Below are 211,098 nucleotides of genomic sequence, written 5' to 3' on the forward strand. Positions count from 1 at the left end.
CCACGCTCAACTCCCTCATCTAGGGAGTGTCAAGGATCAGCCGAAACCACTGTCAACAATCAGCCGAAACACCGTCAGGCATCACCCGAAACCAAACCGTCAAACATCAGCCGACTTCATACAATCCGAGGTCAACTAACAGTGGCTCAACGATCGACTGAACTCCCTTTAAAAATTCGAGCGTCATTCGGCTCCACCGGCACTGCGCGGGTCTTCTTCATTGTCGGGATTTGCGTCGTGACTCGCGCCAGAATCTTTCCGGCCTGAGAGCGTCGCACGCGCTGCATCGATATGTATCTCGAACAAGGCCTCAAGCCATGACATTCCGGTCGGCCGACTAAGATGGCAGGGGCGACTAGCGAGGGGCCTTGCGGCTGCCTGCGGCGAGATCACCGCATCAAGAACGTATAGTAGTTGCCAACTGATTCCAGAGCTTTGGCCGTCAGGGCTGGATGGCGATCACGGAGCGTTGATTCAACGAAATCGCCAGCCTCATTCAATGAAAGCCGACTCCAGTCAGGCTCTATCTGCATTGCTTCCCGCAACAACTCCTTGACCTGAGCCAATGCATCCGAGCTCGCTTGCCCATAGTACTTGACAAATTCCTCCTGATTACTCCCCGGGTATCGCTTTAGATATAGCTCGATTGCCTCGCTCAGATCGAAATCTTCGCTACGTGTCATCTGATGATCACTTACCTCTCTCGAAGATCGTAATTGATTGCCCTGTGTCTGGGTCGATTTGCAGAATACGGGTTATTTCGGGATTCTCCATCAGCCGGGGTATCTCAACGGTTTGCCATATGTTTCCTGGGCGCAAATTAGTACCAATGATGGCCGTGACCTCGCCGTGTGCGTTCTCTGCGTAAGCCGCAGAAGCGTCTTCCCAGAATTGCACCGAAACAGGGTCATGACGGTTCCACACGGGTAGCGGATCAACACCATTAGCCTCGAGTGCCATTTCCAGGGTTACCCCTCCGGAGCCATGCGCTATCAACTCCGCAATCCCAGAATCGTCTGGACCGACTCCGATACCGTCGGAGTTTCTGCCGGACCAGTAGTAGGCCTGGTTCGGGTCCGTCGACGTAATCTTCTGCAGCTCTTCGTAAGACGGCAAACTTCCAGCGAGATAATGACCTTCACTATCGACGGGGTAAGGGCTACCACCGTGATTGCTGTCGGCAGACGCGTTCTCATTCGACGAATGATTGTGATCGCTAACATCGAGCGGGATGTGATCATCGCCCGTCGGTGGCGGCGGGCCCGAAGACCCGTGCCCGCCAGAAAGAAGAGGATCCGGAACGCCCCCCGGCATCGGCCCCGTCTGCGCGTGACTTTCGGCTGACACCGGCGTGTGATCGGCAGCCACCGGCATCGGTGCGGGATTCGGGCTCGGTCCCGCAGATTGCGGGAGCTCAGCTGCCGCTGACGCGTGGCCCACAGTCACGGGCACCTCTGAATGTGAGGGCGGTACCGCTGAATCAGCCGGATGGCCAGCCAGACTAACGATCTGTGCGGGCTCCGAAGACGGATGGCCGGCAGAGCCGGCAGAAGCTGGTCCCCCTACTGAGCCAGAAGGATGCCCAATGCTGGGCGGCGAAAACCCCGTTGGACCTGAGGGGTCGACGAAGTTGGTAGCCGCACCATCCTCGAGTCCCGCCGACATTGGCTCCGCACGCAGAGGCGTATCGAGCGGACTCAGTGAGGAGTGCACATTCGGCAGCAAAGAGTCGGTCGAGCCCGCGCCGGGTAAGTCGCGCCCGACTCCCGATAGCGCGTCTAGAGTTCCGGCTTCACCTAGCCCTGCCCTCAAGCCCACGGTCTCAGGCCCGAACATCATCGCCGGCGCGTTGAATGCGACGTCGGCACTCTTTTCACCCAAGTAGTAGGCCAGGCTTGGCGATTCGACCGCATGCTTCAACTCGTCCACCGCAGCACCCATCGGGTTCTGGGCAGCCTCGAGGGTGCCTTTCAACATCTGCGTCCACGCCTCCACGACGCCAGGTGCGCCGGGCCCGCCTTGCCCGAACAGATTCTTCACGCCCTGTTCGCTGGCAAACCAGCGATCCCCGAACGCCTCACCGAATCCTGGGGGCGGTGGTCGCGGCCCTTCTGGGGCGACGTAGTTCGGCGCCCCGGCATCCAACCACTGCTGGGTCTGCCCGACGACAGCATCGAGCCTGGCCTCGATCTGATCGGGCGGCACGCCGTCGTTGATCATCGTCTGGCGCGCCATCGCTTTGAAACTCTCGATCTCGGCCGGCTTCAACGGCGGAGGGGGAATGCCTCTTGTCCCGGGCGGGATTCGACTCAGCAGCTCGAGCGGATCTCCGGACGGCCCCCCAGCGCCGACCGGCTCACCGCGTCCAAGCAACATGTCTTGCAGCGACGGCGTAGCGCCGCCATGCGCTTCGCCCGGAATAGGCGGCCCTTTGGCTGGGTCTCCACCGGTTTGCGGGCGCGCAGGACCGGCCGGTAAAAGCATGTCTTGCAACGTCTTTGGCTGACCCGCACCCAAAAGAGACGGCGTCACGCCAACCGGGGTCTCGCCAACGGCACTGCGGATCGCGGCAGCGAGCTCCTGGTCGGCGCTGTGCGCGTGTAGTTTGCAAACGTCGAGCACCGCCTGCAGTTGTTGTTGCGCCAGCAATTTGGCGTTTTCGAGCTTGGCGCCGCCAGTGTCGATCCGCCAGTCCGAGGCGATGGTGAATCCACACTCGTGGACCGACTGCTCGATTCCATCCAGCTCGGATTTGACCGCTCGCACGTCGGCCTCGGCCCGCGACACCGCCGCGGCGACCTGCCTGGACTCGTGGCCGTCTGCTTCGATATCGTGACGCGTCTTGCCGAGATCGGCGCGAAAAGCGTCGCCGGAATCCCCGTGCCATTCACTGAGGTTGAGGTGCACCTGCTGCAGGTTGTCGCCGAGCGTCTGCAAGCTGGACGCGCGATTGGTAGCGGTCTGGAACACGCCGTGGATCGCTTCGGGGTCCCAACGTTTGACGTCGGCCGGAGTCAGCGGCGCCACGAACTACCTACTCCCCCACCGACCTGACCGCTAGAGTCGCGTTGTCCTCGTTGGCGACAAAGCGAGTCATTGCGTCGCCGACATGCGATCCCAGCCTGCCGACCTGCAACTTGTGATGACCATGGCGGGCTTCCCAGCGCGCCGACAATTCGGCGAGCGCCTGCTGCGAAGATCCGATCCACCCTGAGGCGGCTTCGGCCAAACCGTCCTCATGGCCGACGAAGCGCAACGACGCCTCGCCCACCGAATCCAGCAGGTCGTTGCTGCTGTTGTGCAGCGCGACGGGATCGACTTTCACCTCGTCGGCCATGACGATCGCTCCTGTTCACCGGGCTTGCGCGCCGAAGCATAACCCGAAGTGCGGGGGTGCGCCCTTCACCTTTTAGGCAGGCAGACGCTGCGGGACTCAGGGTCGGCGAAGCGTGACAATCGTGACGTCGTCATGGGCGTCACCCCAGTCCATCACTTCCCGGATCCGGGAGGCGGGCGCGTCACCTGGGCGGGTAAGAGTCTCCTTGAGCCGGTTGATTCCATCGTCGATCGCCTCGCCGCGGCGTTCGACCAGACCGTCGGAGTACATGACCAGCCGGTGTCCCGGCTCAATGGTGAAGGTGCTGGCCGCATAGCTCACGTGCTTGAGACCGATCGGCGGTGAAAGCTGTATGGGCGCTTGAAAAGCCGTCACTGCGTTCGTCAGGTACGGGATCAGGTGGCCCGCGCAGGCGGCCTCGGCCTCCCCGGTGGCGAGATCGATGCGTGCGATGACGACTGTGGCGAACGCACGCGGCATCAGGTGCTCACAGAAGTCGTTCAGCTCCTTCAGCGCCACTGCTGGGCTGGTGCCCACGAACAGTTGCGCGCGCAGGGCATTACGCAACTGCGCCATGGTTCCCGCGGCGGTAATGCCATGTCCGGCAACATCACCCAAAACCACCACCAGTCGGCCGTCACGCAACTCGAACGCGTCGTACCAGTCGCCGCCGACGCGCCCGCCGGCCGCGGGCTCGTAGTGCGCCGACAGCTGCCAATTCTCAAGTGTGGGAATCGAATCGGGCAACAGGCTGAGCTGCATCGTCTCGGCCATTCGTAGCGCACCACGAGTGCGGCGATACAGCGACTCGACCAGATGACGGCGCAGCGCCTCGGCCGACTCAGCCTCGGTCAACGTCCAGGGTTCGCTGCGTTCCCGCACGACCTCGCGCCACAGCTCGAACGACTTGCGCGGGCTTATCCGAACCTCGTCGCCCTCGCTGACGGCGATGGCCTTGTTATGCGGATCGCCACCCCAGTCCACTGATCGCTCGACCTCGCGCCGAAACCAGATGGCGTACTGCCCGTCGGGCAGGTTCAGCGCGAATGCTCCCGCAGCCACGTGCGGGTCGAAGCTCGGCGCAGGTATGTCCCTGGCGAGAAAGTCGGTACTTGCGATCTCCTCCCCGGCGCCGCGCGCCCATTCCGCGACCGCGGCCACCGCCTCCGGGGGCGGGACCATTCCGCGGACCCGGGTGTCGCCGTCGATGCTGATCACGACGCCATCCGCGGGAACGAGATCCAGTAGGTCGGGCGCCCCCAACAAAGCTGACGCAATCGATTCGTCCTCGCCCATCGTGGCGGACGTGAGCTTGGCCAACACCGCCTGCGATGCCAGTCGCTTGTGCAGTTGATCGTCTTCGAACTGATCGACCAGACGCAGCGACAGGGTTGATCCGAGAAACTCGGCCGCCGCCCGGGTGCCGAATGGCGGTAGGTGCGGACCCGCGTAGTGATGACACGCGATGAGTCCCCACAGCCGGCCGCGTCGCAACAGCGAAATCGACATCGATGCGTGCACGCCCATGTTCTGCAGGTATTCGATGTGAATCGGTGACACGCTGCGCAGCGTGGCGTACGTCAGATCCAGCGCCTCGCCGGTGTCCGGGTCGACGGGCGGCATCAGCGGAATCGGCGTGTAATTGACGTCCGATATGAGCCGGATCCAGTTCTTTTCGTAGAGCGCGCGCGCCTGCGCGGGAATGTCGGTGGATGGGTAGTGCAGGCCGAGGAATGAGTTCAGGTCGTCACGCTTCGACTCGGCGACAACCTCACCGTTGTAGTGATCGTCGTAGCGATAGACCATGACGCGGTCGAATCCGGTGAGGTCGCGGACTGCGCGGGCAGTGGTGTCGTACAACTCCTTCAGCGTGGACGCCTGGTTCAGTTCCTCCACCGAGCTCCGAACCGCCTGGTAGGTATTCGGGAACGAGAACGGCCGCTCACCGTAAGCGATTTCGAGCTCGACGAGAAGTATGCCGTCCGGCTCACGACGCAGGATCGCATCGAAGGGACGCACGTCTCCGGCGACCTCGATCTGGCATTCGAGGGGATTGCGCTGGCGGAGCTCGCCGAACGTGGACGCGGCCTGTTGAATGCGCGCGGCCTGCGCAACACCGATCAGTGCCGCCAGGTGCCGTCCGAGGACGTCGTCGACGGAGCGGCCGAGGAGCTCGAGGGCGTTGGCGCTGACCTGCCGAATCTCAAAACTGGGCTCGCGCAACACCACCAGCACACCCCGCGGCTGGATGCTGCCGGGAATGTGGATCGGCTCCCGCGCGCAATTGTCCAGATCGATCGGCGTGCCCACCGGGACGAACCCGTCGGGCGGCTGACCGTCCGGCGGGAATGAGTCACCGCTCACGCGAACTGCTCTCCGCGAATTGGTCGCTGAGTTCATCGAGCACGGCCTGGTTCTGAGCAAAAGCGACCTTCACCTCGCCCAGCATCATCTCGACCTGCCCGGCTTCGAGCGTCAGGGAGTTGAGGCGAGCCCGGTACTCGTCTTTGTACTGCTTGGGCCGCACCGGGAAATCGTAGAACGCCAGACCCGCGCCGCCGAGGTTGAACACGCGATCCAGGCTGCGACCAATGGCTTGGCCGCCGGAAAGATCGCCCAGATAGCGGGTGTAGTGGTGGGCCAACAGCGCGACGCCGTGGTTGAGGCCTTTCAGCCGACACCGATACGAGTCGGCGGCCGGCGAATCGAGAGGTGCCGACGACCCGTCGGCCCAGTAATCGAGGTCACAGTCGATAGCTGACAGACGTTCGAGCGCGGGGTCGTAGAAAGTCGCGATCACAGGGTCGTGACGATGCTTGCGAACCGATTCCTCGAGCGCGGCATAGATCGTGCGCATCCTGACCAGGTATGCGAGATAGGCCCCTCGCCCGAGGCGGCCTTCCAGAAGGTCACTGATGAACGGCGAACGTTCGGCGGCGTCGTGCTCTTTCTGGGAGGCGGCCCGCATCGCGGCCGATAACTGCCAGGCGGCTGTGGGAACAGCAGCAGCATTCATCCACATGCTCCACGGGTAGAGACTCACGGTGACGGACAAGGGTGAGGGGCGCCGATCCCGCCAGTGTGTCAGACATCCGATCGCGGCTCACCAGCCAGGTCGCCTCCCTCGGTGCCAATTCGGCGACCGCCGTCAGGGTCACCGCCACTTCCCGCCGACGCCTTCCTTGATCCGATTCGAGTCTTTTTCGTTAGGAATGTTTAGCCCAACTGTAATCAAGGGAATTACATACGTGTGATTTACCGTTACACCCCCTGAGGCGTCCAGCCACGAGTCGAAAAGGACATCGGATATGAACACGATCCTCTACTTCAGCCCCGAGGGCGCCGTTTACGAAACCCGCGCCTACAGCAACGCCGATATTGTCGCGCTGGTTCACGATTACGGGCTGGAAAGCCTGAGCAGTGCCGATCGCCAGTTCGATTACTGGTTCACCCCATCGACTCGGCGTTGCCGGCGCAAAATCAACCGCAGCGCAACCGAAATGCTTCTTGCGACCACAGATTTCACGGCGAAGACCGTCCCACTGCTGTACGGCGCGGTGGTCGTTGCGACTCACGATTCGGTCGGAGATCTCGATGGACTGAGCTGGAAGCAGCTTGACCTGCTCAGCAAGCGTGCCGCGACCCTGACGCGACGCGACGACCGGCTGCTCAACCGGCGGATCAAGCGGGAAACGCAGCGCCTGGCAAACCTGGCTACAGCAAACGTCGTGACCGGTCGTTACGTCGAACAGCGCATCGTGACCGGCAACTGACCCAACGGAGACGTAAGCGTCCGACAATGCCGCCACGGTCCGTACCGTGAGGCCATGGATGAGCGATCACTCCAGGCGGTCAGCCGTCGCCGGCTGTTCCGGCTCGCGGGGAGCATTGCCGTCGGGTCGGCTGTGGGAGCGTGTTCGAGCTCGGCAACCCCGACCACCCGCGTTCGGCAGACGGGCACCGAATCGGCGCTGCTGTTCTGCCGGGAGGCGTGGGGCGCGCGACCTGCGCGGCCTGGCGGAAAGCATCACACCATTACCCGCCTGACCCTGCATCACGAGGCGGTTGTGCTGGGCGACAACCGAAATGCGCCGGAGCGGCTGCGCAAAGACCAGCAGTATCACCAAAACCAAAAGGGCTGGATCGACATCGCCTACCACGTCGCTGTCGACCGCAACGGCAACCTTTACGAATTACGCAGCACTGAATTGGCCGGCGACACGGCAACCGATTACGACACGACCGGCCATTTCCTGGTGCTCTGCGAAGGAGATTTCGATCGGGAGGCAGTATCGGAAGCCCAACTTCGCGGAACGGCGTTGGCGTTTGCCTGGGCCGCCCAGAATTTTCGCGTCAAAACCGAGACGTTGGCAGGTCACCGGGACTTCGCGCAGACGTCCTGTCCTGGCGCAAATCTGTACGCTCACCTGTCATCCGGCGACCTCAAGCACCGCATCGACACCCTGCTGTCGGCCGGTGGAGTGAAACTCGAGCGGTTCTGCGGACCCGCCGCGGCCACGCGAGTCGCGGCCATCGAAGCCGGTAACTAGGCCGCCGTCACCGTCTCGAGCGATGCGCTTTCGAGGGCTCGCAGGCCAGGCCATCGCCGTCGAAATCCAACTCCGGCTGATAGGCCGGGTCGGTGTACGGAATGCTCGATCGGCCGTCGGCGCGGGCCTGGTCGCAGTCCTGGTAAGGCGGGTCGGCTGACGCTGCCGAGGAGGCACTGACCTCCGCTCCGAACAGCAATGTCAGGCAGACACACGCGGTGTGCAGCGCCCGGATCGTGACCACCTGGCCATTTTAGGCAATCAGCGCGCCACGAGTGCGCGTTTGCCCGCTGACGTGATCCCTACGACGATTACTCATTTGCCTCTGTCGTCGCAGACCCACTTGCTATTGGAATCTAGTCCAATAGACTCGGCGATTTTCGCACATTACGCCCTGACCTGCCGATACGCTCCACGCACCCAATTTCTCAATCGAAGGGCGGGCCCATGGCACAGAACAACTCGATCATCGGAGACCTCAGCCGCCGACGGTTCATTGCAACCTCCGCGGCAGTCAGCGCCAGTCTGGCATTAGCAGGAACTGGATCCTGGCCCGCATTCGCCGACCCGGCAAACGACAATTGCGGCGGCAAGGATGACAACGTTTCGCTGTGGAAGGACGTCAAGGACGCCACCCCGGCAGCGCCCCATCCCAATACCAAGGTCGACTACCCGTTGAATCCAAAGAACCCCCAGCCCAAAGACGGCTACGCGGTTCACACCGGTGGTCCCGAGTTCGCCGAGTGGGATTGGTTGGTACTGCCTCTAGTGCGAGCGACCGGTATCGAGTGCCACAAATGCTGGACACCCGACGAAATGCTCAACCTCTGGCCGTGGGCCGCAAATTGGGCCAACGATTCGGCCAGCCATCTGGCCGGACAGGACTGGGTGCTGGCCATCAATTCCGGCAACACCCATAAGGTCCCGCAGCTGCACATCCACGTCACCAAATTCGAGCACAACATCCGGACCGCGCTCACCGCAGCGGCCAAGACGTCGAAACCCGCGACCACCGCCGCCGACTGGTCGAACCACACCGTCGCAGTGGACGACAAGCTCTACCGGTGGCTGCAGCGAAAATCGATTGATCATCAGTTATTCGCCGACGTGCGCAATTACGTGGCCAAAAGCGACAAGGCCATGGTCGATCAAATCATCGCCGTCGTCCAGGTCGATCCGACGAATCCGGGCGCCGGCTACTACGTCCTCAACAGCGACAAGGCGTTGAGCGCTCATAAGCCGTTCGGCGTCGACTACGTCGAGAACCTCTTGTATCGCAAGCACTAGGCGGGCCCGAAGACAAGGGAAATCCCTGTATCGCCGGACCAACCGCCGCCCTAGCGTCACGTGTAGAACCCCGGGGCTCTCGGGTGTCGCGAAGGAGATGGAAATGATCGGTGCACGCCGCTTGATGACTTCGGCCGCGGTCCTCGTCTGTGCTGCCATCGGGGCGGCCGGTCCAGCGGCGGCCGCACCGCCAGCCGACGGCGACTACGTCGGAACCGTCACCGAAAGCAGTGACCCCGGCCAAGCCCGCGTGGGCAACACCACGAACATGCACCTGTCGTCCTGCGGTGACGGATGCATCCACCTGCAGGGTCGGGGCTGGACCGCCGACACCCACCCGGAGGGCCCGGTGTGGAGCGGGCCCACGTCCGGCGGCGACCACGTCTGGTTCGACGAGAACACTCTCGCCGGCGGCATGGACTGGAGCAACGGCGTCCACCTGAAGACCCAGATGAAGCGCGTATGAGACCGGCGAGGGCGAGGGCTGTTTGCAGGAATGAGCCTCCTAGCTGAAATCAGGCCGATAGGGTCGTGCTGTCGTCGCGGACAGACTGATGGAGGCGCTATGACCTATCGGGTGATCGTGGTAGGCACGGACGGCTCGGAGTCGTCGTTTCGCGCGGTTGACCGCGCGGGCGCGATCGCGGGACAAGACTCGGCGAAGCTGGTGATTGCGAGCGCGCACACCGACACCTCGGAAAAGGGTGGATGGTCACGACCCCCGTCCCCCGATCGGGTGGCCGACGGCAGGGCCGCGGACAGCCTCGGCGATTCGGGTTACCGGATGCACGGAAGCGCGCCCGTCTACGCCATCCTTCAAGATGCCCGCCTACGCGCGAAGGCCGCGGGTGCCAACAACATTGAAGAGCGCTCGATTGTGGGAGCGCCGGTGAATGCGTTGCTGAAGCTGGCCGACGAGGTGGAGGCGGACTTGCTCGTCGTCGGCAACTTGGGTCTGGGCACTGTCGCCGGACGCCTGTTGGGCTCGGTACCCGACACCGTTGCGCGCAAGGCGAAGGTCGACATTTTGATCGTCCACACCATCGATTAGCGCCGGACGGTCGTCCTACCAATTGCTGGGCGCGTAGTCCTTCAGGAAACAGCCGTACAGGTCTTCGCCGGATTCTCCGCGAACGATGGGGTCATAGACCCGAGCGGCGCCATCGACCAGATCCAGCGGGGCGTGAAAGCCCTCCTCGGCGAGGCGAAGCTTCGTCGGGTGTGGACGCTCGTCGGTGATCCAGCCCGTGTCGACCGCGGTCATCAGAATGCCGTCCTGCTCCAGCATCTCGCCGGCGCTGGTCCGGGTGAGCATGTTGAGCGCTGCCTTGGCCATGTTGGTGTGCGGGTGCCCGGGGCCCTTGTAGCCGCGGCTGAACTGGCCTTCCATCGCCGAGACGTTGACGATGTATTTGCGCCGCGAGGGCGACGACGCCATCGCCGGGCGCAGACGGCTCACCAGGATGAACGGCGCCGTCTGGTTGCACAGCTGGACTTCGAGCAACTCCATCGCGTCGACCTCGTGCACGCGTTGGGTCCAGCTGTTGATCGATGCGGTGTCGGGCAGCAGACCGCCCGCGTCGATCGCGATGCCCGCGGCGATCCGGTCGGGTGACGCGCTTCGCGCGGCGAGCGCCAATTCGGTTAGCGCATGCGGAGTTTGATGCTGCGCAAGACTTCCGGCGAGCGCCGCAGGATGGGCGTCGCTGACCCGGTCGAATGTGATGACGTCGACGAGCTCAGGAGCCGGCGTCCGCTCAGCGTCGACAAGGGCCGCGTAGGAGCCGGGAGCGCGGCGCACGGTCTGAGCCGCGTTGTTGATCAGGATGTCCAGTGGACCTTGCGCGGCCACGGTATCCGCGAGCGCGACGACCTGAGCTGGGTCGCGCAGGTCGATGCCCACTACGCGCAGCCGGTGCAGCCAATCACTGCTGTCGGGCATCGAGGCGAAGCGGCGAACCGCGTCGTTCGGAAAGCGGGTGGTGATGGTCGTGTGCGCGCCGTCGCGGAGCAGACGCAGCGCGATGTACATGCCGATCTTCGCGCGGCCACCTGTGAGCAACGCCCGGCGACCGGTCAGGTCGGTGCGGGCGTCGCGCTTGGCGCGGCTGAGCGTGGCGCAATCCGGACACAGTTGGTGGTAGAAGGCGTCGACGACGGTGTGATGGTTTTTGCAGATGTAGCACGCCCGCGATCGGAGCAGAGTTCCTGCGCTGGCCCCGACCGCGGTGGACACCAGCGGCAGACCTGCGGTTTCGTCGTCGATGCGGCCCGGGGCGCCGGTGGCGGTGGCGGCGATGACGGCGCGGTCGGCGGCCGCCACCGCGTCGCGCTTGGCGTGCCTGCGAGCCTTCTTGACCGACTTGAACACGCGGGCGGTAGCGCGACGCACGGCCACCGCGTCGGGATGCTCAGGCGGCAACGCCTCGATATCGGCTAGCACCTGAAGGCAAATATCGAGCTTGCCTGGGTCGATCGCAGTCACGGTGGAAGGGTACGGCCTCGCGACCTCGGCCGGCAGCAACAGGCAGACCTCATGCGCCCCCGACGGCATCACGACATCGCAGGGTCAATCGTGAACACCTGCACCGCGGCCGACTTGCCCTTCAATGTGTGGGATCCCCGGTCGATGAGGCCAGGTGGCCGAAGCGCCAATGCATCGACGCAGGATTGGCTGAGTAGAACCGTGTCGCCGGTGGACTTTGTGAGCTGCTCCAGGCGGGCGGCGACGTTGACGGCGTCACCGATCAGCGTGAACTCGAGTTTGCCTCCGCCGCCGATCGTGCCTGCGATGACGACGCCGGTGTTGATCCCGACACCGATCCGGATCGCGCCGCCGAACTGCTCTTCCACCCGCCGAAGAATCAGACCAGCGGCGGACACCGCTTGGTCAGCATGATTCGCCAGATCGTTCGGCGCGCCGAATACAGCCAATGCCCCATCGCCAAGAAATTTGTTGACGTGACCACCGGCATCGACGACAGCGGGCACGACAATCTCAAACAGAGCGTTGAGGCGGGCAACGGTGTCCTCGGCGGTGTTCGCCTCGGCGAACGGAGTGAAATCGCGAATGTCGATGAACATCACGGTGACCTCGCGACGCTCGCCGGTGAACACGTCGTCGCCCTGCTCGAGTAACCGCGACGCGAGCGCAGGGTCGACGTAGGTCCCGAAGGCGCCTTGAAGCCGTTGGCGCTCAGCCAAACCCGTCTGCATCCGGTTGAAAGACCCGGCCAGCACACCCAAGTCGTCGTCTTGAACCACCGGCAGAGGTTGGTTGTAGTCACCGAGCGCAACACGTTCGGCGCCGGCAGCGAGGTCGCGTATGGGTTTGAGAGATTGAGAGAAACCGAGCCCGACAGTGACAGGCACCGCAAAAACGATCGTCAAGAGACCACCGATCACCACAGACACGAAAGGCGCATCGCTGACTGAATGGAAAGCGGTCGCAAGCATCGCGCCGGCGACGCCGTACCCCAGCGCCACGGCGATCATGGCCAGGTTCGAGCGTGCGGCGAAGGTTGGGCGGGACCGCGGCAGCGTGTCGCCGATTCCGGAGTCACCGATCAAGGCGATACGAACAGGTCGCAGCGTCCCCTCGACAATGCTGCGGTAAGCAATCAGTTGCACAGCTGCGCCGATGAGCGCGCCCCGAAATCCGTACTGGGTCAACCGCGCCCAGGGAGCCCCGGCGATCGCTCCGATACCGACAGAAAGCACAGCAGCCCAGACGGCGGTTACCCACACCACTAGGGACGATGCGGTGCGCGCATAGGTATAGGTCGCCTCCAGAGCCGGCTGAGGATCTACGTCTTGGCCCGCTCCCCACCGCTTCACCAGCACGGCCCAACGAAGACTAGGAAGAATCATCACCCACGCCAGCACAACGACCGCGGCGACAGTGGCAGCCGTCGCGGTGGAGTAACGGCTGGACTTTTCGAAGGCGATTATTGGCAGCGTCACCATGGTCGAGTAGATCGGCAGCGAAACGAATATGACGGCCGCGCAGAGCCACCATATGTAGTACCTCGGCCCGTACCGGTCCCACGCCCACTGCCAAATGCGGTCCATGTCGGGAGATTAGAGGGAGATAATCCGCAACAGATCAAAAGGGACGCATCTCTTTAAGCGACCAACCTTGATTGAAAGGTAAGGCCCGGCGACCTCGGTCCGACGCCCAACATGCGGGCGTTCACGCCCCCAGAGTCGGGCCGATCGTCCGGCGGGAACCCCAATCGCGCTGGAGAAAGCACTCACAATCATCCGTACTATGGGTAATTGGTTGGGGTTCATGGCATCCGAAAGGAACGTACGGTCCAGGAAAACGGGGATGGCGATACCGCTGCAAAGCATCGAAACACCGGACGAACTGTCGGCGCTACCGCTCAAGTCGATGGTGCGCGAGTTTCGCCAGCGCCGTCCGTCCGCCGCCGACAATGGCGGCGTCTGGGAACGACGACGGTCGGGCTGGAATCAGATCTCGGGATCCACCAGTCACCCGCCGCCCGAAGCACCTGCGCTCCCGGTCCGTCTGCTGTGGCATCCGAAGTGGCGCGAACTGCTGAGCTGACTGGCCAACGCTCAGCACAGATTTCGAATGCCGTTGAGTTCTCCCAACCCGTTGCTATCTTCGCAGGCACAATGTCTCGGATGGCAAATGTGATGGGGTCGGCGGTGGCCGCGGGCTGCTTTGCGTTGGCCGCGTGTTCGCCGTCCCCGCCATTGCACCCACCTGCCGCGACGCCGAGCCAGTCGGCACGGCAGCCGTTGGTCGCCCCGTCGGCCGCGCCCAGCGCCACACCGGCTCCGAGCAACTCCGTCGCTCACTACTCGACCGCCCCATGCCTCGGGTTGTCGATCTGCCCAACGCCACCTCCGGACGCCGAAGGCAACCCGGCCTGCTCCTATCGCAATGGCTGGGATGCGGACCCGTCAGGGTCTGGGGTCGATGTCAATTATTTCCCCGAACCGGCCACCGCAGCCAACGGCGAGCAGGTGACCGTCGACGTGCGCTTGAAGGACGGCAACGTCGCGTCTCAGATCGCGGCCATCGAACCGGGCCAAACGTTCCATCACATTCATTTCCCCGGCATCGAGAAATCCGCGGTGCAAGAGGTCTTGCTCGCCAACGATGCGGGACGGTGCTTTGTCATCGGGCCGGACGGGGTCTGAGCTCTCCACCAACGAATTTTGGGTGATTTCTGAGACTTAGGCCGGAGTAAGATGTGAGTTTCTCAGGTACATTTCGCGGACCGATGGTAAGGGGATCAGGAAATGGGTCAACGTGTTCGTTCGTGGGCGGGAGTCATCGGCGCCGTCGGTGTCGGTGTTCTGGGCGCGATGTTCCTCAGCAGTCCGACGGCTTTCGCCACTGACGACCCGCTCCCCACGCCGTCGCTGTTGGATTTCGGGCCACCCGGCTCGATGGGCGACCCGACGACGACGATCGAGTCGTCGTCGATTCCTTACGTTTACAACTTCTACGAGCAGATCCTGCCCTACACCATCTCAGACGGGGCCACCGTTTCTGGGGCCTACGACACCAAAGACACCAGTGGGGTCATCGGTTTGCTCCCGCTCATCGCGTTCAGCTCCGATTCGCAGGTAGTCACCGACAGCACAGGAAACGCGCCTGCTGTCGGAACCGAGTGGAACGGAATCGCTCTCGGATCAGCAGCGCTGCCTGGTCCCGCACAATTGGCCTTCGTCGATAACTCGATGACGAGCCCGGACGGGACCTCGGCCAATATCGTTGAGTTCTTCGGCCAGTTCGGCAACTATTTTTCCACCGGGCCGACCGGCACGATCGATGAGCTGGACTTCTTCAACACATGGTTGCCCATCATCGACACTCCCGCCGCAACCGCAATGTCAGCAGATCTCGCCGACCTCGGCGGGCTAGCCGACCTCAGCGGTATCTCGATCTGACGTCAATCGCAGGTTGGTTCTGGAAAACCTCAATTTCGTTCTCCTACAACCTATTTGAGGGCACTACGGTTCGAGCAATGCGGTGTCGGTTACCGCACCTGGATCAGCGCAGAGGTCGGCTCGATCAGCCGGGTCGCGGAGGGGTTGGCGGCGTCGGAACTCGCCGGCGGCACACTGCTCCCAGCACCGGACGACTGGCCGGCCGAACAGGGTGGTCGAGGCGATGACCGAGACGTCGAGCACGAACGGTCTCGACGAAGTAACACACTGACGTGTTGACGCAAAAAGAAAACTGGCCAGAGCTTCTGGCCCTGACCAGCTTCTTTTAGGTGGAGCTGCCGGGAATCGAACCCGGGTCCTACGGCATTCCCTCAAGACTTCTCCGTGCGCAGTCCGCTATGTCTCTACTCGGATCTCTCGGTCACGCGAACAAGCCGAGATGACGATCCCAGTCGCTGTTTGATGTCCCCACGGGTCCCGCGACCGAACCCGTAGGTTTGTCCCTCTAGCTGATGCCAGGGTCCGGGCCGAGGGCGCTCCCGGTCTGACAGACACGCAGTCGCTTAGGCAGCGAGTGCGTAGTCGCGCTGATGTGAATCGGCGCTTATATGGTTGCAGCGACGCTTACGGTGGTCTCTTGCCTGCACCGGCACGCTTCCCTTGATTCGATGCGCGAAGTCGAAACCGTTCAGCCCCTCGCACCCCTGCCGAATTCCGGCAAGACAACTCATAGTACGCGCTTTTCAACCGCAGATCAGGCCGCGTTCATCCCTGATCGGGTAACGAATTCGTAGATCACTCAGGCGGCGATCATTCCCACCGACACGGCGGCCAACAACATGCCGAACGCCTGCCAGCGGGTGAGCCGCTCACGCAGCACAATGATCGCCAGGACGACGGTCGTCGCCGGATACAGCGAGATCAAGATGCTGGCCAGCGACAGCATCCACTTCTGAATTGCCAGCAACATGCTGACGTTGGCACAGGTGTCGAGCAACGCCGCCAGCAGCGCCAGCCGCAACGGCGTTCGGGACGGCAAGGCGAGATTCTTGCTGGCCGCCGCCACCGTGACCACCAGGACAGTGGCTGCGGCGCGGGCGAAGAACAGCGGCCACATCCGGCATGCCACCGGGGCCTCGTGCAGCAGCACAAAGTCCAACCCGAAGGCCACACCCGAGCCAATCGTCAGCCAGGCGACCTTGCTGGTGAATTTGTGGGTGCGAACGTCGTCGTCGTCGGGCGACTCGCGGCTGACCATGATCACCGCGAGCATCGCCAACACAACGCCCGCCGACGCGCCGGCACCGGGTCGCTCACCGATTGCCACGCCGACCGCGACGGGCACCGCAGCGTTGAGCACCGCGGCCAGCGGCGAGACCACCGAGATTGGCCCGGCGCTCACCGCGGCGTAAAACCAATAGACCCCGATCGCCTGGCTGATTCCGTAGAGCGAACCCCACAGCACCGCCCCGGGGTGGATGGGGCCACCGGAGGTAACTGCGAGCACCCCCAGCAACAACGTTGCGAGCGGGTAGGTCACCAACATGACGCGCAGCCCAGCCGCCCGGCGGGACGCTACACCGCCGACAAAGTCACTGACGCCGTAGCTGACTGCAGAGAGCTGGGCGTAGGCGGCCCCGATCAGCTCATGCCCTTGGATCGCCGGCCCAATTCGCGAATCACTTCGCGCTGGGCGTCACGCTTGGCCATGTCCTGCCGCTTGTCGTGGGCTTGCTTACCGCGCGCTAATGCAAGCTCCACCTTGACTTTTCCTTCGAAAAAATACAGCGACAACGGAACGAGCGCGAGGTTACCATCCTTGATTTTGCCGATGAGTACATCGATTTGGCGCCTGTGGAGAAGTAGCTTCCGGTTTCTCCGCGGCGCATGGTTGGTCCAGCTGCCGTGGTGATACTCCGGAATGTGCAGGTTGCGAAGCCAAACCTCGCCGTCGTCGACGGTGGCGAACGCGTCGGCCAACGACGCTTTACCTTCCCGCAAACTTTTAACTTCAGTGCCGACTAAAACTATCCCGGTCTCGTAGACGTCCAAGATCGAGTAGTTGTGCCGAGCTTTGCGGTTGGTCGCCAGGATCTGACGAGCCGGCGCAGATTTGTTCGGCGTCTTGGCCACCACTACCGCCGTACGTACAGGCGCAACGTCGCGTACGACGTCACTCCGGCCATCGCGACGCCGACCAGCAGCAGCAACGGCGAGATGTAGAGGATGTCCGCGTAGTCGACCTTGGCGATCAGATGGGCTTGATAGAACTGGCTGAGCGCGCTGTCGAGGAACAGTGCGCGCACGACGATCAGCCCGACGATGGCGATGAGCACACCGAACAACGCCGCGACCGTCGCCTCGACCAGGAATGGCAGCTGGGTGTACCAGCGGGTGGCGCCAACCAGTCGCATGATGCTCACCTCGGTGCGCCGCGTATAGGCAGCCACCTGAACCATGTTGGCAATCAGCAGAATTGCACCGATCGCCTGAACCAGCGCGACGGCGAACGCGGCGTTGGACAGCCCGTCGAGCACAGCGAAGAGCCGGTCGATCAGCTCCTTCTGGTTGAGCAGGTGGTCGACACCGGGCTGGCCTTGCAAAGCCGCGTCGAATTCGGCGTGCTGCTCGGGATTCTCCAACTTGACGATGAAGGAGGCCGGGAAGGCGTCTTTGCTCGCGAGATCCTTGAATTGGGGAATCTTGCGGATCGCGTCGTTGTACGCATCCTGCCGATTGAGGAACCGCACCGACTTGACGTCGTTACGCTTCTCGATTTTCTCGCGCAGCGCTTTGCATTGCGGGCTCTCGCAATTCGCATCGTCGGCCGAGATGTCGTTGGTCAGGAAAACCTGGGTCTCGACCCGATCGAGATAGATGCTCCGCGAGTGGTCGGCCAGCCGGACCACCAGCAGACCGCCGCCGAACAGCCCGATCGAAATGGCGGTCGTCAGGATCATCGCGACGGTCATCGTCACGTTGCGACGAAAGCCGGTGAGGACCTCGTTGAACAGAAAGCTGAAACGCACTTATCGGTCCATCCCGTAGACACCGCGCTGCTCGTCGCGAACCAGCCTGCCCAGAGACAGTTCCACGACGCGCTGACGCATCGAGTCGACGATGTGGTGGTCGTGCGTGGCCATCAGAACCGTGGTCCCGGTGCGGTTGATTCGTTCGAGCAAATCCATGATGTCGTTGCTGGTCTCGGGGTCGAGGTTGCCGGTGGGCTCGTCGGCCAGCAAGATCAGCGGCCGGTTGACGAACGCGCGCGCAATGGCCACCCGCTGCTGTTCACCACCGGACAGTTCATGCGGCAGCCGGCTTGCCTTGCCGGACAATCCCACCATCTCGAGTACGTCGGGGGTCACCCGGTTGATCACGTCGGCGCGTTTACCGATGACCTCCAAGGCGAATGCGACATTCTCGAACACGGTTTTCTGTTGCAGCAGCCGGAAGTCCTGGAACACGCAGCCGATCACCTGACGGAGTTTGGGCACATGCCGCCCGGGCAGGGTGTTGACGTGGAATTTCGAGACCCGCACGTCACCTTTGGTCGGGGTCTCGGCGCCCAGGAGCAGTCGCATGAATGTCGACTTGCCCGAGCCCGACGGCCCGATGAGAAAGACGAATTCACCCTTGTCGATCTTGAGATTGACGTTGTCCAGCGCGGGTCGCGCCGAGGACTTGTACAGCTTGGTGACGCTGTCGAGGGTGATCATCACGGGTCGCCAGTCTAACCGCGAACGTCGCATGTCCCGACGACACGGCACCCGGGCGAGCCAGGACGCGTCATCAGGGCACGCCCGGTAAGCCGGGCAGCCCGGGAGCGGGCGCCGGAGCGGGGGTGGTCCCCGGCGGTGCGGGGCTGGGCGTCGTCGGGGGACCGAACGGCGGCGGTAGCTGCGGCAGCGTGAACAGCGGCGGCGGTGTCGTCGTCGTCGGGGAGGTGGTCCGAGGCGGCGTCGTGACAGTCGTCGTCGGCAGCGTGGTGGTTGGAGCCTGATAGGTCGGTGGCGGCTGCACACGGGTTCGCGGCACCCAGGTGTAGTTGGGGTCGGGCACGTAGCCCGGCGGCACGACCTGCGGCGCGACGGGTGGCGGCGGGTGCGGACGGTAGGTGTTGTAGGTCCACCAGGTGGCGAAGAACGCCACGATCAGCACCAGCGTCGACGTACGGATCCGTCCGCCGAAGATGTAGGCGGGCCACCGCTTGTCGGCGTTGCGGGACGGTGTTTCCAGGACGTTGAGTGTCAGCTTCATCAGCGTTGAACCGGCTCGTGGGACTTTTCGTATTCTTTTCGCTCGGCCTCAGCCACCTCGACGCCAGGGCCGTCGACCACACCGACCCTTGCATCGGCAGCGGTCACGATTCCCGCGCGGGCCAGCCCACGGACAACCAGCACGCGCAATTGACGGCCGGCTTCGAACTGCTTGCCGGGCAGGGTGCGGGCGACCATCCGCAACGTGACGGTGTCGACCTGAATGCTCTCCACGCCCATCACGGTGGGCGCGTCCAGCAGGAGGTCTCCGAGAATCGGATTGTCGAGCGCGTTCTCGCATTCGTTGCGCAGCACCTCGCTGACCCGGTTGAGGTCGACACTGGTCGAGACGGGGATGTCCACGACGGCGCGCGCCCAGTCCTTGGACTGGTTGACCGCCTTGATGATCTGACCGTTCGGGACGGTCAGAACCTCACCGTTCGGCGACCGAAGACGGGTCACGCGCAATGTCACGTTCTCCACCGTGCCGCTCGCCTCGGCCGTCGACACGACGGTCAATGTGACGAGATCGCCGAAGCCGTACTGCTTTTCGACGATGATGAAGAAACCGGACAGGATGTCGCGGACCACCTGTTGGGCGCCGAAACCCAGCGCGGCACCGATCACCGTGGCCGGCGCGACCAGACCTGACACCGAAAAGCTCAAGACGCTTGCGATTTGGACGATGCCCCAGATCGCGATCAGGACGATCGACACCCACTGGATCACCGAGGCAACGGCCTGCCGGTGTTTGGAGGACTCCGACCGGACCAGGGCATCGCCCTCGACGAAACGCTCGTCGAGTTGGCGGCTGATCTGGTCGGTCACCCAGGTCACGAAGCGCACCGCCAGCATCGCGACGATCACCAGCATGACCACCCGCAAGCCGCGAGTGATGATCCACTGACCTAGTACGCCGTGCCAGAAGTCGTGCCAGCGTTGCGCTGCGCTCGTCGCTAACAGCGTTGTATTAGTCGTCATCTTTTCTGTTACGCCACCTGATTCCTGCTTCCAGGAATCCGTCGATGTCTCCGTCGAGAACGGCCGCCGGGTTGCCCACCTCGAACTCGGTCCGCAGATCTTTGACCATCTGGTACGGGTGCAGGACGTACGACCGCATCTGGTTTCCCCAGGAGCTGCCGCCGTCACCCTTCAGTGCGTCGAGCTCAGCACGTTCTTCTAAACGCTTGCGTTCCAACAACTTTGCCTGAAGCACCCGCATCGCTGCAACTTTGTTCTGCAGCTGGGACTTCTCGTTCTGGCAAGTGACGACGATACCTGTCGGGATGTGGGTAAGGCGAACCGCGGAGTCGGTGGTGTTCACCGACTGACCGCCCGGACCACTGGAGCGGTACACGTCGACCCGCAGGTCACCCTCGGGAATTTCGATGTGATCGGTGGTTTCCACCACCGGCAGCACCTCGACTTCGGCGAACGATGTCTGACGCCGGTTCTGGTTGTCGAACGGGCTGATTCGCACCAGCCGGTGGGTGCCCTGTTCGACCGAGAGCGTTCCGTACGCATACGGGGCGTGCACGGCGAACGTCGCGCTCTTGATGCCGGCCTCTTCGGCGTAGGACGTGTCGAACACCTCGACGGTGTACTTGTGCTGCTCGGCCCACCGGATGTACATCCGCATCAGCATCTCGGCCCAGTCCGCGGCGTCCACCCCGCCTGCACCGGAGCGGATGTTGAGCAGTGCTTCCCGCTCGTCGTATTCGCCGGACAGCAGCGTCCGCACTTCCATCGCCTCGATATCGGCGTGCAGTGCCTTCAGTTCGGCGTCCGCCTCGGCCTGGGTCTCCGCGCCGCCGGCGCCGGCCTCGGCTGCCAGCTCGTAGAGCACAGGCAGGTCCTCGAGCCGCTGACGCAGACCTTCGACGCGGCGCAACTCACCCTGGGTGTGGGAGAGCTCGCTGGTGACGCGCTGCGCGCGGGCCTGGTCGTCCCACAGGTTGGGATCAGTTGCCTCGTGTTCGAGCTTGTCGATCCGGCTGCGCAGACCGTCGACGTCCAGCACTCGCTCCACCGTGGTCAGCGTGGAGTCGAGTGCTGCGATATCGGCCTGTCGGTCGGGGTCCACGCCTGCTCACGTTACCGGCCGGGCATTCGAAGACAGACGGCACGACTGGCCACGCATCGATTGGGTGGGCGTTTAGCATCGTCGTCTATGCGCCCTTTCCACGTTGCAATCGTCGGGTCGGGTCCCTCGGGATTCTTCGCCGCGGCCTCGCTGCTCAAAGCCGCCGACTCCGACGACCGATTCGACGTCGCCGTCGACATGCTGGAGATGCTCCCCACGCCGTGGGGCCTGGTTCGCTCCGGGGTCGCACCCGACCACCCCAAGATCAAATCGATCAGCAAGCAGTTCGAGAAGACCGCCGAGGACGAGCGGTTCCGGTTCTTCGGCAACGTCGCCATCGGTGAGCATGTCAGCGCGGCCGAGCTGGCCGAGCAGTACGACGCGGTGGTCTACGCGATCGGCGCCCAGGCCGACCGGCCGTTGAACATCCCCGGCGAGGAGTTGCCGGGCAGCGTCGCCGCGGTCGACTTCGTCGGCTGGTACAACGCGCACCCACACTTCGAAGAAATCTCACCCGACCTGTCCGGTGCCCGAGCCGTGGTTGTCGGCAACGGCAACGTCGCGCTGGACGTTGCGCGGATCCTGGTGACCGAGCCGGACGCGCTCGCGGAGACCGATATCGCCGACCACGCGCTCGAGTCATTGCGGCCCCGTGGCGTGGAGGAAGTGATCGTCATCGGTCGCCGTGGTCCGCTGCAGGCCGCCTTCACCACGCTGGAGCTTCGTGAACTGGCGGACCTAGAGAACGTCGACGTGGTGGTCGATCCCGCCGACTTCGAGCACATCACCGAAGAGGACGCCGCAGCCGTCGGCAAGGTGTGCAGGCAGAACATCAAGGTGCTCAAGGGTTACGTCGGCAAAGAGCTGCGGCCGGGTCACCGCCGGATCGTGTTCCGGTTCCAGACGTCACCGATCGAGATCTCCGGCACGGACCGGGTCCAGAAGATCGTGCTGGGCCACAACGAACTCGTCACCGACGACTCCGGACGGGTGACCGCCAAGGACACCGGTGAGCGTGAGGAGGTGCCCGTCCAGCTGGTCGTCCGCTCGGTGGGGTACCGCGGCGTGCCGACCGAGGGCCTGCCGTTCGACGAGAAGAGCGGAACCATCCCGCACAGCGACGGCCGGATCGAGGGCAGCAGTAATCAGTACGTGGTCGGCTGGATCAAACGCGGCCCGTCCGGGGTGATCGGAACCAACAAGAAGGACTCACAAGACACCGTTGACGCGTTGATCGCCGACCTCACCGCGGCGGCGGATCTGGCCGAATTCGGTAGCGACCACGCCGACAAGCTCGCGGAGTGGCTGATCGAACGGCAGCCCAAAGTGGTCACCGACGCGCACTGGAAGGCGATCGACGAACACGAGCGCTCGGCCGGTGAGCCGCACGGCCGGCCGCGGGTCAAGCTGTCGAACCTGGCCAAGTTGCTGCACATCGGCCACGGCTGACCTTTTAGTCGGCCGCCTGGTCCGGCGCGGCGAAGGCCCAGTTGTCGGGATTGCGCTGCGAGTAGACCACCGGCTTCAACTCCCCCACCGACGGCCACCGGTCGACGTCGGACGTCATCCGTTGATAGACGGTGTAGTCGCTCACCGTCGGTCCGTCGATGACGCCGGTGATCGTCACGTACTGCTCACCTGCGGCGTCGGGCCGCGGACTGACACCGGTGATCAGCAACGTGCCGCTCAGCGAACCCGCGCCCGGCCGCCGGCGAAGCAGTCGTGGCGCCAGAAAACCTGCAATAAGCGCGATGAGCAACAGCACCGAGAGGATTTCCCACACAACGCCATGGTAGGTCCGCCGTTGGGTAAAACGCTTCGATCAGGCCGGACGGTATGCGGGGCGCCAGTGCACCTGCGTGATCCGCTCGGCGATCTCCGCACTGCTGCGCGTCGGGGCGACGCCTTCGGCCACGGCCTGCTCGGCGACGGCCTGCGCGATGCGCACCGCGACATCTGGGACGTCCGACCACGACGGCAGCAGCGGCTGGTCGGGGTCACCGAGGGCCGGTGACGCCTCACCGAGGGTGGCGGCCGCGACCCGCATCATTTCGTCGGTGACCCGGGTCGCCTGCGCCGCGGTGACGGCCAGCCCCATAGCCGGGAAGATGTAGACGTTGTTGCATTGTGCGACAACATATTCGACGCCGTCGCGGTGAATCGGCGCGAAGGGGGATCCGGTGGCGATCAACGCGCGCCCGTCGGTCCAGTGGTCCAACTCGGCGGGGTGAGCCTCCGCGCGGCTGGTCGGGTTGGAGAGCGGGAAGATGATCGGCCGCTCGGTCTTGCTGGCCATCTCACGGACGACCGCCTCAGTAAAAGCGCCTGTGGCCGTGGATAACCCGAGTAAAACTCCGACGTCGACGCGATGCACCACATCGGCGAGCTGTGCCGGCCCGGACAGTCCCCAGTCGGCCACCCGCGCGGCGGGCTGGGCGAAAGCGCGCTGAGCATCCGAGAGGTCGGTCCGGTCGTCGGTGAGCAGACCCACCACGTCGACCACCCAGATCCGTTCTCGGGCAGCCTCTTCGGACAGTCCTTCGCTGACCATCTCGCGGTGGACCATGGTCAGCACCCCGATGCCCGCTGACCCCGCGCCCAGCATCACGACCTGCTGCTCTGACAACGGCCGGCCAGCTACCTTCGCCGCGCCGTGCAGTGCTCCCACCGTGACGGCAGCCGTGCCCTGGATGTCGTCGTTGAAGGTCAACAACGTGTCGCGGTAGCGGGCAAGGATCGGCTGTGCGTGCGCGGTGGCGAAGTCCTCCCACTGGAGCAACACGTCGGGAAGTTGTCGGCGCACCGCTGTGACGAACCTGTCGATGAACGCGTAGTACTCGTCGTCGTCGATACGGCGGTGACGCCAGCCCAGGTACTGCGGATCTTGCAGGAGTTCGACGTTGTCGGTGCCGACATCCAGCACGATCGGAAGTGTTCGGGCCGGATCGATGCCGCTGATGAGGGTGTACAGCGAAAGCTTGCCGATCGGGATGCCCATCCCGCCGATGCCCTGGTCCCCCAGACCGAGGATGCGCTGGCCGTCGGTAACCACTATCACGTCGACCTCGCGGTGCCGCCGGTTCTGCAGTACCTCGTCCAATCGGTCGCGGTCGGGGTAGGACACGAACAATCCCCGCGGCCGGCGGTAGATCTCGCTGAACCGCTGGCAGGCCTCGCCGACGGTCGGCGTGTAAACGATGGGCAGCGACTCGGGGATGTGGTCGGCCAGCACGCGATAGAACAGCGTCTCGTTGCGGTCCTGCAGCCCCCGCAGGTAGATGTGCTTGTCCAGATCGTCGTGTCGGGTGGAGAACTCGTGCCAGCAATGCGCGACTTGCTCGTCCATCGTCTTGACCGCGGTCGGCAACAGGCCCAGCAGACCGTGCTTGCGGCGCTCCTCCTCGGTGAACGCCGTACCCTTGGTTGTCAACGCATCGAAAAGAGCTGCCTGCCCACGCTTTTCGTCCACCATCCCGGAGGTCCCCTCTCCACCGATCGGGCCGGCACCTGATGCGGCCTATAGGGAATCATCGCTGATCTCGCCTGCAACCGCGAGGTCCCGACACGCACCGGTGCGGGGTCGCTCAAACACCGTCGTCGACTGAGCTTTACTGATGTCATGAGCGACGACGACCTCGCGGTGGCACTGGATCTGGCCGACCAGGCCGACGCGGTCACGCTGGCCCGTTTCGGCGCAGTTGACCTGCGTGTCGACACCAAGCCGGACCTGACGCCGGTCAGCGACGCCGATCACGCGGTCGAAACCGGGCTGCGCGAAACCCTGGCCCGGCTCCGCCCCGACGACAGCGTCCTCGGCGAGGAGTTCGGCGGGTCGACCAGCGTGGCGGGGCGCCAGTGGGTCATCGACCCGATCGACGGCACCAAGAACTTCGTGCGCGGGGTCCCGGTGTGGGCCAGTCTGATCGCGCTGCTCGAAGACGGCGTACCCCGGGTCGGCGTGGTGAGCGCCCCGGCGCTGCAGCGGCGTTGGTGGGCGGCCACCGGCGCGGGCGCGTTCGTCGCCGTCGGGGGCGCCGCCCCGCGTCGGTTATCGGTGTCTTCTGTGGCGCAACTAGATTCGGCCAGCCTGTCGTTTTCGAGCCTGTCCGGCTGGACCCAACTCGGTCTGCGTGATCGATTTCTGGAGCTCACCGACGAGGTGTGGCGGGTGCGGGCGTTCGGCGATTTCCTGTCCTACTGCTTCGTCGCCGAAGGCGCGGTCGACATCGCCGCCGAACCAGAAGTGTCGCTCTGGGATCTGGCTCCGCTGGACGTCCTGGTTCGTGAGGCGGGCGGGACGTTCACCAGCCTGGACGGCACCGAGGGCCCGCACGGTGGCAATTCGGTGGCCACCAACGGTTTGCTGCATGAGCAGGTACTGCGAAAATTGTCCGCCGGCTAGTCCGATACGTGTGAACTGGGTAACAGGCACCTTCTATCTTACTCCGGAGTAAGATACAGTCATCGCACTGCCCCAACGACCGAGGCTGCATTCATGACAAACACTGTCACCCACACGAACGGCTCGCGTAACGGCTCGAAGTCGCGCGCAAAGCGCAGCGGCAACGAGTCCGCCATTGGCGAGCAAACCCACAAGCGCACTGGCATCGACGTGGCGATCGGCCTGCTCACGCCACTCGTCGGCCAGGAGTTCCTGGACAAATACGGCCTGCGCGACCCGCTGAACCGTGGGCTGCGCTACGGCACCAAGCAGGTCTTCTCCGCTGCCGGTGCAGCCAGCCGGCAGTTCAAGAAAGTCGAGAACCTGCGCGGCGGTCCGACCCGGCTGAAGACCAGCGGCAAGGACTACTACGACCTCACGCCGGACGACGACCAGAAGATGATCGTCGAGACGGTCGAGGAGTTCGCCGCGGAGATCTTGCGACCGGCGGCGCACGACGCCGACGCCGCCACCACCTATCCCCCGGACCTGGTCAAGCAGGCCACGGAATTGGGGATCACCGCGATCAACATTCCCGAGGACTTCGACGGCATCGCCGCCGAGCGCTCCAGCGTCACCAATGTGCTGGTGGCCGAGGCGCTGGGCTACGGCGACATGGGCCTGGCGCTGCCGATCCTGGCGCCGGCCGGCGTCGCCGCCGCACTGACCCACTGGGGCAGCGCGAGTCAGCAGGCGACCTACCTGAAGGAATTCGCCGGCGACAACGTTCCGCAGGCCTGCGTGGCCATCGCGGAACCGCAGCCGCTGTTCGACCCGACCGCGCTGAAGACCACCGCGGTCCGCACCCCGGGCGGCTACCGGCTCACCGGCGTCAAGTCCTTGGTTCCCGCGGCCGCCGACGCCGAATTGTTCGTCGTCGCAGCCCAACTCAACGGCAAGCCGGCGTTGTTCATCGTCGAATCCGGTAGCGATGGCCTGACGGTAAAGCCCGACCCGAGCATGGGTATCCGCGCGGCGGCACTCGGCCGCGTGGAACTCGACAATGTCGCGGTGCCGCTCAGCGCGCGCCTCGGCGACGAGGATGCCTCCGAAGCTGACCACGCCCAGAACTACTCCGAGGCGATCGCACTGTCGCGGTTGGGCTGGGCCGCTCTGGCGGTCGGCACGTCGCACGCCGTGCTCGACTACGTCGTCCCCTACGTCAAGGAACGCGAGGCGTTCGGCGAACCCATCGCCCATCGGCAGTCGGTCGCGTTCATGTGCGCCAACATCGCCATCGAACTCGACGGTCTGCGGCTGATCACCTGGCGTGGAGCGGCGCGGGCCGAGCAGGGTCTGTCGTTCGTTCGCGAGGCTGCGCTGGCCAAGAAGATCGGCACCGACAAAGGCATGCAGATCGGCTTGGACGGTGTGCAGTTGCTCGGTGGTCACGGCTTCACCAAGGAGCACCCGGTCGAGCGTTGGTACCGCGACCTTCGAGCCATCGGCGTCGCCGAGGGCGTCGTGGTCATCTAGCAGTCATCTGAGTCGGACCTACCCAAACGCAACGAAAGACCAATCATGGCAATCAATTTGGAACTGCCCGGCAAGATGCGCGCGGTGATCGAGAAGGCCCACCAGGGCGCTGCCGAGATGATGCGCCCCATCGCCCGCAAGTACGACCTCAAGGAACACGCCTACCCCGTCGAACTCGACACGCTGTCCGAGCTGTTCGCCGGCGTCTCCGAATCCAGCTCGCTGGATATGGCCGGCGCCAACGGTCTTCGCAGCAGCGAGAGCAACGGTGAGAACCGCAACGCCGCCAACATGGCAGCGGCATTGCAGGCCCTCGAGGCCAGTTGGGGCGACGCGGCCATGCTGCTGTCGATTCCCTTCCAGGGCCTCGGAAACGCAGCCGTGTCCGCGGTGGCCACCAACGAGCAGCTGGAGCGCCTGGGCCGGGTGTGGGCCGCAATGGCCATCACCGAGCCGGGATTCGGATCCGACTCGGCGGCGGTGTCCACCACCGCCAAACTGGACGGCGACGAGTACGTCATCAACGGCGAGAAGATCTACGTCACCGCCGGCTCTCGAGCCACCCACATCGTGGTGTGGGCGACGCTGGACAAGACTAAGGGTCGCTCGGCGATCAAATCGTTCATCGTGCCGCGTGAGCACCCCGGGGTGACCGTCGAGCGGTTGGAGAACAAGCTCGGCATCAAGGGCTCGGACACTGCGGCCATCCGGTTCGAGAACGCTCGCATTCCCAAAGAGAATTTGCTCGGCAACCCCGAAATCGAGCCGGGCAAAGGCTTTTCCGGCGTCATGGAGACCTTCGACAACACCCGGCCGGTGGTAGCCGCGATGGCCGTCGGGATCGCCCGCGCCACGCTGGAGGAGCTGCGCAAGATCCTGACCAACGCGGGTGTGGAGATCTCCTACGACAAGCCCGCACAGGTGCAGAGTGCCGCTGCGGCCGAGTTCATCCGGATGGAAGCCGAGTGGGAGTCCAGCTATCAGCTGACGCTGCGCGCCGCCTGGCAGGCCGACAACAACATCCCGAACTCTAAAGAGGCGTCGATGTCGAAGGCGAAGGCCGGCCGAGTGGGCAGCGACATCACCCTCAAGGCGGTCGAATTGGCTGGCACCATCGGCTATTCGGAAGACACCCTGTTGGAGAAGTGGGCGCGCGACTCGAAGATCATGGACATCTTCGAGGGCACCCAGCAGATCCAGCAGCTGGTGGTCGCCCGCCGCCTGCTCGGTCTGTCGTCCTCCGAGCTGAAGTAGTTCGCCGCCGCTCAGGCGGCAATCAGCTTGAGCGGCAGCCGTTCGTGGCGCCGAATGATGTTGTTGATCGCCCACGTTGGTGACGAGGTCAGCTCGATCCGGTCGACGCGCTCCGTCAACGCCCGCAGCATGGCCTCGGTCTCCAGCCGAGCCAGCCCCTGCCCCGCGCAGGCGTGCGCGCCGTGACCGAAGCCGAGCTGCCGGCCGGCGTCGCGACGGATGTCGAAGTCATCCGCGCGGTCCCATTCGCGTTCGTCGCGGTTCGCCGACGCGTAGAGCACCAGGACACGCGAGCCCGCCGGAATCGTCGCATCGCCGATTGGGGCTTCACGGGCGGCCTTTCGCCCGAACCCGCGCAACGGCGACTCGTATCGGATGACTTCGTTGACGGCGTTGGGGATCAGGTCCTGATCGGCTTTGAGGATCTCCCATTGCTCCGGAAACGTCGCGAACAGATGCAGCGCGCTGGAGATGGCACTGATCGTGGTGTCCAGGGACGGAGCGATGTAATCGACCATCAGCGGCGGGCATTCGCGGTGTCGCAGCTTTCCCTCGTCGGCCGCGATCAGCACATCGTGGCCCAGGCTGCCCTCGATCACGCTGCGCCGGCGCACCACGCGTCGGGCGAAACGCAGCATTTGCACACTCGACCTCGAGGCTTTGAGCCACTGGCCGTTGAGCGGACCGAGAACGTCGAATGTCGCTCCGGCCCAGGCCAATAGGTGGTCACGCTGGTCGCGCGGCCACCCGACCAGGTCGGGTACGACCGCCAGCGGCAACGCGGTTGCGAGATCGGCAACGCCGTCCACATCACCCTTGGTGATGGCGGCATCGACGACTTGGGCCGCCTGCTCGGACACGGTGGCACTGATGGCTCCCAGTGCGCGCGGCAGCATGCGGTGCGCGACCAGTTTGCGCCGCCGATTATGTTCTGCCCCATCGCTTCCCAACGTCGTGCCACGGGAGAGCCGATTGCTGATGGGGTTGAGCGCTACCCCGCCGTCGGAGACGAACGTTTTGTCGTCCCGCAGCACGGCCTTGCACTCGGCGAATCGGGGCAGTGCGTAGACCCGCTGCTTGGGCAGCCACACCATTGATCCGAGTTCGCGCAGCCGCGCGTAGTGCGGGTAGGGGTCGACAATGGCGTCGGACGCATAGATATCGGGCCTATAACGCGGAATTCCCTTGACTGGCCGGTACTTCGATGATCCTGGCATACGTGCGCTCATCTCTTCTCGGCGGTGCGGACCGACATTGGCTGACGTGGCAGTTCGTTGGCCGCGAGCCGCGGTATTGCGTCGCAGAGGGGCCGTAGACGGGCGCCGGCCTGCATGACGGTTCGATCGGGCCGGACGACGGCGGCCAGCGCTCGACCGCCGTGCAACCACTGCGCCAATTCGGTTCCCGGTTGCGCGGTGATGACTGTGGCGCCCCGCAGCTGCAGCTCCTGCCTCAGCGACGGCTCCAGCGGCTTGACGGTGACGAGTGCGAATCCATTACCCAGTCGGGCGTCCAGCCGTACCGCGTCGTCGATGACGGGATTTGGACACAAGGTGCCGGCCAACCCGTGTGGTCGCCACGATTTGACGATCAGCGCGGAGCGGCGCAACGGCGGTGTGCTGCTGTCGACCAGCCTGGTACGCAGGCCGGGAATCACGTGCAGCCGCGGCGCCAGCGATCGGCGGATCACGTTGCCGAGCCGGCCTCCGGCGGTCATCGCCCAGCCCATCCCCAGGGCCAGGCGAATCATCAAGCGCGCATGCGGTTTTCGCTCCGACTCGTAAGTGTCCAAGACACCGGCCGGAAGGACGTTGTTGATCACGGCGGCCAGTTTCCAGGCCAGGTTCATTGCGTCACGCATACCGCTCCCCATGCCCTGCCCGATGAACGGCGGGGTCAGGTGAACGGCGTCGCCAAGGATGAAGACGTTGCGGTCACGCCACCGGTCGGCCAGCTGAGCACGGAACGTGTACTCGGCGACGCGCACGACGTCGAGTCGCTCGTCGTCGACGCCGTCCACCCACGGCCCGATCAACCGCCGCAGCGCCGTCGGCGTCCGGTAGTCGTCGACGCTCTCTCCGGGCAGCAGTCGGAACTCCCACCGGTAGCGGGTCGGACCGATCCTCATATAGGTTGCGGCGCGCACGGGGTCGCAAACCTGGTGCACGCCGTCCCACTGGTCCAACTCGGCGTCGGTCACGACGTCGGCGACCAACCAGCGCTGCTCGAAACCGAGGTCGTCCATCTGGGCGCCGATCGAGGTACGGGTAATGCTGTTGGCGCCATCGCAACCCAGGACGTAGTCGGCTTCGACCTGATGCCGCGCCCCGGTCGAGCGGTCGGTGAATGTGACCCGGGCGCGGTTGTGGTCGAGCTGTCTGATGTCGGTGACGTCGACATCGCCGCGCAATTCGACTGCCGGGTAGTTCTTGAGATTCGCCCGCAGGAGGGCCTCCAGTTCCGGCTGGTCGAACATGTTCGCCTGGGGGTAGCCGTGGACACTGTCGTCGGCATCGCGCCGGAACTCGGCCAGCAGGCGGAAATCGTGGTCCAGCAGCCGCAGTCCCATCGCCGGCCGGGAGATCGCCGAGAATTCCGCACTGACACCGAGACGGGCGATGATGCGGTGGACTTCGTCGTCGAGGTGTACGGCTCGCGGCTGCGGATATGCACTCGCATAGCGGTCCAGCACCAGGCATCGAATCCCGTACTGGGCCAGCAGGGTCGCCGCAGTGATCCCGGTCGGACCAGCGCCGACGACAAGTACCGGCACGGACGCCTCAGCGATGACGGTCATGGGGTTCCGACGTTCCGATCAGGTGTACTTGACGGAGTTACGTTGTCCGCCAAGATCTATGGCGCCGTCGTCGGTCGCGACAGTGGCTTCGACGACATCGCCGTCATGCAGGTATTTCGGGTTTTTTGCCTGCCGACCGAAAAACGCCTTCCACTTCACCGCCGGCGGCAGCAGCGATCCGATGATCTCGATCGGTTTGGGCGGAGCGCTGAGCGCGGTGCCGACCGGGGTGCCGGTCAACACCAGGTCACCCGCGTCCAGGCGCTGGAATCGGGTCAGCGCCTGTAACGCTTCCACGGGCGGGTAGATCATGTCGCCGTCGACGATCATGTCCTGGCGCACTTCACCGTTGACCCGCAAGCGGAGTCGCAACTCACCGAACCTCTTGAGCTCGTCGGCGTCGAGCAGTACCAGCCTGGGACCGACGGGGGTGAAACTCGGATACGACTTCGACTCGTAGAACTGGGTTTTCGGCAGTTGGACGTCACGCGCAGAGACATCATTCGTCACCACCAGCCCGGCGATGTAGTCCGCGAGATTCGCATCGGTGACGACGGTGCCTACCGGCATGTCGCGGCCGATGACCAGGCCGATCTCGACCTCGTAATCGAGGAGGCGGACGTGGGCGGGCTTGACTATGTGGTCGAATGGGCCCGCGATCGAGCCTGAAGCCTTGCGGAAGAACGTCAGCGGGGTCGCCGTGGGATCCATTCCCGCGTCTTTGACGTGTGAGGCGAAGTTGGTCATCTGCGCGACCACCCGGCACGGTGCGGTGACCGGCGAGGCCAGCGTGAGGTTCTCCAGCGGCACGGTATCCGTTGCGGATGTGGCGGCGGCGTCGATGGCCGCACGGTCGGCGAGCAACTCCCGGGTGGTGGCGGCGTCGCCGGTGATCTTGTTCGCTCCGGATTCGGTGACCACCCACCAGGCGTCATCGGCACGCACGATCGAGATTGTCATGAGCTGGCTACTTTCATCATGCCGACGAGTCGGCGGAGATCGAATTCGTTGTGTTCGCGGAGGCCGCCGATCATCGAACGCGCCTCGTGGGGCAGGGATTTGGGATTGATGCCGAGGAAGTCTTTGGTCGCCGGCGGTCCCCACTGCGACAGCCCGGACGAGGTGAACGGCGCCCAGCCAGGTTCCAGTGTGGAGTCGAACATGTCGCCGTCGGTGAAGTGCTCCACCATGAGCCCGTCGGGGTCACGCCAATAGTCGAAGATCTGGCTGCCCTGGATGTGTCGGCCGACACCCCACGACCGTTGATAGCCATGGTCTTTGAGGTGCTCACCACCGGCGGCCAAGGTGTCGAGGTCGCAGACCTGATAAGCCGAATGAACGTAACGGTTGGTCGGTCCCAACGCTATGGCCAGGGTGTGATGGTCGGCCGGTATCGGGCCGTGGTCGCAGCGGATGAAACTCATCGTCGGCCCGCGCTCGCGCTGACCGGGGAAGTACAGGAAGTCGCTGACGATCATGCCGAAGTGATCGAGATACCAGTCCAGCACCTGAAGATATTTCGCAGTTTGCAGGACGACATGCCCGAGCCTCTGCACCCGCGCGGGCTCTCTGGCCGGGCGTTGGGCGGTGTTCGCGCGGCGCACGTCGTTGCCGAAGTTGAAGGTGTGCGGCGACTGATGCGGAAGGGCCGCGTGCTCGTTCGTCCGGGTGACGACACGCACGGGCAGACCACTCGGGTCAGTGAGGTCGATCGCCAGGCCGCCGATCGTTTCAGGCAGGGCTCGGGTGCGGACGCCGGTGGCATCGGCCAGGCGTTGCAGGTCGGCTTCGTCAGCGGCCTGCAGCGCCAACCCGAGGAACCGCGAGGACGGTCCACGTCTGATCAGCACGCAGGGGGCACCGGCGTCGGTACCGCGCAGGTGGAGCTCGTCGTCAGTGCGCAACACCGTCGAGAATCCGAAGACGTGGGCGAACTTTTCGGCGCGCACCAGATCTGGCTTGCAGAATTCCAGCCAGGCCAGAGCGCGCACCTTGATCACCGGGTTTCGTGACCGGCCCAGGTGTTCTCCACTTCGGCGGCCCTGGTCGCTGTGCAGGTCTTTATGAGCGCTGATTGTGCTGCTCACTCGAACTCCTTGATTGACTGACGAAATCGTCACATGCGACGGTACACTCAGTCAAGGCAATCTGACGAAATCCTCAGAAGTGATCAAGTCGGCTACGATTGCCACGCGGAGAGGAGATCGAGGTGGCAGCAGAACCAGCCGATCAGCCGGTGGCCCTACCGAATCGTCTGGAGCGACGCAAGCAACGAACCCGCGCCGCACTGATCCAGGCCGCGCAAGTCTTCATCGGCGCGGGCAAGCTGAACACGCCCATCTTGGAGATCACCCAGGCAGCCGACGTCGGAATGGGTTCGTTCTACAACTACTTCGACAGCAAGGAAGAACTCTTCGCCGCCGCCATCAACGATGCCCTCGATGCGCACGGCGCCCTGCTCGACATGGTCACCGAATCGCTCGAGGATCCCGCGGAGACCTTCGCGTGCAGCTTTCGGCTCACCGGCCGGCTTTTTCGGCAGCGCCCCCAGGAAAGCCGGGTGCTGCTTGCCAACGGCGTGTTGCTGACGTCGACCGATCGGGGTCTTGCCCCGAGGGCGCTGCGCGATATCGTTGCGGCCATTCGCGCCAACCGATTTCGCATCGACGATCCCACGCTGGCGCTGGCCCTCGCCGGGGGCGCACTGATGGGGTTGGGTCAGTTGCTGGCCGCCGAGCCCGATCGTGACGACGCTCTGGCGGCGGATCGCGTCGCCGAAGACATGCTGCGCATGTTCGGCATGGATGCCGACGAGGCCCGAGACATCTGCCAGCGGCCGCTCCCCGACCTCGATCAGCATCAGGGTTGAGTTCACAGCGGCGACTGGCGGCAGCATCGTCCGCAACCGGTTGTCCTACAACCAAATCCGAGGAGTCCGCGATGCTGCGCATCGACACTCATCACCACGTGATCCCGCCGGATTATCGAAAAGCGTTGCAGCGGGCCGGCCTTCTCGAAGCAGGCGGACGCGCATTACCGGGCTGGGCGCCGGAGACGTCGCTGCAGGCAATGGCCGACCTCGGCGTCGGTACCGCCATCCTGTCGGTGTCCACCCCGGGCACGGCATTTCTGCCCAGCCCCGCCGATGCCGCCGCGCTGGCACGTGACCTCAACGACTACACCGCCGCGGTGGTCGAAGCACAGCCTGACCGGTTCGGTTTTCTCGCCACCGTGCCGCTCCCCCACGTCGACAAATCCATCGCCGAGATCACGCGCTCATTGGATGAACTCCACGCCGACGGCATCGTGATGCTGGCGAACAACTCCGGAACCTATCTTGGCGAAGATGGCCAGGATCCCGTGTTCGCCGCACTCAACGATCGGTCCGCGACGGTGTTCATCCACCCGGCAGAACTGCCCGGGCCGGCGGCTCCAGGGGTCCCGCCTTTCGCGGCCGACTTCTTACTCGACACCACCCGTGCCGCGTATTTGTTGGTACGCAACGGGATTGCAGCCCGGCACCCCAATATCCGGTTCATCCTGAGTCACGCCGGCGGATTCGTGCCATATGCGAGCCACCGGATGGCCGTCGCAATCACCGCCGACACGGGCCGCAGCCCGGCCGACGTCCTCGACGACTTCGCCGGCTTCTACTTCGATACCGCGCTGTCCTCCAGCGCAGCCGCACTGCCGACGTTGCTGGCGTTCGCCAAGCCGGGTCACATCACCTTCGGCTCCGACTGGCCGTACGCCCCGGCCGTTGCCGGAAAGCTGTTCGCGGCCGGCCTGGAGACTTACCCGGGCATTGACGCCGCGACTCGCGCGGCGATCGAACGTGACAACGCGCTGGCCCTGTTCCCCCGGCTGGGCGCAGCGCCGCAACCGATCCCGCAGTCACCGGCGCAACGTGTCCGCCACACCGTGAGCCGATCGGTCTTGCGTGGTATCAGCCGGATGACGAGCACGACGTAAGCATCCGCTCGCTCGAGTCCGGCAGCTTGCTTCGGACGTCGTCGAGTGTGAACATCCGCACGGGGGCTAACGTCAAGCGCTAGCAACGTTCAACGGAGGTGGCATGCGCGCAGCACAATTGACTCGGCTCGACGGCCCGGAGGCAGTCGAAATCGGCGAGATCGACGAGCCGACAGGTGACGGTGTGGTCGTCGAGGTCCACGCGGCCGGAGCGGCTTTCCCCGACGCACTGCTGACGCGCGGCCTCTACCAGTACCGCCCCGATCCGCCATTCGTGCTGGGCGCCGAGATCGCCGGAGTGGTTCGTTCGGCCCCGCCTGACGCACACGTCAAGGCCGGTGACCGGGTGGTCGGCCTGACCATGTTGACCGGAGGCATGGCCGAAGTCGCCGTGCTGCAACCCGACCGGGTGTTCTCGCTGCCGGACAACGTCAGCTTCGCCGCGGGCGCCGGCCTGCTGTTCAACGACCTGACCGTGTACTTCGCGCTGACGGTCCGCGGGCGGTTGCACGAAGGCGAGACGGTGTTGGTGCACGGCGCCGCCGGCGGCATCGGCACCTCGGCCCTGCGACTCGCGCCCGTACTCGGCGCTTCGCGCGTCATCGCGGTGGTCAGCACCGAGGACAAGGCCGACATCGCGCGGGCGGCGGGGGCGACCGACGTCGTGCTGGCCGACGGTTTCAAGGACAAGGTCAAGGAACTGACCGGGGGCCGCGGTGTCGACATCGTGGTCGACCCGGTCGGTGGCGACCGGTTCACCGACTCACTGCGCTCGCTTGCTCCGGCCGGCCGGCTGCTGGTGATCGGTTTCACCGGCGGCGAGATCCCGACGGTCAAGGTAAATCGGTTGCTGCTGAACAACATCGACGTGGTCGGTGTCGGCTGGGGCGCCTGGGCGGGCACTCATCCAGGTGCACTGGCCGAGCAGTGGGCCGATCTGGAGAAGCTGCTGGCGTCGGGCAAGCTGCCACCGCCCGAGCCGGTCGTCTACCCGTTGGACGAGGCCGGCGCGGCGATCGCCTCGCTGGAAAACCGCACCGCCAAGGGCAAAGTCGTCGTCCAGATTCGCGACTGACGGGATCCTCGGCCGCGAGACAGAAGACGTGGTCGTCAACCGCGAACTTTCACAGCCCTGGCTTCTTACTCGCGCGCGCTGGCCAGATCGGAGAGGTGCTTGAGCGAGTTCTCCAAATGTGAGGGCGCGAACGGCGGAAATCCAATGTGCTCACGGGTTTCGGGCGGCACCCCGGACCAGTCATAGGTGAGGGTCACGTGGGTTTCGGACGGCCCGGCGTCGCTGATGTCGTAACGCCAGATCCAGCCGCCGAATGACAGGTTCCCGTCCCCCTCGGGGTCTTGACCGGGCTGCCAGGCGATGGCGTTCGGGCGGTCGAACACGACGACCTGGTTGGCCATCTCGTAGTTCTTGTCGGGGTGGTTGTCGTGATACATCGCAATCCGGAAAACCTGGCCGTTGCGGGTCAGCGTTGCGCCATCGAGGGACTCCCGGACCCAACCGGTCCCGTCGATGGCTTCGTGGGTGGTCGGGTCGGCCAGTATGCCGAACACCGCCTCTGCTGAGGCCGGGATCGTGATCGTGGCGAGGGTGGTGTCGTTGGTCATACCGGTGCAGACTGCGCGGAGGCCGGAAATTCATCTCGGGATCGCTTGTGCGTGAGATTAAGAAAAAGTAATGTCACTTTCAGTTTTAGTCGTTCCCAACGCCGCCGCGACCCCGGAGCCACCATGGAATCGTTCATCCACCTGCGCAAAGGCAAGACACCGCGGCGCTTACACGCCGACCTCGACGGGCTGAAAGACGACGAGCTGGGCCGCGGGGGCTTCACCGGACGCACGGCGAACCTCTACCGCCGCCACGACCCCACCGCCTACCGGACCGACGGCCCGCTGCGCCCCGTCGACGTGCTGTCCAGCGAGCTGAAACCCAGCGACGCCACTGATGCCGACGGTGGTCCGCTGCTCATGTTCACCAACCCCGACTGCCGCATCTCGCTGTCCCGCCGCGCGCAGCCGATGCCGTACTTCGCCCGGCACATCGACGGTGATCTGCTTTTGTTCGTGCACCAGGGAGCCGGTCTACTGGAGACCGAGTTCGGACCGCTGCGCTATCGGGCGGGCGACTGGGTGTACCTGCCCAAGGCATGCACCTGGCGTCAGGTGCCGGACCCCTCGTCGGACGAGGCGACGACCTTGCTGATGATCGAGTCCACCGACGAGTTCCGGGTTCCGTCACCGGGTCCGCTCGGCCGACACTTTCCGTTCGACCCCTCGCAAGCCGTCATCCCCGAGCCGGCGCCGATCGACGACGACGGCCGCGACGAGTACCACGTTCGGCTGATTCACGAGGGCGGCCCCACAACGCAGATCTACCAACACAATCCGCTCGACGTCGAAGGCTGGCGCGGCGACAACTTCGCGTTCACCTTCAACATTGCCGACTACAACGTGGTGACCTCCGACAGCGTCCACCTTCCCCCGACCGTGCACTTGTTCATGCAATCCACCGGCGTCTGCGTGATGAACTTTCTACCCAAGCCCGCCGAAGGCGTTGCGGGTACCGAGCGCACCCCGTGGTACCACCGCAACGTCGACTACGACGAAATCGCGTTCTTCCACGGGGGTTCGCTCTATGGCATTTCGATGCCACCCGGCCTGATTTCCCATGCGCCCCAAGGTGTTCACCACGGCGCTCCGGAGAAAGCGCGCGAACGAGCCCGCCGCAAATTCGACGAGCACTCGCGGGTCGACTGGCAGGTCATCGCCGTCGACACCCGTCGTCGGCTCACCCCGTCAGCCGAAGTGCTGGCCAACGATCTGGGACAGCACTGATGACAAACACCAACGACGACCATCGAATTGACGAGGAGGAGCGGCGATGACGACCAGCGCGCCGGTGAAACACGACTACGAACGGATTCCCTATCTGGTTGCCTTCCAGAACAATTCCGGGGTCCGCGACGTCTACGGCGGCTTGGCCGAAATCGTGGTGCTCGAGAGCTATCTCCTCAAGCCGAAAGACAGGCCGTCGGACACCGTGCTGATGTTCATGCATCCGATCGGCGGCGGAGCGTATCTGCCGATGATCAACGCCCTGGCCCGGGCGGGTAATCACGTCATCTACTGCAACAGCCGATTCCGCGGCACCGACTCGGCGCTGCTGATGGAGAAGGTGATCGAAGACCTCGGTGCCGCCATCAAGGACGCCAAAGACCGACTCGGCTACCGCAAGGTCGTGCTCGCCGGCTGGAGCGGCGGCGGTTCGCTGTCTGTCTTCTACCAGCAGCAGGCCCAGCACGCGACCATCACCTCGAGCCCGTCGGGTGACGGGCCCGACCTCACCCAACTCGACCTGCCGGCCGCCGACGGAATCATGTTGCTGGCCGCGCACATCAGCCGGCACGGCACGCTGACCGAATGGCTGGACGGCTCGATTCTCGACGAATCCGATCCGACCAAGCGGGACCCGGAGCTGGACCTTTACAACCCGGACAACCCGAACCAGCCGCCGTACAGCGAGGAGTTCCTGGCCCGCTACCGACAGGCGCAGATCGACCGTAACCGCCGAATCACCGCCTGGGTCAAGGACAAACTGGCCGAGCTCAAAGCCGCCGGACGCCCAGATGACGAGTTCGGTTTCATCGTGCACGGCACCATGGCCGACCCGCGCTGGCTCGACCCGGCGGTCGATCCCAACGAACGGGCACCGGGAACCTGCTATTTGGGCGATCCTCAAGTGGTGAACATGGGACCGGTCGGTTTGGCGCGGTTTTCGACGCTGCGCAGTTGGTTGTCGCAGTGGAGCTACGACGACGCACACGGGGACGGGATTGCCTGCGGTCGCGACATCGCGGTGCCGGCATTGGTGATCGGCAACCTCGCCGACGACGCGTGCACGCCAGAGCACACCCGCCGCCTGTTCGAGGCCATCGGCCATCCGGACAAGGAGATGCACGAAATCCACGGCGCCACGCACTACTACGCCGGCCCGGACCAGCGCGACAAGTTACGCGAGGCCGTCGAAGTGGTCACCGATTGGCTTGAGCGCCATGACTTCACGGGGGTGCAGTGACCGGACCACCCGGCGCGCTGGACGGCATCCGCGTGCTGGAACTGGGCACCCTGATCGCCGGGCCGTTCGCCGGACGGCTGCTCGGCGACATGGGCGCCGACGTCATCAAGGTCGAGCCGCCGGGCTCACCGGACCCACTGCGCACGTGGGGCCAGGCCGAAGTCGACGGACATCATGTGTTCTGGACCGTGCACGCCCGCAACAAGCGAGCCGTCACGCTGGATCTGCGCAAACCCCGCGGTCGGGAGCTGTTTCTCGATCTCGTCGAGAAGTCCGACATCGTCGTGGAGAACTTCCGCCCCGGCACCCTGGAAAAGTGGAATCTGGGATACGACGTCCTCAGCGAACGTAATTCGGGCATCATCCTGGTGCGGGTGTCGGGTTACGGACAGACCGGGCCCGACGCGCACAAGGCCGGTTATGCCTCGGTCGCCGAGGCCTCCAGCGGTCTGCGTTACCTGAACGGATTCCCCGGCGGTCCGCCACCGCGGCTGGCCCTGTCCCTGGGCGACAGTCTGGCCGGGATGTTCGGCGCTCAGGGCGCGTTGGCCGCGCTGTACCGGCGCAGCGTCACCGGACATGGCCAGGTCGTGGACGTCGCGCTCACCGAATCATGCTTGGCAGTACAGGAATCGACGATTCCCGACTACGACGTCGGCGGTGTGGTGCGCGGCCCGTCCGGTACCCGCCTCGAGGGCATCGCGCCGTCCAACATCTACCAGAGCGCGGACGGCTCGTGGGTGGTGATCGCGGCCAACCAGGACACCGTGTTCGCCCGGTTGTGCACCGCGATGGGGCGCGCTGAATTGGCCACCGACGAGCGATTCGCCAATCATGTTGCCCGCGGCCGTAATCAGGACGAGCTCGACCAGATAATCGGCTCCTGGGCTGCCGCGCGCCAACCCGGTGACATCATCGAGACGCTCAGCGCCGCGGGCGTAATCTCGGGCCCGATCAACACCGTTGCCGACGTGGTCAACGACCCGCAACTGCGGGCTCGCGGCATGCTGGTCGAGCATCACGACGAGCGGCTCGGCCGGCCGGTGCTGGGGCCGGGCATTGCACCGGTGCTGTCGGAATCGCCAGGCAGCGTACGCAACGCCGGCTCGGCGCGGCCGGGCCAGCACAACGACGACGTCTACCGGGAGCTGCTCGGCAGGAGCGCCGACGAGATCGAGGAACTGCGCGCCGAGGGGGTCGTGTGACGCACATCGATATCCGCGAGGTGGCGCTGCGCGACGGCTTGCAGATCGAGAAGCCAATCCCGTTGTCCGCCAAGCTCGAGCTGCTGGCCGCGGTGGCCGCCACCGGGGTGCGGGAGATCGAAGCCACCGCGTTCGTGTCTCCGTCGAAGGTGCCGTCGATGGCCGACGCCGCCGAATTGGCCGCCGAGTTGCACCACTACCCCGATATCGACTTCTCCGCTCTGGTCGCCAGCCCCAACGGCGCCAAGCGGGCCGTTGGGGCTGGCCTGCGCTCGATCGAATACGTGGTCGCGGCCAGCGATGCCTTCAGCCAGGCCAACGTCGGACGCAGCAGCGCCCAGGCCACCGAGCAGATCAGCGAGATCGTCGCCATCGCGCACGACAGCGACGTCAGCGTCGAGGTGATCGTCGCCGTCGCGTGGGACTGCCCTTTCGAGGGACCCACCCCACCCCAGCGAGTCCTCGACATCGCGGCGGCCGCGGGTGATCGGGGTGTCGACCGGTTCAGCATCGCCGACACCATCGGCACGACGACGCCGGGGCGGGTGCGCTCGCTGATCGCTCAGCTGCGTCCGGTGATCGGAGATCTGCCGCTGGGTGGGCATTTTCACAACACTCGCGGCGCCGGACTGGCCAGCGCCTACGCCGCAGTCGAGTCCGGTGTCACCCGGTTGGACGCGTCGGCCGGTGGGCTGGGCGGCTGCCCTTTCGCGCCCGGTGCAACGGGCAACATCGCCACCGAAGACTTGGTGTACCTGCTGCGCGACAGCGGCATCGACACCGACATCGACCTGCAGGCGGCGATCACCGCCGCCGGTGTCGCGAAAACGGTTGTCGGTCATGACTTGCCGAGTGCGCTGCTTCGCGCCGGCGACCGGAAGCCACCCGATGCCCACTGACGTGCTGACTGCCAAGGGCCGCCAGACCCGCGCGGCCATCGAGCAGGCCGCCCGCAAACTGTTCGCGGAGCGCGGCTTTCACGGCACCACGTTGGCCGACATCACGTCGTCGGCCGGAAAATCCGCCGCGGTGTTCTATCGGTATTTCGACGACAAAGAAGACCTGCTCTTCGCTCTCGCGGAGTCGTTTCTGCACGAGGTGCTGACTCCGTCGGGGCTGAGCCTGCACCTGCCGGACTCTCCGGAGGATGACGCGTTCTTCACATCGGTGGTCACCGGCTACTGGAACATGTTCAAGCAGAACATCGGGATCATGATCGCGGTCGACCAGCTGGCCACCACCCAGCAGCGGTTTGCCATCGTGCAGAACCAGTTTCGCCGTTTCGGGATGGACATCGTGGCGGCGTCGGTGCGCCACGTCCAGCAACACGGCTACGCCGCCGAACTCAACCCCGAGCACATCGCCGCGGCGATCGCGCTGCTGTTCGAGAACTTCACCACAGTGTTCGTGGGACCGGCCGGCTCCGGGCGGCTGGGACTGACGATCAGCGACGACGACGCGATTGCGACTCTCGCTACGGTGTGGAAGAAAACCCTGTACGGCTGATCAACCGGGATCAAGAGGAGAAATCAGAGTGGATTTCACGTTGCCCGAACACCTTCCGGGCGTGCTCGCCGACATGGACGCGTTCATCGAACGGGAGATCGCCCCGCTGCAGGCCGAGAACATGCAGTACTTCGACCAGCGCCGAGAACACGCCCGCACCGATTGGGACAATGACGGCATTCCCACCCGGGAATGGGAAGACCTACTCGCGGAGATGCGCCGCCGCGCCGACAAGGCGGGCTGGCTGCGTTACGGCCTGCCCGCATCGCTGGGCGGCCGCGACGGTTCCAACATCGACATGGCGGTGATTCGGGAACATCTGGCCCACAAAGGTCTCGGCCTGCACAACGACCTACAGAACGAGTCGTCGATCGTCGGCAACTTTCCGCAGGTGATCATGATGGAACGATTCGGCACCGACGAGCAGCGTGCCGACTGGTCCGAAGCCCTGATCACCGGGGAGCGGTCGATGGCATTCGGCTTGACCGAACCGTTGCACGGCTCCGACGCGACATGGCTGGAGACGCACGCCAAGGACGACGGCGGGGCGTGGATCATCAACGGCTCCAAGCGCTTCAACACCGGGGTGCACCGGGCCACCCACGACCTGATCTTCGCCCGCACCTCTGGTGAGCCAGGCCAGGCGCGGGGCATCACCGCGTTCCTGGTGCCCACCGACGCCCCTGGATTCGAGGTCCCGTACTACTGGTGGACCTTCAACATGCCCACCGACCACGGCGAGGTCGAGCTGACCGACGTGCGGGTCCCCGCCGACGCGGTGCTCGGCGAGGTGGACCGCGGGTTGGAGGTGGCGCAGACCTTCCTGCACGAGAACCGTATTCGGCAGGCGGCCAGCAGCCTCGGCGCAGCCCAGTACTGTATCGACCGCGCTGCCGAATATGCCGGAACGCGAAAGGTTTTCGGTAAGGCGTTATCGGCCAACCAGGCCGTGCAGTGGCCGCTGGCCGAGTTGCAGACCGAAGCCCAGATGGTGCGGCTGCTGGTGCAGTACGCCGCGTGGCACCTCGACCGCGATCACCACATGGAGGTGTCGGACAAGGTGTCGATGGCCAACTACCGCGCCAACCGTCTGGTGTGCGACGCCGCCGATCGCGCGATGCAGATCTTCGGCGGCCTGGGCTACAGCCGCCACGAACCGTTCGAACACATCTACCGCCACCACCGGCGCTACCGGATCACCGAGGGTGCCGAGGAGATCCAGATCCGCCGAGTGGCCCAGCGGCTGTTCAAGTTCGGCCGCACGTGATCGACGCCTCAGAGCTGACGCCGAAACTCGCCGGCGTGCTGGAACCAGCATTGGGCTCCGGCACACTCGTCGAGAATCTGCACACACTGACCGGTGGCGCCAGCAGGACCACCTGGGCGTTCGACGCCGTCACCGACGGGCAGCGGCGATCGCTGATCCTTCGGACCGGCCCGCCCGACGAGGTGCACGCCGGTATGGAACTCGAAGCACGCGCCCAGCGCGCCGCAGCCGCCGCCGGCGCACCGGTCCCCCACATCGTCGTCGCCGACGATTCTGTTGACGCACTTGGCAATCCGTTCCTGATCTGCGACGCGATCGGCGGGGAGACCATTGTCCGCCGCATCCAGCGTCAGCTCGACGATGCGGGCCGACAACAGCTGCTGCGACAATGCGCCGAGGCACTCGCCGCGGTCCACCGGGCCGACCCGGATTTGCCCGGCATCAGCGACGACGACCAGATGGCGCAGTGGCGCGACGAACTGGACACCATCGGCGATACCACCGCCACGTTCGAGTGGGCGTTCCGGTGGCTGGCCGACAACCGGCCGGCGCCCTCGCCGCCACGCCTGGTGCACGGCGACTTTCGGATGGGCAATCTGATCGTCGACGGATCGCGCTTGGCGGCGGTGCTGGACTGGGAGCTGGTGCATGTCGGCGAGGTCTACGAGGACCTCGCCTGGTTCTGCATCCGGGCCTGGCGCTTCGGCGCGCCGGTGCAACTCGCGGCCGGCGGACTGGGCAGCATCGAGGATTTCCTTCACGCGTACGAAAAAGCCGGCGGCGCGACAGTCGACCGGGCCGCGTTCCACTGGTGGCTGGTGCAGGCCACGTTGCGCTGGGGCGTCATCTGCCGCTACCAGGCAGAACGCCACCTGAGCGGCCAGACTCCGTCGGTCGAACTCGCGACGATCGGTCGACGGGTCTGCGAGACGGAGTGGGACTTGCTCAACTTGCTCGAGAACGCAGTCGCGGATGCGCGCTGAAAGCCTAGGGTTGTGCTGTGGTCACCCCTGATCAGGCAATCGACGTAATTCGCTCAACCGGAGGGGCGCAACCGGGCAACCGCGCGCTGCACGCCAAGGGGAAGCTCTACCGCGGCACCTTCACCGCCACCCCCGAAGCCGCCGCCCTCTCCCGCGCCGCGCATCTCAGCGGTGCGACGGTGCCGGCTCTGGTCCGATTCTCCAGCGGCTCAGGCAATCCGCAGCAACCCGACAACGTTCCCGGGGTGCGCGGGCTGGCGGTGAAGTTGACGCTGCCGGACGGGTCGACGACCGACGTCTCCACCCAGACCGCGAAGTTGTTCCCGGCCAGCACTCCCGACGGATTCATCTCGCTGCTGCGTGCCTCACGTCCGGGCCCCACTGCGCCGCTTCGGCTGCTCGGCTACATCGCCACCCATCCGCGGTTCGTCAAGTCGCTGCCAGTGGTGAAGGAATCGAACAAGGTGCCGGCGAGCTACGGCACCATCACCTACCACGGCCTGCACGCGTTTCGCTGGGTCGCCGCCGACGGCAGCGCGCGTTTCGTCCGCTACCACGTGCGACCCGCGGCGGGTGAGGACATTCTCGCGCCGGACGTCGCGAAGGCCAGAGACGCCGACTTCCTGATTCGCGAACTCGACGAACGCCTTGCGTCGCAACCGGTTCGGTTCGACTACCAGGTTCAGATCGCCGCGCATGGCGACTCGACCGTGGACCCGTCCGCCCCCTGGGACAGCGACCAGACCGTCACCGTCGGCACCCTCGAAATCACCGGTGTCGACACCGAACGCGAACACGACGGCGACATCGTGGTGTTCGACCCGATGCGCGTCACCGACGGCATCGAACCCTCTGACGACCCGGTTCTGCGGTTCCGCACGCTGGCGTACTCCGCGTCGGTGAAACTGCGCAGCGGTGTCGACCGTGGCCGGGAAGCACCCGCGACCTGATGACCGCAGCGCACGGTCGCCCTACCGCGGCGGAACTGGTTGCTGCGGTGGCCGAGTTCCTCGAGACCGATGTGCGGGAGTCGACGTCTGGTCAGGTCAATTTCCACTCCCGGGTGGCCTCCAACGCTTTGCGGATGGTGGAACGGGAGCTGCGGGCCGATCCGGACGACGGCGTGGCCGAGGCGCTGGCCCGCACCGGATACGCCGACGAGGCCGACCTGGCCGCTGCATTGCGGGCCGGCGAGCTGAACGGGGCCGACGCCCAGGTGCAAACGGCGTTACGGGCCCTGGTCGGCCGCCGATTGGCCGCCGCCCACCCCGGTTACCAGGACGAATAGGGGGCTGTGCGATGCCCGTTACCGATGTTGCCGATCTAGCCGCAGTGGCCGACGATCTGTTCGCCGCCATCGAGCGTGGCGACGAACCGCGACTCGACGAGATCTTCGCCGACGACGTCGCGGTCTGGCGCGCCGCCGCTGCGCGTGACGACGACAAAGTGCGGGCGATGAAAGTCCTGCGCTGGTTCATCCGCGTGACCACCCAGCGCAGCTACGAGATTCTCGACCGTCAGGTGTTTCCCGACGGCTTCGTCCAGCAGCACATCCTGCATGCGGCCGGAACCAACGGCGGATCGATCGCGCTGCGGGTCTGCATCGTGATCAAGGTGAACGACGGCGGCCTGATCAAACGGATCGACGAATACTTCGACCCGGCCGATCTCGCGCCGATACTGAGCTGAGGAGTGTTGGCCCGGTAGCCCTTGCCGCCCGGGTTTCCGAACGACCCTCGAGCCGATGTGCGGCCCGCGCCGGCGCCCCGGGCAGTACGATCTGGACCGTGTCTGCCACCAGCCCCTTGCGGGTCCTCGTGTACAGCGACAACCCCAACACCCGCCAGGCCGTGATGCTGGCGCTCGGCAAACGGGTTCACCCGGACCTGCCCGAGCTGAGCTACGTCGAGGTCGCGACCGGACCCGTAGTGGTCCAGCAGGTGGACGCCGGCGGCATCGATCTGGCCATCCTGGACGGCGAGGCAACTCCCGAAGGCGGCATGGGCCTGGCAAAGCAGCTCAAGGACGAAATCGACGACGGGCCGCCGATCGTGGTGCTCACCGGGCGCCGCGACGACGCGTGGCTGGCCAGCTGGTCGCGCGCCGAGGGTGCCGTCCCCCATCCGATCGACCCGATCCGGCTCAGTCGTACCGTGCTCGAGCTGCTGCGCACCCCGGTTCAATAGCTGTTCGACCGGCTGTACCAGCCATCCGCGACCCCGCTGCGGGGTAGCGCCGACCAATCGTCATATTCGGCTCATACACAGGCCGAATACATTCGTGCACTTCCGGTTTCACGGTTTCGGCCGGCTTGTTCGTGCCGCAACGGGCCGGCCGCACCCATCACCCGTCGTGTTGTGGTTGAGGTCACATCTAACCTGCTGAGCGCGCGACCGCACACGGTCGCTAGGCTGTGGTTGCGCTCACAGTCCAGCCCATAGACCAGAGTGAGGAAGCGTCGTCGCGGGATGAATCTCTACCTACCCATTCTCGTACTCGGAGGGATCGCCGCCGCATTCGCGCTCGGCTCGGTCGCACTCGCCCAGATCACCGGCCCGTCCCGTTTCAACCGGGCAAAGCTGGAGGCCTACGAATGCGGCATCGAGCCCAGCGACCAGCCGGCGAATGCGCCGCACGCCGGCAGCGGCCAGCGTTTCCCGGTGAAGTACTACCTGACGGCGATGCTGTTCATCGTCTTCGACATCGAAATCGTCTTTCTGTACCCGTGGGCGGTCAGCTACGACCAGCTCGGATTGTTCGCGCTGGTCGAGATGGTGGTCTTCATGCTCACCGTCTTCGTGGCCTACGCGTACGTGTGGCGCCGCGGCGGATTGACTTGGGATTGAGGTAAATCGTGGGCATTGAAGAGAAACTCCCGAGCGGGTTCCTGCTGACCACCGTCGAACAGCTGGCCGGATACTTCCGCAAAAGCTCGTTGTGGCCGGCCACCTTCGGACTGGCCTGCTGCGCGATCGAGATGATGGCGACCGCCGGCCCGCGGTTCGACATCGCACGCTTTGGCATGGAACGCTTTTCGGCGACGCCCCGACAGGCCGACCTGATGATCGTCGCCGGTCGCGTCAGTCAGAAGATGGCGCCGGTGCTGCGTCAGATCTACGACCAGATGGCTGAGCCCAAATGGGTGCTGGCGATGGGTGTTTGCGCATCGTCGGGCGGAATGTTCAACAACTACGCGATCGTTCAGGGCGTCGACCACGTCGTGCCGGTCGACATCTACCTGCCCGGCTGCCCGCCCCGCCCGGAGATGCTGCTCTACGCAATCCTCAAGCTGCACGAGAAGATTCAGCAGATGCCGCTCGGCGTCAACCGCGAGCAGGCAATCGCCGAGGCCGAACAAGCGGCGCTTTCCGCCCGGCCGACGATCGAGCACCTCGGGCTGTTGCGATGAGCTCTCCAGAACACGACCCCAAACGCGCGACCAGCGAGGTCGGTGGCGCCCCGGTCGGCACCGAGTCGTCTGACGCCGAGCGGATCAGCGTGCGCCGCGGCATGTTCGGCGTGCGCGGCAGCGGTGACACCTCGGGCTACGGACGATTGGTCCGTCAGGTCACGATCGACGAAGGAAGTCCCCGCCCGTACGGCTTCTATTTCGACGAGCTGGTCGACCGGCTGGCCGAGGCGCTGCAATCCGACGACAACGTCGAATTCGCGGACGCCATCGAGAAAGTCGTGGTCTATCGCAACGAGCTCACGCTGCACGTGCGGCGTGAATTGCTGCTGCAGGTCGCCCGCCGGCTGCGCGACGACCCGCAGCTGCGGTTCGAGCTGTGCCTGGGTGTGAACGGCGTGCACTACCCGGACGAGACGGACCGCGAGCTGCACGCCGTGTACCCGTTGAAATCGATCACCCACAACCGGCGGGTCCGGCTGGAAGTGGCTGCGCCAGACGGCGATCCACACATCCCGTCGTTGTTCGGCATCTATCCGACCAACGACTGGCACGAGCGCGAGACCTATGACTTCTTCGGCATCATCTTCGACGGCCATCCGTCGTTGACCCGCATCGAGATGCCCGATGACTGGCAGGGACATCCCCAGCGCAAGGATTACCCGCTCGGCGGAGTCCCAGTGGAGTACAAGGGCGCCCAGATTCCCCCGCCCGACCAGCGGAGGTCGTACAACTGATGAGCGAGACCCTGGTAACTCTCGGCGGGCAGGACTGGGACAAAATCGTCGAGGCCGCCCGGCAAAAGGGCGAGCCCGGCGAGCGAATCGTCGTCAACATGGGCCCGCAACACCCGTCCACCCACGGCGTGCTGCGCCTGATTCTGGAGATCGAGGGCGAGACCGTCACCGACGCCCGCTGCGGAATCGGCTACCTGCACACCGGGATCGAGAAGAACCTCGAGTACCGGTATTGGACGCAGGGCGTGACGTTCGTGACCCGAATGGATTACCTGTCGCCGTTTTTCAACGAGACGGCGTTCTGTCTGGGCGTGGAGAAACTGCTCGGTATCACCGACGAGATTCCCGAACGGGTCAACGTCATCCGGGTGATGATGATGGAGCTCAACCGGATCTCCTCGCACCTGGTCGCGCTGGCGACCGGCGGCATGGAGTTGGGCGCGATGACGCCGATGTTCACCGGCTTCAAGGGCCGCGAGATCATCCTCACGCTGTTCGAGTCGATCACCGGGCTGCGGATGAACAGCGCCTACATCCGGCCGGGCGGCGTATCGCAGGATCTGCCACCCAATGCGAAAGACGAAATTGCGGCTGCCCTCAAGGATTTGAAGCTCGCGCTGCGCGAGATGGGCGACCTGCTCAACGAGAGCGCCATCTGGAAGGCCCGCACCAAGGACGTCGGCTACCTGGACCTGACGGGCTGCATGGCCCTCGGCGTGACCGGACCGTGCCTGCGGTCCACCGGGTTGCCGCACGACCTTCGTAAATCCGAGCCGTACTGCGGATACGAGAACTACGAATTCGACGTGATCACCGATGACGGGTGTGACTCCTACGGGCGCTACATCATTCGCGTCAAGGAGATGTCGGAGTCGGTCAAGATCGTCGAGCAGTGCCTGGACAAGTTGAAGCCCGGCCCGACAATGATCGAGGATCGCAAGATCGCCTGGCCCGCCGACCTGAAAGTCGGACCGGACGGCCTGGGTAACTCGCCGGAGCACATCGAGAAGATCATGAGCGGCTCGATGGAGGCGTTGATCCACCACTTCAAACTGGTCACCGAGGGCATCCGCGTTCCCGCCGGTCAGGTCTATGTCGCCGTCGAATCGCCGCGCGGCGAGTTGGGGGTGCACATGGTCAGCGACGGCGGCACCCGCCCGTACCGGGTGCATTACCGCGACCCCTCGTTCACCAACCTCCAGGCCGTCGCCGCGATGTGCGAAGGCGGCATGGTCGCCGACGTCATCACCGCGGTGGCCAGTATCGACCCCGTGATGGGCGGAGTAGACCGATGACCGCAGCTCCCCAAGCCGGCTCGAGCAACAGCGAGCCCGGCACCGACAACGGCGAGCGGGTGTTTCTGCGGCTCGGGCCGCCCCCGGAGGAGCCCGGCCAGTTCGTCACCGACGGCGCACCGCAGTCCTACCCCGCCGACGTGCAGGCCCAGCTCGAGGTCGACGCCAAGGAGATCATCGGCCGCTACCCGAGTCCGCGCTCCGCGCTGCTGCCGCTGCTGCACCTGGTGCAGGCGCAGGACGGCTACATCACGCCGGCCGGTGTCGAGTTCTGCGGCGCGCAGCTCGGACTGACCGGTGCCGAAGTTGCCGCTGTCGCAAGCTTTTACACCATGTACCGCCGCGGACCCACCGGTGACTACCTGGTCGGGGTGTGCACCAACACGTTGTGCGCGGTGATGGGTGGCGACGCGATCTTCGACTCGCTCAAAGACCACCTCGGCCTGGGCAACGGCGAGACCACCGACGACGGTTCGGTCACCCTGGAGCACATCGAGTGCAACGCCGCATGCGATTTCGCGCCCGTGGTGATGGTCAACTGGGAGTTCTACGACAACCAGACCGTCGACTCGGCACGCACGCTCGTCGATGGTCTCCGGTCCGGCAATCCGCCGGCTCCGACTCGCGGAAACCTCTGCAAATTCAAGCAAACCGAGCGAATCCTGGCCGGTTTCCCAGACCAGCGGCCGGACGAAGGGCAGGGCGGCGCCGGTGCGGCGACGCTGGCCGGGTTGCACGTGGCACAGGAAAAGAAGCAAACCGCACCACCTGCCGGGGAGGGCAAGTAATGGCTTCACCGACACCGTTGGCTCCGGTGCTGAGCCGCTACTGGGACGACCCCGAGTCGTGGACGCTGGAGACCTACCGCCGCAACGACGGTTATAAGGCGCTGGACAAGGCCTTGAAGCTGGATCCCGACGCGGTGATTGCAACGGTCAAGGATTCCGGGCTGCGTGGTCGCGGTGGCGCGGGTTTCTCGACCGGCACCAAGTGGTCGTTCATTCCGCAGGGCGACAGCGGCGCCGCGGCCAAGCCGCACTACCTGGTGGTCAACGCCGACGAGTCGGAACCCGGTACGTGCAAAGACATTCCGCTGATGCTGGCCACTCCGCACGTCTTGGTCGAGGGTGTGATCATCGCGTCGTACGCGATCCGGGCCAGCCATGCGTTCATCTACGTCCGCGGTGAAGTACTGCCGGTGCTGCGGCGACTGCAGAACGCCGTCGCGGAGGCCTACGCGAACGGCTACCTCGGCCGCGACATCGGCGGGTCGGGGTACGACCTGGAGCTGGTGGTGCACGCCGGCGCCGGTGCCTACATCTGCGGCGAGGAAACCGCACTGCTGGACTCGCTGGAAGGCCGTCGCGGTCAGCCGCGGTTGCGGCCGCCGTTCCCCGCGGTCGCGGGCCTGTATGGCTGCCCGACGGTGATCAACAACGTCGAGACCATCGCCAGCGTCCCGTCGATCGTGCTCAACGGGGTCGACTGGTTCCGTTCGATGGGCAGCGAGAAATCGCCCGGCTACACGCTGTATTCGCTGTCGGGCCACGTGACCAAGCCGGGCCAGTACGAGGCGCCGCTGGGCATCACGCTGCGCGAACTGCTCGACTACGCCGGCGGCGTGCGAGCCGGTCACCAGCTGAAGTTCTGGACTCCAGGCGGGTCGTCGACGCCGCTGCTGACCGACGAGCATCTCGACGTGCCGCTGGACTACGAAGGCGTGGGAGCGGCCGGGTCGATGCTGGGCACCAAAGCGCTGGAGATCTTCGACGAGACCACCTGCGTGGTCCGAGCGGTCGGTCGCTGGATCGACTTCTACAAACACGAGTCGTGCGGCAAGTGCACACCGTGCCGCGAGGGCACGTTCTGGCTGAGTCAGATCTACCACCGCCTGGAAGGCGGTCAGGGCACGGCGGCAGACCTCGACAAGCTCACCGACATCGCCGACGCGATTCTCGGAAAGTCGTTCTGCGCCTTGGGTGATGGAGCGGCCAGCCCGGTCGCGTCGTCGCTCAAGTTCTTTCGCGACGAGTATGTCGCCCACATCGACGGCGGCAGTTGTCCGTTCGATCCCAAGCTGTCCATGCTCGCCTCGAATGGAGCCTCATGACGCAAACCGCTGACACCGGCGAAAAGGTCACCGAGCCCGAGCTGGTGACGCTGACCATCGATGGCACCGAAGTCAGTGTTCCCAAGGGAACATTGGTGATTCGGGCCGCCGAGCTGATCGGCGTGCAAATCCCGCGGTTCTGCGATCACCCGCTGCTCGACCCGGTCGGCGCGTGCCGCCAGTGCATCGTCGAGATCGAGGGTCAGCGTAAACCCATGGCGTCGTGCACCATCCCGGTCGCCGACGACATGGTGGTGCGCACGCAGTACAGCTCCGAGGTGGCCGACAAGGCGCAGCACGGCGTGATGGAGCTGCTGCTGATCAACCACCCGCTGGACTGCCCGATGTGCGACAAGGGCGGCGAGTGCCCGCTGCAGAACCAGGCAATGTCCAACGGCCGCGCCGACTCCCGGTTCGAAGACGTCAAGCGCACGTTCACCAAGCCGATCAACATCTCGTCGCAGGTGCTGCTGGACCGCGAGCGCTGCATCCTGTGTGCCCGCTGCACGCGGTTCTCCGAGCAGATCGCCGGCGACCCGTTCATCGACATGCAGGAGCGCGGCGCACTGCAGCAGGTGGGCATCTATGCCAACGAGCCGTTCGAGTCGTACTTCTCCGGCAACACCGTGCAGATCTGCCCGGTGGGCGCGCTGACCGGAACCGCCTACCGGTTCCGGGCCCGGCCGTTCGACCTGGTCTCGAGCCCCAGCGTGTGCGAGCACTGCGCGGGCGGTTGCGCAGAGCGCACCGATCACCGTCGCGGCAAGGTGCTGCGCCGGCTGGCCGGTGACGATCCCGAGGTCAACGAAGAGTGGAACTGCGACAAGGGTCGCTGGGCGTTCAAGTACGCCACTCAGGGCGACCGGATCACCACTCCCCTGGTCCGCGGCGAAGACGGTGAGTTGGAGCCCGCCTCGTGGCCGCATGCCGTTGCCGTGGCGGTCCAGGGACTCACCACGGCCGCCGGCGGGGCCGGTGTGCTACCCGGCGGGCGGCTGACCGTCGAGGACGCTTACGCCTACTCGAAGTTCGCCCGAATTGTGTTGGGCACCAACGACATCGACTTCCGCGCCCGCCCTCTTTCCAGCGAGGAGACCGAGTTCCTGACCGCTCGCGTCGCCGGAAAGCCGCTCACCACCAGCTATTCCGACCTGGAGTCGGCGCCGGTGGTGCTGCTGGTCGGCTTCGAGCCCGAAGAAGAGTCGCCGATCGTGTTCCTGCGGCTGCGTAAGGCCGCGCGTAAGCACGGTCTGCCGGTGCACGCGATTGCACCGTGGGCCAGCAACGGTTTACAGAAGATGCGCGGCACGTTGATCGAGACCGCCCCGGGCGGTGAGGCCGCCGCGCTGGACGAGCTGGCCGACAGTGAACTCGCAGGACTATTGGCCAAGCCGGGTGCGGTGATCCTGGCCGGCGAGCGGCTGGCGAGTTCGCCCGGCGCGCTGTCTGCTGCGGCACGGCTGGCCGACAGCACCGGCGCCCAACTGGCGTGGGTGCCGCGCCGCGCCGGTGACCGCGGTGCGATCGAGGCCGGCGCGCTGCCGGGCCTGCTGCCCGGCGGCCGTCCGCTCAGCGACGAAACCGCTCGCGCGCAGGTCGCCGCGGGCTGGAACATCCCCGACGTGCCGGCCACCGAAGGACGCGATGCGGAAGGCATCCTGGCCGCCGCCAAGGACGGCAGCCTGGGCGCGCTACTGGTCGGCGGCATCGACCCGAACGATTTCGCCGACCCCGAAGCGGTCCTCGCCGCACTCGACGCCGCTGGTTTCATCGTGAGCCTGGAACTGCGGCACAGCGCGGTCACCGAGCGCGCCGACGTGGTCTTCCCGATCGCCCCGGCCGCGGAGAAGGCCGGCACCTACGTGAACTGGGAGGGCCGTCAGCGCAGCTTCGCCGGGGCGCTGCCGCCGGCCGCGACACCGGATTGCCGGGTGCTGGACACCCTGGCCGACGAAGTGGGCATCGACCTCGGATTCCCCACTGTGGCAGCCGGTCTGGCCGATCTCAACCGGCTGGGCACCTGGGACGGCGCGCCCGCCCCGGCCCCGACGGTCGCCGCGGCCACCGCGCCAAAACCCGGTGCCGGAGAAGCAATCCTGGCCGGCTGGCGACTGATGCTGGACAACGGGCAGCTCCAGGACGGCGAGCCACATCTGGCCGGTACCGCGCGCACGCCGGTGGTCCGGTTGTCGGCGGCGACGGCCGACGGTCTCGGTGCCGCTGACGGCGACCACGTCACGGTCAGCACCGCCCGCGGCTCGATCACCCTGCCGCTGACGATCACCGAGATGCCTGACCACGTGGCATGGCTGCCGCTGAACTCGCCGGGCTCGGCGGTGCACCGGCAACTGGGCGTCACCCCCGGCGCAGTGGTGAACATTGGAGCGAGCGAACAATGACCGGTTTCGGGCAAGACACCTGGTGGCTGATCCTGGCCAAATCCCTTCTGGTCTTCGTGTTCCTGGTCCTGACCGTGCTGATCGCGATCCTGGCCGAACGCAAGATCCTGGGCCGGATGCAGATGCGTTGGGGGCCCAACCGGGTCGGGCCGCGCGGCTACCTGCAGAGCCTGGCCGACGGCATCAAGCTGGCGCTCAAAGAGCCACTCATCCCGTTCGGCGTCGAGAAGCCCATCTTCATTCTCGCTCCGGCCATTTCGACGATTCCCGCCATCACCGCCTTTGCGTTCATCCCGTTCGGGCCTCAGGTATCGGTGTTCGGCCACAAGACGCCGTTGCAGGTGACCGACCTGCCGGTGGCGGTGCTGTTCATCCTGGCGCTGTCGTCGATCGGGGTGTACGGCATCGTGCTCGCCGGATGGTCATCGGGCTCGACCTACCCGCTGCTGGGCGGCGTGCGTTCCACCGCGCAGGTGATCTCCTACGAGGTCGCGATGGGGCTGTCGTTCGCGACGGTGTTCCTCTACGCCGGAACGATGTCCACCTCGCAGATCGTGTCGGCGCAGAACCGGGTCTGGTACGTCTTCCTGCTGCTGCCGAGTTTCTGCACCTACCTGGTGTCGATGGTCGGCGAGACCAACCGGGCGCCGTTCGACCTGCCCGAGGCCGAAGGCGAACTGGTCGCCGGGTTCCACACCGAGTACTCGTCACTGAGCTTCGCGATGTTCTTCCTGGCCGAATACATCAACATGACGACCGTGTCGGCCCTGGCCGCGACGCTGTTCATGGGTGGCTGGCATGCGCCGTGGCCGCTGAACATGTGGGCCGGCGCCAACAGCGGCTTCTGGCCGGTGCTGTGGTTCACCGCGAAGGTGTGGGTGTTCCTGTTCCTCTACATCTGGTTGCGCGGCGTTCTCCCGCGACTGCGCTACGACCAGTTCATGGCGCTCGGATGGAAGATCCTGATCCCGGTCTCGCTGGTCTGGGCGCTGATCGCCGCCGGAATCCGCACGCTGCGCGACCAGGGTTACGCACACTGGACGGCGGTGCTGGTCGGCGCCAGCATCGCGGTCACCGCCGTACTGCTGTATCTGCTGCAGAGACCGTTCAGCAACAGACAGCTGCGCAAGAAGCGGCGTCGCACCGAGTCCGAGGCGGCCGCCGCAGTGTCCCTGCCGCCCGCCTTCCCCACGCCGGCACTGCCCGGCAAGCCGCTGGCTCCAACGAAGGAGGCCGCCCATGGCTAAGTTCCTCAGTTCCCTGGCCGGATTCGGTGTCACGTTCGGCGCCATGTTCAAGCGCCCGATCACCGAGAGCTACCCGGAGAACCCCGGCCCGGTGAAGCCGCGCTACCACGGGCGCCATCAGCTCAACCGCTACGCCGACGGTCTGGAGAAGTGCATCGGCTGCGAGTTGTGCGCCTGGTCGTGCCCCGCCGATGCGATCTACGTCGAAGGCGCCGACAACACCGACGAGGCCCGGTTCTCCCCCGGTGAGCGTTATGGCCGCGTCTACCAGATCAACTACCTGCGCTGCATCGGATGCGGGCTGTGCGTCGAGGCCTGCCCCACCCGGGCGCTGACGATGACCAATCACTACGAGATGGCCGACGACAACCGCGCCGACCTGATCTACGAGAAGCAGAACCTGCTCGCTCCGCTGCTCGAGGGCATGAACCCGGCACCGCACCCACGGGCCGAGGGATCCACCGACGCCGACTACTACCGCGGCAACATCACCGCCAACGGTCTGCGCCAGCTTCCGATTTCGGATATTTCGAAGTGACCTCCCTGCTGGCCGCGGACGTGATCGCCCGCACGTCCACCGGCGAAGCCGTGACGTTCTGGATCCTCGGAACGCTGGCGCTGGTCGGCGCGCTGGGCGTGGTGATGGCCGCCAACGCGGTGTACTGCGCGATGTCACTGGCGCTGACGATGCTTTCGCTGGCGGTGTTCTACATGATCGAGGACGCGTTGTTCCTCGGCGTCGTGCAGATCGTCGTGTACACCGGCGCGGTGATGATGCTGTTCCTGTTCGTGCTGATGCTGATCGGTGTGGACTCCGCCGAATCACTGGTGGAAACCCTTCGTGGGCAACGGATTGCGGCGGTGGCCGCCGGGCTGGCATTCGGCATCGTGCTGATCGCCGGCATCGGCAACGTCGCCACGAACGGCTTCGCCGGGTTGACCGAGGCAAACGCCGGCGGCAACGTCCAGGGTCTGGCCGCGCTGATCTTCACCCAATACCTGTGGGCGTTCGAGCTGACCAGCGCCCTGCTGATCACCGCCGCCATCGGCGCGATGATCCTGGCGCACCGCGAACGGTTCGAGCGGCGAAAGACGCAGCGCGAGATGTCCATCGAGCGTTTTCACGGCGGCTACCCCACCCCGCTGCCCGGGCCCGGTGTCTTCGCCCGGCACAACGCCGTCGACACCCCCGCGCGGCTGCCCGACGGGTCACCGTCCCGGCTGTCGGTGCCCGCCGTTCTGGAACTGCGCCCGGTCAAGGACCGTGACCTGCCGGCGCCCAACGGCGCCAACGGTTCTCCCGCGATCACGAGAGGGGGTGCGTCGTGAACCCGCAGAACTACCTGTACCTCTCCGCGCTGCTGTTCACCATCGGCGCTGCCGGTGTCCTGCTGCGGCGCAACGCGATCGTCATGTTCATGTGTGTCGAGTTGATGCTCAACGCGGTGAACCTCGCCTTCGTCACCTTCGCCCGGCTGCGCGGTCACCTCGATGGCCAGATGATCGCGTTCTTCACGATGGTCGTCGCCGCCTGCGAGGTGGTGGTGGGGCTCGCGATCATCATGACCATTTTCCGCGCCCGTAAGTCGGCTTCGGTCGACGACGCCAACCTGCTCAAGGGCTGAGGGGATGACACATTTGACCTGGCTGCTCGTCGCGCTGCCCGCGGCCGGCGCCGCAATCCTGCTGCTCGGCGGCAGGCGCACCGACACATGGGGACACTGGCTGGGCTGCCTGACGGCGCTGGCTTCATTCGGAGTCGGGCTGTCATTGCTCACCGACATGCTCGGCCGTCACGGCGACGCCCGCACCATCGTCCAGAATCTGTTCACCTGGATCCCGGTCAACGGCCTGCAGGTCGATTTCGGCCTTCAAATCGACCAGCTGTCAATCTGTTTCGTTCTGCTGATCACCGGGGTCGGGTCACTGATCCACATCTACTCGGTCGCCTACATGGCCGAAGACCCGGACCGCCGCAGGTTTTTCGCGTACCTGAACTTGTTCCTGGCGGCGATGCTGCTGCTGGTGGTGGCCGATAACTTCGTGGGGCTCTACGCCGGTTGGGAAGGCGTGGGTCTGGCGTCCTACCTGCTGATCGGATTCTGGTACCACAAGCCGACCGCGGCCACCGCGGCCAAAAAGGCGTTCGTGATGAACCGGGTCGGCGACGCCGGGCTGGCATTGGCGATCTTCGTCATCTTCGCCAACTTCGGCACGTTGTCCTACTCCGGCGTCTTCGGCCAGGCGGCGGGTGCCAGCCCCAGCGCGCTGACGTGGATAGGTCTGTTGCTGCTGTCGGGGGCCTGCGCCAAGTCCGCCCAGGTTCCGCTGCAGGCCTGGCTCGGGGACGCGATGGAAGGCCCCACCCCGGTGTCAGCGCTGATCCACGCCGCCACCATGGTGACCGCCGGTGTCTACCTGATCGTCCGCTCCAACCCGCTCTACAGCCTGTCCCCCGACGCCCGGCTCGGCGTGATCATTGTCGGCGCCGTCACGCTGATGTTCGGGGCGATCATCGGTTGCGCCAAGGACGACATCAAGCGGGCGCTGGCCGCGTCCACGATGAGCCAGATCGGTTACATGGTGCTGGCCGCCGGCCTGGGTCCGGCCGGCTACGCGTTCGCGATCCTGCATCTGCTCACGCACGGCTTCTTCAAAGCCGGCCTGTTCCTCGGCTCCGGCTCGATCATCCACGCGATGCATGAAGAACAGGACATGCGCCACTACGGCGGCCTGCGCAGCGCTCTTCCGGTCACCTTCGCCACTTTCGGCCTGGGCTACCTGGCCATCATCGGCGTACCGCCGTTCGCCGGCTTCTTCTCCAAAGACGCCATCATCGAGGCTGCCCTGGGCGCGGGCGGGGCCGGCGGCTGGATTCTCGGCGGCACCGCGCTGCTGGGCGCCGGTATCACCGCGTTCTACATGACCCGGGTGATGCTGCTGACCTTCTTCGGCCAAAAGCGTTGGGCCGAGGACGCGCATCCACACGAGGCGCCTGCCCTGATGGCCTGGCCGATGATCCTGCTGGCGGTCGGGTCGGTGTTCTCCGGTGGACTGCTGGGCTGGGGCGGCACGCTGCAGCACTGGCTGGAGCCGGTGACCACGTTCGAGGAGAGCACACCCGTCGCGCCCAGTTGGGTGGTCAGCGCCGTGGCCGTCGGCATCGTCGCGGTCGGCTTCCTCGTCGCGCTCTGGCGCTACCTCGGCAAGCCGATACCCGAGACCGCACCGGCCGATGTGTCGGTGTTGACCGTGGCCGCCCGCCGCGACCTCTACGGCGATGCCTTCAACGAAGGAGCGTTCATGCGACCGGGGGCGCAGTTAACCCATGCCCTGGTCGATTTCGACGACCAGGGTGTGGACGGCTCGGTCAACGGGCTGGCCAACCTGGTGGGTCGTACATCGGAGTGGCTGCGCGGCTTCCAGACCGGTTTCGCCCGTAACTACGCATTGTCGATGTTGGCCGGAGCGGCGCTCGTCGCCGCCGGGATCTTGGCGGCGCAACTGTGGTGACCGCCTTCGCGCCGTCGACGGGACAGAGCGTGGCGATGAAGAGGAGCGGCACGCATGACTAGTGGTCCGTGGCTTTCGATTCTGTGGCTGTTGCCGCTCGTCGGCGCCGTGGTGATCATCCTGCTTCCGGCCGGCGCGCGGCAGCTCGCGAAGTGGCTCGGCGTGGGCGTCTCGGTCGCGGTGCTGGCGTTGTCGATTGCACTCGCGCTGGCCTTCCGGGCCGGCGGGCCGACCTACCAGTTCACCGAATCGCACCCGTGGATACCGGCTTTCGGCGCCGGCTACACGATCGGTGTCGACGGTATCGCGCTGATGCTGGTGCTGGTGACCACCATCCTGGTGCCGTTCCTTCTGGTGGCGGGCTGGAACGACGGCGGCGAAAAGCCCCGCGGCACCCAGGCTTATGTGGCGTTGACGCTGACCATCGAATCGATGGTGCTGATCTCGGTCGTCTCGCTCGACGTGCTGCTGTTCTACGTGTTCTTCGAAGCCATGCTCATCCCGATGTACTTCCTCATCGGTGGTTTCGGCGGCGGCGCCCACCGGTCACGTGCCGCGGTCAAATTCCTGCTCTACAACCTGTTCGGCGGTTTGATCATGTTGGCCGCCGTGATCGGCCTGTACGTGGTGACGGCTGAACACGGTTCGGGCACTTTCGATTTCCGCCAGATCGTCGCCGCTGTCACCACCGGTTCGCTGAACGCGTCGTCAGGCGTGCTCAAAGCGTTGTTCCTGGGTTTCATGTTCGCCTTCGCGATCAAGGCGCCGTTGTGGCCCTTCCACCGCTGGCTGCCCGACGCCGCAGTGGAGTCGACGCCGGCGACCGCGGTTCTGATCACCGCCGTGATGGACAAAGTCGGCACGTTCGGAATGCTGCGCTACTGCCTGCAGTTGTTCCCCGACGCATCAACGTATTTCCGGCCCGTCATCGTCGCCCTGGCGGTGATCGGCGTCATCTACGGCGCGATCGTGGCGATCGGCCAGACCGACATCATGCGACTGATCGCCTACACGTCGATCTCGCACTTCGGCTTCATCATCCTCGGCATCTTCGTCATGACGAGTCAGGGCCAGAGCGGTGCGACGCTGTACATGCTCAACCACGGCATCTCCACCGCCGCGGTGTTCCTGATAGCGGGCTTCTTGATCTCGCGACGCGGTACCCGATCGATTGCGGCCTATGGCGGCGTCCAGAAGGTCGCGCCGGTGCTGGCGGGCACATTCCTGGTCGCCGGGTTGGCCACAGTGTCGCTGCCCGGGCTGGCGCCGTTCGTCAGTGAATTCCTGGTGCTGCTGGGCGCTTACAACCGCTACTGGCTGGCGGCGGCGGTCGGAGTGGTCGCGCTGGTGCTCTCGTCGATCTACATCCTCTGGCTGTACCAGCGGGTGATGACCGGCCCCGTCACCCAGGGCAACGAACGGATCCGCGACCTGGTGCCGCGCGAAATCCTGGTCGTCGCTCCCTTGATTCTGCTGCTGCTGGTCCTGGGCATCTACCCCAAGCCCGTGCTCAACATCATCAATCCGGCGGTGGGCAACACCATGGCGACCATCGGTGCGCATGACCCCGCGCCGATCGTGCGACCGGGCACGGCGCGCATACCCGGAATGGCGGAAGGACCGCACCGATGACGCTTCTCGCCACAGCACCGATGCCGACGCCCAGCGTCGAATACGGACTGCTGTCACCGATTTTCATTGTCTTCGGCGTTGCCGTGGCCGGTGTTCTGATCGAGGCGTTCGTGCCGCGACGGGCCCGCTACGGCGCCCAGGTACTGCTGACACTCGGAGGTCTGATCGCGGCGATCGCCGCGGTGATCGTCGTCGCTCGTCAACTCGACCCACCTGGTCGATTCGCGGTGCAGCACGCGCTGGCAATCGACGGGCCGACGTTGCTTCTGCAGGGCGCCGTCCTGCTGGTCGCTGTGCTGGCGATCTTCTTTTTCGCCGAGCGCTACCAGGGCGACAACGCGGCCGCCGGGCCGGGCGCCGCGACGGCCACCGCCGACGTGCCGGCCGGACTGGACTCCTTTACCCCGCAGGCTTCGGCGGTGCCGGACAGCGCCGCCGAGCACGAGGCACTGCGGGTCGGCGCGAGCCAGACCGAGGTGTTCCCGCTGACCATGCTTGCCGTCGGCGGCATGCTGGTCTTCCCGGCCGCCAACGACCTGCTGACGATGTTCGTGGCGCTCGAGGTGCTGTCGCTGCCGCTGTATTTGCTGTGCGGACTGGCCCGGCACCGCCGGTTGCTGTCTCAGGAAGCGGCGGTCAAATACTTTCTGCTGGGCGCCTTTTCGTCGGCATTCTTCCTCTACGGCGTAGCACTGCTCTACGGCGCCACCGATACGCTCTCCCTGACCGGCATCGCAAAAGCGTTGGCCGTCGACCACAACCGCTCGCTGGCGCTGACCGGTGTCGCGCTGTTGTCGGTCGGGTTGTTGTTCAAGGTCGGCGCGGTTCCGTTCCACTCGTGGATCCCCGACGTCTATCAAGGTGCCCCGACTCCGATCACCGGGTTCATGGCCGCCGCCACCAAAGTCGCGGCGTTCGGCGCTCTTCTGCGCGTCGTCTATGTCGCGCTGCCGCCGCTGCATGACCAGTGGCGGCCGGTGCTGTGGGCCATCGCGATCCTGACGATCGCTGTCGGCACGGTCACCGCAGTGACGCAGACCGATGTGAAACGGATGCTGGCGTATTCGTCGATCGCGCACGTCGGATTCCTGCTCACCGGTGTGATCGCCGACAACCCGGTCGGTCTCGCGGCGACGATGTTCTACCTGATCGCCTACAGCTTCAGCACGGTGGGCGCCTTCGCGGTCGTCAGCCTGATTCGCAACGCGCACGGCGAAGAAGACGCCACCACCGCGCACTGGGCCGGGCTGGGTCAGCGGTACCCCGTTGTCGGTCTGCTGTTTTCGATGTTCCTGCTGGCTTTTGCCGGCATCCCGCTGACCAGTGGCTTCATCAGCAAGTTCGCGGTGTTCTCCGCTGCGGCCAAGGGCGGAGCGGTGCCGCTGGTGATCGTCGGTGTCATCGGCAGCGCGGTCGCGGCGTATTTCTACGTTCGCGTGATCGTGCTGATGTTCTTCACCGAACCGCACGCCGAGCCGGTCCACGTCGTCATGCCCAGCTTCTGGAGCAAAGCGGCCATCGCGATCTGCGCGGCGATCACCATCGGGTTGGGCATCTTCCCGCAGCCGCTGCTCGACCTCGCCCGGCAGGCCGCTCAGTTCCTGACGTGACCTCACCGCTGGTTCTCCGCGACGACACCGGCCCGGTCCGGGTGTTGACCATGAACCGGCCCGCGAAGCGAAATGCGTTGAGCCCCGACCTGATCGGTACGCTCTACGCCGCGCTCCGCGACGCCGACGACGACCCAACGGTGAGGGCTGTTGTCCTCACCGGTGCCGACCCGGCGTTCTGCGCGGGCGTCGACCTCAAGGAGGCCCAGCGACTCGGCTCCGTGTACTTCGAGCAGTTTCAGAACCAGAGCTGTATCCGTCAAACCGGCGACATGCGCACGCCGATCGTCGGCGCGATCAATGGAGCCGTCTTCACCGGCGGCCTCGAAATGGCTTTGGGCTGTGACTTTCTCATTGCTTCGGACCGTGCGGTGTTTGCCGACACCCACGCGCGCGTCGGGATCCTGCCCGGCGGCGGGATGACGGCGCGGCTCCCCCAGGTGGTCGGGGCGGCGATGGCACGGCGGCTGTCGATGACCGGTGAAGTGATCGACGCGGGGCGGGCCGCGGAAATCGGCCTGGTCACCGAGGTGGTGCCGCACGGGCAGCTACTGGGCAGGGCGGTCGAACTGGCCGCTCAGATCGCCGAGGTGCCGGCACCGATCATGGCCGGCCTCAAGGAGATCTACGTGACCGGCGCGGCGCCGATCGTCCAGCCCGCGCTGGCCGCCGAGCAGGCCATCGCCGGTGCGCAAACCCTCGACCGAGATGGCCTCGAGGATCGCTACGCCGAGATCAGCGAGCGCAATCGTCGCCAGATCCAGCCTCAGCCGGATGCCAGCAGCGGGCTGTAGTCGGTTGGCGGGTCAACGAGATTCATTGAGCGATAGAGCTTTTCGCTCAGCGCCGGGCTGGTCTCGGCCGCCGACAACACCGCTTCGCGGAACTCCAGCAGCTCCGTGGGCGCCGAATGGTCCGGGTCTCCGTCGTCCATGTAGAGGTCGTTGAACTGGTTGGACGCCCACATCGGCCCGATCTGATCGGCAGCCGCGGCGAAGAAGCGCAGCGCGACGTCGTCGATCCCGTCGTCGAGACAAGCCTTCAGCGCGGTCGCCTCCAGTGCGGCCACCGTCATGCCCTGGCCGTAGATGGGGTTGGTGCTGCAGATCGCGTCGCCGAACACCAGGAAGCCCGCCGGGAACCGGTCCATCTGGTCATAGCGCCGCCACGTCGCACCGGGGTAACGGAACATCGATATCTCGCTGATCGGCTCGCCGCGTTTCAGGGCCCGCAGTAGCGCGGGTGGTGCGAACTGCGTGGCCATCCGGATCATCCCGGTGAGGCTGTCGGGTGGTTCGTTGTCGGCGACCCGAGTCAGCGTGAAGATCCAGGTGTCGTGCTCGTAGACCGAAAAAGCGCCCCCGGTGGCCTTTTTCGGCTCCGGGACGACAAATGTCATCCGCTCTTTGATGATCCCGTCCGGGATGCGCATCAGCAGACTGGTGTAGTTCGCGGTGGTCGTCGAGCGCTCCTCTACCGGTCGCCCGTAGCCCAGACCGTCCAGGAACGCCGGCGTGCGGGCACCGCGGCCCATCGCGTCGACCACCACGTCGGCATCCAGCGTCCGCTCCACCTGGGTCTCGCGGTCGACGATCTTGGCGCCGGTGACTCGCTGCGGAGTGGGCGCGACCGGCTCGACGACGTCGTGGCCGTCGAGAATTTCGACGTTCGCGATCGCGCTGACCCGCTGCCTGATGTGCGACTCCAGCAGCGGACGGCTCAGCAGGTGCAACGTGACCGCCGACGGGTCGCTGAATTTGCCCTCGCGGCTCAGCTCGTGACCGGCTACCCGAATCGACACCCGGGACAGGTCACCGTCGTCGCAGACCGCGGCCCCGGCGGCGATCAACTCTTCGTGAATGCCGGGGAACAGCTCCGCCAGCTCGTGCGCACCACGGCTCCAGAGCACGTGAAAATGACGGCCCTGCGGAACGCCGCGTCGCTGGTCGGCCGTGTCGGGCAGCTTGTCCCGTTCGACCACCGTCACTGTGTCGTAGAAGTCGCTGAGCACGCGGGCAGCGAGAAGCCCGCCCATTCCCGCACCACAGACGACAGCCCGCTCTCCCAGCTTGCCCATCGAATCGCCCCCTCGTCGATAGCCCGTCCGCCGCATCACCGTACCGAGATGGTTCACAAATTAGGCCGAAACAAGAAAGCCGAGCCGCGAATCATGATCGCCGGCAACGACGATGTGAGTCCGAAACTCAGACGCCCGCTGCGGTCATGTCGTCGAGCGCCACAGCTGCCAGGTCGGGTCGCAGGACACTCAACTCCTCGAGCTCCTCGTCGGCGCGCCGCTGTACCAGCAACGGAATGAAACCCCGAACCCGGCTGCCCTGAAACTGTGAGTACGCGTGCCGCACGACAGCGGCCACATGAGCTGTGGGAAGTGCGGCGTATTTCTCGGCGAGACGACGCTCGACGTCACTGATCAGCGCCCGCTCTTCCTGAGGCATCCCGACATTGTTGTCCGCAACTCAATGCGGGTCAAGATGGAAGCTAGCCGTCCTCGTCCCGCAGAAACGGCCGGGTGGCGAACAGGTAGATCGCGAACACGGCGAGCGGCGCCAGCAGCGGCAACCACGGCACCCGCAGCGGAAAAGCAGTCGCGGCCAAGCCGACAAGCGTGAAGCCCAGCGCCGATATCAGCGTCGTCGGGCTCACCGAATCGAGACCCACGCCGCTGCTCGCGCTGTGTCGCAGGACCAGATAGACCACCGCCGACAGACCCGCCAGCGCGGCGACAACGGCGGTGGGGCCGGTGACCGCGATGATCGCCGCGGTCAGCAGAACAGCGAGCGTGGCGAGCGGCCGGACCATGGTCGCGCCGGCCACCGCGAGCGCGGCGACCACCGCAAGCGAACGCGCGGTTCCGTGCGCGCCGACACCGACGGCGGCCACCATCAAAAGGCCACACCCAGTGGACAACAGGTGCGCCATGACAACCGATCCGCGCCTCGTCACCGACGCGCCGCCATCCGCCGACGGCGATCGGGCACCGCTTGCATGGACTGATCGAGGGTCCGGTCCGGCAACCAGGGCACCACGTCGACGCCGACGGTGCCCATGTCGCGGTACATCGCCGACCGTTGCAGAGCCCAGATCCGGGCCACCAGCGGATCCTGGACGGCGCGGAACGGCACACCTTGCAACACGTCGACCGCGACAACGACGTGACCGCGACGCCGCAGGTCGATCAGCGCCAACGCGAACTCGGTGTCGAGCAACGTCGAGAAGCCGACGACGATCGCCCCCGAGGGTATAGCCGCCCGAGGCGCCAATGTACCTGTGGTGCTTTCGAATTCGTCTCCCGCGTTCAGCACGGCGTCAAGCACGCGATAGAACTGCCGCTGTCCGATGTCGGCACCGAGCCACCGGGGCCGGCGCCCGCCGAGCGCGACTATCCCGGCCCGGTCGCCGTTGCGCAGCGCGGTCTGCACGACTTGCGCGGCGCCGCGGACGATCCGCTCGGTGGCAACGGTCGCGGGCCCGGCGGGCTGCGGGTAGCCGTCGATCAACACCACCACGTCCGCTGATCGATCGGTCAGCCGCTGGGTCACGTGTAGTCGCCCGCGCCGGGCGCTGACCGGCCAGTTGATCGTGCGTAACTGATCGCCCGGCACGTAGGTGCGGATGTCGGCATACTCGACGCCGCGGCCGAGGTGCCGGGTCAGGTGCGTGCCCAGCCGGTCCAGCAGCTCCGTCGGCGGCAGTGCGGTCGGCTGGGGCGGCGTCATCGGAAACACAATGACCTCGGCCGCATCGACCGTGCCCGACCCGGCGAGTAGTCCGCCGTGCGCGACAACCTCGACCGAGGCGCGCACGGGATAGCGCCCCCACCGTTGCGCACTGATGACCACCGTCTGCCGCTGCCCACGAGTCGCCTGCAGTGTCAGGCCCTGCACCGACGAGGCAATCAGTTGTGTTGCAGTACCCGATGTTTCAGTGCTGACCCAGAGCGTCAGCTGCATCTCCTCGGCTTCGAAGCAGCGCTGCGAACCCGGTTCGGCGTGAACGCTGATTCTCGGCAGGGGTCGTTGCCAGCTCACCGAGCACAGCACACCGAGAAAGGGCGCGGCGAAGGCGACGAGCTGCCAGCACGATCCGATCAAACCGACCGCCAGCGCAATCGCTGCGGAGGTGGCGATCGCCCGCGTCAATGACGATGCGCGCCAACGAAGCTCGAAATCGCGGACCTCGACCACACCGACCTACTGCTCAGCCGCCGTGCGTTCGAGGCACCGGCAATCGCCGTAAGAGTTCCGCGATGATGTCCGACCCTTGAATTTTCCGGACCCACATCTCCGGCCGCAACGTGATCCGGTGCGCGACCGCCGGTGGTGCGAGCGCTTTGATGTCTTCGGGGATCACGTAGTCGCGGCCGAGCAACAGGGCGCGGGCCCGCGCCAGTTGCACCAGATCGAGTTCCGCCCGGGGGCTCGCACCGACCGCCACCTGGGGGTGATGGCGGGTCGCGGCGGCAAGCGAGACGACGTAGTTGAGCACGTCCTCATGCACGCTCACCTGTTCGACGGCCTCGCGCATCGCCAGCAGATCGTGTTGATCGACAACCTGATTGACCGTCGGCTCGGCCGACCCGCGATCGAGGCGACGCCGCAGCATCGACACCTCGTCGCGTTCGGAGAGATAGCGCAGCTCCAGTCGCACGGCGAAGCGGTCCAACTGCGCCTCCGGCAACGGGTAGGTGCCCTCGTACTCGATCGGGTTGTCGGTGGCCAACACGATGAAGGGTTGCGGCAGCGGGTGTGTGACACCGTCGATGCTGACCTGACGCTCGGCCATCGCCTCGAGCAGCGCCGCCTGAGTCTTGGGCGGCGTGCGATTGATCTCGTCTGCCAGCAGCAGATTGGTGAAGATCGGGCCGGCACGGAAATCGAAACGGCCCGACTGCATGTCGTAGACCGTCGAGCCGAGCAGATCTGCCGGCAACAGGTCGGGAGTGAACTGCACGCGGGTGAAATCGAGCCCGAGCGCCGCGGCGAAAGACCGGGCGATCAGCGTCTTGCCGAGGCCCGGCAGGTCCTCGATCAGCACATGCCCGCGCGCGAGCACCGTGGTGAGAATCAGCGTGAGCGCCGCGCGCTTTCCCACCACCACCTGCTCGATCTCATCGAGCACCGCGGCGGCGCGGGCCGTCGTCGATTCCGCGGTCTCCGAAGTCATGTCCGATATCTACCCCCTGTCATACCTGCTCAAGCCGCTCCAGGATTTCTTCCAGCGTCGCCCGGCCCGGCCCGGGCTCGCTCGCCCCCGTACGAGAGACGTTGTTGGGGTCCACCCACGCCCACAGCTCGGGGCCGAAAAGTGTTCGCCCGGTGGCATCGAAGGCCACCGGATCCTTGGCCTGCTTCTGCCTGGCCGCCATCCCGAATCGTCGCGCCAGCATCGGGCGCAGATGCCGGTCCCAGTCGGCCCGCGTCGATTCCGAGCGGTGGATCAGCGTCTCGGTCCGGGACAGCCAGCTGCGTAACGTCTCCTCGAGGGCGTTCGGGATCTCCGGCGGCGGCGGCGGGATATTGCGGCCAAGGACCTGCCGGACGTTGATCAACGCGAAAAGCGCCGCGGCACCCGCCAGCCACAGCACCCAGCGACGGTCATCGAGCGACAGCGCGGTCATCTCCGCACACACCACGATCGAAACGCCCAGCGCAATCAGTCTTTTCACACCGAGCTCCGCATCTCGGCAAGCACCAGCTGCAAGACGTCCGCCGCGCGGCCGCGATGCGTCTCGGTCATCACATGCGGGCTGAACCGCGCCTCTTCGAACAAGGTGACCAGTTCGGTCGCGTTGTCGACGTGCAACGCACCATACTCGACGGCGCGAGCCAAAACCTCTGTCGGAGTGTCGAAATCCCGCGGTGCCGCTCCGGGGAAACGTCCGAGCTCACGTTCCATCGCCGCGTAGCACGCGATGATCGCCTGGCGTGGTTCGTGATTGGGATCTTCGACCTCGGCCAAGCCGCTCTCGGCCGCCCGCGCCAGTGAGCTGGCCGCCGCGGTGACGGGGGCCGGTTCGCCGGAAGCCTGAGTCGCAGCGCTGCGCGGTTCGGGGGCCCGGCGCCACCGGGCCACAACGGCGCTCGCGACGAGCATCACCACCAGCGCCACCGTGCCGCCGATCAGGTAATGCAGCACGTCACGGTCCGTCCCACCGTCTCCGGATTCCGGCCGTGGCGCAGGGTCGCCCGGCGGCGGAACAGTGGCGGATGACGGCGGAGGTGAATGCGGCTGTTCGATGTCGTGCGGGCCCAGGTAGCGCGACAGCAACCACAGCAAGACCAGCCACACCAGGAGCACCGCTGCGCCGATCAGCATCACACGCCAGGCCGGTCGACCGCTGGCGTCGGCAAATCGTTTGGGCGTCGGGCTGGCGCTGCTCGCCGCCTGGCGCGGATCGCGTAGTCGAGCAATCAGCGAGGCGGCGACAATGGCCAGCGACACACCGAGCAGGGCGGCGACGTAGACCAGCGATGCGCCACTGTGGGGCGGCTCTCGATCGACGCGCTGACCGCCGGGGAGGTAGCCGCGCAGCGACGCGGCGACGGCGATCAACAGCACGATCACGGCGACCACGCGGCCAGTCGCCTTATCGAAGATCGGCATACCACTCGACAAGTGCCCATCGTGGCACGGAAAAGAGATGGACGGCCAGCGATCTGCCCAGTCCGGTCCCGAGCGGACCGATCGCGCTCACTCGCGCTCGGCGAGCTCCGCCAGTCGGTCCAGCGAGCCCCGCAGCATGGCGGCCGTCGTGTTGCGGGCATGGACCACCCGGTGCTGATCGGTCAACCGCGTCCAGTCGTAGGTGTGCGTCACCCGGGTGCGGTGATCGTCGAGCGGCTCGAGCTCCCATCGCCACAAGTGCCCGGCAGGCTGCTCACCAGCCGTGGACGGGTTCCAGGCGATACGACGGGCTTCGACGAACTCGACCACGAGATTATCCCGAACGCCGCCATTGGTCAGCGTCATCGTGAAGATGTCACCGACCGCGCGGACCCGTTGCCCGCCTTCGGCATTGGCGAGATTGTCGTTGCCGTCCCACCGCGGCTGTTGCGCCGGGTCGGCGATCAGCTCGAAGATCTGATCCGCGGAGGCGGCGATCTCACGGCTCGCGCTCACCACCCGCAGGACTGCTGTGTCGTCGGACATGGCCTGATTCAAGCACTCAGCCTCGGCGGTAGTCGACGAGGTAGGACGGCAACGAAATCGCCGGATCGAGATCGTCGGCCGGAATCGGCGATCCCGGCTGCAGGGTGAGCGGTAAAACCCCGGCCCAGTGCGGCAACGTGAGGTCCTCCTCGTCGTCGACCGGCCCGCCGGTGCGCACTTTCGCCGAGACTTCCACGAGGTCGAGGGCGATCACGGCGGTCGCCGCCAGCTCGCGGGCGCTGGGAGGCCTGCTGTCGGCGGATCGACCGCGTGCCACGTGATCGACGACGGCCGCCAGCGCGCGCCGCTTCTCGTCGTCGTCGCGTACCAGCCGAGCGTTGCCGACCGCGACGACCGATCGGTACTCCAGCGAATGGTGCATGCCCGAGCGGGCCAGCACCAGCCCGTCGACCAGCGTCACGGTGACGCACACCGGTAATCCGTCGGGCGCGCCGGCGGCCGCCAGCATCGGACCACTACCAGTAGATCCATGCAGGTAGAGCGTCTCATCCAGGCGGGCGTGCAGCGTCGGCAACACCACCGGGCCGGCGTCACCGACGACCCCCACATGGCAGATCAGGGCCTCGTCGAGGATGCCGTGGACGGTGGCGCGGTCATATCGGGCGCGTTCGCGATATCGGGTGGGCGCGGTGCGCGCTGTGGGCGCGTAGGCCTGATCCGCCGTCATGGTTGCCTCCGCTATTGCACTAGTACATAATTTAGTCTGTGCCAGAACAATATAGCATTCGGGGAACCGGTGCCGAATCGATTGCGTCGGACGTCGAAACGGCGATCTCGACCGGCGCTCTGGGGCCGGGTGCCGAACTGCCGTCGATTCGCGATCTGGCCGTCGAGCTGGGGGTGAACGCGAACACGGTGGCCGCTGCCTATCGCCTGCTGCGTGAGCGCGGTGCCGTCGAGACCGCAGGACGGCGCGGCACCCGGGTGCGCGATCGCCCGGCGACCACTCCCCGTTCGTTGCGCGGTATCGCCGTTCCCCCGGGAGCGCGTGACTTGTCCACCGGGAACCCGGATCCCGGCCGGCTGCCCGTCGCCCGACCCGGCGCTCGGCGTAGCAAGCCTGTGCTGTACGGGGATCCGCCGATCTCTGCCGGGGTCGCCGACTACGCCCACGTCTCGCTGACCGCCGACGGCGTACCGGCGGAGCACCTCGCCGTGACGGCAGGAGCGCTCGACGGCATCGAACGGGTGCTCAGCGCCCAACTGCGGCCCGGTGACCGGGTGGCGGTCGAGGACCCGGGATGGGCAAATCTCCTGGATCTTCTTGCCGTGATGGGGTTTTCCGCCGAGCCGATGCGGGTCGACGACGACGGGCCGTTGCCTTCCGAGGTAGATCGGGTGCTGCGGCGCAATGTGCGGGCAATCGTGCTGACCGGCCGCGCCCAAAACCCCACCGGTGCAGCGATATCGGCTGACCGTGCGAAGGCCCTGCGTTCGCTACTGGCCAATCATGACGACGTACTGCTGATCGAGGACGACCACTGCGCCGGCATTGCCGGAGCGCCGCTGCATTCGCTGGCCGGCATCACCCGCCAGTGGGCCTTCGTCCGTTCGGCCGCCAAGGCCTACGGCCCTGATCTTCGATTGGCGATTCTGGCCGGCGATCAGCGCACTGTCGAGCGGGTGAATGGCCGACTGCGGCTGGGTCCCGGCTGGATCAGCCACGTCTTGCAGGACTTGGCGGTCAGTCTGTGGGCCGACAAGGCCGCCACCCGAACGGTGCGAGACGCCGAAGTCGCCTACGCGCAGAACCGCGAACTGCTCGTCGCGGCACTGTCCGATCGCGGCGTGCCGTCACACGGCCGGTCCGGGCTCAACGTCTGGATACCCGTTGCCGACGAAACCGTCTCTATCACAGGACTATTGACCGCAGGCTGGGCTGCGGCTGCGGGCGCGCGTTTCCGGATCGACAGTCCACCGGGGATGCGGATCACCATCGCAGGACTTGGTGCCGCCGACATCGACGCGCTGGCCGACGCGGTCGCCGAGTCGGTGCATGCCGTCGGTCGCGGAAGTGCGTAGTGCGAACCCGATTGTCCACAGTCGGCACCGGAAGAGGCGGCCTAAGCCCCGAACGGACCGAAGCTGCCGTCCAGCACCTGCAGGTGACCGATCGTCCGGCCGGTGACCATCGACGGATCAACCTGAACCAGCTCCGCTGCCGCCCGGGCGAACTCCCCCGCGGTCGAAACCTCGTCGAATTCGCGAGCGTAATACGAAAGACCCGGCGTCATAATCGCTTTCGACGGTGACAGCGCATTGACCGCAATGTTGTGCGGCGCCAAATCATAAGCAGCACAGGACGTCAGGTGCTCCAACGCGGCCTTGGAGCCGCCGTAGCCCGGCAGTACGCCGCCAGCACGATCGGGATAGGGCCCATCACCCGGGAGCCGGGAGGCGACCGAGCTGATGTTGACGATCGAGCCGACGCCCGCAGTCATCATGTCCGGAGCGACCAGCTGGATCAGCTCATACGCGGCGAACACCGCGATCTCGAAGTGCCGGCGATACGCGCTCAGCGGTGTGCCGAGCACCGGTGGAAAGTCGGCTTTCACACCGCTTTGCTGCGTCGTCGCGGGCTTGGCGCGCGCCTGGTCTCCCGGCCTGGGCGGACGGCCCGGCGCGGTGAACGCGGCATTGTTCACCAGAATCGTGATCGGCCCCAACGCATCTCGTGTCTCGCCGACCAGCCGGGCGATGTCGTCGCGGTCGAGCAGGTCGGCCCGGATCGCCACGGCGCGACCGCCGGCCGCCTCGATCTCGTCGACAGTCTGCCCGATCGTGCCGGGAAGCCGGTCGTCCCAGACACTTTCGGTGCGGCCGACGACGGCGACCGCCGCGCCGTCGGCGGCCAGCGCCAGCGCGATTTCGCGGCCCAGCCCACGGCTCGCGCCGGTGACGATCGCCGAGCGCCCGTCCAGTCGTCCAGTCACCGGCCAGACCCTACCTGTTGACACCGTGCACGAGGATCGCGGTGGTCTGGTCCACCCACGCGTCATCGAGCGGTTCGTCGGGGCTCAGCAGCATGCGCAACAACGTCGACCCACCGATCAGTTCGATCAGACGCTCCGGGTCGACGTCCGGATGCACTTCGCCGCGGTCCACCGCTTCACTGAGTCGCATCTGCACAGTGGTGAACAAACCCGCGAACCGCGACATCACCCGGGCGTTCAACTCCGGGTCGGCGCTCATGTCGGCGACCAGACCGGGCAGCGCGGCGCGGACCACCGGGGTCGTGAACACGTCACGAGCGGCCGCGATCATGGCCCGCAGATCGGCGGCCATGCCCCGGGTCGGGCCGACCAGCGCCGTCGGCGCGACCGGAAACGCCGCCTCGTGCACCAATTCGGCCTTGCTCGACCACCGCCGATACAACGCGGTCTTCGTCGTGCCGGCGCGCTCCGCGACCGCGGCCAACGTCAGATTCGAATATCCAATTTGCACAAGCAGATCCGCGGTCGCCGTCAATATGGCAGCGTCGATACGCGGGTCGCGGGGCCGCCCGGCACCCGAAACCTTGTCAACCGCGGATGGGTCTGCTTTCATAACGCTACCCACCGTATCGTAATTGCCTCACGAAGGAGGCGTCCTGTGTCCAGTGAACCCGTGCTCGACCAAGTCGACCGGCTCCAGCGCTCGAGCCGCGACGTGACGACCCTGCCGGCGGTGATGTCGAAGTGGCTGTCGACCGTACTGCCCGGTGGGGCAACACCTCAGGTCACGGTCGAGAGCGGCATCGACTCGACAGGCATGTCCTCGGAGACCATCATCCTGACCGCGCGCTGGGACGAGGGCGGTGAGCCGGTCGAACAGAAGTTGGTGGCCCGCGTTGCGCCTACCGCCGAGGACGTCCAGGTCTTCCCGACGTACCGCCTCGACCACCAATTCGACGTCATCCGCAAGGTCGGCGAGCTGACCGACGTGCCCGTGCCGCGGGTGCGCTGGCTGGAATCCACCGGCGAAGTCCTCGGAACGCCGTTCTTTCTGATGGACTACGTCGAAGGCGAGGTCCCGCCCGACGTCATGCCCTACACCTTCGGCGGCAACTGGTTCGCCGATGCGCCCGTCGAACGTCAGCGTGAGCTGCAGGACGCAACCGTGGGCGTGCTGGCCTCATTGCATGCAATTCCGAACGCCGAAAAGACTTTTGGGTTCCTCGCCGATGGCCATCACGGCGACACCGCGCTGCGCAGGCATGTCAACTGGGTGAGGTCGTGGTACGACTTCGCGGTACCCGACATCGGTCGATCGCCGTTGCTCGAGCGGACCTTCACCTGGCTGGAGGACAACTGGCCGCAGCACGCCGACGCGAGCGAACCGGTGCTGCTGTGGGGCGACGCGCGAGTGGGCAACGTGCTCTACCGCGACTTCCAGCCGGTGGCGGTGCTGGACTGGGAAATGGTGACACTCGGCCCGCGTGAGCTCGATGTCGCGTGGATGATATTCGCCCACATGGTTTTTCAAGAACTGGCCGGTCTGGCGACGTTGGACGGCCTGCCCCAGGTGTTGCGTGAGGAAGATGTGCGCGCCACCTACCAGCGGCTGACCGGCGTCGACATCGGCGAGCTGCACTGGTTCTACGTCTACTCCGGGGTGATGTGGGCGTGCGTGTTCATGCGAACGGGTGCACGCCGAGTCCACTTCGGCGAAACCGAGAGGCCCGACAGCGTCGAGTCGCTGTTCTACCACTCGGGTCTCATGCGCAGACTCATCGGAGAGGATCAGTAATGCCCCACTCACTGGGCCCGCTCGACGAGTTCCCGGTACACCAGGTCGCCCAGCCCATCGCATGGCCGGGCTCCTCGGACCGGAACTTCTACGATCGCTCCTACTTCAATGCCCATGACCGCACCGGGGACATCTTCGTCATCAGTGGCATCGGGTACTACCCCAACCTCGGGGTGAAAGACGCCTTCCTGTTGATCCGGCGCGGAGACACCCAGACCGCCGTGCACCTGTCCGACGCGATCGACCAGGACCGGTTGAACCAGAACGTCAACGGCTATCGTGTCGACGTCATCGACCCGCTGCACAAACTTCGGATCGTGCTCGACGAAACCGAGGGCATTGCAGCCGATCTCACCTGGGAAGGGCTGTTCGACGTCGTCCAGGAGCAGCCGCACCTGATGCGCGCCGGCAACCGGGTGACGCTGGACGCGCAGCGCTTCGCCCAACTCGGCAGCTGGAGTGGCCGAATCGTCGTCGACGGTCAGGAGATTGCGGTCGACCCGGCCACCTGGATCGGCAGTCGCGACCGATCCTGGGGCATCCGCCCGGTCGGCGAGGCCGAACCGGCGGGCCGGCCGGCGGACCCGCCGTTCGAGGGCATGTGGTGGCTGTATGTCCCGATGGCGTTCGACGACTTCGCCATCGTGCTGATCATCCAGGAAGAGCCCAACGGCTTCCGCTCGCTCAACGACTGCACCCGGATCTGGCGCGACGGCCGTGTCGAGCAGCTCGGCTGGCCGCGGGTGAAGATCCAATACCGTTCGGGCACGAGGATTCCCACCGGCGCGACGATCGACGCGACCGCGCCGGACGGCACACCTGTGCACTTCGACGTCTGGTCCAAACTACCGGTGCCGATTCACGTCGGCGGCGGTTACGGCGGCGACTCCGACTGGCTGCACGGCATGTGGAAGGGCGAGAAGTTCGTCGAGCGGCTGACATACGACATGACCGATCCGGCGATCATCGGCCGGTCAGGTTTCGGCGTCATCGATCATGTCGGGCGCGCGGTGTGCCGCGACGGCAATGCGGATCCGGTCGAGGGTTGGGGCCTCTACGAGCACGGCGCACTGGGCCGCCACGATCCGTCGGGCTTCGAGGACTGGTTGACCGTTGCGCCCTAACGTAATTCGTCGATGATCGCCGCCAGCGTCGGCAGACCAAGCGGCGCAGCCTGGTAGAGGCAGACGGTGTCGGCCACGCCGTCGACGCGGTCCCGGATATGCCGGGCAACCTCGGCTGGCGTTCCGCAGGCCGCAATGGTGTGCAGGACCTCGTCGTCGATGAGTCTGCCCATCTCCTCCCAACGACCCTGCTTGGACAGCGCGTTGAGTTCGGGCTGCAGATCCTGCCAGCCGTGGGCGGCCAGCACCGGCTGATACGCCGGCGTCGACCCGTAGAACGCCAGCAGCGCCCGCGTCCGGGCGTGCGCCGCTTCGAGTTCGGCGTCGGTGTCACCCGCCGAGACGATGATCTCGGGCAGCACCGTGAAATCTCGGCCACCCGCCGCCGCCAGCCCTTCGCGCACCCTCGGCATGGTGTGCTCGTGCAGATAGCGCTTCGAGCCGAACGGCATCACCAGAAGACCGTCGGCGTGCCGCGCGACCGCGGTCGTCAGCCGCGGCCCGAGCGCCCCGACATAGATCGGCGGTGGACCATGCGGATTCGGTCCCGGGTTGAAGGTCGGCGTCATCAGCGTGTGCCGGTAATAGTCGCCGCGAAAGTCCAACCGCTCCCCGGAGTTCCAGGCCGCGAAGATCGCCCGCAGCGCCGCGATCAGCTCGGTCATCCTGGCCACCGGCTTGTCGAATTCGGTGCCGAACCGCTTTTCGATCTGCGCGCGGACCTGCGTTCCCAGTCCGAGGATGAACCGGCCCGAGCTCAGCAGCTGGTGGTCGTTGGCTTGGTGGGCCAGGTGAATCGGATTGCGCGGGAACGCAATAGCCACATTGGTCATCAGGTCCAGATCGGACACGGTCGCGGCCAGCGTCAGCGGCGCGAAGACGTCGTGCGGTCCCTCGAAAGTGGCGACACCGGTGGCCCCCGCGTCTCGAAGCTCCCGAGCGCGTTCCGCCGCGTCCGCAAGGCCGTATAGAGCTGTGAAGACTTTCAGAGATCCGCCTTAGGACAGCGCGGGCGGTGTCATGACGTGAGTTCCGCCTGCGGGGTGAGGGAGGCCGTCGAACGCTGACACTACCCAGCATCGATGGGGTTGACTGAAGGGCATGCCTGACACGAATTGGACTGTCGATGTCGTCGTCGTAGGAGCTGGTTTCGCCGGGCTGACGGCTGCCCGCGAGCTGAGCCGGAGCGGCCACGACGTGCTGGTGCTGGAGGGCCGCGACCGAGTCGGCGGCCGTTCGTATACCGGCCACGTCGCCGGTATTCCGGTGGATATGGGCGGCACGTTCGTCGGCCCGACCCAGGACGCCGTCCTCAAGCTCGCGGCTGATCTGGGCATCACCACCGTCCCTACCTACGACGACGGAGCCAACCTGATCCGCTGGCGGGGCTCGGTGCGCTCGTACCGCGGCACCATTCCGCGGTTGTCATTGGCGGGTCTGCTCGACCTGGGCCGCGTGCGTTGGCAATTCGAGCGCATCGCGCGGACCGTCCCGCTGGCCGAGCCGTGGACGGCGCGGCGCGCCGCCCGGCTGGACAGTCAATCGCTGGGCCAGTGGTTGCGATCTGTGCGCGCCGGCAGCACCACCCGTGACTTGCTGGCGATCATGGCGCGGGTGACCTGGGGCTGTGAGCCCGACGAGGTGTCGATGCTGCACGCTGCCCGCTACGCCCGCGCGGCCGGCGGCCTGGACCGGATGCTGGATGTCGAAAACGGAGCGCAGCAGGATCGCTTCGCCGCGGGCACGCAGCACATCGCCGACACCGCCGCGGCTGAACTCGGCGACCGGGTGGTTTTGGAAGCCCCTGTGCGGCGCATCGACTACCGCGCCGACGGGGTCACCGTCATCAGCGAAAAGGGCCGGGCCGCTGCAAGATTCGTCGTTGTCGCGGTGCCACCGGAGCACTGGGATGCCATCGAGTTCAGCCCGGCACTGCCGGCCGAGCACCGACAGCTGCCGCGGCAATGGCCGCAGGGTCGGCTCAGCAAGGCCTACGTCGCATACCCCACCCCGTTCTGGCGTAAGCAGGGACTGTCCGGCGAATCGCTCTCCGACACCGGTCCGGTGTTCATCACTTTCGACGTCAGCCCTCACCCCGACGGGCCGGGAATTCTGCTGGGATTCGTCGATTCCCGCGAGTTCGACCGCCTACCGGACGAGGAGCGCCGGGAACGAGCGATCGAGTGCTTCGCGGCCCTGTTCGGCGACGAAGCGCGCACTCCGGTCGACTACGTCGATCACCGTTGGGGCGCTGAAGAATTCGCACCCGGCGGTCCGACCGCCGCGGTACCGCCGGGCGCATGGACCCGCTTTGGTCCACTGCTGCGGCGGCCGGTCGGACCCATCCATTGGGCGGGCACCGAGACCGCCGACGAGTGGACCGGTTTCCTCGACGGCGCGGTGCGTTCCGGGCAGCGAGCCGCCGCCGAGGTCACCGCCGGCTTACAGGGCGCGTCGCAGCGTCACTGATTCCGCAAGTGTGCGCAGTTCCCGGTTGACTTCCATCGGCCGTTCCAGCATCGAGCAGTGGCCCCCGGGCAGCTCCACCAGGCCGACCAGATTCGGTGCGGCAGCAGCGATCCGGCGAGACTGCACCGGCGGCGTCAACCGGTCGCGTTGGCTGGCGATCACCAGTGTCGGCACGGTCAGGCCGGTGAGGTCGATGTGCTTGCGGCCCATGGCATCCACGAGCGCCTTCCCGCAGCCACCGCGGCCCGCCGGCGAGGTGGCGCTGAACAGCTCGTTGATCAGGGCGCCGACGGCCCGGTCGGCATCCGCGCCGACCGCAAGCATCGAAATCATCTGATGGCTGACACGCCGGGCCAGCGGCGGAACCGCGAACCCACCGAACGTTCCGATCAAGGCGCGTCCGCCCAGAATCCGCGCGGCCGCCAGCGGTGCCGGTACCCCCAGCAGCTGCACCTCGCGCAGGAGGTCGCCGGTGGTGGTGTTGACCAGTGCGACGGCGTCGGCGCGCGACGCCACCTTGTGGCGGTATTGGTCGGACCACGCGGCGATGGCCATCCCGCCCATCGAATGCCCGGCAATCAGGGCGCGTTCACCCGGTGCCAGCGTGGCTTCGAGTACCGCGTCGACGTCGGCCGCGAGGTGACTCAGGCTGTATCCGCCGCGCCGCGGGACACCGCTACGCCCGTGCCCGCGATGGTCGAACGCGATCACCCGGTAGTCACGCGCCAGGTCCGCGATCTGGTAGGTCCAGGCCCGAATCGCACAGGTGATGCCGTGGGCGAGGACGATCGGATAGCCGTGGTCGGGGCCGAAGACTTCGGTGTGCAGCCGGGTGCCATCGGCGGAACGCACCTCGGCAATGCGACTGGGGGGAAGATCCACCGCGAGAGCGGCGCGTTTGCGGGTCGACAGCAAAGTACTCATGAATGCTCCCGTCGGTGCGGCGTCATTGCCGCGTTCGCAGAGTGTATCGGTGCGGACTACCCCACCGTGGCCAGAAAATAACTCGCGCGACATTTTCTTCTGCGCGCTGCACGACCATTCGGTGCGGCCGAGTCGCGTCCGCGATACCCGCGCTGCGGGTACGTGCAGCAGAGATCCGATTTCCAGACTTCCCGGCACGCAGCGGCCATAGACTCGGGCGATCGGGCTGAATTCGTGGACGCAGAATCGGAGAGCGGAGAAATCATGAGCACCATCGAGGCGGATGCAACGACGCAGACACCGTCCGAGCCGGACTCGCACCAGAGCGCGTTCGAAAGCGACGTCGCCACGACACACGCTTATCTGGACAGTCCACGCTTCGAGGGCATCACCCGCCTCTACTCCGCCCGCCAGGTCGTCGAGCAGCGCGGCACCATCCCGTCGGACTACATCGTGGCCCGCGAAGCCGCCGAGGCTTTCTACCCGCGTCTGCGCGAACTGTTCGCACAGAAGAAGAGCATCACCACCTTCGGCCCGTACTCGCCGGGGCAGGCCGTGACGATGAAGCGGATGGGCATCGAGGGCATCTACCTCGGCGGTTGGGCGACCTCCGCCAAGGGCTCGATCAGTGAAGATCCCGGCCCCGACCTGGCCAGCTATCCACTGAGTCAGGTGCCTGACGAGGCCGCCGGCCTGGTCCGAGCGCTGCTGACCGCGGATCGCAACCAGCAGTATCTGCGACTGCGGATGAGCGAGGAGCAACGGGCGCGCACACCGGCGGTCGACTATCGGCCGTTCATCATCGCCGACGCGGACACCGGCCACGGTGGCGATCCACACGTTCGCAACCTGGTCAAGCGGTTCGTCGAGGCGGGTGTGCCGGGCTATCACATCGAGGACCAGCGGCCGGGCACCAAGAAGTGCGGACACCAGGGCGGCAAGGTGCTGGTGCCGTCGGACGAACAGATCAAGCGGCTGAACACCGCCCGCTTCCAGCTCGACATCATGCGGGTGCCGGGCATCATCGTCGCGCGTACTGACGCCGAGGCCGCCAACCTGCTCGACAGCCGCGCCGACGAACGCGACCAGCCGTTCCTGCTCGGCACGACGAACCTGAAAATCCCGTCCTACAAGTCCTGTTTCCTGGCAATGGTCCGCCGGTTCTACGAGTCCGGCTTCAAAGAGCTCAACGGCCATCTGCTCTACGCGCTGCCCGAAGAGCAGTACGCCACCGCCGATGCCTGGCTGGAGCGCAATGGCGTCGTCGAGCTGATCACCCAGGCCGCCGCCTCGCCGGATCACGCACAAGAGTCGATCGACGCCGTGTTCGACGAGATCGAGTCGAAGTTCGTCGATGCCTGGCAGCTCGACGCGGGTTTGATGACCTACGGCGAGGCCGTTGCCGAACTTCTCGAATTCAACGCGAACGATGGCGAATCCAGCGACATGAGCGCCGACGAGTGGCGGGCATTCGCCCAGCGGGCTCCGCTCTACACCGCCCAGCAGAAGGCAAAGGAGCTGGGCGTCAACGTGTCCTGGGACTGCGAGTTGGCCAAGACACCGGAGGGCTACTACCAGATCCGCGGCGGCATTCCCTATGCGATCGCCAAATCCCTTGCCGCGGCACCCTTTGCCGATCTGCTGTGGATGGAGACGAAGACAGCGGACCTGGTCGACGCCCGGGAATTCGCCGAGGCCATCCACGCCGAGTTCCCGGACCAGATGCTGGCCTACAACCTCTCACCGTCGTTCAACTGGGACACCACCGGTATGACCGATGACGAGATGCGGGCCTTCCCCGAAGAACTCGGCAAGATGGGCTTCGTCTTCAACTTCATCACCTACGGCGGACACCAGGTCGACGGGGTGGCGTCCGAGGAGTTTGCGACGTCATTGCGCCAGGAGGGCATGCTCGCGCTGGCTCGCCTGCAACGCAAGATGCGACTGGTCGAATCTCCCTACCGCACACCGCAAACGCTCGTCGGCGGGCCGCGCAGCGACGCCGCGCTCGCCGCCTCGTCCGGCCGTACCGCGACCACCAAGTCGATGGGCGAGGGTTCCACGCAGCATCAGCACCTGGTGCAGACCGAGGTGCCGAAGAAGCTGCTGGAGGAGTGGCTGGCGCTGTGGGGTGAGCACTACAAGATCGGCGAGACGCTGACGGTGCGGCTGCGCCCGCGCCGCGCCGGCTCGGACGTGCTGGACCTGGGGATCTACGGCGACAATGCCGAGGAGCCGCTGGCCAATGTGGTCGTCGACCCGATCAAGGACCGGCACGGGCGGAACATCCTCACGGTGCGCGACCAGAACACTTTCGCCGAGAAGATGCGCCAGAAGCGGTTGATGGACGTCATCCACCTGTGGTTGATCCACCGATTCAAGCCGGAGATCGTGTATTACGTGACGCCGACCGAGGACAACATCTATCAGACCGAAAAAATGAAGTCGCACGGCATCTTCAGCAACGTGTATCAGGAAGTCGGCGAGATCATCGTCGCCGATGTGAACCAGCCGCGTATCGACGAGTTGCTGGCATCCGATCGTGGGGCGCTGAAAAAGCTTATTGCCAAACAGGATTAGGAGCCGTCGTAGTCATCCGGTTCGCCAAGCCCAGCACCGCGCAATGGGCGAAGGCATTCGGAACCGCGCTGGTCGCCACATACCTGGCGGCGATCCCGCTGACTGTCCTCTTCATTCAACAGTCAGGGATGGGATGGAAAGCGGGCAACCATCTTTCGATGGAGAGCGTGCTCGGCGGCATCGTAATGCTTTGCGTGGTGTGGACCCCGCTGACGTGCGTGTACCTGTCTTGGGCGTTACTTCCCCTGGCCGGGCTCGCCGCCTACGTCATCGCCGGTCTGCGCAGAGCGACGGAACCCGGATCGGGCGGCTAACCCGCCCGGGCCCGCCGCCGCGGCTCAGTCCTAGCCGCGAGGCGGCGGTTGCACTTCGACGCCGCTCGAGTCGTGTTCCGGGCCTGCGGCCGGGTGGTCGGCCGGTACGCGATTGCGGAACCGGCTGGCCTCACTCGAGGCGTGTTGCGGTATTTCACGCCCACCCTCGCCGTGATAGGGGCCTGGCTTGGTCCGTGGCTTGCCGCCTGGGAAGGCCAGCCGAAAGATGGTGCGATGCACCATGAACCACTGCTTCGAGAAGCGCCCAGTGTTGTAGGGCAGCTCGTAGCGCTCACACACCTCCTTGATCTTTGGTGCGATCTCTGAGTAGCGACTGCTCGGCATATCGGGATAGAGGTGATGCTCCACCTGAAAGCTCAGATTGCCGCTCATGAGATGAAACAACGGGCTGCCATCGATGTTGGCCGCGCCGACCAACTGACGCAGGTACCAATCCCCCCGCGTCTCGTCCTCGACGTCGACCTCATCGAAGGTGTAGGTCTGGTCTGGAAAATGGCCGCAGAAGATGATGGCATGCGACCAGACGTTGCGGATCACATTGGCGATCGCATTCGCTGCCAGAGTGCGCAGATAGGTGCTCTCGACTCCGGGCAGCACCCGGTCCAGGAAAGAGGCAGTCGCGCCGAAACGTCCCGTGTTCGACACTTTTCGCATTCGCCTGGCGATGCGGGATTCCGCCGGCTGGTCGAGCCTGCCGCGCGACGCGAGTTGAACGAGCGCGAATGCACCGGCGCTGACGAGCGGCCACCCGAGATAGTCCTTGATGATCTGTGCGCGAGCCTTGACGCCAATGCCCTTCAAGTCCTTGCGCACCTCCGACCACGGCTTCTCCCGTCGCCGGATTGCCTCGATGTCCAAATCGTGAACGGCCACTCCCCATTCGAACAGCGCGGTGAGCAGCATGTTGTAGAAGAACTGTCCGAGATAGGCCGGGCGCCATTTCTGGTTCGGGTCGATGCGCATGATCTCGTAGCCGAGATCCTTGTCCTTCCCACGGATATTCGTGTACGTGTGATGGACGAAGTTGTGCGAGTGCTTCCACGACGCGGCGGTCGAGGCGGTATCCCAGTCCCACACCGAAGAATGAATGGCGGGATCATTCATCCAATCCCATTGCCCGTGCATCACGTTGTGGCCGATTTCCATGTTCTCCAGGATCTTGGCCACACCCAGACACGCGGTACCGAGCACCCACGAGGTTTTCGACCGCGACGCCAACAGCAGTATCCGGCCCGCCACCACGATCTGACGCTCGGCTGTGATCACCGACTTGATGTAGCGCCGGTCCCGGTCACCGAGGTCGGCATAGACCTCGTCGTGAATCGCGTCTAATTCCTTGGCGAGTTTTTCGCGCTCCTGCTCGCCCAAGTGGGCGAACGGACTATCGAGAGTTGCAGTCATGGTTACTCCTTCGATCACAGTTCGAGTTCAACGTCACCTTCGGCGGCGTTGATGCAGATTCGTACGTCTTGTCCGGTCGGCTCGCTCACCTCGCCGGAACGTAGGTCGCGCAGCGCGCCCGACTTCAGCGTGCCGACACACGTGTGACAAATTCCGATTCGACAACCGTGCTCGAGCTCGAGGCCGGCCTTCTCGCCTGACTCGAGAATTGATGTGTCGCCGTCACATTCGACCGTCGTGTCGCTTTCCAGGAAGCAGACCTGACCGCCCTCGCCGCCCTCGCCGCCCCCGCCGATCTTCGGCTGGAACCGCTCGTAGTGCAGGAGGTCACGATCACCGTTTGCCTCCCAATGTTCGATCAGCGAATCGAGCATCTCTTCGGGGCCGGAACAAAACGACTCGCGCTCGCGCCAATCCGGGCACTCTTCGTCCAGATCGGCGGGCGCGAGCCGACCGCGCTCCGACGTGAGGCGCAGATCCAACCGCATACCCGGGTGGCGGTGAGCGAGTTCCTCCAGAACGGGCAGAAACATGATTTGCTCGCGCTTGCTGGCAGAGTGAATGTGCACAACGTCGCCCAGCTCATTGTCCCGATCGAGACTGCGCAACATGGAAACGATCGGTGTGATGCCGCTACCCGCGCTGATGAACAGCATTTTGGACGGCAGCGGCTCAGGCAGCGTGAACAAGCCCTCGATTTCGCCGAGCCGCACTATTTCGCCGGGCTTGATCTGCTCTACCAGATAGGGCGACACCACGCCGCTGTCCACTTTCTTGGGCGTCACGCTGATCAGGCCGTCTTCGGCAACCGGGTCTGAGGTCAGCGAATAAGCGCGCCAGTGGTAGACGCCATCGATGATCACGCCGAGCCGCACGTACTGGCCAGGCTTGTGGCCCGGCCATTCGTAACCGGGTCTGATCAGAACGCTGGCGGCTTCGCAGCCTTGCGCTTCGACGTGCTCGACCTCGCCGCGGAGTTCCTTGGTGGTCCACAGCGGGTTGATCATCTCTAGGTAATCGTCGGGCTCCAGCGGGCTGAACAATCGCCGAACAGCTCGCAGAAACAGCCGACGACCACGCGGGACTTTTGGGGCTGCGCCGCTTTCAGGCATACTTCCTAACAGTACACACTTGTGCACTGAGATTAACAGTCGTGGCGAAACTTATTTGTACACTGGAGATTTCACATAAAACTTGTCGCCGGTCAAAACACGATTGTTCACTGAATATCACGAGAAAAAGCTTGACCACACTGGTCTAATTTTGTCTTTTGCTAAGAATGCCCGATAAGAGCGCGCTGCAAACATGCAGCAGTGCTAGCGGCAGGGTGAATTCGAGCAAACCGTGTCAGTAGAACTAACCGACGAGCTCGGGATGGAACTTCGCTGCCATACGACGAAGCCCGTCCTGCCAGTCGACGGTGCCGACGCCGACCAGTTCGTGCATGCGCGACGCGTCAGTCGGGTTGCCGCGCAACGCTTCCGGGCTCTCCTCGAACACCGGATCCTTGCCGACCAGCGAGCCGAGATAGCGGCACCAGTCTTGCAGGCTGACCGTCTGGTCGCCGCACCAGTTGACTGTGGTCGCCGGCACCGATGCGACAGCGAGCAGCTTCGGAATGGTCGCGATGATGTCGTCTTCGTGAATGGGGTTGTAGCTGGCCGGATTTCCGACGGGCACCGGGATCGGGATGCCGGCAAGCATCATCTCCATGTGGTAGAACGGCCATCCCCCGTTGTCGCCGTACGGGACGTTGAGTCGGGCGATGACGGTAGGCACGCCGAGCGCGCGGGCCATGCTCCGAGCGACGACCTCTCCGGCGATCTTGGAGATGGAATAGGTGGGAAACAACGGTTTGTGGTTGTCGCCCAACGCGGATCGCTCGGTTCGCGGCTCGTCGTCCGGCGGGTCGTAGACAGCGGCCGAGGAGCAGTGCAGGAACGCTTTGGCACTGCGGCAGTGCGCCATCAGCAGGCCGACCGATTCTGCGTTGGCGCCGAGATCTTTGTCCCAGTTCCCGCTCTTGGCCACGGCCAGGTTGAGCACATAGTCGAAATCTGAAGGCAGGCCGTCGAATTCCCCGGCGGCGAGGTTGACGGTCTCGCACCGAACCCCGGCGCGTTCCAGGACCGCGCGGGCAGCCGCATCGGTGAACCGCGCGATGCCCCACACCTCGTTGTCTTTCGCCAGCGCTTGGGCCACCGGACTTGCGACCTGTCCGGTCGGGCCGGTGATCAGAATTTTCTCGCCATGCATCCGCCGATCGTATTCCCGCCGTCTCGTGCCGTCGGCTTTACCGCAGTAGAAATTTTCGGCTACCTTGGAACAAGGAAGTACACCGACCGGTTTACTAAGGTCGAAAGCATTCCACTCAAAGGAGCCAGCCCCATGTCCACTGTCCTCGTCACCGGAGCAGGTCGCGGAATCGGCCGCGCGATCACCGAAGAATTCATCCGACGCGGTCACCGCGTGATCGGCACCGCCCGCGACCCCCGTTCGCTCGACGGCCTAGACCTTGCCCAACGGTTGGCCCTCGACGTCACCGACGATGCCAGCGTCACCGCGGCGTTCGAAGCCGCGGGCGAGGTCGACGTCGTCGTCATCAACCCCGCCGACATCTTCTACGCAGCCGTGGAAGCCATCCCGCTGGACGAGCTGCAGCGATTGTTCAACCTCAACACCGTGGGCGCTGTGCGCGTCGCGCAAGCCGCGCTGCCCGGTATGCGGGCCCGTGGCGAAGGAAAATTGCTGTTCATGTCCAGCATCGCCGGGCGCATCGCCCTGACACCAGGATCGGCGTACGGAGCGACAAAGTGGGCGTTGGAGGGGCTCGTCGAGGCTCTGGCAATCGAGGTTGCCCCATTCGGTGTTCAGGCGGGTCTGCTCGAGCCCGGCGCGGTGAGTTCCGGTGCGCTCGACGACGTCAAGACCTACACCTTGCCGGACGATCCGTATGCCGATCTTCTCTCCGGCGGCGGCGCCGCGTTCGAAGGAATGATCACCCCGCAACAGGTGGCCAACGAGATCGCCGATGCCGCCGAGAAGCCGCAATTGCCGTTGCGAATTCCGATCGGCGACGCCGCCCGCGCGGTGCTGGCGGCGCGTCGTGGCGCCCCGGACGACGTTCCGTTCGTGCCGACGGCCGGCTAGGGCCGATCGCAAGCCCGGCGTAGCGGGGCGCAGCGGGTCGGCCCCAAGGGCTAGGGCCGATCGCAAGCCCGGCGAGCCGGGCGCAGCGGGTCGGCCCCAATAGCTAGGGCCGCATCTCGTAGGCGCCGTCGTAGGCCCTGACCTGCTCCCACACCCGATCGAACCGGGTGGAGTCGATCACGGGCCTACGTACGGCCGCGAGAGCCCAGTCCTGTTGCGCTGAAGTCGAACTCGACTTGCCGTGCAGCGCGACTGCATACTGCCCGAAGTCGCGAATCTGGACCTCGAAGATCTGGTCCACCAGGTCGGCGTCGAGCCCGATCAAGTCGGCCTGCTCGAGGATCAGCTGGCCGTAGACCACCAACGTGAACAGGTGGCCGATCACGAGCAGGAAGTCGAGATCCTTCATCTGCTCGGGGTCGGGCGCGGCAGTCAGCAGCAAGTCCTTGAGTGCCCGGGCCTGCTCGTAGAACACTCCGACGTTCGGGATCTGCGAGTGTTGCTCGTAAACCTTTGTCCAGTCGGCGAATTGAACCTTCGATGCGCCGCGCGCCGGGCCCTGCGACCAGAAAAAGGTGTCGTCGGCCGGGTCGTTGCGGGTGCCGATCGCCGGGTACTCGGCGGGGTTCAGCATGTAGTTGGGCATGAACTTCAGAATCTGCGCGACGTTGACGTGCACGGTGCCCTCCAGTCGCGGCAGGGCACCGATCAGCCGGGCCACTTCACTGAAGTAGGTGTTCTTCTCGAAACCTTTGGCGGCAAGCACATCCCACAACAACGTGACCACAGTCTCGCCCTCGGAGGTCACCTTGGATTTGGTCACCGGGTTGAAAAGCAGGTAGCGACGGTCGTCGAGGCTGGCGCTGCGGAAGTAGTCGATCGCGCGGTCGCTGAACAGCTTCATCGCGATCACCCGTGCGTAGGCCTCGACGAAGCTGGCCCGCACGTGCGGGAAGTCGGTGACCGGGTTGCCGTACAGAATCCGGTTGTTGGCGTGCGTGATCGCCTCGTAGAAAGCGTGCTCGCACATGCCGATCGAGCCCGAGCAGAGGTTGAACTTCCCGACGTTGACAGTGTTGAGCGCGGCCGAGAACGCCTCCGGGCCGGTACACAGGATGTCCTCTTCGTGCACCGGATAGTCGTTGAGCCGGAAGTTGCTGACGAACATCTGGCCGTGCACGACATTGCCGATCAGTTCGTAGTTCTCGTGGCCGCTGTCGGCGACGAACCAGACGTAGCCGTCGGCACCCTCTAGGTCGGTGCGCCGCGAGAAGACCGACACCATGCCCGCGACGTTGCCGTTGCCGATGTAGTACTTCTCCCCCGACGCACGAAACACCACACCTTCGTCGTCGCCTTCCGCGGCGGGGGTGAGGAGCAGGTCGGTGTTGTAGATATCGGCACCGTGCTCGCGCTCGGAGAGTCCGAACGCCATCACACCGCCGGCCTCGAGTTGTGCAGCGGCCCGCTCCTTGGCCTTGATGTTGTCGCTCTGCCAGATCGGGCCGAGGCCCAGGATCGTCACCTGTTCGGCGTACCAGTACGACAGGCCGTAAAAACCGAAGATCTCGCTCAGCGCCGCGTTGCGGGAGGTGTCCCAGCGTTTGTTCGGATCACCGCCGCCGTACTCCGACGGGGTGAGGAAGGTCGCGAAGATCTTCTCCTGCTTGATGAAGCCCAGGAAGTCCGACACCCACGTCGCCTCGAGGTCTTCCCGGAGCAGCGTGACCTTGCCGCGGTCCTCGAACCAGTCGATCACGGCGCGCAACTGGCGCCGGGTCTCCGGGTCGAAATGCGACGGGTCGTAGGCGTTCGGATCAAACAGCAGTCCCATGGGCGTCGAATCTAGCTCCACGACGATGCGGGCCGCTAGCGGCCTGATGGGGGCTGAAGCTTCTCGCGGATCTCGAGAAGCTAACGATTGGGCCATCACGCGGCGTGGGGGCGCGATCCTGCTGGTCACCCGTGTTGTCGTGGAACCCATGTCCTCATATCTGCCTCGCACCCGACGCGTTGCCGTCGCTGCAGCGGCCTGCGGGACGCTGCTCGCGATCGGCACGCCCCTGGCCGCCGCTGACCCCTCCACCGACGCACTCGGCTTCGTCGACTCCAGTGCCCGATGCGCCGCACCCAATACGGCTGTCGCCTTCGGCAGCACGGCGAACTCGCGGATCGCGATCTGCAAGAGCCCAGCCGGCCAGTTCGGCTACCACGGCGTCCGGATCAGCGACGGCGCGAAGTTGATCGCCTCCGCCACCGCGGACGCCGACGGCAGTTACGTCGTCAAGCAGGACGGCGTGACGTACACGGTGACCTCGAGCGCTCTGGTGGTCAGCGACGCCAGCGGAGTGATTCGCCGCGAACCGATGACGTCGTTCCACGGCCCCAAGACCGTGCCATCTCCGGCCGGTACGGCGCAGACACCGGCGGTCAAGCCACCGGCGACACCGACCGCCAGCCCGACTGCACCCTTGCCGCCGCCGCTACCGGCCGAGGTCGGCGGCGGAAAGCACTAGCCCGCAACCGAGATCGACTGACTCACCGTGTAACTGTCGATCCCCTCGACCCCGAGTTCGCGACCGTAGCCGCTGTTCTTGACGCCACCGAAGGGCGCCGCGGGATCCATGATGTAGCCCTCGTTGACACCGAACGTGCCGGACCGCACGCGCGTCGCGACGCCGATTCCACGATCGGTGTCGACGGTGAACACCGAGCCGGCCAACCCGTACTCGGTGTCATTCGCGATCCGGATCGCCTCGTCCTCGTCACGGTAGGAGATGACGGTCAGCACCGGCCCGAAGATCTCTTCACGGGCGATGCGCATGTCGTTGTCGGCTTGGCTGAAAAGCGTTGGGCGCACGTACCAACCGGTGTCCAGCCCGTCGGGCATCTCCGCCCCGCCGACCACCAGTCGCGCGCCCTCACTCGCGCCCGATTCGATGTAGCTGCGGACGCGCTCCTGCTGGCGCTCGGCCACCAGCGGCCCGATCGCGGTGTTGGGATCCGCGGGATCACCTACTGGCATCGACTCCATTGCTGCCGCGAGCGCATCGACGAACTCCGTCTCGCGGGCTGCCGGTACCAGGATTCGGCTCAGCGCGTTACACACCTGGCCGCTGTTGGCCAAGCTGGCCATCTGGATCGCCGAGGCCACCGCCGTCGGGTCCGCGTCGTCGAGCACGATGGCCGCCGACTTGCCACCCAGTTCGAGACTGACCTGCTTCAGTCCCTGCGCGCAGGCTAGCGCGACCTGACGCCCGGCGGCGGTGGAGCCGGTGAACGAGACCTTGTCCACGCCGTCGTGACTCACCAGCTGCTCGCCCACGTCGGGGCCGCCCGGCACCACGTTCAGCACCCCGGGCGGCAGATCGGCCTGGGCAACCAGCTCGGCGAGCAGCTGCGCATCGAGGACCGACTCCGGCGCCGGCTTGAGCACCACCGAACATCCGGCCAGTAGTGCCGGCACGATTTTTGCGACGGTCAAAAACTGCGGCATGTTCCACGGCACGATCGCGGCGACGACGCCCACCGGTTGCTTGACGATCCGAATGTCCTTGCCGTACAGCCCAGGACGGTCCTGCTGCCAGGAATAACCCGCGGCTATGCCACAGAACGCCGACATCATCGTCAGCGGCAACCGGACCTGCGCCATCTTCGCGAAGCTGATCGGCGCACCGATCTCGGCCGAGATGAGTGACGCCATGTCGGCACGGCGCTCCTTGTAGACGGCCGCAAGTCGCCCGATCGCCTCGATCCGCTCGCCCGGCTGCATTCGCGGCCACGGCCCGGAGTCGAATGCCGCACGCGCCGCCTGCACGGCACGTTCCACATCGGCCGGTCCCGCGCACGCCGCCCGGCCGATCTCGGCACCGCTGTGTGGAGATATGACGGTGATGACGGAATCGCCTTGCGGCGCAGACCACTTACCGTCGATGAAGAGTTCTTCCCTCTGGTACATCCGGTCCTCTCAGGTATTGCGGCCGCCGTTGACGCCGAGGATCTGCCCGGTGATGTAACCGGCTTCCTCGGAGATGAGAAAGGCGCAAGCCGCAGCGATGTCTTCGGGCCGGCCCACCCGGCGCACCGGCGTGCGGTTGATGTGGTCCTCCACGGTTCCGCCTAGCTGATGCTTGCTTTCGGCGCCTCGGAGCATGGGTGTGTCGACGAAGCCCGGTGGAACGGCGTTGACGGTGATGCCGGCTGGACCGTATTCCAGCGCCAGCGATTTCGTCAGGCCGTTCACCGCGGATTTCGCCGCGACGTAGTGCGCCATCAGCTGCTGGCCAGAGTGGGTGCTGGACGACGAGATGTTGACGATGCGGCCCCATCCGGCCTCGACCATGTCGGGCAGCACCGACTGGATGGTGTGGAAGACACCGTTGAGGTTGACGTCGATCACCTTCGACCACTCCTCGAAGGAGATCCTGGAGAACTTCTGGAAGCCGGTCATCCCAGCGGAGTTGACCAGCACCAGGATTGGGCCGAGTTGGGCGCGGATGGCCGCGACGGCTGCATCTACCTGAGCGCGGTCGGTGACATCGACGACGTGGCTGAACTCGTCATCGGTGGGCGTCAGGTCGATGACAGCGACCCGGAACCCGTCGGCGCGCAACCGGTCGACGATCGCACGACCGATCCCCGACGCTCCGCCTGTCACGATCGCCGTCCTCGAGTCCACTACCGCCCCTTCTCGACCGATTTTCCTGAGCGACTGCCCAAACCACTCATGCCTATCACCCGCGGTCGATTATGGTCAAGCCCATGGACAGGCCCCCGTTTCGGTTTGCCGTGCAAGCCACCAACGCGGCCGGCGGGCGCGAGTGGCGCGACACCGTCCGGCGAGTCGAAGAACTCGGCTACTCAACGCTTTTCCTCGCCGACCACTACCTGGGACCGGGTCCGGCGCAAAAGATCGCACGTACCCCCCGCCAGGACCTGGCACCGATAGCGGCGATGGCCGCGGCCGCCGCGGTCACCGAGACGCTGCGAATCGGGTGCCGGGTGTTCTGCGTGGACTATCACGTACCTGCCGTGCTGGCCAAGGAAACCGCGACCCTGGACTTGCTGTCAGATGGCCGGCTGGAGATGGGCATCGGCGCGGGATGGAGTGAAACAGAGTACAACGCAATGGGTTTGACCTTCGATCGGCCGGGCCGGCGTATCGCCAGGCTAGCCGAGGTGGTGGCGGTCATCAAGGCGCATTGGGAAGGTGAGCAACTGGAGTTCGCCGGTCAGATCGTTCAGGTGCGCGGTTACGCCGGCCGGCCGCGAACGGTGCAGAGCCCGCATCCACCCATCATGATCGGCGGCGGCGGCCCGCGGATGCTGGCGTATGCCGCGCGTGAGGCCGACATCGTCAGCATGTCGAGCGTGCAGTTTGTCGCACGCGATGCCGCCGGACGTGACCCTCGAACCGTCGCGCGGCGCCGGATCGACGCCGTCCGAGCTGCCGCCGGTGAACGCTATGCCCAGCTCGAAATCGAGAGTTCGCCCTATTTCACGGCGATCACCGACGATCCCGAGGCGGCTCTCGCCGACGCCGCGTCGTCGACCGGGATACCGGCCGAGGTGTTGCGCGAGCATCCCAACGTGATGATCGGATCGCTGGAAAGCATTGTGGACAGCCTCTATTCGCGGCGCGAGTCGTTCGGCGTCAACTACGTCACGGTGCAGCAGTCACAGATCGAATCGTTCGCGCCGATAGTTGACCGGCTGCACGGCCGATGAAGGCTTGACCACCGCGCGCGGAGGGTGTAACGATGTCACCTAAATAATTGGGCGATCGCTCAAATAGGTGTCAGCCCCGAACGACCACCGCAGGAGTAGACCACTCAATGGCCAAGCGGACCAGATACAGCGACTACCAGAACAGCTATGCCAACTACAATTTCGAGCTCACCGACGACGGCATCCTGTTCATGCAGTGCCACACAAACGGTGACAGCCTGGTGTGGAGCTGGAAAGCCCACGACGAGATGTCGGACGCGTTCGCCGACATCGCCGGCGACCGCGAGATCAAAGTGCTCATCCACACCGGCACCGGCGAGAACTACAACGCCAACTGGGGTCGGCTGCCCAACGGCGAACCGCCCGAACACCCCATCTATCAGGCCATGCCCGACGACCGGGGGACGCACAAGCTCGACGAGAAAGCCTGGTACGCACGCCATCTCATTTTCAATGTGCTCGATGTTGACGTCCCGATGATCAGCGCGGTCAACGGTCCGTGCAACATGCACTCCGAAGTGCCGATCATGGGCGACATCGTGCTGGCCTCCGAGGACGCCTACTTCCAAGACGCCTCGCACTTTCCGCGCGGCCAGGTGCCCGGTGACGGCCAACACGTGATCTGGAGTGTGCTCGCCGGGCACAACCGGGCGCGCTACTTCCTACTCACCGGCCAGAAGGTCAGTGCGCAGGAGGCCAAGGAGTGGGGCGTGGTCAACGAGGTGCTGCCCAAGGACAAGGTGTTGGATCGTGCCTGGGAGCACGCCCGCGAACTGGTCAAGCGACCACCGCTCACTCTGCGGTACACGCGACAGCTGTTCACCAACCCGCTCAAGCGGGCGTTTGTCAACGAACTCGGCCACGGCCTGGCTCGCGAAACCTACGCCCAGCGCGTGTTCTTCCCGTTCGGCGGTGAGATGGCGCCGCTGGATCGGGCGTGGGACGACGAGCCTTGGAGCACCCCGAGCAACGGGGCGGCCGCACAAGAGGGCGCCCACCAGTGACCAGCATCCAGCAGCGACTGTCGACCGGGCGGGGCAAATTCACCACGGATTATCCAGAACTGACCACCGACCCGGTCAACTACGAGGACTCCATCTCACCGGAATTCTTCGACGCCGAACGCGAGGCGGTGTTCAAGCGAAACTGGTTGTGCGTCGGCCGAATTGAGCGACTACCGCGAAAGGGCTCCTACTTCACCCGTGATCTGCCCGGTCGGCTGGCGTCGATCGTGATCGCTCGTGACACCGACGATGAGGTGTACGCATTTCACAACGTCTGCGCGCACCGCGGCAACAAGGTGGTCTGGCAGGAGCATCCGGGCGAGGAATCGTCCGGCAACTGCCGCGCGTTCGCCTGCAAGTATCACGGTTGGCGATATGGGTTGGACGGCAAGGTCAACCACATCACCAACGAAAGCGAATTCTTCGACCTGGACAAAAGCACGCTGCGGATGCCTCCGGTGCACTGCGAGGTCTGGGCCGGTTTCATCTTTGTGCACCTCGCCTCAGAAAAAGGGGCCCCGGCCCCGCTGCGCGATTTCCTCGGCGACGGACTGTTGGGCATCGAGGCCTATCCCTTCGACAAGATGACCCAGCACTACGGGTTCTCCACCCGCATCAACGGCAACTGGAAACTGGCCGTCGACTCGGTGTGCGAGTGGTATCACCCGCCGTACGTGCACGGCCGCTTCATCGATCCCGACGTCGCCAAGGCCGAGATGATGGTGCCACCGGTCGATTCCTATCACTACGACTTGTTCCGGCCGCACATGCTGACCTCGGTGCCCGGGCCACCACCGCTGCCGGCTCGCGAACCCGGCACCGCCGGACCCGCACGTCAGGATCAACGCTGGGTCTACAAGCTGTTTCGCGCAGGCCTTTTCGGGCCCGACGACGTTCCCGACATCGGCGTCGACGAGTCGGCTGACTACCTGAACCGCGGCGGGATCGCCTCCTGGGGCAACGACCAGTTCTGGGTGTTCCCGAACATCTCGATCCAACTCTGGGCCCGCAACTACTACATCACCTACACGTACTGGCCGGAGACCGTCGACACCCACATCTACGAAATCGACCTGTACTTCGTGCCACCGGCCAACGCCGCCGATCGGCTGGCGCAGGAACTGGTGGTGGACAGCACGATCGAGTTCGCCATGCAGGACGTCAACACGATCGAAGCCACTCACTCCGCACTCAAGACACGTGCGCAGAACACATTTCACCTCAGCGACCAAGAACTGCTGATCCGCCAGTTCCACACCGTCATCCGCGACACGGTCGGTGCTTACCAATCCGCCAAGGAGGCATGATGTCGGCTCTCCCCCAGGCGTTTTCGGACCTCGAACCATTCGTCACCGACTGGGCCCTGTCGACCCGCGCGGAGCGCTACGAGGCGCGGCTGTCGAAACCCTTCGACGAACTGGTCAGGTTTTACGACGCGGTGGCGCCCAGAGCGGAGGAGGCGATCGCCTATCTCAACAAGCTCGACATCGACGATCTGCCCGACGATGCCATAACGCTGCTGCACATGCTCTATTCGATGATCCTGGTCTCCTACGCGGTCAACGTGTTCAAGCAGAACCGGATACCCGACTCGGGTGCCGCCTTCTTCGAGATGGTCGCCGAGCCCGCGGTGTGATAGGACTCCCCTCGTGACCGCATCCGCTCGACCCAAGGCACGCGACTCCACGACGCGCGAGTTGTTGATCGCCGCGACGAGTCAGATCATGGTCGACGAGGGCTATGCCGCGGCCACCTCGCGCCGAGTCGCGGCGCAGGCCGGTGTCAAGCCGGCCTTGGTGCACTACTACTTCCCCACCATGGACGAGCTGTATCTGGCTGTCTTCCGGATCGGCGCGACGATCTACCTGGATCGCCAGCAGAAGGCGCTGGCCTCCGACCGGCCGCTGCACGCTTTCTGGGAGACCCTCACGGCACCCAAGGACACCCGGCTGTTGCTGGAATTCATGGGACTTGCCAACCACCGTAAGGAAATTCGCGCGGAGATCGCCGCCTGGTCCGAACGCTGGCGCGAACAACAGATCACCGCGCTGAACTTCATCGTCCGCGAACACGACCTGGACACCGACGACTTCCCCCCGGCCGCGCTGGCGGTGATCATCGCCGCGATCGGGCGCACCCTGATTCTCGAGCAGGGACTCGGAACCGCGGGCGGCCACGACGAGGCCGTCGCACTGGTGCACCGGTTTCTGGACAAATTCGAGATGCCGCAACCGAAAGCTCGCCGCGGCGCCGGTTAGTGCTCACGTTGCGGCAGGGGCCGCCGGTTTGCCCGCCTCCGAGCGACAAAATTGGGGCGGCATCACAATTGTCGCTCGAAGGTGGGCACAACGCATGTCCCCGGATCCTGGGACGGGTGGGTTCGCGGCGCCGGTCAGGGCAGGACGACTAGCAGCTTCTCCCATCCGCGAACCGTCGATGTCGAGGCGAGTTGTGCTGTGTTGTAGTCGATGTCCCACTCCGGCCAGCGGTTGAGAATCTCGTCCAGGGCGACGCGACCTTCCAGTCGCGCCAGGTTGGCGCCCAGGCAGTAGTGCACGCCTTTACCGAACGTGATGTGCGAGATGTTGTCGCGATGGATGTCGAACACATCCGGTTCGTTGTAGCGACGAGGATCCCGGTTGGCGGCACCGAAGAGCAGCAGCACGGCGCTTCCAGCCGGGATCGTGGTGCCATAGAGCTCGAAATCGGCTGCCATCCAACGGGCTACGTGCGGTCCGGTCGGCTCGAAGCGCAGCGTCTCGTCGATGGTCCGGTTCAGCAACGACCGGTCCTGCTCGACCTCGCGCCGTTGGTCGGGATGCTCGGCGAGCACCTTGGCCAGCCAGCCGATCAGCCGGCCCGTCGTCTCGTTGCCGGCACCCGCGACCACTTGCGTGTAGTGCAGCACCTCTTTTCGGGTGAGCTTTCGATGCACACCGTTCTCGTCGTCGAATTCGACGTTGAGCAGGGTGGTCATCAGATCGTCGGAGGGGTTTTTCGAACGCCACTCGACGTAGTCGGCGTAGATCCGTCCGTCGGCGATGGAGTCCGCGTTGGCCACCTTCAGCGGCGTGCCCGGTTTAGTACGCAAATTTGCATCGTTGGCGTCACGAACGGAGATCTGCTCGGACTCCGGAATTCCCAGCAACATTCCGATCACCCGCATGGGCATCATCGACGCAAGCTCGGCGATGATGTCGAACCCGTCCGAGCCGACGTGCGGGTCCAGACATTTCACGCAGTACTGGCGAATCTGGTCCTCGATGGCAGCCATCCGGCGTGGCGTGAACACCCGCGACATCAGTCCGCGCAGCATCGAATGCTCGGGCGGATCCTGGAACATCATCACACCGCCGGGCATGTCGAACTTCGACTTCACCAGCTCGAGGATGTCGCTGCGGCGACTGGAGAAAACCTGCCAATTCGCCAGCGCCTGTTCGACATCGGAGTGCCGCGATATCGCCCAAAAGTCGAACCGCTCGTTGTAGTAGATCGGCGCTTCCTCGCGTAGTCGCGCGAACGTGGGATACGGGTCGTTGTTGATCCCGGTGTCGTAGGGGTCGTAGTAGACGTCGGTCTCAGCTGCGGCAGTCATCTGGTTCCTCAGCCTCCGCGCAAGTTTTGGGCGATCGCCCAATTTCGGGTGCACGCCATGTCTAGCAGCCCCGCGCGGAGCCCGTCAAGGGCCACTGACGCTGCGGCGGGGGTGGCGACGAATAGGCGGCCGCCGATCGGGTACACCCTCGCGGTACGCAGCCAAAACGGTTAGCCGGCGGTTCGCCGCCACTAACCTGTAAGCAGGATTCGCTCGACGGGAGCAGGAGCACATGATGAACACCCACCGGATCGCTCGGGCGCTGGGCGCCTCGGTCGCCGCGCTGCTATTGGCCGCCGCGCCGTTCGCGGGCTCTGGCGTGGCGCATGCCGGGACGGATCCGACGTACTTCACGAACTCCGACGGCAGCATGCAGGTCATCTACAGCGGGGGTGGCCTCACCACCTATGCCACCGTGGTCGATGCGCGCAATCCGGAGGGCCAAACCGAGTTCTGCCACTACCACTCGGACGGTGTCATGGGCACGGTCGCGTTCCCGTACAACGCCGATATCACCGTGACCGGGCCGCATCCGTCGGCTCCCATCACCATCATTTTCCAGGCGATCGGCGGTCGCTACAGCGTCAACGTGACCTGCAGCAGCACTGGTAACTCCGCCGCGTTCTCACCGGTGGTTCTCGTCTCCTAAGAGCTCGGACACGAGCTGCGCGAATTGCCACACAACGTCTGACCAGGCGTTAAAGTGCTGCTCGTGACTGGTAACCGGTCGACCAACGGACTGGGCCGATGGTTGGCGTTCGGGGCGACCCTGATTGTCTCGGCCGGCATGTTCTACGCCCAGAGCACCGAGTCGCGGTGCTGCACCACCAAGCCGACCGTCGCCGCATCCAACGCCAGCCCGGTGGCACATCCGCAGCCGGTGCCTTCTCCGCCACCGCACCCGGCGCCGCTTCGGGTGGCCAGCCCCGCCGAGCTGAAGTCGTTGACGGCGGACGCCCCGGCCGCGGCCCAGAGCTTCACGTTCGCGCTGCCGACAGGCGTCGCACCTGAGAGCGGTCTGCAGGTCAAGACCATCTGGGCGGCTCGCGCCATCAGCCTGCTGTTTCCGCAGATCACGACCATCGGCGGGTACCGCCAGGACGCGCTGCGGTGGCATCCGAACGGCTTGGCCATCGACGTGATGATCCCGAACCACAACTCACCCGAAGGCATTGAACTCGGCGATCAGATCGCCGGCTACGCGCTCGCCAACGCCAAGCGCTGGGGAGTCGACCACGTGATCTGGCGGCAGAAGATCTATCCGGGCCTCGGCAATCCGAGCTGGACAGCGAACCTCGGCAACGAAACCGCCAACCACTACGACCACGTGCACATCGCGACCGACGGCGGCGGCTATCCGACCGGTCACGAGACCTACTCGATCGGCTCGATGACCCCGACACCGCCGGCCTGACCGTCGTCGCGCGGCGGCACAATCGTGAGATGGCCGGCGCGCGCACGATCCTGCATCACACCAACGTCGTCAACGTCCGTGACGGCAGTGTTCAGCGCGGTGTAGACGTCACCATCGACGGTGGCACCATCTCCTCGATCACCCCGGCTGTTTCCGCGCACCCCGAGCGCGACGCGGTCGTCGACGCCCGCGGAACGTTCACGGTGCCGGGTTTCTGCGACATGCACGCTCATCCGCTGGCAGGCCGAATCGATCCCGAGCCGGCGCTGCGGCTGATGCTCGCCCGAGGCATCACAGGATTTCGGCAGATGAACGGCTCCCGCTCGTTGCTCGGTGACCGCGGCAATGGAAGGCTGCGGCTGCCCGTCGACGGCCCGGCGTTGTTGTCGACGCCGGGTGACGTACTGGTCCCCTTCAACGCCGGCAGTGCGGACGCTGCGCTGCGATCGGTTCGGCAACAGGCAGAGGCCGGCGCCGATTTCATCAAGGTCGCGTTGGTCACGCCGCAGGTGTTCTTCCCGCTGCAAGCCGAGGCGGCTCGGTTGGGACTGAGCACCGTCGGTCATCTTCCGGTCGGGATCGACGTGCGGACCGCCTCGGACGGCAGGATGCGATCCATCGAGCATCTCGGCCCCGGGGTAGGCATGGTCGCCGCCTGCTGCGACCACCAGGGCGATATCGAGCGTGCGATCAACGACCGCCCGGTCCCGAAATTTCCCAGCGTTCCGCGGCTGCCTTTCGCGACACGGCTGATGGAGCTCCTGATGGCGCAGGTGATGGCCAAAGTCGTGGTCAATCCTCTGCTGATGGCCAAACCGGCAGACGCCGAGATGATCGCGGACGCCGGCAACTCCTTCAACGACGTCAAGGCCCGCGAGTTGGCGAGGGTGTTCGCCGCCGACCAGACCTGGCAGTGCCCGACGCTGATTCGCAGCCGTACGCAGCAGTTCTGCGACGAGCCGACCTATCACCGCGACCCGAACAACCGCTTCGCATCCGAGAAGACGCTCAAAAGCTGGCGTAAGTCAGCAGGCAAATACGCCGCGCGCCCAGTGGAAATGCGCATGATCTACCGCCGCCACTACCGCCGATTGCAGCAGATGGTCCGCATCTTCGACGACGAGGGTGTCCCGATGATCACCGGCAGCGATGTCAGCGGATCTGGTTGGGAGATACCAGGATTCGCACTACATCAGGAGTTCGACGAATTGGCCGCAGCCGGATTGCCGCCGTTGCGGATCTTGCAGATGACCACCATCAACGCTGCCGAGTTCCTCGGCCGTACCGACGCGATGGGCACCGTGGAGCCGGGTAAAAACGCCGACCTCGTGGTGTTGAGGGCCGACCCGACAACAAGCGCGAGCCACCTGCACGACATCGCCGGGGTGATGCGCGCCGGCCGCTACTACTCCGCGGAGACGCTTAGCTCGATGATGCAGGCCGTCGCCGAAGCACACTCGGCGGTGTGAGGCCGACCGGCCGGTAAACTGGCTGGCATCCCGAGAGCTACGGAGAAACATGAAACGCCCGGTCTTCCACGCCCTTCCTGTCGCCGCTTTCGCCGCCCCAGCGGTGGCGATGATCCTGGCCGCGCCGTTGGCTCAGGCGCAGACCGACATCGAGGACTCCTGCAAGAAATCCGGTGGTCAGTACACCCAGAGCCAGGTGAGCGCGCACTTCGGGCAAGACGCCCAGTTGCAGGAAAGCTGCACCATCGGCAACAAGACCACGACCTGGACCAACGGCGTTCAGGGCCCGACCTACGGCGGCTAGACCACCCGCCTTCGTCACCCCCAACCACAGCTGGATGCCGTAGTCGGCGCTCCGCGGGCCCTGCACTGCTAGCAACTCCCCGCCCGGGATGCGGACACGGCTGCGGCGTGCGTGAATGATGGCACGCTGCAGAGGCGCGGCTCAGCCGAGCAAAGGGGTACTTGCGTGTCCGACCGGACGCCCGACGACATTTTCAAACTCGCCAAAGACGAACGCATCGAATACGTCGACGTGCGCTTCTGCGACCTGCCGGGCACCATGCAGCACTTCACCATTCCGATCTACGCCTTCGACCAGAACGTTTTCGAGGAAGGCCTGGCATTCGACGGCTCGTCCATTCGCGGCTTTCAGTCGATCCACGAATCCGACATGCTGCTGCTCCCCGACCCCGAAACCGCGACCATCGACCCGTTCCGCACCGCCCGAACCCTGATCGTGAATTTCTCGGTGCACGACCCGTTCACGCTGGAGCTGTATTCGCGCGACCCGCGCAACGTCGCCCGCAAAGCGGAGAACTACCTGATCAGCTCGGGCATCGCCGACACCGCCTATTTCGGACCGGAGGCGGAGTTCTACATCTTCGACTCGGTCAGCTTCGCCTCGCACACCAATGAGTCCTTCTACAAGGTCAATGCGGCGTCGGGGTGGTGGAACACCGGGGTGGAGAACGAATCGGACGGCAGCCCGAATCTCGGCTACAAGGTCCGCCCGAAGGGTGGCTACTTCCCGGTGGCCCCCACCGACCACTATGTAGACCTGCGCGACGTGATGCTCACCCATCTGACCAACGCGGGTTTTCACCTGGAGAAGGGCCACCACGAGGTGGGCAGCGGCGGCCAGGCCGAGATCAACTACAAGTTCAACACGCTGCTGCACGCGGCGGACGATCATCAGATGTTCAAGTACATCGTCAAGCAAACAGCTTGGCAGGCAGGCAAATCCGTCACCTTCATGCCCAAGCCGCTGTTCGGCGACAACGGCTCGGGCATGCACTCACACCAGTCGCTGTGGAAGGACGGCGTCCCGCTGTTCTACGACGACGCCGGCTACGCAGGGCTGTCCGATATGGCCCGCCACTACATCGGCGGACTGCTGTATCACGCGCCGTCGCTACTGGCCTTCACCAATCCGACGGTCAACTCCTACAAGCGCCTGGTGCCCGGCTACGAGGCGCCGATCAATCTGGTCTACAGCCAGCGCAACCGGTCGGCTTGCGTCCGGATTCCAATCACCGGCTCCAACCCCAAGGCCAAGCGGCTGGAGTTCCGATGTCCCGACGCGTCGGGCAACCCGTATCTGTCGTTCGCGGCCATGCTGATGGCCGGCCTCGATGGCATCAAGAACAAGATCGAACCGCCTCCCCCGGTCGACAAGGACCTCTACGAGCTACCGCCCGAGGAAGCGGACGAGATTCCGCAGGCTCCCACCCAGCTGTCCGCGGTGATCGACAGGCTCGAGGAGGACCACGAATACCTCACCGAAGGAAGCGTTTTCACCCCTGACCTGATCGCGACATGGATCAACTACAAGCGCGAGTACGAGTTGGCACCCTACAACCTGCATCCGACGCCGTATGAATTCGCGCTCTACTACGACGTCTGACAGCCATCATTCGACCGGATCAGGCGCCCACCGCGGCCGGCGCGCTTCAGGCCGCTGCGGCCCACGCGCCGCGGCGAGCGCCAACGCCGCCTCACCGCTGATCGTCGTCAACGGTGGCGGCTGCCCCTTGCGCAGCGTCGCGATCAGCTCGCGATACGGGCCGATGAGATAGACGGTGTCGCCCGCCCGCAGCTGCGAGTTACGCCGCGGCCGTAGGCTCACCGGCCCTTCCGTCCGAGTGATCGCGATGACGCGGGTCTGCGTCGACATGTCGACCATCCGCAGCCCGTCGAGCTCGCTGCCCTCGGCCACCAGCATCGCGCCGATCATGAAGGACCGCTGCCCAACCCAGAACGTGCCCAACACCTTCAGGCCCATCGCGGCGCCGATGAACCACGGGGCCGCCAGGTCCACGATCGAACGAACGTTTTCGAAGCCGAACTGCTGATTCACCGCGGCGCTGAGCGCACGGCCCTGCACGCGCAGCACGATCGGCTGCGTGGTGTCGGGACCCAGGATCTCCAACAACACGATGCCGGTGCGGATGTTCTCCATGTCGTCCTGGGTCATCACCGCCACGCCGCGGCAGCGGTCGACGCGCGCGGCCTCCAGCGTCTGGCGCATTGTCGAGTCTCCGAAGATGACCGGCACATCCAGGTCGGCCAACGTGGACAGAAAGCGGTTGCTTTCGTCCTGCTCGATGACGACGACGTCGTAGCCGGCCACGGTCAGGTCCCTGACGACGCGAATTCCGGTCGCGCCCATGCCGACGACGACGACGTGGTCGCGCATTCGCCGCGCCCGCCGCAGGCCGGCGGTGTGCACGAAGCGGCGCGACAACAGCAGGTCGGCGACGATGGCCACCAGCACGGCGGTGATCATGACACCGCCGAACATCAACCCGATGGCGAACAACCTCAGCACCGAGGACTGCGCCGCGAAGCTGAAGTCACCGAAGCCGACGCTGGTGATGGTCTCAGAGGTGAAATACAAAGCGTCGAGCCACGACATCTTCGGATGCACGTAGGTGAAGCGGACCAACGCCGTGGCACCGAACATGAGCACCAGGGTGAAGATGAACGACGGGAAGAGCAGTGGGTTGGCATCCTCACGCATGGCGCGCACCGCGTCGACGGCGTGCCGCACCCGGGACTGGCTCGCGCGCGTTGCCGTCGAGGGCGGCACCGTGATTCCGCGAGCCTCGAGTTCGTCCTTGACGCCGATCATCGAAGTCCAGTCACCCGGGTAGACCTTCTGATCGCGCCCCGGGCACGGCACGATGTCGCCGGGTACCGGTGCGTTCTTGCCGTGCACCACCGCCACCGGCGCCAAGTCCCCGTAGATGTCGCGCAGCGTTCCCGACTTCCGCGCCTCCGACCCCCAGACAACGAACTCCATTCCCGCGGTCTCGAATTGGTGCGCGTTACGCGACAGCACCGCCTCGACGATGGACGGTGCGGCGAGATCGGCGACATTCAAAATGGCACCCGGGCCACTGACCGCGTCGACCGCGTCACGCAGCACGTTGTCGGCAATACGCGCGACCACGCGCACGTTGGGGCTATATCTTCTTGCGAGCAGCGCGATTTCGAGATTGACCGCATCATTGGGTCCGGCACAGACGACGGCGCGTGCGCGGTGCACACCGGCACCCAGCAGATCGTCCGCGGACGTGATCCGGATGATCCGGGCACCGGCACCGCGGAGCTCGTCGATGATCGTGTTAGCCAGGGCGTCGTCACCGCAGACGATGATCTCGCGGTGGAACTGGAAAATTTCGCCCATGCTGCGGCAACCACCTACGCTGAGATCGTCTGACCTCTATGACTATCGGCTACGGCGACGGAAAGCGCCACCTGGAACACCACCAACTCGACTGCGGCACAGGCGCGCTCGTAAAGGAAACGCATTCGACTCGGGTTCGTCACGCCGGAGAAATAGTCAGTGTGTAGCAGGCCCGGATGAGATCGCTTCGCACGGCAGTTCAGGTTGTGTCGTGAGCCAACCATTGATCGACGAGATCGGAGCATCGTCGCGACACCGTCTGCTCCATCTCGTCACGTCGCCGACGCCCACTATCGTCGTCATCGCCGCCTGCACTGACCGTGAGCCGGGCCACCTCGTCGAGTTGGTCGCGATCCAGCCCGAACTCGATCAAGGAGTCCGCGTCGCGGTACAGGTCGATCTCGTCCGGCAGTTCAGAGCGCGCCAGCAACACCGCCGCATTCTCCTCGCCGACTTCGAGCAGCATGGCCACCAGATTCGGCTTGCCGACCTTGCGGGTCACACCGGTCGACGGATCGAAAGCTCGAGCCCGTTGTCACGCATGACAGATCGGCACTGCTGCGGTGTGTAGTCGAAATTCTCCAGGTCCTTGATGTAGGCCGCGGGGTCGGCGAGGCCTTCGACGTGGGGGAAATCCGAACCCATGATTATCTGCTTCTCGCCCAGCAGCCGCAGCAGGCTGGCGAGTTCGTCTTCGTAGAACGGCGACACCCACACGTGTCGTTTGAAGGTTTCGCGCGGATCTTCCTGATAGATCTGCGGAATCTGACCGTAGGACTTGGTCAGCTTCTCGAAGAGATGGAACACCCAGTCCGAGCCGCTCTCGATCGAAGCCATCCGCAAATTCGGGAAGCGTAGGAACAGCCCGTTGTGCAGATGGTTGGCGAAAGTGTCCTGCAGCGCGTTGCCGGAGAACAAGCTACGAAAGCCGAGAAGCGCCTGAAAGGACATCATGTAGTCCGATTCACCCCACGCCGGCATGAATTTCGAGTAGTACGTCTCACCCGAGTGGTAGCACAGCGTGATGCCGGAATCGTTGACCAGTTGCCAGAATTCGTCGAACATCGGGTCGCCGGGCGGGCGCATTCCGACAGCGGTCGTGATCGGCCCGGGGATCATGACGACAAAGCGCGCGTCGTGTTCCAGCGCCCACTCGAGTTCGCGGACCGCTTCGTCCGGCTTGCACAGGGTGATGTACGGCGCAGCGAAAATCCTTTCCCGGTAGGCGAATCCCCAATCCTCTTCCATCCAGCGGTTGAAGGCGCGAAATGTCGCGACCGTCGCGTCCAGGTCCGGCAGCAGCGCCTGTTCCATCCCGACCCCGAGGGTCGGCAGGAGGATGCAGCCCGCCATCCCCTGCTCGTCCATCAATGCCAGTCGCGCGTCGCGGTCTCGATACGCCAGGGGTATCGGCTCCAGATCACCGAAAAGTGCATTCAGATCAGCACCTCTCGGGTTGCGGCCCCGGAAGTACTCGTCGAGGGCACCGGGCTTACCGACCGGGTCGAACGTCGGGTTCGGAATGAACCTGTTGACCCTGCCGCCTACGAGAAGACGTTGCCTGCCATCGAGCTCGGCCCACTGGATCGCCCGCTTTTTGAACTGCCGGTCGATGTGGCGGGTGAACGCGTCGAGGGCCTCGTAATAGTGGTTGTCGCAGTCGAAGAACTGAAAGGGAAGTTGGTTCGTCATCGCGGAGAGTGTCCTTTCTGTGCGACGTAGGTATCAGTTGCGTGGCAAGCCGAGAACCATCGATGCAATGACAGTCAGCTGAATTTCGGGCGTACCACCGCCGATGAGTTCGGCCGGCGTATCGAAATACGGCTGGACGACGGCCGGTTCGGACTTTTCCAACATCGCAGCGCGGCCGGTCAGACTCAGTGTCGCGGTCCACGCACGGCGCAACTGCATGACCATCGCGTACTTGGCGATGCTGGAAGTCGGGCCGGGCCCCTGCCCCTCGACCAGCCGGAGGGTTTCGCGAAGCACCAGAGCTTTGATCGCCGTGCTGTAGGACTCGACGTCGCCCAGTGCCAGCAGCGCGGCGTCCTGGTCTGGCCCGACCGTCTCAGCAACTGCGCGAAGCACTTCGGCACGATCGATGCTGACGTAGTTTCCGATGGCCGTGCGTTCGACCGCCATCGTCGCCACCGCCAGGCTCCACCCGTCGTCGGGGTCACCCACGAGCATGTCGTCGGGCACGAACACGTCGGAGAAGAACACCTCGTTGAACTCGAAGCGTCCACTGGCCTGTTTGATCGGCGAGACCTCGATCCCCGGTGACGCCATGTCGATCAGGAAGTAACCGATGCCTCGGTGCTTCTTGGCCGCGGGATCCGTTCGCGCCAGCAGAGCTCCGAACTCGGCCTGATGCGCCATCGACGTCCAGATCTTGTGCCCGTTGATCAGCCATCCGCCGTCGACTCTGGTGGCCCGGGTGGACAGCGACGCCAGATCTGATCCGGCGCCGGGTTCACTGAACAGCTGGCACCAGGGCTGCACACCGCGCACGATCGGCCACGCGAATCGCTCACGCTGCAGATCGGAGCCGCTGTGCAGAATCGTCGGCAGGATCCATTCCGCGATGCCGAGCGACGGCCGGACCAAGTCAGGCCGCTTGCCGAATTCGTCGGCGATGATCACCTGCTGCACGGCCGAGGCGTCAACACCCCACGGCGCGGGCAGATTCGGCGCCACCAGTCCACGTCGTGCGAGCAGGTCGCGCTGCGCCCCGACGGCGAGTCCGGGTGTCCTGACGTCGCCTGAATAGGGATCATTGGCTAGACCGAGTGCCTCGTCCAGCGTGGTCGCCACCTTCGCGCGAAAGTCCGACTCGATGTCGCCCAGGTTGATTGTGGTGGAACGTTTTTGGGTGCACGCCAGCTCTCCCGCCTCCCGAGCCCAACGGGTGACCGGGCCCAGCGACGCCGCCAGGCTGGTGGCGCGGCGCCAGTACAGATGGGTGTCGTGCTCCCAGGTATAGCCGATCGCCCCGAACATCAGCATGGCGTCGAGTACCAAGCCGGGCGCTGCACCCACCGCCACAACGGCGGCCGAGGCCGCCGCGAGGCGTTGTTGCTCGATGACGTCGCCGTCAGCACGGACCGCGTCCCAGGCGGCCGATGCCGACAGCTCGGCGTTCACCAGCAGCACGGCCGCTTTGTGCTGAAGCGCCTGAAATGAGCCGACCGGTCGGCCGAATTGCTCACGCGTGCGGATGTATTCGATCGCATCCGAGGAGCAGCGGCGCACCGCCCCAGCGGCTGCGCACGCAGCCAGGGCCACCACCACGCAGCGAGCCCGCTCCCCTGGGATCCCGGATATTTCGGCACTGTCGGGCACGACGTGGTCGGCGAGCTCGACGACGCCCACGTCCGTGCACAGATCGGTGCCTTGCTGCGCTGTGACTGTCACACCATTACCCGGCGTGACCACGAACCATCGTCGGCTACCGTCAGCGGCCTGAGCGGGCAGCAGAATACGTTGCGCTGCACAGACTCCCAACACCGATTCCGACGCACCGTCCAGCCGCCACGAACCTCCTTCGCCCACAGCGCGGACGTCGCAGTCTTCGGGCAGCACGACGACCGCCGTCGCTCCCGCGGCGAGCTCTGCCAGCAGCGGCTTGACCGATGCATCGGCGAGATTCGCCACGGCACTTGCCGTGATCGTGCTCAGCACCGGACCGGGCAGCAGGGCTGCCGCAGCCGCCTCGACGACGCAGGCGGTGTCGGCCAGCGTGCCGTCCTGGCCACCGACGTGTCCCGGCAGGTGCACCGCGTGGAAGCCGTTGTCGACGAATTCCTGCCACCACGAGGGGATCTCGCCGGCCGAGATGGAGCCGAAGGCGGCTCGGGTCGCGTCGATCGGCGCGCGGCGCGCGGCGAAACGGCTCACGGCGTCGACGAGTTGCTCCTGCTCGACGGTGATAGCCAGGGTCATCGATCAGCCCTCGAGCCCGAGGATCCGGGCTGCGTTGCCGTACAGGAATTTCGGCCAGACGTCGTCCTTCAGCGGGACATTGGGCAGGTCGCGGAAGATCCGCTCCAGGGAGAGTCCCATCGGAAAGTATCCGGCGTAGAGGATCTTGTCGGCGCCACGGGTATTCGCGTAGTCGATGATGGCCTTCGGGTAGTACTTGGGCGCGAACGCCGACGTCGAGTAATAGAGGTTGGGCCATTTCAGCATGAGCTTGACGGCGAGGTCCTCCCACGGCTCGCAACCGTGGCGGGTGACGAACACCAAGTCAGGAAAGTCGAACATCACCACGTCGATGCGTGAGACGTCCTGGCACGCGAAAGGGACACGCGGACCGGGGATTCCTGCGCACACGAAGATCGGGAGACCCAGCTCGACGCAGGTCGCGTAAATGGGATACATCTTCGGGTCGTCGATGGGCACCTGGGGAAAGGTTCCGGCGGGGAACACCGACGTCGCGCGAATACCGAACTGCTCGTAGTCGCGACGGATCGCGTTCACCGAACCCATGACGTCGTTGGGGTCGACCAGCGCACCCGAGGGTACGAAGCGATCCGGGAAGGTCTTCAGCGCCAGCTGCGCAGAATCTTCGCCGACCCCGATCATGGCCTTTTCGATGCCGAATCGGTCCATCTGCTGAAGCAACAGCGACACCGGGTCGTCCGTCGGAAGGCCTTGCGGGACGTCTTTGAACATGTACTCGACCGGGAACTCGAAGTCCTCTTTGGATTCGCGGTCTTTGGTCTGCTTCCGGATGAAGTCGTACTGGGCGGAACCCTCGTGCGGGAACCCGATCATCGTGTCGATCACGGGCAGACCCACCGGTCCGGGCATGGAGTCCTCCGATCGCACTGACTTACCGCGGGCACACTGTGCGGAACCAATATTGAAACACGGTTCTACTAAAGTCAAGATGGCAAAACAGCTCTAGCTGGGATAATATTGCCGCACTCTTCAGCAGTGCGGATCTGATGAGAAACATGTTCTCTCTGTACGAGCAGGAGGTCGGGGCCATGAACATTCCTGCCGCGCGGCCCGAGACCGCCGTCCTCGCCTTGACAGACATGAACAGCCGTCAACTGCTACGGCGAGCCAAGATCATCGAAGCCGTCATCGATCTCATCGCGGACGTCGGCGCCGACGCTGTACAGATGCGCGACGTGTCCAAGCGATCCGGCGTGGCACTGGCCACCCTCTACCGCTATTTCAACTCCAAGGACTATCTACTCGCCGCAGCACTCGAGGATTGGCAGAAGCGACTGACCCGCCGCATTCTCGCCTCACGCGCCGGCGCCCCCGAACAACAGGACCCACTGCCCGGCGTGCTCGACTACCTGCGGCGCGCCCAGCGAGCGTTTCACCGGAACCCCAACATGACCGCGCTGATGTTCCAGATGACGACGTCGGTCGATCGCCAGGCCGTCACGACGATCGACCACATGAACCGCACCAACACGGAGCTGTTCAACAGGCTGCTGGAAGGTGTTGCACCCGACGATGTTCCGAACATCACCTTCGGGCTCAACGCCGTATTGAGCAGTTCACTCGCCGCGGTGCTGGCGGGCATGATGACGTTGGAGGAGTCGCTGGGCCGGGTGGAGTGGGTCGCACGCGTGCTGCTTGCCGATCGGTAACTGCCGGATCACCGCGCCGGCCGGCGTCGCGGCTCTGTCAGCCTTACCTTGCCGAGGCTCGGCCGGGACCGTGCCTCACTTGATGCCGAGCTGATTGCACTCCAGAACGAACAGTTCGGTCGGCGGATCCGTTCCGTGACGATGCAGTTCCTGGCCCTCGGTGGTCGAGTAGAAATGATCCGATTGGGCTTTGACGCAGCGCTCGAGCTTCTTGTGGCCGGAGTTGTACCAGGCCCACACCACCGACACGACGACGACCACCGTCACGGCTACCGGGAGGAAGGCGGCTCGTCTTCTCATGTCGTCGTCAAGGATACCCGGGCGACGGAAGCGCCTGACGCAGCTCGCTGTATGCGTCGACGAGTTGGTCGAGCGAGAACCCGATGTTCAAACCGCTCGGATTTGGCAGCACCCATGCTTGGGTTCCGGCGAAGCCCGGCTGATAGCGACCCCAGGCGACATCCGATGTGCCGAGCATGCAAGCCAGCGCTCGCTTGCCCAGGAAAGCGATCGCCCGCGGCGCGTAGCAGCGAATCTTCGCCTCGAATTCGGGTTGCGCGCTTCGGAACTCAGCGGGCGAGACCTCACTGGCCGCCCGCGTGGGTCGCCTGACCACCGCAGTGACCCCGCACCCGTAGTCGAGTAGCCGATGCTGATCGGCGGGCTGAAGGCGAACATCGGTGAAGCCGGCCAGGTGCAGCACCGGCCAGAAACGGTTGTTGCGGTGCGAGAAGTTGTAGCCGTCGTGGACCGCGCTGGCGGCGAGATTCAGACCGCAGAAGACCACATCGAGTCCATCGGCCAGGATGTCCGGCTCGAACTCATCCACGGACGTGCGCTTGTTTAGCATCGGACATGTTGCCGCGGTGGGCATTTCGAGCTGCTATGACCGCGGCCCGAGTGCGAGCCGGGTGCATCAGAAGATCGCGTCGGCCATCAGCGCGGCTAACGCTCGACCCAGTCCCACACCGACATATCGCCGCGCGGGTAGTCCATGCACACGTCAGTCGCCTTGGCGACCACGCCCTTGTTGTGGAAGAAAATCTTGGCCCAGTTGCCCCAATGAGTGGCGACTTGTTCGTAATAGACGTTGGTAGCGGTGTTCTCGGAGTACTGCCGCCTCCCGGCCGGGTCGAGCGAGAAAAACCAGTGGATTCGATCGACCGCGGCCTGCTGCACATCCGCTGGACGGTGGCTCTTGTCGACCATGTAGCGGTCGAAATACACCGGGCTCGTGTCGCGAGCACCGGCCAGATACTGCTCGGCGTCACAAGTGGTAGCGATGATGCGGTGGGGTATTGGGAAATCCTCTGTCGAGTCCGCCACGGCCGGCGCAGCGAATAGCGTTGCGACAACGGCTGATAGTGGCAACCAGGTTGCAACCCGACGAACCATCTGCACCACCGACCCTCCATGGCTGTCAACGTGACGATGCTTGGAGCCACAACTGCGGGCCGAGATGAATTATTTCCGAACGGCGGAATCGAGCCGCCGTGACGCCCTTTGAGACGGTCTGGACGTCAGGCGCCCTTGTGTTCTGCGCGGCCGAATGTCCACGCGATGATCTCGTCCAGGCGCACGCGAAGCTCGTCATGTCTGGCGACCTCGCCGTCGGGCTGCCGGTAGGCGACCTTCGACAGGTGAACGTAGTCGTGGGATCGGCAGGTGCCGTCGGCTTTCTGGGAGTCTCCGCCATTGCTGGTGGACCCCGGACGCCGGTGGTCGATTCCGACGGTCTGGAGGTAGTGCAGCACCTTCTGGTCGTAGTACCAGCACGGCTCGATGCTGCCGCTGACGCTGGCCGAGGCGAGGTAGAGGGTCACGTCGACCGCCCGACCGGGTGCCGGCGGATTCGCCTCCACAGCGTCGATCACGAGGTGGAGCTTGTGATCGGTCACTGTGTGCGTGATGGCGGTTTCGACTGCGGTCACAATGGCTCCCTGTGCACCTACGATCGCCGCGATCGGCGAGCTCTTCAGGCGGAGAATAACCCAACCCGGGCGGCGCCGTCGCTCGGATTCCTGGGCGTTGGCACTGTTCACCTGCCGTTTAGGTGCCTGGCATGTCGGGTGGCCCGACAGAACGAGTCGAGCGCCGAATTCACCCTAGGAGAACCGCATTCCCGGGCCTGGCGGTGTCGGCGCCGCCACACGCCACCGTCAATCGCCGGTGCGGGTGAAAGTCGTCTCGTAGTCGTGGGTGTTGGTGCAGCCGCCGGAGATGTCGACGTGCTCCGCGAGCTTCCAGACGCTGATCGGATCCTGCGGCGGTTGCGGCATCGCCCCTTGGATGGACCACTCGTTGTGCTGCGGGCTGCCGTTCTTGCACTTGGTGTCCCTGATCGAGTGCCTGGTCCACTTGCCATCGGCGAACAGGAATTGGCGGGACGAACCGTCTGCGGTGTCGGTGAACGAGGAAAGGCAACGGCTGCCGTCTCGGAGACAATCGGTTACGGCCACGTAATCCTCCGGTTTACTCGCCGGGTTGGTCGATTCCGCGTGGTAGTGGCCGTTCAAAGCCGCCGCGGGCGACACCACCCTCGGCGGCTGCGGAACTGGATCGGCGACCAGACCTCGATCGGCAGCACCGGTCCGGGTGAAGGTGACCGGCGCCCGGCGCCCGCATCCCGACTCGCCAACCGTGCTGTAGGTGCCGGTGAATCGGTCGGATTTGCCCTTCACCGAGAACACCACCCAGCGGGGGCTCGGCTCGCTCCCTTTGCAGTCGGTCGCGGAGTCACCCTCGGCCACGGCCAACCACCCGCCGTCGACATAGTCGAAGATCAGAGCCGAAGTGTAGCCGCCGGCGCCCACCATCGACGCCGTTGCAACGCAACGTTTTCCGTGGCAGGCGGACCGCACCACCCAGGTTTGGTCCGGTGTATCACCGTCTTTGGGTTTACCCAGAAAAGTCGTTCGTGCGCCGAACTTCGCCGTGAAGACGCCGTCGAACGTCGGGCCGGCCGGTGGGAGAGGCGCCGGCGGCCGCGCCTTGGCCTTGTCCGCCGAACCGCTGACGTGGCCCAGAGTCACCCACAGCACTCCGGCCACCAGCGCGACGACGACCACCGCTATCAGCGCGATGATGCGCGGCTGAGCGATCTTGCTGCGCTTGGGTTCTGGTGACATCAGTCCTTGTGCGTGCGGCGGTCCGGCGGGTGTGGTGTATCCCGGCGTGCGGTACTGCGTCGCATCGCCCGCCGGTCCACCCCACGAGTTGTCGAACCGCGGGGGTGGCGGTGTCATGCTCGCCACGGCGGTCGCCCTCGATCCGAATTCTGCGGCGTGCGGGGGTGGCGAGGCGTGACGCGAGATAGCCGTGTGTGCGGCCGAGCTCAGTTCCACGGCTGTGGAGTATCGCTGGTCGGGGTCCTTGGCCATCCCGCGGGCGATGACGTCGTCGATCGCTTGGGGCAGGGTGGTCTGGACGGCCGAGGGCCGCGGCGGCGGGGTCGACAAGTGACCGGCCACCTGCTGCTCCACGCTGTCCCCCGGGAACGGTCGTTCGCCGGTAAGAGTCTGGTGCAGAACACATGTCAGCGCGTAGACGTCCGAGCGCGCATCCGGCCGGCCCGCGCCGAATCGTTCGGGCGCCATGTACGCCCAGGTGCCGATTGCCGACCCGGTTGCGGTCAGCCCCGTCTCGCCGATCGTTCGGGCAATTCCGAAGTCGATCAAGTAGGCGAAGTCGGAATTGGTCACCAGGACGTTGGATGGCTTCACGTCGCGGTGGACGAGCCCGGCCGCATGCGCCGCTTGTAACGCCGACGCCACCTGCTCGATGATCTTGACGGCGCGGGCCGGCTCCAACGGGCCCTGGCTCAGCAGCGCCTCCAGGTCGCGCCCCTCGATCAGACGCATATCCACGTAGAGACGACCGTCGATCTCGCCGAAGTTGTGGATCGGCACGATGTGGGGTTCGTACAGACCGGCGGCCAACTGCGCCTCGCGCCGGAATCTTTCCTGAAAGACGCTGTCATCGGCCAGGTGCGAAGGCAACAGCTTCAGGGCGACAACCCGGTTGGTTGCGGTGTCGTGAGCCCGCCAGACCTCACCCATGCCGCCGCGGCCCAGCAACGTCTGCAACGTGTAGCGCCCGAATGGCCTACCCTCCACCGAACCTCCCAGCGACTGCTCAGCAACTGCTCAGCTGCATCACCTTAACCCTTGTCAGCGCTCCCATCAGGGTGTCGTGAATTCCGGCCGTCGCTTCCACCGCGGCGGCGTTGTCGGCGACTGGGAGCAAACTCGGCACGAGGCCTACGCATGCCGCTTCACGTGCAGCGATGGAGGCCAAGTGAGATTTATTTGAAGTCGATATGAGCCTCACCGCCGCCCGGCCGAAAAGCTTTTCCCGCCCGGCTCATTCGGCCGGATCGGCGAGCCCTAACGCTGCAGGCTGCGGAGCGTGCTCTTGACGAATTTTGCCAGCACCTCGTCGCGCTCGGCACCTGTCTCGCGAGCGCTGGTCAACAAGGCGTAGAGGCCCAACAAAAAGAACGCAGCGCTGTGATAGGCGTCCACGTCGTCGTACAACACGCCGCGTACCCGTGAACGCTCGATCTCGGCCGCAAGCAAGACGAACGTCGGATGCTTGGTCCACTTGTCGTCCTCTGGACGTGCCGGCGAAAAATACAAGCTGATGACGTCGCGGAACAGAGCTGCGCCCCACTGGTTTTCAAGCTCGACGACCAGCCGGATTATCTCGTGCAGGACTGCCGCGATGTCGCGACGCACGTCCAAAAATCGACTCAGTTTCTCCGCGAGATAATCCTCGTCGCGGCCGATCAACTCCAGCAGTACGTGTTCCTTGCTGGGAAAGTGGAAGTAGAACGTGCTCCGCGCGACCCCGGCGGCTTCCACGATCGCGTTGATGTCGGCCGAGCCCGTGCCCGCGCGCTGGAACTCCACGATCGCGGCGTCGAGCACCCGCGCCCGCGTTTTTCGGCGCTGCGCCTCCCGGCTCGTCACACTCTCCCGCACCCTGTCATTGTGCAGCAGCGAACGCGTTCACCGACAGATGTCAACGATATTGACCCCCTGGATGCGATTACAAGTTGCAAAGCGCGTATTTCGTTGTCATTTGTCAGCGAGCGTGATACATCTGGAGGCACTTGCGCCGGTCTTTGTCAGGCGCGTCGTGGGCCGACTGCAACAGGGCGCGAGGCAGGAGCGTTGTCGATGAACACTCGAGGTCAACGCATCCTGCTGTGGACCGCACCGCCGGCTGTCGCGCTGTTCGCTCTCGCCTACGTTCTGTTTCCGGTCTTCTCGCCACCGCTGTCACCGATGTTGACGCCCGAGCAGGTCGCGGCGTTCTTCAGGAGCAATACGACCGGGATACTTGGCGTGGCGATTCTGTGCAACTTGATCGCCTGCTCCCTCGTGCCACTTTTCGCGGTGACGGCCGTGCAGATTTCCCGCGTCGCCACCTCCAGCACCGTGCTGACCTACGCCTACATCATCTGCGTCGGCGTCGGAACCACCGGCTTCATACTCGCCGACTACTGCTGGGGCATGGCCGCTTTCAGGCCGGACCGCGACCCGCAACTGATCAGCCTGCTCAATGACATGGCGTGGTTCTTCTTCATCGCACCGGTGGGCACGATCATGGTGCAGAACCTCTGCTTCGCGCTCAGCGTCTATCTCGACAGACGAGCCGACCCGGTGTTTCCACGCTGGGCGGCACACTTCAACGTCGCGACGGTGGCACTGCTCGCGCCGAGCGCCTTCTCCATACTCTGCAAGAGCGGACCGCTGGCCTGGAATGGCGGTCTCTCATTTACCCTGCGGCTGACCACTTTTGCGGTCTACATCGTGGTGATGTTCGCGGTCCTCCTGCGGGCCGTGAACCGCCAGGGTGACGAGCAGGTGGTGTTGGCATGAGCAGCGGCGTCGCCACCGAACCCGCGACCACCGCCGGGCACACCCGGTCGTGGCGCGAGAATCCGAAGCTCGATCAGTGGATCGCCTTTTGGACCGTGCCGTTCTTCTTCAGCGTGTTCGGGCTGGTCTTCGTGCCGCTGAGCTGGATGATGCCGCCACGCTCCCCGAGCGCCTCCACGCCGCACATTCTCGACTTCATGCACTCGCACAACTTGCTCGTCGCGTGCACGATCCTCACTCTGTCTTACGGTTTGGCGCCGGTGTCGAATGCTGTGTACCTCACCCAGATCAAGCGGATGTCGGTCAGCCCCGTGTTCCGCTACTCGTTCATGACCGGCGCCATCACCGGAGCCATTGTCGGCATGCTGTTCCCGATGTTCTGCTTCGGCCTCGGCGCCTTCCGGCAAGGTTATCGGCCGGCGGTCCAGGCGATGCTCTACGACTTCGGCTATCTGGCGTTCATCGGGTCGCTGGGCTGCTTCTGCGTCATGTGGATGGCGTTCGGGCTGGCGATCATCCTCGACGAGAACAATGTCCTGCCCAAGTGGTTGGGCTATTACACCGTCTGGCAGTACGTCACCGAGTTGATGGCTGCTCCGGTGTGGATCGCCAAATCCGGGCCGTTCGCGTGGAACGGCATCATGACCTTCTGGTTCGCCATGGCGCTCTACGTCTCCTGGCAGATGATCGTCTACTTCTGCATCTTCCGGGCCATCAAGAACCAGCCGGAGTCCGAACTCGACAACGCTGCAAAGGATCTGACGGGCCCGATATCCGAGGCTCGAGCAATCGCATGACCAACGTTGCCGAGGAATCGCCCATCGGCATCGATCCTTCGGGGTCGGATGCCGAGGTAGCCGGTCATGTACCCGGCGAGTCGAGCATGTGGTTTTTCGTCATCGGCGACCTGCTCATCTTCGGCGTCTATTTCGTCGTGTACATGTTCTACCGGCGCCAGAATCACGAGCAGTTCCTGCAAAGCCAAGCGCAACTCAACCTGGACATCGGTGCCATCAACACCGTCATGCTGCTGACCAGCTCGCTGTTCGTCGCGCTCGGTGTGACGGCGGCGCGGGCTGGAGACACCGCGGATGCATTGCGGCGCTTCGGTGTTGCCGTTGTATTCGGTGCCGCCTTCCCGCTGCTCAAGCTGTTCGAGTGGATCCCCGAAATCAGCGAAGGTCTGACTCCGGGTAAGAATTTGTTCTTCATGTACTACTTCGTGATGACCGGTATGCATCTCTGCCACGTGCTGCTCGGTCTGGTCATCCTGGGATTTGTCATCCGCAACTTGAAAACATCTGCGAGGCCGAAGATCTCGTTGATCGAGACCGGTGCCACCTACTGGCACATGGTCGACGTCTTGTGGCTGGTCTTGTTCGCCCTGCTCTACTTGATGAGGTAGACGATGACGTCGCTGATCCGCAACCCGCTGACCGTGGTCTGGGCGCTGCTCACCACCGTCACCCTGGTGTCGTGGTTGGTCGCCCGCGACGGTGGTGCGGCGCACCAACTCAACACCTCGGTGACCGTGACCGTGCTGTTGATCGCGGCAGTGAAAACCTCGCTGGTGATCAGTCATTTCATGGAGGTCCGACGTGCACCGGCGTGGCTCAGGGCCACCGCGGGCGGATGGGTGCTGGTGCTGTTCGCGTTGCTGCTGGGCGTCTACTTCGCCGGTCGCTGAAGACGTGGCCGTGTCGGCCATCGGTTACACCGATTACGTCGATCTTCCGCCCGTCATGATCGTCGCCATCCGGGCCTTCATCTCTCCGTAGGTGATGGCCTGCGCGCCCGGCTTCGGGATGCGCTCGACGTCGACCTTGGGCGTCGACAGGTCCTTGTCGGCGACCTGACGCCGCAGGGCCGATACGGTGCAATTCTCCCGACCCAGTCGCTCGACACCCTTGTAGCTGAAGGCTTTCGCCGCGTTACGCCAGGAGATCGCCTCCACCTCTTCGTCCGAACAGCCGTCGAGTTCTGCAGCGAGTTGTTCGGGGGCGTCTGGCCAGCTCGAATCCGAATGCGGGTAGTCCATCTCCCAACAGATGGTCTCGACTCCGATGCGGTGCCGATTCTCGATGCCGACGCGATCCCGAATGAAGCAGGAAAGAAAGTTTCTCCGAAATACATCTGTCGGAGTCAGACCACTCCCCAAGTCGTCGCCCGTCCAGGCCCGCTGACGGCTGTAGACGTCTTCAAAACGCTCCAGCAGGAACGGAATCCATCCGATACCACCCTCCGACAGGGCGAACTTGACGGTTGGAAATTCTTTGACGACCCGGGAGAACAACAGATCCGCGGTGAACCTGCCGGTGTCGAGCGCCAGCATCGAGTTGTACGCAAGATAGCTGGTCTGATCTGACGGGACAGGCAATCCGCCTCCGGTCCCGATGTGAATGTTGACCACGGTGTTGTTCTCGCAGATGGCCTCCCACAACACATCCCAATGGGTGTCCTGCCACGGCGGCTGTCCGTAGTTGGCGATGTGCTGAGGCACGGTGACGGCCCGGCACCCCAGCGATGCCAATCGGCGGACCTCTACTGCAGCCTGTCGGGGATCCCACAGCGGGAGAATCCCCATCGGAATGAAACGGTCGGGGTGGGCGCCACACCAGTCTTCGATGTGCCAATCGTTGTAGGCCTTGACCATCACTCCCGAGACCTCGCGATCACCGCGAAAGGTGAACAGCGCACCCGAGATAGTTGGGAAGGAAGGAAAGCAAACGGAGGCCAGCACCCCGCAGGCGTTCATGTCGTCGACACGCGCGTCCACGTCATAGCAACCCCGCCGCATGTCCTCGAATCGTGACGGTTCGAATCCCCACTCGTCGTTCGGACGACCCGCGACGGCGTTCAGCCCGATATTGGGTAGCTTCATGCCGTCATACACCCAGGCGACGGAGCCGTCGGACTCCTCGACGATCCGTGGGGCGTCATCCGCGTACCTTGCCGGCACCCGATTGGCAAACATGTCTGGCGGCTCGACGGTGTGGTCGTCAACGCTGATCAACACCAGATGCGACGGATCGAGCATAATCAGACTCCTTTTCGTGAGACGACCAGTTCAATTGCGGCGCAACAACATCATCGTCGTACCGCTGTTGGCGCCGCCGACTCCGCAGGCGGCGAGTTCGGCATCGGCGACTTGCCGGTCTCCACCCTCACCGCGCACCTGGACACAGGCTTCGTGCAGGTGACCGAAGCCGTGCAGGCGACCTCCGGAGAGTTGACCACCCGCGGTGTTGATCGGCAGCCGGCCGCCGAGCGAGAAGCGCGCCGGATCAGCCACCCACTCCCCCGATTCGCCGAATTCGCAGAAGCCGAAGTCCTCGAGGAAGCAGAGCACGAAGACGCTGAAGCCGTCGTACAGCGAGGCGTAATCCACGTCACCGGGTGTGAAGTCGGTGCGATCCCAGATTGTCGACCACCGCGAATTGAGCCGGGCGATGTCTTGTCCGCCCTCCCACAGGAACCGGTCGTGATGGGCGCAATCCAGCGCTTCGACGACGACAGCCGGATGGTCCAGTTCAGCAGCGTGTTCCGCCCGGGACACCACAAATGCGGTCGCTCCGTCACACGCGATGTCGCAGTCATACATGCACAACGGCTCTGACACCATGCGCGCCCCGAGATAACCGTCGAGGTCGAGGGGGTCGGAGTAGATCGCCTTGGGATTGAGTTTGGCGTGCGCCCGGGTGACAATGGCCACCTGAGCAAGCTGCTCGCGGGTCAGCCCGAAACGTTCCATACGGGAACGGATCTGGAGCGCCGCGAGGTTCGCCGCCGACGCGCCGTAGGGCAGCTGCCAGCCGAGTTGACCTGTTGCCCGCGCACCGGCTGGCACACCGTAACCCCGCCGCCGATCCGCTCCCTGTGCGGTGCCTTCCCAGATGCTGCGCCAGCACAGCACGTGGTTGGCCAGTCCGCCCGCCACGGCGAGCATCGCATCGACGACAGCGCCGAGTTGGCCGGGGTACTCGACCCCGCCGGCCACCCAGTTGGGCCGAATACCCAACGCGTCGTGGATTTCTCGCAGACCCGCCCCAGAGAACCCCTTGCCCGCCATGGACGCGCCCGGATAGGTCGTCAGTCCGTCGATGTCGGCCAACGTCAACCCCGCATCGGCGACTGCAGCGACACACGCATCGACGGTCAGCTCTACCGGATCCCGGCCGAGCCGACGTCCGATGTCGGACTGGCCGACTCCGCTGATGATGACATCGTCTGTCAACCGGCCGGCCATCAAAGCTCCGGGGTGAACATCGGTAGATAGACCAGCTCATCGCCACCGTCATCGCCGGCCTCGAACGTGACGCGTACCGGCATGCCCCGAAAGATCTGGGCGATGTCGACGTCGACGAGATTCGTCAGCACCCGAACATGTTCGTCTTCGACCGGATTCACGAAGGCGATCACGTAGGGCGTGGGAATTCCGGGGTAGAACGGATGATGATTGACCGTCCAGGACTCGACGGTGCCGCGACCCGACAAGTCAACCCACTCCGGGACGGCCTGGTCGTACTGGCAGCGCAGCGTCGGCGGATGGATCAGCCGTTGGCAATCGGGGCAGCGTTGCAGCCGCCACACCCCGTCGGCCCCGGACGTCCAGTACGGCCGATTACCCGTCGTGAGTGCCGGCAACGGGCGTCCACCAGCCGAAGCCTCAGGCATGGCCGTTGTCGTCGTCGACGCCGAAGATGAACCGGTCGGCTATCGCGTGCTCGTTGCGGATCGACATCTCCTGGGCAGTGTTCAGCCAGAGCCCTTCGAAACCGCGCGAGTGCATACCCGCGTGGATGGCGGCGATGTTCTGCAGATCCTGGGTCGGCAGCTCGCCCCAGCCGTCGTGGTCCTGCCAGCGCTCCACTTCCAGCCACGTTGTTTCGGGAATCCCGCCTGGCGCGAAATGTTCCAGTGAAAACATCTCGAACACACAGCGATTCGGGTCCTCGGCGTCCGGAAGCATTCGATAGCCCAGGATGCAGGACTTCTCGACAAGGATCACCAACGTCGGGAAGACGTGCCAGTCACCATTGCCCGCGAAGTACTCCTCGATCGTCATCGCCGGGTAGTCGACACCCTCGGCGAGTGCCAATTCCTCACACATCCGGTGGTAGAGCACGAACGGCGGAATTTCGGTGGGCTCCATGGTGGCAAGTTGCTGAGCGGCGCGGTAATCACGCTCGGTGACGAGCGAGCCGACCTCGAGGTAGTTGTACTGCATGGAGTTGGCGAACACCTCGGGTCGCGCGGCCTGCTCCTGGCGCGCACTGTCCCGATCGCCGCTGTCAGGCCGCGCCGTGTAGACGAATCGCGAGTGGTTCCGGTAAGGGATGGTCGGGGTGTAGGGCGCGTAGACGAATTCCTGCGGTGGTGCGGGTTCCGTTGAGGGACGCGGCCCTTGCGCAGGACGCAGCGTCTGCGGATGCGTGCCGGGCGTGTGGTAACCCTCGATGAACGCGTCGATCACTGTCTTGTAGTTGGCGTCCAGGTTGGTTCGCTTGCGCCACCGAAACCTCATGTCCTGCAACCGGAAAGGTGCCAGCGCGGTAGGGAGGGGGTCGAGCCATTCCAACAGGTCAGGCGGATTCTCGGCCATGCTGATGAAAACCCAACCACCCCACGTTCCCACCGACACCGGACGCAACGACCACTGCTCGCGCGGACGATTGAGGAACTCGTCGCGAGACGGAACGAACGACGAGCGGCCGTCGAACGCATAGCGCCAGCCGTGGAATTCGCACCGGAGGTCACCGTCATCGGCACACCCGGCCCCCCGCACGACTTTCATGCCGCGGTGGGTACAGGAGTTGTAGAAAGCCTTGATACCGGCATCCTTCTGCCGTACCACCATGATCGACTGCCTGCCGATGACGTACTCGTAATAGCTTCCCGCCTCGGGGATCTCCTCTTCACGGCAAGCGGGCTGCCACACGGCGGTGAACAGCCGTTCGAGCTCGAGGCGGAGAAATTCAGGATCGACGTAACGGGTTTTAGGCACGAAGGTCTCGCCGCACGCGTACCGCGGCGGCACCTTGCCGTTCGTCTCGGGTTCGATCGCGGTCATCGTCTACGCCTCGGGTGCTCAGCCGGCGGGCGGCTTGTCGAAGATGTTGGGATACAACACCGCCTCCTTGAACGACGTCTCGATCTCGGCGAAAGCCGTTGCAATGTCCCAGGTGCCCGACGCGGAGACAATCTCGCGCTCCACGACGGGGTTCGACATCAAGCTGATTCGGCCGTTGCCGGCAAAGATGACCCGGCGGTTGAGCCACTCGGACTGATTGCTGGCGAGGTACACCACGGGCGGCACGACGTTTTCCGGAGAGAGCCGCTTGTTCTCCGGCGAGTAGTCCATACTCCCGCCACCCTTGATGCCCTGCGTCATCCGCGTGCCGGCGATCGGCGCGATGGCGTTGGAGCGCACCCCATACCCCTTGAGTGCGTTCGCACAGGAGAACGTCAGGCCGACAATGCCCATCTTTGCGGCCGCGTAGTTGGGTTGGCTCGGCGCACCCTGCAAGCCGGACATCGAGGTGAAGTTGATCAGACGGTATTGCCCGCCACGGTTCTCCCGCCACCAAGCGGCGGCGTGCCGAGTGAGGTTGAAGGTGCCCTTAAGATGCACGGCGATGACTGAGTCGAAGTCCTGCTCGCTCATCTTGAAAACCATGCCGTCGCGCAGGATGCCGGCGGCGTTCACCATGATGTCGAAACCGCCGAGCGTAGCCGCCGCACGGTCGATCAGATCCTTGCAGGCAGCGAAGTCAGTGATGTCGGTGGTGTCGGAGAATGCCTTGCCGCCATGCTCGTTGATTGCCGCGGCCACCGACTCCGAGGGGCCAGCGTCGCGGCCGCTACCGTCGACGTCGACGCCGGCGTCAGACACCATCACCGTGGCGCCCTCGGCCGCCAGACCCGCGGCGACGGCGGCGCCGATCCCGCGTCCGGCACCGGTGACCAGTGCTGTGCGGCCGTCAAGAACACCCATCATTACTCCTCACTCGCGGCGTCGATCCAGCTTACCGAACAGATATACATACTGTGTATAGCTGTTCCGACACCTCCGTCACGACGTGGGCTCACTCGAAACCCCACTCCGCGTATCGGCGCTCGAGCTCTGCCATCGCCTCCCGCCCACCACGCGCGGTGCGCTCCTTCATGAAGTTGAACTCGTCGTCGCGCCAGGAGATATTGGTGAATACGCTGTGCCCCATCGGAACCCAGTCGGCGAACTGAGCCATGCCGACCGCGTTCCAGAATGTGATCAGCGCGTGCTTACCGATCATCAGACCGTCGGCCGAGTGGTGCGCGATCGCGCGCGCGTAGCGCATCGCCTCGTCGTGCAGTCCTTCCACCGGGACGACGGAGGCGGCTACACCCCAGTCCTTCAGCTCGGCGGCTGACACCTTGCGACCTGTGATCATCGCCTCGTATCCGCGATTAGGACCGAGCTTGAGCAGTGCGAGAGGCATTGCCGTCGAGAATCCGGCGAACCCGATCCGAGCCTGCGGACGGGCGAGATACATGTCGTCGGACACGACGAGGATGTCGGCCGCGAGAGCGAGATTCATCCCGGCCCCCAGAGTCGCGCCTTGGCACGCGGCGATGACGGTCTTGGGGAACTCGAGCCAGTTGGTCAAGTGCCGGTGCAAGCGCCGCGCATTGCCCAGCCTGGCCGTCTGCGGCAGTCGCTTGCCTTTGGTCAGCCCCGCCTGCTCGACCGGTAGGCGGCGCACGTCGTCACCGCTGCAGAAATCACCGCCGGCGCCCTCAAGCACCACGACCTTCACATCGTCGTCCGCCTCCGCACGGTCGAGTCGCTCCTTGAACAGGACGTGCATATCGGGAGACAGGATGGCATTTCGGCGATCGGGCCGGTTGATCGTGATCGTGGCGACGTGCGGTTCGACGACCTCGTAACGAACCCAGTCTTCGTCGACCTGGAATTCGTCGTCGGCGCTTGTCGTGGCACCCATACACCTCACCTCTCATCGCCGGCGCAGCCGACTGTACATAAGAACAGTATCCGATTAAGTGTTCAATAGCTGATAAAGTCTGGCGATGCCACAAATCGCGATCACCAGGGAGGTCGATGCGTCGGCCGCCGAAGTCTGGGCAGTGCTGGCCGACTTCGCGGACGTCAGTTGGATTCCGGTTGCGGGCCGGGTCGACATCGCTGGTGAGGGCATCGGTATGAGCAGGTCGATTCACGGCAGTGGCGAAAAGCCGGTGGTCGAAACGCTGACACGTCTCGATCCCGAGCGCAGGGAACTCGGCTACCGGATAGCCGACAATCCGCTGCCGGTAAGCAGATTCGAGGCGCTCGTCAGCGTCGGGCGCGGGCCGGGGTCCGGATCGGAGGTGACGTGGAAGGTGGACTACGAACCGAGCGGCTCCACCGATGCAGATGCCCACGCGGCGCGCCAGGCCATCGAGGCCGTCTACGGGATGATGGCCGGCTGGCTGGCCGACGCCGCCGCGACGCGGAGCTGACGTGACCGACCGTGATTACGGCGTCCCGCTCTCGGCGCAGGACCGGGCTTTTCGCGACGAGGTCCGCCACTTCTTGACGTCGGCGCTCACCGCGGACGTCAGGTCGCGCGTCGAATCCGAATCGGAGCGCCTCGACCGGATGCGCTTGTGGCAGCGCAAGCTCCACCAGGCCGGCCTCGCCGCGATCTCCTGGCCAAGCGAGTTCGGCGGCCGCAGCGCAACGCCGGTCCAACAGCTGATTTTCAACGCCGAGCTCGCCGCGGCACGGGCACCCGAGCCGATCAACCGCAGTGCGATCAACCAACTCGGCCCCACCATCATCCAGTGGGGCACCGACGAGCAGCGCAACTACCTGCTGCCCCGCATCCTGTCTGCCGAAGATGTCTGGTGTCAGGGCTTCAGCGAACCGGACGCGGGCAGCGACCTGGCCTCACTCAGCACGCGGGCGGTGATCGACGGCGACGAGTTGGTGATCACCGGACAGAAGGTGTGGACGTCGAAGGCGCACTACGCCGATCGCATCTATCTGCTCGCCAGGACTGACCCGGCCGCCGAGCCCCGCGACGGAATCAGCTACATCCTGGCCGATCTCGCCACCGACGGCATCGAGGTGCGGCCGATCCGGCAGATCTCTGGGGACGCCGAATTCAGCGAGGTATTCTTCGACGGCGCTCGGGTGCCGGTCGCCAACGTGCTGGGTCCGCTGCACGGCGGATGGCGGGTGGCGAAGTCGACGCTGGGCTACGAGCGGGTCGGCCAGAGTCGTACACATCGAATCGAGCGCCGGCTCGACATCCTGGTCGCGATGGCCCAGGAGCAGAACGCGCTGAGCGACAGTGGTTTTGAAGACACATACGTCACCGACCATCTGGTGCGCTTTACCGCCCAAGTCGAGGCGTTGCGGCAGATCGCGTCGCAGGCGACCGCTGCCGGAGTTCGAGGAGTCAGCCCCGGCCCCGAGGCATCGATGGCGAAATTGCTGACCTCGGAGGTCGACCAGGCCATGGCGAACTTCGGTCTCGATCTGGCCGGCGCTGCGGGCACGTTGGAGCGGGGATCGCCATCCGCTGCGAAAAAAGGGAACGTCGCCCGAAGTTATCTGCTCATGCGGGCTGCCACGTTCGGTGCCGGGACTTCGGAGATTCAGCGAAACGTCATCGCGGAACGATTGCTGGGGCTACCACGTGACCCGTGATCCCGCGCCATCGCTGATCGACATCGCCGACACCGCAGCCGAACTCGCCGAGCTGCGGAGCACCGCCGATGCCATCCTCAGCCAAATCTGGAGCCCGGAACGCACCCGCGAACTGCTCGACGGGCCGGGGCCGGCATTCAACGACGGCATCTGGAAGAGGGTCGCGGAGTTGGGTTGGCCCGACGTCCTCGTCGCGGAATCGCAGGGTGGCGGTGGCGGCGGACTGCGCGAGTTGTGCGTACTCGCCGAGGCCGCAGGCGCTGCCGCCTTGCCGCTGCCGTTGCCCGCGACCGCTGCCGCGGGTTGGTGCGAACAGCGTTGCGCCGCAGGCCTCACGTTGATTCTCGACGATGTCGATGCCACGCTGAGCGAGGGTGAGGTCACTGGCGACTGGCCGCTGGTGCCATTCGGCGGCGTCGCCGACCGGCTGCTCGTCCTGGCGCGACGTGACGAGGAGCCCGTCCTCGGTGTTGTGGACACCAACGCGTCGGGGGTTCGGCTCCGTTTCGAGCAGCCACTCGACCGCCAGCCGGCTGCGGGCTTGTCGCTCGAAGCCGTTCCGCTGCAGGCGATCGCCTCCGGCCCGAGCGCGGTCAGCCGTCATCGCGGAGCGGTCGACCGGGATCGACTGGCCACCGTAGCCGAACTCGTCGGGATCGCCTCCGCAGCCAATGATGCGGCCGTCGAGTACGCGAAGGTGCGGATGACGTTCGGGCGACCGATCGGGGCGCGCCAGGCCATCAAACACCGCCTGGTGGAACAGCGGTCGGTGATCGAGATCGCGCGGGCGCTGGTGAACCGTGCGGCCGACGCGTACGAGCTTCAGCATCCCGACGCCGATGCGCTGCTGTCGCTGGCGGTGTTCTGGGCTATCGACTCACTGCGTCGCGTGCCTGAAGGCGCCACCCAGGTTTTCGGTGGGATCGCCTACACCTGGGAGCATGACGCGCACGTGCACCTCAGACGCGCCGCCACCCGGATCGCGTCACTGGGTTCACGTGCCGAACATCGCGCGGTGGTCGCGCGCTGGCTGCAGTCCCGCTGATCGAGGCCGATCAGCGGTAGTCGAGCACCACGGGCAGCCGGTCGTAGGTGTGCACCAGCGCCGACGGCCTCAGCACGCCCTCGCCGGTGACGCGCAATCCCTTGGCGCGCTTGATCACTTCGTCGAGTACGACGCGTGCCTCACGCCGAGCCAGGGCGGCGCCCATGCAGAAGTGTTCCCCCACACCGAATCCCAGGTGACCGGCCGCATCAGGCCGGTGCACGTCGAACTGCTCGGCGGTCGGCCCCCAATGCTCGGCGTCGCGATTGGCGGAGGCATAGGCCAGCAGCACCCCGTCACCGTCGCGAATCGTGGCGCCGCGGATCTCGACGTCCCGGGCGGCTTGACGCGCCATGCTCATGACCGGTGTCCACCAGCGCATGACTTCCTCGACGGCGTTGTTGCCCACCTCGGGGTCGGCGAAGGCCTGCTCGGCCTGCTCGGGGTGCATGTCGAAACATGCTGCGATTCCGGCGATCAGGCTCTGTGTCGTCTCGCTGCCGGCAGCCAGGAGGGTGAGCGCATAGGTCATCACCTGGATCTCGTTGAACGGTTCCCCGTCGATGCGGACCTGGGACAGCATCGACAGCAGGTCATCGGTCGGAGCCTGAGCCCGCTCTGCGACCAGCGCCATCAGGTAGGGCGCCACCTCGCCGAAAATCGTCTCCATGTCGCCGTCGTCGGCGACACCGCTGCCGACTTTCGCGATCGTGGTCGCCCAGCCCGCCACCTTGGTCCAGTCCGCCTCAGGCACCCCCAACAGATGCGCGAAGACGTAGACGGGGAACGGCTCGGCAACGCGCTCGATCCAGTCGAACTCGCCGTCGGGCAAGTCGTCGAAGATCGAAGCGATCACCTCCCGAACGCGAGCCTCGATCTTGGCGACCGCCGCCGGGGTGAATCGCACCCCGAGCGCCTTACGGTGTGCGCGGTGCTCGGGCGGGTCCATGAAAAGAATGCCCCGGCCCCCGTAACCCTGCGGATCACGACCCTCACGATGGGCTATGAGGTCCATCATGATCGCGATGCGTTCGGACTTGAACCTTTCCGGGCGTGCCGAGATCGCCTTGACATCGTCGTATTTCGTGATCACCCAGAATTGGCCCTGCTCGTACCAGTGCACCGGATCCTTCTCCCGGAGCTCGCGGAACGTTACGTTGGGGTCGCCCAGGTAGAACGAGGCGTCGTCGAAGCGAGCGTCGGACAGCGTCGTGGTAATCGCCATGGTCTGAACAATAGAACAGACTGTGTGGAAGTGTGAAGCCGACCACTTTTCTCGGTGAATGGACATCAATCGAACGAATGTTGTTCAATTGTTCCGTTCGGCAGCCGGCTGCCGCATCAACGCAGGAGCGAACGAAGGGTGACCGACGCCGTGACTCCCTCGGGGTTCCTTTCAGGCGTTCGCGTTCTGCAAACCGGGGACGGCCTCGCAGGATCGGCCGCCGCGGCGTTGCTCGCGTTGCTCGGCGCAGACGTCGGCCTCACAGCGAGCACCGGACAGCGCCGCGCGGGCCCCGTCATCGACACCCGTGGGGGCCCGGCCGCCGCTGTCGAACTGGTCCTGGACCACGACAAGCACTTGCTGGAAAGAGGCAGCCGACCGAACCTCGGGGACTACGACATCGTCATCGCCGACGGCTCCACGCACGAACCGGTCACCGGCGTCGTCCTCGTCATGATCTCCGCATTCGGCGCCGACGGCCCGAACAGCAACCGTTCCGGGGGCGAAATCGTTGCCCAAGCCAGCGGTGGTCTGCTGGCCACGATCGAAGACTCCGACGGAGTGCCGGTCCCGGCACCGGGCTACGTCGCGTCCAAGGCGGTGGGGGCGGCTGCGGCGCTGGCCGCCCTGCATGGACTGGACCGACGCAACCGCGGGGACGGCGAACCCGTCGTCGTCGATGTATCAGCCCAAGAGGCGGTGTTGTTCACCGCAGCGCTGCCGGAGTGCGCGCACGCGCTGTACCGGTGTCCCGGCCGCGCCGGCAGCGGCCGTTACCTAGCGCCATCGGGCTTGTTCGCCTGTCGCGACGGCCTCGTCCGGATCACGGCCGTCGAGAACCATCAGTGGCAGGGATTGCGCGCGGCCCTCGGCGATCCTGCCTGGGCCGCGGGCCTGGACGAACGCTCGGCCCGCATCGAGCATGCGGACTTGATCAACAGACGCGTCACCGAGTGGAGCGCCAACCACCTCAAGGCGCATTGTGCGGCCCTACTTCAGGTCAACGGCGTGCCCTCCACCCCGGTGAATCACCCAGCAGAACTACTGCAGTCGCCCCAATTCGCGCATCGCAACTCGCTGAAGCCGGTGCGCCTCGGGGACCGGGACGCGACCGCGCTAGGTGCACCTTGGTCGGTCAAGCCGGGCGCCGACAGCGGGCGGTCGCAGCCCGGGCTGGCCGGCCTCCGGATCACCGAGCTCACCCACGTGCTTGCCGGCCCCATCGTCGGAGCGTTGCTCGGCGCGATGGGGGCGAGCGTCACCCGGATCGAGGATCCCGCACGGCTGGACATCTACCGCCGCAGCGGGCCGTTCGCCGACGGGGTGGCCGGCACAGAGCGGGGCGCGTACTTCGCCGTCGCCAACCACTCCAAACGCAGCGTGTTACTCGACCCGACGCATCAGACAGAGCAGGTCGCGGCGATCCTTGCCGAATCAGACGTCATGATCGAGAACGTCGGGTCATCGCGATTGCAGCGTTTCGCCGTCGTCCCCTCCGAGCTGGCCGACGCAGGCAAACTGACCCTGCGGGTTTCCGGCTTCGGTTCTGACGGCCCGCTTGCCGGATACCGCGTATACGCCAACAACGTTCAGTCCTACGGCGGTCTCGCCGGGCTCAGCACGGCGGCCGATGGATCACCCGCCCGGCTCGGGACTGTGCTGGCGGATCCGCTGTCCTCGGTCGTCGGCGCGGTAGTCATCGCCGCATGGGCGGTCGGTCCGAGTCGGTCGAACGGCGCAGTGGTCGACCTGTCGATGGCCGAGGTCGTAGCGTCGACGGTGTCGGAATTCCTTTCGGCCGCATCCACCGGTGACGGCCGAACCGAGCAGCTGGTGCAGCGTGTCGTGCACCGGGCCACCGACGACCGGTGGGTCGCTGTTGAACTGCGCGGAGACCAATGCGAGCCGGATCGCGCCGAGTTCGTCGCCAAGCTGGTCGCCATCAACAGGGCTGACGACGCCGCGTACAAGTTGCAGGGCGCCGGGATCGAGGCAGCCAGGGTGCGCCGCGCCGACGAACTGATCACCGATTCGCATCTGGCCGCACGAGGATTCTTCCCTGAAATCACCCACCCGGACCCCGATCTCGGCACCGGACGACTCGTCGGACTGCCGTGGAGGTTCGCCGGCGAAGGACCGATCCCGCTCGCGCCGCCGCCCGCACTCGGCAGTTCACCGGCCCCCTACCCGAGGACAGACAATGTCGACATCGCCACCTGACCGGACAGCAACGGTGTGGGCCTCGACCTTCATCCCGTCGAAGTCACCCTTCTCGGAGTACGGCACCGACGGTTACAGCGTGGCCTGGGTCGACACCGAGGACGCGGGGCGCGTGCAGGTGCTCGTCGACGGCATCCGTCCCACCCCGGGAACGGTCGGCCGGTTGGTCGTCCGAATCGTCGACGACCAGGAAATCGAGATGTTCTCGGCGGCGGCATTGTGACGGGTACCTACATCGCCGGGGTCGGGCTCACTGAATTCGGCAGACACGGTGACGTGCCACTGGCTGACCTTGGCGTGTCGGCAGCTCGAAAAGCGTTGGCGGACGCCGGTATCGGTTACGAAGACGTCGAAGAGGTCTTCACCGCTTCGGCATTGGCGCCACCGCAGACCGGTATGCGGGCCGCGCTCACGCTGGGCCGAACCGGGATTCCCGTGACCGCGACCGAGAGCGCCTCCGCCGGTGGGTTGGTCGCACTGCGGCACGCGGTGTGGGCGGTGGCATCCGGCCGGTGCCGAGTGGCCCTGGCGATCGGTTACGAGAAGACGACCGCGCTGGAACCGGGCGGCGTCGTGCCGGCGGCGGTCGGGTTCTGGGACCGCTTCCCGCCGCAGACGCATTACGCGATCGAGGCGGCTCGGTGGCTCCACGAAACCGGTTGCGGCGCCGAGGTGATCGCGTCGGTGGCCGCGAAATCCCACAACCAGGCCCGGTTGAATCACCTGGCGGCCAGGCGCAGCGCTGACCCGGTGACCGTCGACGACATCCTCGGCGCCCGTACGGTAGCGGAACCGTTGACCAAGATGATGTGCCACGCGTCGGTCGACGGCGGCGCAGCCGTGGTCGTGACCGCGGATCGCCGCGACCGATCGGTGTCGGTGCGGTCGATCGAGCAGACCAGTTGGCCGACCGATCCGGGATGGCCGCTCATCGGACCTGTCGTCGGCCCACCGAGCCAGTTGACGCTCACCGCGCAGCGCGCGTACTCCGCCGCGGGTGTCGGTCCGTCCGATGTCGATGTGGTGTCGTTGCACGACATGTGTGCCAGCGAGGAGATCACTGCTCTGATCGCGATGGGGCTGGCCGACTCGGTGAGCCTGGTGGCGCTGGTGGAGTCCGGCGGGCTAGCGAGTGACGGCGCCCTGCCGACGAACACCGACGGCGGGTGCATCGCTCGCGGGCACCCGATCGGCGCAACCGGACTGGCGCAAGCCGCGGAGATCGTGCATCAGCTCCGCGGGGAGGCCGGTGCCCGGCAGGTGCGCAATCCGCGAACCGGGCTGGTGCAAGCCGTCGGGGGCGGCGGATCGTGCGCCGCCGCCGTACTCACGGTCTGATCACGCGATCGCGCCGCTGTCTTTGAGCGCCGCGATGCGGTCCCAGTCCCCGCCGAGTTCGAGAATGAGTTCCTCGGTGTGAGCGGCAAATTCGGGCATGGGAGCCAGGGTCAGCGGTGTCTCGTCGTACAGCACCGGGCTGGCCACCAGGTCGAAGCCCTGCCCGTCGTGTCTTACCTCGACGATGTTTCCGTTTGCGCGCACCTGCGGGTCGGCTGCCACTTCGGCCGTGTTCTGTACGGGCGCCCACTGGCCGTCGAAGCCGTCGAGTGCCGAACGCCAATGTTCCAGTGGCTGCGCGCCGATCGCGGCACGCAGCACCTCGATTGCCGCGGGCGCGTTGGTGGCGAGCAACTCATGGCTGGCGAACCGTTGGTCGGCAGCCAATTCCGCGACCCCGACCCGGCGACAGAACTCCCCGAAGTACCGGAATCCCTGCAGCATCGAGAGTCCGAGGAACCGACCGTCGCCGGTTCGGTAGAACCCGACCAGCGGGTTGTTCGGCGTGACGTTCGCCCCGGCGGGATTGGTCTGCCAGGGCTCGCCACTCACGAGTGCGGCGTTGACCGCCACTCCGGACGCCCAAACCCCTACGCCGAGCAGCGAAATGTCCACGACTCGAGCATGACCCGTACGCTCCCGCTCGAAAAGCGCCGCAGCGATCCCGCCGGCGATCGTCATTCCCCCGATCGAGTCGCCGTAGGCCGGCCCGGGTTGCGGAACGACACCGTCGACGTCGCAGGGCGTCGATCCCAGCGCTCCGGCCGCGCGGCTCCAGAATCCCGTCATGTCGTATCCCCCGGTGCCCGCATCGGGACCGAGGGGCCCGTAAGCACTTCCGCGCGCGTAGACGATCCCGGAGTTGACCGCCCGGATGTCGTCGACGTCGATGCGCAATTTTTTTCGGGCGTCGGGCAGAAAGTTGGTCAGAAACACGTCGCTGGACTTCGCGATGTCCATCAGTAGCTCGTGACCGTCGGGCGTCGACATATCCAGTGCCACCGAGCGTTTCCCACGGTTGGCGTGCTCCATCACCGGGTTGCGGTCACCCTCGATCTTGATGTGTCCGAGCTGGCGCAACCCGCGCTGCGAATCGCCGGTCTGCGGGTGCTCGATCTTGATGACGTCGGCCCCCCAATCCGCGAGCACCGCACCCGCTGCGGGCACGAACGTCCACTGGGCCACCTCGAGAACTCGCACACCGGACATGGGTCCGCCCATCGGCTCCCTCTTCCTTTCTCGCAAAGCGCGCCGCAGACCGGATCTCGTCAGTGGGTCCGTGATCGGCCGTCAGCTTTCGTGACGTGTGAACAATAGAACAAAGAATGTCTATTTGCGATATGGTTACGGCCGTGGCAGACGCGTTATCCCACCTTCGGGTGTGCGACCTCAGTGGGCAACTGGCGGGCGCGGGCGCAACAAAGATTCTGGCTGCCTTCGGCGCCGAGGTCATCCGGGTCGAGGATCCAGCAACCAAAGGGCTGTGGGATGCCTTGCGAGGGGTCGGCCCCTACGTCGACGAACGCCGGGGCGTGAACCTGGGGGTCGGGTTCAACAACCACAACGTCGGCAAACGCGGTGTGACCATCAACTTTCGCACCGACGAGGGCCGCCGATTGCTGTGCGAATTGATCGCTGTCAGCGACGTTGTCTGCGAAAACTTTGCCGCAGGCGTTCTGGAGAACCGCGGCTTCGGCTACGAGGAACTACGGCGGATCAAGCCCGACATCATCTACGTGTCCAACTGTGGATTCGGGCACAGCGGACCATACCGCGACTTCAAAACATGGGGTCCGATCGTGCAGGCCGTCAGCGGGCTCACGTTCACCTCGGGTCTTCCCGACGCCGAACCCGCGGGGTGGGGATATTCCTATATGGACCACGCCTCGGCGTTCTACATGACGGTGGCGATCATGGCCGCACTGCATCATCGTGAGCGTACGGGCGAGGGGCAGCACGTCGATCTGGCGACGGTGCCGGCCGGGATCGCGCTGCTGCCAACCGAAGTGCTGGACTGGACGGTCAACGGACGCCGCACCGCCGCCGGCGGCAACCGGGCGGACTTCGGCGAGTACGCACCGCACGGGATCTATCCCTGCAGAGGTGAGGATCGATGGATCGCCATCGCTTGTCGCGACGATCGCGAGATGGCGCTGCTCGCCAAGGTCCTCGACGAGCCGGCGCTCGCATCGGACCGTTTCGCCACGCTGATCCAGCGACTGACCGCGGTCGATGAGTTGGACGGCCTCATCGGCGCGGCCACCGCGACGCGCGAAGCACATTCGCTCGCTGACGATCTGGTCGGCGAGGGCGTGCCCGCCAGCGTGGTCAAGAGCCCGCAGGAACGCATCGACGGCGACCCCGATCTCGCCGAGTTCGGACTTTTCCCCACGGTGACGCACGCGGAGATCGGGTCGGTACGGGTCGAGGGAATCCCGTTGAGATTTTCCGCAACGCCCTGGCGGATCGACGAGGCCGCGCCGACGCTCGGCCAGCACAACCGTGCGGTCCTCGGGGAGCTACTGGGCCACGGTGACGAGGAGCTCGCGGAATGGGCTGAGCGAGGTGTGATCTGAGCGCATTGGCCGACCTGCGGGTCGTCGAGATCAGCGATCTGTTCACCCCGATAGGCGGGCGTGTCCTCGCCGAACTGGGCGCCGAGGTGATCGTGGTGGAACAGCCCGGGGGCTCCCCGCAACGCCTGCGACCCCCGTTCGTCGATGACGTACCCGGCGTCGACCGCAGCCTCCGTTGGTGGGGCGGCAATGTCGGAAAGCGCAGCGTGACAATCGATTCACAATCGCCAGCCGGTGTCGAGGCATTGCGCAGGCTGATTGCCGGCGCCGATGTCGTCATCGCGGCAGGCGACCGCGTGGCCGGCGACGCCGTCCGGTACGCCGACGTCGCGAGCACTCATCAAGAATTGATCTGGATCTCGGTGACACCCTTCGGGCTCGACAGCGCGCGCGCCACCCATCCCGTCTCCGACCTGACGGTGCTGGCCGGCGCGGGACCGATCTGGAACTGTGGCTACGACGACCACTCCATTCCGCCGATGCGCGGATCCGGCGACCAGTCGGCCAACATCGGCGGGATGTACACCGCCATCGGCACATTGATCGCGTTGGCGCACCGCGACCACTCCGGGGTCGGCCAACTCGTCGACGTCAACGTGACTGCCGCATGCAACGTCTCCTGCGAGCAGACCACCTACCATTGGCTTGTCAATCAGGCAGTCTGCTTGCGCCAGACCGGACGGCACGCGTATCCGACACCGAGCTCACCAGTGCAGGTGCGCTGCGCCGACGGCCGCTACGCCACCACCGGAGTGCTGCCGCGCCAGCCCGCGGATTACGGCAAGCTGACACAGTGGCTCGACGAACTCGGTCTCACCGACGAATTGCCCGAGGCGGTGTTCCTCGAGCTCGCCGCTTCGCGCGATACGCCCGTCGATCTTGCGTTGATCGGTGAGGATGACGAGACAACCGCGATCCTCAGCGCGGCCAGGGACGCCATCACCCTCATCGCATCTCGACTGAGCGCCAAGGAGTACTTCCTGGCGAGCCAGCGGCGGGGCTTCCCGGCCGGCGCCATACTGCCGCCGGATGAGGGTTTCGACGACGAACACATGGTGGCCCGCGGGATGCACGTTCCCGTCGAGCACGTCGAGTTGGCCCGGACTGTGACCTATCCTGGCGCCCCATACCTGTTCAGTGCGTCAGCGACCACCCGGCCAACACGGGCCCCGTTGCTCGGCGAACATGACCATCTGCTCGACGAGCTCAGCGAGTGACGTCGGAACATCGGCTGACCCACATCGGGCTGTGTGTGAGCGATATCGCCCGCTCAACCGCCTTTTACTGCACTGCTTTGGGTTTCACCAAGATAGGCGACATGCATGTGGAAGATGAGGCGTCGGCCCGGCTGCTCGCAGTCCCAAACCTCGTCCTGGACCTGGTTTACCTCGAACGCGACGGCTTTCGCATCGAACTGCTCGGCTACACCGCTCCCGGCTCCACCGCCCAGCGCGACCCGCGAGCGATGGACGCAATAGGGCTGACCCACCTGTCATTCCGATCCCGCGACGTCGATGCCCTCGCCGAGGCGATCGTCGAACACGGCGGCCGCCTGCTGGCAGATCGGACGGTGCGCTTCGACGGTGGCAACAGAGGCCTGATGCTGACCGATCCGGACGGCAACATCATCGAGCTGATCGAGCATTTTTCCCCTCGCGATGCCGGCTAGGCAGTTAGTCACTATTCGTCCGATTGTTCATTACGATGATAGAGTTCGCAGGTGCCCGCGACCAGCGAGTTGATCTACTCACCCTTCTCCAAGTCGGTCTTCGACGATCCCTATCCGGTGTATCGCCGGTTGCGCTCTGAAGCCCCCGTCTATCGCGACCCCGAACAACGCTGGTGGGTCTTGTCCCGATTCGCCGACGTGGCGGGCGCGCTCCGCGACTGGGAGACCTACTCATCCAAACTCGGTCCGGCCCCGGAGAATCCGGACGACGACGGTCGGAAGTACTCGGTCATCTCGATGGATCCGCCGCGCCACGATCGCATCCGCGGTGTGCTGAAGGGGTTCTTCACCCCGCGGGCGGTCGCCGCGCTCGAAGGCGCGTTGCAATCGGTGGTGGACCATCATCTCAATCGGCTGCAACCCGGTACCACCGTCGACGCCATGGAGGCCTTCGCGTTTTCGATTCCCACTGACGTGATCGGCGATCTGCTCGGTGTGCCACACGCGGATCGTGAACAACTGCGCGTGTGGTGGGAGGCCTTCCTCACCCGACACGAAGGCGAGGCCGTCATGCCCGCCAGTGCGATCGACGCGAATCGAAAGATCAGCGCTTACATCGGCGACCTGATCGAAGCCAGGCGCACCGACCCGGGTGACGACCTGATCAGCATCGTGCTGCAGGCCACGTTTCGCGACCCGGACATCGCCGAAGACCGAGCCCTCACCCCACACGAAGTGCTGATGTTCTGCAATCTGCTGTCAGCCGCGGGTTCGGAGACCACCCAGAAGCTGATCTCAAACGGCCTGGTGGCGATGCACGACCATCCCGACCAGTGGCAGCGAATCGTCAATGACCACAGCCTGATTCCGACAGCAGTAAACGAGGCATTGCGCTACGACACACCCAGCCATTGGGTTGCCCGCACTCTCACCCGGCCTGTCGAATTGCACGGTGTCACGATGGACGCCGGCGACTGGGTGCTGTTGCTGCTCGGCAGTGCCAACCGGGACGAGCGGCGTTACGACGACCCTGACCGATTCCTGCTGGACCGCCCGCGTGGCACCGATGTCTACTTCGGCTGGGGCATTCACATCTGCCTGGGCCAGTGGCTGGCCCGCCGGGAAGCACAGATGGTTTTCGATCATGTCGCGACCAGGTTCCCGAACTACGCCATCGGTGCGCACAAACGGGTGTTGACCGCGACGGTGCGGGGCTACACCAGTGTGGAGATGATCCTGCGTTGACGGCCGACTGTCAGCCCACATCGGCTTGGGGGTTGCGCACCGTCCCCTCCGAGCTGGCGGCCCACTACCGGAGCCGGGGTTGGTGGGACTCCCGCAGCCTGGGCGAACTGATCGCCGAATCGCTGAATGATTGCAAGGCAATGCCTTTCACAGTGCATTCCGTCCGACGACCCTGGCGTGGCACCGTCGGCGAGGTCGCCGCATCGGCCCAGCGCTTCGCGTCCTGGCTGCGTCGGCGTGGCATCGGACCCGGGCACGTCGTGGTGATGCAGTTGCCCAACTGCGTGGAGGCCGCGGTCACCTTCTGGGGTGCGGCGATGGCCGGAGCCGTCGTGGTTCCCGTGGTCCACTTCTACGGCGGCCGAGAGCTTGAGCATGTGCTTCGCACTACGCAACCATCGTTGCTCGTCACGCCGGACCGATTCGGTCGGCAAGACTATGTGGGTGCGCTGGCCGGCTTGACCGCGGAACTCGGGCTGCCCTGGGTGATCGTCGCCTACGACGGCCCTGCCGACGCCGCCATTCCGACCGGCACCATGCGATTTTCCGACACTCTCGAGGTCGCCGAAACAACTCGAGCCAGTCCGGCCGACCCCGCCGAGCCGGCAATCATCGCATTCACGTCGGGCACGACCCGCGTTCCGAAGGGAGTCGTGCACTCCCACCGCAGTATTGGGTTCGAGGCCCGCCAGAGCGCCGGCATCTCACCGCGGGGTGTCCCGCCTCCGTTGGTTGCCGCGCCCGTCGGACACTTCATGGGCATGCTCAGCGCACTGCTCGGCTCCCTTATCCGGCGGGTGCCGATTCACCTGCTCGACGAGTGGAATCCCGAGCGCGTACTCGGGCTGCTACTCGACGAGGACGTAGGTATCACAGGCGGGGCTCCGTACTTCTTCATCAGCTTGTTGGACCATCCTGATTTCACCGAGAAGCACCTGCGCGGAATGCCGAACGCCGGACTCGGCGGCGCCCCGGTCGCAGGACCGCTAGCGCGTCGTCTCGAAGAACTCGGCATCCGGGTGATGAGATGCTATGGCAGCACTGAACATCCGACGACCACCGGTTGTGATTTCGACGAGCCCGCCGGACGACGCCTGACCACCGACGGTCATCCCTTGACTGGTGTCGATGTTCGCCTCGACGAGAACGGCCAGATATGCAGCCGAGGGCCGGACCTCTTCATCGGCTACACCGACGAGCGACTCACGGCTGCGGCGTTCGACGACGACGGGTGGTACCGCACGGGTGATGTCGGCAGGATCGATCCCGAGGGCAATCTCACCATCACCGACCGTATCTCGGACGTCATCATTCGGGGGGGTGAGAACATCTCGGCGCAGGAAGTCGAGGAGCTGCTGATGGCGATGCCCCAGATCGCCGAAGTCGCCGTGGTCTCCGAGCCCGACGACAAATTCGGCGAGCGCGCGGTCGCCGTCATTCGGACGCAGGTCCAGCACGGTGCGCTCGATCTCGACGCGCTGCGCCAGCATCTGGCCGCGGCTGGAATGGCCAAGCAGAAGTGGCCGGAGTCGATACGCTTGGTCTCGGATTTCCCGAGAACACCATCGGGAAAAATCCAGAAGTTCGCGCTCCGGAATGCTATTCGCACGGAAGGGCTGTCGTCGAATGACCGATGATGCGGGTAGCGCGCTGCGGATCGTGCAATGGACGACGGGAAACGTCGCGCGCGAGGCGGTCAAGGCCGTCATTGGGCGGTCGGATCTCGATCTGATCGGTGCCTACGCACGGTCACCGGATAAAAGCGGCATCGACATCGGCAGACTGTGTGGCCTGGGCACCGACATCGGCGTGGCGGCAACGTCGAACGTCGATGAATTGTTGGCGATGCGCCCCGACTGCGTGATTCACACTCCACTGTTTCTCGATGTTCCCGAACTGGTAGAGATACTTCGCGCCGGCGCGAATGTGGTGACCAGCGCCGAGTTCCTCACCGGACGCAACCTGCCCGACGATGATCAGTCAGCGTTGGCAGACGCGTGCCGCGAGGGCAACTCGACGTTGTTCGGCAGCGGAATCAACCCCGGGTTCATGCAGATGGCCGCCGCCGTCGCGACCGGCATGTCGACAGATGTCCGGAGCGCGTCGATGACCGAATCGGTCGACGTATCCCAGTTCATCGGAGATGCCAACTTCGCCGCAGTCGGCTGGGGGCGACCCGCGAACGACGTCGGGCACGCCGACGACGTTCGCCGTGCGACCGCGGTGTTTGCCGAAGCGGTCGACCTCTTTGCGCGGATCATGCGCGTCAAGCTCGACGACATCACCTGCGCAGTCGAGTTCGCCCACGCCATCGAGGATTTCGTCGCAGACGGCGTCGTGATTCCGGCCGGAAACGTAGCGGGTATGGAGGTGAAATGGTCGGGCTACGCCGGTGGCCGCGAAGTGCTCAGCGTCAATCAACGGTGGGTCGCGACGACGGCCCTGGATTCAGGCTGGACCGTGGAACACGGATACCGCCTGGAGATCGATGGTGATCCGAATGTCCACGTCCAATTCAACATGTTCCCGACGGTCGAAGATCTGGCTGACCTTACCCGAGAACGCATGCGCGGCATCGGGTTACGCGCCACCGCGGCACCACTCGTGAACGCCATTCCGGCGGTGTGTGCGGCTGGGCCCGGCATCGTGACATACGCCGAGCTGCCCGTTCTCAGCTCACCGCTGCAACTCGGCCGGAATCAGACCGCCTCGTAGACCTCATACTGGAGTAGGCCGTCGCGGAATGCGCCCTTCGCTACCCCCAGCACCCGGGTCAGCCACTGGTAGCGGTCGTCACCCGTCTCGAAGAACATCGATGAGAAGATCGTGCCGGTGTCGGTGTTCATCCGACCCAGGTAGCTGACGAACACCGTTGCACCATCATCGGTTTGAAGGGTGAGACGCGCATCGATCAGAATTCTGCCGGATGGCTCGACGAACGCCCAGTCGGCGGCGGCCTGACCTTTGAGCGACGCCTTCAGCCGCTCGCCCTCATAGCGGGCGGCGGTGATCTCACCGATCGTCCGACTCCCCGAGGGCCCCGATGAGACGGCGATGGGCTCGGCGAGTTCGTAAGTCACGTGGCAGAGCGGGCGCAATCCCGCGCCGAGTTCGGACATCATTCGATCCTCCCCATCAACGCGCTGATTCCGCGCTAACGAACTCGGTCACCGCACCATGACAGGACTTCGGATCCGCGATCAGCCGTCCATCCAATCGTTCGGCGAGGACTACACCACAATCGTTCAGGTGCGACTCGGCGGAAGCGATCGCGCTGGTTTCGAAGATGCAGGAATGGATGATCTCGCCGTTGTCCGCCAAGTCTTTCGCGGCGATGCTGTCATCGGAGGTGGGTTTGATGAGCTCGACGATCGTGTTGGCGCCGAAGCTGATCCGGCGGCGCAGACTTCCCGCTACGTCGTCGTCATCAGAAAGCACACATGCACCCAAGGTTCGGTAGATCGTCGTCGCCCGGTCCAGATCGTCAACCACGACGCCAATACGCCATCCGGTGATCGCCGCCGGGTGGTGGTTCCAATCCCGCACTGTCCAGCCCGGCCGAAACCGGGGATCGTCCCACTTTCCCGGGACGCCCAGTGGGCCTGGCCGTACCTCGGTGAAGGGCATGAATTCAAGTTGACCGGCCGTATCCTTCGGGTGGGTGAACACCGGACTCATCGGCTGAGCCGCCATCGCGTCGCGCCCGGACCCAGCCAGTCCGAAACACCGCACGCCGACCTCGGTGAGTGCGTCGTACACCTCTGCGGGCGGGCTGTCGACAAAGTAGGCGGCGGCATGCAGGTGCGGCCCAAATCTCGACAAGAACTTGCCCAGCGGAAGGTGGGCGCCCTCGGGCGTCGGTTGCATTACGTCGACGGCCAAGTCGCCGATGGCGACCATTGACGCCCAGCGCTTCTCGGCATCCAGCCACTCGTCGGTGAAGATCTCTTTGGCGCCGAATACGCTTCGGTACCAGTCGGTGGCGCCGCTATAGTCGTCGACGACGTGGTTGACGTGCCACTGTTTGCCGATTTCGATCACCGGCGACTCCTTCTGTGTCACGACAGATGTTGAGTGAATCGATGTTCGCCAAGTCGCCAGCATCGTCACGAAGCGGTCCCGGTAGATGCCCTGCGCCAGAACACGCAACGTCTCGGGACAGTAAATCACCTGTTGTCTACCTGACTAGCTCTAGGCTCGAGCATCCGTCCGGGCAACGGCGCCGGATTACCTGTTGCTGCGCACAGCGTCGCGAAGTGCACAATGGAGTGCTGGTGGACAGTTGAACGATCGACGTATTAATGTTTATCAACTCCGGCTCGCCGAGCTGAGACCCACCGCGCTGAATGGTCCGATCCTTCGGCCCCGAGAAGTGTGGAGGACGGTTCTGATGCGGGTCGGAGCGATTCCTGTGCACCAGCTCGTTGGAAAGACCCTGTCCACCAGTGTGATTACCGCATGTCACTGATCACCGAGCGACTCGCCGAGGCCATCGGTGTCTGGCAAGAACAGGATGCGCCGTCGTTTCCGATCGAACGGTCCGACATTCGCCGTTGGGCAATCGCCACCTACTGGCCGGAGCCGCCACCGCGGCTCTACTGGGACGAGGACTACGCGCGCACGACCCGCTGGGCCGGCATCATTGCGCCTGACGATTTCAATCCGTTCGCGTGGCCCGTCGAACCGCTGGACTCGGGCCCCGCGCGGTACGCACTCCCGCAGCCCGGTGAACCCGGTCAGCGCATGCTCAACGGCGGAGTCGAGTTCGTCTTCGGGCAGCCGATGCGCCCCGGTGATGTGATCACGGGCCGCTGGCGACTGCAGGACGCCACCGAACGCGCGGGACGGTTGGGCCAGATGCTGTATCTGAAACTGGAGCGCGAATTGCGTAATCAGCGCGGCGATGTGGTCCGCACCCGCATCGACACCGTGATCCGGTACTGATATCGAAGGACGGGACTTTCGTGTACATCAACGGCGAATGGCAGTCGGCCGCTTCAGGGAAGACGTTCGAGTCCGTCAATCCCGCGACCGGGGAGGTGCTCGGCAGTGTCCCCGACGGGGACCGTGCCGACACCCGCCGAGCTATCGCCGCCTCGGCCGCTGCGTTGCCGGATTGGCGGGCCCGCAACGCATACGAACGCGCCGACATCCTCGTCACAGCCCACCGGCTCATGCTTGAGCGCCGCGAAGACCTGGCCACCTTGATGACCAAGGAGCAGGGCAAGCCGCTGCGGATGGCGCGCAACGAAGTCGGGTACGCCGCCGATTTCCTCTTGTGGTTCGGCGAGGAGGCGAAAAGGGTTTATGGCGAAACGATTCCGTCGGCGCGCACCGATCAACGCTTCCTGGTCCTGCAGCAACCCGTCGGGGTGTGCGCGGCGATCACCCCGTGGAATTATCCGATCTCGATGATCACCCGCAAGGTGGCACCCGCCGTGGCCGCCGGGTGCACCTCGGTGCTCAAACCCGCCGAGCAGACGCCGTTGTGCGCTGTCGAGACGTTTCGGGTGTTCGCGGATGCTGGAGTGCCGCCGGGGGTAGTCAATCTGGTCACCTGTTCGGATCCCGAGCTGTTCGCCGACGAGGTCCTTGCCGAACCGACGGTGCGCAAGATCAGCTTCACCGGTTCCACCGATGTCGGCAAGATGATCGCAGCCCGCGCCGGTGCCACCATGAAACGCGTCTCCATGGAACTGGGTGGTCACGCGCCGTTCCTGGTGTTCCCGGACGCCGACCCCGAGCACGCCGCAAAGGGCGCGGCACTGGTGAAGTTCCTCAACACCGGGCAGGCCTGCATCTGCCCGAACCGGTTCATCGTGCACTCCTCGATCGCGCAGGAGTTCATTGTCGCGCTACGTTCACGCGTTGAAAAGCTGGTTGCGGGTGACGGTTTGGCGAAGGGCACCACTATCGGGCCCCTGATCGACGACGTCGCACTCAAAAAGATGACCCGTCAGGTCGACGACGCCGTCGACAAGGGCGCGCAGGTCGTCGTCGGTGGGACGCGACTGGAGGGTGCCGGATTCGGGGGTGGTGCGTTCTTCGCGCCGACGATCTTGTCCGGAGTCAGCGCGGACATGCTGATCTGCTCGGAGGAGACCTTCGGACCAATCGCGCCGGTGCTGACGTTCGACGACGAAGAAGAGGCCGTCGCGATGGCCAACGCCACCACCTACGGCCTGGCGGGCTACATCTACACCCGCGACATCAGTCGCGCCTTCCGCGTCGCCGAGTCGTTGGACTTCGGCATGATCGGCATCAACGACATCAACCCCACCTCGGCAGCAGTCCCGTTCGGCGGCATCAAGGAAAGCGGGCTTGGCCGCGAAGGCGCCCGCGCCGGCCTCTCCGAGTACCTCGACACCAAAGTCCTCGGAATCGCACTCTAGGCGCACTCATGTCCATTGACTTCCAGGCCATTCGTCCCGGCGACCGTATCCCTGAGTTCGTGCGCACGACCGGCTTCGCAGAGTGGAATCGCTACGCCGCGGTCAACGACGAATTCATTCCCATCCACATGGACGACGCGGCCGGACGCGCCGCCGGCAACGAAGCCGGCGCATTCGGCATGGGCAACTTGCGGCTTGCGTACCTGACGAACATGCTGCGCGCGTGGATCGGTGATAACGGTGAGATCCGTTCTCTCAACGCCAAGTACAAGAGCATGAATCAAAAGGGCGACGAACTTCGCGCCGTAGGCGAGATCGTCGGCAAGGAAGTCGTTGACGGGGTCGCATTGGTACACCTCGCCATCGATGTCGTCGACCAGAACGGCACCAGCACGACCCCTGGTACCGCGACCGTTGCGCTGGCGCGGTCTGTGTCGTCGGCCGGCTAGGAGAACACGCCCGGCGATTTCGAGTAGTCGACGGTGGACAGTTCGGTCATACCACCGTCGATGTGCAGAACCGTCCCGGTCACAAAGGCGGCATCGTCACCGGCGAGAAACGCCACCGCGGGTGCGATTTCGGCGTCCGGGTCGGCGCCGCGCTTCATCGGTGACGCCTCGGCGGTCCGGGTGTAGTTGTCCCATTCCGTACCGATCATGCCGCGCTGTACATCGGTCAGGGCGAACGGACACACCGCGTTGACCCGGATGCCGTGGGAGGCCCACTCGTTGGCGGCTACCTTGGTGAGGGCCCCGATGGCTCCCTTGGCCGCAGAATAGGGTCCGGTGTAAGCGATTCCGCCCAGAGCTGATCCCGAAACGAAATTGATGACCGACGCTTTGCCGGCCGCTTTCAGAAATGGGTGCGCCAGCTGCATGAATCGGAAGGTCGCCTTCGGACCGGTCGCCTCGGACAACTCCCAGTCCTTGTCGGTGACGAGTTCCAGCGCCTTGGGCATCGCAAAGTACTGGGCCGCGTTCACCAGCACGTGCAGCGCACCACCGGTCGCTGACGCCTCGACTGCTGTTGCGATCTCGTCTCGCTTGGCCACGTTGGCCTTGACGAATGTTGCAGTGCCACCTTCTTTCTCGATGAGTGCGATGCACTCGGCGGCCTTCTCGTCGTTCAGATCCACGATGGTGACCTGCGCCCCCTCGGCCGCCAGGCGCCGGGAGACAGCTCGGCCGAGCCCTTGCGCTCCACCGGTGACCAATGCGTTTCGGTCGTCGAGGCGGCCCATGCGATCCTCCTGATGTAACAGTTGAACAATTATCGTTCTATCATTCAGTATGATGACAGATTCCGGGGCTCGGCTTGGTGAAGGGGTGCAGATGCGCGTACTCGTCGATCGCGATCTCTGCGAATCCAACGCGGTCTGCGTCGGGATTGCCCCGGACGTCTTCGAACTGGACGACGAGGACCTCGTGGTCGCAATGATCGACGGAGTTCCGGCTGACCGCGAGGACGCCGTACGCGAAGCAGTACAACTCTGCCCGAAGGTCGCGCTGACACTGCGCGAGCACGCCTAGGCCGAGCCGCATGCACATCGGATTGACTGCCGAACAGGAGATGCTGCGTGACACCGCGGCACGCCTGGCCGACTCGATGGCGACCGGGAACCCGGACGCCGTGGCTACCGGTGATCTCCTCGACAGGCAGTGGCGACAGCTTGTCGAACTCGGTTTGCCCGCGCTACGCGCTCCAGGGTCGTGCGGACTCGACGCGAGCGGCATCGAGACCGCTGTCACTCTCGAGGAGTTGGCCCGCAGACTGACTGCGGTACCGGCGCTCGGCCAGGCGGTGCTGGCCACCGAACTCCTATATGCCGCAGGGGCCGAGAAGGAAGTCGCACTGGTGGCTGAGGGTGCCTTACGGATCACCCCGGTCCTCGACGCAGACCTTTCCGACTTCGCAACCTCGACCGGTTTCGGTGTGGCCGTCGACGCCGCCGGGGCGACCCACGTGCTCTACGCCGTTCGCGAGGGTGACACGCGACGACTGTGGTCCGCTGCGCTGGCTCCCCCGAAGCCGGCAGACGATGGCGGTCTCGACCTCACACGCTCGATGCGCGCAGTCACCGAGTCCGACGTGGATTCACCGGCGGCGCTGGCGGAGCCGATCAGCGCAGACCGGTGGTCGACCGTCCACGCGATGGCGTTGACGGCCGTCAGCGCCGATCTGGTCGGCGTGAGCGCAGGTGCGCTCGACGACGCCGTGCGCTGGGCGGGCGAGCGCGTTCAGTTCGGCGTGAAAATTGGCTCGTTCCAGGCGATTCAGCATCTGCTGGCTGACTCGCTCGTCCGGTTGGAGGGGGCGCGCAGCTGTCTCTGGCATGCCGCCTGGGCCGTCGACCATCTCCCAGCAGACGATGCTCTGCTCGCCGCGCGGACCGCGAAAGCCTACGCGTCGGCCGCGGGTCGCGACATCGTCGAGACCGCGATGCAGGTTTTGGGTGGCATCTCGATCACCTGGGAGCACGCGGCGCATCTTCGCCTGCGCCGGACTCTGTTGAGCCGCAGATTATTTGCCGACGAGAACGCTCACTACGAGGCCATCGCGGCTATGCGATTGGCCGACCGCGAATTGGGCTAGCGAGGATCCGTGGATTTCACCGACACACCCGAAGAAGCCGAGTTCCGCGCCCGACTTCGCAACTGGCTAGCCGAACATGCGGCGGACGTGGTGGTTCCGGAGGATCCGGCCGCACGGGCCGACGCCGCCAACGCATGGCACCACACTCTTTACGAGGCGGGATACATCGGACTCTCCTTCCCGACCGAGTACGGAGGTCATGGACTCTCACCGATTTACGAGGCCATCCTCAACGACGAACTCGGTCGCTCCGGTGCTCCGCCGATCGAAGGGGTCGGACACCTTTCGAACGCTCTGCGGCTGTTCGGTTCGGATCGGCAGCGCACGGAACTACTGCCGGGTCTGTTGTCTGGTGCGGTGCGGTGGTGTCAGGGATTCAGCGAACCCGAAGCGGGCTCAGACCTCGCGAGTCTCAAGACCCGCGCCGACGCGGTCGAACGCGATGGCCGACCTGTCTTCTGCGTCAACGGTCGAAAAATCTGGACTAGCTTCGCTGCTGTCGCCGACTGGTGCTTTCTACTGTGCCGCACCGAATTCGATGCCGCCAAGCACGCCGGTATCTCGGTCTTACTGGTACCGATGTCGACGCCGGGAATCGAGGTCGCCCCCATCGTCAACGCGGCGCGAAACCGCGAGTTCGCCGAAGTGACCTTCTCCGATGTCGAGGTACCCGCCGAGAATCTGTTGGGCGAGCGCGGCCAGGGCTGGTCGATCGCCAGTCAGCTTTTGGCTTATGAGCGCGGGCCGAGCGACATCAACTGGATCAGCCGCCTCGCGGTGCAACTACGCGCACTCGAGGACGATGTGCGAACCGGCAGGCTTCCTGACTCGGCGACGACCCGTGTTCGCCTCGGTCAGGCCTACACCGAACTGCGCGCGTTGCAAGTGAAGGTGCAGCGCTCGCTCACCGACCGCCTCGCCGGCGCTCTGCCGGGCGCCGAGGGATCGGTCGACAAACTTCTGATGGGCCGGGCCGATCAGGTGTTCGGTCACACGATGATGGATCTTCGCGGCAGTACGCCGCTGCTGAGCGAGGGTCTGGAGTGGGACACCTACGTCTGGTCGCGCGCGGCCGGAATTTATGGCGGTACCGCGCAGATCCAGCGCAATATCGTCGCGCAAAGGGTTCTCGGCCTGCCGCGCGCCTAGAACCTAGAGGAGCGTCACGCGACTGACGTCCGTCATTGACAGTCGTCAGGGAAAGGCGGTAGCGTGCCGGAATGGTGACGGCCACTTCCGGCACGGAGGAGCAGAAGCCCAGCGTCCGCGAGCTTCGACGACTCGAGACGAGGGCGCGGTTGTACGACGCCGCGATCGAGGAAATCAGCAGCAGGGGTCTCGCCGGTGCCGATGTCACGGCTATTGCAAACACCGCGGGCGTTGTGCGCGGCACGTTCTACTTTCACTTTCCGACCAAGGAGCACGTACTCGTCGAGTTGCAGCGCAATGAGGAACGCGCGATCGTCGCCGATCTGGCCCGCGCGCACCTTGCACCTGACGATCTCGAGGCGGCCCTGACCTTGCTGGTTCGGCGCGTACTGGGTGCCAGAAAGCGTTTGGGCACAGTGGTTTTTCAAGACATGCTCGGCTTGCACTTCTCATCGTCCCGTCCAGTCGAGGATGAGTTCGCCGAACACCCGGTCGCGCAGTTGCTTGTCGAGCTCATTACCGCCGCCCAGAACTCCGGCCGCGTCGCGGCGAGTGCCGACGCTGTCGAACTTGCGATGTTCTTCGGCACCGGCCTTTTTGCCCTGCTGGCCACCGGATCCCACGACATGACGGTGTTGAACCGTTATGTGACAACAATTCTGAAGGGGATTGAAACGAGATGAGTCCGAACACCGTCGAGGGCTACCGCGACTACCTGCTACGCCGCGACGGCGATGCAGATCAGCTCAATCGACGGTTGGCTAATCGCGAGCAGTTCTTCGACGACCTCGTCGCGGATCCCGTCACATCCCGGTACCACGCCGACCAGAAAACCTTTCTGCGCAATCTGAGTCGCCGTCGCCCTGAATCGGGACTAGACCACAAGATGCTGTTCTTGCTGGCCACCGCCAAGATGAACCAAGCCGAGCGGTTCGGCGTCGGACTCGGCGAGACATACGGTCGCAACAGCGTCGGAGAGGTTCCGGTCGAGCGCGTGTACATCGAACTCGAGGAGCACTATCACACGCGGTTGCTCGCTTACACGCTGGACATGTTCGACCTGGCTTTTCAGGTGATGCCCCCGCCCTTCGTCATGCGGCAGTTCGTCAAGCTGAACGTCTTTGTGCCGGAGCGGCTTCGCGTCGCGTTCGTAGGAGCGGGCGAGATGGCGGGGTGCGTCATGTTCGATGAGCTCAGGCGTGCAGGAGTCGCGCTGTTCGCCGACGAACCCGATGTAGCCGCGCGGATCGATTTGCTCTACACCGAGATCCTCACCGACGAGATCGGACACGTCGGATACTGCGCCTCGCGTTGTACACGACCTGAACGAGCGTTGATGCGTCGTCTGTACCCGCTCGTAGGAAGAATGATCGCTCGCCAGACCGCGGAAATCATTCAGCTTGTCGATCGCGACAAGCTTCTCGCCAGGTTGCAGGAGCCATTCGACATCGGCGCGCTGACCGCCGGACTCCGGACCGAAAGCTACTTGATCCGACAGCCCTGAGCGCTCAGCGACTGCGGTAGTGCTCGAGCGCGTCGATCATGCCGGCCAGCCGCCGTTCCATCAGTTCGTCTCCCTCGCCTGCGTCGATCTTCTTTGTGACCTCTTCGATCTCGGCAACGAGACGCTCAGCCGCCTCGCCGCGAGTCAGGAGATCCTGGTCGACCCAGTCATCTTGTGGAATGCGGTCGCTTGGGTCCATGCTCGCCCTTCCGTTGAGCTCGCGGTATAGTCAAGTGATCAGAATCTGTTCAATTGTTCCGCACAGGATCGCAGCTTAACAGCTAAGACCGCGAAGGATCGACGATGCCGTTGCAGCCCGCCATGAAGCTATTGTCCGTCGACGACCACCTGATCGAGCCTCCCCACGTGTGGACCGATCGGTTGCCCAAGAAATATGTTGAGGACGGCCCGCGCATCGTGGAGTTTCCCCGCGAGGGCAGGCCGCCCATGCATCAGTGGGTCTACGAGGGTCGCAGTTATCCCAACATCGGGTTGAACGCGGTCGCCGGTAAGTCGCCTGAGGAATTCGGTGTCGACCCGGTGCGCTACGACGACATGATTCCGGGCTGCTACGACCCGAAAGCGCGCTTGGCCGACATGGACATCGACGGTGTGCATGCCATGCTCTGCTTCCCGTCCTTCCCGAGATTCTGCGGCACGGTGTTCCTCGAGGGAACAGACAAGGACCTCGCGCTGCTCAGTGTGCAAGCGTGGAACGACTTTTCGCTCGACGAATGGTGTGCCACCGACCCCGCTCGCTTCATTCCGATGATGATCAGCCCGCTGTGGGACACCCAGTTGATGGTCGCTGAGATCGAGCGCAACGCGGCCAAGGGCTGTCGCGCGGTAGGACTGCCCGACAACCCGATGAATTTGGGTCTGCCGAGTTTCCACACCCCGCATTGGGATCCAGTCTGGTCCGCCTTGGAGGAGACGAACATGACGGCCGTCATGCACTTCGGTTCGGGCGGCATGCCACCGTCGACGGCGCCCGAGGCTCCGTTCGCGGTCATGGTCACGTTGATGGGCACGACATCGATGGCCGCGGCCATCGAGTTGGTCTTCTCACCGGTCTTCCACAAGCACCCCAACCTCAAAGTGGCGTTCTCGGAGGGTGGGATCGGCTGGATGCCCTATCTGGTCGAACGCGCCGACTACGTCTGGCGTAAGCACAAGTACTACCAGAACATCCACCCCACTGTCGCACCGTCAGAGCTGTTCCGCCGCAACATCACCGGCTGTTTCATCGAGGACGAAGTCGGCGTGGCGATGCGCCATCAGATCGGGATCGACAACATCACCTGGGAGTGCGACTACCCACACTCCGACTCCTTCTGGCCCAAGAGCCGCGCCCGTGCTGAGGAGATGCTGGCGTCGGTGCCCGACGACGAAGCGGCCAAGATCGTCGAACTCAACGCCCGACGCTGGTATGCGTTCCCCGAAGAGGGCTTCAAGGCCTCTACCGCCGACAGTGGCTGGCGGCCGAACAACGGCGAGCCGCCGGACTACGACTACGACGCGGTGATGTCAGACCATGGCGGCGTCGGCTACGGCGCTTTCATAGAGAACCTCGCCAAGCAGATGGCTAACAAGGAACAGAAGAGCTAACCTAGCGGCGTCGCAATATCGGTCGCGGTGTCGCGTCCGCGCAGGGTCCGCGCCGCAACCACTTGCCAGTGAGCGGTCTCCCGGTCTCCGGCAAGTGCCAGTGCGGTGCCCGAGGCAGCCACCCCGCCTTCGGTTTTCGCGTACTCGGACAACCGTGCCGCCTCGTTGACCGGATCGCCGATGACCGTGTACTCGTAGCGGCGGAGATCGCCGACGTTACCCGCCACCGCAGTCCCGGCGGACACCCCGATTCCCGCCGACAGTCTTAGCCGACCCGAGGCCAGCGTTGCCGAAAGCTCACGTGCCGCAGCGAGCGCAGCACCCGCGTGATCCGGAATAGGTTGCGGTGCACCGAAGATCGCGAGTGCGGCATCTCCTTCGAATTTATTGACCCAGCCGCGATGCCTTTCGACGATGTCGACGACCACGGCGAAGAACTCGTTGAGCAGCGCGACGAGATCCTGGGGCGGCATGTCCAGCGCCATGCGCGTCGATCCGACCAGGTCGACGAACACCACAGCCACTTCGCAGTTCACCCCGCCCATCTGCGGAGCGGAAGACTCCTCGGCAAGCCGTGCAACCTCCCGGCCGACCTGGCGACCGAAAAGGTCACGCAACCGTTCCCGCCCTCGCAGACCCTCGGCCATTGAGTTGAACCCGGCCTGCATGCAAACCGAGCTCGGAGGCATCGAATACCGGCACAGTGACGTCGTAGTCGCCTTCTGCGATCCGCCCATACCGTCGCGCACCTCCTCGATCGGGTCCGCCGTTGTGGCACCGGTGAAGATCGTCACCGTCAATCCGCTGAGGACCGCCGCGCCGCCGAGACCGAGAACCGCCACCGCGAGCCGATCGCCGGGATAGTCGACGACCAGCGCGCTGGCAGCAACGAGAAGCAACATCAGCAACGGCACACCGGTGCCGACCACCCAGGCGGCTACTGCGCGCAGACGAAGGCCTGGACGCTGCTGCCTACTCGGCGGGTGCTCGGTGAGCACCGGTGCCACGTGGGGCCGAAGCACCCGGGTACACCACCAGTAGGTCAATGTCGCCGTCACCGTCCCGCCGAGCAACGTAGCGATACCCAACGTGGTCGCGAGCCACGGTCGCCTCACGTTCACGATTGCGAGCAGAACCGCCGCCGAAGTCCAGACGGTTGCACTGAGAAGCGTCAACCGAGCCGGGATCGTCATCAGCGCGGCGTGCCGAAAGGCTTCGGTCGCAGGTGCGCGCACCGTTGTCCAGCGAACCCCGAAGGCGCACGCCGGCGGAACGGCCGTTGCCACGAAGAGTGTTGCTGCGACGACATTGACGCGTAGTACGTCGGGCTCACCCAACGCCGCTCCGGTCGGAAGGGCACGCGAGGCCAGGACTCCGATCACCGCGGCGCCACACATGGTCGGCACCAGCGCACCCAACGCCAGCGCCAACCGCACGCCCGGACGCACAACGTGCTCCCGGCCGAGCGTCATCAGGACTGCGATGTGGTGAGAGCCGATCGCCAGTCGGTGATCGCCATCAGCCGGCCAGTCGACGCGAGCGTGAGAAAGAGCGTCCGTTCGTCATTGCCGAGGGTGAGGTTGGTGGTCATGGGATCATCGAGCCGTAGCGCCCCCAGCAACTCTCCGGACGGCGAAAACGCCGTCACCCCACCGACACCCAGAGTTGCCACCAGGATGGTGCCGTCACCCGCCACGCACAGCCCGTCCGCGCCACCGATGTTCAGCGGGCCCCCGCTCGGGACCGTCGCGAGACCGCGACCGCCGGCGATGCGCCCAGGCCCGGACAGCTCGAACTCCCACACCCTGCGGGTGCGGGTTTCGGCGACGTAGACGCGGTTGCCGTCCGGTGACAGCGCGACTCCATTCGGCATTTCGAGGGGGTAGACCACCTCCTCGAGCCGACCGTCGGCCGTTCCGTAGAGCAATCCGGTCATGGTGCGGCTTCGTCCCTGCGTAGTGCCCCCGTCGGTGACGTAGAAGCCACCCTCGCGATCGACGGAGATGTCACTCGGCCGGACCAGAGGTGTCGAACGTCCACCCCGGGCGGTGAATTCGGTCGCAAGTGTCGTCACCGCACCATCGGGGTCGACGATTTGGAGTTGCGGCACAACCGGATCGCCGGCCGGGCCCACCGGCCGGAATAACTGAGCGCAGCCGGGAAGGTCATACGGCCACCAGCCGATCCCGAAGGTGGAGCCACCGTTCTGGCAGACCACCAGGCGGCCGTCGGGAAGCAACCCGACGCCGTTGGGGCCTCCCCCGACGTCGGCGAGGAGTTCGGCTGAGCCGTCGGGCTGCAGCCGCGTGATACGGCCGGCGGCCATCTCGGACACGACGACCGATCCGTCGGGGTAGGCGATCGGACTCTCCGGGAATTCGAGTCCCATTGTCAGACAATGAATCTCAACCATCCGCTCGGCTCCGCCACCAATCGGAGAACACCGGGTCGGCCAGCGGGATGTCACCGACCCCGATCTGGCTGCGCGGCCAGTTCGCGGCGTCCTGAGCGAAGGGTGAACGCTCGTGCCGTGTGCCGTACCAGAGCCGATGACGGCGGTGTGCAAACAGCCATCGGCCGTCGACCCGCTGGTAGCGGTCCTCGTAGCGGATCAGCTGATCGATGAATCCGTCGGCACGAGTCTGGGCATAACAGTGCGCCCACACTCGTCCGGTCGCAGAAGTCTCGTCCTGCAGATCGATCTGGTGATTGGCTACCAGGATGACCGCGAACAGGCTTCCATTCATACTCTCGGCCATAGCATTGCGCAGACCCTCGGGGCCATCTCCGTAGGCCCCGAAGCGCGCTGTCGGCGCGAACAAGTCCCCCATCGCGGCAGCGTCGCGCGCTTCGACTGCGGAGGCGTACCGGATCGGCAGGGTGCGTATTTCGTCGCGAGCCAACAGCGCTGCGAGAGCCCTCTCACTCGCGGACACTCAGCCTCCCGTCACGTTGATGTCTTGGCCGGTGATCGCCGCCGCCGCTTCCGAGGCGAGCCACATCGAGACTTCGGCGACTTCATCGGGTTGCACCAGCCGGCCCAGCTTGTTGAGTGCGGCGAGTCGCCGGCGGAGTGCGCCGGCGTCGATGCCGTCCTGCGCGGCGCGGCGTGCCACATAGTTGTCGAACAGCTCTCCCGCAACGCTTCCGACGACGATCGTGTTGACCCGGATACCCGTCGTGCCGACCTCGAGCGCCAGCGTCTGGGCCAAGGCGGTCAGAGCGAGTTTGGCTGCCGCGTAGTGCGCCTTGCGCGGCTGCACGCTTCGCGCCGCGGCCGACGACACGAACTGCACGTTACCGTGTTGAGCGGGAATCATCGCCTGGCACAATGCTTCTCGCGTCAGTACCATCGGAGCGACAAGGTTGGTGGCCAGCACATCTCGCCAATTGGCTACCGTAGCTTCGCTCACCGCTTGGTCCGTTCCCGGAACAGCGGCGTTGTTGACGAGCACGTCGAGCCGGGACCAGCGATCCATGACCGCGCCGACGACCTCGTGACATTGCGCTTCGTCCCGGATGTCGGCGACGTGCACGGCTGCGACGCCACCCTCATCCGAGATGGCCTCCGCGGTCACCTCGAGTTCCTCAGATCGCCTTGCCACCAGCGCAACCCGAGCGCCGCGACGCGCGTAACGTCGTGCCAGCACTCGGCCGATCCCACCACTGGCGCCGGTGATCACCGCCACCTGCCCCGCGAACTCGGCATCCATTCCGCACTAGCCGTCCAGCAGCATCTTCGCCATCGGCGTGCCCGCCGGGAACACCTCGGTGATGCCCGCGCTGAGATAACCCGAGTCGGTCACCATGGTGATGCCGGTGATCACGCTGGCGGCGTCGCTGCACAGAAACAGCAGCGGGTAGGCCTGTTCCATGGGCGTCGCCGCCTCCACTCCGACTTTCGCGCGGTAATCAGCGCCGAAATCGAGCCATAGATCGGCATTCGCCTGTGCCAGCGGGGTGTCGGTGGGGCCGGGACAGATCGCGTTGATGCGGATACCGTCGGTGAGGAGGTCCATGGCTTCCCGCGCTACGTAGGCGCACACCGCCTGTTTGGTGAACATGTAATGCGCGCAGCCATTGTCGATCGCCCATGCCGTGGCAGTATCGAAATCCTTGATACCGAGAAACTCGTTGAGCTGCGGCATGTTCGACCGCCACGCCAGGCCCGCAGCCGACGATATGAACCCGATCGCAGCACCGCGCGCGAGCATGCCTTGCTCGCGCAAGCGCTCGATGAGGTAACGGTGTCCGATGAAGTTGATCCGCTCGATGCCGGGCCCGTCGGCTACGCCCGCACACGCGAAGAGAGCATGGACGGGACCCCCGCCCTCCGCCACCGCGGCGTCAATGCTTTTGCGATCCGCCAGATTCACCCGGATGACGTTGACGTCGGGTAGATCGCAGTCGGCGTAGTCCATGACGACGACCTCGGCGCCCGCATCCTGAGCCAGCCGAGCGACGGCATTACCCATCCCGGTGGACCCACCGACGACGAGAACACGCTTGCCTTCGTAGGAGAAGGCGTCGAACAGGCCCATGGTGCCTCCACTGCAGTTGCCACCACCGGTGGGCGGCCGAATCCAGTCACTACAAGAGCACATCATCTGTACCATTGTCTAGTGAGACAAGCCGACATGGACGCCGTCGTCGAGGCGTCGATCTCAGCGAACGTCGGGCCGGTTCGCACCATCTCACGCCAACAGCGTTGGCGGCCCGCGTGGTTCGTCACCGCTGACCGCGGGGGTCGGGATATCGGGCTCTACGTCCGAGGCGACCGCGAAGGATTCGGCTTCGCCACCGTCGCAGCAGAAGCGTCGATCCTCCGGGTTCTGGAGGCGCACGGCATTCCGGTCCCGCACGTTCACGGCGAGATCACCGAATTGTCAGCGGTCGTGATGGATCTGCTTCCGGGTGCACCGAATCCGGTCGATGCAAACGATCCTCGTGAGCTCGACGCAGTCATGGACGACTACATCGACGCCCTCGTTCGAGCGCACGCCATCGATCCGGCGGCGTTCGACGCTGCGGGACTGAGCGTTCCCGTCGGTACGCAGGCAATCGCACTCGACTACTTCGAGACCTTCGTGTCGCGGTACCGGAAATTCAAGCAGCGTCCGGAACCGTTGCTGGAGTTCGCGATCGGATGGCTGCGCCGCAACGTCCCGAAAGACCCCTCGACCCCGAAGTTCGTTCTCGGTGACATCGGTCAGTACATGCACGCCGACGGTCGGATCACCGGCCTGATCGACCTCGAACTGGCCCACATCGGCGACGCCTCGCACGATCTCGCGGGCCTGCGGTTGCGCAACGTGACTGAGCCGATGGGCGATCTGGGTCGAGTGCTGCGGCGTTACGCAGAGGCATCCGGCACCCCGTTGAATCGGGCCGCGATCGAGTTCCACACCGCGAAATTCGCACTGTGCACGCCGCTGGGTGTCGCGATCGTTCTGCACCTGGACCTGCCGATGACCGACATCGTCCAGTACATCGAGTGGTTCCACCTGCTGGCGCTGCACGCGATCGAATCGATTGCACAACAAGCCGGCGTCGCGCTCTCGGACGTGTCGCTACCCGAGCCGCAACCGACGGCCTACCCGGGTGCCGTTACCGGGCTGGCGACGATGATCGAGTCACTCGCGGTGCCCGCCGGCATCGCCGAGTATCAGAGGACGTCCGTGGCGAACGTCGCGCGGCTGTGCCATCGCGTCAGCGAGTACGCTCACGCCGTCGACACCGCCGACCTCGATGACTTGGCGCGGCTGCTCGGTAGCCGTCCCACCGACCGCGCGGCAGGCGATCAGGCGCTCGAGGAATTCGTCCGCAACGCGGCGCCGGACCGCGACGCCGCACTGATCGAGCTGCTGCACCGCCGGGTGATGCGGCAACTGTTGCTCGTCGAGCCGCTCCTCACCGGAGGACGGATCGGGCATGTGACGCCACTGAGTGACCTGCTCGACTGAGCGCTCAGCGGCCCTGGAAGCGGGGCTCGCGCTTCTCGGCGAACGCGGCGACGCCCTCGGTGACGTCATCAGTGCCCGCGACTTGCTCGACGAGCAGAGCCTCGGTGTGGAACGCCGCCGCCCGGTCGACGTCGAGCGCCTGGTTGAGCATCGCTTTGGCCGCCGCGATGGCTCGGGTCGGCCCGGTAGCCAATCGCTGGGCCCACTCCGTGGCGAGTGCCTCCAATTCGCGGTGGTCGGCGACAATTTCGTTGATCAGGCCGATGCGATGCGCTTCGGCAGCCGACAGTTCCTCGCCGAACAGGATCAGCCGCTTGGCGACGTTGAAGGGGACCTTGCGGGTGAGCAGGTAGGCCGCGCCACCGTCCGGGGCCAGACCGCGCCGCACGAACAGCTCGATCAGGGTCGCGCTTTCGACAGCGACGACGAGGTCGCACGCGAGCACCATGCTCGCGCCGACGCCGGCAGCGACACCGTTCAAGGCGCAGATCACCGGTTTCTCGCAGTCCAGTAGTGCCGTGACCACAGCCTGCGAACCCATCCGCAGGATCCTGGCGGCGTCGCCGGCGTTACGGTCCTGGCTGGGCCGCATGTTTGGATCACGAAGGTTCGGTCCGGTGCAGAAGTGGCGCGCACCGCTTGCCGTGAACACAACGGCGCGGACCTCCGGGTCACCCGATGCGGAGAGCAGGTTGTCGATGAGGTCGCGTTGCATCGCCCGCGTCACGGAATTGCCGACTTCCGGACGATCGAGCACCAGCCAGCGCACCCCGTGCTCGGTGCGGACGGTCAGACCGGTGCTCACAGCGCGACGGGAACGCCGGCCGGCCCCCGCACGGAGTTCGTGTGGACGTAGGTCACGTTGTCCTCGTCCACTTCCCATGTCGGGAAGCGCTTGAGCGTCTCCTCGAGGGCAACCCTGGCTTCGAGACGAGCGAGTGCCGCGCCCAGGCAGAAATGTGAGCCGTGACCAAAACTGATGTGCCGGATGCCGGTTCGGGTCACGTCGAAGGTGTCGGCGCGCTCGTACTGACGCTCGTCTCGACCCGCCGAACCGGTCAGCAACGCCACCTTCGACCTGGCCGGTATCACGACACCGTGATACGTGGTTTCTCGAATCGAGAAGCGCCCCTGTATCGGCGAGGGAGCGTCGTAGCGAAGCAATTCTTCGACGGCACCCCCGATCAGACCGGGATCCGCCACCAGCTTGGCCCGCTGGTCGGGATTGCGCGCCAACGTCAGGGCGGCCCAGCCGAGCAAACGAGCGACGGTCTCGTTGCCCGCGACGTTGATCATCGCGATGAACATCAGCAGTTCGCCATCGTCCAATCGGCGCGGCTCGACGTCGGGCGCAACGAGGTCGGAGTCCATCAAGTCACTCACGACGTCAGTCGTGCGTTGGCCCCGTCGCAAGTCGATCTGCTGCCGGTAGTACTCGAAGAGCTTGGCCGAGGCCTGATCGCCGGCTTCGTTGCGCTCTGGATTGCCCTCGTCGCGATGCACCTGCGCGTCCGACCACTCCCGCAGGTTGTCGTGATCCCGTTCCGGGAACCCGAGCAGTGAGCTGATCACCATCACCGGCAGCTTGGCCGAGAAATCACGAACGTAGTCGAATCCGCCGGTACCGACGTACTGATCGAGGTACCCGCGGCACAAGGCGCGAACGTGGTCCTCCAACTTGGCAATTCTGCTGCGAAAGAATGTGCGATTGACCATCTTTCGCAAGGCGGTGTGGTCGGGCGGATCCATCATGATCATCGCCTTGGGAGATTCCCAGGGATCCTGGGTGATCATGTCCAGGGTGATGCCGTGCTCGGAGGAGAACGACTCGGTGTCCAGCGATGCGGCCATGACGTCGTCGAACCTGCTGAGCGCGTAGAAGTCGTACTCCGAGTTGTAGTAGACAGGCATCTCGTCCCGCATGCGCTTCCACACCGGGTACGGCTCGGCGTGCAGGGTGTGGTCGAAGGGGTCCCAGCGCAGGTCCGTCGTCGTCATCAACACCGTCCTCTCATGTGGAACACTATTACACCAAATGTCTTATTGCACTACCATGCGCTAGCATCTCAACCACTGCCGGCGTCAAGGAGGACCTTCAGGTGGAATCGCGGGAGATGGACCACGTCATCTACCAGAAAGACGGGGCGATCGCGCGGATCATCCTGAACAATCCGGACCGGGCCAATGCTCAGACCTCCGAGATGGTGCACAGCGTCAACGCAGCACTCGACGACGCCCAATACGACTATGACATCAAGGTTGTCATCATCAAGGCCAATGGCAAGGGCTTTTGCTCCGGCCATGTGCCTGACGGAAGCTACCCGGAATTCAAGGCCGAGCTCGAAGCGTCCGGCAAGGTGTGGCGCTCAGCGGCGCAGCTCTTTCTCTGGCCGGTGCTCAAGCTCTGGGAGTTCCCGAAACCGGTGATCGCCCAGGTGCACGGCTATGCCATCGGCGGCGGCACCACCTGGGCACTGATCCCCGAGATCACGGTGTGCAGCGACGACGCCTGGTTCCAGATGCCGTTGGTGCCCGGATTCGGCCTGCCCGGCTCGGAGACCATGTTCGAGCCGTGGGTGTTCATGAACTACAAACGTGCCGCCGAATATCTCTACACCGCACAGAAGATCACTGCCGAGCAAGCACTCGATTTCGGGCTGGTCAATCGCGTCGTGCCGGCCGATCGTCTCGAAGCCGAGGTGGAGGAGCTGGCTGCAAAGATCGCCAAAGCGCCGCTCATCACGTTGCAGGCAACCAAGGCCGGGATCCTGCGGGCGTGGGAGAACATGGGGTTCCGCACCCATCAGCAGGCCAGCAACGACCTGCAAGCCGTCGTCACCGGCTCCAAGGAGTTCCAGAACTACATGGTGGAGCTCATGAAAAAGGCGGCCAAGCCGTCAGATCGGGTCTAACGGTGCCGCTGACGCCGGTCGTCCAGTTCGGCGGTGGGCCGGCGGTCGAGCAACTTCGCGCTCGGCTGCGAACATGGATCGACGAACATCTACCGGACGAATTCCGGCGCACAGCGGCCAATCCCGACTATCTCCCCCGCGACTCCCATGAACGCGCCGTGCGTTTCTGCCAGGCCCTGCACGAACAGGGCTGGTTCGTGCCCCAGTGGCCGGTGCAGTTCGGCGGCGGTGGACTCGGCGTTGTCGAGCAGGTGGTGATACGCGAAGAGCTCGCCTACGCCGGCGCGCCCATGGTCAACACCAACGGCGTCAACATGCTCGCACCCGTGCTTTTTCGCTTCGGTACCCGACAACAGCAGGATGAACATCTGCCGAAAATTGCACACTCCGAACGAATGTGGGCGCAGGGTTACTCAGAGCCGGAGGCCGGTTCCGATCTCGCCGCGTTGCGCATGACGGCGCGCCGAGACGGCGACGACTATGTGCTCGACGGCCAGAAGACGTGGACAAGTAACGGCGTGCTGGCCGACTGGATCTTCGTGCTGGCCCGCACCTCGCCGCTGGGCGAGAAGCGCCAAGCGGGAATCTCCTTCTTCCTCGTCGACCTCGACACTCCCGGCATCACCCGCCGGCCGATCCGCTCGATGACGGGCTATCCGACCTTCGCCGAAGAATTCTTCGACGCCGTGCGCGTACCCGCAAACAACATGGTGGGCGGCGAGGGTGAGGGATGGAAGGTCGCCAAAGCACTCCTGGTCGCCGAGCGATCCAACGTGACACGCGCCGCGCAAGCACAGCGCTATCTCGACGAACTGGTCGACTGGTGCCGCGATCAACGAGGCAGCTCGCACGATCCGCTGGCCGACCCGGTCGACCGGCTCGCACTCGCCCGGGCGGTGGAACGCGTCGAGGTCGGCCGCGCGCTGTCCTACCGGGTGGCGCATCAGCAGGCGGCCGACCAGCTCGATCCCGCATTGCCGTCGCTGTCCAAGCTCTATCACTCCGAACTGACCGCCGAGCTGCGTCAGTTGGGGGCCAAAATCCTCGGTCCCGCCGGCGCGCTGCTACCCGACGACCCAGATGCCTTGTTGCACGGTCACTTCTCCGAGGGGCTGTTGCTGTCACTGCTGCACACCATCGGCGGCGGCACCAGCGAAATTCAGCGCGACCTGATCTCGACAGCGGGCCTCGGGCTGCCCCGCTAGCCGAACTGCGCCCGTCCAGCTGTGGCCGCCGAGCGTTGCTGCGCGACGGTTGCGACGGCGAGCTCCAGCGGATGGAACGATGCGAGCTGCGCCGCCTCGACCGATGCCAGCAGTCGCTTGGTCAATTCCACTGCCGCGGGGTCGGCTTCAGCGATGCCGCGTGCGAGCGCGACAGCATCGTCGACGGCGGCCCCCGCCGCGGCGATGTCAGTGACCAACCCGCCGAGATGCGCCTCCTCGGCCGACAACCTGTTGCCACGCAACAAGAGTGACGACGCACGGTGCCTGCCGAGTTGCTGGGTCAACCGCCAGGCCAGTCCCCCGTCGGGCACCACAGCGCGCGCCACGAACGGTGCCGAGAAGAACGCGTCACGGGCCGCCACCACCAAGTCGCACGACAGCGCGAGACTCCAGCCCAGACCTACCGCCGCGCCTTCGACCGCGGCGATGGTCGGCATCGGCATGTCGCGCAGCTGCGCCATAACGCGCTGCGCGTGCTCCACCCGACCGGCCGGCGACATCGGCCCGTCACCGTGTGCCGGACCGCTCTTGAGATCGCCTCCTGCGCTGAAGAATCCGCCGCAACCGGCGATCACGATGCCCCGCGCACCGCTGGCACCGGACAACGCGGTCGACAATTGTGTCCACGACTCGTAGCGCAGCGAGTTCCGCTGCGCGGGACGGTTCAGCAGGATGAGCGCAACGCCGTCCCGATCCTCGGTGAGGACCAGCTCCGCGGCGTCCGTGGCGGACGGGTCACTCACTGGCGCTCGAGGAACTTGTCGATCGCAGCACGATGCTCGGGTGTGGTGAAACACTCCGTTTCCGCCGAAATCCCATACTCCAGAATGGCTGTCACCGCGCGCTCAGCATGCAAATTGAGAGTGCGCTTGGTGTCCTGCACCGCGCGGGCAGGCAGCGCGGCCAATCGATGGGCCAGCGCCAACCCCTCGGCCTTGACGTCGGCGTGCGCGACCACACGGTTGGCGAGTCCGAGCTCGACGGCTTTGTCTGCTTTGATCCGCTCGCCGAGTAGCAGATACTCCTTCGCCTTCAACAAGCTCATCAGCAGTGGCCACAGCACCGACCCGCCGTCTCCGGCCACCAGCCCGCTCGCCACGTGCGTGTCGGCGAAGAACGATCGATCCGACATCAAGACGATGTCGCACAGCACCGCGATGCTGCAGCCGAAACCCACCGCCGGGCCGTTCACCGCCGCGACAATCGGCAGCGGGAAATCGATCATGTCGCGCACGATCCTGCGTGCGTCACGCATGCCCTCGCGACGGGTGACTGGGTTCTCGACGTGAGTGTGCAACCACTCGACGAGATCGCCACCGGCCGAGAAGCAGTCGCCGGTTCCCGTCAGCAGCACCGCGCGAGCGTCGGAATCCTCGCCGAGGGTCGCCCACAACCGGGCGAACGCGCCGTGCATCCGGTTGTTCACGGCATTGGCATTATCCGGATTATTCAGGGTCACGATCCGGACTGGGCCGTCGTCGGCAACCAGGATTTCGTCGCACCCCGTCAGCTCCGCGGTGCCTCGTGGCAATTCGCTCATCGCGCTGAATAGTAGAACATTTCGTGTCTATCTGTCACACGCAGAATTCCAGCCCGAAAGATCTGACCAGTTTCGTCGACATTTGTCATTGACAATTGTCATCACGGCGTCCTACAGTCGTCCCGCAGACAACGTCACGAAGATTCCGTTGCACCGCAGGCGATTAGAGGTAGGCGCATGAGCTCATGGATGCTCTTCGAGGCGCCGTTTGTCCGTTCGTCGAGGTTCCACGCGGTGAACAAGGGCCGGTGGAACCGATGACGCCGTCGGCAGGCACCCCGTCGACACGTGTCACTGATAAATGTCAAAACCGGCAATTAGCATCGGTGGCCGTGGCACGCACCCAGGGACCAGACTCCAGCCGACAGCTCCGCCGACTCGAGACGCGGGAACGCGTCTACGAAGCTGCGGTTCGAGAGTTCGAAAGGGCCGGTGCGGCAGACGCCGACATCGCGGCAATCATCGCAAGCGCCGGCGTGGCGAGAGGAACCTTCTACTTTCACTTCCCCACCAAAGAGCATGTGCTGGCCGAGCTGACGGCTCGTGAGGAGCAACGGATCGCCGAAACGCTGATCCAGGCGTTGGTGGACGTCGCAGATGTGAAATCGGTTCTTGCCGAGATCATTCGGTGCGTCGTCAATGCAGAAATCACGTTGGGCGAGCTTCTCTTTCGCGACGTGCTCTCGTTCTACTTCTCGCCGACGTTCCCGGACGTGACCGACTCGGCCACTCACCCCGTTGCCGTCGTCACAATCGAACAGATCGAGCTCGCCCAACGCCGAGGTGAGGTTCATGCCGAGGCGGATGCCGCCGCCTCCGGTGTCTTCTTTCTGCTGGGGCTCTTCGCCCTGCTGGTCACCAACCGTGATCCCGCGCCGGCGCGGACCCTGCTGCTGGACAAATACCTGCATGGCTTCGTCAGAGGGTTGGAAACCCGTTGACGCGCAGTGCAACAACGAAAGGTCACCGACATGATCGAAGACGTCATTCGCTTCGTCGCTGCATGGGGTGGTTGTGCGGCGCTCGTTTTCTTCTGGTACCGGGTAATGGGCAACATCGGGACGTTCTGAGCATCAGGACTGCGCGGATCGGTCTCCGGTGAGCAGCGCTGGGATGCCCGACAACGCATCGGGCCTGACGGTCGAACGGGCATGCACTTTGATCGCCGTCGCCCTGTCCGGCAACCGGTTCGAGAGCGCGCGCTTGACATCCGGTGACCGAAGGGCTTTCGGCCTCAGCCCGAACCGCGGCAGGGTCGAGGTCCCCTATCCACCGCCCGGACCGAACTGGAGCCTCCACACCCTGGCATGCGGCATCGCCCTGCAGTGCTCGCCCTCGAAGGAAGCGCTTGCCGAGCGTGACATCGACCGGCTCACCGATCGCGAAAAGCGGGCACTAGCCGTCGTCGAGGGTGCGGTCGCGCTCGGCTGGGTGAACCGCACCTGGCCAGGCCTGGCGGATGAATTGCGCAGGCACGTCGGTGAACTCGAACCCATCGGTGCGGAGCTCGAGGGTGCCGAGATGCTGGACCGTGCTTTTGCGCTCGCCGACTCCCGGGTGGCCATCCCGGAACTCCCGATACTCGGCCGATTGCCGCTTCCCGCCGGCCCGAGTCGCGGGATGGCCGCCACCGCGCGACGGATGTGGGGCCGGATGCCGTGGACGTCGCGCCGACAGGACGCCTACCGGATCTATTCGGTTCCCGTCGGCGGTGACGGTGGGGTCCGCAACCCCAACCTGCCGCCGCCGAGCCGTCCGGAGGACGAGGAACTGGAAATCTCGCCGCAGCAACGCCCCGGCGTGCCCTATCCGGAGTGGAACGCGTGGACGCAACGCTTCCTGGTCGACCACGTCGCGGTGGTCGAGGTCCGGCACGCGAGAACCGCGCAGCACGCTAGGGTTCCCCGCACGGACTTACGCAGGCACTTCTCCCGTCGCACCAACCGAGTGATGCGCAACCGTCTCGAGGACGGTTGTGACGTCGACATCGACCGCTACGTGCAACATTTCGTGGACGGCAGATCCGGCCACACTTCCGACGGCCGCGTGTTCCGCGATCTGCTGCCGGGTTATCGCGATGTGTCGACGTGCCTGCTGCTGGACGGCAGCTCGTCGCTGGGAGCCCAGCAAGGGCGTGTCTTCCAACTCGAACTCGACTGTGCAGACGCCCTTTCCCACGCCATGACCGCCGCCCGTGAACGTCATGCGATTTTCTCCTTCACCGGCAACACGCGACACCACGTCGAAGTGCGCTGTCTCAAAGACTTTGCCGATCAGCACTTCGTCGCGCCGAGCGCGCAGGGTCTACAGGCCGCGGGCTACACGCGTCTCGGTGCACCGTTACGCCACCTCACCAGCCGGTTGCTGACGCAGCCGACCGAACGTCGGCTGTTGATCGCGATCGGGGACGGATTGATGTCCGACGAAGGATACGAGGGCCGGTACGCCTGGGCAGACGTGCGGCACGCCGTCGAAGAGGCCGAGGATGCGGGCGTTTTCATTTACTACGTCGGCGTCGGTCCGACTCGGGTCGATCCACTGCCGGAGGTGTTCGGCCCGCGTCGGTCGATGCGCATCACCCGAATCGACGAGCTCCCACGAGCGCTCGGCAACGTACACCGCGAGCTCGTCTCCGCGTGACTAGAAGGAGGTAAACCATTGTCGAACAACGAATATCGAGCCAGCGGCGATGAGGTCAAACTGTTCGAGCAGGCCTACGAACGTCGCCTCCCGGTGATGCTGACGGGGCCGACGGGCTGCGGCAAGACCCGATTCGTGGAATACATGGCGAATTTGTTGGGCCGGCCGATGGCAACCATCAGCTGCCACGACGATCTGACGAGCTCCGACCTCGTCGGACGCTTCACGGTCACCGGTGGGGATGTGATCTGGACCGACGGCCCGCTGACGCGAGCCGTGCGGCAGGGCGCGATCTGCTATCTCGACGAGGTGGTCGAAGCACGCCACGACTCGCTGGCACTGCTCCATTCACTCACCGACCACCGCCGCACACTCCATCTCGACCGCGCCAACGAGGTGCTGCCGGCCCCGGATTCGTTCATGCTTGTCTGCTCGTACAACCCGGCCTACCGCAGCTCACTCAAAGAACTCAAGCCGTCGTTCCGGCAGCGCTTCGTGACCATGGCCCTGGACTACCTCTCCCCCTCGGAGGAAGCCGAGGTACTTATCAGCGAGTCCGGGATCACCGCCGCTACGGCGCAACGTCTTGTCCGGTGCGCCAATGCTATTCGCAGCGCCGACGATGTCTTCCATCTCGAGCCACCGTCGACACGTGTGCTGGTGACCGCGGCCCACTTGATCGGGGTCGGCGCCGACGAGTTGACCGCGGTGACCTCGGCCGTGCTGGCGCCCTTGAGTACCGACGGCGCGATCACCGCCGGACTCCGTGAAATAGCGACCGCCACGCTGTCGCCTGCCCCGGCATCGTCAGTCCGAGTGTGAGAAGAGGAGTTACTCGATGGCAATCAACGAACAGGATCGTAAACGCAAACATGCGTTGTTCGCGTTTCAGATCTTCATCTATGGATTTCTACTGGCCAACTTGGCCATCCAGCTGTACATGGGAATCGGCCGAGGCTGGTAGGGGCGACCATGAACTTCCCGAAAATCATCACGCGCGGTGCAGATTCGATTGATCGTGGTGGCGCGGTGCCCGCTCTCGCAACCGGAGTCTCCTACGAGGATCATTTAGAGGAATCCAAGCGCGCGCAGAAGAAGGCAGACCGGTGGCTGATGACCGGAGCATTCTGCATGGGCACCCTGGTGCTGGGGGTCATCGGCTTCCCGATCTTCTTCTACGGGCTGTCGATGATGCGCAAGGCCGGTAGGGCGGGCCTGTCGGTGCGACCCCTGATGGTCACCCTGATCGGGTACCTGGTGTTCATCGACGCCGCACTCAACAGCTTCGGGTGGGCGCTCGATCTGGTCGCCAACCACACGTTGATCAACCGGACCGTGACGGTCGCCTGGGGAAACTTCTTCGACGCCGGATACTTCTGGCACTACAACGAATTGCGGATCGGTGGGGCCGGCGCTCCCGGCGAGAAAGCCTGGGAGGTCGCATGCATCCTGGTGGTGTTCCCGATGCGGATGGCCGCGGCGTATGCGTTTCTACAAATGAAACGGTGGGGCTATCAGTGGATGATCGTCACCTGCTGGTTCGGCGTGGTGATCTGGACCGGTTACGTGTTCAACATGACGATGTACGCCGACCTGCGGTACTCCAACATCGGGTTCCCGGTGATCGCGTGGTGGGTCTACGACATCTTCTACATCACGCCGTTCCTGGCAATTCCGTTCCTGCACACGGTAAATCGCGAGATCTTCTCGGACTGAACTCGACCACGGGAGAATGACGATGAGCACACCCAAAGCCCCCGCGATGGAACCTGCAAAGGACGATGAACTTCCGGCAGGCACCACGAAGTACCACAAGCGGCTGCACACCTGGTTACGCCGCGGCATCTACGTGTGCATGTTCGCACTGGTCGTCGAAGGCACTCTGTTCGTGCCGTTCCTGATGGTCTGGTACGGCTGGCCGACACTGTCGATGCACCAGATGTGCGACGAGCTGACCAAAATCATGTACTCCGACGACCAGAAGCAGTGCAGATATCCCTACCCGCTGAGTGGGCCACCCTTCGGCGGGCCCGCGGAGAACGAAGGGCAGACGACGGCCCAGGACACTTGGGGTGTTCAGCCCAAGCCGCACTACCGCAGATTAGGGTTTCGCGAATTGGTGAGGCTTCACGCTGAGCGGGAGGCCAAGCAGCACGCTGCGCAGCCGCACGGCTGAACTTCCTTGTCGAAAAGGGGTTTTCAGGACTTGTCGGAGTCCCGGCCGGATGACGTCCAGGCTGGTCGGCGGGTCGAGACGAATGCATCGCGATCGGCGGCCACGGGCCATTCGGGAGGCCGCTTCTGCAGGAAGGCAGTAAAGGCTTCCAGTTGCTCGGCGGTGCCCATCGACGCCCAATACCCTGAGACGTCGACCGCCGGCAGCGCTCGTGACATCTCTCGTTTCATCGCGGCCCGGGCGGCGGGGCCGGTGTTGCGCACCCGGTCCAGCAAAGCGTTCGTCTCGGCGGTGAGCGAGTCGTGTGCCACCACCTTGCCGACCAGCCCCAGCCGTTCTGCTTCGACCGCGTCAATCCAATCGTTGCCGTAGACAAGGTGATTGGCTCGCAGCGTGCCGACCCGCTGCGGTATGCGTGCGGCGATGAACGCTTCGTACACCCCGCGGGTGAGATCCGGTACGCGCAGCCGCGCCCGATCGGAGGCGATCACCAGATCCGCGTACAACGTCATGACGAGGCCGCCGCCCAGTGCCAGTCCGTTCACCGCGCAGACGACGAGTTTCGGGATTTTGCCCAGCGTCTCGAATGGGGTCGCGTCGTACGCCTCGGTGAACGAATCCCAGCGACGGTCGGGATTACCTACCGCGTTCATGTCTCCCCCGGCGCAGAACACGTCACCGGTTCCGGTGATCACTAGAAAGTTCAACGCAGGCTCGTCGGCCACAATCATCGCCGCACGCTTGATGCCGTGATATCCGTCCGCCGTCAACGCATTTCGCTTCTCGGGCCGATTGATCGTGACCGTGAGCGCATCGCCCTCGATACGGGCGGACAGCTCGTCGGCCGCGAGATCGACGTCGGCGGGCAAATCGGTCACGAGATGACCGCGATCAGCTCGCCGACCTCGTACGTACCGCCCTCGTCAACCTTCCACGACACCGTTCCCGCCGCGGGAGATTCGATGTCCATCTCGACTTTGTCGGTGGCCAACGAGTACAACGGTTCGCCCTCACTCACCACAGCGCCGTCTTCGACGAAGAACTCCGTCACCTCGGCTTCGGTGATGGCATCGCCGGGCTTGGGCAACCGCACGTCGGTCACGTGATCCTCCTGATCGCCTCGATCACCTGAGCTGCACCGGGCCGGCACGCCGCCTCGAGCGTGGCCGCCCGGGGCACCGGGGTGTACGTCCCGGCCACGCGCTGAATCGGCGCGCTCAGCACGCCGAAGAGTTCGGTGCCGACGGCGGCTGCGATTTCGGCGCCGGGACCGCAGAACCCCACTGATTCGTGCGCCACGACGAGTTTGGTGGTCTTGCGCACGGACGCAATCACAGTCGCCAGATCGAGCGGCACCAACGTGCGCAGGTCGACCACTTCGACGGAGACTCCCTCGGCCTCGAGTTCCCGCGCCGCTTCGAGGGCGGCGGCCACCATCACCCCGTAGGTCACCACCGTCACGTCGGAGCCGGCCCGCTTGACGTCGGCCTGACCCAGCGGGATGACGTAGTCGGCGACTGGGACCGGCCCCTTTCCGCCGCCGTAGTAGAGCTTCATCGACTCGATGAACAAGCAGGGATCGTCGTCGGCGAGGCAGGCGTTCAGCAGACCCGCGGCGTCGGCCGCCGTACTGGGCCACACCACTTTCAGACCGGGAGTGTGCATCGCCCACGCTTCGAATGCCTGCGAATGTTGCGGGCCCGCAGCCATTCCGACCATGGTGCGGATGACCAGGGGGGCGCAGGTCCGCCCGCCCGACATGTAACGCACCTTTGCGGCGTGGTTGGCGATCTGATCCATCGCCACACCGAGGAAATCCATGAACATCAGTTCGGCGACCGGTCGCAGACCGCCGAGCGAAGCACCGATCGCCGCGCCGACGATCGACGACTCCGCGATCGGGGTGTCGAGCACTCGGTCTTCGCCGTATTTCGCCGACAGCCCGGCGGTGACCTTGAACATTCCGCCGCCCGAGGAGTCGCTGATGTCCTCGCCGAACAGCACGATCGAGTCGTCAGCCGCCATCGCTCGGTCCAGAGTCCGGTTGACGGCCTGCACCAGACCGAGCTCTTCGGTGTCACCGGTCGGCAGGTCGGCATGCGCCGGACCGGAAGCCGCCAACTCGCAACCGTGTGCGGCAAAGACGTCCCTGTGCAACTCGTCGACCTCGGGTGGGCTCGATGCCACCGCGGCGGAGAACGCCGCATCCAGTTCGCTCGTGATCTCGGCATCGATGGCGTCGAGTTCGGCCTCCGTCGCGGACCCCTTGTCGATCAAGCTCTTTCGATAGCGGGCAAACGGTGGGTCCGCCCGTTTCGCCGCGAGTTGGTCGGGGTCGGCATACGCCATCGCGTCGCCAAAGTAATGGCCCTGCAATCGGTATGCCACGGCCTCGACGAACGTCGGCCCGGCGCCCTGGCGGGCACGTTCGGCCGCCTCCGCCACGGCGCCGAACACCGCATGCGGGTCGGTGCCGTCCACCGTGACCCCCGGCATGCCATAACCCGGTGCCCGGTCCGAAAGCCGTCCGGAACGGGTGTAGCGCTCGATCGCCGTCCCTTCGGCCCAGGTGTTGTTCTGACAGAAAAAGATGACGGGCAGGCTCCACAGCGCGGCCATGTTCATGGCCTCGTGCACGTAACCGATGCTGGTCGCCCCGTCACCGAAGCTGACCAGCACCACCTGGCCCGCGCCCCGCCGCGCGGCGGCCAATGCGATGCCGTTGGCGACCAGTGGACCCGCGCCGACGATGCCCGTCGTCCAGGCGATGCCGTGGTCGGGGTCGTAGATCCCCATCGCGCCGGCCTTGCCGCTGGACAATCCGTCGCTGCGGCCGAGGATCTCGGCGAAGTATCCGCGCAGATCTATGCCCTTGGCGAGCACGTCGCCGAGCCCTCGGTAGGTGGTGACGAGTTGATCACCGTCAGCGAGCGCGAGCATCGCGCCGGCCGACATTGCCTCTTGGCCGTCCACCGGCCAATAGCTCATCGCCGCCTCACCGGACGACAGGGCCTTGCGGACGCGTCGGTCACCGAGCTGAACCTTGCTCATCAAGCGGTACAGGGCCACCGCGCGATCACTCGTCGGCAATGGCGGCTCGGTGTCAATCTGGGTGGACATCCACACTCCTCGACGGTCTGGCGTGCCAGCCTACAATAGAACGACTTCTGTTCAATCGTGCAGTTGCTCGATTTTTTCCAGTTCGGCAGCGAACTGCATGCGATCGAAGTAGCAGCGCTCCAAAATCAGCTTGTCTTGCCGGAATACGAAGAGGTTGACGCTGAGCATGTCGACCGCGGTCCCCGGACACGTCGTTCGCGTTTCGACGAAGACCCCGTTGGCGGCATGGAACACCGCCTCGGCGCTGTAGTGCATCCGCGGCAGGCGCTCCCACTGTTCGAGGATCATCTGCCGAACCTCAGCGTCGCCTTCGTAAACGGTTGCGCTGGGCACGATCTCGTAGCGCGGGTGGGCGAAGGTCGCCATGATGCCCTCGAGATCGCGCTCGTTTTCCGCGGCGACATGGCGGAGCACGACAGCTTCGCGCTGTTTGGTCAGATCGTTTGAAGAGGACACCGGGCTCACCTGCGCTCGAATGTGGGCAGATTTCTCCCGTCCGGCAAGGCAATCCAGCCGATGTCGACGGCGGCCCCGACGGCGGGCGGATCGCCGAATACGTTGGACATGATCCGCGCACCCTCGTCGAGATCCACCAGCACCACCGAATAGGGCACCTTGTCGGCGAGCGCGGGCAGCGCGGGACGGTGATGAACGCTCACCGCGTACACCACACCCCGCCCCGACAGCCGTTCCCAATTCAGCTCGTCGTGGCCGCAGTGTGGGCAGGCGAACCGGGGGTACCACACCAATTCGCCGCAGCCTGTACACCGTTGCATGTGCAGCTCGCGGTCCCGGGTCGCGTCCCAGAAGGGTGCCGAGGCGACACTGGGTTCAGGCACGGGAATGGCCGGGGGTTCTGCGCTCACAGGGTGGCCTCCGTTCCGAGGATGACGGTCGAGGTCGCCGAGAGCACTCCGCCGGTCCCGTGTGCCAGCGCCACCTGCGCGTCCGCGACCTGACGGTCGTCGCACTCGCCACGCAGCTGCCGGGTCGCCTCCACCAGCAGAAAGGCGCCGAAGGCACCCGGGTGGGTGTAGGCCGGCCCACCACCCGTCGTCTGACCGGGCAGCGCACCACTGGGCGCCAACGCACCGCTGCCCGCGAACGGACCGCCCTCGCCTTTCTTGCAGAACCCGAGATCCTCCAGAGCGAGCAGCACGGTGATCGTGAACGAGTCGTACAACTGAACGACGTCGACGTCGTCGGGCGTCACACCCGCGGCGGCCAGCGCGGCAGGCCCGGAGACCGCGCCGGGCGTCACCGTCAGGTCCGGCATCTGCGAGATCATCGCGTGCGACGCCGCAGAGGCCGCGCCGAGGACATACGCCGCCGGCTTCGCCAGCGATCGCGCGCGCTCGGCACTGGTGACGACGATTGCGGCCGCGCCGTCCGTCACGAGACAGCATTCGAGCTTGTGCACCGGCTCGGCGAGAAAGCCGGAGCCGAGGACGTCATCGACGGTGATCGGGTCCCTCAGGTGCGCACGCGGGTTTCGACTGGCCCATGTCCGGGTGTCCACCGCGATCTGGGCGAGTTGCTCGGCTGTAGTGCCGAATTCGGCCATGTGCCGGTTGGCGGCCAGCGCGTAGGCACTGATCGGCAGCATCACCCCGAACGGGGTCTCCCACTCGAGTCGCTCCGGGGTGGCGAATACGCCGAGACCCTTCTCACCACGCTTGCGCGCCGCGCGTGGCGTCGAGGCGTAGACGATCACCACCGTTTCGGCAAGACCGGCCGAGATGGCGGCCGCCGCGTGTTCGACATAGAGCCCGTAACTGGCCCCGCCGGTCTGGGTCGCGTCGGTGAAACGCGGTCTGATGCCGAGGTATTCGGCCAGCTCGACCGAGTGCATCAGGGTGCCGCCGGTGCAGCTGCACAATCCGTCGACGTCACGCAGCGTCAGTCCGGCGTCGGCAAGGGCCGCCCGGATCACCCGCGCTTCGAGTTCTCTCAGCGGGGTATCGATCACGCCGTCGGGCGATACCTCGTCAGCGACCCCGACGATCGCGGCCGCGCCTCGTATACCGGTCACGTGTGTAACTCCTCGACCTCGTCGAACATCTCACGCAGCGCGGGTTGGCTCACCTTCATCGACGGGGTGCGCGGCAACTCGGCGACGATGAGCAGCCTGGCGGGCACCTGATAGCGAGTCAGCCGCTCGCGGAGGAATTCCAGTAAGTCGTCGGAATCGACTGTGGCTCCTGATGACAATTCGACGGCGGCGACGGGGACGGCGCCCAACCGTTCGTCGGGTATCCCGGTGACCCCGGCATCACGCACACCGGGGTGGCTACGCAGCGCGGTGACGATATCCGCGGGCGTGACCTTGAACCCACCGCGGACGATCACGTCGTCGGTGCGCCCGTCGACGTACAGAAAGCCGTCGGAGTCGATGCGGCCGAGGTCGGTGGTACGCACCCACTGCCCGCCGTCCGTGCGCACCTCGATCCGGCCCTGGGCGCCCTCGCTGAGTTCACTGCCGTCGTCCAGCGAGGTGATCCGGACCTCCCGACCACGCTGCGGCCGGCCGACGCTGCCACGTTTGGAATCCACCCACTTGCGGTGCAGATCGAGGTTCCAGCCGGCGACCCCGCCTGCGAATTCGGTTGCGCCGTAGGAGGTCAGCACCGCGACGTGGTAACGCTCCTCGAAGGCCTCTTGGAGCGCGACCGACAGGTGCGCGGTGCCGGAGGTCACCACCTCGACACTCGCGAAGGCGTCGGCGGAGACGTCCGCGTCGAGCACCATAGCCAGAGCCGACGGGACCAGGCTCACCGCGCGGGGCCGATGCCGCTGCACCAATTCCACGAATTCGGGCACCCGGAATCGTTCGAGTAGAGCGATGCGGCGGCCCTCGCACAGGTTCAGCAATGTGCGGAAGAGCCCGGACATGTGCACCAGCGGCGAACTCACGATCGCAATCCCGGACCGCAGCCGGGGCCCGCCGCTCGTTCCGCTGGAATAGTGCGCCCCCGCGGCGACGACGGTGTTCTCGAACGCCCGATACGTCAGGGGAATTCGCTTGGGCGGGCCGGTGGTACCGCTGGTCAGCATCTCGACCGCGACGCCGTCGGCCTCTTGCCGGAACGGACCGGCTCCGGGCGCGCCCAAACCCGCGAGCACTGTCACCGCTGCAGGGTCGCTCGAGACGCTGAGCCCCAGAGCGCCGGCCGCGGCCTCCCTCAGACCCGCTCGCTGCCAATCGGTTTCGAGCGCGATCACTGCCGGCAACCGGAGTTCCTCGATGTCTGCGTTGAGGCCGGTGTCGCCGTGCGATGCATTGACGGTGACCACGGTGGCTCCGGACATCAGAACGCCGATCAGCGCTCCCACCATCGCCGGATGGTTGCGTAGCACCAGACCGACCGGATCTCCGCTGCCCAGACCGGCCGCGGCGAGTCGCTGTTCGACGCCGGCCGCGATCGCGTGTAACGCAGCCCAGTCGGTCCACTCACCAGCGAACTCGATTGCGGGTGCGTCCGGGTCCAGCGTCAATATCGCCTGAAGCCGTTCGGCCAGCTGATTACTCAAGCCGGAGCTGCCGCGAGTTCGGTTGCCGCCGGAATCACCTCTTGAGCAAACAGTTTCATCGAGTCGTAGACTTTGGCGCGGTCCATGGCCCCGCCACGCGACATACGCAGCATGATGTTGCGCCAGCCCATGTCGACCACCGTTCGCATCTTCTCGACAATGCGATCGGGGTCACCCATCAGCGTCAGGTGCGAGTTCAGCACCTGCTCGTAACTCTGCTTGTCGTGCTTGTCGAACCAGTCGGAGTAAGCCTTGTAGTCGGCCGGGATCTCACCGCCGCGTTCGAACGGGTTCGAGTACGCCCGATGCCGCTCGATGGACAGCTCCACGCTCTCCCGCGGATAGGTGCGGGCGAAACCGTCGTCAGTGTGGCAGAACGCGTTCAGCAACGCCCACACGTTCTCGGTGGCCGCGTCGAGCCCCTTCTTCGCCTGGGTCTCCAGATAGATGTCGAGTGCACCCTGCAGGTCGGGGTCGACGGTGTACGGGTTGCCGATGATGGCGCCGAATCCTTTGTCGGCCAACCACTCGAAGCTCGATGGGGTCTTCATCACCGTGCCCCACACCGGGACGGACTGCTGGATGGGCCGCGGATACACCGTGACGTCGTCGATCGTGAAGTACTTACCTTCGTAGCTCACGTTCTCCTGCGTGAGAAGAAGGTTCACGATCTCGAGGCATTCTGTGTAACGACCGGTGGCCTCGTCCATCGGGATGCCGAAGCCCTTGAACTCGTGCGCCTGATAACCACGCCCGAAGCCGGCGTCGAATCGTCCACCTGACAGCACGTCCACCATCGCGATCCGTTCGGCGAGCTGGATCGGGTTGTGGAAGGGCGTCACCATGCACGCGGTGCCGATCCGGATGCGCTCGGTCTGGGCTGCGATGGCCGCTGCGACCAGCGGCAGGTCGGCGAGCATCCCATAGGGCGAGAAATGGTGCTCGGCCAGCCACACCTCGTCATAGCCGAGTTCCTCGGCCCAACGGGCCTCCTCCAGCACGTTGGCGAACACTTCCTGATCTGTCAGGTGGTTGGGCTTGTCGCCGAGGATGAAGACACCGAACTTCATGTCGCTCACTCCTAGAAACTAGTTGCAGTTACTGCCACTATATTGCACGATTGAACACATGTCGTCAATCCGTTTAGCAAGAAGTCCGGAGGCTTGACGTGGCCCTCACTCCCCGAGTTGTCGGTACCGCACTCGATGCAACGACCTTTGCCTGGACCGAGACCGACGTCATCCTCTACGCGCTGGGCGTGGGCGCTCGGCCGCCGGCCGAACTCGCTCTGATCGACGAGCACAGCGGCCCATCGGTACTGCCGACCTTCGCCCTACTCGCGAACTGGTGGGCGGTCAAGGATTTGCGCGCTGTGCTCGACCTGGGCTCGTATCCGATCGTGCATGGCGGACAGTCACTTACGGTGACTCGCCCGCTGCCACCGTCCGGGAAGCTCGCGGTCACCGGCGAGGTCACCGCGGTGTGGGACAAGGGCAAGCACGCGTCGATCGAAGTCACGACACGCGGCTCGGACGCCGACGGCGAGGTCTTCGTCGCAACCGGCCAGACGATGGTGCTGGGCGGTGGCGGCTTCGGCGGCGAGCGTGGAACGGCAGCGCCCGCCGAGCCCGCCGAGCCCGCTGACGTCACCGTCGACGACGACGTCCGACCCGAGCAGGCCGCGCTGTACCGGCTCAGCGGTGACCGCAATCCACTGCACATCGACCCCGCCGCCGCCCGGAAAGCCGGCTTCGACGACGTCTTCCTGCACGGATTGTGCACTCTGGGCTTCGCGGCCCGAGCGGTCATCAACGGTGTCGGGCAGGGTGATCCGGACACGTTGCAATCCATCAGCTGCCGGTTCGCCAAACCCGTGATGCTCGGCGCCCCCCTGCGCACCGAGGTGTGGCGCCACGGCGAACAGGTGCGCTTCCGCACCAGCCAGGGGCCCGTCGTCGCGTTGTCCTCCGGCACCGCAACCCTACGAGGATGAGGGTCATGGACCAGCGACGCGTGCGCGGCCAGCGCAATCGACAGGCGCTCATCACCGCCGCGATCGAATTGTTCGAGGAAAACGGGTACGAATCCACCACCGTGGAACAGATTTCGGCACACGCCGGGGTTGCCCCTCGGACGTTCTTCCATCACTTCGCGACCAAAGACGACATCCTCTTCGACGGTTACGCGGACCGGCTTGACGCGGCGACCCGTCGTTTTCGCGATTCCCGGTCAACGTCGCTGTGGGGCGCGTTGTCCGAGGCATCCGCGGCCGTTGCCGAAGCGATCGATGCCCAGCAGGAGTTCTTCCTGGTGCGCGCCCGCATGTACGCGCGTCATCCCGGGCTGCGCGCCACTCGGCTGCGCATCAACGACGACTGGATTGATCAGATGACCGGTGAGGTGGCCCGCTGGCTCGGCACCGACGCAAGCACTGACCTGCGCCCCCGGCTGGCAGTCAGCGTCGTCAACGGCGCCAACCGCGCAGCAATCGACACCTGGGTGGCCGACGGTGGCCGCGGTGACCTCACGGCCGTGATGTCACAGGCGATCCAACTGCTGCGGCCGTCGATCAGCCGGATCGAGCGCCTCGTCAAGGCCGAACGAGGCCGCCGTGCCGGATGATCGTCGGCTGGCGGTGGTCACCGGCGGCGCCCGGGGCATCGGTGAGGCCATCGTCGCTGAACTGGTCGCTGCGAACTACCGGGTTGCGGTCGTCGACGTCAACGCCAAGGCCATCGCGCGTACGCGTGAATCCGATTCGGCGCGTGCGGGATCGGTGCTCGCGGTCGAGCTGTCGATCACCGACCGTGACGCGGTCGAACGGGAGCTCGCGCGGCTGGCCGATACGCATGGTCCCATCCGGGCCCTGGTCAACAATGCCGGGATGACGCTGCCGGCGTCGTTCCTCGACCAGACCGACGACGACTGGGACCGCATCGTGGCGGTCAACCTCACCGGCACGTTCATCATGGCGCAGGTCGCGGCGCGGCAGATGGTCGAAGCCCGGCAGGGCGCCATCGTCAACATCAGTTCGGTGTCCGCGCATGGGGTGCGCACCGGCCCGCCGGCGTATGCCGCCGCGAAATCCGGCGTGGAGGGGCTGAGCCGGCTGATGGCGGTCCAGTTGGGCCCGCTCGGTGTGCGGGTGAACACCGTTGTCGTCGGCACCACCGCCACGCCCTGGCTGCTGACCCGAAAAACGGATGCCGAACTCGACGTGATGCGTGAATCGACCCTCACCGGAGCCATCGGCGATCCCGAGGATATCGCCAAGACGGTCTCGTTCTTGTGCTCGGACGCGGCCAAACACGTCACCGGCCAGCTGATCTCAGTCTGCGGCGGACAGTGGATGCCCTGACGGTCGGCGCCCGCACAATGATACAAATTTTGCTAATCTGTTTAGCGCAGGCTGCCGACTGAGAGGGCTCGGAGTGCAACTGGAGCGGATTCTGTTCGACGTCAGCGAACACGTCGCAACGATCACCATCAATCGGCCCGAGCGGCTCAATGCCACCGACGACCTGGCCCGGACCGAACTCGGGTGGGCCTGGGGCCAGGTGCGGGACGACCCCGACATCCGGGTCGCCATCATTACCGGTGCGGGTGACCGCGCGTTCTGCGCAGGGCAGGACATCAGGTCCACAGCCGCCAGCGGGATTCGCAACAAGGTGCCCGGTTCCCGGTTGCATCACAACGTGTGGAAACCGGTCATCTGCGCGCTGAACGGGATGGTGGTCGGCGGCGGTCTACACCAGGTCGCCGATGCCGACCTCATCATCGCCGCCGAGCACGCCGAGCTGATCGACACACATCTGAAGGTCGGCAATGTATTCGCGCTCGAACCGGCCGTACTCCTACGCCGGATGCCGATCTCGATGGTCATGCAGCTGGCGCTGATGACCAAGGACGGTCGGATCAGCGCGCAACGCGGCTACGACATCGGCCTCATCAACGAAGTCGTGCCGGCCGACCGACTGCAGGGCCGCACCCGCGAGATCGCGCTGTCCATCGCGGAACTGTCGCCCGCTACCACTCAGGCGTCCATCAAAGCGATGTGGACCAGCCTCGACGTGGGCTTGCACGCCGCCAACGACGTCGCCTACCGGTACGTGCTGCACCATCAGATGACCCACCCCGACTACAAGGAGGGGATGGCAGCCTTCGCCGAGAAGCGCCAACCACACTGGGTCGTCGAATGACGTGGACGGCCCCGGCGGCCGAGCGGACGTTCGCCTACCCGCCACTCCCCTACGAACCCAAGCTGCCGCGGATGCTGGCCTTCGTCGCGGCCGAGTACGGCAGCAGCGATCTCGTCGTCACCTGCCTCGAGGACGGCTCTATCGAGCGGATCACCTACGCACAGGCTCACTCCCAATCCGCGACAATGGCGGCGCGACTTGTCGGCGCCGGTGTGACCAAGGGCGTTCGCGTCGGGATCCTGGCCCCGAACGGGCCCGAATTCGTGGTCGCGTTTCTCGCTATCACAAGGATCGGCGCGGTGGCGGTTCCGCTGAACACCTTCCTCCAGCCGATGGAATTGGCCTGGGTGCTACACGATGCCGACGTACACACCGTGCTCTCGGTCGAATCGATCCTCGGCAAGAATCTGCTGTCCCGGCTGTCCACCGCCGCAGATGGACTCGCCTTGCCGCTCCGGTCCATCGCACTTCCCCAGCTGCGCAACGTTTTTCCATTGGGAAAAACCGAGGCCGATTGGCCCAGTTCGTGGCCCGAACCCGTCAGTGCGGAATTTCTGGCAGCGTGCGAGCGGACCGTCCGCCCGTCCGACGATCTCGTGGTGATCTACACCTCGGGTAGCACGTCGAACCCCAAGGGCATCGTGCACACCCACGGTTCGGTGATCACACATTCCAGATTCATCGCCACCGAACACGACTGGGGTGTCGACGACCGCATCTACGTACCGATGGTGTTCTTCTGGGTGGCCGGGTTGGTCTTCGGACTACTCGGGCCGCTGCAGCTCGGTGCTACGGTACTGACCGAGCACAGGTTCGACGCCGGCCACGTCCTGAGACTTCTCGAAGCCGAGCGGGCAACTTACACAACGGGATTCCCGCATGTCGGCCCCGCCCTCGCCAACCACCCGGACTTCGCGCGGACCGATCTGTCCCACCTTCGCGACGGTTATCAGCAGGTGCTGCTCGCCCCCGAGCGGCGCACCGCCGACCCGTCGCTGCGCGTCGCCCAACTCGGGATGACGGAGACCTGTAGCAGTCACACCTGGTGGCCGCCGCACGAACAGGTGCCCGAGGCCAAACGCGGGTCACTGGGCGTCTCGGCACCCGGTTACGAGCACAAGGTGATCGACGACCACGGTGCCGAGGTTGCCAACGGCGTCACGGGAGAGATCTGCGTCCGGGGCACCGCGTTGATGCGCGGGATGATCGGCAAACACTGGCACGAGCTCGTCGACCGGGACGGCTGGTTGCACACCAAGGACGCCGGTTATCGCGACGACGACGGGCATCTCTACTTCGCCGGACGCACCGACGAGATGATCAAGACGTCGGGAACGAACGTCGCCCCAATGGAAGTCGAAGCGGTGCTGCGCCAGCTGCCCGAGGTTCGGGTGGCCTACGTCGTCGGTATGCCGGATCCGGAGAAAGGTGCGATCGTCAGCGCGGCGGTAGTGCTCAACGAGGGCAGGAAAGCCACCGCGGAGGATCTGATCACGGCGTGTCGCACCCATCTCGCCGCATACAAGGTGCCCAAGAGGTGGGCGATCCTGACAAGTGCTGACCTATTGCCGTACACCACTACCGACAAGATAGACAAGCGCAGGCTTGTCTCGCTGATGCGCGAAGGCATCCTGGTGTGAACGACGGCACGTTGGCCGCGCTCAGCGCGCGTATCGACCGGCTCGAAGCACTCGACGAAATTCGCCAGCTGGCGGCGAAATATGCCGTCGCGCTGGACATGCGGGACTTGAACTCACTGGTCAATCTCTTTGTCGACGACGTCGGCGTGCCCGGGAAGCGCCGGGGGCGCGACGCATTACGCGACTGGTACGACACCGAATTGCGACACGACCTGCTGGGAAGTGCGCACGGCATCCTGGGTCACGTCATCGATGTGCACGACGCCGATCACGCAACGGGTCTGGTGTATTCCCGCAACGATCTCGAGACCGCATCGGTGTGGGTCATCGAACTGCTGGCCTACCTCGATTCGTACGAACGCCGCAGCGGTCGTTGGTTTTTCGTGCGGCGCATCCCGCTTTTCTGGTACGAAAGCGATCTTCGCGACCCACCGGTTGGACCACGAAAGATGCGGTGGCCCAACACCGAAGCCCATGAAGGCACCTTCCACGACGCATTCCCCAGTTGGCGCGATTTTCACTCCGCCAACCCCGGACGGTTCGACAACCCCGTTCCGGCACCGGCCGCCGCCGGCGACTGGATCCGCAGTCTTCGGAGACACAGCGATGCTCCAAAGGTCAGTCCAACCGGCCGGGCCGACGACGATCCGAGGAATCATTGACATGCCCGATCAGATGACCCCGGCCGCGTTCACGCTCAGTGACGAACAGCGCGAATTTCGTTCGGCGGTAAGGGCTTTCCTTGAGCATCACTCACCGGAGTCCGAGGTGCGGCGCGTCATGGAATCCCCCGAGGGATACGACCCGGCGGTGTGGCGCGCCATGGCCGACCAATTGAACCTGCAGGGCCTGGCCATTCCCGAGGAGTACGGCGGTGAGGGCTTCGGGTACACCGAAATGGCATTGGTGCTCGAGGAAATGGGCGCCGCACTCCTGCCCGGCCCATTTTTCTCGTCGGCGGTACTTGCGGCAGGTGTGCTGTTGCAGTGTGCCGACAGCAAGGCCAAAGCACGCTACCTGCCGGGGATTGCCGGTGGGCACACCATCGCGACCCTCGCCCTCACCGAGCGCAGCGGCCGGTGGGACCTCGACCGCATCGAGACACGCGCTGAATCACACGCCGGCGGCTGGACGCTGCACGGCACCAAGCATTTCGTGCCGGACGGCGCTGTCGCCGATCTCCTGTTGGTGGTAGCGCGTGCCGATGCCGGCGTGGGAGTGTTCTGCGTGGACGACGTCTCGGCCGTGGACCGGCGCGCGCAGTCGACCCTCGACCCGACTCGCGGCCAGGCCGTCGTCCACCTGAACAGTGTCCCGGCCACCCGGTTGGATGCCTCAGCGGCGGACCTGGAGCAGGCCCTGGCGTACGCCGCAGCGGCGCTGGCCGCCGAACAGGTCGGTGGTGCGCAGCGATGCCTCGACCAGGCCGTGGCGTATGCCAAGGTCCGTCACCAATTCGGCCGGCCGATCGGGTCATTCCAGGCCATTCGGCACTCCTGCGCGGATCTGATGCTGGCGATCGAGTGTGCGCGCGGCGCAACCCAATACGCCGCTTACGCGGCCGACGCGCTCCCCGCAGCGCTTCCCGCCGCCGCGGCACTTGCCAAAGCGCACAGCACGGAGGCTTTCTCGCGGGCGGCGGCCGCCAACATCCAGCTGCACGGTGGCATCGGATTCACCTGGGAGCATCCGGCCCACATGTACTACAAACGTGCCCAATCCTCGGCCATGCTGTTGGGCGACGCCGACTATCATCGTCGGCTGTTGGCCGATCGTGTCGGGTTGTAGCGGCTAGAAGTCGGTCCCGCCGTCGATGTTGATCACCGCGCCGGTCAGATAGGCGGCGCGGTCGCTCAGCAGGAAGGCCACCAGTTCGCCCGCCTCATGGGGAAAGCCGCCCCGCCCCAACGCCACCCGCATGTTCCAGTCCGGATTGCTCGACAGGTGTGTGTATATCGCGTCCTCGGGCGGAACGCCGTACTGCTCCGCCCGTTTGTCCCGGATGTGATCGTTGGTCTCGGTGTCGAACAGTCCGGGGCACATGACATTGACCCGAATACCCTCGTGCCCATGGGTTTTGGCGAGGATCTTCGACATCGTCAGGACCGCGGCCTTGAGAGCGGTGTACGGCGGGATGAGAATCTTGGGGGCGCGCACGGAGTAGGCAGCGGTGTTGACAATCGTTCCACCGCCGTTGCGCTGCAAATGGGGAATGATTGCACGACAGGATCGGACCGTCGCCATCAAAATCATCTGGTAGTACCAGTCCCACGAATCGTCCCCGTGGTCGAGGAATGGTCCCTGTTGCTGCATCGGGCCGGCTGTCACCGCAAGTCCACGTAGCGGACCCAATTCGGACGCTGCCCGGTCGATCGCCAGCCGCACCCCGGCCCCCGGAGCCGCGGCGTCGACCCCGATTCCAACGGCGCGAACGCCGTACTGATCGCGAAGCAACTCGGCGCGTTGGGCTGCACGCTGTTCGTCACGAGCCAGCAGGGCCACGTTCGCACCGTCAGCGGCGAGCTGGTGGGCGGCTCCGAAACCCATCCCGGTGGTGCCGCCGACAAGGACGAAATTGCGGTCTCTGACTCCAAGTTCCACGTCCACTCCTTCGCGCGACAGTATCGGCGCATCCGAAGTTCCCACACGAAACAAATCAACGCAATATGTTCTATTGATCAGTGGTAAACCTGCGCGGTGGCGACTGAGCTCTGCCGCGCCGATACCGACCTGCACGCTGGGATAGCTGGTTTCGCGTAGCATGAGAATCTTGGCGAGGTGGCCGGAAGGGCCCTCCCAACAGGCAAGGAGCGTTATGGCAACCTCTCGCGTAGCGGCCGAGGTCGACGAGCAGGACGAGCTCGACCGGCGCGATCAGATACTCGAGGCCGCCAACCAGTGCTTCACGCAATTGGGCATTCAGCGCACCAGCGTTCAGGACGTGGCGCGAATGGCAAATCTGTCCCGCGGCACCATCTACCGCTACTTCGAAGACCGGACCGTGCTGATCGACGCAGCCATCGAGTTCGGCGCCCAGAAGTTTTACCAGCTCGTCGCGGCCGCGATGGCGAAGAAGGCGACGCTGGCCGAGAAACTCGGGGCGATGGCGGAGACACACGCGACGATCCTGTTGGACCATCGCACCCGGAATCGCCTGATGGCCGACGACGCGGAGCTGATGCGTCACATGATCTCGGACGGCGACTCGGCGATCCGGCGTTCGACGGAGTTCCTGGTGCCGTACGTGCGCGAAGCCCAAAAGCGGGGCGAGGTGGGCGCCGGCATCGACGTCACCGCCGCCAGCGAGTGGCTGGCCCGAATCATCTACTCGTTCTCCACGGTCAACGAGGCGCAGACCTTCGACATGTCGAAACCCGAGACTGTACGCAAGTACGTGGAGAAGTTCGCCATCAACGGTCTGCGCTGATTGGCGCCGACGCCATCCCGTGCTGTTCAACTGAACAACTCCTGTACTACTGTTCTCCTCAGCGGCCACGCAGCCCGCGCTCGCGGGGCGGAGGACTCAGGAGACTCATGGCACAGATCTGGCGTGAAGAACGAATGCTGATCGGCGGACAACTTGTCGCGGCGGCCAGCGGACAGACCTACGACAACGTCAACCCTGCGACCGAAGAGGTCATCGGTGCCGTCGCGCACGGAGCCGCGGCCGACATGGACGCCGCGATCACCGCAGCGCGGCAGGCCTTTGACGACACCGACTGGGCACAGTCCCTCGAGTTCCGCGTCCGTTGTGTCCGTCAGCTGCACGAAGCGCTGTCCAAACATGCCGACGAACTGCGCGCCGCGCTCGTCGCCGAAGTCGGCTGTCCCGTCGCGCTGACCTACGGACCGCAACTCGACGCCCCGCTCGCCGGTCTGCCATGGATAGCCGACCTGGCCGAGAACTACGCGTGGGAAACGAGCCTCGGCATCGCCGAACCCTTCGGCATATCGACCCGGCGGACGGTACGCCGTGAGCCCGTCGGCGTTGTCGGCGCTATCACGCCCTGGAATTACCCCGCGCAGATCAACCTGGCGAAGGTGGTGCCGGCCCTGGCGGCCGGAAACACGGTGGTGCTCAAGCCCGCGCCGGACACACCGTACGCGGCAACGCTGCTCGGTCAGCTGATCGCCGAGCACACCGATATCCCGGCCGGTGTCGTCAACGTCGTGACATCGGCGGATCACGCTGTGGGCCAGCAGCTTTGCGAGGACCCGCGGGTCGACATGATTTCCTTCACCGGGTCCACGAGTACCGGCACGCGCATCATGGTCGCCGCGGCGCCGACCATCAAGAAGGTGTTCCTGGAACTCGGCGGGAAGTCCGCCCTTGTCGCGCTCGACGACGCCGACCTCGGATCGGTGGTGACGTCGGCGGCGTTCGCCACCACCACCCATGCTGGACAAGGCTGCGCGAACACCACCCGACTGCTGTTGCCGCGGGCCAAGTATCGCGAGGGGGTCCAGGCACTCGCCGAGGCGCTCGACGGATGGCCGTTCGGCGATCCCACCGACTCCTCGGTCTTGATGGGCCCGTTGATCAGCGAGGTGCAACGTCAACGCGTACTCGGCTACATCAAGAAGGGTGTCGACGAGGGCGCCACGATCGCGGTCGGTGGTGGGGTACCCGCACATCTGCCGGCCGGCTACTACGTAGAACCGACGGTGTTGACCGATGTGGACCCGAATTCTTCGGTGGCTCAGGACGAGATCTTCGGCCCGGTGTTGGTCGTGATTCCGCACGACGGAGACGATCACGCGGTGCAGATTGCCAACAATTCGCGCTACGGACTGTCGGGAGCGGTGGTCAGCGCCGACGACGAGCGCGCCCGTGCCGTCGCAAACCGCATGCGCACCGGCACCGTCAACGTCAACGGCGGCGTGTTCTACGGCGTCGACGTACCGTTCGGTGGCTACAAACACAGCGGGATCGGCCGCGAGATGGGCGTGGCCGGCTTCGAGGAGTATCTGGAGATCAAGGCGATCGCCGAGGGGGTGCGGTGACCGGCAGATCACTGGCGGGAAAGCGGATCGTCGTAGTGGGCGGATCCGCTGGGATCGGAAGGGCTTTCGCCATCCGGGCGCTTGCCGACGGCGCTCGACTCGTCGTCGTTGCACGCCGGGAACTTCCCGCCGACGTCCTTGCCGAAGCGGTGTCAGCCACGTCGGTGGCTGCCGACATCCGCGTTCCCGACGATTGCGTCCGCATCGGCGCAACGGCGGCCGATGCCCTTGGCGAGGTCGATCTGTTGTTGATCAGCGCCGGATACGCGCCACTGAAGTCTTTCTCCGAGGTCGACGCCGACGACTGGATCAAAGTGCTGACGACCAACGTGATTGGCGTTCACCAGGTCATCCAAGCTCACCTCCCGGTGCTCACGCCCTCTGCGGTCGTCGCCGTGCTGTCGTCGGATTCCGTGCGCCATCCGCATCGAGCGCTCGGTGCGTACTCGGCCAGCAAGGCCGCGATGGAGCGGAGCCTGGTGGCATGGCGCCTCGAACACTCGGGATTCCGCTTCAGCTGCATTGAAGTCGGGGCGACCGTGCCGACCGATTTCATCTCGGACTTCGACCCCGATCTTCTCGGAGTCGTTGCGGGTGAATGGATTTCGCGTGGACTCGTACCGGCCACTCACATGACTCCCGACGGGGTAGCCGATACGCTGGCAGGCATCTTCGCCAGCGCACTGGACAATCCGAACGTCGGCTTGGAGCATGTCACGCTCAAATCCCCCGCTCCGCCCATGAGCCTATGAGTATTTCGCTACTGCTGGAGATGGCCCAGTCCGGCGGGCTGGCGGAGCCCGACCGCACCGCGATCGTGTCCGGTGAACTCCGAATGTCGGTCGACGAACTCAGCGAGCTGGCCGACGGCGGAGCCGGTGTCATCGCGGAGTCCGGGGCACAACACGTCGCATACGTCGGTGCCGGCGGGGCAATGTTGCCGCTGCTGTTGTTCGCCGCGGCACGCGCCGCGGTGCCGGTCACTCCACTGAACTACCGACTGTCAGTCGACGGATTGCGCACACTGATCGCACGACTCCCCGAACCGTTGGTGATCGTCGACGACGTTTACCGCGACATGGTCGGCGACAGCTTCCCGGTGATCTCGCCAGCGGACTTCTGCATTGCCGCTGAGGCCGCGGATCCGGTGGCGGTCCGCGAACCTGACCCCGACGCGGTCGCGGTGGTCTTGTTCACCTCGGGCACCACCTCGGCACCCAAAGCCGTTGAGCTGACTCACAACAACCTGACCAGCTACATCACCGGCACCGTTGAGTTCGATTCCGCACACTCCGGTGACGCCGCCTTGATCTGCGTGCCGCCATATCACATCGCCGGCGTCTCCGCGGCTTTGTCGAATCTCTACGCGGGCCGCAAGATGGTGTACCAGAGCACATTCGACGCCGACGAGTGGGTGCGGCTGGTCGATGACGAAGCTGTCAGCTCGGCGACGGTGGTGCCAACCATGCTCGACCGCATTGTGACCGCGCTGGAGGCCACCACTACCGACACCACATTGCCGACCCTGCGCACGCTGGCCTACGGCGGCTCCAAAGTCGCACTCCCACTGCTGCGTAAGGCGCTCGCCCTGCTGCCCGGGGTCGGCTTCGTCAACGCTTACGGCCTCACCGAGACCAGTTCCACGATCGCCGTGCTGACTCCTGAGGACCACCGCCTTGCGCTGGCGTCTGACGATCCGGGTGTGCTCCGCCGACTCGGCTCGGTGGGACGGCCGGTACCGGCGGTTGAGGTCCAGATCCGCGGTGAGCACGGCAGCGTCCTCGGCCCGAACGAGCCCGGTGAGCTGTTCGTTCGCGGCGAGCAGGTCTCCGGCCGCTACACAGACATCGGATCGGTGCTCGACGCCGACGGCTGGTTTCCCACCCGCGACATGGCATACCTCGATGCCGACGGCTATCTGTTCATCGGCGGCCGCTCCGACGACACCATCATCCGCGGCGGGGAGAACATCGCCCCGGCCGAGATCGAGGACGTCCTCGTCGAACACCCACAGGTACGCGAGTGTGCTGTGGTCGGTGCCGCGGATCCGGAATGGGGCCAGATCATCGTCGCCGTCGTTGTGCCCGCGCCGGGCGCTGACCCTGATGTTGAGGCGTTGCGTGGTTTCGTGCGCGGTCAATTGCGCGGCTCACGCACCCCGGACAGGATTGTCTTCCGCGACGAACTGCCCACCACCGCCACCGGCAAGGTGCTGCGTCGCGAACTCGCCGACGAACTGGCGAAGACCGAGGTCGAATCGGCGTGGCCGACCCACCCGGACTACCGGATCGACGTCAGCGCCTGCCCGTTCACCGGTCAGGTGTGGGCGGGCGAGGTACTCATCGCCGAGAGTGACGCCTGCCTGCTCGTGACGGAAACCGATCACGTTGATCGGCTGTACTTCCCGGCGGAATCCGTTCGATGGGAGTTGTTCACACCATCCGAGCGCACCACGGTCTGCCCGTTCAAAGGTGTCGCCACGTACTGGAACCTCACCGCCGTGGAGCCCACCACCGACGACGTGGTCTGGACCTACCGAACGCCGCTCCCTGAGGTCGCCGCCCTTTCCGGACACGTGTCCTTCTACTCGCGCGCCCTGCGCGTGCTGGTCGTGGAGCGCTGGCAGGACGGCACAACCGTTCCCGCGACGTTTCCGCTGTGGGGAGACGCCGACGAGCTGATCCGCCTCATCGACGTAGAGCCGGTGGCCGAGCGGCACTTCGTCGGACCGGCACACGGGCCGACGCGACGCGATGTCGTCGAAGGAGGTCAGTTCGCCGCCCAAGCCATCGTGGCAATGACCAAAACCATTGCAGGACAACGTGTCACTTCAGCATCGCTCAGCTTCATGAAAGCGGCCTCGTTCACCGCCCCCATCGATGTCGCCGTCGATGTGTTGCGGCAAGGGCGGACGTTTTCCACCGCGGAGGTGCGGTTGAGCCAGAACGGCGTCCTGCGCAGCGTCGGGTTGTTGCTCGCCGACTCGGGCGCGCCCGACGTCATTCGCGACGTCGAGGCAATGCCCGATGTGGTCGGCCCGGACGACGCGTTGCCGTTCGCCGGTTTCGGCATGCCGGGCAGGGAAATTCGGGTCGTCGACGGTGCATACGACCCGGATCCCGACCGGGTCGCAGCTCCTAGAATCGACGCCTGGGTGCGCTTCCGTGAGGCTCCCGCGGCGGCCCATCTGCACACTGCGTTGCTGGCTCAGTCGACGACGCATTGGACGATCGCCGCCGGCATGCTCCCCCACCGCGGTTTCGGCGAGGCGCGGGCTCACCGGGACCTGTCGACAGGAATCATCAAGTTGGACATCGCGTTTCACGACGAGGTGGACGTCACCGAATGGCTGCTCTATTCCAATCGCGCATTCTGGGCGGGGCGCGGGCTCATCCAGGGTGATGGGCGGGTATTCACCCGCGAAGGGGTGCTTGCGGCCTCCTATGTCGTGCAGGCCATGGTGCGGAACTTCGACAACGATCCGGCGTTGATGGGTCACGACAGCCGGACCGCGATGTGAGATGTGACGCGGCGGTTCGGGATCAGCCGATGTGGCCGAGGACGTAGCGGCCGCCGTCGGGATGGTGGTACCACCCGCCGGCAGCTGATGTACCGCCGTCGACGTGCAGTGTCTGGCCGGTGATGTAGGAACTCAGATCGCCGGCGAGAAACACAGCGGCTCCCGCCATCTCGTCGACGTGGCCGGCTCGCCCGAGCGGCACCATCAGCTTGGCGTTCTGCTCGCCCTCTGGTGCCATCGCCCGAAGACTCTCGGTCGAGGTGAAGTCGGGCGCCAATCCGTTGACCCGAATGCCGTGCGGTGCGAGTTCCAGTGCAGCGGTCTTGGTGAAGTTGACGACACCGGCTTTAGCGGCCGCATAGGCTGCGAAACCCGGTGCGGCGCGGACCCCTTCGATCGTGCTGATGTTGACGATGCTGCCTCCCAGTCCGCGGGCTGCCATCTCGCGGCCGACGCGCTGCGTGCACAGCATGACCTGAACGAGGTTGATCCGGATCAACGCCTCCCACCCGTTGGGAGAGGTGTCCAGAAGGCCGGACCAGAACACGCCACCGGCATTGTTCACCAGGATGGACGGTGTGCCCAACTCGCTCGAAGTTCGGACGACGGCGGCATCGACTTGCTCTTGGTCGCGAACGTCGGTGACGCAGGCAATTCCGTCGGCTTCCGCGGCCGCAGACTCCGCGCTGTCGGGATTTCGCTCCCAGATCGCCACTCGCGCACCAAATGCGGCCAGGGCCAACGCGGTCGCTCGGCCGATGCCAGTGCCGCCACCGGTCACGACCGCCACGCGTCCGTCCAGCGCGACCGCGTCGCGCGACAGCACCATCGCACCCTCCATTCGTGCCCGAACCCGACCGTCTCCTCGGTGAACCCTTACATGACAGATAAACACTGAGTGTTCTATTATTCAATGCGCCGCTCGGGAAATCTCCTCGCTCGGCCCGTCTGGAGGATGAGATGAATCGACTCAAGGGCAAGGTCGCCCTCGTTACTGGTGCCGCCCGCGGTCAAGGACGCAGCCATGCCGTTCACCTCGCAGATGAGGGCGCCGACATCATCGCGATCGACATCTGCGCCGACATCGCTTCGAACGAATACCCACTTGCCACTCGTGAAGATCTCGACGAAACCGTCAACCTCGTCGAGAAATCCGGACAGCGAGCATTCTCGGCCGCCGTCGACGTACGCGATCGATTCTCCTTGAAGGCGGCCCTGGATGAGGCCGTCGAACAATTCGGCGGACTGCACGCCGTGGTAGCCAACGCTGGAATCTGCCCGCAGGGCAACCACATTCCCTTTCGCGGGTTCGTCGACGCCTTCGACGTGGACTTTGTGGGCGTGGTGAACACCATCCACGTCAGCCTCGACCATCTGACGACCGGCGGCTCTATCATCGCGACCGGGTCGATCGCCGGACTTGTCGATCAGAAGGACCTCGCGACGGGAGGCGGACCGCAGGGGCCAGGCGGAGCCGGGTACGGCTTGGCGAAAAAGATGATTCGCGACTACACGAAGGCTCTTGCGCTCACGATGGCGCCACACAACATTCGCGTCAATGCCGTGCATCCGACCAACGTCAACACCGACATGCTCCACAACGTCCCCATGTACAAGGTATTTCGCCCGGATCTGCCCGAACCGACCCGAGAGGACGCGGAATTGGTGTTCCCGATCCTCCAGGCGATGCCGACACCATGGGTGGAAACGGAAGACATCTCGCATGCAGTGGTGTATCTCGCGTCCGACGAATCCCGCTTCGTCACCGGCCAACAGCTGTTCGTGGATGCGGGCGCGGGTCTCAAGTTGGGAATGTAGAAATACCGTCACCAGCACCGAAACGGAACCTCGCCGACGTGACACGCGGCGCCGTGCCGCCTGCGATCTCGCTGTCCGCCCGGTCCACGCCGCAGGCCGATCCACGGCGTACCCGTTCTCGTGCCCTTCTCGTCGAGGCCGCGGCCGCACTGTTGCAGGATCATGGACCGCAAGCGGTCACGGTCGACGCCGTCGTCCGCTCCTCTACCGTCGCGCGTTCCACGCTCTACCGCCACTTCCCGAGCCGAACCGACTTGGTCGCAGCGGCATTCCTGCAGTTGATGCCGTCAGCGCCGGTCTGCACAGCAGGATCCGTGCGTGAACGTCTGGTGGCCACTTTGCGGGAGCAAGCCGCTCTACTCGCACCACCCTCGGTCTTGCTCCCGGCGATGACGTGGCTGTCGCTCGAACGTGGATCCCTCCCGCACCGAGGCCGCAACGGCGGTGACGGACCCGAGATCGTTGCCCTGCGGGAGCGGATTCACGCATTGCTCCTTGATCCATGCGACGCGATACTTGCGGGCGCGGAGGCACGGCTGGCGGACAACCCGGAGGCTCGCAAGACCACCGGAATGTTGCTGTTGGGCCCGGTCATTCTCGGTAGCCTGACCCGTCTCCCCGACTTCGACTACGACGGTGCCATCGACTCGGCGGTGAACAACGTTCTCGCTGAACGATGTTCAGGAATCGGCGGCCGATAGTTCCCTGGCGCCGATGCCGTCGGCCAGGGCCGAGTAGCTTGTTCCGCGCTCCTCGCGAGCCCACAGGACTCCGTCGCCACCCGACACTCCCTCGGTGATCAAGGTGCGCTTGAGGACCTTGTTGGTCGCGGTCTGCGGCAGCACGCGGTTGATCCGCACGTACTTCGGCCAGGCTTTTGGCGACAGGTCCGATTGCGCGGCAAGGAATTCCGTGAGTTCATCCGGCGCCAGGCTGTTCCCGGCGTTGAGGACGACAGCCGCCATCACCTGGTCACCCACCTGCGGGTCGGGTACCGCGTACACCACAGCCTGGTTCAGCCGTTCGTGGCGCAGCAGGATTCGCTCTATCGGTGCGGCGGCCAGGTTCTCACCGTCGACCCGCATCCAATCACTGGTGCGTCCGGCGAGGTAGATCCAGCCGTCGGCGTCGCGGTAGGCGAGATCCCCGGACCAGTACATACCGTGGCGCATACGTTCGTTGGTCGCGTCGGGATCGTTGTAGTAGCCACCGAACGCACCCCCGCCCGTGGTGTTCACCAGTTCACCGACGGCGTCGTCGAAGTTGGCCAGTGCACCGGTCTCGTCGAACACCGCTGTGGCGCACTCGGTCAGGGAATCGGAGTGGTAGACAGCGACACCTTCCCAGCCCTTGCCGATCGAACCCGGTGGGGTGCCGTCCTCGCGAACCACGATGACCGCGAACTCGCTCGAGCCGAACCCGTCCATCACTCGACAGTCGAACCGGCGGGCGAATTCGTCGATGTCGCGGTCGGCGGCCTCGTTGCCGAACGCGACGCGCAACGAGTTGTCGGTGTCGTCCGGCCGCTCGGGTGTGCCCAGCACCAACGCCAACGGCTTGCCGACATAGTTCATGTAGGTGGCCCCGTAACGACGGACGTCGTCGAGGAAGCGTGACGCGGAGAACTTGGCCGGGACCATCGTCGCCCCGCTGCAGACCGCCACCGACCATCCACCCGCCACCCCGTTGGAATGAAACAGCGGCATCGACAGGTAGCACACGTCGTCCGGGGTGACGTCGAGTTGCAACACCAGGCTGCTTCCGCTGAGCACCGCCATCACGTGCGCGAACGGCACCGCCTTGGGGTTGCCGGTGGTGCCCGAAGTGAAGATCAGCATCAGCGGGTCGGTGGCGACCGCCTCGCGGTGCGGCACCAGTGCCGGCGCAGACTCGACCGCCTCGAGATAGCTTTGCGACGTCACGTCGAGCACGGTGACACCTGACAGATCGAGCCCGTCCAGCAGCGGTCGGTGATCCGGATTGACCAGCAGCAGTTGACAATCGGAGCGTCGTATGTCGGCGAGAAGTCCGGCCCCACGACGGGTGGTGTTGATGCCGCACAAGACGTAGCCGCCCAGCGCGGCGGCCGCCATGGACCTCAACATGGCCGGGGTGTTGCCGAGCAGTACCCCGACATGCAGCGGCCGCGCGGGGTCGGCCATTCCGATCATCGCCGACGCCTCCGCGGCGGCCTCGGCCAGGTGCTCGCGCCAGGTCCACGTCCGGTCGTCGTAGCGCACCGCGACGGTGTCGTCGTGCGCGCGGTCACGCAGGATTTGCTGAATGGTCTCGCGCACCGGGCATCTCCTTGTCTGTCGATGTGATCTGGCACTGGTGACGGAGTCGAGTCGAGGTGAACACGACACCGGCATAATCGTTCTCGGCCACCCGGTCGCAGTGGCCGCGGTAGGTCCCGAACCCACCGACGTAGGGCATGAACACCCGTTTCTTGCCGTCGATGTTGGCGCCCAGGTACCACGACGAGTGCGCGCGGACGAACAACGTGCTCTCGGCGACCTCGGCGACGTGCCGGGTCCACGCGTCGGCGGCATCGCTGCCCGCCTCGACCTGGGTGGCACCGTCCGCGCGTGCCGCGGTGATCAACGCGAACACCCAGTCGACCTGCACCTCGGCGTGCAGCACCATGTTGGCCAACACCGACGGACTGCCCGGCCCGCTGAGACTGAACAGGTTGGGCAGCTTGGGAATCATCAGTCCGAGGAAGGTCACGGGGCCGTCCGCCCACAGCTGACTGAGTCTGTCGCCGTCGGGTCCGACGGGATCGATGTGGGTGAGCGCGCCGGTCATCGCGTCGAATCCGGTCGCGAAAACCAGTGCGTCGCAGGGGTATTCACAGGTCGACGTGCGCACCGAGTCTGTTGTGACGCCGAGGATCGGATCGCGGCGCAGGTTCACCAGGTTGACGTGCTTGCGGTTGAAGGTCTGGTAGTAGCCGGTGTCGGTGCAGATGCGCTTGGTGCCGATCGGGTGATCGACCGGAATCAGGTCATCGGCCACCGCCGGATCGGTGACCAGTTCTCTGATCCGCGCCTCGGCGAACTCCCGCGCGAGGTCGTTGGCGGCGATGTCGGTCAGCTGGTCGGGGAACGTCTTGCTGAACAGCACTCCACCCTGAGACCACCGTTGCCACAATGCATCCGCGCGTTCATCGGGACCGGTCTCGGCGGCGGGCTTCGTCTGGCTGGTGTGCGGGGTGCCGGCCGGCGCGTAAGCGGATCGTCGGCGGCGTTCCGCGTAGTCCGCCTTGAGCCGTCGTACGTCGTCGTCGGTCCACGGCCGATTCGGCATCGGCACGGTGTAATTCGGCGAACGCTGGAACACCGTCAGCGATGCCGACGAGTCGGCCAGCATCGGCGCCACCTGAATCCCGGATGACCCGGTGCCGATGAGACCGACGTGCTTGCCGCGGAAGTCCGGTGCCTCCCCCGGCCAGTCGGCGGTGTAGTACACCTCGCCGGCGAACTCCTCGATACCCGGCAGAGCGGGCCGGTTGACCGCGGAGAGACAGCCGGTGGCGCACAACAGGAAGTCGGCCCGATGCCGCGCACCGGTCGAGGTGCCCACCTCCCAGGTCGCCGAATCGGCGTCGAACGCGGCCGCAGTGACCGAGGCGCCGAAGGTGTAGTGGCGGCGAAGATCGAATCGGTCGGCGACGTGCTCGAGGTAGGCCAGGATCTCTGGCTGTCCCGCGAAACGCTCGGTCCAGGTCCACTCCTGCTGGAGCTCGTCGTCGAAGGAGTATGAGTAGTCGACGCTTTCGACGTCGCACCGCGCTCCCGGGTACCGGTTCCAGTACCACGTTCCGCCAACACCGTCGGCGGCCTCGATGCCGCGAACCGTCAGGCCGGCCGTCACCGCGCGATGCACCGCGTACAGACCGGCAAAGCCGGCGCCGATGACGATCACGTCGTAACCCGCCCCTGCGGTCACGACGCCGACTCCGCAGGATCGGCCGGAAGCAATCGGAGGACGTCCGACCACAGGGATTCGCGGATCGCGGGCGGAAAGTCGGGCATGGGCTCCTCGTCGGTGATATCTGTTTCTATCAGGAATAGAGACGCGGTGGCACGATATTGCCGGCATCGAATGCCCGCTGTCCTAGGGTGTCGCCATGGCCGACAATCGCGCGGACCCGCATACCCGGCTGCGGCCGACGAGCTACGCGGTGCTGGGCTTGCTGTCCTTCGGCCAGGAGCTGTCCGGCTTCGACATGAAACGGTGGGCCGACTGGAGTCTCAAGTTCTTCTACTGGGCGCCGTCGTTCAGCCAGATCTACGGCGAGCTGCACAAGTTGGAGACGCTGGGACTCGTCGCCTCCCGGTTGGACGAGAACAAGCACCCGCAGCGTAAGCGCGGCGAGCGGGAGAAGCGGGTCTATCGCATCACACCGAAAGGTGAGCGGGCGGTGACCGCCTGGACCACGGAAGCCGAGCCGGAGCCCGCCGTGCTCAAACACGGCATCATGCTGCGAACGTGGTTGGGCCACACCGCGGATCCGGCCAAACTGCGCGAAATGGTGCTTGCACACCGCGCGCAGTCGGAACGCATGCGGGTGCTGGCGCTCGACCACGCCGAGGGTGCCGCACCGGTGGCGGAGTGGTCCTATCCGGTGGCGGTGCTGAACTGGTCTGCCCAGTACTACGCCGACGAATGCGCCCGTGCGGACACACTTCTCGCCGAACTCGATCGGCTTGCCGCTAAACGCAAGCGCACAAAGAAGCCTAAGACAGATGGTCAGGCGGGCCGGTAACGCAGCAGCGTGAGGTCCTCCCCCGGCACGTCGTGAAAAACCGGGGTGACCCGCATGCCGATGCGGATGTCGGCTCGCTCGACGTCGACGAGTTCGGTGCTCACGCGGGGGCCGACATCCCATTCGACGACGGCGAGCAGCTGAGGCAGGGCGTCGGCCCACGGGGGTCCGGTCGGGCGGTCGGCGACGGTGTAGGTGAACAACGTTCCCGCGCCGTCGATCTCACGCCATTCCAGATCGTCGGCGAGAGTGCGGGGCGCGAGCGTCCTCGGGTAGAAAACGTAGCGCCCCAACGACGGGCTGTACTGGATCTCGATGCGGTGCTCCCGCAGCGCCCGCCAGAACGGGGCGGACACCGGCGTCGGCTCGGGCAGTGGCATGGGCTCGGACATGTCAGTCACCCTCCAGTACCAGCGCCACCTGCTCGCTCATGATCCCGCCGGTGCCGGTGACGAACGCGACGTCGCAGTCGGCCACCTGAGCAGTGGCGCTGCGCCCCATCACCTGACGGGCCGCGTCGACCACGTGGTGCATGCCACCGGCCATGCCCGCCTGCCCGAAGGACAGCTGACCGCCGGCGGTGTTCAACGGAAAGTCGCCACCGAAGGTCAGGTCGCGTTCGTTGATCCACGCTGCACCTTCGCCTTTGCGGCAGAACCCGGCGTCTTCGAGGCTCATCAGGACGGTGATGGTGTAGCAGTCGTAGATCGATGCGACGTCGACGTCGGACGGGGTGCGGCCGGCCATCGCGAATGCCCGCGCGGACGAGCGGGCCACCGGCGTGACCATCAGGTCGTCGGCGTAGGTGGGTGTCTTGAACGAGATGTGCTCCCCGAATCCCTTGACCCACACCGGACGATGCCGTGATCGCGCGGCCAGGTCCGCATTGACGATCAGCACACCCGCACCGCCCTGAACCCGCATCACGGTCTCCAGCATGTGGATCGGGTCGGCGATCATCGGGCTGGCCAGCACGTCGTCGACGGTCAGCGGCTTTCCGTGGAACACCGCCGCGGGATGGGCGCAGGCGTTGGTGCGCTGGTCGACGGCGATCTTGGCCAGCGCGCCCGGGTCGTAGCCGTACAGCGCGGCGTAACGCTGCGCGATCTGGGCGTAGGGCGCGTTCTGGCCGACGTTGCCGTACGGAATCTCGTATTCGGCCTGGGGCGATCCGAACTTGTTGCTCGACGCGCCATACCACGCGGGCGGGACGGCGGGTCGGCGCTGGGACTGCGGTAGCACCGTCGAGCCGGGGACGACGGCGAGTACCGCGTCGCAGAGACCCAACTCCACCGCGACGGCCGCTCGCCACACCATCCCCGCCGACGTGGCACCACCGAGGTCGACCCGCTCGCCGAAATCGATGGGCAGACCGAGGTATTCACTCAAAGTAGCGGGTGCGAACATCTCCGACTCCGCAATACCGTGGCAGACGAGCCCGTTGACCATCGCGCCGTCCAGGCCCGCGTCCTCGATCACCATCGCGGCCAATGCGGCGTACTGGTCGATGGTGAACAGCGCGGGGCGGGTCTGCTTGCGTTGCGCAGGCAATTCGGCGATACCGACGATGGCAGCGGTGCCGCGCAACGACATCAGGACGCCTCGGTTCGCGTAGGCAACGCGACGGTGGCGGTGCCCGGCATCAACACGGTCTCACCGCGTCGCCCGGCGATCTCGACGTCGACCAGACCGATCCCGCTCTGCATCCGTTTGGCGGTGACCACTCCCCCGAAGGTCAGTTCCTCACCGGGGTACGCCACCGCCCGGTTCTGCACCGAGTAGTGGACCAATCGACCGCGTCCGCCGATCCAATCCGTGACCGCGCGGGCCAGCAGCGCCGACTGCAGCGGGCCCTGCACCAGCACGTCGTCGTATCCCTCGACGGTGGTGGCCCAGTCCTTGTCGTAGTGGATGCGGTGGCCGTTGTAGGTGGCGGCGCTGAAGAAGAACATCTGCGTCGCATCGACGGTGACGAGCAGCGGCCGGATCTCGTCGCCGGGCTGGACGTCGTCGTAGTACAACTGGGCGGTCACCGAGACCTCCTCACGGTCGGGCGATCATCGACGTCGTGGCCTCGGCCACCAACTGGCCGAGCTGATTCTGGTAGGTGGTGTGCCACGTCACCAGCACGAAAAGTCCGGACTTGCCCTGCTTTTCGACGATCGATTCGATCGTGCGCACCATCTCCACCTCGTCGCGGTGATAGCAGGGCAGGTGGAAGGTGGTCGACTCGCCACCGGCCATGCGCCGCGGAGCCCGCGGAAACGCCAGACCACCGGAGACCGCCCCGGAAGATCCGTCCGGGCGCAGCGCATCCAATGACGTGACACCGAGCACCGCGTACTGCAGGTAGAGCGGGGGGCAGACCACGTCGACGTAGCCGTTGGCGCGCGCGTAGTCGGCGTCGAACCAGAGCGGGTTGTGGTCGCCCACCGCCGCGGCCCAGCGTTGCCACTGCAGTTGATCCACGTCGCCCCTCGCACGCGCCGCCACGCTGCCCACCCGCGCGGCGGAGTCGGCGTCGATCAGACTGTCCTCGCTCACGAGTCCTCCCCCTCCAGCCAGGTCGCGGCGATGTCGGCACCGCCACCGAGCGTCGAAAACACCCGCGCCCGTTCGGAATAACGATGCAGGTCGCTGTCGACAACGTAACCCGCGCCACCGTGCAGCTGATGCGCGTCGAGGGTGGCCAGCTTCGCGGCCGCGGCGGCGTGCATGCGGGCCACCGCGGTCTGACGCGTTGCCACGTGTCCGTCTTCGAGCAATGACAACGCCGCCCGCGCCGCGAGCCGAGCAGCAGCGAGGGCGATGTGCATGTTCGCGACGAGATGCTGCGCGGCCTGAAACGACGCGATCGGGCGGCCGAACTGCTCGCGCATCAACGTGTAGTCCACCGTTCGCTGTAACACCGCCTCACCGACACCGACCAGGTCGAGTGAGAGCAGCGTCGTCGCCGTGTTCGCGAGCCGCCGCAGCTGGTCGTTCGACACCCCTCCGTCGGCGCGCAGGATCAAGCTCTCATTCACCCTGACGCCGTCGAAGTGCAGGCGCGCCGCGGTCTGACCGCCCATCAGCGTCACCGGGTCCGGACGCAGCGACTCCGAATTGGGCACCACGGCAACGATGTTGCTGCCGGTGCCCGCGTCACGGGCCGAGACGACGATGTAGTCGGCACGGTCGGCGTCGAGCACGAAATCGATGCAGCCGCTGAGCACCCAGTCGGTTCCGGCAGGTTCGGCCCGCAGCACGGGAGTGACGAGGCTCGCATCCACCGGCGACCACAATGCCGTTGTAGCGCTGGACTTTCCGGACGCGAAGCTCGGTAAGAGGGCGTCCCGTTGCTCGGCGGTGCCCAAGGCGTCGACGGCCATGCCCGCATGGATGGTGCTGTGCACGATCGCCGGGCAGAGGCCGCGCCCGGCCTCGACGCAGAAGGTGCCCAGATCGGTGAGACGTCCGCCCGAGCCGCCGTACTGCTCGGGCAGCACGAGACCGAGTACGCCCGAGGCGGCCAGCGAGTTCCACAGCGCAGTCGCGTCGTAGTCGACCGCGAACAACCGGCGCAGGCTCGCCGCGAAGTCCCGTTCGTCGTCGTCGGGCAGGAGTCGCATGCCCATCAGCGCCCGTAGGAGGGCATGCCGTGGCCCCGTTGCGCGATGACGTCACGCAGGACCTCGTTGGTGCCGCCGCCGAATCTCATCAACGGAGCGGCGCGGTAGAGCCGCTCGAAGACCCCGCCGGCGGGAGCGCCGTGCGAGCGGTGCGCGAGCAGGCCATCGGGCCCGAGTAGGTCGACGGCGAGATCGGCGATCCGCTGGCGTAGTTCGCTGGTGAAAATCTTCTCGACGCTCACCTGCACCGTCGGGACGATTCCGGTGTCGAGCAACGACGCCGCCTCCACACCCATCAGCGTCGCGACGTCGACATCGGCCTCGGCTTGCGCGAGACGCCGTGCGAAGGACGGGTTGTCGGTGGGAACCGAGCCGTCCCGGCGCGCGGTCCGGGCCAGGCTCTGCAGCTCGTCGAGGGCCCGCCGGAGATCGCCGGCGTTGGTCAGGGCGCCGCGCTCGAGGTCGAGGGCACCGGTGATGTAGGTCCACCCGCGGTTCTCCTCGCCGATCAGATTCGTTGCGGGAACGCGGACGTCACGGAAGAACACCTCGTTGGTGCGGTAGCCCGACCACGCCGTCAGCGGGCGGATCTCGATTCCCGCGGAGTCCAGTGGCACGATGATCACCGAGATTCCGTGGTGGCGTCGAGCGTCGGGATCGGTCCGCACGCACAGCCATTCGTGGGTGCTTCGCTGTGCGCCGCTGTTCCAGATCTTGGCCCCATTGATCACCCACTGATCGCCGTCACGAACGGCTCGGGTGCGCAGGCTGGCCAGATCCGTTCCGGCATCGGGCTCCGAATAGCCGACCGCACAGATTAATTCACCCGCGGCTATCGGCGGCAGGAACTCGCGCTTATTCTGCTCGGTGCCGTGCCGCATGATCATCGGCGCCACCGAGGTGACCGTGAGGTCGGGCCCTGGCACGCCCCGGTATTCGAACTCTCGCATCAACAGGTGCTGATGCATCGCGCCGAGGCCGAGCCCGCCGTACTCCGTGGACCAGGTAACGCCGAACCAACCCTTGTCGCCGACCTTGCGCCGGAACGCGGATACCTCACCGCCGAGGCGTTCGAGACCGTGTTCGGCGAGCTCCGCCTCCAGGGCCGGGGTCACGTTGTCAGCCAGGAACGACCGCACCTCGTCGACCCAGGCCCGTTGAGGCGCGTCGAGACCGACATCCACAACCCGTGAGCTTAATCTCGGCCGCACGGCCTGTGGACTATTTCGAAGAGAAAGAGTTCTTGGGCAAAGTACCCATGACGGGCGCACGAGAATGTGATCCTGTCAGGAGCACCGACCCGAGGAGCTTCGATGTCCGCACCAGAACTGCCTGCCGGTTTCGATTTCACGGACCCCGACGTCTACGCCGAGCGGTTGCCGGTCGACGAACTCGCAGAGTTGCGGCGCGCCGCCCCCGTCTGGTGGAACGAGCAACGCAGTGGCGCCGAAGCGTTCGGCGACCAGGGCTACTGGCTGGTCACCCGCCACCGTGACGTGCGTGCCGCCTCGCTGCGCGACGACGTGTTCTCCAGCGCCGCGAACTGCATCGTGCCGCGCTACCCGGACGAGGAGTCGGGCCGAGGCCAGATCGAGGCGGGCCGATTTTCGATGATCAACATGGACGCGCCACAGCACAGCAGGTTGCGGAAGATCATCTCCCGTGGGTTCACCCCACGCGCCGTCGAGCGTCTGCGCGACGGATTGAGCGAGGCGGCCCGCGACATCGTGGAACGGGCCACGGCAGCGGGCACCGGTGACTTCGTCCAGCAGATCGCCTCCGAGCTACCGATGTACGCCATCACCAACCTGCTCGGCGTCCCCGACGAGGACCGCATGAAGCTGTTCCACTGGACCAACGAGATGGTGGGCGACGAGGACCCCGAGTTCGCGGAATCACAGGCGTTGATGTCCGCCGGTGAATTGGTGTTCTACGGAATGCGTTTGGCCGCATACAAAGCCGACAACCCGGGCGACGACATCGTGACGAAACTGATCAAGGCGGATATCGACGGCCAGAAACTCACCGACGAGGAGTTCGGCTTGTTCATGATCACCCTGACCGTGGCCGGCAATGAGACCACCCGCAACTCGATCACCCAGGGCATGATGGCGTTTCTCGACCATCCCGAGCAGTGGGAGCTGTTCAAGAAGGAGCGACCCCGAACGGCGGCCGACGAGATCATCCGGTGGGCCACGCCGGTCACGTCGTTTCAGCGGACCGCGCTGGCCGACGTGGAACTCGGTGGGGTGCAGATCAAGAAGGGACAGCGGGTCGTACTGGCCTACCGGTCGGCCAACTTCGACGACGAGGTCTTCGACAACCCCTTCCGGTTCGACATTCTGCGAAACCCCAACCCGCACCTGAGCTTTGGCGGTACCGGTGCGCACTATTGCGTCGGCGCGAACCTGGCCCGGCTGACCGTCAATCTCATGTTCGACGCGCTGGCCGATGCCGTGCCCGATCTGAAGGCGCTCGCCGAACCGGAGCGTTTGCGGTCGGGTTGGTTGAACGGCATCAAACATTGGCAGGTCGACTACTCCGGAGGATGTCCCGTCGGGCGTTGACTCGGGTGCCCTCGTCGCCGACGGTCAGCTCAGCACCACAGTGTCTGGTGGGGCCACCACTGTCCGCAAACCTGCGCGACGCTCGCGCGCTGAATCGACGCCATCCCTGGCGCGGCAATCTCCAGCGGTCAGGAAGGGAAAGTTTGGCGATGGTGCGCCAGGTCCTGCCGTATTGCAGCAGAAACGGGCCGGTGGTGTAGGGCACTTCGTAGAGCTCACACAGCTGCTTCACCCGTGCCGAGATCTCGTGCAGACGGTTGCTGGGCAAATCAGGAAAGAGGTGGTGTTCGATTTGATGGCCGAGGTTGCCGCTCATCAGGCGCAGAATTGCTCCCCCTTCGAAGTTCGCACTGCCCACTATCTGGCGCAGATACCACTCCCCTTGAGATTCGTCGTGGACGTCAGCCATGGCGAATTTCTCTGCCCCGTCCGGGAAGTGACCGCAGAAGATGACGGCGTGGGCCCAGATATTGCGGAGGATATTAGCCGTCGCGTTCGCGGTGAACGTCGATGCGAAAGTGGCGGCAGGTGACAGCGAGGTAAGCGTGGGGAAGGCGATGTAATCCTTGATTACCTGGTCGCGGGCCTTGGCTGACCATTCCCGTATTTGTCTTATTGTGACGTGGCGCGCACGGCCAGATTTGGCAAGCTTCGTGAGATCGATTGCCTGGGTGCCGATTCCCCACTCGAATGTCACGGCCAGGATCAGATTGTAGAGCAGGTTTCCGATGTTGAAGCAGCACCAGCGCTGATCGGGGGTGACGCGAAGGAGGTCATATCCCACATCGGCGTCGAGGCCCAAGATGTTGGTGTGCGTGTGGTGGTCGACGTTATGCGATTGCTTCCAATGACTTGAGAGCGAGGCCATGTCCCATTCCCATGTCGCAGAATGGATCTCGGGGTCGTTCATCCAGTCCCATTGGCCGTGCATCACGTTGTGCCCGATTTCCATGTTTTCGATGATCTTGGCCAGCGTCAAGGTCAGGACTCCGGCCACCCACGCCCAGCGTTTGCCGCTCAGCGTCGACAGAATTCGACCTGCGACTTCAAGGCCCCGCTGTGCGTAGATGATGCGCCGGATGTATCGGGCGTCGCACTCGCCGCGGGATCGCTCGATGTCTAGCCGCACGGCGTCGAGCTCGGCGGTCAGATCGCGCAGATCCGTGTCGGTCAAGCGCGTGAAGGCCCGAATGTTGTTGATAGCCATGGGTTCCAGTTCTGAGCGTCAGGAAACGCCCGGGTCGCAGCACGATTTCGCCGAGCTGACGGGACGTAGACCGCCGACGGGTTTTTAGGGCCATTGCGGCGACGATTTTGTGCCGCAATGTTTGGCGTCTTGCGGCTGCGGCGGGTGGTCTTGCGCAGCTCAGTTGAGGACCCGCTGGTAGTCAGTGCCGGCATCGGCGGTACCGCAGGCGTACGGAATTACCCAGACACTCGATCTTGCTGGGTCGAACAACCTGAGAATACCTGAGATAATCAAAAAGGGACTAGAACGTCCTTATGGTCATGTAAAAGGCATAGGAAGCCAACTGCGGTACGCATCGGCTGGTTGTCACCAGACGGTTGAAGCACAACGTGCATTTAGCCGTACGCCTGGTTCCTGGCGCCGGCGGAAGTCGCCTAGAGCAGCCTTGCTTGTCGGCGACTACCGCGACAACGACTCGTCAGGTTCGCGAATGTCGCCGAACGTGTTTCCCACACGGAATCGAAACGGCCCCCGGAGTGATCTCCGGGGGCCGTTTCTTCTTGGTAGCGGGGACAGGATTCGAACCTGCGACCTCTGGGTTATGAGCTAACCGGTCGCGGTCTCCCCCGGTGCGCCCGGTCTCATAGCCGCAGATCAGCGTCTTATTGCTGTCTAACCTGTCTCACTGCATTCCGCTTGTTCGCATGAGTCCCGCCGTGTTTCGTGTCCAAATCCGTGGCCAAGAGACCGAACAACACAGAAGTTTGCTCCGGTATCCAACTGAATCGCCCCGGCATGTCCGGAGACTCCGGACATGCCGGAGCCATTCACGTCCAGACGCCTGTCCCATTGTTGAGTCGACACCCCGTGCGACCGCCTGAACGGTACTTTGATGACTGTCGCATGCTCCCATTTGAGTTCACGATCGAGGTCGCTGCCCGAATACTGGGCGGCGAGTTGATCGGGTTCGCTTATGCCTGCGTGCTTGAGGCCGTGTTTTCGCGCAGCAGTCCGAGGCGCCGTTGGTATTCGTCGTCATCGATCTCTCCGCGGGCGTAGCGCTCGGCGAGTGTGTGTTCTGCGTTCATGGCTGCGGCGGCACGAGCCGTGGGCGTCCGCTGTGGCAGGGAGAGCAGGTATCGGGCGAGCAGCGCCACAGCAGTGATCACCAGCGCCCAAAACACGATCGTTGTCCCGGTGGTGAGCAGCCAGCCGCCCCATCCCCAGTGACCGTGATTCATCATCATCATCGACATTACCTTTCCAGATTGACTGTGCCTCATAGTCGTTGACGGTGCATACGGCATGAGGGGTTCTCCTGCGGCCGTGTTGCCGTCCGAGCCCATGCCTGGACCCCAGATATGCGAACGCCAGATGCAGTCGGAGATGGCGATCAGCGGTGCGGCGGCCATCATGGCGATGACGCTGGCCAGTACAACTCGGGTCTTGACTTTGACCGACGGCTGCGCCGGTGCGGCCAGGCGCTCGGCTCGCGCCAACACGGCCAGATCGGCTGCCGAGAGAGCTTCAGCCGGGGCCGCCGCGGTTAACGCGACGAGCCCGGTGAGCAAGGCGCGGCTGCTGTGTCGGCGCGCCGCAACGTCATCGGCGCACATTTCCAACAGTCGTGCTACCTGTCGCGCCCCTTCCGTTATGAGGCTCAGGCGGGGAAACGCCCCCGCCAGGGCTCGTAGCGTGCTGACGATCGCGGAATGATGGCCGGCGAGGTGGGCCCGTTCGTGGGCCAGGACCGCAGCCATTTGGCGATCGTCGAGGGCGACTCGCGCCGCGCTGGTGACGACGATGGCCGGTGGTCTGCCCGCGACGCAGTAAGCGGCCGGTTTGGCGGCGTCGATCATCACCACGTCGGCTTCGCCGGTGTGGTGACCGACCAGGCGCACTGCGCTGGCGTGCTCGTATGCGCGAGAGCGTATTCCGAGTACGGCGGTGGTCAGCCGCATGCCGGTGTAGGCGGCTGCTGCGATGGCTGCCGCGGAGATGAGGATCAGCGCGATCTGCGGCGCGGTCCCGGCATCACCGCTAATCGTGTGCTGCAGGCGGGCCAAGCAGGAGGCGGCCACCGTGCGTGGATGAGTCCAGTGAGTCACCGCGCCGATGATGACCAGCACCGCGGTCGCTACCCAGGAAAGCACCACCGTGCCGATCGCGCTCAACCATGTGGCGACGCCGAGCCTTGGGGCGTTTCCGCTGTCGGTCAAGGCACGCAGCAACCGCGGAGCTGCGGTCAGCATCGCCACGCTGTACAACAGCAGCCCGACGACGACGCTGATCATCGGTTCGTTTCCTTGGGAAGGCGTCGCAGAACCGAGCGCAGCCGCGCGGATTCCTCGGCGCCGATCTGCTCGACGAAATGCTGCAAAACCAATTCGGCGCTGCCGCCGCCATCGAGGGCCTCGCGCATCAACCGAGCACTATGTTGCTCGCGTGACAGCGTGGGCCGGTACCGGTAGGCCTTCCCGTCGCGCTCGCGTGTGAGCCAGCCTTTGGTGTGAAGGTTGTCCATGGTGGACATCACGGTGGTGTAGGCGATCACACGCTCGGTGGAAAGTTCATCGAATACCTCGCGCACCGAGGTCGCTTCCCCGCCAGGGTCACGACCCCATAGACGATCCATGACGACGGCCTCGAGTTCGCCGAAACCTCGAATCCGCATCGCTGGTCTCCCTTGCTGCCTATCACTGAGTTCATTTGCCTACGTGTTCGGTTCATGGACGACGGTCGTCGGTCGGCGATGAACCTATCTCCATCTACGTATCACGATAGTAGACCAGGTGCAGCGACGACGCTAGCTTGTTGCGGCCGGGCGGGCACGCCAACGCCGAGCCGGTCCCTGACGGCGGTCGCTGTCACCTCACGCGCAGTTGCCGTCCCTGCCACACCGTTCTACTATCTACGTACGAAGGCCGTAGACACCGGCGGCGCGCATTGACGATGACGTCCGGCGGACAAGCGTCGCTTACTCGATTGAAAGGACTCGGTAATGGGATTTTTCGGCGAAGTGGGTAGCCGCCTTCGCGAGCGCAAGCGTGTCATCGCGGCAGTCCTGGCCATCGCAAGTATCGCCGTGGCGACGTTCTTCCTCGGAGCCTGGGCGACGTCGTCGCCGATTTTCGCGCCGCGCCCAGTCGCGGTCTCGGCCCCTCACCCCGATGATCCGCCGCCACCGGCAAAGCCTAAATCCGGCGAGATGTGTTGTGACAAGAAACAACCCGACAAAATGATGCCTACCGCAATGCCGAGCCCTGGCGGCGCACCCATGCCGGGCGGGATGCCCATGCCCGGCGGCGCACCCATGCCGGGCGGGATGCCCATGCCCGGCGGCGCACCCATGCCGGGCGGAATGCCCATGCCCGGGAGCATGCCGATGACCGGCGCGACGGGCTAGGCCGACGCGAAATGTTGCCTAGAAGTGCAGCTTTCGCTGATGCGGGCGGCCTCGATGCTTGACACAATCGGGGGCCTGCCGGCGCATCCGCTGTTGGCGCATGTGGTCGCGATCTTTTCGCCTCTGACCGCGTTGCTTGCTGTGTTGATGGTTGTGTGGCCGGCCGCGCGGCGCCGTGTTGGTGGAGCCGCGTTGTTCGTCGCGACCGGCACCCTGTTAGCGATACCGCTGACGACGTCGGCGGGCGGCTGGTTGCAGCAGCAGGTGATGGGCAGCGAAATTGTAAGTCGTCACGCCGCGCTGGGCGGGCAGCTTGTGCTGTGGTCAGCGATGTTGACGATGGCGATGGTGGCCTGGTGGACGCTACACACCGCTATTCGATGAGGTGGCGGCGCTGCCCCCTGCGGTCCGGCTCAGCGCGGTCGTGGTCGCTGGAGCAGCCACACTCTTTTTCGCGGCGATTACCGCATGGTTGGTGGTGCAGATTGGCCACACCGGCGCGGAGGCGGTGTGGGGCGCCGGCATGCCGTGCTGCAAATGACGCGAACGCCGCACCTGCAATCGCGCACCGCACCTCGGATCACACGCGTGGCGGCCAAATGCCGGTATCCGGCAATCTGCCTCGTTAACGGATCTCGGCTACTTGGCTCGAGCTCGGTTTCGCTTCTGGCGATCCGGGCACGACGCAGCGACGCACAGTTGCCATCGAGGGCTTGAAACCCGCTGGCGCGCAGCACATCTAATCTGTCGTCCCCTGCACTCTCGAACTCGACAAACCGCTACCTTCCGAAAGGGCGAGTAGATGGCACCGAGAAAAAGCCCCGCTTCAGAGACGAAGTCTCAGCGTTTGGGACGTAAAACGATTGCGCGCGCCCGATCAGGCACCCGCACGGGAGCCATACGGTGGGTGCTCGCCGCTGGCGCGGCCGCGATCACATTGCTGTTAATTTTGCTCGCTATCATCAAATCGCCCGTCAGCCAACATGGTTCACCAGATCCGGGTCCCGACATCAAGAACGCTCCAGCCACGGTCGCTGTCGGCAATAACACGAGCCCGCCATGGCCGGCGCCGGCAGACGCTTCGGCGGCAGTCAATGCAGCCGGCTTACCAATGTTGAGTCACGAAGGCAACGTCGACCATATTCACGCCCACCTCGACGTGCTGGTCAACGGTCAGCCCGTGACGGTGCCGGCCGGAATCGGCATTGGCAGCCAGCGTGGAACCATCAGCCCGCTGCACACTCATGACACCAGCGGCGTGATCCACATCGAATCGCCGATCAAACGGCAGTTCAGCCTCGGCGAATTCTTTTCCGAATGGCAGGTAAGCCTCAACGAAGACAATATTGGAGCGTTGCGGGCCCGCGACGGCAAAACCGTACGCGTCTTCGTCAACGGAACACGGCGACAAGGAAACCCCGCCGCGATCATGCTCCATACCACGACGAGATCGTCGTGCTGTACGCCACACCGCGACCCGACGAGACCATTGCGTCGACATACCAGTTTCGCGACGGTCTCTAACGAGACCTCTCCCCTCCCCTGCCGCCAAGAGTGCGCGCTCCAAATCGCTTGGAGCAGAACGCTATCTGGCGAAAATCTGTCTCCCACCCGTACGGCGCCGGCGGCAACTAGGACGCGGACGCTAGGAACCCAGTCCTGCGCGCAAGCACTGCTGCGCGGCCACCACGAACCTGCATCTTCATGACGGCCGCGCTACGACGAAGTGAGACCTTACAGCGCGGGCGAAATCGGCGTGTTGGCAGCGATTTGGCCGGCAGCGAGCCCCGAGTACCCCGCCGTCCGCGTGCCACCTTGCGTCGCCGATCGTCTACTGGTCTACTTAGTAGGACAGTAGAACGTGTGTTTCGCTTCCCGAAGGAGAATTCATGACAGACACCGCACCCGCCACTCGCCCCACCCGGGGGTGGACTCGCTGGCTGTACCCGAGCCTGGCTGTCACCGGCATCGCTGTTGGCGTGTTCATCATCGTTGCCGGTGTTTATCTGGTCTTTGTGCACCCCAGCGCAGGTCACCCCGCGCCGCAGGACTGTTGCAAGTCCATGGAAGCCGACATGAAGAAAATGATGGACGATCCGAAAATGCCGATGAACAAGCCGCCCATGTCATCCATGCCGAGTGCGCCCCCGGGACCGGGGATGGCTCCCATGCCCAGCGCGTCTGCGCCGACTCCCTGACGGCCGCCCTCGCGCCGCGGATGCGGCCTCAACGGCGGCCGAGTCCCTCGCTGTATCAGCCAGGGCAGTAGTGCCATCGACGCGCAGGATCGCCCGCACATCTGTGTAAGCGACCCTCCCGAGCGCCGCCGCGCTGCGAAGTTGTGCAGCGCCCCGCGGGCTAGGCGGCGTCAGCATGCCTACCCCTTCGTGCCGATCGCCCGCACTATCGCATCGTGTCGAAGAGCGATCAATCAGTGATATCTCGAACCGAAGAAATGGGAGTTAAATGAGTCTGGAATCGCCGGCGAAGCCACACACGGCACTCAACCACGTACTCGCCGTGCAGCGGCATCTAGACGAGATCACCCACATGCTGGAATCCGACGCGTACTGCGTGGACGTGATGAAACAGGTGCTGACCGCGCAGCGCCTCCTCGACCGCGTGCACCGGGCCACGATGCACAGACACCTGCAGACCTGCTTTGTCGAGGCTGTCTGGTACGGCCGGGAGCAGGCCGCCATCGACGAACTGGTCGAGGCCGCAGAATTCACCCCCATTGTGACCGCCCCGCTGAACCGGGCCGCAATCACGCCTGGCCCAGCCAGCAACACTCGGCACCTCATGACGGCCACGACCTTGTCACTGCCAGGCATCTCGACGCAACGGTGTCAGAACGCACTCAAGGCCATCCTCACCGCTGTCGCAGGCGTTGGCGCCGTTGAGGTCGACGTGCCAACAAGGACGGCCGTCATCCACCATGACCACCGCGTCTCGGGTCGGCAGCTGATCGACGCTCTCGAAGAACAGGGCTATCACAGCACTCACGCATGGATGACCACCAACGAAAGGACCGGCGATCTCGATCGCCGATCGCGCCGACGAGGACTGCGCGATGGCGAACACGCATCCGGACTCACCACGATCGAGTCCCCACCAGCGCGCACAGAGGCCGACGCCCCCCTCGTCGCCCCAGGATTCCTCGACGGTGACGGCATCTGACCCTGCCCCAGGCACGCCCAACAGGGCAACGACGTTCTCACCCTGAATCGTCGTTAAGCCCGCTCCGCCGGCTTGACCGGTCAGCGCCCCGCTCACCGGTGCCCGCGCCGGTCACCGCGGTTAGCACAAAGACCCGCCAATGGCCGACCCCGCGCCTTCCGCTCTCCTCAAGGACGATGCCCGGATCACCCGGAGCGCACAGCGATACGCCCCAAAGCTTCGACGCGGACCCGCTGTGCGGCGGTCGCATCTGCAACACACCATGACAGCACTCCTAGCCAATCCAACCTCATTCATCTACTATTTATGTACGTAGATAGTAGATGTTCTACCGGTCGGCCTTCGGGCAGGCCGCTAACTCGACGGGATCAGTCATGGATCAGTTCTTGCTAGTGATGACGGTGCTGGTGTGCTCGGCGATGATTGGGGTGATGACTCGGCTTACGTTCTACGATCACCGCTACGGCGCTGCTCCCGCAGAGCTGGATGCCATCAGAAAGCTGCTGGCTCAGTTCGACGAAATGGACGCCTACGTCGAGCCAACGTTGTTGGCGGCGTGAGTTTTTCGGCCAACGCAACATTAAGATCGCGGCCGCGACGGTCAGCTGAACGGGTACCGCAACCGGCCAGCGGAACCAATCACAAGCGTCCAGCGGTCGGTTCCCGCGCGCTGCGGTGAGGCTCTGCGCTACCTGAACCGGGCTCGTCGACATTGCCGCCCGCGGCTGTTAAACCGAACACCGCCCGCGCCATCAGCGGAGGCCGATTTGCGGCCGAGACAACCGCACCGAGCTTGTGACGACGCGCCATGCATGGGCTTAATGCAGAACTATGTGCTGGCTTTGTCTCGTGAGCGGAACTCTGGCCAATATCGTGCCGTTCAGCGAAAGTGCCTGTGTGAGCGGAGCTGAACTTGTCATCCTGAGCTTTATCGCCGGACTGGGCGTGGCGGTCTTCACGACGCCGGTCGGCGTCTCGGGTGCTGTATTCCTGCTGCCCATCCAGCTGACCGTTCTGCACGTCCCGAGCCCTGCAGTGACACCGACCAACCTGCTGTTCAACATCGTCGCCGTGCCGGGCGCTCTGGCCCGCTACCGCACCCCGGTCCGGCCGCTCGACTCGCTGACAGCGGTCCTGTTGAGCGGCACAGTGCCCGGCGTCATCCTTGGCGCAATCATCCGGGTGCTCCTACTGCCCGGAGGCCACGCGTTCCGGATTCTGTTGGCTGGTTTCCTTCTGTCCCTCGGCATTTGGCTGTGCCTTCCGGCTCGACGCCGATCCGCAACAACTCGGCCGATGCTGTCTTCACGACTCTTCACAGCAGCCTTGGCGGCCACCGTAGGGGCCATCGGCGGCATCTACGGCATCGGCGGAGGTTCACTGCTAAGCCCGATTCTGGTCGCCGGCGGTCTGCCGGTGGCCACCGTCGCGCCTGCGGCCTTGCTCACCACATTCGTCACCTCGATCGCCGGGGCACTCACCTACGTTGTCCTGGCCATCACTACTGCCGGAGCACATGTGGCACCCAACTGGACCATCGGGCTCCTCGCCGGCGCCGGCGGACTCGTCGGCGGCTACCTGGGAGCACGCCTACAACCACGCCTACCCGACCGCGCACTGCGCCGAGCCCTTGGCGTACTTGCCATCAGCACCGCGGGTCTCTACATCGTCCAAATGATGCAGTAGCGCCGTCCAGAACCGCAGCGGCTCTCAGCAGCAGTCCTCACCGCGCCAGGCTTAAACACCTTCCCAGACCGACCAAGCGGCGATCGCCAAACCGATGACGGGGTCCAGCCACCAGCCGCCAGCCCAGCCGGAGGTCACCGTCAGACTGAGCAGCACCGCACCGGCCAGTGCGGCACACGTGCAATTCTGAACACTCTCACCCCGGTCGCCCCGGACTCCAGGCGCGCGCCCAAACGCTGCAACACAGTCGGCTGCGCCAAGCCAAGGCGCGCAGTCACGTCTCCACCCACCGGGTATCAGCCGCCCTCAACTCCGCACTGAATCACGTTCAAGTCAACGACATTCCGCAGACCCGGGTCAAGCCGGTCCCGTCGCGCTCGGTCTGCTCATCATGATGTAACCGTTCTGGCCTAAGTTCGCTACGACCGCCTGGACACCGTGACCGGCGACCGCAAGCTGCTGGCCAGTTTCCTGGTCCTGAGCTGGCTAGTCGGCCCCGCGTTGATGTTCGCGTTGGCGTGGCTGCTGCTGCTGCCAGACCTACCCGACTATCGCACCGGGCTGATCGTCGTCGGTCTCGCCCGCTGCATCGCCATGGTCATCATCTGAAACGACCTCGCCTGCGGCGACCGCGAAGCCGCAGCGGTGCTAGTCGCCCTCGACTCCGTCTTCAAATTCATCGTGTTCGCCGTACTCGGCTGGTTATTTGTCCCTACTTACCGGCTGGCTGGCGGCAAGGTGTGTAGTTGTGATCGCGGGTCGGCCGCCGAACTGAGTGAGTCGACCGTGAGCGACCAACTTTCACAGTTGCGGCGGGCGGCCTGGTCGAGTCCGAACGGCGCGGAATGAATGTCTATCACCGACCGCGACGCGACGCGCTGATCGCCTTATGTATCGCTCTCGATCCGAACTTCTGCCGATGGTCGCCTGGCGAGTCCCCGACATTGAGGCCACCCACTTCTAGAGCAGGTTGTTGTTCGGATTCAGCTGGTCTCGATGGCCACGGGGTAGGGGGTGTGGTTACACCGGGCAGCGTACTCGGACGGTTTCCGGTAGCCCGGGGTCGAATGCCGGTGTCTGATTGTGCTCGTCCTTGAAGGCGCCGATCACCGCCGGGCCTCGAACACGGTGTTGCAGACGTCGCCGCCGTGAGATCCGCGGCAGCTTTCGACCTTGTCGCATGCCAACATTGGGCTGTCGAAACCAATTGTCATGTGCGTCTGCGCTTTTAAGCGGCGTAGTACGAGGAGCGCCTACGATCAGGGCTGGATAGTGCGTCGCGAGGCGGGTGGGCTAGCTCCCCCGTCCGGTAGCCGTCTCGAAGTACTTTGTCCGCTGCGTCGCGTTGATCATCAGACCCTGTATACTATACCCCCGTAGGGTACAAAGACTGGTGTTCGTAATCATAAGCGGATAGGACTACGGTGGCGTCGCCGATTCCCGAGGGTGTGACTCTTTCGGCGCGTGCTTTGGGATTAATCGGGGTGCTGGCTTGGATTGCCGGGTTCGTGAATTCGGTGGCGTTGCTGGTGTGGGCTTTTCCGGTTGGGAATTTGACCGCGTTGACCACTCAGGCCGGCATGCACAGCACGTATCCCGCCCTCTACCAGGGGCGGATGATTGCGGCGATTGTGCTGGCCTTCTTCGCCGGGGCGAGCGTAGCGGGTGCGGTGCTAGCTTTCGCGCGGACGTTTGCGGGCCGGGGTCACGCGGTGATCCTGCTGACCGAGGCCGCGCTGCTGTTGGCGGCGGCGGTTATTGAGCACCCAATCGTCAGGGCGGCACTGGCGGCGAGCGCGTGCGGGCTGCAAAACGGGATGTCATCGAGTGTCCCGGGGATGCCGATTCGTACGACACATTTCACCGGTACCCTGACCGATCTGGGTCTGTTGTTGGGGCGCCGTGCTCGCAGGAAGGCCGATCGTACGGATAGCGAAAAGGTAGTCATATTAACGACGACGGTGGTCTTGTTCGTGGCGGGGGCCGCAGCAGGGGTGCTCATCGGCAATCGCGTGGGCGACCATGGACTAATGCTGGCGGCCGGCGCATGTTTGACTGTTGCCGTAGCAATCGGCGTGCGCGACCGCTTACGGTCACGCCGCGCCGATCCCGGGTGCTGACGGCCGGGCCTGTTGTACTGCAGTGGGCACGAAGTCATCGAGCGGTTGTAAAAATGTTCGGGAGCGAACGGATACACCCCGTTTCATGTCGCTGCGGCTTCACAACGCGATAGCCGATGCGCGGGCGTTGTCCCTGTGAGCACCGCGTTCCGCAGTCTAATCCTCGTGCGCAGCGTAATGGGTGGCTGGCTACTGACACAACAAATACCCCCTGCTGGCGCAGATGGCCAAAATGGTCGAAGCTGCCCAGACCGGCAAGGCGGAGGTCCAGCGGCTGGCCGACAGAATTTCGGGTGTGTTCGTGCCGATCGTGATCACCATCGCCGCCGCGACTCT

Annotated in this window: 211 protein-coding genes, 1 other RNA gene and 5 pseudogenes; 119 read left to right on the forward strand and 98 right to left on the reverse strand. The window is 65.1% G+C overall.

Features of this window, described 5'->3' with window-relative positions:
• Positions 1-389 precede the first annotated feature (389 nt).
• The 5 genes from CYU59_RS16090 to CYU59_RS16110 form a co-directional block, all read right to left on the reverse strand.
• Positions 390-683 carry a hypothetical protein gene (locus tag CYU59_RS16090; protein WP_292991401.1) on the reverse strand — a complete coding sequence of 98 codons (294 nt, stop codon included), beginning with the start codon at positions 681-683 and terminating at the stop codon, positions 390-392.
• A gap of 7 nt (positions 684-690) precedes the next feature.
• Positions 691-3,027 (reverse strand): hypothetical protein, encoded by a 2,337-nt coding sequence (locus tag CYU59_RS16095; protein WP_292991403.1) that lies wholly within the window; start codon positions 3,025-3,027, stop codon positions 691-693.
• A gap of 7 nt (positions 3,028-3,034) precedes the next feature.
• A complete protein-coding gene (locus CYU59_RS16100) occupies positions 3,035-3,337 on the reverse strand; it encodes an RNA 2'-phosphotransferase (RefSeq protein WP_292991405.1) in 303 nt (100 codons plus the stop codon).
• Positions 3,338-3,433: 96 nt separating this feature from the next.
• Positions 3,434-5,701, reverse strand: coding sequence for a SpoIIE family protein phosphatase (locus tag CYU59_RS16105; protein WP_292991407.1), 2,268 nt, complete (start codon positions 5,699-5,701; stop codon positions 3,434-3,436).
• Complete coding sequence (locus CYU59_RS16110; protein ID WP_292991844.1) at positions 5,691-6,359, reverse strand: biliverdin-producing heme oxygenase; 669 nt, start codon at positions 6,357-6,359, stop codon at positions 5,691-5,693. Before CYU59_RS16110 ends, CYU59_RS16105 begins: the two co-directional genes overlap by 11 nt.
• 286 nt (positions 6,360-6,645) lie before the next feature.
• Between CYU59_RS16110 and CYU59_RS16115 the strand changes: the two genes are divergently transcribed.
• Both CYU59_RS16115 and CYU59_RS16120 read left to right on the forward strand, forming a co-directional pair.
• Positions 6,646-7,110, forward strand: coding sequence for a hypothetical protein (locus CYU59_RS16115; RefSeq protein ID WP_292991409.1), 465 nt, complete (start codon positions 6,646-6,648; stop codon positions 7,108-7,110).
• Positions 7,111-7,164: 54 nt separating this feature from the next.
• Complete coding sequence (locus tag CYU59_RS16120) at positions 7,165-7,887, forward strand: peptidoglycan recognition family protein (RefSeq protein ID WP_292991411.1); 723 nt, start codon at positions 7,165-7,167, stop codon at positions 7,885-7,887.
• 7 nt (positions 7,888-7,894) lie between these two features.
• Here CYU59_RS16120 and CYU59_RS16125 read toward each other — a convergent pair whose 3' ends face one another.
• A complete protein-coding gene (locus CYU59_RS16125) occupies positions 7,895-8,131 on the reverse strand; it encodes an excalibur calcium-binding domain-containing protein (protein ID WP_292991413.1) in 237 nt (78 codons plus the stop codon).
• Positions 8,132-8,334: 203 nt separating this feature from the next.
• Here CYU59_RS16125 and CYU59_RS16130 point away from each other — a divergent pair, with 203 nt between their 5' ends.
• From CYU59_RS16130 to CYU59_RS16140, 3 genes are all read left to right on the forward strand, one after another.
• Positions 8,335-9,174: a CDP-diacylglycerol diphosphatase gene (locus CYU59_RS16130; protein WP_292991415.1), complete on the forward strand. Its 840-nt coding sequence runs from the start codon at positions 8,335-8,337 to the stop codon at positions 9,172-9,174.
• 103 nt (positions 9,175-9,277) lie between these two features.
• Positions 9,278-9,640: a hypothetical protein gene (locus CYU59_RS16135; RefSeq protein ID WP_292991418.1), complete on the forward strand. Its 363-nt coding sequence runs from the start codon at positions 9,278-9,280 to the stop codon at positions 9,638-9,640.
• 99 nt (positions 9,641-9,739) lie between these two features.
• A complete protein-coding gene (locus CYU59_RS16140) occupies positions 9,740-10,225 on the forward strand; it encodes a universal stress protein (RefSeq protein WP_292991421.1) in 486 nt (161 codons plus the stop codon).
• A gap of 15 nt (positions 10,226-10,240) precedes the next feature.
• On the opposite strand, the gene CYU59_RS16145 is transcribed toward CYU59_RS16140, so the two are convergent.
• Together CYU59_RS16145 and CYU59_RS16150 are read right to left on the reverse strand one after the other, a co-directional pair.
• The gene (locus tag CYU59_RS16145) at positions 10,241-11,659 is read right to left on the reverse strand and encodes an SDR family oxidoreductase (RefSeq protein WP_292991423.1); all 1,419 of its coding nucleotides are present in this window, start codon (positions 11,657-11,659) and stop codon (positions 10,241-10,243) included.
• Between the two features lie 68 nt (positions 11,660-11,727).
• Positions 11,728-13,245 (reverse strand): adenylate/guanylate cyclase domain-containing protein, encoded by a 1,518-nt coding sequence (locus tag CYU59_RS16150; protein ID WP_292991425.1) that lies wholly within the window; start codon positions 13,243-13,245, stop codon positions 11,728-11,730.
• Between the two features lie 259 nt (positions 13,246-13,504).
• Between CYU59_RS16150 and CYU59_RS16155 the strand changes: the two genes are divergently transcribed.
• From CYU59_RS16155 to CYU59_RS16165, 3 genes are all read left to right on the forward strand, one after another.
• Positions 13,505-13,744 (forward strand): hypothetical protein, encoded by a 240-nt coding sequence (locus CYU59_RS16155; RefSeq protein ID WP_292991427.1) that lies wholly within the window; start codon positions 13,505-13,507, stop codon positions 13,742-13,744.
• 80 nt (positions 13,745-13,824) lie between these two features.
• Positions 13,825-14,346, forward strand: a complete 522-nt coding sequence (locus CYU59_RS16160) for a hypothetical protein (RefSeq protein WP_292991429.1) — start codon at positions 13,825-13,827, stop codon at positions 14,344-14,346.
• Positions 14,347-14,448: 102 nt separating this feature from the next.
• Positions 14,449-15,102: a hypothetical protein gene (locus tag CYU59_RS16165; RefSeq protein ID WP_292991431.1), complete on the forward strand. Its 654-nt coding sequence runs from the start codon at positions 14,449-14,451 to the stop codon at positions 15,100-15,102.
• Between the two features lie 327 nt (positions 15,103-15,429).
• Here CYU59_RS16165 and ssrA read toward each other — a convergent pair.
• From ssrA to prfB, 8 genes are all read right to left on the reverse strand, one after another.
• Positions 15,430-15,798: a transfer-messenger RNA gene (ssrA, locus tag CYU59_RS16170) on the reverse strand.
• 103 nt (positions 15,799-15,901) lie between these two features.
• Positions 15,902-16,648, reverse strand: a complete 747-nt coding sequence (locus CYU59_RS16175; protein WP_292991433.1) for an EamA family transporter — start codon at positions 16,646-16,648, stop codon at positions 15,902-15,904.
• Positions 16,649-16,743: 95 nt separating this feature from the next.
• Entirely contained in the window at positions 16,744-17,235 is a 492-nt protein-coding gene (gene smpB, locus CYU59_RS16180; RefSeq protein WP_292991435.1) for an SsrA-binding protein SmpB, read from the reverse strand.
• 2 nt (positions 17,236-17,237) lie between these two features.
• Positions 17,238-18,131: a permease-like cell division protein FtsX gene (gene ftsX / locus CYU59_RS16185; protein WP_292991438.1), complete on the reverse strand. Its 894-nt coding sequence runs from the start codon at positions 18,129-18,131 to the stop codon at positions 17,238-17,240.
• Positions 18,132-18,821, reverse strand: a complete 690-nt coding sequence (ftsE, locus tag CYU59_RS16190) for a cell division ATP-binding protein FtsE (protein WP_292991846.1) — start codon at positions 18,819-18,821, stop codon at positions 18,132-18,134. It abuts the gene before it with no gap.
• 73 nt (positions 18,822-18,894) lie between these two features.
• Positions 18,895-19,362: a hypothetical protein gene (locus tag CYU59_RS16195; protein WP_292991440.1), complete on the reverse strand. Its 468-nt coding sequence runs from the start codon at positions 19,360-19,362 to the stop codon at positions 18,895-18,897.
• Entirely contained in the window at positions 19,362-20,342 is a 981-nt protein-coding gene (locus CYU59_RS16200) for a mechanosensitive ion channel family protein (protein ID WP_292991442.1), read from the reverse strand. The genes CYU59_RS16195 and CYU59_RS16200 overlap by 1 nt, the downstream gene beginning before the upstream one ends.
• Entirely contained in the window at positions 20,332-21,444 is a 1,113-nt protein-coding gene (gene prfB / locus CYU59_RS16205; protein WP_292991444.1) for a peptide chain release factor 2, read from the reverse strand. Before prfB ends, CYU59_RS16200 begins: the two co-directional genes overlap by 11 nt.
• A gap of 87 nt (positions 21,445-21,531) precedes the next feature.
• Here prfB and CYU59_RS16210 point away from each other — a divergent pair, with 87 nt between their 5' ends.
• On the forward strand, positions 21,532-22,893 hold the full coding sequence (locus CYU59_RS16210; RefSeq protein WP_292991446.1) for an FAD-dependent oxidoreductase: 1,362 nt from the start codon (positions 21,532-21,534) through the stop codon (positions 22,891-22,893).
• Between the two features lie 4 nt (positions 22,894-22,897).
• Here CYU59_RS16210 and CYU59_RS16215 read toward each other — a convergent pair whose 3' ends face one another.
• Both CYU59_RS16215 and CYU59_RS16220 read right to left on the reverse strand, forming a co-directional pair.
• Entirely contained in the window at positions 22,898-23,227 is a 330-nt protein-coding gene (locus CYU59_RS16215; RefSeq protein ID WP_292991448.1) for a hypothetical protein, read from the reverse strand.
• A gap of 39 nt (positions 23,228-23,266) precedes the next feature.
• Complete coding sequence (locus tag CYU59_RS16220; RefSeq protein WP_292991451.1) at positions 23,267-24,916, reverse strand: NAD-dependent malic enzyme; 1,650 nt, start codon at positions 24,914-24,916, stop codon at positions 23,267-23,269.
• A gap of 147 nt (positions 24,917-25,063) precedes the next feature.
• On the opposite strand from CYU59_RS16220, the gene hisN reads away from it, so the two are divergent.
• The 3 genes from hisN to CYU59_RS16235 all read left to right on the forward strand — a co-directional run bounded on the left by hisN (position 25,064) and on the right by CYU59_RS16235 (position 28,615).
• Entirely contained in the window at positions 25,064-25,846 is a 783-nt protein-coding gene (gene hisN / locus CYU59_RS16225; RefSeq protein WP_292991453.1) for a histidinol-phosphatase, read from the forward strand.
• Positions 25,847-25,939: 93 nt separating this feature from the next.
• Entirely contained in the window at positions 25,940-27,361 is a 1,422-nt protein-coding gene (locus CYU59_RS16230) for an acyl-CoA dehydrogenase family protein (protein WP_292991456.1), read from the forward strand.
• Between the two features lie 45 nt (positions 27,362-27,406).
• A complete protein-coding gene (locus tag CYU59_RS16235; protein ID WP_292991459.1) occupies positions 27,407-28,615 on the forward strand; it encodes an acyl-CoA dehydrogenase family protein in 1,209 nt (402 codons plus the stop codon).
• 11 nt (positions 28,616-28,626) lie between these two features.
• Here CYU59_RS16235 and CYU59_RS16240 read toward each other — a convergent pair whose 3' ends face one another.
• Genes CYU59_RS16240 through CYU59_RS16255 form a run of 4 tightly spaced genes read right to left on the reverse strand, consistent with a single transcriptional unit; the run spans position 28,627 to position 33,499 of the window.
• A complete protein-coding gene (locus CYU59_RS16240; RefSeq protein WP_292991468.1) occupies positions 28,627-29,832 on the reverse strand; it encodes a cytochrome P450 in 1,206 nt (401 codons plus the stop codon).
• A gap of 8 nt (positions 29,833-29,840) precedes the next feature.
• The gene (locus CYU59_RS16245; protein ID WP_292991470.1) at positions 29,841-31,412 is read right to left on the reverse strand and encodes a bifunctional 3-(3-hydroxy-phenyl)propionate/3-hydroxycinnamic acid hydroxylase; all 1,572 of its coding nucleotides are present in this window, start codon (positions 31,410-31,412) and stop codon (positions 29,841-29,843) included.
• Between the two features lie 18 nt (positions 31,413-31,430).
• Complete coding sequence (locus tag CYU59_RS16250; RefSeq protein ID WP_292991473.1) at positions 31,431-32,372, reverse strand: fumarylacetoacetate hydrolase family protein; 942 nt, start codon at positions 32,370-32,372, stop codon at positions 31,431-31,433.
• A complete protein-coding gene (locus CYU59_RS16255; protein ID WP_292991476.1) occupies positions 32,369-33,499 on the reverse strand; it encodes a VOC family protein in 1,131 nt (376 codons plus the stop codon). The genes CYU59_RS16250 and CYU59_RS16255 overlap by 4 nt, the downstream gene beginning before the upstream one ends.
• Before the next feature lie 122 nt (positions 33,500-33,621).
• On the opposite strand from CYU59_RS16255, the gene CYU59_RS16260 reads away from it, so the two are divergent.
• From CYU59_RS16260 to CYU59_RS16270, 3 genes are all read left to right on the forward strand, one after another.
• On the forward strand, positions 33,622-34,281 hold the full coding sequence (locus CYU59_RS16260; RefSeq protein WP_292991479.1) for a TetR/AcrR family transcriptional regulator: 660 nt from the start codon (positions 33,622-33,624) through the stop codon (positions 34,279-34,281).
• Between the two features lie 71 nt (positions 34,282-34,352).
• The gene (locus CYU59_RS16265) at positions 34,353-35,384 is read left to right on the forward strand and encodes an amidohydrolase family protein (RefSeq protein WP_292991481.1); all 1,032 of its coding nucleotides are present in this window, start codon (positions 34,353-34,355) and stop codon (positions 35,382-35,384) included.
• A 103-nt stretch (positions 35,385-35,487) separates the two neighbouring features.
• On the forward strand, positions 35,488-36,459 hold the full coding sequence (locus CYU59_RS16270) for an NADPH:quinone oxidoreductase family protein (RefSeq protein ID WP_292991484.1): 972 nt from the start codon (positions 35,488-35,490) through the stop codon (positions 36,457-36,459).
• 65 nt (positions 36,460-36,524) lie between these two features.
• On the opposite strand, the gene CYU59_RS16275 is transcribed toward CYU59_RS16270, so the two are convergent.
• Positions 36,525-37,007: a polyketide cyclase gene (locus CYU59_RS16275; RefSeq protein WP_292991487.1), complete on the reverse strand. Its 483-nt coding sequence runs from the start codon at positions 37,005-37,007 to the stop codon at positions 36,525-36,527.
• Positions 37,008-37,130: 123 nt separating this feature from the next.
• Between CYU59_RS16275 and CYU59_RS16280 the strand changes: the two genes are divergently transcribed.
• The 26 genes from CYU59_RS16280 to CYU59_RS16405 all read left to right on the forward strand — a co-directional run bounded on the left by CYU59_RS16280 (position 37,131) and on the right by CYU59_RS16405 (position 63,181).
• The gene (locus CYU59_RS16280) at positions 37,131-38,234 is read left to right on the forward strand and encodes a homogentisate 1,2-dioxygenase (protein ID WP_292991489.1); all 1,104 of its coding nucleotides are present in this window, start codon (positions 37,131-37,133) and stop codon (positions 38,232-38,234) included.
• A 46-nt stretch (positions 38,235-38,280) separates the two neighbouring features.
• On the forward strand, positions 38,281-39,474 hold the full coding sequence (locus tag CYU59_RS16285; RefSeq protein ID WP_292991492.1) for an alpha/beta hydrolase: 1,194 nt from the start codon (positions 38,281-38,283) through the stop codon (positions 39,472-39,474).
• Positions 39,471-40,679, forward strand: coding sequence for a CoA transferase (locus CYU59_RS16290; protein ID WP_292991495.1), 1,209 nt, complete (start codon positions 39,471-39,473; stop codon positions 40,677-40,679). The genes CYU59_RS16285 and CYU59_RS16290 overlap by 4 nt, the downstream gene beginning before the upstream one ends.
• A 5-nt stretch (positions 40,680-40,684) precedes the next feature.
• Complete coding sequence (locus tag CYU59_RS16295; RefSeq protein ID WP_292991848.1) at positions 40,685-41,578, forward strand: hydroxymethylglutaryl-CoA lyase; 894 nt, start codon at positions 40,685-40,687, stop codon at positions 41,576-41,578.
• A complete protein-coding gene (locus tag CYU59_RS16300; RefSeq protein ID WP_292991498.1) occupies positions 41,568-42,185 on the forward strand; it encodes a TetR/AcrR family transcriptional regulator in 618 nt (205 codons plus the stop codon). Before CYU59_RS16295 ends, CYU59_RS16300 begins: the two co-directional genes overlap by 11 nt.
• Before the next feature lie 28 nt (positions 42,186-42,213).
• On the forward strand, positions 42,214-43,452 hold the full coding sequence (locus CYU59_RS16305) for an acyl-CoA dehydrogenase family protein (protein ID WP_292991500.1): 1,239 nt from the start codon (positions 42,214-42,216) through the stop codon (positions 43,450-43,452).
• Positions 43,452-44,435: a phosphotransferase family protein gene (locus CYU59_RS16310; protein ID WP_292991850.1), complete on the forward strand. Its 984-nt coding sequence runs from the start codon at positions 43,452-43,454 to the stop codon at positions 44,433-44,435. The genes CYU59_RS16305 and CYU59_RS16310 overlap by 1 nt, the downstream gene beginning before the upstream one ends.
• Before the next feature lie 17 nt (positions 44,436-44,452).
• Positions 44,453-45,385 carry a catalase family peroxidase gene (locus CYU59_RS16315; protein WP_292991502.1) on the forward strand — a complete coding sequence of 311 codons (933 nt, stop codon included), beginning with the start codon at positions 44,453-44,455 and terminating at the stop codon, positions 45,383-45,385.
• Positions 45,385-45,723 (forward strand): DUF6285 domain-containing protein, encoded by a 339-nt coding sequence (locus CYU59_RS16320; protein WP_292991504.1) that lies wholly within the window; start codon positions 45,385-45,387, stop codon positions 45,721-45,723. Before CYU59_RS16315 ends, CYU59_RS16320 begins: the two co-directional genes overlap by 1 nt.
• A gap of 11 nt (positions 45,724-45,734) precedes the next feature.
• Complete coding sequence (locus CYU59_RS16325; RefSeq protein WP_292991506.1) at positions 45,735-46,124, forward strand: nuclear transport factor 2 family protein; 390 nt, start codon at positions 45,735-45,737, stop codon at positions 46,122-46,124.
• Positions 46,125-46,222: 98 nt separating this feature from the next.
• On the forward strand, positions 46,223-46,621 hold the full coding sequence (locus CYU59_RS16330) for a hypothetical protein (RefSeq protein ID WP_292991508.1): 399 nt from the start codon (positions 46,223-46,225) through the stop codon (positions 46,619-46,621).
• Positions 46,622-46,903: 282 nt separating this feature from the next.
• A complete protein-coding gene (locus CYU59_RS16335) occupies positions 46,904-47,281 on the forward strand; it encodes an NADH-quinone oxidoreductase subunit A (RefSeq protein WP_292991510.1) in 378 nt (125 codons plus the stop codon).
• Between the two features lie 8 nt (positions 47,282-47,289).
• Positions 47,290-47,844: an NADH-quinone oxidoreductase subunit B gene (locus tag CYU59_RS16340; protein WP_292991512.1), complete on the forward strand. Its 555-nt coding sequence runs from the start codon at positions 47,290-47,292 to the stop codon at positions 47,842-47,844.
• Positions 47,845-47,945: 101 nt separating this feature from the next.
• Entirely contained in the window at positions 47,946-48,581 is a 636-nt protein-coding gene (locus CYU59_RS16345) for an NADH-quinone oxidoreductase subunit C (RefSeq protein WP_292991852.1), read from the forward strand.
• On the forward strand, positions 48,581-49,876 hold the full coding sequence (gene nuoD, locus CYU59_RS16350; protein ID WP_292991514.1) for an NADH dehydrogenase (quinone) subunit D: 1,296 nt from the start codon (positions 48,581-48,583) through the stop codon (positions 49,874-49,876). The genes CYU59_RS16345 and nuoD overlap by 1 nt, the downstream gene beginning before the upstream one ends.
• Positions 49,873-50,664, forward strand: a complete 792-nt coding sequence (nuoE, locus tag CYU59_RS16355) for an NADH-quinone oxidoreductase subunit NuoE (protein ID WP_292991516.1) — start codon at positions 49,873-49,875, stop codon at positions 50,662-50,664. The genes nuoD and nuoE overlap by 4 nt, the downstream gene beginning before the upstream one ends.
• Positions 50,664-51,986, forward strand: coding sequence for an NADH-quinone oxidoreductase subunit NuoF (nuoF, locus tag CYU59_RS16360; RefSeq protein WP_292991518.1), 1,323 nt, complete (start codon positions 50,664-50,666; stop codon positions 51,984-51,986). Before nuoE ends, nuoF begins: the two co-directional genes overlap by 1 nt.
• Positions 51,983-54,385 carry an NADH-quinone oxidoreductase subunit G gene (locus CYU59_RS16365; protein ID WP_292991520.1) on the forward strand — a complete coding sequence of 801 codons (2,403 nt, stop codon included), beginning with the start codon at positions 51,983-51,985 and terminating at the stop codon, positions 54,383-54,385. Before nuoF ends, CYU59_RS16365 begins: the two co-directional genes overlap by 4 nt.
• A complete protein-coding gene (gene nuoH, locus CYU59_RS16370; protein WP_292991522.1) occupies positions 54,382-55,632 on the forward strand; it encodes an NADH-quinone oxidoreductase subunit NuoH in 1,251 nt (416 codons plus the stop codon). Before CYU59_RS16365 ends, nuoH begins: the two co-directional genes overlap by 4 nt.
• On the forward strand, positions 55,625-56,170 hold the full coding sequence (gene nuoI / locus CYU59_RS16375) for an NADH-quinone oxidoreductase subunit NuoI (protein WP_292991524.1): 546 nt from the start codon (positions 55,625-55,627) through the stop codon (positions 56,168-56,170). The genes nuoH and nuoI overlap by 8 nt, the downstream gene beginning before the upstream one ends.
• Positions 56,167-56,961, forward strand: a complete 795-nt coding sequence (locus tag CYU59_RS16380; protein WP_292991526.1) for an NADH-quinone oxidoreductase subunit J — start codon at positions 56,167-56,169, stop codon at positions 56,959-56,961. The genes nuoI and CYU59_RS16380 overlap by 4 nt, the downstream gene beginning before the upstream one ends.
• Positions 56,958-57,257, forward strand: coding sequence for an NADH-quinone oxidoreductase subunit NuoK (gene nuoK, locus CYU59_RS16385; RefSeq protein WP_292991528.1), 300 nt, complete (start codon positions 56,958-56,960; stop codon positions 57,255-57,257). Before CYU59_RS16380 ends, nuoK begins: the two co-directional genes overlap by 4 nt.
• Positions 57,258-57,261: 4 nt before the next feature.
• Complete coding sequence (gene nuoL, locus CYU59_RS16390; protein ID WP_292991530.1) at positions 57,262-59,145, forward strand: NADH-quinone oxidoreductase subunit L; 1,884 nt, start codon at positions 57,262-57,264, stop codon at positions 59,143-59,145.
• 54 nt (positions 59,146-59,199) lie between these two features.
• Complete coding sequence (locus tag CYU59_RS16395) at positions 59,200-60,777, forward strand: NADH-quinone oxidoreductase subunit M (protein ID WP_292991532.1); 1,578 nt, start codon at positions 59,200-59,202, stop codon at positions 60,775-60,777.
• Entirely contained in the window at positions 60,774-62,387 is a 1,614-nt protein-coding gene (gene nuoN, locus CYU59_RS16400; RefSeq protein ID WP_292991533.1) for an NADH-quinone oxidoreductase subunit NuoN, read from the forward strand. Before CYU59_RS16395 ends, nuoN begins: the two co-directional genes overlap by 4 nt.
• A complete protein-coding gene (locus tag CYU59_RS16405; protein WP_292991534.1) occupies positions 62,384-63,181 on the forward strand; it encodes an enoyl-CoA hydratase in 798 nt (265 codons plus the stop codon). The genes nuoN and CYU59_RS16405 overlap by 4 nt, the downstream gene beginning before the upstream one ends.
• Here CYU59_RS16405 and CYU59_RS16410 read toward each other — a convergent pair.
• From CYU59_RS16410 to CYU59_RS16450, 9 genes are all read right to left on the reverse strand, one after another.
• Entirely contained in the window at positions 63,154-64,464 is a 1,311-nt protein-coding gene (locus CYU59_RS16410; protein ID WP_292991535.1) for an FAD-dependent monooxygenase, read from the reverse strand. The genes CYU59_RS16405 and CYU59_RS16410 overlap by 28 nt on opposite strands.
• A gap of 127 nt (positions 64,465-64,591) precedes the next feature.
• Positions 64,592-64,843, reverse strand: coding sequence for a three-helix bundle dimerization domain-containing protein (locus CYU59_RS16415; protein WP_292991536.1), 252 nt, complete (start codon positions 64,841-64,843; stop codon positions 64,592-64,594).
• Between the two features lie 43 nt (positions 64,844-64,886).
• The gene (locus CYU59_RS16420; RefSeq protein WP_292991537.1) at positions 64,887-65,327 is read right to left on the reverse strand and encodes a hypothetical protein; all 441 of its coding nucleotides are present in this window, start codon (positions 65,325-65,327) and stop codon (positions 64,887-64,889) included.
• 20 nt (positions 65,328-65,347) lie between these two features.
• Entirely contained in the window at positions 65,348-66,592 is a 1,245-nt protein-coding gene (locus CYU59_RS16425) for a DUF58 domain-containing protein (RefSeq protein WP_292991539.1), read from the reverse strand.
• Between the two features lie 13 nt (positions 66,593-66,605).
• Complete coding sequence (locus CYU59_RS16430; RefSeq protein WP_292991541.1) at positions 66,606-67,571, reverse strand: MoxR family ATPase; 966 nt, start codon at positions 67,569-67,571, stop codon at positions 66,606-66,608.
• Between the two features lie 19 nt (positions 67,572-67,590).
• The gene (locus tag CYU59_RS16435) at positions 67,591-68,073 is read right to left on the reverse strand and encodes a hypothetical protein (RefSeq protein ID WP_292991543.1); all 483 of its coding nucleotides are present in this window, start codon (positions 68,071-68,073) and stop codon (positions 67,591-67,593) included.
• On the reverse strand, positions 68,070-69,011 hold the full coding sequence (locus tag CYU59_RS16440) for a DUF4129 domain-containing protein (protein WP_292991854.1): 942 nt from the start codon (positions 69,009-69,011) through the stop codon (positions 68,070-68,072). The genes CYU59_RS16435 and CYU59_RS16440 overlap by 4 nt, the downstream gene beginning before the upstream one ends.
• 87 nt (positions 69,012-69,098) lie before the next feature.
• On the reverse strand, positions 69,099-69,557 hold the full coding sequence (locus tag CYU59_RS16445; protein ID WP_292991545.1) for an SRPBCC family protein: 459 nt from the start codon (positions 69,555-69,557) through the stop codon (positions 69,099-69,101).
• 16 nt (positions 69,558-69,573) lie between these two features.
• On the reverse strand, positions 69,574-70,245 hold the full coding sequence (locus CYU59_RS16450; protein WP_292991547.1) for a pyridoxamine 5'-phosphate oxidase family protein: 672 nt from the start codon (positions 70,243-70,245) through the stop codon (positions 69,574-69,576).
• A gap of 38 nt (positions 70,246-70,283) precedes the next feature.
• Here CYU59_RS16450 and CYU59_RS16455 point away from each other — a divergent pair, with 38 nt between their 5' ends.
• Positions 70,284-71,600, forward strand: a complete 1,317-nt coding sequence (locus CYU59_RS16455) for an aminotransferase class I/II-fold pyridoxal phosphate-dependent enzyme (RefSeq protein WP_292991549.1) — start codon at positions 70,284-70,286, stop codon at positions 71,598-71,600.
• Positions 71,601-71,641: 41 nt separating this feature from the next.
• Here CYU59_RS16455 and CYU59_RS16460 read toward each other — a convergent pair whose 3' ends face one another.
• Together CYU59_RS16460 and CYU59_RS16465 are read right to left on the reverse strand one after the other, a co-directional pair.
• Positions 71,642-72,511: an SDR family NAD(P)-dependent oxidoreductase gene (locus CYU59_RS16460; RefSeq protein ID WP_292991551.1), complete on the reverse strand. Its 870-nt coding sequence runs from the start codon at positions 72,509-72,511 to the stop codon at positions 71,642-71,644.
• Positions 72,512-72,521: 10 nt separating this feature from the next.
• On the reverse strand, positions 72,522-73,124 hold the full coding sequence (locus CYU59_RS16465) for a TetR/AcrR family transcriptional regulator (RefSeq protein ID WP_292991553.1): 603 nt from the start codon (positions 73,122-73,124) through the stop codon (positions 72,522-72,524).
• A 45-nt stretch (positions 73,125-73,169) separates the two neighbouring features.
• Between CYU59_RS16465 and CYU59_RS16470 the strand changes: the two genes are divergently transcribed.
• Positions 73,170-74,306 carry a phosphotransferase family protein gene (locus CYU59_RS16470; protein WP_292991555.1) on the forward strand — a complete coding sequence of 379 codons (1,137 nt, stop codon included), beginning with the start codon at positions 73,170-73,172 and terminating at the stop codon, positions 74,304-74,306.
• Positions 74,306-75,430, forward strand: coding sequence for a hypothetical protein (locus tag CYU59_RS16475; RefSeq protein WP_292991557.1), 1,125 nt, complete (start codon positions 74,306-74,308; stop codon positions 75,428-75,430). Before CYU59_RS16470 ends, CYU59_RS16475 begins: the two co-directional genes overlap by 1 nt.
• Here the strand turns inward: CYU59_RS16475 and CYU59_RS16480 are convergent.
• On the reverse strand, positions 75,427-76,419 hold the full coding sequence (locus tag CYU59_RS16480) for a TIGR03617 family F420-dependent LLM class oxidoreductase (RefSeq protein ID WP_292991856.1): 993 nt from the start codon (positions 76,417-76,419) through the stop codon (positions 75,427-75,429). The two genes, CYU59_RS16475 and CYU59_RS16480, sit on opposite strands and share 4 nt — an antisense overlap.
• A gap of 112 nt (positions 76,420-76,531) precedes the next feature.
• Here CYU59_RS16480 and CYU59_RS16485 point away from each other — a divergent pair, with 112 nt between their 5' ends.
• Positions 76,532-77,899 (forward strand): flavin monoamine oxidase family protein, encoded by a 1,368-nt coding sequence (locus tag CYU59_RS16485; RefSeq protein WP_292991559.1) that lies wholly within the window; start codon positions 76,532-76,534, stop codon positions 77,897-77,899.
• Here the strand turns inward: CYU59_RS16485 and CYU59_RS16490 are convergent.
• Positions 77,873-78,823: an alpha/beta fold hydrolase gene (locus CYU59_RS16490; protein ID WP_292991561.1), complete on the reverse strand. Its 951-nt coding sequence runs from the start codon at positions 78,821-78,823 to the stop codon at positions 77,873-77,875. The genes CYU59_RS16485 and CYU59_RS16490 overlap by 27 nt on opposite strands.
• 264 nt (positions 78,824-79,087) lie before the next feature.
• Here CYU59_RS16490 and aceA point away from each other — a divergent pair, with 264 nt between their 5' ends.
• Together aceA and CYU59_RS16500 are read left to right on the forward strand one after the other, a co-directional pair.
• Positions 79,088-81,403 carry an isocitrate lyase ICL2 gene (aceA, locus tag CYU59_RS16495; RefSeq protein WP_292991563.1) on the forward strand — a complete coding sequence of 772 codons (2,316 nt, stop codon included), beginning with the start codon at positions 79,088-79,090 and terminating at the stop codon, positions 81,401-81,403.
• Positions 81,404-81,561: 158 nt separating this feature from the next.
• Positions 81,562-81,717 carry a hypothetical protein gene (locus CYU59_RS16500; RefSeq protein WP_292991565.1) on the forward strand — a complete coding sequence of 52 codons (156 nt, stop codon included), beginning with the start codon at positions 81,562-81,564 and terminating at the stop codon, positions 81,715-81,717.
• Positions 81,718-81,747: 30 nt separating this feature from the next.
• Here the strand turns inward: CYU59_RS16500 and CYU59_RS16505 are convergent, their stop codons facing one another.
• The 3 genes from CYU59_RS16505 to CYU59_RS16515 form a co-directional block, all read right to left on the reverse strand.
• Positions 81,748-83,139 (reverse strand): acyl-CoA desaturase, encoded by a 1,392-nt coding sequence (locus tag CYU59_RS16505; RefSeq protein WP_292991567.1) that lies wholly within the window; start codon positions 83,137-83,139, stop codon positions 81,748-81,750.
• A 14-nt stretch (positions 83,140-83,153) separates the two neighbouring features.
• Entirely contained in the window at positions 83,154-84,251 is a 1,098-nt protein-coding gene (locus tag CYU59_RS16510; protein ID WP_292991569.1) for a ferredoxin reductase, read from the reverse strand.
• A gap of 244 nt (positions 84,252-84,495) precedes the next feature.
• Positions 84,496-85,395: an NAD(P)-dependent oxidoreductase gene (locus CYU59_RS16515; RefSeq protein ID WP_292991571.1), complete on the reverse strand. Its 900-nt coding sequence runs from the start codon at positions 85,393-85,395 to the stop codon at positions 84,496-84,498.
• Between the two features lie 132 nt (positions 85,396-85,527).
• Here CYU59_RS16515 and CYU59_RS16520 point away from each other — a divergent pair, with 132 nt between their 5' ends.
• Positions 85,528-86,289, forward strand: coding sequence for an SDR family NAD(P)-dependent oxidoreductase (locus CYU59_RS16520; protein ID WP_292991573.1), 762 nt, complete (start codon positions 85,528-85,530; stop codon positions 86,287-86,289).
• A gap of 103 nt (positions 86,290-86,392) precedes the next feature.
• Here CYU59_RS16520 and CYU59_RS16525 read toward each other — a convergent pair whose 3' ends face one another.
• Entirely contained in the window at positions 86,393-88,123 is a 1,731-nt protein-coding gene (locus CYU59_RS16525) for an acyl-CoA dehydrogenase family protein (RefSeq protein ID WP_292991575.1), read from the reverse strand.
• 148 nt (positions 88,124-88,271) lie between these two features.
• Here CYU59_RS16525 and CYU59_RS16530 point away from each other — a divergent pair, with 148 nt between their 5' ends.
• Positions 88,272-88,805, forward strand: a complete 534-nt coding sequence (locus CYU59_RS16530) for a hypothetical protein (RefSeq protein ID WP_292991577.1) — start codon at positions 88,272-88,274, stop codon at positions 88,803-88,805.
• Here CYU59_RS16530 and CYU59_RS16535 read toward each other — a convergent pair.
• Positions 88,802-90,247 (reverse strand): aldehyde dehydrogenase, encoded by a 1,446-nt coding sequence (locus CYU59_RS16535; protein WP_292991579.1) that lies wholly within the window; start codon positions 90,245-90,247, stop codon positions 88,802-88,804. The genes CYU59_RS16530 and CYU59_RS16535 overlap by 4 nt on opposite strands.
• Before the next feature lie 9 nt (positions 90,248-90,256).
• Positions 90,257-90,967 (reverse strand): SDR family NAD(P)-dependent oxidoreductase, encoded by a 711-nt coding sequence (locus CYU59_RS16540; RefSeq protein ID WP_292991581.1) that lies wholly within the window; start codon positions 90,965-90,967, stop codon positions 90,257-90,259.
• A gap of 83 nt (positions 90,968-91,050) precedes the next feature.
• Between CYU59_RS16540 and CYU59_RS16545 the strand changes: the two genes are divergently transcribed.
• The 5 genes from CYU59_RS16545 to CYU59_RS16565 all read left to right on the forward strand — a co-directional run bounded on the left by CYU59_RS16545 (position 91,051) and on the right by CYU59_RS16565 (position 95,278).
• Positions 91,051-92,016 (forward strand): TIGR03621 family F420-dependent LLM class oxidoreductase, encoded by a 966-nt coding sequence (locus CYU59_RS16545; protein ID WP_292991583.1) that lies wholly within the window; start codon positions 91,051-91,053, stop codon positions 92,014-92,016.
• A 107-nt stretch (positions 92,017-92,123) separates the two neighbouring features.
• Positions 92,124-93,020, forward strand: coding sequence for an enoyl-CoA hydratase/isomerase family protein (locus tag CYU59_RS16550; RefSeq protein WP_292991585.1), 897 nt, complete (start codon positions 92,124-92,126; stop codon positions 93,018-93,020).
• The gene (locus CYU59_RS16555) at positions 93,017-94,327 is read left to right on the forward strand and encodes an aromatic ring-hydroxylating dioxygenase subunit alpha (protein ID WP_292991587.1); all 1,311 of its coding nucleotides are present in this window, start codon (positions 93,017-93,019) and stop codon (positions 94,325-94,327) included. The genes CYU59_RS16550 and CYU59_RS16555 overlap by 4 nt, the downstream gene beginning before the upstream one ends.
• Positions 94,324-94,656 (forward strand): hypothetical protein, encoded by a 333-nt coding sequence (locus tag CYU59_RS16560; protein WP_292991589.1) that lies wholly within the window; start codon positions 94,324-94,326, stop codon positions 94,654-94,656. The genes CYU59_RS16555 and CYU59_RS16560 overlap by 4 nt, the downstream gene beginning before the upstream one ends.
• A 13-nt stretch (positions 94,657-94,669) precedes the next feature.
• Positions 94,670-95,278 carry a TetR/AcrR family transcriptional regulator gene (locus CYU59_RS16565; protein WP_292991591.1) on the forward strand — a complete coding sequence of 203 codons (609 nt, stop codon included), beginning with the start codon at positions 94,670-94,672 and terminating at the stop codon, positions 95,276-95,278.
• Positions 95,279-95,412: 134 nt separating this feature from the next.
• Here CYU59_RS16565 and CYU59_RS16570 read toward each other — a convergent pair whose 3' ends face one another.
• Complete coding sequence (locus CYU59_RS16570) at positions 95,413-96,615, reverse strand: cytochrome P450 (RefSeq protein WP_292991593.1); 1,203 nt, start codon at positions 96,613-96,615, stop codon at positions 95,413-95,415.
• Between the two features lie 235 nt (positions 96,616-96,850).
• Here CYU59_RS16570 and CYU59_RS16575 point away from each other — a divergent pair, with 235 nt between their 5' ends.
• The 5 genes from CYU59_RS16575 to glnA all read left to right on the forward strand — a co-directional run bounded on the left by CYU59_RS16575 (position 96,851) and on the right by glnA (position 101,404).
• Positions 96,851-97,264 carry a hypothetical protein gene (locus tag CYU59_RS16575; protein ID WP_292991595.1) on the forward strand — a complete coding sequence of 138 codons (414 nt, stop codon included), beginning with the start codon at positions 96,851-96,853 and terminating at the stop codon, positions 97,262-97,264.
• Positions 97,265-97,327: 63 nt separating this feature from the next.
• A complete protein-coding gene (locus tag CYU59_RS16580) occupies positions 97,328-98,029 on the forward strand; it encodes a glycoside hydrolase (RefSeq protein WP_292991597.1) in 702 nt (233 codons plus the stop codon).
• 29 nt (positions 98,030-98,058) lie between these two features.
• On the forward strand, positions 98,059-99,498 hold the full coding sequence (locus CYU59_RS16585; protein WP_292991599.1) for an amidohydrolase family protein: 1,440 nt from the start codon (positions 98,059-98,061) through the stop codon (positions 99,496-99,498).
• A gap of 49 nt (positions 99,499-99,547) precedes the next feature.
• Positions 99,548-99,802: a hypothetical protein gene (locus CYU59_RS16590; RefSeq protein WP_292991600.1), complete on the forward strand. Its 255-nt coding sequence runs from the start codon at positions 99,548-99,550 to the stop codon at positions 99,800-99,802.
• Positions 99,803-99,967: 165 nt separating this feature from the next.
• The gene (glnA, locus tag CYU59_RS16595) at positions 99,968-101,404 is read left to right on the forward strand and encodes a type I glutamate--ammonia ligase (protein ID WP_292991602.1); all 1,437 of its coding nucleotides are present in this window, start codon (positions 99,968-99,970) and stop codon (positions 101,402-101,404) included.
• 6 nt (positions 101,405-101,410) lie between these two features.
• Here the strand turns inward: glnA and CYU59_RS16600 are convergent, their stop codons facing one another.
• The 5 genes from CYU59_RS16600 to CYU59_RS16620 all read right to left on the reverse strand — a co-directional run bounded on the left by CYU59_RS16600 (position 101,411) and on the right by CYU59_RS16620 (position 108,001).
• Positions 101,411-103,189, reverse strand: a complete 1,779-nt coding sequence (locus CYU59_RS16600) for an NAD-binding protein (RefSeq protein WP_292991604.1) — start codon at positions 103,187-103,189, stop codon at positions 101,411-101,413.
• A gap of 199 nt (positions 103,190-103,388) precedes the next feature.
• On the reverse strand, positions 103,389-103,691 hold the full coding sequence (locus CYU59_RS16605) for a hypothetical protein (protein ID WP_292991606.1): 303 nt from the start codon (positions 103,689-103,691) through the stop codon (positions 103,389-103,391).
• A complete protein-coding gene (locus CYU59_RS16610; protein WP_292991608.1) occupies positions 103,688-104,881 on the reverse strand; it encodes an amidohydrolase family protein in 1,194 nt (397 codons plus the stop codon). The genes CYU59_RS16605 and CYU59_RS16610 overlap by 4 nt, the downstream gene beginning before the upstream one ends.
• Positions 104,882-104,914: 33 nt before the next feature.
• A complete protein-coding gene (locus CYU59_RS16615) occupies positions 104,915-107,131 on the reverse strand; it encodes an acyl-CoA dehydrogenase (protein WP_292991610.1) in 2,217 nt (738 codons plus the stop codon).
• A gap of 3 nt (positions 107,132-107,134) precedes the next feature.
• Positions 107,135-108,001, reverse strand: a complete 867-nt coding sequence (locus CYU59_RS16620; protein ID WP_292991612.1) for an amidohydrolase family protein — start codon at positions 107,999-108,001, stop codon at positions 107,135-107,137.
• A 146-nt stretch (positions 108,002-108,147) separates the two neighbouring features.
• On the opposite strand from CYU59_RS16620, the gene CYU59_RS16625 reads away from it, so the two are divergent.
• Positions 108,148-108,801 carry a TetR family transcriptional regulator gene (locus tag CYU59_RS16625; protein ID WP_292991614.1) on the forward strand — a complete coding sequence of 218 codons (654 nt, stop codon included), beginning with the start codon at positions 108,148-108,150 and terminating at the stop codon, positions 108,799-108,801.
• A gap of 75 nt (positions 108,802-108,876) precedes the next feature.
• Here the strand turns inward: CYU59_RS16625 and CYU59_RS16630 are convergent, their stop codons facing one another.
• The 6 genes from CYU59_RS16630 to CYU59_RS16655 all read right to left on the reverse strand — a co-directional run bounded on the left by CYU59_RS16630 (position 108,877) and on the right by CYU59_RS16655 (position 113,729).
• Complete coding sequence (locus CYU59_RS16630) at positions 108,877-109,101, reverse strand: hypothetical protein (RefSeq protein WP_292991616.1); 225 nt, start codon at positions 109,099-109,101, stop codon at positions 108,877-108,879.
• A gap of 7 nt (positions 109,102-109,108) precedes the next feature.
• Complete coding sequence (gene mug / locus CYU59_RS16635) at positions 109,109-109,630, reverse strand: G/U mismatch-specific DNA glycosylase (RefSeq protein WP_292991618.1); 522 nt, start codon at positions 109,628-109,630, stop codon at positions 109,109-109,111.
• 116 nt (positions 109,631-109,746) lie between these two features.
• The gene (locus CYU59_RS16640; RefSeq protein WP_292991858.1) at positions 109,747-110,196 is read right to left on the reverse strand and encodes a DUF5078 domain-containing protein; all 450 of its coding nucleotides are present in this window, start codon (positions 110,194-110,196) and stop codon (positions 109,747-109,749) included.
• A gap of 125 nt (positions 110,197-110,321) precedes the next feature.
• Complete coding sequence (locus CYU59_RS16645; protein ID WP_292991620.1) at positions 110,322-110,732, reverse strand: hypothetical protein; 411 nt, start codon at positions 110,730-110,732, stop codon at positions 110,322-110,324.
• A gap of 228 nt (positions 110,733-110,960) precedes the next feature.
• Positions 110,961-112,916: a serine/threonine-protein kinase gene (locus CYU59_RS16650; protein ID WP_292991622.1), complete on the reverse strand. Its 1,956-nt coding sequence runs from the start codon at positions 112,914-112,916 to the stop codon at positions 110,961-110,963.
• Positions 112,917-113,186: 270 nt separating this feature from the next.
• Positions 113,187-113,729: a TetR/AcrR family transcriptional regulator gene (locus tag CYU59_RS16655; protein WP_292991624.1), complete on the reverse strand. Its 543-nt coding sequence runs from the start codon at positions 113,727-113,729 to the stop codon at positions 113,187-113,189.
• Positions 113,730-113,981: 252 nt separating this feature from the next.
• On the opposite strand from CYU59_RS16655, the gene CYU59_RS16660 reads away from it, so the two are divergent.
• The 4 genes from CYU59_RS16660 to CYU59_RS16675 are packed head-to-tail and all read left to right on the forward strand — an operon-like array spanning position 113,982 to position 116,373.
• On the forward strand, positions 113,982-114,686 hold the full coding sequence (locus CYU59_RS16660; RefSeq protein WP_292991860.1) for a hypothetical protein: 705 nt from the start codon (positions 113,982-113,984) through the stop codon (positions 114,684-114,686).
• The gene (locus tag CYU59_RS16665; protein WP_292991625.1) at positions 114,683-115,483 is read left to right on the forward strand and encodes a hypothetical protein; all 801 of its coding nucleotides are present in this window, start codon (positions 114,683-114,685) and stop codon (positions 115,481-115,483) included. Before CYU59_RS16660 ends, CYU59_RS16665 begins: the two co-directional genes overlap by 4 nt.
• Complete coding sequence (locus CYU59_RS16670; protein WP_292991627.1) at positions 115,480-116,091, forward strand: cytochrome c oxidase subunit 3 family protein; 612 nt, start codon at positions 115,480-115,482, stop codon at positions 116,089-116,091. Before CYU59_RS16665 ends, CYU59_RS16670 begins: the two co-directional genes overlap by 4 nt.
• 3 nt (positions 116,092-116,094) lie before the next feature.
• Positions 116,095-116,373: a cytochrome C oxidase subunit IV family protein gene (locus CYU59_RS16675; RefSeq protein WP_292991629.1), complete on the forward strand. Its 279-nt coding sequence runs from the start codon at positions 116,095-116,097 to the stop codon at positions 116,371-116,373.
• 33 nt (positions 116,374-116,406) lie between these two features.
• On the opposite strand, the gene CYU59_RS16680 is transcribed toward CYU59_RS16675, so the two are convergent.
• The 6 genes from CYU59_RS16680 to CYU59_RS16705 form a co-directional block, all read right to left on the reverse strand.
• Complete coding sequence (locus tag CYU59_RS16680; RefSeq protein WP_292991631.1) at positions 116,407-117,723, reverse strand: amidohydrolase family protein; 1,317 nt, start codon at positions 117,721-117,723, stop codon at positions 116,407-116,409.
• Positions 117,724-117,753: 30 nt separating this feature from the next.
• Positions 117,754-118,932: a thiolase family protein gene (locus CYU59_RS16685; protein ID WP_292991633.1), complete on the reverse strand. Its 1,179-nt coding sequence runs from the start codon at positions 118,930-118,932 to the stop codon at positions 117,754-117,756.
• Positions 118,932-119,360: an OB-fold domain-containing protein gene (locus tag CYU59_RS16690; protein ID WP_292991635.1), complete on the reverse strand. Its 429-nt coding sequence runs from the start codon at positions 119,358-119,360 to the stop codon at positions 118,932-118,934. The genes CYU59_RS16685 and CYU59_RS16690 overlap by 1 nt, the downstream gene beginning before the upstream one ends.
• Positions 119,353-120,756: an aromatic ring-hydroxylating dioxygenase subunit alpha gene (locus CYU59_RS16695; protein ID WP_292991637.1), complete on the reverse strand. Its 1,404-nt coding sequence runs from the start codon at positions 120,754-120,756 to the stop codon at positions 119,353-119,355. Before CYU59_RS16695 ends, CYU59_RS16690 begins: the two co-directional genes overlap by 8 nt.
• 18 nt (positions 120,757-120,774) lie before the next feature.
• Positions 120,775-121,680 (reverse strand): SDR family NAD(P)-dependent oxidoreductase, encoded by a 906-nt coding sequence (locus CYU59_RS16700; RefSeq protein WP_292991640.1) that lies wholly within the window; start codon positions 121,678-121,680, stop codon positions 120,775-120,777.
• A gap of 91 nt (positions 121,681-121,771) precedes the next feature.
• On the reverse strand, positions 121,772-122,668 hold the full coding sequence (locus CYU59_RS16705; protein WP_292991642.1) for an enoyl-CoA hydratase/isomerase family protein: 897 nt from the start codon (positions 122,666-122,668) through the stop codon (positions 121,772-121,774).
• An 85-nt stretch (positions 122,669-122,753) separates the two neighbouring features.
• Between CYU59_RS16705 and CYU59_RS16710 the strand changes: the two genes are divergently transcribed.
• From CYU59_RS16710 to CYU59_RS16720, 3 genes are read left to right on the forward strand one after another with little or no spacing between them, the layout of a single operon-like run.
• A complete protein-coding gene (locus CYU59_RS16710; RefSeq protein WP_292991644.1) occupies positions 122,754-123,185 on the forward strand; it encodes an SRPBCC family protein in 432 nt (143 codons plus the stop codon).
• A 1-nt stretch (position 123,186) separates the two neighbouring features.
• A complete protein-coding gene (locus tag CYU59_RS16715; RefSeq protein ID WP_292991646.1) occupies positions 123,187-124,380 on the forward strand; it encodes an acyl-CoA dehydrogenase family protein in 1,194 nt (397 codons plus the stop codon).
• Positions 124,370-125,425, forward strand: coding sequence for an acyl-CoA dehydrogenase family protein (locus CYU59_RS16720; protein ID WP_292991649.1), 1,056 nt, complete (start codon positions 124,370-124,372; stop codon positions 125,423-125,425). The genes CYU59_RS16715 and CYU59_RS16720 overlap by 11 nt, the downstream gene beginning before the upstream one ends.
• Before the next feature lie 10 nt (positions 125,426-125,435).
• On the opposite strand, the gene CYU59_RS16725 is transcribed toward CYU59_RS16720, so the two are convergent.
• Positions 125,436-126,650 carry a cytochrome P450 gene (locus CYU59_RS16725; protein WP_292991652.1) on the reverse strand — a complete coding sequence of 405 codons (1,215 nt, stop codon included), beginning with the start codon at positions 126,648-126,650 and terminating at the stop codon, positions 125,436-125,438.
• 138 nt (positions 126,651-126,788) lie between these two features.
• On the opposite strand from CYU59_RS16725, the gene CYU59_RS16730 reads away from it, so the two are divergent.
• The 3 genes from CYU59_RS16730 to CYU59_RS16740 are packed head-to-tail and all read left to right on the forward strand — an operon-like array spanning position 126,789 to position 130,208.
• Complete coding sequence (locus tag CYU59_RS16730) at positions 126,789-128,870, forward strand: CoA transferase (protein ID WP_292991654.1); 2,082 nt, start codon at positions 126,789-126,791, stop codon at positions 128,868-128,870.
• On the forward strand, positions 128,851-129,093 hold the full coding sequence (locus tag CYU59_RS16735) for a hypothetical protein (protein ID WP_292991656.1): 243 nt from the start codon (positions 128,851-128,853) through the stop codon (positions 129,091-129,093). Before CYU59_RS16730 ends, CYU59_RS16735 begins: the two co-directional genes overlap by 20 nt.
• The gene (locus CYU59_RS16740; RefSeq protein WP_292991658.1) at positions 129,090-130,208 is read left to right on the forward strand and encodes a thiolase family protein; all 1,119 of its coding nucleotides are present in this window, start codon (positions 129,090-129,092) and stop codon (positions 130,206-130,208) included. Before CYU59_RS16735 ends, CYU59_RS16740 begins: the two co-directional genes overlap by 4 nt.
• Here CYU59_RS16740 and CYU59_RS16745 read toward each other — a convergent pair whose 3' ends face one another.
• Positions 130,209-131,429: a CoA transferase gene (locus CYU59_RS16745; protein WP_292991661.1), complete on the reverse strand. Its 1,221-nt coding sequence runs from the start codon at positions 131,427-131,429 to the stop codon at positions 130,209-130,211.
• 131 nt (positions 131,430-131,560) lie between these two features.
• Between CYU59_RS16745 and CYU59_RS16750 the strand changes: the two genes are divergently transcribed.
• The 6 genes from CYU59_RS16750 to CYU59_RS16775 all read left to right on the forward strand — a co-directional run bounded on the left by CYU59_RS16750 (position 131,561) and on the right by CYU59_RS16775 (position 138,413).
• On the forward strand, positions 131,561-132,784 hold the full coding sequence (locus CYU59_RS16750) for a CoA transferase (protein WP_292991663.1): 1,224 nt from the start codon (positions 131,561-131,563) through the stop codon (positions 132,782-132,784).
• 5 nt (positions 132,785-132,789) lie between these two features.
• Complete coding sequence (locus CYU59_RS16755) at positions 132,790-134,001, forward strand: CoA transferase (RefSeq protein WP_292991666.1); 1,212 nt, start codon at positions 132,790-132,792, stop codon at positions 133,999-134,001.
• Positions 133,998-134,453, forward strand: coding sequence for a VOC family protein (locus tag CYU59_RS16760; protein ID WP_292991669.1), 456 nt, complete (start codon positions 133,998-134,000; stop codon positions 134,451-134,453). Before CYU59_RS16755 ends, CYU59_RS16760 begins: the two co-directional genes overlap by 4 nt.
• 51 nt (positions 134,454-134,504) lie before the next feature.
• Positions 134,505-135,698 (forward strand): cytochrome P450, encoded by a 1,194-nt coding sequence (locus tag CYU59_RS16765; RefSeq protein WP_292991671.1) that lies wholly within the window; start codon positions 134,505-134,507, stop codon positions 135,696-135,698.
• Positions 135,699-135,838: 140 nt separating this feature from the next.
• A complete protein-coding gene (locus CYU59_RS16770; protein WP_292991674.1) occupies positions 135,839-137,335 on the forward strand; it encodes an AMP-binding protein in 1,497 nt (498 codons plus the stop codon).
• The gene (locus tag CYU59_RS16775) at positions 137,325-138,413 is read left to right on the forward strand and encodes a dihydrodipicolinate reductase (protein ID WP_292991677.1); all 1,089 of its coding nucleotides are present in this window, start codon (positions 137,325-137,327) and stop codon (positions 138,411-138,413) included. Before CYU59_RS16770 ends, CYU59_RS16775 begins: the two co-directional genes overlap by 11 nt.
• Here CYU59_RS16775 and CYU59_RS16780 read toward each other — a convergent pair.
• Complete coding sequence (locus tag CYU59_RS16780; RefSeq protein WP_292991680.1) at positions 138,398-138,817, reverse strand: DUF3237 domain-containing protein; 420 nt, start codon at positions 138,815-138,817, stop codon at positions 138,398-138,400. The two genes, CYU59_RS16775 and CYU59_RS16780, sit on opposite strands and share 16 nt — an antisense overlap.
• Before the next feature lie 16 nt (positions 138,818-138,833).
• Entirely contained in the window at positions 138,834-139,739 is a 906-nt protein-coding gene (locus CYU59_RS16785; protein ID WP_292991683.1) for a hypothetical protein, read from the reverse strand.
• 417 nt (positions 139,740-140,156) lie between these two features.
• Here CYU59_RS16785 and CYU59_RS16790 point away from each other — a divergent pair, with 417 nt between their 5' ends.
• The 3 genes from CYU59_RS16790 to CYU59_RS16800 are packed head-to-tail and all read left to right on the forward strand — an operon-like array spanning position 140,157 to position 142,539.
• Positions 140,157-140,642, forward strand: a complete 486-nt coding sequence (locus CYU59_RS16790; RefSeq protein WP_292991685.1) for a MaoC family dehydratase N-terminal domain-containing protein — start codon at positions 140,157-140,159, stop codon at positions 140,640-140,642.
• 20 nt (positions 140,643-140,662) lie between these two features.
• A complete protein-coding gene (locus tag CYU59_RS16795; RefSeq protein WP_292991687.1) occupies positions 140,663-142,090 on the forward strand; it encodes an NAD-dependent succinate-semialdehyde dehydrogenase in 1,428 nt (475 codons plus the stop codon).
• Between the two features lie 8 nt (positions 142,091-142,098).
• Entirely contained in the window at positions 142,099-142,539 is a 441-nt protein-coding gene (locus tag CYU59_RS16800; protein WP_292991689.1) for a MaoC/PaaZ C-terminal domain-containing protein, read from the forward strand.
• On the opposite strand, the gene CYU59_RS16805 is transcribed toward CYU59_RS16800, so the two are convergent.
• On the reverse strand, positions 142,536-143,330 hold the full coding sequence (locus CYU59_RS16805) for an SDR family NAD(P)-dependent oxidoreductase (protein WP_292991692.1): 795 nt from the start codon (positions 143,328-143,330) through the stop codon (positions 142,536-142,538). The two genes, CYU59_RS16800 and CYU59_RS16805, sit on opposite strands and share 4 nt — an antisense overlap.
• A gap of 91 nt (positions 143,331-143,421) precedes the next feature.
• Here CYU59_RS16805 and CYU59_RS16810 point away from each other — a divergent pair, with 91 nt between their 5' ends.
• From CYU59_RS16810 to CYU59_RS16830, 5 genes are all read left to right on the forward strand, one after another.
• Positions 143,422-143,619, forward strand: coding sequence for a ferredoxin (locus tag CYU59_RS16810; RefSeq protein ID WP_292991862.1), 198 nt, complete (start codon positions 143,422-143,424; stop codon positions 143,617-143,619).
• Between the two features lie 10 nt (positions 143,620-143,629).
• A complete protein-coding gene (locus CYU59_RS16815) occupies positions 143,630-144,682 on the forward strand; it encodes an acyl-CoA dehydrogenase (RefSeq protein ID WP_292991695.1) in 1,053 nt (350 codons plus the stop codon).
• A gap of 9 nt (positions 144,683-144,691) precedes the next feature.
• Entirely contained in the window at positions 144,692-145,831 is a 1,140-nt protein-coding gene (locus CYU59_RS16820) for an acyl-CoA dehydrogenase family protein (protein ID WP_292991697.1), read from the forward strand.
• A 71-nt stretch (positions 145,832-145,902) separates the two neighbouring features.
• Entirely contained in the window at positions 145,903-146,514 is a 612-nt protein-coding gene (locus CYU59_RS16825; RefSeq protein ID WP_292991699.1) for a TetR/AcrR family transcriptional regulator, read from the forward strand.
• The gene (locus tag CYU59_RS16830; RefSeq protein WP_292991701.1) at positions 146,511-147,335 is read left to right on the forward strand and encodes a hypothetical protein; all 825 of its coding nucleotides are present in this window, start codon (positions 146,511-146,513) and stop codon (positions 147,333-147,335) included. The genes CYU59_RS16825 and CYU59_RS16830 overlap by 4 nt, the downstream gene beginning before the upstream one ends.
• Before the next feature lie 4 nt (positions 147,336-147,339).
• Here CYU59_RS16830 and CYU59_RS16835 read toward each other — a convergent pair whose 3' ends face one another.
• The gene (locus CYU59_RS16835) at positions 147,340-147,534 is read right to left on the reverse strand and encodes a hypothetical protein (protein WP_292991703.1); all 195 of its coding nucleotides are present in this window, start codon (positions 147,532-147,534) and stop codon (positions 147,340-147,342) included.
• A 104-nt stretch (positions 147,535-147,638) separates the two neighbouring features.
• Here CYU59_RS16835 and CYU59_RS16840 point away from each other — a divergent pair, with 104 nt between their 5' ends.
• On the forward strand, positions 147,639-148,943 hold the full coding sequence (locus CYU59_RS16840) for an amidohydrolase family protein (protein WP_292991705.1): 1,305 nt from the start codon (positions 147,639-147,641) through the stop codon (positions 148,941-148,943).
• On the opposite strand, the gene CYU59_RS16845 is transcribed toward CYU59_RS16840, so the two are convergent.
• Genes CYU59_RS16845 through CYU59_RS16865 form a run of 5 tightly spaced genes read right to left on the reverse strand, consistent with a single transcriptional unit; the run spans position 148,940 to position 153,484 of the window.
• Positions 148,940-150,415, reverse strand: coding sequence for an adenylate/guanylate cyclase domain-containing protein (locus tag CYU59_RS16845; protein WP_292991707.1), 1,476 nt, complete (start codon positions 150,413-150,415; stop codon positions 148,940-148,942). The two genes, CYU59_RS16840 and CYU59_RS16845, sit on opposite strands and share 4 nt — an antisense overlap.
• Positions 150,415-151,332, reverse strand: a complete 918-nt coding sequence (locus CYU59_RS16850; protein WP_292991709.1) for an SMP-30/gluconolactonase/LRE family protein — start codon at positions 151,330-151,332, stop codon at positions 150,415-150,417. Before CYU59_RS16850 ends, CYU59_RS16845 begins: the two co-directional genes overlap by 1 nt.
• Before the next feature lie 16 nt (positions 151,333-151,348).
• Entirely contained in the window at positions 151,349-151,879 is a 531-nt protein-coding gene (locus CYU59_RS16855; protein ID WP_292991711.1) for a nuclear transport factor 2 family protein, read from the reverse strand.
• Positions 151,880-152,656 carry an SDR family NAD(P)-dependent oxidoreductase gene (locus CYU59_RS16860; RefSeq protein ID WP_292991713.1) on the reverse strand — a complete coding sequence of 259 codons (777 nt, stop codon included), beginning with the start codon at positions 152,654-152,656 and terminating at the stop codon, positions 151,880-151,882.
• A gap of 6 nt (positions 152,657-152,662) precedes the next feature.
• Positions 152,663-153,484 carry an SDR family oxidoreductase gene (locus tag CYU59_RS16865; protein ID WP_292991715.1) on the reverse strand — a complete coding sequence of 274 codons (822 nt, stop codon included), beginning with the start codon at positions 153,482-153,484 and terminating at the stop codon, positions 152,663-152,665.
• 81 nt (positions 153,485-153,565) lie between these two features.
• On the opposite strand from CYU59_RS16865, the gene CYU59_RS16870 reads away from it, so the two are divergent.
• A complete protein-coding gene (locus tag CYU59_RS16870) occupies positions 153,566-154,906 on the forward strand; it encodes a phosphotransferase family protein (RefSeq protein WP_292991717.1) in 1,341 nt (446 codons plus the stop codon).
• Positions 154,907-154,910: 4 nt separating this feature from the next.
• Here the strand turns inward: CYU59_RS16870 and CYU59_RS16875 are convergent, their stop codons facing one another.
• Together CYU59_RS16875 and CYU59_RS16880 are read right to left on the reverse strand one after the other, a co-directional pair.
• The gene (locus CYU59_RS16875) at positions 154,911-155,711 is read right to left on the reverse strand and encodes an enoyl-CoA hydratase-related protein (protein WP_292991719.1); all 801 of its coding nucleotides are present in this window, start codon (positions 155,709-155,711) and stop codon (positions 154,911-154,913) included.
• Positions 155,708-156,904, reverse strand: coding sequence for a cytochrome P450 (locus tag CYU59_RS16880; RefSeq protein WP_292991722.1), 1,197 nt, complete (start codon positions 156,902-156,904; stop codon positions 155,708-155,710). Before CYU59_RS16880 ends, CYU59_RS16875 begins: the two co-directional genes overlap by 4 nt.
• A gap of 101 nt (positions 156,905-157,005) precedes the next feature.
• Here CYU59_RS16880 and CYU59_RS16885 point away from each other — a divergent pair, with 101 nt between their 5' ends.
• Positions 157,006-157,818 (forward strand): enoyl-CoA hydratase-related protein, encoded by an 813-nt coding sequence (locus tag CYU59_RS16885; protein ID WP_292991724.1) that lies wholly within the window; start codon positions 157,006-157,008, stop codon positions 157,816-157,818.
• 2 nt (positions 157,819-157,820) lie between these two features.
• Positions 157,821-159,023 carry an acyl-CoA dehydrogenase family protein gene (locus tag CYU59_RS16890; RefSeq protein WP_292991727.1) on the forward strand — a complete coding sequence of 401 codons (1,203 nt, stop codon included), beginning with the start codon at positions 157,821-157,823 and terminating at the stop codon, positions 159,021-159,023.
• On the opposite strand, the gene CYU59_RS16895 is transcribed toward CYU59_RS16890, so the two are convergent.
• Positions 159,020-159,787, reverse strand: a complete 768-nt coding sequence (locus CYU59_RS16895) for an enoyl-CoA hydratase/isomerase family protein (protein WP_292991730.1) — start codon at positions 159,785-159,787, stop codon at positions 159,020-159,022. The genes CYU59_RS16890 and CYU59_RS16895 overlap by 4 nt on opposite strands.
• Positions 159,784-160,584: an enoyl-CoA hydratase/isomerase family protein gene (locus CYU59_RS16900; protein ID WP_292991733.1), complete on the reverse strand. Its 801-nt coding sequence runs from the start codon at positions 160,582-160,584 to the stop codon at positions 159,784-159,786. Before CYU59_RS16900 ends, CYU59_RS16895 begins: the two co-directional genes overlap by 4 nt.
• A 332-nt stretch (positions 160,585-160,916) precedes the next feature.
• Here CYU59_RS16900 and CYU59_RS16905 point away from each other — a divergent pair, with 332 nt between their 5' ends.
• From CYU59_RS16905 to CYU59_RS16930, 6 genes are all read left to right on the forward strand, one after another.
• Positions 160,917-161,525: a TetR/AcrR family transcriptional regulator gene (locus CYU59_RS16905; protein ID WP_292991736.1), complete on the forward strand. Its 609-nt coding sequence runs from the start codon at positions 160,917-160,919 to the stop codon at positions 161,523-161,525.
• 172 nt (positions 161,526-161,697) lie between these two features.
• On the forward strand, positions 161,698-163,224 hold the full coding sequence (locus CYU59_RS16910) for a MorD protein (RefSeq protein ID WP_292991738.1): 1,527 nt from the start codon (positions 161,698-161,700) through the stop codon (positions 163,222-163,224).
• Positions 163,225-163,242: 18 nt separating this feature from the next.
• Complete coding sequence (locus CYU59_RS16915; protein ID WP_292991741.1) at positions 163,243-164,046, forward strand: CbbQ/NirQ/NorQ/GpvN family protein; 804 nt, start codon at positions 163,243-163,245, stop codon at positions 164,044-164,046.
• Positions 164,047-164,062: 16 nt separating this feature from the next.
• Positions 164,063-164,188 (forward strand): hypothetical protein, encoded by a 126-nt coding sequence (locus tag CYU59_RS16920; RefSeq protein ID WP_292991872.1) that lies wholly within the window; start codon positions 164,063-164,065, stop codon positions 164,186-164,188.
• 8 nt (positions 164,189-164,196) lie between these two features.
• Complete coding sequence (locus tag CYU59_RS16925) at positions 164,197-164,940, forward strand: hypothetical protein (RefSeq protein WP_292991744.1); 744 nt, start codon at positions 164,197-164,199, stop codon at positions 164,938-164,940.
• 22 nt (positions 164,941-164,962) lie between these two features.
• The gene (locus tag CYU59_RS16930; RefSeq protein WP_292991746.1) at positions 164,963-165,400 is read left to right on the forward strand and encodes a hypothetical protein; all 438 of its coding nucleotides are present in this window, start codon (positions 164,963-164,965) and stop codon (positions 165,398-165,400) included.
• 23 nt (positions 165,401-165,423) lie between these two features.
• Here CYU59_RS16930 and CYU59_RS16935 read toward each other — a convergent pair whose 3' ends face one another.
• Genes CYU59_RS16935 through CYU59_RS16970 form a run of 8 tightly spaced genes read right to left on the reverse strand, consistent with a single transcriptional unit; the run spans position 165,424 to position 173,121 of the window.
• Positions 165,424-166,278 carry an enoyl-CoA hydratase/isomerase family protein gene (locus tag CYU59_RS16935; RefSeq protein ID WP_292991749.1) on the reverse strand — a complete coding sequence of 285 codons (855 nt, stop codon included), beginning with the start codon at positions 166,276-166,278 and terminating at the stop codon, positions 165,424-165,426.
• Positions 166,275-166,502 (reverse strand): lipoyl domain-containing protein, encoded by a 228-nt coding sequence (locus CYU59_RS16940; protein ID WP_292991752.1) that lies wholly within the window; start codon positions 166,500-166,502, stop codon positions 166,275-166,277. Before CYU59_RS16940 ends, CYU59_RS16935 begins: the two co-directional genes overlap by 4 nt.
• Positions 166,499-168,520 carry a dehydrogenase E1 component subunit alpha/beta gene (locus CYU59_RS16945; RefSeq protein WP_292991755.1) on the reverse strand — a complete coding sequence of 674 codons (2,022 nt, stop codon included), beginning with the start codon at positions 168,518-168,520 and terminating at the stop codon, positions 166,499-166,501. The genes CYU59_RS16940 and CYU59_RS16945 overlap by 4 nt, the downstream gene beginning before the upstream one ends.
• Positions 168,521-168,571: 51 nt before the next feature.
• A complete protein-coding gene (locus CYU59_RS16950) occupies positions 168,572-168,976 on the reverse strand; it encodes a nuclear transport factor 2 family protein (RefSeq protein ID WP_292991757.1) in 405 nt (134 codons plus the stop codon).
• 5 nt (positions 168,977-168,981) lie between these two features.
• Positions 168,982-169,386: an OB-fold domain-containing protein gene (locus CYU59_RS16955; protein WP_292991760.1), complete on the reverse strand. Its 405-nt coding sequence runs from the start codon at positions 169,384-169,386 to the stop codon at positions 168,982-168,984.
• Positions 169,383-170,552 carry an acetyl-CoA acetyltransferase gene (locus CYU59_RS16960; RefSeq protein WP_292991762.1) on the reverse strand — a complete coding sequence of 390 codons (1,170 nt, stop codon included), beginning with the start codon at positions 170,550-170,552 and terminating at the stop codon, positions 169,383-169,385. The genes CYU59_RS16955 and CYU59_RS16960 overlap by 4 nt, the downstream gene beginning before the upstream one ends.
• Positions 170,549-172,051, reverse strand: a complete 1,503-nt coding sequence (locus CYU59_RS16965; protein ID WP_292991764.1) for a class I adenylate-forming enzyme family protein — start codon at positions 172,049-172,051, stop codon at positions 170,549-170,551. Before CYU59_RS16965 ends, CYU59_RS16960 begins: the two co-directional genes overlap by 4 nt.
• Positions 172,048-173,121, reverse strand: coding sequence for an LLM class flavin-dependent oxidoreductase (locus tag CYU59_RS16970; RefSeq protein ID WP_292991766.1), 1,074 nt, complete (start codon positions 173,119-173,121; stop codon positions 172,048-172,050). Before CYU59_RS16970 ends, CYU59_RS16965 begins: the two co-directional genes overlap by 4 nt.
• Before the next feature lie 98 nt (positions 173,122-173,219).
• On the opposite strand from CYU59_RS16970, the gene CYU59_RS16975 reads away from it, so the two are divergent.
• From CYU59_RS16975 to CYU59_RS17005, 7 genes are all read left to right on the forward strand, one after another.
• Positions 173,220-174,044, forward strand: coding sequence for a MaoC/PaaZ C-terminal domain-containing protein (locus CYU59_RS16975; protein WP_292991768.1), 825 nt, complete (start codon positions 173,220-173,222; stop codon positions 174,042-174,044).
• A gap of 5 nt (positions 174,045-174,049) precedes the next feature.
• Entirely contained in the window at positions 174,050-174,673 is a 624-nt protein-coding gene (locus CYU59_RS16980) for a TetR/AcrR family transcriptional regulator (protein WP_292991770.1), read from the forward strand.
• Complete coding sequence (locus CYU59_RS16985; protein ID WP_292991772.1) at positions 174,663-175,409, forward strand: SDR family oxidoreductase; 747 nt, start codon at positions 174,663-174,665, stop codon at positions 175,407-175,409. Before CYU59_RS16980 ends, CYU59_RS16985 begins: the two co-directional genes overlap by 11 nt.
• A 73-nt stretch (positions 175,410-175,482) precedes the next feature.
• On the forward strand, positions 175,483-176,250 hold the full coding sequence (locus tag CYU59_RS16990) for an enoyl-CoA hydratase-related protein (protein WP_292991774.1): 768 nt from the start codon (positions 175,483-175,485) through the stop codon (positions 176,248-176,250).
• On the forward strand, positions 176,247-177,890 hold the full coding sequence (locus CYU59_RS16995; RefSeq protein WP_292991776.1) for a class I adenylate-forming enzyme family protein: 1,644 nt from the start codon (positions 176,247-176,249) through the stop codon (positions 177,888-177,890). The genes CYU59_RS16990 and CYU59_RS16995 overlap by 4 nt, the downstream gene beginning before the upstream one ends.
• Complete coding sequence (locus tag CYU59_RS17000; RefSeq protein WP_292991777.1) at positions 177,887-178,552, forward strand: nuclear transport factor 2 family protein; 666 nt, start codon at positions 177,887-177,889, stop codon at positions 178,550-178,552. Before CYU59_RS16995 ends, CYU59_RS17000 begins: the two co-directional genes overlap by 4 nt.
• A 1-nt stretch (position 178,553) precedes the next feature.
• Positions 178,554-179,678 (forward strand): acyl-CoA dehydrogenase family protein, encoded by a 1,125-nt coding sequence (locus tag CYU59_RS17005; protein ID WP_292991779.1) that lies wholly within the window; start codon positions 178,554-178,556, stop codon positions 179,676-179,678.
• 3 nt (positions 179,679-179,681) lie between these two features.
• Here CYU59_RS17005 and CYU59_RS17010 read toward each other — a convergent pair whose 3' ends face one another.
• On the reverse strand, positions 179,682-180,491 hold the full coding sequence (locus CYU59_RS17010; protein WP_292991781.1) for an SDR family oxidoreductase: 810 nt from the start codon (positions 180,489-180,491) through the stop codon (positions 179,682-179,684).
• Positions 180,492-180,705: 214 nt separating this feature from the next.
• On the opposite strand from CYU59_RS17010, the gene CYU59_RS17015 reads away from it, so the two are divergent.
• The 5 genes and pseudogenes from CYU59_RS17015 (at position 180,706) to CYU59_RS17035 (ending at position 186,414) form a co-directional block, all read left to right on the forward strand.
• The gene (locus CYU59_RS17015) at positions 180,706-181,317 is read left to right on the forward strand and encodes a TetR/AcrR family transcriptional regulator (RefSeq protein ID WP_292991783.1); all 612 of its coding nucleotides are present in this window, start codon (positions 180,706-180,708) and stop codon (positions 181,315-181,317) included.
• Positions 181,318-181,424: 107 nt separating this feature from the next.
• Entirely contained in the window at positions 181,425-182,894 is a 1,470-nt protein-coding gene (locus CYU59_RS17020) for an aldehyde dehydrogenase (RefSeq protein ID WP_292991786.1), read from the forward strand.
• Entirely contained in the window at positions 182,891-183,646 is a 756-nt protein-coding gene (locus CYU59_RS17025) for an SDR family oxidoreductase (RefSeq protein WP_292991789.1), read from the forward strand. Before CYU59_RS17020 ends, CYU59_RS17025 begins: the two co-directional genes overlap by 4 nt.
• A pseudogene (locus tag CYU59_RS17030) lies at positions 183,643-185,133 on the forward strand (AMP-binding protein); the annotation flags it as partial. The gene CYU59_RS17025 and the pseudogene CYU59_RS17030, both read left to right, overlap by 4 nt.
• Positions 185,134-185,214: 81 nt before the next feature.
• Positions 185,215-186,414 (forward strand): DUF427 domain-containing protein, encoded by a 1,200-nt coding sequence (locus CYU59_RS17035; protein ID WP_292991864.1) that lies wholly within the window; start codon positions 185,215-185,217, stop codon positions 186,412-186,414.
• A 22-nt stretch (positions 186,415-186,436) separates the two neighbouring features.
• Here CYU59_RS17035 and CYU59_RS17040 read toward each other — a convergent pair whose 3' ends face one another.
• Positions 186,437-187,243, reverse strand: a complete 807-nt coding sequence (locus CYU59_RS17040) for an SDR family oxidoreductase (protein ID WP_292991792.1) — start codon at positions 187,241-187,243, stop codon at positions 186,437-186,439.
• Between the two features lie 131 nt (positions 187,244-187,374).
• Here CYU59_RS17040 and CYU59_RS17045 point away from each other — a divergent pair, with 131 nt between their 5' ends.
• Together CYU59_RS17045 and CYU59_RS17050 are read left to right on the forward strand one after the other, a co-directional pair.
• Positions 187,375-188,232 carry a mycofactocin-coupled SDR family oxidoreductase gene (locus CYU59_RS17045; protein ID WP_292991795.1) on the forward strand — a complete coding sequence of 286 codons (858 nt, stop codon included), beginning with the start codon at positions 187,375-187,377 and terminating at the stop codon, positions 188,230-188,232.
• Between the two features lie 38 nt (positions 188,233-188,270).
• Complete coding sequence (locus CYU59_RS17050) at positions 188,271-188,933, forward strand: TetR/AcrR family transcriptional regulator (RefSeq protein WP_292991798.1); 663 nt, start codon at positions 188,271-188,273, stop codon at positions 188,931-188,933.
• Here CYU59_RS17050 and fadD1 read toward each other — a convergent pair.
• Positions 188,913-190,529: a fatty-acid--CoA ligase FadD1 gene (gene fadD1 / locus CYU59_RS17055; protein WP_292991801.1), complete on the reverse strand. Its 1,617-nt coding sequence runs from the start codon at positions 190,527-190,529 to the stop codon at positions 188,913-188,915. The genes CYU59_RS17050 and fadD1 overlap by 21 nt on opposite strands.
• 52 nt (positions 190,530-190,581) lie before the next feature.
• Positions 190,582-192,183 (reverse strand): annotated as a pseudogene (locus CYU59_RS17060) (NAD(P)/FAD-dependent oxidoreductase); the annotation flags it as partial.
• Positions 192,184-192,364: 181 nt separating this feature from the next.
• On the opposite strand from CYU59_RS17060, the gene CYU59_RS17065 reads away from it, so the two are divergent.
• Positions 192,365-193,003, forward strand: coding sequence for a PadR family transcriptional regulator (locus tag CYU59_RS17065; protein WP_292991807.1), 639 nt, complete (start codon positions 192,365-192,367; stop codon positions 193,001-193,003).
• Here CYU59_RS17065 and CYU59_RS17070 read toward each other — a convergent pair.
• From CYU59_RS17070 to CYU59_RS17095, 6 genes are read right to left on the reverse strand one after another with little or no spacing between them, the layout of a single operon-like run.
• Complete coding sequence (locus tag CYU59_RS17070) at positions 192,988-193,395, reverse strand: OB-fold domain-containing protein (RefSeq protein ID WP_292991810.1); 408 nt, start codon at positions 193,393-193,395, stop codon at positions 192,988-192,990. The two genes, CYU59_RS17065 and CYU59_RS17070, sit on opposite strands and share 16 nt — an antisense overlap.
• A 1-nt stretch (position 193,396) precedes the next feature.
• Positions 193,397-194,599, reverse strand: a complete 1,203-nt coding sequence (locus CYU59_RS17075) for a thiolase family protein (protein ID WP_292991866.1) — start codon at positions 194,597-194,599, stop codon at positions 193,397-193,399.
• The gene (locus CYU59_RS17080; protein WP_292991812.1) at positions 194,596-195,036 is read right to left on the reverse strand and encodes a MaoC/PaaZ C-terminal domain-containing protein; all 441 of its coding nucleotides are present in this window, start codon (positions 195,034-195,036) and stop codon (positions 194,596-194,598) included. Before CYU59_RS17080 ends, CYU59_RS17075 begins: the two co-directional genes overlap by 4 nt.
• A 10-nt stretch (positions 195,037-195,046) precedes the next feature.
• Positions 195,047-195,547, reverse strand: a complete 501-nt coding sequence (locus CYU59_RS17085; protein WP_292991814.1) for a MaoC family dehydratase N-terminal domain-containing protein — start codon at positions 195,545-195,547, stop codon at positions 195,047-195,049.
• Positions 195,544-196,614 (reverse strand): acyl-CoA dehydrogenase family protein, encoded by a 1,071-nt coding sequence (locus tag CYU59_RS17090; RefSeq protein ID WP_292991868.1) that lies wholly within the window; start codon positions 196,612-196,614, stop codon positions 195,544-195,546. The genes CYU59_RS17085 and CYU59_RS17090 overlap by 4 nt, the downstream gene beginning before the upstream one ends.
• Before the next feature lie 5 nt (positions 196,615-196,619).
• Complete coding sequence (locus tag CYU59_RS17095; protein ID WP_292991816.1) at positions 196,620-197,798, reverse strand: acyl-CoA dehydrogenase family protein; 1,179 nt, start codon at positions 197,796-197,798, stop codon at positions 196,620-196,622.
• 129 nt (positions 197,799-197,927) lie between these two features.
• Here CYU59_RS17095 and CYU59_RS17100 point away from each other — a divergent pair, with 129 nt between their 5' ends.
• Positions 197,928-199,181, forward strand: a complete 1,254-nt coding sequence (locus tag CYU59_RS17100; RefSeq protein ID WP_292991818.1) for a cytochrome P450 — start codon at positions 197,928-197,930, stop codon at positions 199,179-199,181.
• On the opposite strand, the gene CYU59_RS17105 is transcribed toward CYU59_RS17100, so the two are convergent.
• The 4 genes from CYU59_RS17105 to CYU59_RS17120 all read right to left on the reverse strand — a co-directional run bounded on the left by CYU59_RS17105 (position 199,132) and on the right by CYU59_RS17120 (position 203,739).
• Positions 199,132-200,388, reverse strand: a complete 1,257-nt coding sequence (locus CYU59_RS17105; protein ID WP_292991820.1) for a fatty acid desaturase — start codon at positions 200,386-200,388, stop codon at positions 199,132-199,134. The genes CYU59_RS17100 and CYU59_RS17105 overlap by 50 nt on opposite strands.
• Positions 200,389-201,341: 953 nt before the next feature.
• Positions 201,342-202,664 (reverse strand): M48 family metalloprotease, encoded by a 1,323-nt coding sequence (locus CYU59_RS17110; RefSeq protein ID WP_292991822.1) that lies wholly within the window; start codon positions 202,662-202,664, stop codon positions 201,342-201,344.
• Positions 202,661-203,044, reverse strand: a complete 384-nt coding sequence (locus CYU59_RS17115) for a BlaI/MecI/CopY family transcriptional regulator (protein WP_292991825.1) — start codon at positions 203,042-203,044, stop codon at positions 202,661-202,663. Before CYU59_RS17115 ends, CYU59_RS17110 begins: the two co-directional genes overlap by 4 nt.
• A 488-nt stretch (positions 203,045-203,532) precedes the next feature.
• Positions 203,533-203,739, reverse strand: coding sequence for a hypothetical protein (locus tag CYU59_RS17120; protein ID WP_292991827.1), 207 nt, complete (start codon positions 203,737-203,739; stop codon positions 203,533-203,535).
• A gap of 91 nt (positions 203,740-203,830) precedes the next feature.
• On the opposite strand from CYU59_RS17120, the gene CYU59_RS17125 reads away from it, so the two are divergent.
• The 6 genes from CYU59_RS17125 (at position 203,831) to CYU59_RS17150 (ending at position 208,642) form a co-directional block, all read left to right on the forward strand.
• A complete protein-coding gene (locus CYU59_RS17125; RefSeq protein WP_292991830.1) occupies positions 203,831-204,160 on the forward strand; it encodes a hypothetical protein in 330 nt (109 codons plus the stop codon).
• 523 nt (positions 204,161-204,683) lie between these two features.
• Entirely contained in the window at positions 204,684-205,484 is an 801-nt protein-coding gene (locus CYU59_RS17130) for a hypothetical protein (RefSeq protein WP_292991832.1), read from the forward strand.
• 181 nt (positions 205,485-205,665) lie between these two features.
• Positions 205,666-205,974 carry a hypothetical protein gene (locus CYU59_RS17135; protein ID WP_292991834.1) on the forward strand — a complete coding sequence of 103 codons (309 nt, stop codon included), beginning with the start codon at positions 205,666-205,668 and terminating at the stop codon, positions 205,972-205,974.
• 268 nt (positions 205,975-206,242) lie between these two features.
• Entirely contained in the window at positions 206,243-206,956 is a 714-nt protein-coding gene (locus CYU59_RS17140) for a metal-sensing transcriptional repressor (RefSeq protein ID WP_292991836.1), read from the forward strand.
• Between the two features lie 374 nt (positions 206,957-207,330).
• Positions 207,331-207,516 (forward strand): hypothetical protein, encoded by a 186-nt coding sequence (locus CYU59_RS17145; RefSeq protein ID WP_292991839.1) that lies wholly within the window; start codon positions 207,331-207,333, stop codon positions 207,514-207,516.
• A 337-nt stretch (positions 207,517-207,853) separates the two neighbouring features.
• Entirely contained in the window at positions 207,854-208,642 is a 789-nt protein-coding gene (locus tag CYU59_RS17150) for a sulfite exporter TauE/SafE family protein (RefSeq protein ID WP_292991842.1), read from the forward strand.
• A 51-nt stretch (positions 208,643-208,693) separates the two neighbouring features.
• On the opposite strand, the pseudogene CYU59_RS17155 reads toward CYU59_RS17150, so the two are convergent.
• Positions 208,694-208,878, reverse strand: a pseudogene (locus CYU59_RS17155) (hypothetical protein); the annotation flags it as partial.
• Between the two features lie 131 nt (positions 208,879-209,009).
• Here CYU59_RS17155 and CYU59_RS17160 point away from each other — a divergent pair.
• The 3 genes and pseudogenes from CYU59_RS17160 to CYU59_RS17170 all read left to right on the forward strand — a co-directional run.
• Positions 209,010-209,353, forward strand: a pseudogene (locus CYU59_RS17160) (arsenical-resistance protein); the annotation flags it as partial.
• A gap of 60 nt (positions 209,354-209,413) precedes the next feature.
• Positions 209,414-209,562, forward strand: a pseudogene (locus CYU59_RS17165) (helix-turn-helix domain-containing protein); the annotation flags it as partial.
• Positions 209,563-210,111: 549 nt separating this feature from the next.
• A complete protein-coding gene (locus tag CYU59_RS17170; protein ID WP_292991870.1) occupies positions 210,112-210,762 on the forward strand; it encodes a YoaK family protein in 651 nt (216 codons plus the stop codon).
• Positions 210,763-211,098: the final 336 nt, after the last annotated feature.

The organism is Mycobacterium sp., from assembly GCF_002863225.1.
In the GTDB taxonomy this organism is placed as follows: Bacteria; Actinomycetota; Actinomycetes; order Mycobacteriales; family Mycobacteriaceae; genus Mycobacterium.

What these genes read in the sequence shown, in the direction of transcription:
- CYU59_RS16090 (WP_292991401.1), bottom strand. Translation starts at nt 683, where the DNA reads ATGACACGTAGCGAAGATTTCGATCTGAGCGAGGCAATCGAGCTATAT.
- CYU59_RS16100 (WP_292991405.1), bottom strand. Translation starts at nt 3,337, where the DNA reads ATGGCCGACGAGGTGAAAGTCGATCCCGTCGCGCTGCACAACAGCAGC.
- CYU59_RS16110 (WP_292991844.1), bottom strand. Translation starts at nt 6,359, where the DNA reads ATGTGGATGAATGCTGCTGCTGTTCCCACAGCCGCCTGGCAGTTATCG.
- CYU59_RS16115 (WP_292991409.1), top strand. Translation starts at nt 6,646, where the DNA reads ATGAACACGATCCTCTACTTCAGCCCCGAGGGCGCCGTTTACGAAACC.
- CYU59_RS16120 (WP_292991411.1), top strand. Translation starts at nt 7,165, where the DNA reads ATGGATGAGCGATCACTCCAGGCGGTCAGCCGTCGCCGGCTGTTCCGG.
- CYU59_RS16130 (WP_292991415.1), top strand. Translation starts at nt 8,335, where the DNA reads ATGGCACAGAACAACTCGATCATCGGAGACCTCAGCCGCCGACGGTTC.
- CYU59_RS16135 (WP_292991418.1), top strand. Translation starts at nt 9,278, where the DNA reads ATGATCGGTGCACGCCGCTTGATGACTTCGGCCGCGGTCCTCGTCTGT.
- CYU59_RS16140 (WP_292991421.1), top strand. Translation starts at nt 9,740, where the DNA reads ATGACCTATCGGGTGATCGTGGTAGGCACGGACGGCTCGGAGTCGTCG.
- CYU59_RS16150 (WP_292991425.1), bottom strand. Translation starts at nt 13,245, where the DNA reads ATGGACCGCATTTGGCAGTGGGCGTGGGACCGGTACGGGCCGAGGTAC.
- CYU59_RS16155 (WP_292991427.1), top strand. Translation starts at nt 13,505, where the DNA reads ATGGCGATACCGCTGCAAAGCATCGAAACACCGGACGAACTGTCGGCG.
- CYU59_RS16160 (WP_292991429.1), top strand. Translation starts at nt 13,825, where the DNA reads ATGGCAAATGTGATGGGGTCGGCGGTGGCCGCGGGCTGCTTTGCGTTG.
- CYU59_RS16165 (WP_292991431.1), top strand. Translation starts at nt 14,449, where the DNA reads ATGGGTCAACGTGTTCGTTCGTGGGCGGGAGTCATCGGCGCCGTCGGT.
- CYU59_RS16175 (WP_292991433.1), bottom strand. Translation starts at nt 16,648, where the DNA reads ATGTTGGTGACCTACCCGCTCGCAACGTTGTTGCTGGGGGTGCTCGCA.
- ftsE (WP_292991846.1), bottom strand. Translation starts at nt 18,821, where the DNA reads ATGATCACCCTCGACAGCGTCACCAAGCTGTACAAGTCCTCGGCGCGA.
- CYU59_RS16195 (WP_292991440.1), bottom strand. Translation starts at nt 19,362, where the DNA reads ATGAAGCTGACACTCAACGTCCTGGAAACACCGTCCCGCAACGCCGAC.
- CYU59_RS16200 (WP_292991442.1), bottom strand. Translation starts at nt 20,342, where the DNA reads ATGACGACTAATACAACGCTGTTAGCGACGAGCGCAGCGCAACGCTGG.
- CYU59_RS16210 (WP_292991446.1), top strand. Translation starts at nt 21,532, where the DNA reads ATGCGCCCTTTCCACGTTGCAATCGTCGGGTCGGGTCCCTCGGGATTC.
- CYU59_RS16220 (WP_292991451.1), bottom strand. Translation starts at nt 24,916, where the DNA reads ATGGTGGACGAAAAGCGTGGGCAGGCAGCTCTTTTCGATGCGTTGACA.
- hisN (WP_292991453.1), top strand. Translation starts at nt 25,064, where the DNA reads ATGAGCGACGACGACCTCGCGGTGGCACTGGATCTGGCCGACCAGGCC.
- CYU59_RS16230 (WP_292991456.1), top strand. Translation starts at nt 25,940, where the DNA reads ATGACAAACACTGTCACCCACACGAACGGCTCGCGTAACGGCTCGAAG.
- CYU59_RS16235 (WP_292991459.1), top strand. Translation starts at nt 27,407, where the DNA reads ATGGCAATCAATTTGGAACTGCCCGGCAAGATGCGCGCGGTGATCGAG.
- CYU59_RS16240 (WP_292991468.1), bottom strand. Translation starts at nt 29,832, where the DNA reads ATGCCAGGATCATCGAAGTACCGGCCAGTCAAGGGAATTCCGCGTTAT.
- CYU59_RS16245 (WP_292991470.1), bottom strand. Translation starts at nt 31,412, where the DNA reads ATGACCGTCATCGCTGAGGCGTCCGTGCCGGTACTTGTCGTCGGCGCT.
- CYU59_RS16250 (WP_292991473.1), bottom strand. Translation starts at nt 32,372, where the DNA reads ATGACAATCTCGATCGTGCGTGCCGATGACGCCTGGTGGGTGGTCACC.
- CYU59_RS16265 (WP_292991481.1), top strand. Translation starts at nt 34,353, where the DNA reads ATGCTGCGCATCGACACTCATCACCACGTGATCCCGCCGGATTATCGA.
- CYU59_RS16270 (WP_292991484.1), top strand. Translation starts at nt 35,488, where the DNA reads ATGCGCGCAGCACAATTGACTCGGCTCGACGGCCCGGAGGCAGTCGAA.
- CYU59_RS16275 (WP_292991487.1), bottom strand. Translation starts at nt 37,007, where the DNA reads ATGACCAACGACACCACCCTCGCCACGATCACGATCCCGGCCTCAGCA.
- CYU59_RS16280 (WP_292991489.1), top strand. Translation starts at nt 37,131, where the DNA reads ATGGAATCGTTCATCCACCTGCGCAAAGGCAAGACACCGCGGCGCTTA.
- CYU59_RS16285 (WP_292991492.1), top strand. Translation starts at nt 38,281, where the DNA reads ATGACGACCAGCGCGCCGGTGAAACACGACTACGAACGGATTCCCTAT.
- CYU59_RS16300 (WP_292991498.1), top strand. Translation starts at nt 41,568, where the DNA reads ATGCCCACTGACGTGCTGACTGCCAAGGGCCGCCAGACCCGCGCGGCC.
- CYU59_RS16320 (WP_292991504.1), top strand. Translation starts at nt 45,385, where the DNA reads ATGACCGCAGCGCACGGTCGCCCTACCGCGGCGGAACTGGTTGCTGCG.
- CYU59_RS16325 (WP_292991506.1), top strand. Translation starts at nt 45,735, where the DNA reads ATGCCCGTTACCGATGTTGCCGATCTAGCCGCAGTGGCCGACGATCTG.
- CYU59_RS16335 (WP_292991510.1), top strand. Translation starts at nt 46,904, where the DNA reads ATGAATCTCTACCTACCCATTCTCGTACTCGGAGGGATCGCCGCCGCA.
- CYU59_RS16345 (WP_292991852.1), top strand. Translation starts at nt 47,946, where the DNA reads ATGTTCGGCGTGCGCGGCAGCGGTGACACCTCGGGCTACGGACGATTG.
- nuoD (WP_292991514.1), top strand. Translation starts at nt 48,581, where the DNA reads ATGAGCGAGACCCTGGTAACTCTCGGCGGGCAGGACTGGGACAAAATC.
- nuoE (WP_292991516.1), top strand. Translation starts at nt 49,873, where the DNA reads ATGACCGCAGCTCCCCAAGCCGGCTCGAGCAACAGCGAGCCCGGCACC.
- nuoF (WP_292991518.1), top strand. Translation starts at nt 50,664, where the DNA reads ATGGCTTCACCGACACCGTTGGCTCCGGTGCTGAGCCGCTACTGGGAC.
- CYU59_RS16365 (WP_292991520.1), top strand. Translation starts at nt 51,983, where the DNA reads ATGACGCAAACCGCTGACACCGGCGAAAAGGTCACCGAGCCCGAGCTG.
- nuoH (WP_292991522.1), top strand. Translation starts at nt 54,382, where the DNA reads ATGACCGGTTTCGGGCAAGACACCTGGTGGCTGATCCTGGCCAAATCC.
- nuoI (WP_292991524.1), top strand. Translation starts at nt 55,625, where the DNA reads ATGGCTAAGTTCCTCAGTTCCCTGGCCGGATTCGGTGTCACGTTCGGC.
- nuoL (WP_292991530.1), top strand. Translation starts at nt 57,262, where the DNA reads ATGACACATTTGACCTGGCTGCTCGTCGCGCTGCCCGCGGCCGGCGCC.
- CYU59_RS16395 (WP_292991532.1), top strand. Translation starts at nt 59,200, where the DNA reads ATGACTAGTGGTCCGTGGCTTTCGATTCTGTGGCTGTTGCCGCTCGTC.
- nuoN (WP_292991533.1), top strand. Translation starts at nt 60,774, where the DNA reads ATGACGCTTCTCGCCACAGCACCGATGCCGACGCCCAGCGTCGAATAC.
- CYU59_RS16410 (WP_292991535.1), bottom strand. Translation starts at nt 64,464, where the DNA reads ATGGGCAAGCTGGGAGAGCGGGCTGTCGTCTGTGGTGCGGGAATGGGC.
- CYU59_RS16415 (WP_292991536.1), bottom strand. Translation starts at nt 64,843, where the DNA reads ATGCCTCAGGAAGAGCGGGCGCTGATCAGTGACGTCGAGCGTCGTCTC.
- CYU59_RS16420 (WP_292991537.1), bottom strand. Translation starts at nt 65,327, where the DNA reads ATGGCGCACCTGTTGTCCACTGGGTGTGGCCTTTTGATGGTGGCCGCC.
- CYU59_RS16430 (WP_292991541.1), bottom strand. Translation starts at nt 67,571, where the DNA reads ATGACTTCGGAGACCGCGGAATCGACGACGGCCCGCGCCGCCGCGGTG.
- CYU59_RS16440 (WP_292991854.1), bottom strand. Translation starts at nt 69,011, where the DNA reads ATGCCGATCTTCGATAAGGCGACTGGCCGCGTGGTCGCCGTGATCGTG.
- CYU59_RS16445 (WP_292991545.1), bottom strand. Translation starts at nt 69,557, where the DNA reads ATGTCCGACGACACAGCAGTCCTGCGGGTGGTGAGCGCGAGCCGTGAG.
- CYU59_RS16450 (WP_292991547.1), bottom strand. Translation starts at nt 70,245, where the DNA reads ATGACGGCGGATCAGGCCTACGCGCCCACAGCGCGCACCGCGCCCACC.
- CYU59_RS16465 (WP_292991553.1), bottom strand. Translation starts at nt 73,124, where the DNA reads ATGAAAGCAGACCCATCCGCGGTTGACAAGGTTTCGGGTGCCGGGCGG.
- CYU59_RS16475 (WP_292991557.1), top strand. Translation starts at nt 74,306, where the DNA reads ATGCCCCACTCACTGGGCCCGCTCGACGAGTTCCCGGTACACCAGGTC.
- CYU59_RS16485 (WP_292991559.1), top strand. Translation starts at nt 76,532, where the DNA reads ATGCCTGACACGAATTGGACTGTCGATGTCGTCGTCGTAGGAGCTGGT.
- CYU59_RS16490 (WP_292991561.1), bottom strand. Translation starts at nt 78,823, where the DNA reads ATGAGTACTTTGCTGTCGACCCGCAAACGCGCCGCTCTCGCGGTGGAT.
- aceA (WP_292991563.1), top strand. Translation starts at nt 79,088, where the DNA reads ATGAGCACCATCGAGGCGGATGCAACGACGCAGACACCGTCCGAGCCG.
- CYU59_RS16500 (WP_292991565.1), top strand. Translation starts at nt 81,562, where the DNA reads ATGGAGAGCGTGCTCGGCGGCATCGTAATGCTTTGCGTGGTGTGGACC.
- CYU59_RS16505 (WP_292991567.1), bottom strand. Translation starts at nt 83,139, where the DNA reads ATGACTGCAACTCTCGATAGTCCGTTCGCCCACTTGGGCGAGCAGGAG.
- CYU59_RS16510 (WP_292991569.1), bottom strand. Translation starts at nt 84,251, where the DNA reads ATGCCTGAAAGCGGCGCAGCCCCAAAAGTCCCGCGTGGTCGTCGGCTG.
- CYU59_RS16515 (WP_292991571.1), bottom strand. Translation starts at nt 85,395, where the DNA reads ATGCATGGCGAGAAAATTCTGATCACCGGCCCGACCGGACAGGTCGCA.
- CYU59_RS16520 (WP_292991573.1), top strand. Translation starts at nt 85,528, where the DNA reads ATGTCCACTGTCCTCGTCACCGGAGCAGGTCGCGGAATCGGCCGCGCG.
- CYU59_RS16525 (WP_292991575.1), bottom strand. Translation starts at nt 88,123, where the DNA reads ATGGGACTGCTGTTTGATCCGAACGCCTACGACCCGTCGCATTTCGAC.
- CYU59_RS16530 (WP_292991577.1), top strand. Translation starts at nt 88,272, where the DNA reads ATGTCCTCATATCTGCCTCGCACCCGACGCGTTGCCGTCGCTGCAGCG.
- CYU59_RS16535 (WP_292991579.1), bottom strand. Translation starts at nt 90,247, where the DNA reads ATGTACCAGAGGGAAGAACTCTTCATCGACGGTAAGTGGTCTGCGCCG.
- CYU59_RS16545 (WP_292991583.1), top strand. Translation starts at nt 91,051, where the DNA reads ATGGACAGGCCCCCGTTTCGGTTTGCCGTGCAAGCCACCAACGCGGCC.
- CYU59_RS16550 (WP_292991585.1), top strand. Translation starts at nt 92,124, where the DNA reads ATGGCCAAGCGGACCAGATACAGCGACTACCAGAACAGCTATGCCAAC.
- CYU59_RS16560 (WP_292991589.1), top strand. Translation starts at nt 94,324, where the DNA reads ATGATGTCGGCTCTCCCCCAGGCGTTTTCGGACCTCGAACCATTCGTC.
- CYU59_RS16570 (WP_292991593.1), bottom strand. Translation starts at nt 96,615, where the DNA reads ATGACTGCCGCAGCTGAGACCGACGTCTACTACGACCCCTACGACACC.
- CYU59_RS16575 (WP_292991595.1), top strand. Translation starts at nt 96,851, where the DNA reads ATGAACACCCACCGGATCGCTCGGGCGCTGGGCGCCTCGGTCGCCGCG.
- CYU59_RS16585 (WP_292991599.1), top strand. Translation starts at nt 98,059, where the DNA reads ATGGCCGGCGCGCGCACGATCCTGCATCACACCAACGTCGTCAACGTC.
- CYU59_RS16590 (WP_292991600.1), top strand. Translation starts at nt 99,548, where the DNA reads ATGAAACGCCCGGTCTTCCACGCCCTTCCTGTCGCCGCTTTCGCCGCC.
- CYU59_RS16600 (WP_292991604.1), bottom strand. Translation starts at nt 103,189, where the DNA reads ATGGGCGAAATTTTCCAGTTCCACCGCGAGATCATCGTCTGCGGTGAC.
- CYU59_RS16610 (WP_292991608.1), bottom strand. Translation starts at nt 104,881, where the DNA reads ATGACGAACCAACTTCCCTTTCAGTTCTTCGACTGCGACAACCACTAT.
- CYU59_RS16615 (WP_292991610.1), bottom strand. Translation starts at nt 107,131, where the DNA reads ATGACCCTGGCTATCACCGTCGAGCAGGAGCAACTCGTCGACGCCGTG.
- CYU59_RS16620 (WP_292991612.1), bottom strand. Translation starts at nt 108,001, where the DNA reads ATGCCCGGACCGGTGGGTCTGCCCGTGATCGACACGATGATCGGGTTC.
- CYU59_RS16625 (WP_292991614.1), top strand. Translation starts at nt 108,148, where the DNA reads ATGTTCTCTCTGTACGAGCAGGAGGTCGGGGCCATGAACATTCCTGCC.
- CYU59_RS16630 (WP_292991616.1), bottom strand. Translation starts at nt 109,101, where the DNA reads ATGAGAAGACGAGCCGCCTTCCTCCCGGTAGCCGTGACGGTGGTCGTC.
- CYU59_RS16640 (WP_292991858.1), bottom strand. Translation starts at nt 110,196, where the DNA reads ATGGTTCGTCGGGTTGCAACCTGGTTGCCACTATCAGCCGTTGTCGCA.
- CYU59_RS16660 (WP_292991860.1), top strand. Translation starts at nt 113,982, where the DNA reads ATGAACACTCGAGGTCAACGCATCCTGCTGTGGACCGCACCGCCGGCT.
- CYU59_RS16665 (WP_292991625.1), top strand. Translation starts at nt 114,683, where the DNA reads ATGAGCAGCGGCGTCGCCACCGAACCCGCGACCACCGCCGGGCACACC.
- CYU59_RS16670 (WP_292991627.1), top strand. Translation starts at nt 115,480, where the DNA reads ATGACCAACGTTGCCGAGGAATCGCCCATCGGCATCGATCCTTCGGGG.
- CYU59_RS16675 (WP_292991629.1), top strand. Translation starts at nt 116,095, where the DNA reads ATGACGTCGCTGATCCGCAACCCGCTGACCGTGGTCTGGGCGCTGCTC.
- CYU59_RS16680 (WP_292991631.1), bottom strand. Translation starts at nt 117,723, where the DNA reads ATGCTCGATCCGTCGCATCTGGTGTTGATCAGCGTTGACGACCACACC.
- CYU59_RS16685 (WP_292991633.1), bottom strand. Translation starts at nt 118,932, where the DNA reads ATGGCCGGCCGGTTGACAGACGATGTCATCATCAGCGGAGTCGGCCAG.
- CYU59_RS16690 (WP_292991635.1), bottom strand. Translation starts at nt 119,360, where the DNA reads ATGCCTGAGGCTTCGGCTGGTGGACGCCCGTTGCCGGCACTCACGACG.
- CYU59_RS16695 (WP_292991637.1), bottom strand. Translation starts at nt 120,756, where the DNA reads ATGACCGCGATCGAACCCGAGACGAACGGCAAGGTGCCGCCGCGGTAC.
- CYU59_RS16700 (WP_292991640.1), bottom strand. Translation starts at nt 121,680, where the DNA reads ATGGGTGTTCTTGACGGCCGCACAGCACTGGTCACCGGTGCCGGACGC.
- CYU59_RS16705 (WP_292991642.1), bottom strand. Translation starts at nt 122,668, where the DNA reads ATGGGTGCCACGACAAGCGCCGACGACGAATTCCAGGTCGACGAAGAC.
- CYU59_RS16710 (WP_292991644.1), top strand. Translation starts at nt 122,754, where the DNA reads ATGCCACAAATCGCGATCACCAGGGAGGTCGATGCGTCGGCCGCCGAA.
- CYU59_RS16725 (WP_292991652.1), bottom strand. Translation starts at nt 126,650, where the DNA reads ATGGCGATTACCACGACGCTGTCCGACGCTCGCTTCGACGACGCCTCG.
- CYU59_RS16735 (WP_292991656.1), top strand. Translation starts at nt 128,851, where the DNA reads ATGTCGACATCGCCACCTGACCGGACAGCAACGGTGTGGGCCTCGACC.
- CYU59_RS16745 (WP_292991661.1), bottom strand. Translation starts at nt 131,429, where the DNA reads ATGGGCGGACCCATGTCCGGTGTGCGAGTTCTCGAGGTGGCCCAGTGG.
- CYU59_RS16770 (WP_292991674.1), top strand. Translation starts at nt 135,839, where the DNA reads ATGCCTTTCACAGTGCATTCCGTCCGACGACCCTGGCGTGGCACCGTC.
- CYU59_RS16775 (WP_292991677.1), top strand. Translation starts at nt 137,325, where the DNA reads ATGACCGATGATGCGGGTAGCGCGCTGCGGATCGTGCAATGGACGACG.
- CYU59_RS16780 (WP_292991680.1), bottom strand. Translation starts at nt 138,817, where the DNA reads ATGTCCGAACTCGGCGCGGGATTGCGCCCGCTCTGCCACGTGACTTAC.
- CYU59_RS16790 (WP_292991685.1), top strand. Translation starts at nt 140,157, where the DNA reads ATGTCACTGATCACCGAGCGACTCGCCGAGGCCATCGGTGTCTGGCAA.
- CYU59_RS16800 (WP_292991689.1), top strand. Translation starts at nt 142,099, where the DNA reads ATGTCCATTGACTTCCAGGCCATTCGTCCCGGCGACCGTATCCCTGAG.
- CYU59_RS16805 (WP_292991692.1), bottom strand. Translation starts at nt 143,330, where the DNA reads ATGGGCCGCCTCGACGACCGAAACGCATTGGTCACCGGTGGAGCGCAA.
- CYU59_RS16810 (WP_292991862.1), top strand. Translation starts at nt 143,422, where the DNA reads ATGCGCGTACTCGTCGATCGCGATCTCTGCGAATCCAACGCGGTCTGC.
- CYU59_RS16815 (WP_292991695.1), top strand. Translation starts at nt 143,630, where the DNA reads ATGCACATCGGATTGACTGCCGAACAGGAGATGCTGCGTGACACCGCG.
- CYU59_RS16825 (WP_292991699.1), top strand. Translation starts at nt 145,903, where the DNA reads ATGGTGACGGCCACTTCCGGCACGGAGGAGCAGAAGCCCAGCGTCCGC.
- CYU59_RS16830 (WP_292991701.1), top strand. Translation starts at nt 146,511, where the DNA reads ATGAGTCCGAACACCGTCGAGGGCTACCGCGACTACCTGCTACGCCGC.
- CYU59_RS16835 (WP_292991703.1), bottom strand. Translation starts at nt 147,534, where the DNA reads ATGGACCCAAGCGACCGCATTCCACAAGATGACTGGGTCGACCAGGAT.
- CYU59_RS16840 (WP_292991705.1), top strand. Translation starts at nt 147,639, where the DNA reads ATGCCGTTGCAGCCCGCCATGAAGCTATTGTCCGTCGACGACCACCTG.
- CYU59_RS16845 (WP_292991707.1), bottom strand. Translation starts at nt 150,415, where the DNA reads ATGACGCTCGGCCGGGAGCACGTTGTGCGTCCGGGCGTGCGGTTGGCG.
- CYU59_RS16850 (WP_292991709.1), bottom strand. Translation starts at nt 151,332, where the DNA reads ATGGGACTCGAATTCCCGGAGAGTCCGATCGCCTACCCCGACGGATCG.
- CYU59_RS16860 (WP_292991713.1), bottom strand. Translation starts at nt 152,656, where the DNA reads ATGGATGCCGAGTTCGCGGGGCAGGTGGCGGTGATCACCGGCGCCAGT.
- CYU59_RS16865 (WP_292991715.1), bottom strand. Translation starts at nt 153,484, where the DNA reads ATGGGCCTGTTCGACGCCTTCTCCTACGAAGGCAAGCGTGTTCTCGTC.
- CYU59_RS16880 (WP_292991722.1), bottom strand. Translation starts at nt 156,904, where the DNA reads ATGACGACGACGGACCTGCGCTGGGACCCCTTCGACCACACCCTGCAC.
- CYU59_RS16900 (WP_292991733.1), bottom strand. Translation starts at nt 160,584, where the DNA reads ATGAGCGAATTGCCACGAGGCACCGCGGAGCTGACGGGGTGCGACGAA.
- CYU59_RS16910 (WP_292991738.1), top strand. Translation starts at nt 161,698, where the DNA reads ATGCCCGACAACGCATCGGGCCTGACGGTCGAACGGGCATGCACTTTG.
- CYU59_RS16920 (WP_292991872.1), top strand. Translation starts at nt 164,063, where the DNA reads ATGGCAATCAACGAACAGGATCGTAAACGCAAACATGCGTTGTTCGCG.
- CYU59_RS16925 (WP_292991744.1), top strand. Translation starts at nt 164,197, where the DNA reads ATGAACTTCCCGAAAATCATCACGCGCGGTGCAGATTCGATTGATCGT.
- CYU59_RS16930 (WP_292991746.1), top strand. Translation starts at nt 164,963, where the DNA reads ATGAGCACACCCAAAGCCCCCGCGATGGAACCTGCAAAGGACGATGAA.
- CYU59_RS16945 (WP_292991755.1), bottom strand. Translation starts at nt 168,520, where the DNA reads ATGTCCACCCAGATTGACACCGAGCCGCCATTGCCGACGAGTGATCGC.
- CYU59_RS16970 (WP_292991766.1), bottom strand. Translation starts at nt 173,121, where the DNA reads ATGAAGTTCGGTGTCTTCATCCTCGGCGACAAGCCCAACCACCTGACA.
- CYU59_RS16980 (WP_292991770.1), top strand. Translation starts at nt 174,050, where the DNA reads ATGGACCAGCGACGCGTGCGCGGCCAGCGCAATCGACAGGCGCTCATC.
- CYU59_RS16995 (WP_292991776.1), top strand. Translation starts at nt 176,247, where the DNA reads ATGACGTGGACGGCCCCGGCGGCCGAGCGGACGTTCGCCTACCCGCCA.
- CYU59_RS17005 (WP_292991779.1), top strand. Translation starts at nt 178,554, where the DNA reads ATGCCCGATCAGATGACCCCGGCCGCGTTCACGCTCAGTGACGAACAG.
- CYU59_RS17015 (WP_292991783.1), top strand. Translation starts at nt 180,706, where the DNA reads ATGGCAACCTCTCGCGTAGCGGCCGAGGTCGACGAGCAGGACGAGCTC.
- CYU59_RS17020 (WP_292991786.1), top strand. Translation starts at nt 181,425, where the DNA reads ATGGCACAGATCTGGCGTGAAGAACGAATGCTGATCGGCGGACAACTT.
- CYU59_RS17040 (WP_292991792.1), bottom strand. Translation starts at nt 187,243, where the DNA reads ATGGTGCTGTCGCGCGACGCGGTCGCGCTGGACGGACGCGTGGCGGTC.
- CYU59_RS17045 (WP_292991795.1), top strand. Translation starts at nt 187,375, where the DNA reads ATGAATCGACTCAAGGGCAAGGTCGCCCTCGTTACTGGTGCCGCCCGC.
- CYU59_RS17065 (WP_292991807.1), top strand. Translation starts at nt 192,365, where the DNA reads ATGGCCGACAATCGCGCGGACCCGCATACCCGGCTGCGGCCGACGAGC.
- CYU59_RS17070 (WP_292991810.1), bottom strand. Translation starts at nt 193,395, where the DNA reads ATGTCCGAGCCCATGCCACTGCCCGAGCCGACGCCGGTGTCCGCCCCG.
- CYU59_RS17090 (WP_292991868.1), bottom strand. Translation starts at nt 196,614, where the DNA reads ATGCGACTCCTGCCCGACGACGACGAACGGGACTTCGCGGCGAGCCTG.
- CYU59_RS17100 (WP_292991818.1), top strand. Translation starts at nt 197,928, where the DNA reads ATGTCCGCACCAGAACTGCCTGCCGGTTTCGATTTCACGGACCCCGAC.
- CYU59_RS17105 (WP_292991820.1), bottom strand. Translation starts at nt 200,388, where the DNA reads ATGGCTATCAACAACATTCGGGCCTTCACGCGCTTGACCGACACGGAT.
- CYU59_RS17110 (WP_292991822.1), bottom strand. Translation starts at nt 202,664, where the DNA reads ATGATCAGCGTCGTCGTCGGGCTGCTGTTGTACAGCGTGGCGATGCTG.
- CYU59_RS17115 (WP_292991825.1), bottom strand. Translation starts at nt 203,044, where the DNA reads ATGCGGATTCGAGGTTTCGGCGAACTCGAGGCCGTCGTCATGGATCGT.
- CYU59_RS17120 (WP_292991827.1), bottom strand. Translation starts at nt 203,739, where the DNA reads ATGGGCATTCCGCCCGGCATGGGTGCGCCGCCGGGCATGGGCATCCCG.
- CYU59_RS17125 (WP_292991830.1), top strand. Translation starts at nt 203,831, where the DNA reads ATGCTTGACACAATCGGGGGCCTGCCGGCGCATCCGCTGTTGGCGCAT.
- CYU59_RS17135 (WP_292991834.1), top strand. Translation starts at nt 205,666, where the DNA reads ATGACAGACACCGCACCCGCCACTCGCCCCACCCGGGGGTGGACTCGC.
- CYU59_RS17140 (WP_292991836.1), top strand. Translation starts at nt 206,243, where the DNA reads ATGAGTCTGGAATCGCCGGCGAAGCCACACACGGCACTCAACCACGTA.
- CYU59_RS17145 (WP_292991839.1), top strand. Translation starts at nt 207,331, where the DNA reads ATGGATCAGTTCTTGCTAGTGATGACGGTGCTGGTGTGCTCGGCGATG.